We start from the raw sequence: 227,221 nt of genomic DNA on the forward strand, positions 1-227,221 counted from the left end.
TCTCCTGAAATTTGGCTTGTCCTTCCGGTCGCGAAACCATTTCGCTCCCTTGAGGGCAATAACGCCAACCACCAACTTCCGGTTTGCAGGTGAACGGTAACTCCCCGTAACGCCGTGTAACGCGGCCGGGAGCAGGAATAGGGAAAGAGACGGGACGGGCTCAGCTTTCGCCGCTGCCCAGCATGTTGCGCAGGTTGGCGAAGCGGGCCTTGCTGGTGGCCTTGTCCGGCTCGGCGGCCGCCTTGCCGCCGCTGATGCGCAGGTCGTTGCCCATTTCGGCGATGAAGCGGGAGGGTTCGCAGGGATACATTTCCTTGCCCTGCTTGCGCTTCTCGCACCAGGAGAGGTGCAGGTGCTGCCGCGCCCGGGTGATGCCGACGTACATCAGGCGCCGTTCCTCCTCCACCGTGCCCGACTCGACCGAGCTGCTGTGGGGCAGGATGCCCTCCTCCACCCCCACCAGGAAGACGTTCTTGTATTCCAGGCCCTTGGCGGCGTGCAGGGTGGACAGCTGCACCGCGTCGAACTCGCTGTCCTCGTTCTGCTTGTCCAGCATGTTGATGAGGGCGATGGTCTGGGTCAGGTCGATGAGGGTCTTTTCGTCCTTCTCCCCCTTGCCCGCCAGCCACTGGGAAAACTCCCGCACGTTGCCCCATTTGCTGTCGGCGGCCCGGGTCTCCTCGTGATCGTAGAGCCAGGCCTCGTAGCCGATGGCGGTGAGCATGTCGTTCAGCACTTCGCCGGCGGGCTCCCGCAGGGCCCGCTGCTCGACCCGGTTGATGAACTCGCAGAACTGCAGCAGGGGCTCCAGCTGGCGGTGGCTGACGCGCTGGGCGAAGCCTTCCTCGAAGGCGGCGGCGAAGAGGGAGATGTGGCGCTCGCCGGCATAGGTGCCGAGGGCTTCCAGGGTGGTGCCGCCGACGCCCCGCTTGGGCGTGGTGACAGCGCGGATGAAGGCGGGATCGTCGTCCTGGTTGGCCAGCAGGCGCAGGTAGGCGATGACGTCCTTGATCTCGGACTTCTCGAAAAAGCTGGTGCCGCCGGACATGACGTAAGGCACCCGGTTGTTGCGCAGGTGGGTTTCGAACAGCCGGGCCTGGTGGTTGGAGCGGTAGAGGATGGCGTAGTCGGAGAACTTGCTGCGCTTCTCGAACTTGTCGGCCAGCAGCTTCATCACCACCGACTCGGCCTCGTGCTCGTTGTCGCGGCAGACGGTGCCGCGAATGGCCTCGCCGTGGCCCAGGTCGGACCACAGCTTTTTCTCGAACAGCTTTTCGTTGTTGCCGATGACGTTGTTGGCGGCCTGCAGGATGCGGGCGGTGGAGCGGTAGTTCTGCTCCAGCATGATCAGCTTCAGGTTGGGATAGTCCCGCGGCAGGCCCCGCAGGTTTTCCACGTCGGCACCGCGCCAGCCGTAGATGGCCTGATCGTCGTCACCCACGGCGGTGAACATGGCCCGGGGCCCGGTCAGCAGCTTGAGCAGCTGGTACTGGCAGGCGTTGGTGTCCTGGTATTCGTCCACCAGCAGGTAGCGCAGGCGGTTCTGCCACTTGTCGCGGATCTTCGGGTGTTCCTGGAAGAGCTGCATGGGCAGCAGGATCAGGTCGTCGAAATCCACCGCCTGGTAGGCCTTGAGGGTGGCGGCGTAATCCCGGTAGGCCTTGGCGGCGAGGACCTCGATCTCGCTCTTGGCCTCGGCGGCGGCCTGGTCCGGAGACTTCATGGCGTTCTTCCAGCCGGAGACGAGCCACTGGATGCTGCGGATGGTGGCCTTGTCCACGCTGGCCGAGAGGTCGGCGAAGATGCTGTAGCAGTCGGTGGAATCGAAGATGGAGAACTTGGGCTTGTAGCCCAGGGCCTTGGCCTCCTCCCGCAGGATGCGCACGCCGAGGGAGTGGAAGGTGCAGATGGTGAGGCCGGCGGTGGAGCCGCCCTGGAGCAGCTGGCCAACCCGTTCCTGCATTTCCCGGGCCGCCTTGTTGGTGAAGGTGATGGCGGCGATGTTGGCCGGGTTCATGCCGCATTCCTGGATCAGGTAGGCGATCTTCTGGGTGATCACCCGGGTCTTGCCCGAGCCGGCGCCGGCCAGGACGAGCAGGGGGCCGTCCAGGTAGTAGATGGCTTCGCGCTGGGGCGGATTCAGGCTGTGCAGGGGAACGGGGCTGGACACGGGATCAGGGGGCTTTCGGCAGGGCAGAAACGCCGCGCCCCGGCAAAGCGGGGCGCGGGTGATTCGGTGGGGCAGATTTTAGTCCATTTCGGAGCGGCCTGTGCCGCGCTGGGAGGCATTGCCAGGAGGCAGAAGGGACGCCACTCTCCGGCATGCACAGCCGAAAAGCCGCGTCCCTCCTGGCTCCCAGGCCGGGTTACTTGAGCAGGCTGCCGAAGACCTTGCCGATGACCTTGCTGCCGGTGCCGATGGGGTCCTTGCGGATGGCCTTCTCCTGCTCGGCGATGATCAGGTAGAGGCCGTCCAGGGCCTTGCGCGTGACGTAGTCGTCCAGGTTGGCGTCCTTGGCGTCGATGAGGTGGAACTTGGCAGCCTTGCCGGCGAACTGGTTGTACTTGTCCGCCAGCTGCACCTTGGCCGTGGCCTTTTTGACGATGGGCAGGAATTTCTGGGCCAGGGGCTCGGAGGTGCTGCGCTTGAAATACTGGGTGGCCGCATCGTCGCCGCCGCTAAGGATGCCCTGGGCGTCCTTCACGCTCATTTCCTTGACCGCCTTCACCAGCAGGGGCTTGGCTTCCACCACCGCCGCCTCCGCCGCCCGGTTCATGGTTTCCACCAGCTGGTCGGCCTGCTTGCCGGCGCCGAATTTCTTCATCATCTCGGCGGCATCCTCCAGGGCGCCGGGCAGGGGAATGCGCACCTTGTCGTTGCCGAGGAAGCCGTCGCTCTTGCCCAGCTGGCTCACCGCCACCTCGGCGCCCCGGGTCAGGGCTTCCTTGAGGCCGGAGACGGCCTCGCTGTTGCTCACCTGGGCGGCGGCCGGCATGCTGATGACAAGGGCCGTCAAAATGCCCACAATGCAGCGTCCGCCGAAGCGATTGATGACCGTGTTCAATTCCATAGCCTGCTCCTGATGATGATGTCCCGGGGCCACAAGCTTATCCTGCTGCTCGCCGTGCTCGCAATGAGCGGCGCCATGCTGACCTTTCTCGGCAAGCGGCAGGCCGCCCCGGCCATTGAACTGAAGGTGCTGGGCGCCCCCGGCGTCAGCCTGGCCCAGCTGCGCGGCAAGGTGGTGATCCTGCAGTTCTGGGCCACCACCTGCGGCGACTGCGACCACACCCTAGCCGAACTGGCCCAGCTGCATCGCCGCTACCAGGCCCAGGGCCTGGAGACCCTGGCGGTGGCCATGATCTACGACCAGCCGCGCCAGGTGGCCAGCTACGCCTACGCCAACAGCCTGCCCTTCCGCGTCGCCCAGGACGATGGCAGCGCCGCCCGGGGTTTCGCCCTGGGCAGTGCCAATCCGCCCCTGACCTTCCTCCTCGACCGCAGCGGCCGCATCGCCCAGCGCCTGCCCGGCAAGCCCGATCCCGGCCGCCTGAGGGCCATGGTGGAAAAGCTGCTGGCGGAACGGCCTTGAGGAAACCCCCCTGGCCACAGAGGGCATCCCCCAACGGGACTTCCTTCAGGGCGCAGAAATCACAGCGGGGAAAAACCCTGGGCGGCACGGCCTGATGCACCCCAGGCGTGATGGTGGCATTGTCTTTCCTCTGTGATCTCTGTGCCCTCTGTGGCTAAAAGCAAGCCCTCACCGCCGCAGCTTGCGGTAGAGGGTCCGTTCGCTGACTCCCAGGGCCGGGGCCAGGGTGCGCACGTCGGCGCCCGGGCGGGCCATCAGCCAGGCCAGATAGCGCTGCTCCAGTTGCGCCAGGGGCAGCGGGCCCGGCACCCGGAAACTGTCGTCCGCCCCGCCGCCCACGCCCTCCGCCAGGGCCTTGCTCTCGCCGCCGTCATCCGCCACCTCGGCCAGCTTGGCGGCGCTGATTTCCTCGCCGTCGCTCATCAGGGTGGCCCGTTCGATGAGGTTGCGCAGCTCCCGGATGTTGCCTTCCCAGTTGCGGCCCGCCAGCCAGGCCAGGGCCTCGGCGGAGAAGTGGCGGCCGGGCCGGTGGTCCACCCGCTCCAGCAGGGAGGCGGCCAGCAGGGGAATGTCCTCCCACCGTTCGGCCAGGGACGGGGTGTGGATGGGAAAGGTGTTGAGCCGGTAGTAGAGGTCGCGGCGGAAACGCTCCTGGCGCACCATTTCCTTCAGGTCCCGGTGGGTGGCGGCCACCAGGCGGAAGTCGGCGCGCAGGGTGTCCACGCCGCCGACCCGACGGTAGGTGCCGGTCTCCAGCAGGCGCAGCAGCTTGACCTGGAGGGCCGGCGGCAGTTCGCCGATCTCGTCCAGGAACAGGGTGCCGCCGCTGGCCGACTCCACCAGACCCAGCTTGCGGAAGGCGGCGCCGGTGAAGGCGCCCTTCTCGTGGCCGAACAGTTCGCTCTCGAACAGGTTTTCGGTGAGGCCGGTGCAGTCCACCGCCACGAAGGGACTGTCCCGCCGCCCGCTGGCCTCGTGCACCGCCTGGGCCACCAGTTCCTTGCCGGTGCCGGTTTCCCCCAGCAACAGCACCGTGGCCTGGGCCGGCGCCACCCGCAGCACCTTTTCCAGCATCTGCTGGAAGGCCGGCGAGCGCCCCACCAGGCCCTGGGCGGCCGGCCGGCTGCTGGCCTGCTGCACCATGCGCAGGGTTTCGACGAAGTAGACGATGCGCCCTTCCTGGTCCCGCACCGGCGTGGTTTCCACGTCCACGTGCTCCTCGCCCCGGGGCGTGTGGTGCAGGTGCAGGACGCGGCGGGAGGCGCCCTCCTCCTGGGACAGCTTGAGGGGGCAGGATTCTCCGGCCTGGTCGCAGGGCACGGTGAAGTGGTGGGAAACCTCGTAGCAGCGCCGCCCCAGGATGGAGGCGACGCCGCCGCTGCCGCTGCCGGCGTATTCCCGGCGGTAGGCCTTGTTGGCGGCGACGATGCGGTAATCCGCGTCCATCACGATGCGGGGCTCGGGCAGGCCGTCGAGGAAGGAGATGAGCTCGTTGAGCTGGCTGGCCGAATAATCCATGGGCGAATCTTCTGCCGATTCTGTCAGTTGTGCAATTATTTGCCGCCATATTTGACAAGCAATGGCCCGCAAGCGCCCGCCCCGAGCCCCGGACAAAACACAAGCCATTGATTAAATGGAAACTCCAGGCAGGCGCCGGGGCTGGCACGGCTCTTGTTATGGAATGGACAGGAAACCGGTTTCAAGCCCCGTCCGCAGCCTCTCCGACACGGCATCCTCCCCTCCCGGGCGTGGGACAAGACTCCGGTTTCCACCACTTTCCAACCAGGAGTCGTTTGTGTTCATTTTCCGGCAGCTGCGGGACAGCAGCAGCGCCACCTACACCTACCTGATCGGCTCCCGGGCCAGTCGGGCAGCCCTGCTGGTGGACCCGGTGGCCGAGCAGTCGCCCCTCTACCTGGGCCTGCTGGGCGAACTGGAACTGAACCTGGCCTGCGTGGTGGACACCCACCTGCACAGCGACCACCTTTCCGCCGCCCCCACCCTGATCCGGCATACCGGCTGCCTCTACGCCGCCGGCCTGTGCAGCGGCATCGGCGGCACCGACCGGCAGCTGGCCGACGGCGACAGCCTGGACCTGGCCGACCTGCACCTGGAAGTGCTGGCCACCCCGGGCCACACCCCCGGCTGCATCACCCTGCTCTGGGAAGACCGCCTGCTGACCGGCGACGCCCTGCTCATCGGCAGCTGCGGCGCCACCGGCGAACCGGGCGGCAATGCCGGCACCCATTACGACAGCGTCACGCGAAAACTGCTGCCCCTGCCCGACGAACTGTTAGTCTTCCCCGGCCACGACCGGGACGGCCGCCGCGTCAGCTGCATCGGCGACGAGCGCCAGGGCAATCCCCTGTTCTGCGGCATCAGCCGCGACGAATTCATGGCCCAGGACCGTTCCCAGCCCATGGGCGAACGGGCCGAGGCCATGCTTGCAGCCAATCGCCAGGGCGGCGGTTCGGTCCTGCGTGAACGGTCGCCCGTATCTCCAAATAACTAAAGCCCGAGAGGAAATGATCCATGAGCGCTAACGCCCCAGAGCAGCCGCAGCCCGACAACGGCGATACCGGCAGCCTCTACGAAAAGCACAAGACGATCCACGCCCGCACCGCCCACGGTCGCTTCGCCAACTGGCGGATCTTCCTGGTGCTGTTCACCCAGCTGCTGTTCTACGGCACCCCCTGGCTGATGTGGAACGACCGCCAGGCCGTGCTGTTCCACCTGGTGGAGCGCAAGTTCTACATCTTCGGCCTGGTGCTGTGGCCCCAGGACGTCTTCTACCTGGCCATCCTGCTCATCATCTCGGCCTACGGCCTGTTCCTGGTGACCGCCGTCGCCGGGCGCCTGTTCTGCGGCTACGCCTGTCCCCAGACGGTCTACACGGAAGTGTTCATGTGGATCGAGAACTGGATCGAGGGCGACCGCCCGGCCCGCATGAAGCTGGAGAAGGCGCCCATGGACGCCCGCAAGCTCCGCATCAAGGCCACCAAGCACGCCCTCTGGCTGATCCTCTCCGTCTTCACCGGCTTCACCCTGGTGGGCTACTTCACTCCCATGAGCGAGCTGCTGACGGAGCTGAAGACCTTCAGCTTCGGCCCCTGGGAGACCTTCTGGACCTTCTTCTACGGCGGCTTCACCTACATGATGGCCGGCTTCATGCGCGAGCAGGTGTGCAAGTACATGTGCCCCTACGCCCGCTTCCAGAGCGTCATGTTCGACCCGGACACCCTGATCATCACCTACGATCCCGAGCGCGGCGAACCCCGGGGCACCCGCAAGAAGGGCGCCGATCCCAAGGCCCTGGGCCTGGGCGAGTGCGTCGATTGCGGCATCTGCGTCCAGGTCTGCCCCACCGGCATCGACATCCGCAACGGCCTGCAATATGAGTGTATCGGCTGCGCCGCCTGTATCGACGCCTGCGACGAGGTGATGGACAAGGTCAATTACCCCCGGGGCCTGATCCGCTACTCCACCGAAAACGCCATGGCCCGCCATCTCACCAAGAAAGAGATCCTGGGCCACGTGGTGCGGCCGCGCATCCTCCTCTACTCCGTGATCCTGGCCGCCATCACCCTGACCACCGCCTGGTTCATCGCCCACCGCATCCCGCTCAAGGTGGACGTCATCCGCGACCGCGGCGCCCTGGCCCGGGAAACGGACATGGGCCTGATCGAAAACACCTTCACCCTGCGTTTCATGAACACCGACGAGCAGGCCCACCGCTACCGCATCAAGGCCACCGGCCTGGATGGCCTGGAAGTGGGCGGCGCCGCCGAAGTGGACGTGCCGGCAGCCACCACCACCTCCCTCATGACCTCCCTGCAGGTCCAGCCCGACGCGGGCAAGAAGGGCTCGAACCCCATCATGTTCGAGATCGAGGCCATGGATGGCTCCAACATCCGCATCCGGGAAAAAGCCGTCTTCATGCTTCCCTGAGAGCCTCTGACGAGGCTTCCATTCGGCCGGGTCGGCATCAGCCTTCCCGGCCTTTTTTTTGCCCGCAATTTGTCGAGAAATGCCAACTATTTCAGGGTTTCCCCTCTGCCTTTTGGCGTAACTTGGCCCCCATGCTGCAATGCAGCGGTGTGAGCCAAATAACAAGACAGGGGGTTGCATCATGATTTACCGGCTGCTGATGATGGGTCTGGTCCTTTCCTGGGGTGCCGTGCAGGCGGCCGACAACAGCGCTTCCGCCGCCCGCGCCTTCTGCGACAGCGGCAAGCTGGCCAAGGGTGCCGAAATCGCCGTGTTCCGCGGCTGCCTGGGCTGCCATACGGTGGACAGCAAGCGCATCGGCCCTTCCTACCAGGAGATCGCCAAGAAGTACCCCCACACGCCGGACGTGGTGGCCCAGCTGGCGAAGAAGATCCGCGACGGGGGCAAGGGCAACTGGGGCGAACTCTCCATGCCGGCCAACCCGGTGAGCGAGGCCGAAGCCCAGACCCTGGCTGAATGGGTCCTCTCCCTGGACGAGCCGCCGGCGCGCTACAGCAGCAATCCCTGAGCCCTAACTCCGGGGCCCGAGCATGGCCTCGGGCCGCACCCAGGCATCGAACTCCTCGGCCGTGACGTAGCCCAGGGCCAGGGCCGCCTGGCGCAGGGTGCTGCCGTCGCGGTGGGCCTGCTTGGCCACTGCCGCCGCCCGTTCGTAGCCGATGTGGGGCGCCAGGGCCGTGACCAGCATGAGGGAGCGTTCCAGCAGCTCATCCATGCGCTCCCGGTTGGGCACGATACCCACCACGCAATGGCGGCTGAAGCTTTCCATGGCATCCCCCAACAGGCGCGCGCTCTGCAGGAAGTTGTGGGCCAGCAGGGGCTTGAACACGTTCAGCTCGAAATTGCCGGAGGCGCCGCCGATATTGATGGCCACGTCGTTGCCGAAGACCTGGGCGCAGACCATGGTGAGGGCTTCGCACTGGGTGGGGTTCACCTTGCCCGGCATGATGGAGCTGCCCGGCTCGTTTTCCGGCAGGGCAATCTCCCCCAGGCCAGAGCGGGGACCGGAAGCCAGCCAGCGCAGGTCGTTGGCGATTTTCATGAGGGCCCCGGCCAGGGTCTTGAGGGCGCCGTGGGCAAAGAGCAGGGCCTCGTGGCCGGCCAGGGCGGCAAAGGGATTGGCTGCCGGCACGAAGGGCTGGGAGCAGCCATGGGCGAGCTTCTCCGCCACCCGTGCCCCGAACTCCGCATGGGTATTGAGTCCCGTGCCCACCGCCGTGCCGCCCGCCGCCAGTTGCCGCAATCCGGGCAGGGAGGCCTGGATGCCGCGCTCCGCCTGCTCCAGCTGGGCGACGTAACCGGAGAACTCCTGCCCCAGGGTGATGGGGGTGGCGTCCTGCAGGTGGGTGCGGCCGATCTTGATCAGGTCAGCGAATGCCTCCGCCTTGGCCGCCAGGGCCTGGCGCAACTCCGCCAGGGCCGGCAGCAGGCGGCCGTCCACGGCCAGGGTGGCCGCCACGTGGATGGCGGTGGGAAAGATGTCGTTGGAGGACTGGCCCAGGTTCACCTGGTCATTGGGATGCACCAGGCGCCCTTCGCCCCGGGGGCCGCCGAGCAGCTCCGAAGCCCGGTTGGCCAGCACCTCGTTCATGTTCATGTTGCTCTGGGTGCCGGAGCCGGTCTGCCACACGGAAAGGGGAAATTCCGCCGGGTGCCGACCCGCCAGCACCTCATCCGCCGCCGCCGCGATGGCCCCGGCCACGGGCGGGGGCAACAGACCCAGTTCACCATTCACTTGCGCCGCCGCCTGCTTGACCAGGGCCAGGGCACGGATCAGTTCAGGCGGCATGGTCTCGCTGGAAATGGCGAAGTGTTCCAGGGAACGCTGGGTCTGGGCGCCCCACAGGCGTTCCGCCGGCACGGCGATGGGACCGAAGGTATCGTGTTCGAGACGCTGGGACATGGGCCTTGCTCCGCTTGCACTGCCGGATTGGACCGGTGCCGGGCCGGAGGGTTGCGGCGCGGAGCTTCAGCCGGCGGCCCGCAGCCAGTCGGCCACGGTGCCGGCGGTGGGAATGCGGCCGGAGGACACCAGCTTGCCGTTGATCACCAGGCCCGGCGTCTGCAGCACGTCGTGGGCGATGATCTCGCCCATGTCGGTGATCTTCAGCACCTCCGCCTCGACGCCGGCCAGGGTCACCGCCTGCCGCGCCACCTCCTCCAGTTTCTTGCAGTTGGCACAGCCGGGGCCAAGCACTTTGATGGTCAGCATGGTCACACTCCTTTTGCGGAAAAACGGTTGGCCGCCGCCAGCAGCAGGCCCAGGCCGGCCATGGCGCCACCGATGCCCAGGACCAGCAGCAGGGGCGGGGCGCCATCCACCCAGGCGCCGTAGGTGAGGCCGGCGGCAGCGCTGAACAGGGCCACCAGGCCCACATAGGTCCAGGTCTTGGTGCGGCCGATGATGGCGGTGATGATGAGGATGCTCTGCAGGGACAGTTCCGGGTCCGACATCAGGTAGGCCAGCAGGGGGCCCCGGTGCATGCCCAGGTCGAGGAACATCTTGGCGATGGGCACCTCCACCAGGGTGGGGAAGTACATGAAGACGCCGAAGCCGACGCCAGCCAGATTGCCCAGCAGGGTGTTGCTGCCGGCCACCATCTCGATCCATTCCGGCCGCAACACCACCCGGATCATGCCGACGACGAAGACGCCGATCACCAGCAGGGGGAATATCTGTTTGACGAAGCGCCAGGACTCCCACAGCCAGGCCCGGCGATCCTCCGCCGTCAGGTGGCGGCTGCCCAGCCAGGTCAGTACGGCCAGAGCCAGGGCGACGCCGAGGAACTTGCCGCCCAGCCCCAGGCGCAGGCCGCCGGGCACCGCCTGCACCGAGAGGGCGGCCACCAGCAGGGTCAGGGCCACCAGGGAGAGGCACAGGCGGGTCCAGCCGTTGGCCCCGGCCTCGATGTTCTCCAGGCCTAGGCGGGCGCTGAGGCCGATGCCGCCGAGCAGGCCGATGAGCAGCACGCCCTGGAGGGAGACGCCCTCCTCGCCGCGGCTGGCGTCATAGGGCACCAGGCGGTCGAGCAGGGCCTGCCAGTCGGCGCTGCCGGCCCAGGCCAGATCGAACTGCCACAGGCTGCCGGTGAGCAGGCCGACCTTCAGGGTACCGGCCAGGAGCAGGCCGATCCACACCAGGAGGAAGGCCAGGGCGCCCCGGGACAGGCCGGCGGCGGCCTGGGCGCTGAACAGGGCGTCCGTGGCCCGGTCCCGGGCACTGTCGTCGGCGCGGAAGAGCAGGGCCATGATCAGGCCGATGCCGATGGCGAACGTCAGGGACAGCAGCAGCCGGGCCACGGCCAGGTCCACGCCGATGATGCCGCCGGTGTAGACCAGGGCCAGGATGTTGGCCGCCGGCGCGAAGAAGAGGAAGGTGGTGGCCGGGCCGAGGCCAGCCCCCTTGCGGTAGATGCCGGCAAAGAGGGGCACGATGGTGCAGGAGCAGACCGCCAGCACCGAACCGGCGGCGGCGGCGGCCGGGTAGGAGACCGTCTTGGGTGTCTGCCGCCCGAGAAAGCGGGTGATGGTTTCCTTGGGAATGAGGGCCGCCATGGCCCCGGCAATGCAGAAGGCCGGCAGCAGACAGAGCAGCACATGAGCCGCCAGGTAGGCCGCCAGGTTCCCCAGGCCGCCCCGGATCAGGGCTTGCAACAGCGACAGCAGGTCTTCCAAGACTATCCTCCGCCAAGACTCACCCCCCCAATGGTACGCCCCGCGGCGGGCCGAGGTAAGCGGCGACGGCAGCGACTCAGGGGCGGGCGGTCCGGGCTGCCACCTTCTGCCGCCAGCGGCGCAGGCCGGTGTAGAACAGCAGCAGGGGCAGCAGGCCGGCCAGGGCCGTCAGCAGGCGTCCGGGCAGGCCGAAGGCCTCGCCGTTGTGCAGGGGATGGAGCCAGTTGAAAAGGCTGTCGGCGACGCTGCCCTGCTCCGGCCGGCGCAGGGCCAGGACTTCACCGCTGGCGGCGTCGATCCACATCAGGGTGTGGGGAAAGCGCCGGCTCGGGTCCCCCGGCTGGTAGATGCGCAGGCGGTAGTTGCCGCCGCCCGCCGGCGGCGTCTCCAGCCAGCGCACCTCGCCCCCGGGCAGGTGTTGGCGGGCGATCTCCAGGGCCTGCTGGGGAGCGATGAGGATGGCGCCGGATTCGGCCGCAGGGGCCGGCAGCGCATCCACGGGCGAGAACAGGGCGAGGACGGGCTTGAACCAGGCCGGCTGCTCCAGCATGGCGCCGCTCAGGGTCAGCAGCAGCAACAGGGGCAGGCCGTAAATGCCGCCGAGGACGTGCCAGTCGTAGATGCGGCGCTGGCTGCTGCGCCCCGCCCCCGGCCGCAGGGCCGCCCCCAGGCGCCTGGGCGACGGCCACCAGAGATAGACGCCGAGCCCCAGCAGGAGCAGCAGCAGGAGGGAAGCGGCGCCGAGCAGGGTGCGCCCGCTGCGGTCCAGCAGCAGGGTGAAATGGAGGTCGTAGAGCCAGGTGGCGGCGAAGTCGCCCCAGAAGCGCTGGCTGGTGATCTGCAGGCGGTAGGGGTCCACCGTCACCAGCAGGGGGGCGAAGCCCAGGCCGGCCTTTTCCTCGGGCTGGTAGTAGCGGGCCGTCAGCGGCTGCCCGGGGTCCATGGGCAGTTCCAGGCGCCAGCCGCCGTTGCGCCCGGGATGGGCCGCTTCGAGCAGGGCGTAAATCCGGTCCAGGGATTGGGGCTGGCAGGGAGTGCCGGCGGGAGACTGGCACGGCGGCGGCGCCACCACCAGTTCCGGGTTGAGCAGCCGGTCCCCTTCCACATAGAAGACCAGCAGGGAGCCAGTGAGGCCGAGCAGGCAGAACAGCAGGCCCAGGCTCAGGCCCAGCCACTGGTGCAGAGCCAGCAGCCAGGCCCGGCAGCGCCGTCGCCAGGACCTCATGCCGCCTCCAGGGGGTCCGCCGGCCGGCCTCAGAACTTGACGTTGACGGTGGCGTAGGCGGCCCGGCCGTCGCCCCGGGAATGCAGGTCGCGCACCGTGTTGTCGTACCACCAGACGTACTCGTAGTAGCGGTCGGCCAGGTTCTTGATCTGGAATTCCAGGGTGGTATCGCGCCGCAGCTGGTAGGCGGCGGAAACGTTGAGCAGGTTGTAGCCGCCGAACTTGGCGGTGCTGTTGGTGCGCTCCAGGTAGTAGCTGCTCTGGCCGTTGGCCCACAGGGACAGCTTCAGGTCCGGCGTCGCCTGGTAATCCGCCCCCAGGGAGTAGATGCGGTGCGGCACGTGGTCCACTTCCTTGCCCTGGGAGGCCGGATTGGCGGCCTCGGCCTGGGTGATGATGGCCCGCTGGAAGGCGACGCCGCCCCACAGGCGCCACTGGCTGCCGAGTTTGGCGGACAGTTGCAGGTCCAGGCCGCGGCGGCGGGTGTCGCCGATGTATTCGGAGTCGTTGGAAGCGCCGTTGAGCACCCGGCGGGCCTCGTTGCTGGCCTTCTGCTGCCACAGGGCCACCCGCCCTTCGACCCCAGCGACGGGTGCCAGCTTCAGCCCCAGTTCCCAGCCGTCGTTGAGGGAGGGTTCCATGTTGTCGCTGCGGCCCACCTTGTAGGAGCCGGTGCCGACACCCACCTGGAAGGTGCGACCGGCGTTGCCGTAGAGGCTGTAGCGGGGGTCCGGGGTATAGACGACGCTGAACTTGGGCTGGTTGATGAGACCGTAGTCGTTGATGTCGTAGGTGCGGCCGTTCAGGTTATTGGTGTAGCTGCCGCGGATGGCGTCCACCCGGTAGCCGGGAATCAGCTTCCACTGGGGCGTCGGCTGAATCACCGCCTGCACATAGGCGCCATAGATGTCGAAATCGAAGGCCTGGTTCCAGCGGGTGGTGGTGCGTACCCGGTTGGCGGTCAGGTAGCGTTCGCTGTGGTTCTCCTGCCACTGGGCGTCGACGCCGCCTTCGATGGCCACCGCATGGGCCCAGCTGACCTCGGGACGATAGGTGAGGTTGGAGAGGAAGCCGTAGTGGTTTTCCTCGGTCAGGCGTTCCTGCTGGGAGGCCGCGGCGGAGAAGCGCACCCAGCGCTTGTCCGTGTATTCGTTGGCATAGACCCGGGTGGTCCAGTAGAGGCGGTCGTTGATGGCCGTCTCCAGGTGGCCGCTGACCTGGTTCATGCGGCGAATGCCACCGTCAGTGGCATTGCGGGCCAGGGACTGGTCCGGGTTGTTGCTGTTCTCTCCCGCCGTCAGATAGCCCGGCTCCTGGGCCTCGCTCTCGTAGTGGCGGGCAATCAGGCCGACCCGGGTGGAACCGCTGTCGGGGGTGTAGAACCACTTGCCGGCGAAGGTGGAGCGGTCGGCCTGGCTGTGGTCCCGCTGGCCGTTGCTGTGCTGGGTGGCGACGAAGTAGTTCTGGGACAGGCCGTCCTGCTCGATGGCCTTGGACAGCTGCAGCTCGTTGCTGCCGAAGCTGCCGGCCCCCAGGCGCAGGCGGGTGTCGTTGCCGCCGATGCGGGTGATCACGTTGGCGTTGCCGGCAATGCTGTGCAGGCCGTTGCGCGGGTCGTTGGTGCCGCGCACCACTTCGATGGCGTCGATGTCCTGGGCGAAGACCATGTCCAGGTAGGGCATGTTGCCGTCGTTGCTGTTGCTGGGGATGCCGTCGATGAGCAGCTTCACCGCGTTGATCTCGCCCTCGCCGTTGAAGCCGCGGATGGAGAACTTGCCGCCCCAGTTGCCCTGGCCGAAGCTGGTGACCTGGGCCCCAGGCACCAGATTGAACAGTTCCCAGGCGAACTTGGCGTTGCGCGATTCCAGGTTCTCGCCCGCCAGCACGTCCACCGAACTGAGGATGCGGCGGGTCGGCAGGGGACCTTCTTCCTGGCCCCGCACCGTCACCTCGCCCAGGACCAGGGAAGCATCGCCGGATTGGGCCAGGGCGGTCAGGGTGAAGGAACCGAGGCAGCAGAGGGAAACGGCGCGGGCGATCTGGGTCAGCATGGGGCCACCGGGGCAAAAAAGGAGGGGCGATTATAGGAGCCGCCCCTGCCCTGGCCCTGCGACAAAAAGTCGCATTTCCGTACGGTGTTGTACGGGGTTATGCCTCCTTCATTGAGGCTGCCGGCGGCCCCGCCTCCTGCAGACGGGGTTCGGCGTCGATCAGGGCCTGCAGGGTATGCAGGGCCTCTTCCAGGTTGAAGTCGTCGATCTGGGCGGCCAGGGTGCGCACCTCCGCCCCCAGGGCGGCCTCCAGCGTGGGGCGCAGACTCTGGAAGGTGCGGGAGGCGTCCAGGTCGTCCACCGCCAGCTGGCGCTGCAGGACCTCCACCTCCCGGCCCAGCTGTGCCCAGTCGATGCCCGGGGCCGCTGCCTCAACCGCTCCCTCCAGACCTGCGAGGGCCGCATTGAATTCGGCCAGGGCCCCTTCCAGCCGGGCCAGGCGCGCATCCACCTCGGCCTGGGGCAGGCTGCCGCGCAGGGCCTCTTCCAGGGCCAGGGTGTGGGCCTGGATGGCAGCGAGTCCGAGGGAGCCGGCCAGGCCCTTGAGGGTATGCACCACCCGGGCGGCCTCGGCCGTTTCGCCGAAACCGAGACAGGCTTCGATGCGGCGGCCGTCGCCGCCGTGGTCGACGGAAAACTTGCGCAGGAACTGGGCCAGCCGGGTCCGGTTGCCCCGCACCACCCGCAGGGCCTGGGCCAGCTCCAGGCCGGGAACGGCCTCCAGGGCGGCTGCCAGGGCATCGGCCGTCGCCGCCGGCGCCTCGGCGGCAGGCAGCGGCGGCCGCACCACCACGTCCCGGCCGGGTTCGGGCAGCCAGCGCAGCAGGGTGCCGTAGAGCTGGTCCGGGTCCACCGGCTTGGCCACATGGTCGTTCATGCCGGCGGCGATGCACAGGTCCCGGTCTTCGCTGAAGGCGTTGGCGGTCATGGCCAGGATCGGGGTGCCGGCATAGCCCGGCAGGGCCCGGATCTGGCGGGAGGCCTCCAGGCCGTCCATCACCGGCATCTGGATGTCCATCAGGATCAGGGCGTAGGCCTTGCCCCGGGCCAGTTCCAGGGCCTCCTTGCCGTTCTCCGCCAGGTCCACCGCCAGGCCCACGTGGCGCAGCAGTTCCAGGGCCACCTCCTGGTTGAGGGGATTGTCCTCCGCCAGGAGGATGCGCTGGTTGCGGTAGCGGGCCAGGCTGCGCTCCATCTCGTCCCCCGGGCTGCGGGACAGGGGCGGGGTGTCGCCGAAGGCCCCTTCCAGGGCCACCAGGACGCTGGCCGGCGTCACCGGCTTGGCGATGAAGGCGGCAAAGCCTGCTTCGCTCAGGGCCGTGGCGGGGATGTCTTTGGCGGCGCTGACCAGCAGCTGCTGGGGCTGCACGTTGAGGGGCAGGGTCCGGATGCACCGCCCCGTCTCCAGCCCGTCGGGCGGCGGCATCAGCCAGTCCAGCAGCACCAGCTGGTAGGGGTCTCCCAGCCGGTCCGCGGCCAGGACCGCATCCAGGGCCGCCTCGCCGGAGGCCGCCGTATCCACCCGGGTGCCCAGGGCCGCCAGGGTGTGGGCCAGGGATTCCCGCGCGTCCTCGCTGTCGTCCACCGCCAGGGCCCGCAGATTGCGGGGCAGGCAGGGCGGCAGCTCCAGGTGATCGTGGGCGGCGACGCTGCCGAAGGGGGCCTCGATCCAGAAGGTGCTGCCCTTGCCCGATTCGCTGTCCACCCCGACCCGGCCGCCCATCATCTCCGCCAGGCGCCGGGAAATGGCCAGGCCCAGGCCGGTGCCGCCGTACTGCCGGGTGGTGGAGACGTCGGCCTGGGTGAAGGCCTGGAACAGGCATTGCTGCTGCTCCCGGCTGAGGCCGATGCCCGTGTCCGCCACCTCCAGTCGCACCCACAGGCTGTCGGCCTCCTGGCGGGCGACGTAACCGCGCACGACGACACTGCCCCGCTCGGTGAACTTCACCGCATTGCCGACGAAGTTGAGCAGCACCTGGCCCAGGCGCAGGCCGTCGCCGTGCAGGGCGGGAGGCAGGCGGGCGATGTCTACCACCACCTCCAGGCCCTTGGCCTCGGCCTTCTCGGCCACCAGGGTGCACACGTTGTGGATGACCCGGTCCACCTCGAAATCCGTCGGCTCCAGGCTCATCTTGCCGGCCTCGATCTTGGAGAAGTCCAGGATGTCGTTGATGATGCCCAGCAGGTGGTGGGCGGCGTTGCTGACCTTGTCCAGCTGCTGGCGCTGGCGCTCGGTGGCGATGTCGCGGCGGATCAGGTGGGTGAGGCCGATGATGGCGTTCATCGGGGTGCGGATCTCGTGGCTCATGTTGGCCAGGAAGGAACTCTTGGAACGGTTGGCCGCCTCCGCCGCCTCCTTGGCCGCCGCCAGCTCGGCGGTGCGGGCCGCCACCAGTTCCTCCAGCTGGTTCTGGTAGCGCAGCAGGGCCCGCTCGTTTTCCTTGGCCTCGGTGATGTCGGTCCACACCGAGGAGAGATAGTCCCGGCCGTTCAGGCGCAGCACCTTCACCGTCACCCAGAAATCCCGCAGGCTGCCGTCCTTGTGGCGGCGCTGGTTCTCGAAGGCCGCCTCGCGCTGGGCCAGGATCTGGGCCCGGCGCGCATCCACCCCGGCCCGGTCGTGCACGCCCTGGATGTCGTAGACGCTGAGCTTGGCGAACTCCTCCCGGGTGTAGCCGAGACACTCGCAGGCGGCATCGTTGAACTCGGCGAAGGTCATGGTTTCGGCGTCGATCAGCACGATGCCGATGGCGGCCTGGTTGGTGATGGAGCGGAAGATCTTCTCCCGCTGCTTGAGGGTCTCCGAGGCGTCCTTGATGGCGGTGATGTCCTGCACCATACCGATGCCGCGCAGGGGCTTGCCCGCCTCGTCGAATTCCAGTTCGGCCCGCTGCCGCACCCACTTCACCGTACCGTCCACCACCATGCGGTGCTCGATGTCGAACTCGGCCCCCTCCAGGGCCGCCAGCCAGGCGGAGCGCACCCAGGCCCGGTCGTCCCCATGCACCTGGGCGAGGAATTCGTCGAAGCCGACGCCGTGGTCCCAGGGCACGCCCAGCAGGTGGTGGGCCTCTTCGGACCAGTGCAGCAGGTTGGCGGGAATGTCGATTTTCCAGCTGCCGATGCGGGCCACCGTCTGGGTCCGCTTCAGGGCCGCCTCGCTCTGCCGCAGGGTTTCCTGGGACTGGTGCAGGGGCGTGATGTCCCGGGCCACCCCGAGCACCCCCAGCACCACCCCGTCCCGGTCATAGATGGGCGTCTTGATGGTTTCCACCAGCTCCCGGTGTCCGTCGGCAGCGAACACCAGCCACTCCTCGTTGCGGCTGGCATGGCCGAGGGCCATGGCGCGGCGGTCGTTGTCGCGGAAGAAGTCCGCCAGTTCCCGGCCGACGAAGTCATAGTCGGTGCGGCCGACGATTTCCGCCTCCCGGTGCCCGAAGAGGCTCTCGAAACGGGAGTTGCAGGCCAGATAGATGCCGGCGGGGTCCTTCAGCCAGACCAGGTCAGGCATGCCCTGGATGAGGGACTTGAGGTGCTGGCGCTCGGCCTCCAGGGCGGCCTGCATGTGGCCCCGGGCCACCACCGCCTCGCGGAAGGCCAGCACGGCCTTGGCCATGTCGGTCAACAGGCCGCCGCCGGGCATCCGGCTCAGGTGCTCCACCTCCCGCAGGCTGAGCCCCCCGTCCTCGCTCAGGCTCAGCTGTTGCAGGGAATCGACGATGAGGGACAGCTGGCGGGTGACGAAATAGGTGACGAAGAACCACAGCAGCCCCATCACCGTGATGCCGAGCACGCCGATGAGCAGGGTGCGCTGGACGTAGTCGTCCATGTTGCGCTCGGCGGCATCGATGCGGGCGTGGGTGCGCTGGGTCAGCAGGGCCGATACGTTCTGCGCATGTTCGGCAAAGGCCAGGTAGCGGGCCGTGGCCTGGGCCACGTGGCTGTCCGCCACCCGCAGGTCCACGGCGATGATGTCCGTGGCCATGATGCTGTAGTGCTGGTAGTCCTTGAAATCCACCAGGATCTGCTTCAGCTCCCCATCCACCTCCGGCCCCAGGCCGGGGACGTTGGACAGCCGCTGCAGCAGGGATTCCATGTCCTTCAGGCGGTCCACCACCTGCACGTGCACCTGGTAGGCGGCAGCCTCCTCCACGGTGCCGGCCTTGGCCTGGCGCAGAGTGGCGTTGATCAGCTGCTGCACCGCCAGCATGTCGTGCCCCAGGCGGGAGGCATCCGCCACCATCTGCAGGTCGTTGACCTGCTGCAGGTTGGACAGCTGCTGCTCGTCCCGCAGGGAGGAAAGGGACCAGTAACTGTAGGCCGCCGCCATGACCACCACCAGGATCACCGGCAGGAAGAAGATGAGGAAGAAGGTGAAACGACGTTTCATGGCTTGTGCAGCAGTTCAGGCCAGCGCCGGGGGGGGATGCTGGCAACGTAGATGAAACCCTTGTCTCCCAGGGGCCGGATGATGACTGCCGTGCCTTCCGGCTTGACGAAATAGCCCATGAGGTCGGCCAGGTTCGGCGCATGGGCCAGTACCACCCGGTTGGTGCCGGCCGGCACCGGCAGGGAGAGCAGGCGGCGGGTGCTTTCCAGGATCGGCCGCTTTTCCTCCGTCGTCAGGTTGGCGGTGTACATGAGCAGGGGATCCACCGTGTAGTGCCTGCCGAAGGCCGCCTCGGCCGACTCCTTGGCCCGGCACAGGGGGCTGACGAAAATGTCGCCCAGCGGAATGCGGGCCTCCCGCATGGCCTGCCCCACCTCCGTCATCAGCTGGCGCCCGGCTTCGGTCAAAGGCCGCTGGGTGGCACAGTCGTTGAGGTCCACGGCCGGCACCCGGTCGGGCCGGGTGCTGTCGGTGATGCCATGGCGCAGGTAGATGACGTAGCCGCCCTCGCGCAGTTGCTGCAACTGCTCCCGGGTGGCCAGCTTCTCGACAAAGGCCGGCAGGGGCTCGGCCAGGGCACGGCCCCAGGGCACGAGCGCAGCCGCCAGGCAGAGCAGCAGGCGCAGCCGGGCAGCCAGGGCGGAATGGGATGAACGGCGCGTCATGAGGCGCCGTCCGCGTAGCGCTGGGCGATGTCGGCGAAGCGGTCCTGGATGGCCAGGAAGGCATCGACCACATCCGGATCGAAATGGGTGCCCCGCCCTTCCACCAGCAGGGCCACGGCCTGTTCCAGGGGAAAGGCCTTCTTGTAGTGGCGCTTGCAGGTGAGGGCGTCGAAGACATCGGCCAGGGCCATGAGGCGGGCCGGGATGGGGATGGCATCGCCCCGCAGACCCTGGGGGTAACCGGAGCCGTCCCACTTCTCGTGATGGCCCAGGGCGATGTGGCGGGCCACCACGAGAAAGTCCAGGGGCGTATTGCCCTGCAGCTCGTCCAGGCGCGCCCGGTCGCCTCCCACCACCCTTTCGATGGCCGCCTCGATGGCTTCGGCGCCGATCAGGCTGTGGGTCTTCATGATCTCGAATTCCTCCGGCGTCAGCCGGGCCGGCTTGAGCAGGATCTGGTCGGGAATGCCCACCTTGCCGATATCGTGCAAAGGCGCCGCCTTGGCGATGAGCTGGCGCTGGGCAGAGGAAAGGGCGTGGCGGAAGCGGGGATGATCCTGCAGCTGCTGCATCAGGGCCTCCACATAGGCCTGGGTGCGGTAGAGGTGGTTGCCGGTCTCGTTGTCCCGCTTTTCCGCCAGCAGGGCCAGGGCATTCAGGCTGACGTCCTTGATCAGGTCATTCTCCCGCATGCGGCGGCTGACCTCGCCCTCCAGGTAGCCGTTCTGATCCCGCAGCCAGTCCCGGGCGTCCTTCAGTTCCAGGTGGGTGCGCACCCGGGCCAGGAGGATGGCGGGGCGGATCGGCTTGGTGATGTAATCCACGGCCCCCAGGGAAAGGCCGTACTCCTCGTCCTGGTCGCCGTCCATGGCGGTGACGAACATCACCGGAATGTCCCGGGTATAAGGGTCCTGGCGCAGTTCGGCGAGCACGGCGTAGCCGTCCATCTCCGGCATCATCACATCCAGCAGGATCAGGTCCGGACGGGGATCGCTGCGCGCCACCTTGAGGGCCCGCATGCCGGAATTGGCCACGCGCACGCGGAAAAAGGGCTGCAGCAGGCCGCCGATGACCGTCAGGTTTTCCCCGGTATCGTCCACCACCAGGATGGTCTTGTCGCTGCGCCCGGCGGCGCCGTTTTCCCCCATGTCCCTATCCTTGTTCTGGTCTTTTTCGTGACGCCTGCAGCATCTGCCCAGTATGCCGCCAAAACGGCGGGAAAAAACCCGGGGCGATGCCTAGGCCGGCAAAAAAATGCCAGGGCCATGGGGAACATAGCAAACAAAAACGCCGGGCCACAAGGCACCGGCGTTTCCAGGCGGGGTTCGGGGGGCGGCGGCTGCCGTCAGACCACACCGGCAGTATGGGCCTGCTGGTCCGCCCAGTAGGAGCTGCGCACCATGGCGCCGCAGGCGGCCCCGGAAAAGCCCATTTCCTTGGCTTTTTCCTCGTACATCTTGAACACGTCGGGGTGGACGTAGCGCTGCACCGGCAGGTGGTGGTTGGAGGGGGCCAGATACTGGCCGATGGTCAGCAGTTCCACGTCGTGGGCCCGCAGGTCGCGCATGACTTCGAGGATTTCCTCGTCGGTCTCGCCCAGGCCCACCATCAGGCCGGACTTGGTCGGCACCTGGGGATAGCGGGCCTTGAACTGCTTGAGGAACTGCAGGGAGTGTTCGTAATCGGCGCCGGGACGGGCCTGCTTGTAGAGGCGGGGCACGGTTTCCAGGTTGTGGTTGAGCACGTCGGGCAGGCCTTGGCCGAGCACGTCCACCGCCACTTCCAGGCGGCCGCGGAAGTCGGGCACCAGGGTCTCGATGGTGGTCTTGGGGGAGGATTCGCGCACCGCCTTGATGACATCCACGAAGTGCTGGGCGCCGCCGTCCCGCAGGTCGTCCCGGTCCACACTGGTGATGACCACGTACTTGAGCTTGAGCTTGGAGACGGATTCGGCCAGGTGGGCCGGCTCCAGGGGATCGGGGGGCAGGGGCTTGCCGTGGCCCACGTCGCAGAAGGGGCAGCGGCGGGTGCAGATGTCGCCCAGGATCATGAAGGTGGCGGTGCCCCGGCCGAAGCATTCGCCGATGTTGGGGCAGGCGGCCTCTTCGCACACGGTGTGCAGCTTCTGTTCCCGCAGCAGCTGCTTGATCTCGCCGAAGCGGCCGGCGTCGTTGCCGGCCTTGACGCGGATCCAGCTGGGCTTTTTCAGCGTCTCTTCGACCGGCACGATCTTGATGGGAATCCGGGCGGTCTTCAGTTCACCTTTTTGCTTGACGCCGCGTTCGCTGCTCATTGAGTCTTCTCCAGTTGTGCCACGAGATGCCGGGTAAGGTCCGCCGTTGCTTGTGACAGGGTCCGGGCCACGCCCAGGTCCTTCAGTTGGGTTACCGGCATGCCGGCATACCCGCAGGGGTTGATGGCCTGGAAGGGCGACAGGTCCATGTCCACATTGAGGCTGACGCCGTGGTAGCTGCGGCCGTTGCGGATGCGCAGGCCCAGGGCCGCCACCTTGGCCGGGCCCACGTACACGCCGGGGGCGCCGTCGTGGCGCTCGGCATTGACGCCGTATTCGGCCAGCAGGTCGATCACCGCCTGCTCGATGCGGTTCACCAGCTCCCGCACCTTGAGGTTGCGCCGGGGCAGGTCCAGCAACAGGTACACCACCGCCTGGCCGGGGCCGTGGTAGGTGACCTGGCCGCCCCGGTCGATCTTCACCAGGGGAATGCCGATGTCCCGCAGCACGTGTTCCGGCTTGCCCGCCTGGCCCAGGGTGTAGACCGGCGGGTGCTCCACCTGCCACAGCTCGTCCGGGGTTTCCGGGGTGCGGGCGGCGGTGAAGGCCTGCATCGCCTCCCAGGTGGGCACGTAGTCTGCCCGACCCAGTTCGCGGATGACCAGCGGGGAAATCACTTAGGTCCGTCCGCCGCCGCTTACAGCACCACCTTCACCAGGGGGTGGCCGGACAGTTCCCGATACAGGTTGTCCAGCTGCTCCTTGGAGGTGGCGGTGACGGTGCAGGTCAGGGAGATGTAGGTGCCCTTGCTGGAGGGACGCATTTCCATGGAGGCGCCGTCGAATTCCGGATCGTGCTTCTGCACCACGGTGAGGATGGTCTGGGCGAAATCCACTTCCATCTTGCCCATGATCTTGAGGGGGAAGGCGCAGGGGAATTCGAGCAGGGTTTCCTGCCGGCTTTGGGGATTGTCGGGATTGGCTGGGGTCTGGCTCATGGTGTTCTCTTGCTCGATTCGGCTCAGGCGTCGGCGCGGCGCATCACCTGATTCTTGAAGTCCTGGTACAGCGCATTCATGCGGGCGGCCAGGGGGCCGGGCCTGCCGTCGGCCACGGGGGCGTCGTCGATGCGGGTGATGGGCAGCACTTCCTTGGTGGAGGATGTGACCCAGACCTCGTCGGCGCTGCGGAGTTCCGCTTCTGCCACCGGACGTACCTGGGTTGGAATGCCGTTGGCCGCCGCCAGTTCCAGCACCACGTCGTAGGTGACGCCGGGCAGGATCAGATTGCTCTTGGGCGGGGCCAGGATCACCCCGTCCTGCACCACCAGCACGTTGGAGGCGGAGCCTTCCATGACCAGGCCGTCCCGCAGCAGGATGGTCTCCGTGCAGCCGGCGGCGGCGGAAAGCTGGCGCAGCAGCACGTTGGCCACCAGGGAGACGGTCTTCAGGTCGCAGCGCAGCCAGCGGAAATCCTCGGCGGTGAGGGCGGTGCCCCCCGTGGCCAGCAGTTCGGCGGAGGGCGTCGGCAGGCGGTCGGCGTAGGCGAAGACGGTGGGGGGCACGGCCGGCCTGGGGAAGGCCTGGTCCCGCACCGGGGCGGCACCCCGGGTCACCTGCAGGTAGACGCCCTGGTCCTCGCTGCCGTGGTCATCGACCAGACGCTGCACCACCTCCGCCCACTGCTCCTTGGAGAGGGGATTGGCCAGCTGCAGGGCGGCCAGGGTGCGCTCCAGGCGCTCCAGGTGCTGCTGCAGGCGGAAGGGGCGGCGGGAATAGACCGGGATCACCTCGTAGGCGCCATCGCCGAAAAGGAAGCCCCGGTCCATGGGGGAAATGCGGGCCTCGTCCAGAGGCAGGTAGTTACCGTTGAGGTAGGCCAGCATGTTCCCTCCGTCAGCTAGGGGAGCGGTTTATTTGAACCACAGCTTGATGCTGTCGATGCCGCGCCCCAGGATGCCGGCCACGGGCACGGCGTCCAGGGCCACCACCGGGTATTCGCCGTAGGGCTTGCCGTCCAGGCTGACCTTCATGGTGCCGATGACCTGGCCCTGGCTCACCGGGGCCACCAGGGGCTGCTTCGATTCCAGCTGGGCCTGGATCCGGCTCGAGTAGCCCTTGGGCACGGCCAGGATGAAGTCGTTCTGGAAGCCGGCGCGGACGGTGTTGTCCTTGCCCTTGAACACCTTCAGCTCGGACACGGTCTGGTTCTTGGTGTACAGGGAGACGGCGTCGTAATACTGGAAGCCGTGGTTGAGCAGCTTGAGGGATTCCTGGGCGCGCATGCCGTCGCTCTCGGCGCCGAGCAGGACGGAGAGCAGGCGCCGGGGCCCGCGCTTGGAGGAGGAGATGAGGCAGTAGCCGGCGGATTCGGTGTGGCCGGTCTTCACCCCGTCCACCGTGGGATCGGCCCACAGCAGACGGTTGCGGTTGGGCTGGGTGATGTTGTTGTAGCGGAATTCCTTCATGGAGTAGTACTTGGCGTACTCCGTGGGGAAGTCGCGGATGATGGCGGTGGTCAGGGTGGCCAGGTCCCGGGCGGTGGCGTAGTGCTCCGGATCGGGCAGGCCGGTGGCGTTCATGTAGTGGGTGTTCTTCATCCCCAGGCGGGCCGCCTCCTGGTTCATCATCTGGGCGAAGCGCTCCTCGGAGCCGGCGATGGCCTCGGCCAGGGCGACGCAGGCGTCGTTGCCGGACTGCACGATCATGCCCTTGATCAGGTCTTCCACCGGCACCTGGGTGCCGACCTTGATGAACATCTTGGAGCCGCCGGTGCGCCAGGCCTTCTCGGTGACGGGCACGCCCTGGTCCAGCTTCAGCACGCCCTGCTTGAGGGCGGAGAAGGTCAGGTAGGCCGTCATCAGCTTGGTCAGGGAGGCGGGATCGACGCGCTGGTCGGCGTTTTCGGCCACCAGGGTCTGGCCGGAGCCGAATTCCACCAGCAGCCAGGCTTTGGCGGCGATGCCGGGAGCCGGGGGCATCTGCTGGGCGCCGGCGGGGCCGGCCAGCAGCAGGGAAGCGCAGCCGGCAAGGACGGATGCACGGAAAACGGAAGAGAAGCGGCGGGAAATTCGGTCAGACATGCCGGTCAGGCTCCAGCGGGAGAAAAGCGCTTGATTATAGCGCAGCCGGGCTGGCCCTTCCGGCCGGGACCGGCCGTAACCTGCCGATCTTAGGGACTTGCCGCAGTAAGTGAACTCACTGACACGATGCACCTGGGCGGTGCGTTATACTCGCCCGTGTCAGTTTTCGGTCAGGTTTCTGACCCTGGCGTGACACCCCGGCGGATTCGCCCCCCATCGCCGCATCCTGACGGCATTCCCTGAGAAGTCCTGGATCGGTTACGCTCCTCATGGAGCGCGCCCGGGGCATGGTTGTGCCCTGTGGCATGGCCTTTGCTGAGACAACCCCATGAAAACCAAGATCGCTCTCCTATCCCTGCTGGGACTGCTGCTGTGCGGCAGCGCCCTGGCCGACGTCTATTCCCTCGACCAGTTGCTGGAACTGGCCCGCTCCGGCAACCGGGGCCTGCAGGCCTCCCGCGACGCGGTGGAGGCGGCCCGCTCCGGCGTCACCACCGCCGGCGCCTTCCCCAACCCGGAGATCGAATACCAGAGCGGCGACGCCAAGGCCCGGGTAGCGGGCGCCAATCCCGGCAACGTCAAGACCATGACCTTCACCCAGCGCCTGGACCTGCCCTGGGTGCGTTCGGCCCGCATCGACGCCGCCAGCGCCAACCTGGAAGCCACTAGCGCCGCCGGCCGGGGCTACGAGCATGAGGTGCTGGCCAGCGTGAAGCTGGGCTACTACGAGGTGCTGCGGCGCCAGGCCGAGCTGAAGGCGGCCCAGGAAGACCAGGCCCTCATGGAAGCCATCCGCACCCGGGTCAGCGTGCGGGTCGGCGTCGGCGAGGCGCCCCGCTACGAACTGATCAAGGCCGATGCAGAACTGCTCAATGCCCAGAAAGTGACCCAGAGCACCCTGCTGCGCCTGACCCAGGCCAAGGCCGCCCTGCGCCGCAACGTGGGCACCGGCCTGCCGGCGGACTTCGAAGTGCCGGCCACCACCCAGCTGCCCCTCAATGTCGGCAGCCTGCCCGAACTGCGCCAGACCCTGCTGCAGCGCAGCCCGGACCTGGCCCAGGCCCGGGCCCAGTTGACCCAGGCCGAACACCAGCTGGACCTGCAGCGCCGCATGCGCACCCCGGAAGTGGCGCTCAAGGCCAGCAGCGACGAAGAGCCGGACCTGAAAACCTCCCGCGTCGGCATCGCCGTCACCATTCCCCTGTGGGACCGCCGCTCCGGCCCCGTGGGCGAGGCCAGCGCCAATCTTTCCCGGGCCCGCAACCTGCTCGAGCAGATGGAATTCGGTCTCGGCCAGGCCCTGGAAAACGCCTACCAGCAGCACCAGATCGCCGCCGCCCAGGTCAATGCCCTGGAGCAGGGCATCGTGCGCCAGGCCGAAGCCGCCCTCAAGGTGGCCGAATCGGCCTACCGCTTCGGCGAGCGCGGCATTCTCGACTACCTGGACGCCCAGCGGGTGTACCGGGCCGCCCGTAACGAACTGATCGCCGCCCGCTATGAACTGCGGGCCGCCGCCGTGGACATCGAACGTCTCACCGGCGCCCTGACCGCTCCCGCCCAAGAGGAAAAGCACTGATGTCCGCCCCCGCCCCCCAATCCCCGCATAGCGCGCGCCGCCTCGCCCCCGCCTTCACCGCCCTGCTCCTGGCCGCCGGCGTCAGCCTGCTGACGGCCTGCGGCAAGGAGCCGGCCCCGGTCGCCGCCGCCCCCACCGACCCCAATCTGGTGACCGCGCCGGAAGCCCTGCAGGCCCAGCTGAAGCTGGCGCCGGTGGGCAGCGTGCCGGTCAGCGAGACTCTGCGCGTGGCCGGCCGCCTGGACTTCGACGAGCAGCGCATCGCCCGCATCGGCGCCACCGTCACCGGCCGCGTCACCCAGATCAGCGGCCAGCTCGGCCATGAGGTGAAGGCCGGCGAACCCCTGGCCATCATCAACTCCACCGTCCTCGGCGAAGCCCAGCTGACCTTCCTCAAGGCCAACGCCCGGGCCAGCCTGGAACGGAACAACGTGGAGCGGGCCCAGCACCTCTTCGCCGCCGACGTCATCGGCAAGGCCGAACTGCAGCGCCGGGAAAGCGAAGCCGCCGTGACCCAGGCCGAACGCCAGGCGGCGGAAGACCAGCTGCGGGTGCTGGGCATGGCGCCCCGGGACATCGCCTCCCTCGCCAGCCGCGGCACCATCAACTCCCTCACCCCGGTGGTGGCCAGCATTCCCGGCACCCTGGTGGAACGCAAGGTGACCCAGGGCCAGGTGGTGGAACCGGCCGACGCCCTGTTCACCGTGGCCGACCTTTCCCGCCTGTGGGCCGTGGCCGACGTGCCGGAACAGCAGGCCGCCCTGGTGCGCACCGGCCAGTCGGTGGAACTGGACATTCCCTCCCTGGCCGGCGAAAAACTCACCGGCCGGCTGATCTACATCAGCGACACCCTCAACCCGGAAACCCGCACCGTTCTGGTGCGCACCGAAGTGGAAAACCCGGACCGCCGCCTCAAGCCGGCCATGCTGGCCACCATGCTCATCGCCGGCAAGGCCATGCCCAAGCTGGCCGTGCCCGCCGCCGCCGTGGTGCGGGAGGACAACAACGAGCACGTCTTCGTCCAGGTCGCTCCCGGCCAGTACCGCCTGACCCCGGTCATCCTCGGCGCCGAAGCCGGCGGCGTGCGGCCGGTGCAGTCCGGCCTCAAGGAAGGCGAAGTGGTGGTGGTGGAAGGCGCCTTCCACCTCAACAACGAACGCAAGCGCAAGGAGCTGGAGGGTAGCTGAGCCCCGGCTCCGGTTTTCACAGGCAGCATCGCCACAACGCAGTAAAGACGCCACTCTTCACATACATATGCTGGAGAGTGGCTTGCTGATTGCCTTTCCGGGCATCGAAGGAATGTCATGATCGAATCCCTGATTCGCGCCGCCCTCAAACAACGCCTGATCGTCGTCGTCATCGCCGTCGCCCTGCTGGTGTTCGGCCTCAACGCCGCGCGCAAGCTGTCGGTGGATGCCTTCCCCGACGTCACCAACATCCAGGTGCAGATCGCCACCGAGGCCCCCGGCCGCTCGCCGGAGGAGGTGGAGCGCTTCGCCACGGTGCCCCTGGAAATCGCCATGACCGGCCTGCCCGGCCTGACGGAGATGCGTTCCCTGAACAAGCCGGGCCTCTCCCTCATCACCCTGGTGTTCACCGACAGCACCAACGTCTACTTCGCCCGCCAGCTGGTCATGGAACGCCTGCTGGAAGTGGGTTCGCGCCTGCCCGAGGGCATCACCCCGGTGCTCGGCCCCGTCTCCACCGGCCTCGGCGAGATCTACCAGTACACCCTGGAGCGGCCCGACGACGGCGAGCGGGCCCTGACCCCGGAGGAGCTGACCCAGCGCCGCGTCGCCCAGGACTGGGTGGTGCGCCCCCTGCTGCGCTCCATTTCCGGCGTCGCCGAAATCAACTCCCAGGGCGGCTTCGTCAAGCAGTACCAGGTGCTGGTGAACCCGGACAAGCTGCGCCACTTCAAGCTCACCGTGGCCGACGTGTACCAGGCCGTGGGCCGCAACAACGCCAACTCCGGCGGCGGCGTGCTGCCCCACTACGCCGAGCAGTACCTGATCCGCGGCGTGGGCCTGGTGCGGGACCTGGACGACATCCGCTCCATCGTGCTGAAGGAGCGGGACGGGGTGCCGGTGTACATCCGCGACGTGGCCACGGTGGACCTGGGCCATGCGGTGCGCGAGGGCGCCCTGGTGAAGAACGGCGTCACCGAATCCGTGGGCGGCGTGGTGATGATGCTGGCCGGCGGCAACGCCAAGCAGATCGTCGGCCGCATCCAGGAGCGGGTGAAGGAGATCAACGACAAGGACATGCTGCCCGGCGGCCTCAAGATCGTGCCCTACTACGACCGCTCCGAGCTGGTGGATGCGGCCCTGTGGACCGTGACCAAGGTGCTGATCGAAGGCGTCTTCCTGGTGGTGGTGGTGCTACTGCTGTTCCTCGGCGACCTGCGCTCCTCCATTATCGTCGTCGCCACCCTGGTGCTGACGCCCCTGCTCACCTTCATGGCCATGAACCAGATTAACCTCTCGGCCAACCTGATGTCCCTGGGAGGCCTGGCCATCGCCATCGGCCTCATGGTGGACGGCTCGGTGGTGGTGGTGGAAAACGCCTTCGCCTACCTTGGGCGCAAGGCGGAGACGGGGGAATCGCGCATCCGCATCATCTTCAACGCGGTCAAGGAAGTGGCGACGCCGGTGATCTTCGGCGTCGGCATCATCATCCTGGTGTTCCTGCCCCTGATGACCCTGCAGGGCATGGAGGGCAAGATGTTCGCCCCCCTCGCCTACACCATCGCCATCGCCCTGGCCGTCTCCCTGGTGCTGTCCCTGACCCTGTCGCCGGTGCTCTGCTCCTACCTCTTGAAGGTGCCGCCGGGGCAGGGCGACCACGACACCCGGGCCATCGCCGCCATGAAGAAGCCCTACCTGAAGATGCTCAACTGGTCCCTGGCCAACGGCAGGAAGACGGTGACCCTGTGCGTCGGCGTCTTCGTCGCCACCCTGGCCATCCTGCCTTTCCTCGGCACCGCCTTCATCCCGGAGATGAAGGAAGGTTCCGTGGTGCCGGGCATCAACCGGGTGCCCAACATTTCCCTGGATGAATCCATCAAGATGGAAATGCAGGCCATGAAGCTGGTGATGGAAGTGCCGGGGGTCAAATCCGCCGTCTCCGGCGTCGGCCGCGGCGAATCCCCGGCCGACCCCCAGGGCCCCAACGAATCCACCCCCATCGTCAGCCTCAAGCCGCGCAGCGAGTGGCCCTCCGGCTGGAACCAGGACGACATCGCCGAGGCCATGCGCGACAAGCTGAAGGCCCTGCCCGGGGTGCAGATCGTCATGGCCCAGCCCATCTCCGACCGGGTGGACGAAATGGTCACCGGGGTCCGTTCCGATATCGCCGTGAAGGTTTTCGGCGACGATCTGGACACCCTGAAGAAAAAGGCCGAGGAAATCGCCAAGGTGGCCCAGTCCATCCAGGGCGCCCAGGACATGCGGGTGGAGCGCATCTCCGGCCAGCAGTACCTGATCATCGAGATCGACCGCCAGGCCATCGCCCGTCTCGGCCTCAACGCCGCCGACGTGCACGACGTGATCGAGACCGCCATCGGCGGCAAGGTGGCCACCGACGTCTATGAAGGCGAACGCCGCTTCTCCGCCACCGTGCGCCTGCCCAAGGAATTCCGCAACGACGTGGAAGCCATCCGCCACATCCTGGTCAGCGCCCCCGGCGGCGCCCAGGTGCCCCTGGAAGCCCTGGCGGAGATCCGCCTGGCCGACGGTCCGGCCCAGATCAGCCGGGAAACGGCGAAGCGCCGCATCGTGGTCGGCGTGAACGTGAAGGACCGGGACCTGGGCAGCTTCGTCGCCGAACTGCAGCAGAAAGTAGCGGAGAAGATCAAGCTGCCGGAAGGCTACTACCTGGAGTGGGGCGGCCAGTTCCAGAACATGGAGCGGGCCCTGGGGCACCTCACCATCATCATCCCCATCACCATCGGCGCCATCTTCTTCCTGCTGTTCCTGCTCTTCAATTCGCTGCGCATGGCCAGCCTCATCATCCTGGTGCTGCCCTTCGCCTCCATCGGCGGCATCATCGGCCTGGCGGTGACCGGCGAGTACCTCTCGGTGCCGGCCTCGGTGGGCTTCATCGCCCTGTGGGGCATCGCCGTGCTCAACGGGGTGGTGCTGGTATCCTATATCCGCAGCCTGCGCCAGGAAGGCGCCAGCCTGGACGAAGCGGTGACCAAGGGCGCCATCCTGCGCTTCCGCCCGGTGATGATGACGGCGACGGTGGCCATGCTCGGCCTCATTCCCTTCCTCTTCGCCACCGGCCCCGGTTCCGAAGTGCAGCGCCCCCTGGCCATCGTGGTCATCGGCGGCCTCATCACCTGCACCCTGCTGACCCTGGTGGTGTTGCCCACCCTCTACCGCTGGTTCGACGAAGAACCGGTGGAAGCCTAACTGTAAGGAGACGCACCGATGAAGGAAATCAAGGCCGTAGTGCGCCCCAACAAGCTGCCCGCCCTGCGCGAGGCCCTGCGGGACATCCCGGGCTTTCCCGGCATGACGGTGAGCAAGGCGGAGGGCTGCAGCGCGCCCTCCCGCCACGTGCCGCACAACATCAAGGAAGAGCTGACCGACTACACCCCCAAGGTGCGCATCGAGATCATCGCCGACGACGACCTGGCCACGGTGATCGTGGACCGCATCATCGCCGTCTCCCAGACCGGCCAGATCGGCGACGGCCTGGTGTGGGTGACGCCGGTGGACCGGGCCGCCTTCATCTTCAAGACCATGCCGGGCAAGGATTCCATCTGAACCCGGCGCCGGGTTGATTTGATCCAGCGCAAGGCAGATTTCACGATGCGGCAGGCATCATGGGGCGATGGAGGTAGTCGCCGATGCCGTTTCCCCCCCATCCCCCCTGGCCAGCTTTTCCCGAGACAGAGCAGTGCGCCGCCGGCCCCCGGCCAGGTGCACCGTCCCGGGCTGCCTGGCTGGAGCGCCTGAGCCGGGCCGAGTTTCTAGCCCAGGCCGGGCTGGAGGAAATTTACCCCTACCTCACCGAAACCGCAGCCCGGCTGCTCGGCGTGGACCGGGTCGGCATCTGGCTGTTCGACGACAGCCAGCGCACCATCCGCTGCGCCGATCTCTTTGAACGGGCTGGCGGCTGCCACAGCAGCGGCCAGCGCCTGCAGGAAGCCGACTGCCCGGCCTACTTCGCCGCCCTGGAAAGCGGCGAGCCCATCGTCGCCGACGACGCCCTGCACCACCCGGCCACCCGGGACCTCAACGACGCCTACCTGACGCCCCATGGCATCGGCGCCCTGCTCGACTACCCGGTGCGCCAGCAGGGGCGCCTGGCCGGCGTTCTCTGCCACGAGCAGGCGGGGCCGGCCCGGCCCTGGAACGAGGAACAGCGCCTGCTGGGCGTGGCCCTGGCCAACCTGGTAAGCCTGGCCCTGGAGCACGCGGCCCTGCGCCAGAGCCAGGCCCAGTTGCACTCCCTGGAGGAGCGCTACCTGCGCCTGCTGGAGTTCTGTCCTACCGGCATCATCCATTACGACACCGAGCTGCACATCACCTACAGCAACCAGCAGTTCGCCAACATCATCGGCGTACCCCTGGAGCGGCTGCAGGACCTGGACATGGCCAAGCTGCAGGACCAGCGCCCCCTGCCGGCCCTGGCGGCAGTGCTGGAGGGCCGCACCGGGCGCTTCGAGGGCGAATACCGCGCCAGCCTCAGCGGGCGCCAGCTGTGGGTTTCCCTGGTGGCGGCGCCCGTGCTGGACCAGGGCGGCCAGCTGCTGGGGGGCATCGCCATCGTCGAGGACGCCACCGAGCGCAAGCGCGCCGAACTGCAACTGCGCCAGCTCTCCCGGGCGGTGGAGCAGAGCCCGGCCACCATCGTCATCACCGACACCAACGGCGTCATCGAGTACGTCAATCCCAAGTTCACCCGCACCACCGGCTACAGCGCCGAGGAGGCGGTGGGCCTCAAGCCCAGCGTGCTCAAGTCCGGCGAGACGCCCCTGGAGGTGTACCAGGAGCTGTGGTCCACCATCGCCAGCGGCGGCCAGTGGGAAGGGGTGTTCCACAACCGGCGGCGCAACGGCGAGCTGTACTGGGAACACGCCACCATCTCCCCCATCACCGACGACAACCAGCGCATCACCCATTTCGTCGCGGTGAAGGAGGACATCACGGAAAAGCGCCGGCAGGAGGACCGCATCCACCAGCTGGCCTATTTCGACGAACTCACCGGCCTGCCCAACCGCACCCTGCTGCACGACCGGGTCAGCCAGTGCCTGGCCGCCGCCGAGCGGGAACAGGAGACCCTGGCCCTGCTCTTCATCGACCTGGACAATTTCAAGACGGTGAACGATTCCCTCGGCCACTTCACCGGCGACCGCCTGCTGCAGTCCGTGGCCCAGCGCCTCAAGGGCTGCGTGCGGGATTCGGACACGGTGTCGCGCCTGGGCGGCGACGAATTCGTGGTGGTGCTGGCCGACGCCCAGCTGGACGGGGCCTCCCAGGTGGCGCGCAAGATCATCGACCGGGTGGCCCAGCCCTTCGTCATCGACGGCCACCAGCTCACCGTCACCCCCTCCATCGGCATCAGCCTCTTTCCCCACGACGCCCGGGACTTCCAGAGCCTGCTGAAGAACGCCGACACGGCCATGTACCAGGCCAAGGAATCGGGGCGCAACGCCTACCAGTTCTTCACCGCCGAAATGAACGTGCTGGCCTTCGAGCGCCTGGTGCTGGAGAACGCCCTGCGCCAGGCGGTGGAGCGGCAGGAATTCGTGCTGCACTACCAGCCCCAGGTGGACATGGGCAGCGGCCGGGTCATCGGCGCCGAGGCCCTGGTGCGCTGGCTGCACCCGGAGCTGGGCATGGTGCCGCCGGCCCGCTTCATTCCCGTGGCCGAGGATTCTGGCCTCATCGGCGCCATCGGCGACTGGGTGCTGTACGAGGCCTGCCGTCAGAACCGGGCCTGGCAGGAGGCCGGCCTGCCGGCCATCCCTGTGGCGGTGAACCTCTCGGCGGTGCAGCTGCGCCAGAGCGAGCTGCACGAGAGCGTGGCCGAGCTGCTGCGCCGCACCGGCCTGGAATCGCGCTATCTGGAGCTGGAACTGACGGAACGCACGGTGATGGAGGACGCGGAAGCCACGGTGCGCTGCCTGCGCCGCCTGGACGAAATGGGGGTGATGCTGTCCATCGACGACTTCGGCACGGGCTATTCCAGCCTCTCCTACCTGAAGCGTTTTCCCATCGACAAGCTGAAGATCGACCAGAGTTTCGTCCGCGACATCGTTGCCGATGCGGACGACCAGGCCATCGCCGTGGCCATCATCAGCATGGGCCACAGCCTGCGCCTGCGGGTCATCGCCGAGGGGGTGGAAACCGCGGAGCAGCTGGAGATCCTGCACCGCCACGGCTGCGACGAGGCCCAGGGCTTTCACTTCGGCCGCCCCATGCCGGCGGACGAGTTCGCCGCCTACCTGGCCAGGCGCAACGCCTGATCAGCGGGTGACGAAGGTGGGCTTGAAGCCCAGGGCCAGGCGGATGCGCTCGGCCACCTTGTCCGCCTCCATGCGGTCCCGGTAGGGGCCCACGTGGATGCGGTGCATGCCGCCCTTGCTCTGGATCTGGATGGCGTCGGTGAGCCAGTCCAGTTCCCGGGCCAGCTTGGCCTTCAGGCTTTCCGCATTATCCTGGCTGGAAAAGGCGCCAAGCTGCAGGAAGACATTGCCGACGCCGGCGGCGGCAGCCGGGGCGGGTGCCGCTGCCGGCGCGGCGGCCGGCTCGTCCTGGGCCTGGGCCGCCATGGCCATTTCGGCGATGGGGTCCCGCTCCTCCCGCGCCGGCGCCGGGCGGGCTTCCTGGCGTGCCGTCTGGCGCTTGATGGCGGCCACTTCCAGGGCCGGCGCAGCGGCATAGGTGGCGCCGGGTTCGAGGACGATGGATTCCACTTCCACCGCGGTGCTGCCGTTGGCCACGTAGCCGAGGCGGTAGGCGGCGGTGAAGGAGAGGTCGATCACCCGGTCGGCATGGAAGGGCCCACGGTCGGTGATGCGCACGATGACCGACTTGCCGGTGGCCACGTTGGTGACCCGGGCGTAGGAGGGAATGGCCAGGGTCGGGTGGGCCGCCGTCATGGCGAACATGTCGTAGGGCTCGCCGATGGAGGTCTTCTGGCCGTGGAATTTCTTGCCATACCAGCTGCCGATGCCGCGCACCTTGTAGGGCTGGAGCCGGGTCATGGGCACGTATTCCTTGCCCAGCACCACGTAGGGCCTGTTGGCGAAGCGGTGCAGGGGCTCCCAGCGGGGTTCGGCATCGGGAATGTCGTCGATGTTCTCGGGAATTTCCTCGGGCAGACCGTCGTCCTTGTAGAAACCGCCGCCCCGGCGGGCCAGGGGATTGGGCTTCATGCCGCTCTTGGCCGGCGGCCGGGCACCGGCCTCCGGCGCCCGCTCGAGGCGCGGCGCCGGGCCGCCACAGGCCGCCAGCAGGGTCAGCAGGAAGGCGCCGCACAGGCCCGGCAGGAGGGAACGCTTCATTTCTTCACCAGCATGCGATGGGTGTGAATGCTCATCAGGATACCGAGGCCGAGGAACAGGGTCACCAGGGCCGTGCCGCCGTAGCTGACGAAGGGCAGGGGCACCCCCACCACCGGCAGGATGCCGCTCACCATGCCCATGTTGACGAAGGCGTAGGTGAAGAAATTGAGGGAGATGGCGCCGGCCAGGAGACGCGACGACAGGGTCGGGGCGTTGGCGGCGATCATCATGCAGCGGCCGATGAGCAGCAGGTAGAGCAGCAGCAGTACCAGGTTGCCGATCAGGCCCCATTCCTCGGAGAAGACCGCGAAAATGAAGTCGGTGTGCTTTTCCGGGATGAACTCCAGGTGGGTCTGGGTACCGTTGAGCCAGCCCTTGCCGATAATGCCGCCGGAGCCGATGGCGATGGTGGACTGGATGATGTGGTAGCCCGTGCCCAAAGGATCGGAGGTGGGGTCGATGAGGGTCAGGATGCGCTTGCGCTGGTAGTCGTGCAGCATGGTCCAGGCGAAGGGCGCAGCGGCGGCGCCGGCGGCGATGAGGCCGACGATGACCTTCCACGACAGGCCGGCGAAGAAGATGACGTAGAAGCCGGCGGCCAGCACCAGGATGGCGGTGCCCAGGTCCGGCTGCTTGATGATGAAGGCCACCGGCACCAGCAGCAGCATGGAGGCCGTGGCGTAATGGCGCCAGCGCAGGGCAGCCTCGTGTTTGTGGAAGTACCAGGCCAGCATCAGGGGCATGGCGATCTTCATGATCTCGGAGGGCTGGATGCGGGTGACGCCGACATGCAGCCAGCGCCGGGCCCCGTTCACCTTGATGCCGAACAGCCACACCGCCAGCAGCAGGATCACCCCCAGCACGTAGAGGGGCACGGCGAAGCGCAGCAGCTTCTGGGGCGGCACCTGGGCCACCATCCACATCACGGAAAAGGCGATCAGCAGGTTCACCGCCTGGGGCCCCATGCGGCTCAGGCCGATGTAGGTGGCGGAATAGACGGTGGCGGTGCCGATGCCCAGGATCACCAAGGCAATGGTCAGCAGGGGGCCGTCCAGGTGCTCGATGGCCTTGTACCAGTAGCGCCTAATGGCCTCCATCGTCGCCCTCCTCGTCCTCGTTGGCCGGGCCCTTGGGCACCTTGCCGAGGATGTAGTAGTCCAGCACCATGCGCGCGATGGGGGCGGCGGCGGCGGCGCCGAAACCGCCGTTCTCCACGATCACCGCCAGGGCGATCTTGGGCTGCTCCGCTGGGGCGTAGGCGATGAACAGGGAGTGGTCCCGCAGGTGGTGCTTGGTGGCGCCCTCCACATACTTCTCGCCCTTCAGGCTGAACACCTGGGCGGTGCCGGTCTTGCCGGCGGATTCGTAGCCGGCGCCGGCAAAGGCCCGGGCCCCGGTGCCGGCCTTGTTCACCCCGACCATGGCGTTCTTGATCACCGCCAGGTGTTCCGGCTTGAGCTTGAGGTCGCGGATGGGCTGGGGCTCCACCATGGTCTTCTCGCCGCTGCGGCTGTTGGTGATGTACTTCACCAGATGGGGCCGGTACATGACCCCGTCGTTGGCGATGGTGGCCACCGCCTGGGCCAGCTGGATCGGCGTGTATGCGTTGTAGCCCTGGCCGATGCCGATGGAGATGGTTTCCCCGGCATACCATTTCTGGTGCTCCGGCTTCTTGAAGCGGCGCTTCTTCCAGGCCTGGGAGGGCAGCACGCCCTCGCTCTCGCCCTGGATGTCCACCCCGGTGCGCTGGCCCAGGCCCAGCTGGCCCATGAAGGCGGCGATGTTGTCGATGCCCATGTCGTTGGCCAGGATGTAGTAGTAGGTGTCGCAGGATTCGACGATGGACTTGTACATGTCCACCATGCCGTGGCCGCCCTTCTTGTCGTCCCGGAACTGGTGGCCGCCGAAGTTGAAATAGCCCGGATCGGCGATGGCCTGGGAGGGGGTGCGCTTGCCCTGGACCAGGGCCGCCAGGGCCATGAAGGGCTTGAAGGTGGAGCCGGGCGGATAGGCCGAGTAGATGGCCCGGTTGAGCAGGGGCTTGTCCGGGTCGGTGTTGAGGCCGTCCCAGTCGTCGCCGCGAATGCCGTCCACGAACAGGTTGGGGTCGTAGGTGGGCTTGGAGACCAGGGCCAGGATGCCGCCGGTGGACGGTTCGATGGCCACCAGGGCGCCGCGGCGGCTGCCGAAAGCCTGCTCGGTGATCTCCTGCAGCTTGGAGTCCAGGGTCAGGGACAGGTTGTTGCCCGACACCGGCGCCGTGCGCGACAGCACCCGCACCGCCCGGCCACCCGCATCCACTTCCACTTCCTCGTAGCCCGTCTCGCCGTGCAGCTGGAACTCGTAGTTCTGCTCCAGGCCGGCCTTGCCGATGTGCTCGGTGCCCTTGTAGTTGGGCGTCTGCTCGGCGTTGTCGATGGTCTCCAGATCCTTGTCGTTGATCCGGCCCATGTAGCCCAGGGCATGGGAAGCCACGTCCCCCAGGGGATACTGGCGGAACAGCCGGGCCTTCACCTCGACGCCGGGGAAACGGTAGCGGTTGGCGGCGAAGCGGGCCACCTCGTCGTCGGAAAGGCGGGTGCGGATGGGGATGGACTCGAAGTTTTTCGACTCCTCCATCAGTTTCTTGAAGCGTTTCCTGTCCTTGGGCGTGATGGGGATCAGGGTGCCGATCTGCTCGATCACCGTCTCCAGGTCTTCCTGCAGGCGGGAGGGGGTGATTTCCAGGGTGAAGGCGGAATAGTTGCGGGCCATCACCACCCCGTTGCGGTCCACGATCAGGCCCCGGTTGGGGATGATGGGTACCAGGGAAATGCGGTTCTCTTCGGCCCGGGTGGAGTAGTAGTCGTGCTTCACCACCTGCAGCCAGAAGAAACGGGCGAAGAGGATGACGAAGCACAGCAGCACCATGCCGGCGGCGAAGCCGAGGCGGAAGCGGAACTGCTCCTGTTCCCGGTCCGAACTGCTGAGGTCGGTATAGCGCATGGCCTGCTGCTTAGATGGGGCGGTTCTCGTCCCGCTCCACGGGCTGGTACTGGGGCAGGAGCAGGACGTAGGTGGCGGGAACCCAGAGCAGGGCCGCCACCAGGGGGCCGATCAGGTAGCCGAAGCCGGGGAAGGCAGCGCCGGTGGCCATGCGGGCGGCAAGCTGCAGGACCTGCACCATGAACAACAGGGGAAAGACCTGCAGCGCCTGCTGCAGCAGGGGAAACCACAGGATGCGGCGGGACAGGCTGGAGGCGATGTAGCTCATCAGCACGTAGGCCAGGGCGTGCTGGCCCATGAGGCTGCCGTCGGCCACGTCCATGGCCAGGCCCAGGATGAAGGACCAGCCCATGCTCACCTTGCGGAATTCGCGCACGCTCCAGAAGCACAGCACCAGGGCCACCCAGTCGGGCACCCCGGGCCAGTGGGCGGTGGGCATCAGATTGAGCAGCAGGGCCAGCACCAGGGTCAGGGTGATGAACCAGGGACGGACCGGCAGCAGGATGCGGGAGGAGGTAAAGGTCGGCTGCATGGCTTAGTTCCCGACGCTGCGCTTGATGCGGCGCACCTTGGAGGAGGCAGGCTTGTCACCTTCGGCCGGGGTGGCGGAGGCCTCGGCCGGCCGGGGCGGCAGGGCCTCCCGCGGGTTGAGGATCATCACTTCGCCGAAATGCTCGACCCCGGCCACCGGGACGCAGATGATGCGGGCGAAGGAGTAGGTGGTATCCCGCTCCATGTGCACCACCTTGGCCACCGGGAAGCCAGCGGGGAAGATGCCGTCCAGGCCCGAGGTCACCAGCACGTCGCCGTTCTGCACGTCGGCGTTGGCCGGCATGTAGCGCAGCTCCAGCTGGCCGTTGCCGAGGCCGAAGACGACGGAGCGCAGGCCGCTGCGCACCACCTGCACGGGCACGGCCTGGTCCTTGTCGGTGATCAGGGTGATTTCGGAAAGCAGGGGATAGACCCGGGTCACCTGGCCGATGACGCCCAGGTGGTCCACCACCGGCTGGCCGGCCAGCACGTTGTCCTGCATGCCCTTGTCCACGATGACGCGGCGGGAGAAGGGGTCCCGGGCGGCATAGAGGATCTGGGCCAGCTGGCCGCCGGTGGGCAGGCGCTCCTTGACCCCCAGCAGCTCGCGCAGGTGGCGGTTCTCCGCCTCCAGGTGCTGGTGCCGCTGCAGGATGGTGGCCGCCTCCAGCTGGGTGTGCTTGAGCTGGTCGTTTTCCTTCTGCAGGGAGATCAGGCTGGCGAAGTACTCGTCCACCTGGGAGAAGCCCTTGGAGGGCGCATGGGCCAGCATCTGCAGGGGAGTGGTGAACACCGCCACGCCCTGGCGCACCCATTCCAGGTAATGGAACTTGTGGTCCAGCACCATCAGGGAGATGGAGAGGCCCAGATAGAGGGAGAGCAGGGCCAGGGGAGCCGGGCCGCGCTTGAAGAATGGCGGTGGAGAGTGGTCGATGCCGGCCACGTCAGACTTTCCGGGGGGTTACATGACCGCGCCGCGAAGGCTGCGGAAAAAACCAAGCCCCGGCACTGGCCGGGGCGGTGGTGGGAAGGGAGGAGAGCGGGGTGTCGGGGATCGGCTGGCGTTCCCGTTCCATGCTCATCCTCACCCGGTACGGCCTTACTCGGAGGCGAAGATGCTGCCGAGCTTGTCCATCTTTTCCAGCGCCATGCCGGAGCCGCGCACCACGCAGGTCAGGGGGTCTTCGGCAACGATCACGGGCAGGCCGGTCTCTTCCATCAGCAGACGGTCCAGGTCCCGCAGCAGGGCGCCGCCGCCGGTCAGGACCATGCCCTTCTCGGCGATGTCCGCGCCCAGTTCGGGCGGGGTCTGTTCCAGGGCGCTCTTCACGGCGGAGACGATCTGGTTCAGGGGATCGGTCAGGGCTTCCAGGATTTCGTTGGAGGAAATGGTGAAGCTGCGGGGAATGCCCTCGGCCAGGTTGCGGCCCTTCACTTCCATTTCCTTCACTTCGGAGCCGGGGAAGGCGGAGCCGATTTCCTTCTTGATGTTCTCGGCGGTGGTCTCGCCGATCAGCATGCCGTAGTTGCGACGGATGTAGTTGATGATGGCTTCGTCGAACTTGTCGCCGCCCACCCGCACGGAACCGGCATAGACCATGCCGCCCAGGGAGATGACGCCCACTTCGGTGGTGCCGCCGCCGATGTCCACCACCATGGAGCCGGTGGCGTCGGCCACGGGCAGGCCGGCACCGATGGCCGCGGCCATGGGTTCCTCGATCAGGTACACCTGGGAGGCGCCGGCACCGATGGCGGATTCGCGGATGGCGCGACGTTCCACCTGGGTGGAGCCGCAGGGCACGCAGATGATGATGCGCGGCGAGGGGGAGAACATGCGGGAATCGTGGACCTTCTTGATGAACTGCTTGAGCATCTGCTCGGTCACGGTGAAGTCCGCGATCACGCCGTCCTTCATGGGGCGGATGGCGGTGATGGAGCCGGGGGTCTTGCCGAGCATCTGCTTGGCTTCCTTGCCGACTGCCTGAATGGTTTTCTTGGCGTTGGGTCCGCCTTCGAGGCGGATGGCGACCACAGAGGGTTCGTCGAGAACGATGCCCTGACCGCGCACGTAGATCAGCGTGTTGGCGGTGCCCAGGTCGATGGCCAGGTCGTTGGAGAAGTAGCTGCGGAGAAAGCCGAACATGGGGTATTGAATCCGTAAAACAGCGGGGAGAAGGGGATTTATGATACCTTATATCGCTTTGCAGCATAAGTTTTTGCCTAGAATTTAATCGCCCGGCGCTTCGCCGGCTTTCACCCCCAGCCAGCCCATGTCCCTTACTCCCGATCAGGTCCGGCGCATCGCCCATCTTGCCCGCATCGAAACCTCCGAAGCGGAAGTCCAGACCACCCTCGAGCACCTCAACGGCATTTTCTCCCTGATCGAGGAAATGCAGGCCGTGAACACCCAGGGGGTCGAGCCCATGGCCCACGCCCAGGACCTGGCCCAGCGCCTGCGGGACGACGTGGTCAGCGAAAGCGACCGCCGCGCCGCCTTCCAGGCCGTGGCGCCGGAAACCGAAGCCGGGCTCTACCTGGTGCCCAAGGTCATCGAATAGGCGGGAGCGCTGCCGCGCCCTTGCTTCGCGCCCTCCCCTGCCCCCGACTCGCTCCCTACCGACCATGCTCAATTCCAGCCTTAAAGAACTCGCCCAGGCCCTGGCCGGCAAGAAGATCTCCAGCGTCGAGCTGACCCAGCTGTATCTGGACCGCATCAACCGGCTCAACCCGGCTATCAACGCCTACGTCTCCACCCAGCCGGAGCGCTCCCTGGCCCAGGCCAAGGCGGCCGACGCCCGCCTCGCCGCCGGCGACGCCGGCCCCCTGACCGGCATCCCCCTGGCCCAGAAGGACATCTTCTGCGCCGAGGGTTGGCTCACCACCTGCGGCTCCAAGATGCTGGCCAACTTCGTCAGCCCCTACGACGCCACGGTGATCCAGAAGTTCGACGCCGCCGGCGCCGTGAATCTGGGCAAGACCAATATGGACGAGTTCGCCATGGGCTCCTCCAACGAAACCTCCTTCTTCGGCCCGGTGAAGAACCCCTGGGACCAGAGCCGGGTGCCCGGCGGCTCCTCCGGCGGTTCTGCCGCTGCCGTCGCTGCCCGCCTGGCACCGGCCGCCACCGGCACCGACACCGGCGGCTCAATCCGCCAGCCCGCCGCCCTGTGCAACCTCACCGGCCTGAAGCCCACCTACGGCGTGGTTTCCCGCTGGGGCATGATCGCCTTCGCCTCCTCCCTCGATCAGGCCGGCCCCATGGCCCGCTCCGCCGAGGATTGCGGCCTGCTGCTCAACGCCATGGCCGGCTTCGACCCCAAGGATTCCACCAGCCTGGAACGCCTGGTGGAGGACTACACCCGGGAACTGAACGCCCCGGCTGCCGCCAAGCCCCTGGCCGGTCTCAAGATCGGCCTGCCCAAGGAGTTCTTCGGCGAAGGCTGTGACGCCGCGGTGATGGCCGCCATCCAGGCCGCCATCGAACAGTACAAGGCCCTCGGCGCCGAGATGGTGGAAGTGAGCCTGCCCAACATGAAGCTGTCCGTGCCGGCCTACTACGTCATCGCCCCGGCCGAGGCCAGCTCCAACCTGTCCCGCTTCGACGGCGTGCGCTACGGCTACCGCGCTCCCGAGTACGACAGCCTGGACGACATGTACGCCAAGAGCCGGGCCCAGGGCTTCGGCGCCGAGGTGAAGCGCCGCATCCTGATCGGCACCTACGTGCTCTCCCACGGCTACTACGACGCCTACTACCTGCAGGCCCAGCGCATCCGCCGGCTGATCGCCGAGGATTTCGTCGCCGCCTTCAAGCAGTGCGACGTGATCCTGGGGCCCACCAGCCCCTCCACCGCCTTCAAGCTCGGCGACAAGGCCGGCGACCCGGTGCAGATGTACCTTTCCGACATCTACACCATCGCCGTGAACCTGGCCGGCCTGCCCGGCATGTCCCTGCCCTGCGGCTTTGCCGAGGGCCTGCCGGTGGGTCTGCAGCTGATCGGCAACTACTTCGACGAAGCCCGCCTGCTCAACGTCGCCCACCGCTACCAGCAGGTCACCGACTGGCACGGGCGCGCGCCCGCCGGCCTGGAGTAAGGCGGATGGGGCTGCCTGGTCGCCGCGGCGCATGGGTACTGGTTCTTGGCGGCATCATCGCCACGATCCTTGCTGGATGCGCCACGCCGCCCCCCCCTGCCGAACCCCTGCCGGACAACGTGGCCAGCGAACCGCCGCCGGCGGACAAGTACGATTTCAGCCGGCCCCTGAAGCACCTCAAGGGCCGCAACCTGAAGCCCATTCCCACCCGGCCCCTCAACGTCGCCGGCAACTGCGCCTTCCGCGATCCCACCGGCTACCGGGGCAACATCCAGCTGCAGGTGAAGGAAGCCCAGGTGCAGCGCTTCACCGCCAAGGTGGATGTGCCGAAGAAGGGGTCCTGCCAGTTCGCCCTGAAGGACTTCCGCCAGGTGGAAACCCTGCCCCAGGTGCGCCTGGCCGCCGCCGACGGCTGCTCGGTGCGCATGTGGGAGCAGGACAAGAAAGTGACGGTGGCCTTCAACGGCTGCCAGGCCCAATGCAGCGGTGAAGCCGTGGATTACCTGTGGCCCATCCAGCTGGAACGCCGCAGCTGTTTTTAACGCTTGAATTTTTGCTTTCGAGAACGACATGAGCGCACGCAACTGGGAAGTGGTCATCGGCATCGAGACCCACGCACAGCTCTCCACCCAATCCAAGATTTTCTCCGGTTCCTCCACCGCCTTCGGCGCCCAGCCCAACGTCCAGGCCAGCGCCGTGGACCTGGCCCTGCCCGGCGTGCTGCCGGTGCTGAACCGGGGCGCCGTGGAATGCGCCATCAAGTTCGGCCTCTCCATCGGCGCCGAGGTGGCGGCAAAGTCCGTCTTCGCCCGCAAGAACTACTTCTACCCGGACCTGCCCAAGGGCTACCAGATCAGCCAGTTCGAGCTGCCGGTGGTGGTGGGCGGCGGTGTGCGCATCCAGGTCGGCCAGGGTGACAAGGCTTACGAGAAGGTGGTGCGCCTGACCCGGGCCCACCTGGAAGAGGATGCCGGCAAGTCCCTGCACGAGGACTTCCACGGCAAGTCCGGCATCGACCTCAACCGGGCCGGCACCCCCCTGCTGGAGATCGTCACCGAGCCCGACATGTGCTCCTCCGCCGAGGCCGTGGCCTACGCCAAGGCCCTGCACGCCCTGGTGCGCTGGATCGGCATCTGCGACGGCAACATGCAGGAAGGCTCCTTCCGCTGCGACGCCAACGTCTCCGTGCGCCGCCCCGGCGAGCCCCTGGGCACCCGTCGCGAAATCAAGAACCTCAACTCCTTCCGCTTCCTGCAGCAGGCCATCGACTACGAAATCCAGTGGCAGATCGACACCCTGGAAGACGGCGGCAAGATCCAGCAGGCCACCGTGCTGTTCGACCCGGATTCAGGCGAGACCCGGGTCATGCGCACCAAGGAAGACGCCCACGACTACCGCTACTTCCCCGATCCCGACCTGCTGCCCCTGGTCATCTCCCGGGAGTGGGTGGAGCGCACCAAGGCCACCCTGCCGGAGCTACCCGAAGCCAAGCGCCAGCGCTTCATGGAGCAGCTGGGCCTCTCCGCCTACGATGCCACCGCCCTCACCGCTTCCCTCGAAGTGGCCGACTACTTCGACGCCGTGGTGACCGCCGCCGGTGCGGCCAACGCCAAGAGCGCCGCCAACTGGGTCATGGGCGAACTGTCCGCCCGCCTCAACAAGGAGGACAAGGACATCGCCGCTTCCCCGGTGAGCGCCGCCCAGCTGGCCGGCCTCATCGCCCGCATCGCCGACAACACCATCTCCAACAACATCGCCAAGAAGGTGTTCGAGGCCCTGTGGAACGGCGACGGCACCAGCGCCGACGAAGTGATCGAGAAGCAGGGCCTGAAGCAGATCACCGACACGGGCGCCATCGAGAAGCTGGTGGACGAGGTGCTGGCCGCCAACGCCGCCAACGTGGCCGAGTACAAGGCCGGCAAGGAAAAGGCCTTCAACGCCCTGGTGGGTCAGGTGATGAAGGCGGCCAAGGGCAAGGCCAATCCCCAGCAGGTGAACGACCTGCTCAAGGCCAAGCTGGGCGGCTGATTGCCAGGCCTTGGCCAGACTCCCGGAAAGGGCAGCAGCAGCTGCCCTTTTTCTTTGTCGACCCCGCTTTTTCCCGGATTTGATTCACCTCTTTCCGGAACGGGGGGCGCTTCATTACCATGGCCGCCATGAGCCGCTACCAGACCCTCGCCCTGCAAACGGAAAAGCTGATCAGCGACGGCCTGCTGCGGGCCGGCGACCGGCTGCCCTCGGTGCGCCAGGCCTGCCGCATCCACGATGTCAGTCCGGTGACGGTGTTGCAGGCCTACTACCTGCTCGAAGGCCGGGGGCTGATCGAGGCCAGGCCCAAGTCCGGCTACTTCGTCCGGGCCCGGCTGGGCCAGGCCCTGCCCGAACCGGAAATGACCCGGCCCCAGGGCCAATCCACCGCCCTCGACGTCAGCGACTTCATTTTCGAGATTCTGGAAAGCGTCAAGAATCCGGCGGTGGTGCCCTTCGGTTCCAGCTTCGCCAGCCCGGAGCTGTACCCCCTGGACAAGCTGGGCCGCTGCCTCGCCGCCGCCGCCCGCCACCTGGACCCGCGGGCCACGGTCACCGACCTGCCGCCGGGCAACGAAGAACTGCGCCGCCAGATCGCCCTGCGCTACCTCTCCCGGGGCGCCAACGTCTCGCCCCAGGAAATCGTCGTCACCTCCGGCGCCATGGAAGGCCTCAACCTCTGCCTGCAGGCCGTGACCCGGCCCGGGGATCTGGTGGCCATCGAATCCCCCACCTTCTACGCCAATCTCCAGGCCATCGAGCGCCTCGGCCTGAAGGTCATCGAAATCCCCACCCACCCCCGGGAAGGCATCAGCCTGGCAGCCCTGGAGGATGCCCTGCGGCAGCATCCGATCAAGGCCTGCCTGTGCATGCTGAACTTCTCCAACCCCATCACCGGCAGCCTCAGCGATGCCCGCAAGGCCGAGCTGGTGGCCCTGCTGGCCCGCTACCAGGTGCCCCTGATCGAGGACGACGTCTACGCCGAACTGTACTTCGGCGACCAGGCGCCGGCCCACGCCAAGGCCGAGGACCGGCACGGCCTGGTGCTGCACGTCTCCTCCTTCTCCAAGTCCCTGGCGCCGGGTTACCGCATCGGCTGGGTGGCCGGCGGACGCTTCACCCAGAAGATCCAGCGCCTCAAGCTGACCACCAGCCTGGCCACCACGGTGCCGGTGCAGATAGCCCTGGCCGAATACCTCAAGCACGGCGGCTACGACAACCACCTGCGCCGCCTGCGCCGCACCTTCTCCCTGCAGGAGATCGCCATGGTCGGCGCCGTGGAACGGCACTTCCCCGCCGGCACCCGGCTGGCCCGACCCAGCGGCGGCTACTTCCTCTGGGTGGAGCTGCCCCCGGGCGTAGACACCCTGGCGCTGCACCGGCTGGCCCTGGACCAAGGCATCAGCATCGCCCCCGGCCCCATCTTCTCCGCCAAGCGGGAATACGGCCACTGCCTGCGCCTCAACTACGGCCACCCGTGGACGCCGGCGACGGAAAAGGCCATCGCCGTCCTCGGCCAGATCATCGACAGCCTGCTGCCTCGCTAAGGGCACAGAAACGGGGCGCGGCCCCGCCGCACTTTTCCCCCTCCTGATTTTCCCCTCCCGCCGAATCCTCATAAAGGACGCTTGCCGGGTCCGTGACGAAACGTTCGTCGCGACGGCACGGGCAGCCGCCGCTGCCCTCACCTAAAAAAAATGGGGAACGACCCGAAGGCCGTTCCCCGTAGTGCTGCTGCCGTGTAACTCTTTGGCGGGCGCCGCCTACTTGCCTTTGCGGGCGCCGTTCTGTTCCAGATAGGTCTTGGCGCGCAGGCCGAGGTCAGCTGCCTTCACCTGGTACTGCCAGACTTGCTCGGCCCACAGGGTGGCCTGGTTCCAGTCCTTCTTCTTGGCAGCGTCTTCATGCTTGGCCTTGGCGTCCTTGATCTTGTTCAGTTGATCGACGGCGTCGTCCATCATGTTCACCACATCCGGGAAGTCCTTGTAATTCACGGAGGTGATGTAGCCGACCACCTGATCGATGACGGCCTGGGTATCGGCCACCTTCTTCAGCTGCTTCTTGTAGTCGTCTTCGCTGTAGATCGCCTTCTCGGCACCGGCGGTCTTGGTCGCCTTCCAGCCCTTCGGCTTGACCAGGAGGTAGCCCTGCATTTCCAGGTGCAGCGCGGAGCAGAACTCGGTGCAGTAGTAGGGATAGACGCCTTCCTTGTCGGCCTTCAGTTTCACCGTGACGGTCTTGCCCGGCTCGACGGAAGCATGGACGTTGTAGGTGGAGACGGTGAAGCCGTGGGTCTCGTCCTGGGCCCGTTCCAGGTTGGTCAGGTGGATGGTGATTTCGTCGCCCACCTCGGCCTCGATGGTTTCCGGGGTGATGTGGGAGCGGATCAGGGTGCCGAAGACCTCGATCTTGTTGCCCTTTCTCACCGTCTTCTCTTCACCGGCCCGCACGGCACCGGCACTGGGCGCATCGGTGCGGCTGTTGGTGCCCACCTTGTAGCGCACGCCGGGCTTCAGCTTGGCGGCATCGATGGCAACGACGTAGTGGGGCTCGCCCAGGGGGATGGGCATGTCGTACAGGAGCTGCATCTTGTCGTTGCTGATGTCGATCAGCTGGTGATTCTGCGGATGCAGGGGGCCCACCGGGGTGAAGCGGTCGATGGAGAGCTTGTTCATGGCCACCAGATAGCGGCCCTTGGGGTCCATGGAATCGCCTTCCATGGTCATCAGGTGGCCCACGTTGTAATGCACCGCGATCTTGTCCAGCACCCGGCCCTCGCAGTAGTCCCACTTGGCGATCTGGCTGTCCACATAGAGGGAGGTATAGGCGACGCACGACTTGGAGTCGTACTGGGTATGCAACGGGCCCAGGCCCACCTGCACGGTCTTGTGCAAGGTCTCTTTCATGCCCAGCACCGGGATGCCGTAGGCATCCTTGGCCTCGAAGTTGCCGGCCTTGATGGCGGCCTGGATCTTCTCCCAGGAATAGACGATGACGTGGGTGTCCAGCTTGCCGGAGACGGTGATGAATTTGCCATCCGGCGAAACCATGACGCCGTGGGGCGACTTGGGTTCGGGAATGAGGAAGAGGATGCCTTCCTTCACCGCCGTCTCGATGGAGAGCACGTTGTGGCCGTTGATCTTCTTGGCCATGCCCTTGGCCACCAGTTCGGCGGCCTTCTTCCAGTTCACCACGTGCATGTAGTCGGTGTCCTTGGCGGAACAGCCGGCTTCATAGGGCGGGCGGCCCTTCTCGATGCCGCCGACGTAGCGCTCGGAACAGAAGGAGTTGGTGAAGGACCAGCCGTCGGACGGCCCCTTGCCGGCGTCGGAGAGATCCTGGCTGTAGGGCGGCAGTTCGACGGAGAAGGAATCCTTGGTCTGGATGCGGCCTTCCTTGCGGTCGAACTTCCAGTAGGTGACGCCGCCCCGGTACTTCTCGTTGAACTCTTCCAGGGGCACGAACTTCTTGTTGTCCAGGGGGGCCGCGTACTGGGCCGCCTCGATGATGTACTCGGTATTGGGGGTGACGAAGGCGCCGCCGTGCTCGGAACGGAAAATGGGGTTGGCGACGATCTGCTTGGTCTCGAAGTCCCGCAGGTCGATCACCGCCAGGCGCGGATTGGCCTTGTCGTTGATGAAGAGGAACTGGCCGTCGTACTTGCCCTGGGTCTCGGACATGGCCGGGTGGTGGGTGTCGCCCCAGGTGATGTCGCGACCGTCGATCCTGCCCTGGGCCAGCACCGCCTTGGATTCCTCGTCGTAGCCGTAGCCCTGCCAGGGCTCGGGGGTGAACACGCCGATGTACTTGAGGATGCGCATGGAGGGAATGCCATACACGATCACCTGGCCGGACTGGCCGCCGGAGGAGAAGGCGACGAACTCGTCGCGCTTGCCCGTCGGCACATAGGTCTTGGCCGCCGCCAGCAGGTCCTGCTGGGACAGGTTGCGGCGCTTCATCACGTCCTGTAAGGACTCGGCCCCGGCGGCAGAGCCGGCCCACAGGGCGCCGATGCCTAGGGCTGCGGCGAGAAAGGCCGCAATGGGTTTTTGAGGTTTCATTGAACGCTCCCCTTTTGAAATATGGACCCGCCTCCCTGACGGAGGCGGACGCCACGGCAGCAAACGGGCTGCCATGACTGCCGCGTCAGTAAACCACCGGGACTCTTCGGGGAACGGGGGCAGAACACCGGATTTCCGATAGCTACAGATCGGCACCGATATCAAAACCGTAGCCGGCCGCGGGGCACCTCAGGCCGAGCGGCGCAGGGCATGGCGCAGCTCGCCGCCTTCCGGCACGACGCTGCAGGGACAGGGCGAGAAGTTTTCCATGCGGTCGATGCGGGGCAGGTGATTGACCCGCTGCACCACGCCCTGCTGGGCCAGCTTGCGCACGGCCCGGGAAAGATAGGCCGGGCTGCAGCCGATGCGTCGCGCCAGGATGGCCATGGGTAGGGGGCCCGCCGGCTCCGGCGGTGCCGGCGACAAATGGGCGCAGGTCTCGCCGCAACGCAGGTAGCAGACCAGCCGCTCGGCCACGGAGAAGGCCACGGTCTTTTCCCGCTCCTGTTCCAGGCGGGCGATGTCGGCGGCGATGCGGGCCGCCAGCCGGTGCCGGAACTCGGGCACGGTGGCCAGCCACAGGTCCAGCAGTTCCACATCCACGTGGACCACGGAGGAATAGGTGATGGCCCGCACCTGGTAGCCCGGCACCGTGGCCCCGGCATGGAGGCATTCCAGGCCGAACAGGTCGGATTCGGCGAGGATGCGCATGCAGCGTTCGTTGCCGTCCGCCGTGGTGATCAGCAGCTCCATGCGGCCATGCTGGATGTAGAACAGGCCCGGCCGGTCGTAGCCGTCCAGTACCAGGCGGCCGGGACCGTAGCGCCGCAGGCAGACATGACGGTCGGCCAGTCCCTGCTCCGTGTTGGCAATCAGACCTGGCAGCAGGTTGCGCATCGGCTCGCCTCCAATTCGCGACTAGGAGCCGCGGGCCAGTTTGCGCTGCAGGGTGCGACGGTGCATCTTCAGGGACTTGGCCGCCGCGCTCTTGTTGCCCTTGTATTCCGCCAGGACCCGCTCCAGGAATTCCCGCTCCAGCTCCCTCAGGCTCTTGCCCGGTGCCCCCGGAGCGGCGGCCGGCAATGGGGCCCAGCTGAGGGACAAGGCATCCGGCACTTCCCCCGGGACAACGGACTCCAGGGGAATCAGGCCCGGCAGGCGGGCTGCCATTTCCACCATGTCCGCCATATCCCACTCCACACCGCTGGGCTGAACCAACAGGGCAACGACTTTCATCACCGGCTCCAAGAACTGTATGGGAGCCGAGTAGACCATTCCCCTGCCGGCAATAACAGCGTCAGAACTTCGCTAATTCGCTAGGAACAGTTGCCCCGGACGACAAAAAGCCCCGGTGCCTGGGACAGGCGGACCGGGGCTGGCGGGAGTACGCGATTACAGGGAGAAGAAGCGGGCCACCGGCCGGCCGAAAAAGGCGGTGAGCAACAGCAGCAGGGGTGTCAGCAGGATGAAGGCCCGCAACAGCCAGGCGATGAAGGGGTGGGCCCGGTGGGATTCGATGAAGTGGCGGGCCACCAGGGTGCCCTTGCCCCACAGGATGGCGGCCACCAGCAGGGGCAGCCAGGCCGCCCCGTGGAACCATTCCCCCAGAAACAGGCTGAGGAAGGTCAGGACCACCAGGGCCAGCCAGGGCAGAACCGGCGCGCCGGGCGGCAGCAGGGAAGACGGGGAGGACGAATGCATGGCGTCGGTCTCCTTCAGGCCAGGACGTAGAACAGGGGATAGAGGATCAGCCAGATGATGTCCGTGGCGTGCCAGTAGCTGGCCAGGGCCTCCAGGCCGCTGTGGTCCTCCCGGGAATAGCCGCCCAGGACCAGCCGCACCAGCACCCAGAGCATGCCCAGGATGCCCCAGGAGGCGTGCACCAGATGGTTGAAGGTCAGGTAGTAATAGACCGTGTAGAAAATGCCGGCGCTGCCGTCGATGCCCTGGGCCAGATTGCCGGTGATCTCGTAGACCTTCACCACCGGGTAGCCGAGGGCCACCACCAGGGCCGCCACCAGCCACAGCACCGCCTGCCGCCGGGGCCGGCCGGCGCGCAGGGCCGCCACGGCGCAGGCGACGAAGAAGCTGCTGGTGACCATGAGCACGGTGATGGTGGTACCCGCCGTCTTGTTGAGCAGTTCCGAACCGTTGGCAAAGGCCTCGGGGTAATGGGCCCGGGCAATGAAATAGACGGCGAACATCAGGGCGAATTCGACGAATTCGCAGGTGATGCCGACCCAGATGCCCTTGTTGCCGGGAATCCAGCCCCTGCCCTGGGCAAGGCTATGCCCCGGCCCGGACTGCCCCAGGCCGCCGATGTCGATTTCCGGCTTGATGACCGCCTCCATCCTGCTTCTCCTCATGACCCCAAGGTCCGGACTGTCCGGACATGGGCCCCATTGTTCCCCCTCCCGCCGCCCGGCAGCGGGTACAGCCGGTGAGCTTTTCCATGGGAACAGCCGGGACTCCCAGTCTGGCACTTCGGATCGGGGCAATAATTTGATGGGAATCAAGGCCATGTACAGGTCTGGGAGTGCCCTGGATGAAGGTCGGCCGGCAATCTGTTCCTATCGAAAACACGACTTACTGAATCTGTGTCCAAATCCTGGCCGGTGTTCTACTCGCAGCAACGGAAATCCCCCTATTCCCATTGCCAGCGAAAGACCGAGCATGAGCCACAAGACCGTCAACAAGGTACAGAGCGCCCGCATCGCCCTGTACCGCAACAAGCGCCAGATCCACCCCCGGGCCGTCAGCGGCCGCTTCAACAGTCTGCGCTGGCTCATGGTGTGGGCCACCCAGATCGTCTTCTACGGCGCCTGCTGGCTGGAGTGGGATGGCCGCCAGGCCCTGCTGTTCGACATCGTGCACGAGAAGCTGTACCTCTTCGGCCTGGTGCTGTGGCCCCAGGACGCCCTGCTGCTGGCCCTGGTGCTGATCCTCTCGGCCACCGGCCTGTTCCTCGTCACCGCCGTGGCCGGCCGCCTCTTCTGCGGCTTCGCCTGTCCCCAGACGGTGTACACCAGCATCTTCATGTGGGTGGAGGCCAAGGTGGAAGGGGACCACCTGGCCCGCCTGAAGCTGGCCGAGCGGTCCCTGGACGCTGACAAGCTGCTGCGCAAGGGCGCCAAGCACGGCCTGTGGCTGGCCATCGCCCTGTGGACCGGCATCACCTTCGTCGGCTACTTCACCCCCATCCGGCAGCTGCTGCCCCACCTGGCCGCCTTCACCCTGGGCCCCTGGGAAGCCTTCTGGCTGATCTTCTACACCCTGTTCACCTATGTGCAGGCCGGCTTCACCCGGGAGATGGTGTGCCAGCACATGTGCCCCTATTCCCGCTTCCAGGGTGTCATGTTCGATCCGGAAACCCGCAACGTGGCCTATGACGCGGCCCGCGGCGAACCCCGCGGCGCCAGGCGGCAGAGCGGCCAGGGCGACTGCATCGACTGCGGCATCTGCGTCCAGGTCTGTCCCACCGGCATCGACATCCGGGACGGTCTGCAATACCAGTGCATCAACTGCGGCCTGTGCATCGACGCCTGCGATACGGTCATGGACAAGGTGGGCAGCCCCCGGGGCCTGATCCGCTTCGCCTCGGAAACCGAACTGGCCAGCGGCCGGCAGAGTTCCCGCCACTGGAAGCGGCCCCGCCTGGCGGTCTACGCGACAGTGCTGGGCTGCTTCACCCTGCTCGGCGCCTGGACCCTGTCCGAGCGCTCCCTGCTGCTGGTGGACGTGCTGCGGGACCGGGGCTCCCTGGTGCGGGAAACGGCGGAGGGCGACTTCGAGAACGCCTACACCCTGAAGCTGATGAACCTGGCGGAGCAGGAGCGGGAATTCGAAGTGCGGGCGGAAGGATTGCCGGGCATCCGGATCCAGGGAGCACAGCGCTTCGCCGCCCCCGCCGGCGCCACGGCCCCGGTCCATGTCACCGTGGCCGTCCCGGGGCCGGCGGAGCGGCAAGGCATCCAGCCCATCCGCTTCCACATTGTCGCCGTGGACGATCCGCGTACCCGGCGGGAGGAACGCAGCACCTTCGTCCTGCCCTGAGGGTTCAGGAGAACAGCCACAGGGCCAGGAAGCCGCTGCCGATGGTGAGCAGGGTATTGCGCTGCCAGGCCGCCACCGCGATGGCCACCAGGCCGGCCCAGAAGCGGGGCCCCAGGCGCAATTCCCCGGCCGCCAGGAACAGTTCCGGTGCCACCAGGGCGCTAAGGGCGGCGATGGGCACGAACGGCAGGGCGGCAACGAACCAGGCGGGCGCCCGGTAACGCCCCTCGGCGGCAATGAAGGAGAGGCGGATGAGGAAGGTCAGCAGCCCCGCCGCCCCGAACAACAGCCACAGTTCGCCGTTCATGGCCGAGGCTCCCCTATGCCCCGCCGGGGCAGGAGCAGGACGCCGGCCACCAGACCGGCCAGGGCGGCGCAGAACAGGCCCAGCTTGTAGGGCAGCGCCGCGGCAACCACGGCCACGGCCGCCGCCACCAGGGCCGCCGCCAGCCGGCTGCGGCTGTCGATGAGGGGCACCACGATGGCAATGAAGGTCAGGGGCAGGGCGAAGTCCAGGGGCAGATCCGCCGGCAGCCCCCGCCCCAGCAGCACCCCGGCCAGGGTGGCCAGCTGCCAGCTGCTCCACAGGGCCAGGCCGCTGCCCAGCAGCAGCCAGTGGCGCACCGCCTTGTGGGCCGGATCGAGCAGGTAGGGAATGGCGGCGGCGTAGGCCTCGTCGGTCAACAGATAGGCCAGGGCCAGCTTCCAGCGCCAGGGCAGATGTCCCAGCAGGGGCGCCACCGAGGCGCTGTACAGGGCATGGCGCAGGTTGAGCACCGCGGCGGCGCCGACCATGAGCAGAAGGGGAGCCCCCACGCCGATCAGCTGGGCCAGGAGGAACTGGGCCGAACCGGCGAAGACCACGGAAGACATGAGCACCGCCGCCAGGGGCGGGATGCCCGACTGCAGCGCCACCACGCCATAGATGACGCCAAAGGGCGCCACCCCCACCAGCAGGGGCAGCAGGGCCCGTAATCCCAGGAGGAAAGCCCCCCGGGGCGTCAGCCCGGCCCCAGTCGGGCCGGAAGTCTCAGCGGGGGCGTTCAACAGCCGGTGGCGGTGCGGGGTGTACCAGGGCGGGATGCAGGCCGGCAGGATTGGCAGCCCGGGCCCGGGTCAGTTCGATGTAGCGGCGCTTGTCCTGGTCGTACTTGCTGCGGATCTGCTGCAGCTCCTGATTCTTGCGCTCCAGCAGCTCCTTTTGCAGACGCAGGTCGTATTCCGCATCCCGGATGTTCTTGCCCAGTTCGGAGGGCGCCGGTCGGTGCTTGTAGAACTCCATTTCGTCCTGCAGCCGCTTCAGGTGTTTCTGGGCATCGGCCACCTTGTTTTCGGACTGCTTGATCTGGCCCTGCATTTCCTGCTCATTGCGGCTCCGGATCAGGTCGATGTCCTTCTCGCTGCTATAGGTGTTGAGCAGGGCCGTATCCTTGCGCGCCTGTTCCTTCTGGGCGGCCTCTTCCTCCTTGCGCCGCTGCTCGTCCCTGACCTTCTGCGCCTGCTGTTCCGGCGTCAGGGGAGGCCCCACTTCCCGGGCCACGCCCAGGGAATTGAGTTCCTTGTAGGCGCGCTTCTGGCACTGGGGCGGCAGGGTGTCGCCGCAGGTCTTCTGGCCGTCCACCTCGCAGCAATAAAGCTTGACCAGGCGATTCGGGTCTTCGCCGGACCTGGGGGGGGCCGCCCAAGCCGGCAGCGCCACGCCCCCGGCCAGGACCAGGGAAATCAGCTTAGACGCGGGATACCCCATATTGGCTCCTGTAGGCGGCGACCGCCGCCTGATGCGCGGCCAGCTCACCATGGCTGGCCAGGAAGGTCATCAGATCTTCCAGCGTGGCCACGGCCACCACCGGAATGCCGTAGTCCCGCTCCACTTCCTGCACCGCGGAAAGATCGCCGGTGCCCCGCTCCATGCGGTCCAGGGCGATGACGACGCCGGCCGGGGTGGCCCCGGCGGCACGGATCAGTTCCACCGATTCGCGCACGGAAGTGCCGGCGGAAATCACGTCGTCCACGATCAGCACCCGACCCTGCAGGGGGGCGCCGACGATGGTGCCGCCTTCGCCGTGGTCCTTGGCTTCCTTGCGGTTGAAGGAATAGGGCAGATTGCGGCCCTGGCCGGCGAGGGCCACGGCCACCGCGGCCACCAGGGGAATGCCCTTGTAGGCCGGGCCGAAGAGCAGGTCGAACTCAAGGCCGGAGGCGGCGATGGCTTTCGCGTAGAATTGGGACAGCCGCAGGAGAGAGTCCCCGTCGTTGAACAGGCCGGAGTTGAAGAAATAGGGCGAAAGCCGCCCGGCCTTGGTCTTGAACTCGCCGAAACGCAGCACCTGGCGGGCCACGGCGAACTCGATGAACTCCTGACGAAAATCCATAACGATCCTGTTTCCTAATTATTCCGATCGCCGCCTGGCGCGGCGCAACAAGGCAATGTTACGCATCATCTCCCTCAATCTCAACGGCATCCGCTCCGCCTTCAACAAGGGCCTGGCCGAATGGCTGGCCGCCCAGGACGCCGACATCGTCTGCCTGCAGGAACTGAAGGCCCAGGCCCCGGACCTGACCCCGGAAATGTCCAATCCGCCCGGCTTCACCGGCTATTTCCACTATGCCGAGAAGAAGGGTTACAGCGGTGTCGGCCTGTGGTGCCGCCAGCAGCCGGACCGGGTCAGCGAAGGCATCGGCCATGCCGGCTTCGACGCCGAAGGCCGCTACATCCGCGCCGATTTCGGCAATCTCTCGGTCATTTCCGTGTATGTGCCCTCCGGCTCCAGCTCGCCGGAACGGCAGGAAGCGAAGTTCCAGTTCATGGACGAATTCGCGCCCGTGCTCGCCGCGCTCCAGGCCGAAGGCCGGGAAGTGGTGCTGTGCGGCGACTGGAACATCGCCCATCAGGAAATCGACCTGAAGAACTGGAAGGGCAACCTGAAGAATTCCGGCTTCCTGCCCGAAGAGCGGGCCTGGATCGGCGATCTGTTCGAGCACAAGGGCTGGGTCGACGTGTACCGCCGCCTGCATCCGGAAGCCACCGGCGAGGCCTACACCTGGTGGTCCAACCGGGGCCAGGCCCGGGCCAAGAACGTGGGCTGGCGCATCGATTACCATATTGCCACCCCCGGCATCGCCGCCACCGCCCGGGAGGCCTTTGTCTACAAGGAGCAGCGCTTCTCCGACCACGCTCCCCTGATCGTGGACTACGACTTCGCCCCCGCCTAGGCCCCTGTCATTTGCCGCCTGCATGGGCTCGTTGATTTTGGGGCGGACTCCCGTTACTCTGGTCAACTCGCACTGACGGCCCTGCTGTGAGCCCCGCTGCAAGATTTCCGCAACATACTCCGAGAAGAGGAATCGCCATGAATGCCAATACCGATCTGTCCGCCGTCTCCAAGGAAAAGCTGGTCACCGACCTGAAGGTGGTGGTTGCCGACGCCGAAGAACTGCTGCGCGCTACCGCCAGCTCCGCCGGCGAAAAGGTTTCCGAACTGCGCGAGAAAATCCAGGACCGCCTGCGGGACGCCAAGATCCGCCTGGCCGACGCCGAAGCCGCCCTGGTGGACAAGACCAAGGCCGCCGCCCGCGCCACCGACGACTTCGTCCATGAAAACCCCTGGAAGGCCGTCGGCATCGCCGCCGGCGTGGGCCTGCTGCTCGGCGTCATCATCGGCCGCCGCTAAGCTGCAGCCGTAACGCCTCCCGGAAGGACGGCGCGTGCTCCGGCACGCGTGGCGCGCCTTCCGGGCTTGTTTTTCCGTTCCATCCCGTTCCACATCCACTCCGGTAAACCCATGGCCGATCAAAGCGCGGGCTTCTTTGCTTCCCTGAAACGTCTGCTCGCCACCCTGGTGGCGACGGGCAAGACGCGCCTGGAACTGCTCGGTGCCGAACTGGAAGAGGAAAAGATCCGTCTCACCCAGCTGCTGGTGTTCAGCGTCGCCGCCCTGGTCTTCCTGTGCATCGGCATGGTGCTGCTGGTGGCCCTGGTGGCTGCCGCCTTCTGGGAAAGCCGCATCGTCATCTTTGCCGTTTTCTCCCTGATTTTCATCGGTGGCGGCCTGGCCCTCACCGCCACGGCCCTGCGCCTCTCCCGCCGCCGCTCCGGCCTCTTCGCCAGCAGCATCAGCGAGCTGCAGGCCGATCTGGAAGCCCTGCGCGCCGCCCAGGCCGAGGCCGACGGGGAGCAGCCCCGGCCATGAACGAGCGCCTGCTCGAGCTGGCCCACAAGCGGGGCCGCCTCTCCGCCAAGATCCAGGCCCAGCGCGAAGCCCTGGCCCGGGACAGCTGGCCCCTGGCCACCACCCTGGGAGCCGCCGACACGGGGGCCCAGGGACTGCGCTGGCTCAGGGAACATCCGGGAACCGTGGGCGCCGGCCTGGCCTTCAGCTTCATTCTGCGGCCGAAGCGGGTCTTCCGCTGGCTGCGGCGCGGCTATTTCGGCTGGAAGACCTACGTTGCCCTGCGGCAGCGCCTGAACGACCTCAGCCAACGCAGCCGGGGCTGAGCCATGGCCCCGCCCGAGAACACGGCGGCCACCGCCGCCGCCGACCCTGCCCCTGTCCCTGAAGAAACGCTGCTGCGGCAGATTCTCGCCGCCCAGAAGCGGCAGTCGCGCCAGGTCATCACGGAAGTGCTGCAGATGCGGGGACTGATGCCCCTGCTGATGAAGACCCGCAATGGCGGCCACTGGACCACCGAGGAAAAGGCCGAACTGCTGCGCCACCTGCGGCGCCTCTCCCGCCTCTCGCCCTACCTGCTGTTCCTGCTGCTGCCGGGCTCGGCCCTGATCCTGCCCTTCTACGCCTGGTGGCTGGACCGCCGCCGGCTGCGCCGCAACGCCCTCAGATAATCCCCACGCCGGAAATTTCCCGGGCCAGGGTTGCCGCCGCGTTGTCGGTCATGGCGCCGACGTAATCCAGCACTTCCATGTAGGCGGCGTAAAGCCCCGCCTCGCGCCGCACCGGCACCTCCAGCAGGGAGAGGGCCGTCTTCTGCCGGTTGTCCACCTCGCCGCTGCCCGTCACCTGGGCATGCACCGCCGGCACCAGCACATCCAGGATGGAAGCCAGGCAGGGATAGGCCGCCAGCTCGGTCATGACCTTGCTCTTATGGCGGTAGACCCGGCGCCGGGCCAGGTCCTTGGCCTCGGAGAGGACCCGGTCCACATCCTCCGGACAGGCCGCCAGCAGGTCCTTGGCGCCGGTGCTTTCGCTGAAGGTGCCGTCGGTGAGGGAGCGCAGGTTCTTGATGAAGGCTTCGCTGATGGCATTGACGCAACGCCCCACGGCGACGCCGCGCAGCATGGCGCAGCGCTGGCGGGCGCCGGGGCTCTCCCACACCCGGCCGCTCTCGGCGGCGGCCAGGGGGTTGATCAGGCGCTCGAACTCCTCCACCTCCAGGATGCCCATTTCCACCGCATCCTCCAGGTCCAGGATGGCGTAGCAGACGTCGTCTGCCGCCTCCATCAGGTAGGACAGGGGATGGCGCCCCCAGCGGTCTCCGCTCCGGGGCAGTCCCAGGGCCTCGGCCACGGCCTCGAAATAGGCCAGTTCGGACTGGTAGAAATTGAACTTGCCCGGCTTGGGGCTGGCGGCCACGGTCCACGGATACTTGATCATGGCCCCCAGGGCGGCGGCGGTGAGGCGCATGCCGCCTTCGTTGGCGTACATCTCCAGGCGGGAGACCATGCGAAAGCCGTGGGCGTTGCCCTCGAAGGTCTGCACATCGAGGCGCTCGGCCTCGGACAGGCCGGTCAGGAAGGAAGCGTTGCGGGCATCGCGGAACCAGGCCCGCAGGGCATCCTCGCCGGTGTGGCCGAAGGGGGGATTGCCGATGTCGTGGGCCAGGCAGGCCACCTGCACCACCATGCCCAGGTCGAAGGGGGTGATGCCCTCCGGCAGATAGCCCTGCTCGGCCATCATGGCCCCCACCCGGTTGCCCAGGCTGCGGCCGACGCAGGCCACTTCGACGCTGTGGGTGAGGCGGTTGTGGGTGTGGTCGTGGGTGGCCAGGGGATGGACCTGGGTCTTGCGCCCCAGGCGCCGGAAGGCGGTGGAGAAGACCACCCGGTCGTGGTCGATGTGATATTCGGTGCGCAGCCCCGCCGCCCCTTCCGCCGCCGTGGATGCCCGGGCCTCGATGATCTCGCCGGCCTTGACCTTGAAGCGGCGGGTGGAAAGACGTTGCTGCCAGAGGCTGGCCAGTTGACGGTCATTCATGGAATGGGTGAGCCGGGGATGGGGAGCAGGGATTCCGATTATACGGTGGCGCCTTGGCGTTTCGGGGCCCGGCAGGCACAATGGCTGCCCATAAGACCGGCCTCGCCCCCGTTTCCGGCTGAATTCTCATCTAAGCTTAAAGAACAAAAAAGCTACGTCACCTCCGGAGGTGCGTCATGATGAAACCCGCTACCCTCACCGCCGCCCAGCCCCTGGAATTGCGCAGCGGTGCCGATGCCGCCGCCTTCCTCGGCCGCCTGCCCATGGCCGATCCGGTGCGCACCCATGAAGCCCTGACCCGCTTCTTCACCACCCTGGCCCGGCATCCCCTGCCGCCCCTGGAGCAGGCTCCCGTCCTGGCCCAGGCGGAAAAGGCCCTGGCCTTCGTCCAGGACGAAGCCACCCGCCGCTACCTGTCCCGCCCCCTGCCCTACGCGGGCCAGGAACTGGCCCTGTTCCAGCGCACCGTGCAGCTGTGGCAGGACGCCGCCGACGCCTGGCTGGCCGCCGAGCCCCCGGCCGGCAGCGACGCCGACACGGCGGCGGTCCTGGAACGGGCCCTGTTCTGCCGCGGCATGGCCCTGGCCGAACACCTGGAGGCCCGCTTCCAGATTCCCGACGGCCTGTGGCAGTCCTTCCACGCCATCTACGCCGAGAGCGAACGGCGCCAGGTGGCCGACCTGGTGTTCCAGGACCCCAAGGGGCGCAGTCTCAGTTGCGCCCGCAGCTATGCGGCGGTGCTGTTGTTCGACCTTTCCAAGCCCTATTCCCTGCGTTCCCGCGACATTCCGGTGGTGTGGCGCTGGTCCCGGGCCCTGGCCCAGCTGGTGCAGATCGCCAGCATCGACGCCGGCGAGCCGGCCCCCTTCGTCATCGACCTGGAAAGCGACCGGCCGGTGGCCAAGCCCCTGCCCTCCGCCATCCTCGGCCCCCAGGTGCGCCGACTCGTCACCGCCGACCTGGCCAGCCACATGCGCAAGCTGCGGCGGCGCCTGGCCGAGGCGGTGTCGCCGGCGGACCTGCAGCTGGGCGACGAGGTCAGCCCCGGCGACGCCCAGCGCCTGCTGGCCCACCTCAAGTACCCCTGGTCCCAGGAAGCCATCGCCCGGGCCTTCGACCTGCGCCAGCCCATCGGCACGGCGGAGGTGGTGCTCGGCTACGAGGCCATCCACTACCGCCTCACCGGCCGCGAGATGCACCGGCCCAAGGCGGCGGCCGCCGCCTACCAGTATTCCCGCCAGGACGCGGAGCGGCTGGCCGTGTTCGGCACCGCCCGGGACGACGCCAGCAGCGTCAGGGAAGAAGCCAGCCAGCGCTACAGCGGCGAAACCTGGACCCTGCTGGAGCAGAGCGCCCACGCCTTCCGCCTGTACCGCCCCGAAGGCGGCGCCCGGGTCGCAGTGGGCCAGCTGGCGGCCATTGCCGGGGAGGACGGGCAGCTGGTGCTGACCCGCCTCAGCAGCCTGATGCAGACCGGCAGCGGCGGCGTCGTGGCCAAGGCCAAGCGCCTGCCGGGCCTGGCCCTGGGGGTGGCGGTGACGGCCCTGGGGGCCAACCTGCCGCTCCAGGCCAGCGTCGGCGGCTTCATCATCCAGCCCGTCGGTGCCGATCCGGGCGCCCTGCCCGACCTGGTGCTGCCCCGGGGCTGGTACCTGAAGAACCGCCCGGTGGAGCTGGAACAGGGCCAGTCCCGCCGCTACCGTCTGGACAAGGTGGTCTTCAGCGGCCACGACTTCGACCTGGTGAGCTGCGGCAGCAACGAGGCGGCGTGACTTAGTTCCTTGGGCGGCGCCCCGCCGGGGCCCAAGAATCAAGCCATTCCCGGGCCGTTGCCGGACCCGGGACCATCGCCAGGAAGAGCGCCGCCATGCCAGCCCCCACCAGTGCACCACGCACCGCCCCCGCATGTCCCCGCCGGTCCACGCTGCGACCTCCGGGTTCCGTCCCCTCCTGCCACAACGCCGCCGGCAGCGCCCGCTCCCCGGGTCTCACGAGCCCCCCGGCCGGCACCGTCGGCCGGTCCGGGCGGGAGGGCTAGGCCATGGGCAACCCGAACGCTGCCGGCGTCGCCCTGGCCTTCCCCGATCTGCCAAGCGGGGCGGCCTTCCTGGCGCGGCTGCCCCTGGCAGACCCGCCCCTCCTGCATGACGGCCTGGTCCGCTTCCAGCACAGCCTGCTGACTGCCCCGCCGGCGCCCCTGGCCGCCCTGCAGCTCCTGGAGCAGGCCCGCACGCCCCTCGCCTTCGCCCAGGAGGAGCTGGCCAGACGCTACCTCAACCGCCCCCTGCCCCTGGCGGACCAGGAAGAAACGACCTTCGTCGCGGTCACGGCCGCCTGGCGACGCATGGCCCAGGCCTACGCCCGGGTCGCCCAGGGGCTGGAGCCAGGCCAGGACACGCCGGAGCGGCTGGCCCTGATCCTGCACCGCTGCCTGCACTACACCGCCCTGGTCATGGTCGAGCACTACCGGGCCCGGCGCGAACTGGACGCAGGCCTGTGGCTCGAGCTCCATGGCTATTTCGGCAGCGCCGAGGAATGGGGCGTGGCCACCCTGCCAGTAGCCGATCCCGAGATGCCGGAACACGGCCAGGGCCATTGCGCCGCCATCTACAACGCCGCCCTGCTGCTGGAACTGGCCGGCCCCTACAGCCTTTCCCAGCGCCAGCTGGAACTGGCCTGGCGCTGGGCCCGGCTATGGGCGCCCCTGGTGGGGATCGACGCCCTGGCAGCGGGCGATGGCGCGCCCCGCTTCGTCGTTGATCTGCTTCGGGACGGCGGCCTCCAGCCCCATGACGCGACGGCGGACGCACCGACCCTGCGCCGCCTCGACACTTCGCGCCTGACCCTGCGCCTGCGCCAGGCCCACCAGGGCCTCAAGGCCCGGCTCTCACCGGTGGACGCCGGCCTGGGCGAAGGCTGCAGCGCCAGCCAGTGCGTCCACCTGCTCGCCCTGCTTTTTCGCCCATGGTCCCAGACCCCCGCCCTGCGCCGCTTCCGGCGCCACCCGGGCAAGGGCCGGCTGCGTCTTTGCGTCGGCTGGGAAGCCCTGCACTACTTTGTCGCCGGCCGGGAGTTCGTGCAGCCCGACAATGTGCGGGTCTATTCCCGCCAGGAGTTCGACAGCCTCTTCATCTTCCGCCACCAGGTGGACCCGAGCCAGCCCCTGGCGGTCGCCTCGGCCCGCCTGGCTTTCGCTGCCGATACCTGGAGCGTGGCCAACGAGTCGGCCGCCGGCTACCGCCTGCGCCGGGACGGCGCCGGCCAGCGGCTACAGCAGGGGCAGTTGGTGGGGGTGGCCGGTGAGGCGGCGGAGCAGTTCATGCTCGGCCAGGCCAATTGGGTCATGCAGGAGCGGGACGGCGCCGAGGCCGGCGGACTGGTGGCCGGCATCAGCCTGGTGGCGGGCCGGCCCCAGGCAGTGGCGGTGCGCCACCATGGCGCCGACCATTCGCCCTCGGAGCCCTATGTGCGGGCCTTTCTGCTGCCGCCGGTCCCAAGCCTGGAACAAGGGGCTTCCCTGATCCTGCCCCTGGGCTGGTACGGAGCCCGGCGCCAGGTGGAAATCCACAGTGACGGCACCTGGCTGGTGCAGCTGGAAGAGCTGCTGCAAGGCGGCGCCGATTTCGAGCGGGTCAGCTTCAGCGTCTGCGGCTAGGGCGATTGCCGGCGCCTCAGTCGGGAATGCGCAGGGCCGGGAAGCAGGCGGAGAAGCGGCTGCCCTTGCCGGCCTCGCTCTCCACTTCGAGACGGCCCTGGTGCCGTGTCAGCACGTGCTTGACGATGGCCAGACCGAGGCCGGTGCCGCCGGTCTCCCGGGAGCGGCTGCGGTCCACCCGGTAGAAGCGCTCGGTGAGCCGGGGAATGTGCTGGGGCGCGATGCCGATGCCGCTGTCGGCCACGGTGAAGGCGGCGCCGTCGGCGGTGCGCTGCCAGATCAGTTCCACCCGGCCGCCATCCGGCGTGTAGCGCACGGCGTTGGACGCCAGGTTGCCGAAGGCGCTGCGCAGTTCGTTGGCACAGCCCAGCAGCACCGGAGGGCCGTCGCACACCAGGCTGATCTGGTGCCGCCCGGCGGAGAGAGCCTGGGCTTCCTGCTGAATAGAGGCCAGCAGGGCCGGCACTTCCACCCGTTCGTCCAGGGGGGTCAGGCTGCCGGTCTCCAGGGCGGAGAGGGTCAGCAGGTCGTCGATCAGGTGCTGCATGCGTCCCGACTGCTCCTGCACCAGGCGCAGGTAGTGCAGGGCGTCTTCCCGGGGATAGGCGTCGAAATCATCCACCAGCATCTCGACGAAGCCGCTGACCACGGTCAGGGGCGTCTTCAGTTCGTGGGAGACGTTGGCGACGAAATCCCGGCGCATGTTTTCCAGGCGCTCCAGCTGGCTGATGTCCCGGCTGATGAGCAGGTTCTGGTCGTCGCCATAGGGGATCACCTGGATCTGCAAGGTCTGGCCCTTGTGCAGGTCGTTCTGCAGCAGCAGGGGCTCGTCGAACTGGCCGGCGCTGAGGTAGCTCACCATCTCCGGCTGGCGGATCAGGTTGGTGACCGGCTGGCCCCGGTCGGTGGCCGGGTTGAGATTGAAGTGGGCGGCGGCCTGGGCATTGAGGCCGTCGATCTGGCGGTGCCGGTTGAAGACCACCACCCCGTCGGGCAGGGCCTCGCCGGCCAGGCGGAAGCGCTCCAGGGCCCGGGCCAGGGAGTGCTGCTGCTCCAGGCGGATGCGCACCCGGCGGTGCAGGCCGGCGAAGGCCACTTCCCAGATGCCCCAGCCGGCGGGCACCCGGGCGTCCAGGGGCCCGCGCAGCCAGCGCATGAGCTTGGAAAGGAACCACAGGTGGTACAGCAGGTAGAGCAGCAGGCCGCCGCAGAAGGTTTCCCAGGCCTGCTGGCGGCCGACGAAGATCCAGACGGGACCGGTGACGGCACAAAGCAGGAAGAGGAAGAAGAAGGCGCGCAGCCAGACGGCTTTGACCATGAGGACAGACCGATCAGGAAGAAGTGGTCAGGGCGGCAGTTTAACCGGCCTGGGTGGAGAAACGGTATCCGCTGCCGCGCACGGTCTGGATCAGGCGTTCGTGGCCGGTGGGCTCCAGGGCGGAGCGCAGGCGGCGGATGTGCACATCCACGGTGCGCTCCTCGACGAACACATGATCGCCCCACACCTGGTCCAGCAGCTGGGCCCGGCTGTGGACCCGCTCCGGGTGGGTCATGAAGAAGTGCAGCAGGCGGAACTCCGTCGGCCCCAGGTCCACCGGGCTGCCGTTGCCCAGCACCCGGTGGGTGATGGGATCCAGGCGCAGGCCTTCGATATCCACCGGGTCCTCGGTCATCTGGGGCGCCCGCCGGCGCAGCACTGCCTTGATGCGGGCCTGCAGCTCCCGGGGGGAGAAGGGTTTGGTGACGTAGTCGTCGGCCCCGGCTTCGAGGCCGGCGATCTTGTCGTGCTCCTCGCCCCGGGCGGTGAGCATGATGATGGGCACGTCCTTGGTCCGCTCGTCGGCCCGCAGCTTGCGGGCGAACTGCACACCGGACATGCCGGGCAGCATCCAATCCAGCAGGACCACGTCGGGCAGCACCTCGCGCACCTTGCGCTCCGCCTCTTCGGCATCGTAGGCCCGCAGCACCTGGTGCCCGGCATGCTGCAGATTGGCGGCGATCAGTTCCTGGATCGAGGGTTCGTCTTCGACGACAAGGATGTTGGCTGGCATTGGGTTGGTTGTCCGTTAAGCTTTGCAGAAAAGTCTATTGCAGCCAGGTGACAAATTGATGACAGCCGGAACGGATCGTCCGGCACGGGCCCGACGTCCCGGCCAGGCCCCATCTGCGCTATGATAGCGCGTCTTTTTTGCAGGATTTGCGGCCATGGCCGGGCTCAATCGGGAAACTCCCATTCCCACCGAAATCAAGCTGCACCAGAAATCCCAACTGCTGGAAATCAGCTTCGCCGACGGACAGCGCTTTGAACTCGCCTACGAGTTCCTGCGAGTGCTCTCCCCCTCCGCCGAGGTGCGGGGCCACGGCCCCGGCCAGGAACGGCTGCAGGCCGGCAAGCAGGCGGTGGAGATCGAGCGCGTGGAGCCGGTCGGCAACTACGCCATCAAGCTGGTCTTTTCCGACGGCCACGACAGCGGCCTCTACTCCTGGGACTACCTCTACGAACTGGGCCTCAACCGGGACGCCCTGTGGCAGGAGTACCTGGCAAAGCTCGCCGCCGCCGGCCTCTCCCGGGACCCGGCCGACCTGCCCCCGCCGCCGCCCCGCCCCCAGGGCGGTTGCGGCAAGCACTGACCTTTCCCCATTTCAACGCTTAGCTAAACGGATTCCCATCATGGGCGACAAAACTCATTTCGGCTATCAACAGGTCGACGAGGCCGAAAAGGCCCAGAAGGTGGCCGACGTCTTCTCTTCCGTGGCCCAGCGCTACGACCTGATGAACGACCTCATGTCCGGCGGCCTGCACCGCCTGTGGAAGGCCTTCACCATCGCCCAGAGCGGCGTGCGCGAAGGCAGCCGGGTGCTGGACGTGGCCGGAGGCACCGGCGACCTGTCCCTGGCCTTTGCCAAGAAGGCCGGCAAGAGCGGCCAGGTGTGGCTCACCGACATCAACAACGCCATGCTGACCCGGGGCCGGGACCGCCTCTGCGACAAGGGCTTCGTCGTCCCCGTGGCCCAGTGCGATGCGGAGAAGCTGCCCTTCCCCGACGACTATTTCGACGTGGTCACGGTGGCCTTCGGCCTGCGCAACATGACCCACAAGGACAAGGCCCTGGCCGAGATGCGCCGGGTCCTGAAGCCGGGCGGCCGCCTGCTGGTGCTGGAGTTCTCCCAGGTGTGGAAGCCCCTGGCGCCCTTCTACGACTTCTACTCCTTCCAGGTCATCCCCCGCCTGGGCCAGCTGATCGTCAAGGACCCGGACAGCTATCGCTACCTGTCCGAATCCATCCGCGTGCATCCGGATCAGGAAACCCTCAAGGGCATCATGGAACAGGTGGGCCTGGAAAAGGTCGAATACTTCAACCTGACCATGGGCGTGGTCGCCCTGCACCGCGGTTACAAGTACTAAGCGTACCCATACCAACAACGAGGAGAGACATCAGTGAAGAAGCCCTTGATCGCCCTGTGCACCCTGGTTCTGGGCCTGGCCCTGGTCGCCCCCGATGCCGATGCCGCCCGCCTCGGCGGCGGCCGCAGCAGCGGCATGCAGCGCAGCGTCACGCCCCAGCACAACACCGCCCCCAGCGGCACCACGGCCCCCAAGCAGAACGCCGCTCCGGCCCAGCAGGCCCAGCCTGCCACCGCCGGTGCGCCGGCACCCCAGGCTGCGCCCAAGCGCAGCTGGCTCGGTCCCATCGCTGGCCTGGCCGCCGGTATCGGCCTGGCCGCCCTGGCTTCCCACTTCGGCTTCGGCGAAGGCATGGCTAACTTCCTCATGATCGCCCTGCTGGCCATGGCTGCCGTGTTCGTTTTCCGCCTCATTTTCCGCCGCCCGGCTGCAGCGGCGCCGCGCTCCGAACCCCTGCAGTATGCCGGGGTCGGCGGCCCCTCCATGGCTCCCATGCCGGAAGTGACGCCCGTGGGTGGCGGCAACGCAGCCGTCCCGGCCGCTGAGGCTGCGCCGGCCGCCGCAGCCAACATTCCTGCCGATTTCGACAGCGAAGGTTTCCTGCGGGTGGCCAAGCTCAACTTCGTCCGCCTCCAGGCCGCCAACGACCAGGGCAACCTGGACGACATGCGGGAGTTCCTGGCCCCCGAGATGTTCGCCGAAGTGCAGCTGCAACTGAGCGAGCGGGGCGGCAAGGCCCAGCAGACCGATGTGGTACAGCTCAACGCCAGCCTGCTGGAGGTGGTCAGCGAGACCGGCCGCCACATCGCCAGTGTCCGTTTCAACGGCCTGCTGCGGGAAGAGAAGGACGCAGCACCGGCGCCCTTCGACGAAGTCTGGCACCTGGTCAAGCCCACCGACGGCAGCCGGGGCTGGATGGTCGCCGGCATTCAGCAACTGTCCTGAACCCCATGTTGGACCGTCCCTTCCTCGCCGGGCTCAATCACCTGCTGGGCCGGGAGCCGTGGGCGCGCCAGCGCCTGCGGCCCTTCGCCGGCCGCGGTGCCAGGATTTCCCTGCCGCCCTGGTTCAGCCTGGACCTGACCGTGGCCGAGGACGGTACCCTGCACGGCGGCCCCCTGGCCGCTCCCGACGTCCTCATCAGCCTGCCGGAACATGCCCCTTTGCGCTTCTTCGGCCATCCCCAGGAAGCCTTGGCAGCCGCCCGTCTGGAAGGCACGGCCGATTTCGCCGAAGCCCTGGGCTTTGTCTTCCGCAACCTGCGCTGGGATGCGGAAGAAGACCTGGCGCGCCTGCTGGGCGACATTCCGGCCCGGCGCCTGGCGGGACTGGGTGCCAGCCTCTTCAATTGGCAAAAGGAGGCCTGGAGCCGCCTCAACGCCAACTTTGGCGAATATTTCAGACACGAGCAGGGCGCCGGCGGCCCCATCCAGCGCCGCGAATGGCAGGGCCATCAGCAGGCCGTTTCCGCCGCTGCGACGGAGGCCGATGCCCTGGCCGCCCGCCTGGAGCGTCTGCAGGGCTGACTCAATCCAGCCAGAACTTCCCAAACACACAAAAGAAAAGGCAGCCCGGAGGCTGCCTTTTTTGTGCTGCGACGATCAGCTGCTTAGTGCTTGCGCTTCTTCAGCTGCTCGATGGTTGCCAGCTGGGCCACGGCTTCAGCCAGTTCGGCTTCGGCCTTGGCGTAGTCCATTTCGGCAGAGCGGTTCTGCAGGGCTTCTTCCGCTGCCTTCTTGGCTTCCAGCGCCTTCGCCTCGTCCAGGTCGCCACCGCGGATAGCGGTATCGGCCAGCACGGTCACGATGGTGGGCTGAACTTCCAGCATGCCGCCGGAGACGTAGATCATCTCGAACTCGGCATCCGGCACCTTGATACGCACGGTACCGGGCTTGATACGGGTCAGCAGCGGGGTGTGCCGCGGGTAGATGCCGAGTTCGCCGGCTTCGCCCGGGAGCACCACGTATTCAGCTTCGCCGGAGAAGATGGACTCTTCGGCGCTGACCACGTCTACATGTACTCTCAATGCCATGATAGGGGTTCCCCTCAGGATGGCCGCACCCCGGACGGGATGCGGCTTACCGGTTGATTACTGGAGGGTCTTCGCCTTTTCGAAGGCCTCTTCGATGGAGCCGACCATGTAGAAGGCCTGTTCCGGCAGGTTGTCGCACTCGCCGGCCACGATCATCTTGAAGCCCTTGATCGTTTCCTTCAGCGGCACGTACTTGCCGGGAGAGCCGGTGAACACTTCGGCCACGTGGAAGGGCTGGGACAGGAAGCGCTGGATCTTACGAGCGCGGGCCACGGCCAGCTTGTCTTCGGGAGCCAGTTCGTCCATACCCAGAATGGCGATGATGTCGCGCAGTTCCTTGTAGCGCTGCAGGGTCATCTGCACGCCGCGGGCCACGTTGTAGTGCTCTTCGCCCACGATCTGGGGATCCAGCTGGCGGGAGGTGGAGTCCAGGGGATCCACGGCGGGGTAGATACCCAGCGCAGCGATGTCCCGGGACAGCACGACGGTGGAGTCCAGGTGGAGGAAGGTGGTGGCGGGGGACGGGTCGGTCAAGTCATCGGCAGGCACATACACGGCCTGGATGGAGGTGATGGAACCCACCTTGGTGGAGGTGATCCGTTCCTGCAGGCGGCCCATTTCGTCGGCCAGGGTGGGCTGGTAGCCCACGGCGGACGGCATACGGCCCAGCAGAGCGGACACTTCGGTACCGGCCAGGGTGTAGCGGTAGATGTTGTCCACGAAGAACAGGATGTCACGGCCTTCGTCACGGAAACGCTCGGCCATGGTCAGGCCGGTCAGCGCCACGCGCAGACGGTTGCCGGGGGGCTCGTTCATCTGACCGAACACCATGGCCACCTTGTCCAGCACGTTGGAGTCCTTCATCTCGTGGTAGAAGTCGTTACCTTCACGGGTACGCTCACCCACGCCAGCAAACACGGACAGACCGGAGTGCTGTTTGGCGATGTTGTTGATCAGCTCCATCATGTTCACGGTCTTGCCCACGCCGGCGCCACCGAACAGACCCACCTTGCCGCCCTTGGCGAACGGGCAGATCAGGTCGATCACCTTGATGCCGGTTTCGAGCAGTTCCACGGAGGGGGACAGCTCGTCGAAAGCGGGAGCCTTCTGGTGAATGGCGCGCGTTTCGTCGGAAGCGATGGGGCCGGCTTCGTCGATGGGGCGACCCAGCACGTCCATGATGCGACCCAGGGTACCGTGGCCCACGGGCACGGAAATGGGCTTGCCGGTGTTGTTCACTTTCATACCGCGGCGCAGGCCGTCGGAAGAACCCAGGGCGATGGTACGGACAATGCCGTCACCCAGCTGTTGCTGAACTTCGAAGGTCAGACCCTTTTCGATGTTGGCGTGCTCTTCGGCCACATCGAGCATCAGGGCGTCATAGACCTTGGGCATGGCTTCGCGGGGGAACTGGATGTCCACCACAGCGCCGATGCACTGAACGATCATACCTTGACTCATTTTGAATCCCTCAAACTATAGAAACCAGTTAGACCGCCGCTGCGCCGCTGACGATTTCGGACAATTCCTTGGTAATCGCTGCCTGACGGGTCTTGTTGTAGACCAGTTTCAGTTCGCCGATCACATTCTTGGCGTTGTCGGAAGCCGACTTCATGGCCACCATCCGGGCGCTCTGCTCGGAAGCCATGCTTTCAGCCACTGACTGATAGATCAGCGCTTCGACATAGCGGACCAGCAGGTCGTCGATCACGGACTTGGCGTCGGGCTCGTAGACGTAGTCCCAACGGGCGGACTCGGAGCCCACGACCTCACCGGACAGGGGCAGCAGCTGCTCGATAACCGGCTCCTGCTTCATGGTGTTCACGAAGCGGGTGTAGGCGATGAACAACTGGTCGATCTCACCGTTGATGTAGGCATCGAGCTGAACCTTGACGGGCCCGATCAGGCGTTCCAGGTGGGGCGTATCGCCCAGGCCGGTGACCTGGGAAACGACGCTGGCGCCGGAACGCTGCAGGAAGCCCAGACCCTTGTTGCCGATGGCGGTCGCCTGGATGGCGATGCCCTGGCTTTCCAGGTCCTTCATCTGGTTCAGGACGTTGCGCAGCACGTTGGAGTTCAACGCGCCGCACAGGCCCTTGTCGGAGGTCACGACGATGATGCCGGCCTTCTTGATCGGATCACGCTTCACCAGGAACGGATGCTTGTACTCGGTCAGCGCATGAGAGAGGTGGGCGGCCACGCGGCGGATCTTCTCGCCATAAGGACGCGCCTGACGCATACGTTCCTGCGCCTTGCGCATCTTCGACGCGGCCACCATCTCCATGGCCTTGGTGATCTTGCGCGTGTTTTCCACGCTCTTGATCTTGTTGCGGATTTCCTTGCCGCTAGCCATTACGCTCTCCTGGACGGATTAAACCCAAGCGGCCTTGAATTCCTTGATCGCTTCGACGAGTTGCTTTTCGCCGTCAGCATCCAGGTCCTTGGACGTTTCCATCTTGGTCACCAGATCGGCGTACTTTTGACGAACGTAGCCGTGCAGGCCCTTCTCGAATTCGAGAACGCGCTTCACGTCGATGTCATCAGCGTAGCCCTTGGTGATGGCGTACAGAGTCACGGCCTGGTCGGCAATGCTCAGCGGGGTGTATTGGCCCTGCTTCAGCACTTCCACGGTACGGCGGCCACGCTCCAGCTGCTTGCGGGTAGCTTCGTCCAGATCGGAAGCAAACTGGGCGAAAGCGGCCAGTTCGCGATACTGGGCCAGGTCGGTACGGATACCGCCGGACAGCTTCTTGATCAGCTTGGTCTGGGCAGCACCACCGACGCGGGACACGGAGATACCGGCGTTGATAGCGGGACGGACACCGGCGTTGAACAGGTCGGTTTCCAGGAAGATCTGACCGTCGGTAATGGAGATCACGTTGGTCGGCACGAAGGCGGACACGTCACCAGCCTGGGTTTCGATCACGGGGAGAGCGGTCAGAGAACCGGTCTTGCCCTTGACTTCGCCGTTGGTCAGCTTTTCCACCCATTCTTCGGAAACACGGGCTGCGCGTTCCAGCAGACGGGAGTGCAGGTAGAACACGTCACCGGGGTAAGCTTCACGGCCGGGAGGACGACGCAGCAGCAGGGAGATCTGGCGATAGGCCCAGGCTTGCTTGGTCAGATCGTCATAAATGATCAGGGCGTCTTCACCGCGGTCGCGGAAGTATTCGCCCATGGTGCAGCCGGCGTAGGGAGCGATGAACTGCAGCGCAGCGGAGTCAGAAGCGGAAGCGGCCACCACGATGGTGTATTCCATGGCACCGTGTTCTTCCAGCTTGCGTACCACGTTGGCGATGGTGGAAGCCTTCTGGCCCACCGCCACGTAGATACACTTCATGTTCTGACCCTTCTGGGCGATGATCGCATCAACGGCCACAGCGGTCTTACCGGTCTGACGGTCACCGATGATCAGTTCGCGCTGGCCGCGGCCGACGGGAACCATGGAATCGATAGCCTTGATACCGGACTGCACGGGCTGGGACACGGACTTCCGCCAGATCACGCCGGGGGCGACCTTCTCGATCTTGTCGGTCAGCTTGTTGCCCAGGGGGCCCTTGCCGTCGATAGGCTGGCCCAGGGCGTTAACCACGCGGCCGATCAGTTCGGGACCAACGGGCACTTCCAGAATGCGACCGGTGCACTTGACGGTGTCACCTTCGGAAATGTGCTCGTATTCACCCAGCACCACGGCGCCCACGGAGTCACGCTCCAGGTTCAGGGCCATACCGAAGGTGTTGCCGGGGAATTCCAGCATTTCGCCTTGCATTACATCCTGCAGGCCGTGAACGCGGCAGATGCCGTCGGTCACCGAGACAACGGTACCCTGCGTGCGGGTCTCGGCGCCCACCTGCAGGTTTTGAATCTTGCTCTTGATCAGTTCGCTGATCTCGGACGGATTCAACTGCATGAATTTCTCCTAGTTCTTGAGCGCCGTAGCCATCGCTTCGAGCTTGCCGCGTACGGAAGCGTCGAGGACCTGGTCACCCACCGCCACTTTGATACCACCGATCAGCGCTGCATCCACCACCACGCGGGGCTGGAGCTTGGAGCTGAAATGGGTTTCAAGTTGGCCCAACAGATTTTTCACTTGCGCGTCATCGAGGGGGAAGGCGCTGTAAACAACGGCTTCCTTGATGCCCTCTTCGGCACTCTTGAGCTGCTCGTAGATTTCCTGGACTTGCGGCAGCAGGGAGAGGCGCTCGTTTGCCGCGAGAACCCGGATAAAACCGGTCACGTCGGCATTCTTGGCAGCCTCGCCGCTGAGCGAGACGAAAAGCTGGGTCAGCTGATCGGCCGAAAGCTTCGGGTTGCCAATGCACTGGACCATTTCGGGGTCCTGTGCAATGACAGCCAGCAGCTTCAGGGTGTCCGACCACTGAGCCAGGGCCTTTCCGTCGCGCGCCAGGCGGAAAACTGCTTCCGCGTAGGGACGAGCGATGGTGACGGATTCAGCCATAAGCGTTACAGATCCTGTTTGATCGTGCTCAGGATGTCAGCGTGGGCCTTGGCGTCGATTTCGCGGCGCAGGATCTTCTCTGCACCGACAACGGCCAGCTCAGCCACGCGCTCACGCAAACCTTCCTTGGCACGCACCACTTCCTGTTCGATCTCGGCCTTGGCAGCGGCGACGATACGGTCAGCTTCAACCTTCGCCTGGGACTTGGCTTCGTCGATGATCTGGGCGGCGCGCTTGTCAGCGCCGGCGATCAGTTCGGAGGCCTTTTCCTTGCCTTCGCGCAGGGCTTCCGCCGAGCGCTTGGTCGCGAGCTCGAGGTCGTGCTTGCCACGATCGGCGGCAGCAAGACCGTCAGAGATTTTTTTCGCTCGCTCGTCGAGCGCCTTCACGATGGGCGGCCACACGAATTTCATCGTGAACCACGCCAAAATGAAGAACACAACGAGCTGGGCGACCAGAGTTGCGTTCAGATTCACGGCTCTAACCCTTTAAAAAAAGTTGTTCGAGGCGCGAATTACTTGAGAACGAACGGGTTGGCGAAGGCGAACATCATGGCGATACCAACGCCAATCAGGAAGGCGGCGTCGATCAGACCGGCCAGCAGGAACATCTTGGTTTGCAGTTCGTTCATCAGTTCGGGCTGGCGAGCGGAGGCTTCCAGGTACTTGGAGCCCATGATGCCGATACCGATACAGGCGCCAATAGCACCCAGACCGATGATCAGACCGGCGGCCAGTGCGACGAAACCGAGGATGTGTTCCATGTTTGCTCCTTGCAAAAGTAGAGGTAGTAAGTTGAAAAGGTAAAACGGGAAACCGTTACGAGATTAGTGGCTCTCGTGGGCCTGACCGATGTACACCAGGGTCAGCATCATGAAGATGAAGGCCTGCAGGGCAACGATCAGGATATGGAAGATGGCCCACACGGAACCGGCGATGACGCCGCCGATCCAGAGGAACGCACCGGTGGCGGTACCGGCCCAGGCAGCACCCATCAGGGCGATCAGCATGAACACCAGTTCGCCGGCGTACATGTTGCCGAACAACCGCATGCCGTGGGACACGGTCTTGGCCAGGAACTCGATCATCTGCATGGCGAAGTTGATCGGGTAGAGCAGGGGATGGCTGCCGAAGGGAGCGGTGAAGAGCTCGTGCACCCAGCCACCCAGACCCTTGATCTTGATGTTGTACCAGATGCAGACCAGCAGCACGCCGATGGACATGCCCAGGGTGCCATTCAGGTCGGCGGTGGGAACCACGCGCAGGAAGGCGTGATGGTCGCCGGAAGCGGCTTGCCAGAGACTGGGCAGCAGATCGACGGGCAGGAAGTCCATGGAGTTCATCAGGAAGATCCAGATGAACACGGTCAGAGCCAGGGGAGCCACGAATTTGCGGGACTCTTCGCTATGCACGATGCCCTTGGCCTGGTTGTTCACCATTTCCAGGACGATTTCCACAGCGGCCTGCATGCGACCGGGAACGCCGGAGGTAACGCTCTTGGCGACACGCCACATGACGAACAGACCGAGGATCCCCATAAGAATGGAGAAAACCACGGTGTCGACGTTGATGACGGAGAAGTCAATAACGGCGGACTGGGCGTGACCGGTGGAATTGAAGTGGGTCAGGTGGTGGACGATGTACTCGCCAGCGGTGGGGGCGTTGGCGGCGTGTTCCGCGACTGCCTCGTGAGCGTTTTCCATTTCAGGATTTCTTCCAAAAAGCCAAAAAACTCGCCTGCAGCGTCACTACCAGGCCGAGCAGCATGGAGGGCCAATGCATCTCGGGATAAACCTTGGCAGCAACAGCCAGAATTCCGATGGTGGCGGCAACCTTGACGAATTCGCCGAGGAAGAAGCCCGCTACGCCGGGACCACCCGGGCGCCGCGCCGCTACAGCCAGGCGCAGGGCGAACAGGGCGTTGGGGAGCAGGCAAGCGCCACCACCCACCGCCGCAGAGGCCGCACCGTGCCCTCCGACGAACAAGCCAAGCAGACCAGCCGTGATTACTACCGCCCAGATTTGGAAAATGATTGCCCGGAACATGATTGATTTTCCGCGGTTTTTCCAAACTGGAGGGAGCGGTTCAAAACCCGAACCAACGTCGCCAGCCGCCGCACACAAAGATAAATAATATAAGAGTTATCCCTTATTTAGTCAATGGAAACGCCGGAACAAAATAAGGGGTTTGCCAGTCGCAGGGCGCCATTCGCGCCTTTGGGATGACATGGCCATGGCAGGACAAATGGTTTCAGGCCTTGTCAGCCCTGCCTCCTACGGGTTTACCGCAGTCCTCGTCCGCCACAGTCGCCGTTTGCAGCCGGACTCAGCGGAAACGGGCCAGCAGTTCGTCGAGCTGGTCCAGGCTGGAGAATTCGATGGCCATCTTGCCGGCGCCCTTCCTGTTGGCCGCCACCGTCACCTTGGCTCCCAGCAGGTCCGACAGTTCTTCCTCCAGCCGCAGCAGATCCCGGTCCTTGGCCTTCTCGACCTTTTTCGGCGGATTCAGCAGGGCCTGCACCAGGCGCTCCGTTTCCCGCACGGAAAGGCCCTTGTGGGCCACCCGGTTGCCCACCTGTATCTGCTCCGCCCCTTCCAGGGAGAGCAGGGCCCGGGCGTGGCCCATGTCCAGCTTGCCTTCCAGCAGCAGTTCCTGGACCGGCGCCGCCAGCTGCAGCAGACGCAGCAGGTTGGAAGCGGCGGGACGGGAGCGGCCAACCGCATCGGCGGCCTGCTGGTGGGTCATCTCGAACTCGTCCACCAGGCGCTGCAGGCCCATGGCTTCTTCCAGGGGATTGAGGTTTTCCCGCTGGATGTTCTCGATGAGGGACATGGCGGCCGCGGCTTCATCGGGGATTTCCCGCACCAGGGTCGGCACTTCGGTCATGCCCGCCATGCGGCAGGCACGCCAGCGGCGTTCGCCGGCGATGATTTCGTAGCCGCCGTTGATCGGCCGCACCAGGATGGGCTGCATGATGCCCTGGGCCTGGATGGAGGCCGCCAGCTCCTTGAGGGAACCTTCGTCCATGCGGGTCCGCGGCTGGTACTTGCCCGGCTTCAGGGCATCGATGGGCAGCGTCCGCTGCTGGTCCTTCTTGGCGTCGGCGGCGTCGCCGGCCAGCAGGGCGTCCAGGCCCCGGCCCAGTCCCTTCATCTTCATGCCGCCACCTCTTGCTGCCGCGGAGCGCCACCGATGCGCTCCAGCATCTCCTCGGCCAGGGCCAGGTAGGACAGGGCGCCCTTGGAGGTCTTGTCGAAGGCGATCACCGGCTTGCCGTAGGACGGGGCCTCGGCCAGACGCACGTTGCGCGGGATGACGGTGCGGTACACCTTGCCGGAGAAGTGGCTCTCCAGTTCGGCGGAAACCTGTTGATTGAGGGTGGACTGGGAGTTGTACATGGTGCGCAGCAGGCCTTCGATTTCCAGGGCGGGATTGAGATTGGCCCGCACCTTGCGCAGGGTGGTGACCAGATCGGTGAGGCCTTCCAGGGCGTAGTACTCGCACTGCATGGGGATCATCACCGCCTGGGCCGCCGCCAGGGCATTCACCGTCAGCAGGTTGAGGGCGGGCGGGCAGTCGATCAGGACGAAGTCGTAGGCCTGGCCGTCCAGGGCCTCCTTGAGGCGGCGCTCCCGCTGGCCCACGTCGATCAGTTCCACTTCGGCCCCGGCCAGTTCCCGGTTGGCGGGAATGACGTCGAAGCCGAATTCGGTCTTGATGGTGGCCTGCTCCAGGGTCGCCGCCCCCAGCAGGATCTGATAGACGGAAGGCAGGGCTTCCTTCTTGAAGATGCCGCAGCCGGTGGTGGCATTGCCCTGGGGGTCCAGGTCGATGAGCAGGACGCGCTGTCCCAGGGTCGCCAGGCAGGCGGCCAGGTTGACGCTGGTGGTGGTCTTGCCGACCCCCCCCTTCTGGTTGGTAATGGCCAGGATCTTCACGCCTTCATTCCTCTCTCAGAACCACCAGATGGCGCGCCCCCTCGACTCCGGGCACGGCCAGCGGGTGTACCGCCTCGACGACAATCCCCGCCGGCAGGCGGGAGAGCTCTTCCTGGGGATAGATCCCCTTCATCGCCAGCCAGCGCCCACCGGGCGCCAGCAGGTGACGGGTGAGACTGACGAAATCGGCCACCTCGGCAAAAGCCCGGGAGGTGATGGCCGCAAACTTCTGTTCCGGTTGCCAGGCCTCCACCCGCAGGCACTGGGCGGAGAGCCCCGGCAGGGGCAGTTCCATGGCGGCCTGCTTCAAGAAGGCCACCTTCTTGGAATTGCTGTCCAGCAGGGTCACCGCCAGGCTTGGCCGGGCAATGGCCAGGGGAATGCCGGGCTGGCCGCCGCCGCTGCCCACGTCCAGCACATTGGCGGGCGCCAGGGCGTCCACAAAGGGCAGGATGGCCAGGGAATCCAGCAGGTGGTGGCTCACCGCCTTGTCCTGGTCGCGCAGGGCGGTCAGGGCATAGACCTTGTTCCACTTGGCGAGCAGGGCCAGGTAGGCGAGCAGTTTACCCTGTGCGGCACCGTCCAGGGGTATTCCGAGGGCATCCAGGCCCTGGGCCAGTTGCTGGGCCTGACTGGAGCCGCTCATCGGGCGCTCCGCTTCAAGTGGATCAGCAGCAGGGAAATGGCCGCCGGGGTGATGCCCTGCAGCCGGGAGGCCTGGCCGATGGTCTCGGGCCGCTGCCGCGACAGGCGCTGGCGCACCTCGTTGGAGAGGCCGTGCACCTGGGCGTAGTCCAGGTCGGCGGGGATCGCCAGGTTCTCGTAATCGGCGGCCTTGGCCACCTCTTCCCGCTGGCGGTCGATGTAGCCCTGGTACTTGGCCTGGATTTCCAGCTGCTCCACCGCCTGGGCATCGGCCAGCACCTCGCCGGCCCCGGGCAGGGTAAGCAGGTTGGCGTAGCTCACGTCGGGACGGCGCAGCAGCTCGAAGAGGTTGTATTCGTGGTCGATGGCCTTGCCCAGGACCCGCATCGCATCGGCTTCCGGCAGGGTCTGGGGGCGCACCCAGGTGCTCTTCAGGCGCTCGGCTTCGGCGGCGATGGCATCCCGCTTGCGGCAGAAGGCATCCCAGCGGGCGTCGTCCACCAGGCCCAGTTCCCGGCCCTTCTCGGTGAGGCGCAGGTCGGCATTGTCTTCCCGCAGCTGCAGGCGGTATTCGGCCCGGCTGGTGAACATGCGGTAGGGCTCGGAGACGCCCCGGGTGATGAGATCGTCCACCAGCACGCCCAGATAAGCCTCGTCCCGGCGCGGGCACCAGGCTTCCTTCTCCTGTACCTGCAGGGCGGCGTTGACGCCCGCCAGCAGGCCCTGGGCCGCCGCTTCCTCGTAGCCGGTGGTGCCGTTGATCTGGCCGGCGAAGAAGAGACCGTTGATGGCCTTGCTCTCCAGGGAGGACTTCAGCCCCCGGGGATCGTAGTAGTCGTACTCGATGGCGTAGCCGGGGCGCAGGATGTGGCAGTTCTCCATGCCGCGGATGGAACGCACGATCTGCAGCTGCACGTCGAAGGGCAGGCTGGTGGAAATGCCGTTGGGGTAGATCTCGTGGGTATCCAGGCCCTCCGGCTCAAGGAAGACGTGGTGGCTGTCCTTGTCGGCGAAGCGGTGGATCTTGTCCTCGATGGAAGGACAGTAGCGGGGACCGACGCCCTCGATCACCCCGGTGTACATGGGGGAGCGGTCCAGGTTGGCGCGGATGATGTCGTGGGTGCGGCTGTTGGTGTCGGTGATCCAGCAGGGCAGCTGCTTCGGGTGCTGGGCCGCGTTGCCGAGGAAGGAGAACACCGGCAGGGGATCATCCGAGTACTGGGGCTCCATCACCGAGAAGTCGATGCTCTTGCCGTCCAGGCGCGGCGGCGTGCCGGTCTTCAGGCGCCCCTGGGGCAGGGCCAGTTCCTTCAGGCGGGCCGCCAGGGAGACGCTGGGAGGGTCGCCCATGCGGCCCCCGGTGTAGTTCTGCAGGCCGACGTGGATCAGGCCGTTCAAGAAGGTGCCGGCGGTCAGCACCACCGCCCGGGCTTCGAAGCGCACCCCCAGCTGGGTCACGGCCCCCACCACCCGGTCGCCTTCGACGATCAGGTCGTCGCAGGCCTGGGCGAAGAGGGTCAGGTTGGGCTGGTTCTCCAGGCGGGTGCGGATGGCCTGCTTGTACAGCACCCGGTCGGCCTGGGCGCGGGTGGCGCGCACCGCCGGGCCCTTGGAGGCGTTGAGGATGCGGAACTGGATGCCGCCCTCGTCGGTGGCCGCCGCCATGGCGCCGCCCAGGGCATCCACCTCCTTCACCAGGTGGCCCTTGCCGATGCCGCCGATGGAGGGATTGCAGCTCATGGCCCCCAGGGTTTCCAGGTTGTGGGTCAGGAGCAGGGTGCGCGCTCCGGCCCGGGCCGCCGCCAGGGCAGCCTCGGTGCCGGCGTGACCGCCGCCGACGACAATGACATCGAACCGGGTGGGAAACAGCATGGGGACTCGTTTACGCAAAAGGCCCGCAGGCAAATCCCACGGGCACTCGGGTAGGGCAAAGGGGCTCGAATGATACGCCAGTTCCATGAAACTTAACAGTTTTCGCCCGAACCGGCGGAGCCCGCCGGCACGTTTCCGGCATTGCTTCGGCAGCCTGCCGGCACGGCTCCCGGAGCGCCACCGGCAGACTGGCCCGGGGCCTTGTCAGGAATTCCCTTGCCGCGGAGTCGGGAATTGACGTAACTTCCGCCAAAATCAATGCCAAGCGCAACCATGGACGCCAACGAACTCGCCGCCCAACAACTCTACAAACTCCAGGGCGAACTGAAGAACAAGAAGGTGCTGGTGGTGGACCGCCACCCGGACGCCCGCAACGCCATGCGCATGATGCTGTCCACCATCGGCATCACCAGCGTCCAGGGGGTCGGCTCGGCCACCGAGGTGCTGCGCCTGGTGAAGAGCAGCAGCTACGACATCATCCTCTCCGACTACCAGCTGGAGGACGGCCGCGACGGCCAGCAGCTGCTGGAGGAGCTGCGCTACAAGCGCCTCATTTCCCTGTCCACCCTGTTCATGGTGGTGACCGGGGAGCGGGCCTACAAGAACGTGGTGTCGGTGGCCGAGCTGGCGCCGGACGACTACCTGATCAAGCCCTTCACCGGCGAGCAGCTTCAGCAGCGCCTGGCCCGGGCCCTGTACAAGAAGTTCGTCTTCCACCAGGCCTACCGCAACGTCGAGCGCAGCCGCTACGAGGACGCCGTCACCGCCTGCGACGACATCATCCAGCAATACCCCCAGTACCAGCACGACGCCCGCCACCTGCAGGCCGACCTGCTCAACAGCCTGGGCCGTTTTGTCGAGGCGGAGGCCGCCTACCGCCAGATGCTGGAACAGAAGGACCTGGCCTGGGCCCGCATGGGCGTGGCCGTGGCGGTGCACGGCCAGGGGCGGGTGGACGAGGCCGTGACCCAGCTCGAGGCCCTGGTGCAGGATTTCCCCGAATACCTGGCCGCCTTCGACTTCCTGGCCAGGCTGCGGGAGGAAAAGGGCGACTCCACCGGTGCCCAGCAGGCCCTGCAGGCCGCCGCCGCCATTTCCCCCAACAACACCATGCGCCAGCGGGCGGTGGGCGACATGGCGGTGCGCAACAACGACCTGGAAGCGGCCGAGCGGGCCTACAACACGGTGCTCAGCCGGGCCCGGGGCTCTTCCCTGCGCAGCATCGACGACTACGCCAACCTGTCCCGGGTCATGCTGGAGAAGGGCAATGTGGCCGGCGCCAAGCTGGTGGCCCAGGACCTGCGCCGGGACTGGCGCGGCGACAAGCAGGGGGAGCTGGCCTCCCTGGTCATCGACAGCCTGGTGCAGACCAAGGAAGGGGCGCCGGACAAGGCGGCCCGCAGCATTGCCGCCGCCATGGAGCTGCACAAGGTCCTGGTGGCCGAGGGCAAGATGGAGGAGAAGCGCCCCCTGTCGCAGAAGGTGGCGGTGGACCTGGCCCACGCCTGCATGGCCAACGGCAAGGAGGCGGACGCCCAGAGCCTGCTGCGCCAGGTGGCGGCGGAGAACAACGAGGACCGGGGCGTGCTGGCCCACATCCAGGGCGTCTTCGAGAAGACCGGCAACGCCGAGGCGGGCAAGGCCCTGCTCGAGGACGTCTCCCGGGAGATCATCCAGATCAACAACCAGGGCGTGCTGGCCGCCCGCAGCGGCGATTTCGACGGCTCGGTGCAGCTGCTGATCGAGGCGGCGGAACGGGTGCCCAACCTGCAGTTCCTGGTCAATGCGGCCAAGTCCATCTACACCCTGATGGACCAGAAGGGCTGGCAGCCGGAACTGGCGGAGCGGGCCCACCGCTATCTGGAAAAGGCCCGCAGCCGCTCCCCGGACGACCCCCGCGTCATATCCGGGCGCGACATGTACCAGCGGGTGGCCCGCAAATACGGGGTTCAGGTCGATACGGACAGCTGATCCGGCGTCGCCGGCCCGGCCCGGCGCCGTACGGGACGACTTGGGGAAAACCCGCTCAGGCCCCTGATCCCAGGGGCTTTTTGGTATCATTTGCGGCTTTTCTCAACCCCGGAAGGACCCACGATGTCCCGCAAAACCCTGATCGCCGCCCTGCTTCCCCTGGCCACCGGTTTGGCCGCCGTTCCTGCCTGGGCCGACATCAATGTGGGCGTCTCCCTGGCCGCCACCGGCCCCGCCGCCTCCCTCGGCATTCCGGAAAAGAACTCCATCGCCCTGCTGCCCACCACCGTGGCCGGCCAGAAGGTGAACTACATCGTCCTCGACGACGCCACCGACTCCACCACCGCGGTGAAGAACATCAAGAAGCTGATCAGCGAAAACAAGGTGGACCTGGTCATCGGCTCCTCCACCACGCCCAGCTCCCTGGCCATGATGGACGTGGCCGTGGAAAACGAGACCCCCATGATCTCCATGGCCGGCTCCGCCATCGTCGTCGAGCCCATGGACGCCAAGCGCCACTGGGTCTTCAAGTCCGCCCAGAACGACGCCCACATGGCCACCGCCATCGTCGAGCACATGACCAACAACAATGTGCACAGCGTCGCCTTCATCGGCTTCGCCGACGCCTACGGCCAGGGCTGGTTCAAGGAATTCGCCAAGATCGCCGAGGCCCGCAAGATCAAGATCGTGGCCAACGAAAGCTACCAGCGCAACGACACCTCGGTCACCGGCCAGACCCTGAAGATTCTCGCCGCCAAGCCCGATGCCGTGCTGGTGGGCGCCGCCGGCACCCCGGCCGTGCTGCCGCAGAAGACCCTGAAGGAGAAGGGCTACAAGGGCGCCATCTACCAGACCCACGGCGTCGCCAATGCGGACTTCCTGCGGGTCGGCGGCAAGGACGTGGAAGGCGCCCTGCTGCCCGTGGGCCCCATGATGGTGGCCGAGCAGCTGCCCAACGACAACCCGGTGAAGAAGTCCGCCCTGGAATACGTGAAGAAGTACGAGGGCGTGCACGGCAAGGGCAGCATCAGCTCCTTCGGCGGCCATGCCTGGGATGCGGGCGTGCTGCTGAGCAACGCCATTCCCGCCGCCCTGAAGAAGGCCCAGCCCGGCACCAAGGAGTTCCGCAAGGCCCTGCGCGACGCCATCGAAGGCAGCAAGAACCTGCCCGCCGCCCACGGCATCTTCAACATGACGCCCCAGGATCACCAGGGCTTCGACCAGCGCGCCCGGGTCATGGTGAAGGTCGAGAACGGCACCTGGAAGCTGATCAAGTAAACCGCTGAACGCCTAACCGTATTACCCAGCCAAACGCCGGCCCCGGGCTTCCCCCGGGGCCGCGGCGTTGAAAGCACTCATGGATCTGCAAATTCTTCTGCTCCTGGGCCAGGACGGCCTCACCAACGGCGCCATCTACGCCCTGCTGGCCCTGGCCCTGGTACTGGTGTTCGCCGTCACCCGGGTGATCTTTCTGCCCCAGGGCGAATTCGTCGCCTACGGCGCCCTCACCCTGGCCGCCATCCAGGCCGGCAAGCTGCCGGGCACGGTATGGCTGGCCGTCATCCTCGGCATCGCCGTGGTCCTGATCGACGGCGGCCTGGCCCTCAAGAGCGGCAACCTGAAGCGCCTGCCCCGCATCGTCCTCGGCAACCTGGGCCTGCCCCTGGTGCTGCTGGGCCTGATCTCCGGCCTGGAGGCGGAGGCCCTGGCGGCCCTCGCCCTGCCCCTGCAGATCCTGCTCACCCTGGGCATCGTCGTGCCCCTGGGCCCCCTGCTCTACCGCCTGGTGTTCCAGCCCATCGCCGAGGCCTCCTCCCTGGTACTGCTGATCGTCGCCGTGGCCCTGCACATGACCCTGATCGGCCTGGGCCTGGTCTTCTTCGGTGCCGAAGGCTTCCGCACCCAGCCCTTCTCCGACGGCGCCCTGGAAATCGGCCCCCTGCTGCTGCAGCACCAGACCCTGTGGATCCTGTTCGCCTCCGCCGCCCTCATCGCCGTGCTCTACGTGCTGTTCGAGCGCACGGTGTACGGCAAGGCCCTGCGCGCCACCGCCCTCAACCGCACCGGCGCCCGCCTCATGGGCATCTCCACCACCATGGCCGGCAAGCTGTCCCTGGGCCTGGCCGCCTTCATCGGCGCCCTCTCCGGCGTGCTGGTCTCGCCCATGACCACCCTCTACTACGACTCGGGCTTCCTCATTGGCCTGAAGGGCTTTGTCGGCGCCATCATCGGCGGCCTCGCCTCCTACCCCGTGGCCGCCCTCGGCGCCGTGCTGGTGGGCCTGCTGGAGTCCTACTCCTCCTTCTACGCCAGCGCCTTCAAGGAAGTGATCGTGTTCACCCTCATCATCCCGGTGCTGGTGTGGCGCTCCCTCACCTCCCACCATGTCGAGGAGGAGGAGGAATGATGTCCGCCAAGCTCTCCCCGGCCCGGGCCATCCTGGCCGCCTTCCTGCTCTTCCTCGCCACCGGCCCCCTGTGGCTGCCGGAGTTCCACGTCACCCTGCTCAACTACATCGGCCTCTACGGCCTGGTGGCCCTGGGCCTGGTGCTGCTCACCGGCGTCGGCGGCCTCACCTCCTTCGGCCAGGCCGCCTTCGTCGGCCTCGGCGCCTACACCACGGCCTACCTGACCACGGCCTACGGCGTCTCTCCCTGGCTGACCCTGCTGGCCGGCCTGGGCCTGACCCTGGCCTTCGCCCTCTGCCTGGGTTTCATCACCCTGCGCCTGTCGGGCCACTTCCTGCCCCTGGGCACCATCGCCTGGGGCATCAGCCTCTACTTCCTCTTCGGCAACCTGGAATGGCTGGGGGGCCACACCGGCATGACTGGCATCCCGGCGGTGTCCCTGTTCGGCCTGGAACTGAAGGACAGCCGCAGCTTCTTCTACCTGATCTGGGTGGTGCTGCTGGGGGCCATGCTGGCCACCCGCAACCTGCTGGATTCCCGGGAAGGCCGGGCCATCCGTGCCCTCAAGGGCGGCACCGTCATGGCCGAGGCCATGGGCGTGAACACGGCCCGCTCCAAGATCGTCATCTTCACCGTGGCGGCGCTCTATGCCTGCGTCTCCGGCTGGCTCTACGCCCACCTGCAGCGCTTCGTGAATCCCACCCCGTTCTCCATCAACCAGGGGGTGGAATTCCTCTTCATGGCGGTGATCGGCGGTGTCGCCCACGTCTGGGGCGCCGTGGTCGGCGCCGGCCTCATCACCGTGCTCAAGCAGTGGCTGCAGGACCTGCTGCCGGAACTGCTGGGCCAGAGCGGCAACTTCGAGGTGATCGTCTTCGGCTTGATGATGATCTTCGTCCTGCACCGGGCCCGCAACGGCCTGTGGCCGGCCATCGCCCGCCTGGTGCCGGCGCCGAAGCAGGAGCGCCACGCCGTGGCCGCGGCCGAGCCCCTGCCGCGGCGCCAGATGCCCGCCGCCGGCACCGTGCTGCTGCAGGCCGAAGGCGTCACCAAGCGCTTCGGCGGCCTGGTGGCGAACAAGGACATGGCCCTGACGGTGCAGGCCGGCGAGGTGATGGCCCTGATCGGACCCAACGGCGCCGGCAAGAGCACCATGTTCAACTGTATTTCCGGCGTCAATCCGCCCAGCGAAGGCCGCATCAGCTTCCTCGGCCAGCCGGTGGCCGGCCTGGAGGCCCGGGACATCGCCCGCCTCGGCCTCTCCCGCACCTTCCAGCACGTGCGCCTGCTCTCGGGCATGACGGTGCTGGAGAATGTGGCCATCGGCGCCCACCTGCGGGGCCGCCACAACTACCTGGCCGCCGGCCTGCGCCTGGAGCGGGCCGAAGAGGCCCGCCTGCTGGCCGAGGCGGCCCGCCAGATCGAGCGCGTGGGCCTGGCCGAACACATGTTCGACGCCGCCGGCAGCCTGGCCCTGGGCAAGCAGCGCATCATCGAAATCGCCCGGGCCCTGGCCGCCGACCCCTGCCTGCTGCTGCTGGACGAGCCCGCCGCCGGCCTGCGCTACCTGGAAAAGCAGGCCCTGGCCGAGCTGCTGCGCAAGCTGCGCGGCGAAGGCATGGGCATCCTGCTGGTGGAGCACGACATGGACTTCGTCATGGGCCTGGCCGACCGGGTGGTGGTCATGGAATTCGGCGAAAAGCTGGCCGAGGGCCTGCCGGAGGAAATCCAGAAAAACCCGGCGGTGCTGGAAGCCTACCTTGGGGGAGTGGAATGATGAACGCCGCGCACGAACCCAAGCCCGTGCTGGAAGTGAGCGACCTGTGCGTCGCCTACGGCAAGGTGGAAGCCCTGCACAAGGTCAGCCTGCGCATCCGCGAGGGCGAGATCGTCACCGTCATCGGCCCCAACGGCGCCGGCAAGACCACCCTGCTCTCCGCCCTGATGGGCCTCTTGCCCTACCGGGGCGAGGTGGCCTACGTCAGCCACAATCTCGATGCCCATGTGGAAGTGGAAGAGCGGGTCGGCCAGGGCCTGACCCTGGTGCCGGAAAAGCGGGAACTGTTCGCCGAGATGAGCGTGGAGGACAACCTGCTGCTGGGCGCCTTCCACCGCTACCGCAGCGGCCTGCGGGACCACGCCCAGACCATGGAGGAGGTATTCGCCCTCTTCCCCCGCCTCAAGGAGCGGCGCACCCAGGCCGCCGGCACCCTGTCCGGCGGCGAGCGCCAGATGCTGGCCATGGGCCGGGCCCTGATGGCCAAGCCGAAACTGCTGATGCTGGACGAGCCTTCCCTGGGCCTCGCCCCCCTCATCATCAAGGAAATCTTCCGCATCGTCGCCGAGCTGAAGCAGACCGGCGTCTCCATCCTGCTGGTGGAACAGAACGCCCGGGCCGCCCTGCAGGTGGCCGACTACGGTTACGTGCTGGAAACCGGCGAGGTCTCCCTGGAAGGCCCCAGCCACGAACTGGCCGACGATCCCCGGGTGATCGAAACCTACCTGGGCCTGGGCGGGAACAAGACCGCCTGAGGCATCGGTCTGGAAGGCAATAGGGACGGCCGTTTCCGCCATCCCTACCCCGCCAGCCGCATCCCGCCTGCCTCCTGGCGAGGGTACATGAAAAAGGCCCGGTGCCGCCCCTCGGCGGCCCGGGCCTTTTCTCTTGCCGGGGGCGGACCTAGGGCTGCAGCTTCCAGGCGCCGTTGTCGATCCTGACCATGACCCGGGCCCGCTGGTCGAAGCCCAGATGGTCCGTCGGCCCCATGTTGTACACCCCATGGCAGCCCACCACGTCCCGGGTGTTTTCCAGGGCCTCGCGCAGGGCCTTGCGGAATTCCGGACTGCCCGGCTGGGCCTTCTTCAGGGCCAGGGGCACGGCGTGCTGCAGCAGCAGGCCCGCATCCCAGACGTGGGCGCCGAAAGTGGAGACGCTGCCCTTGCCGTGCACCGCCTCGTAGCGCCCCACATAGTCCAGGGCCACCTTGCGGATCGGGTTGTCCGCCGGCAACTGGGCCGCCACCAGCACCGGCCCCGCCGGCAGCAAAGTCCCTTCCACCTCCTTGCCGCCGACCCGCAGGAAGTCGCTGTTGGCGACGCCGTGGGTCTGGTAGATCAGGCCCTTGTAACCCCGCTCCCGCAGGGTCTTCTGGGGCAGGGCCGCGGGCGTGCCGGCGCCGCCGATGAGCACCGCGTCCGGCCTGGCCGCCAGCACCTTCAGCACCTGGCCGGTGACCGAGGTGTCGCTGCGGCTGAAACGCTCGTTGGCCACCAGCCGCAGCTTGCGCGCCTCGGCGATCTTGGCGAACTCGTTGAACCAGCCCTCGCCGTAGGCGTCGGCAAAGCCGATGTAGGCGACGCTGCGCACCTGCTGGCTGGTCATGCTTTCCACCAGGGCGGTGGCCATGTGGGCATCGTTCTGGGCCAGCTTGAAGACCCAGCGCCGCTTCTCGTCCATGGGCTCGACGATGCGGCTGGAGGCGGCCAGGGCCAGCATGGGCGTCTCGCCCTCCGCCACCGCGTCGATCATGGCCAGGGAATTGGGGCTGGTGGTGGAACCGACGATGACGTCCACCCGGTGCTCGGCGATCAGCTTGCGCGCATTCTTCACCGCCGCCGTGGTGTCCGAGGCATCGTCGAGGACGATGTAATTGACCTTGTGCCCGCCGATGCTGGCCGGCAGCAGGGCCACGCTGTTCTTCTCGGGAATGCCCAGGGACGCCGCCGGGCCGGTGGCCGAGACGCTGATGCCGACGTTGAGGTCGGCCCGGGCGGGTGCTGCGAACAACAGGGACAGGCCGAGCAGCGATGCGCCCAACCTGGCCCCGGGAATACTCCAGCTTCCTTGCATGGTGCGTTCTCCCTGTGATGTTGTCCTGCGACTACTTGACCAGCTTCCAGGCTCCGTCCTGAATGGTGACCATGACCCGGGCCCGCTGGTCCAGCCCCAGGTGGTCCTGGGCGCTCATGTTGTACACCCCGTGGGCGCCGGCCACGTTGCGGCTCGCCTCCAGGGCGTCGCGCAGGGCCTTGCGGAATTCCCGGCTGCCCGGCTGGGCCTTCTTCAGGGCCGCCGGCACGGCCTGGGCCAGCAGCAGGCCCGCATCCCAGGCATAGCCGCCGAAGGCGGTGACGCTGCCCTTGCCGTGCACCACCTCGTACTTGCCCACGTACTCCACCGCCGACTTCTTCACCGGGTTGTCGTTGGGCAGCTGGGCCGCCACCAGCACCGGGCCGCTGGGCAGCAGGGTGCCCTCCACCTCCTTGCCGCCGACCCGCAGGAAGTCATTGTTGGCGACGCCGTGGGTCTGGTAGATCGGCCCCTTGTAGCCCCGCTCCCGCAGGGCCTTCTGGGGCAGGGCCGCCGGGGTGCCGGCGGCGCCGATGAGGATGGCGTCGGGCTTGGCGGCGAGCAGCTTCAGCACCTGGCCGGTGACCGAGGTGTCGGCCCGGTTGAAGCGCTCATTGCCCACCAGGGCCAGCTTGCGCACCTCCGCCACCTTGGCGAACTCGCCGTACCAGCCTTCGCCGTAGGCGTCGGCAAAGCCGATGTAGGCCACCGTCTTCACGTTGTTGCTGGTCATGTGCTCGACGATGGCGGTGGACATCTGGGCGTCGTTCTGGGGCGTCTTGAACACCCACTTGCGCTTCTCGTCCATGGGCTCGACGATGCGGGCCGAGGCGGCCATGGCGATCATGGGCGTCTCCGCTTCGGCCACGGTGTCGATCATGGCCAGGGAGTTGGGCGTGGTGGTGGAGCCGATGATGAGATCCACCTTGTGCTCACCGATCAGCTTCTTGGCGTTTTTCACCGCCGCCGTGGTGTCCGAGGCGTCGTCGAGGACGATGTAATTGACCTTCTGCCCGCCGATGCTGGCCGGCAGCAGGGCCACGGTATTTTTCTCGGGAATGCCCAGGGATGCCGCCGGACCGGTGGCGGAGAGGGTAATGCCGACATTGAGGTCGGCCAGGGCGGGACGGGATAGGGAAATACAGGCGAGCGGCAGCAATGCCGCCACCAGGGCGTTCAGTTTCATGACTCCTCCACTGCGTTTTTTATATTAGTGCCGCCGGGACGGCGGGGGCTCACACCCAGCGGAGGATCATACCCGGCCCCCTCCCCCCAGGGGAAGAGCGGGCGCCGGAGGAGGATGGTGCCGGCCCGGGGCGCCGGTGGGGGCCCGGAAAGGGCGTCCCGCGGCGGCCCCGCCCGGGATCAGCGGCCGAAGATGCCCTTCAGCAGCCCCCCGACACCGGCCGGAGCCGCCGACTCCACCGCCGCGTCACCGGCGGCCTGCTCCAGGCCCAGGGCCAGGCTGTCGTAGCCGGTCACCCGCACCACCGCGCTCCACACCAGGGGCTTCTTCTCCGCCGGCTTCTGCGGCGGATAGGCAAAGCCCTGGCTCGGCCCGTGGGCCACGGCGGAGACCATGGCCATCTCGGCCTTGGCGAAGATGCCTTCGGGCACCGTGCATTCGCGCTGGCTGCCCGGCAGCATGGGGCTCTTGTTGCGGGCCGCCAGCCACAGCACCACCTCCTTGTCGCCGTTGGCGGCCACGGCGTTGAGATCGTAGCCCCGCACCCGGGTGGAAGCGTCCCAGCTCAGGGAAACGGCGCTACGCAGGTTGGTATTGCCGGCCTTGAGGTTGATGGGCTCAAGGAAATCCATGGCCGCCCCCAGGGTGAAGCGGATGTCCGGCGTCAGGAAGCTGGCCTTGACCACGTGCTCGCCCACTGCCGAGGCGCCGTCGGGCAGGCCCTTGAAGTCCCGGTCACCGGCGGGCCAGTGCAGGGAGCGGGGCGGCAGGCCGTCCACCCCGGCGCCCGGGCCGCCCTTGCCCATGCTGCGGCCCTGGCGGGCCATGGCCATGACCTCGGGCGAGACCTTGCCCGCCATGGTGCGGAAATCCAGGATCTCGGGCTGGCCCTTGGCCACGGCCGGACCACAGCCCCAGTAGATGAGCACCCGGCCATCGGCCTCGCCATCGCTGCCGCCGCCCTGGCCGCCGCTGCGCCGCTCGCCCTTGAGGGGCAGCAGGGGGCCGATGCCCATGGTTTCGGGCACCTGGTGGCTGGCGCTGTAGTCGGGCGGCAGGTCGGCCGGGTTGGTCAGGCGCAGGTCCATGCTGCGACTGGTGCCGGGCTTGCTGCCGAACATCATGCCCATGACCCCGCCCATGCCGCCGGCCCCGAGGCCGGACAGGGTGCGCAGGTTCATTTCGTAGCTGACCGGGGCCGCGACCGCCGACAGGTGCGCCGCCCCCAGGGAAAGGACCAGGACGGCGGGGGAGAGGGAAGAAAGACGCGTGGCCACGGCAGCACCTCCGGCTGGGAATGGGAAAAACCCATTCTAGACCAGGAAAAATGCCACCGGGGTTAGCCCGGCGGGGCCTACTTGCCGATGCAGAAGCGGCCGAAGATTTCGCCGAGCAGGTCGTCGGCGGTGAACTCGCCGGTGATGTGGCAGAGGGCGTTCTGGGCCAGGCGCAGTTCCTCGGCGAAAAGCTCCAGGGCCGGCAGGCGCTGGCGCGACAGCTGCAGGTGCTCCTGGGCGGCAGCCAGGGCCCGCAGGTGGCGCTCCCGGGCGATGAAGACGTCTTCCGCCTCGTGCCAGCCGGCGATGCGCAGCAGCTCCCGACGCAGCAGGTCGAGGCCGGCGCCGCTCTTGGCGGAAAGGGAAATGGCCACGCAGCCCTCCCCTCCTTCCGGCTCCTCATGGCGCTCCGGCGCCCGGTCGGTGAGGTCGATCTTGTTGTAGACGGTGATGCGCGGCAGGTCCGGCGGCAGACGCCTGAGGATGGCCTCCTCCCCATGGGCGATGCCTTCCCGGGCATCGGCCAGCAGCACCAGCACATCGGCCTTCTCGATCTCGCGCCAGGTGCGCTCGATGCCCAGGCGCTCCACCTCGTCCTCCGTCTCCCGCAGGCCGGCGGTGTCGATGACGTGGAGCGGGATGCCCTCGATCTGCAGGTTGCCCCGCACCACGTCCCGGGTGGTGCCGGCGATGGGGGTGACGATGGCCAGCTCGTCGCCGGCCAGGCCGTTGAGCAGGCTGGACTTGCCCACGTTGGGCTGGCCGGCCAGCACCACGTGCAGGCCGTTCTGCAGCAGGCGGCCCTGGCGGGCCCGGTCGAACACCGCCTCCAGCCTGGCCGCCAGGCTGTCCAGGCGGCCGAAGGCGTTGGCCGCCTTGAGGAAGTCGATCTCCTCCTCGGGAAAGTCCAGGGTGGCCTCGGTCAGGGCCCGCAGTTCGATCAGCTCGTCGGTGAGGACGCGGATCTCCCGGGAGAACTCTCCCTGCAGGGAGCGCACGGCGCTGCGGGCGGCGGCCTGGGTGGTGGCGTCGATGAGGTCGGCCACGGCTTCGGCCTGGGCCAGGTCCAGCTTGCCGTTGAGGAAGGCGCGGCGGGTGAACTCGCCAGGCTCGGCGAGACGGGCGCCCAGGTCCAGGCAGCGGGCCAGCAGCATCTGCAGCACCACCGGGCCGCCGTGGCCCTGCAGTTCCAGGACGTCCTCGCCGGTGAAGGAGGACGGGTTGGGGAAGAAGAGCAGCAGGCCGCTGTCGATGACGCTGCCGTCGGCGGCGCGGAAATCGGCCAGGGTGGCGTGGCGCGGCCGGGGCAGCCTGCCCGTGAGCTGTTCGGCCAGGGGCAGCAGGCCGCTGCCGGAGATGCGCACGACCCCGACGCCGCCCCGGCCGGGAGCGGTGGCAATGGCGGCGATGGTGTCGGTGCGGGGCATCATGGCGGGGAGGATTCCGGAGCGTTAACGAAAAAAAGGCCGCCCTCAGGCGGCCTTTTCGCGGACATCAGGCCTTGGCGTCGTTGGCCGCCTTGCCGCCAGCCTCGATCATGCGGGTGATCTGCCACTGCTGGGCGATGGACAGCACGTTGTTCACCACCCAGTACAGCACCAGGCCGGCCGGGAAGAAGAAGAACATGAAGCCGAAGACGAAGGGCATCATCATCATGACCTTGGCCTGGATGGGGTCCGGCGGGGTCGGGTTGAGACGGGTCTGGATCACCATGGTGGCGATCATGATCACCGGCAGGATGTAGAACGGGTCCTGGGCGGAGAGGTCGTGAATCCAGCCGACCCACGGCGCGTTGCGCATTTCCACGGCGCCCAGCAGCACCCAGTAGAGGGCGATGAACACGGGAATCTGGATCAGGATGGGCAGACAGCCGCCGAGGGGATTGATCTTTTCCTTGCGGTACAGATCCATCATCTCCTGGTTCATGCGCTGGCGGTCGTCGGCGAAGTGCTCCTTGATGTGCTGCAGGCGCGGCGTCACCTGGCGCATCTTGGCCATGGACTTGTAGGAGGCGGCGGAGAGGGGGAAGAAGATCAGCTTCAGGGCGATGGTCAGGACCACGATGGCCCAGCCCCAGTTGCCCACCAGCTTGTGAATCCACTCCAGGGCCCAGAAGATGGGCGCGGCGATGACGGTCAGCCAGCCGTAGTCCACCACCAGGTCCAGGCCTTCGGCGACCTGCTTGAGCTGGGACTGGATCTGGGGACCGGCGAAGAGGGGCACGCTGACGCTGCCCTGGGCACCGGCTTCCACCTGGGCCACGGGCACGATGACGCCGGCGGAATAGACGCCGGGCTTGCCGTCGGCCGGAGCTTCCACCTTGCGCACGAAGAATTCGCGGGGCGACTTGCCCTGGGGCACGAAGGCGGAAACGAAGTAGTGCTGCACCATGGCCACCCAGCCGTTGTCGGCGTTCTGGGGCACCTTGGCCTTGCCCTTCTCGATGTCGGAGAAGGCCAGCTTGTGGAACTTGTCCTGCTCGGTATACAGGGCCGGGCCGGTATAAACGCTGACCATGGAGGACTCGCCGGCCGGCGCCTTGTCGTCCCGGGCCAGCTGGAAGTAGGCATGGGGGGCGATGGCCTTGGCGCTGCCATTGTGGATTTCATAACCCACGTCCACCAGGAAGGAGCCCTTGCGGAAGGTATAGACCTTGGTCACCTTAACGCCGTCGGTCACGGCTTCCAGGCGCACCTGCAGTTCCTTGCTGTCGCCCATCTCGCGGGGGCCGGGCAGCACCTTGAACATGGTCTTGTGGGTCGGCAGGCCGTCACCGATCAGGCCGCTCTGGGCGCTGTAGCGGTGGTCCTCGCCGAACAGCTGGAAGGGCTTGCTCTCGTCGGTGGCCGACTTGTAGCCGGGCAGTTCGAGACGCACCAGATCGCCGCCCTGGGTGGAGATGTCGGCCACCATCAGGTCGGTGGTGATGGTGACGGTCTCGGCCTTGACCGGCGCCGGCGCGGCGACGGCTGCGGCAACGGCGGCAGCGCCGGACTGCAGCGTGGCGGAGGGAGCGGGTGCGGCCCCGGCCTGGGTGGCAGCGGCGGTGGCCGGCACATCCTTGGGCTGGTTATGTTTCACCCAGGCGTCCCACAACATGATGATGGAGACGGCGAAGATCAGGAACAGGAACAGGCGACGGTTATCCATGCACAGCCTATCGATTGCAGGTTTTGGAATTCATGGCGCGGCGTGGCGCAGCCACTTAGGGCACCGGATCGTAACCGCCGGGATGGAAGGGATGGCAGCGCAGCAGCCGCCGCGAGCCCAACCACAGCCCCTTGATCACGCCGTGCTTCTTCAGAGCCTCGGCAGTATAGTCGGAACAGCTCGGTTCGAAACGACAATTACGACCCAGCATGGGGCTGATGGCGTATTTGTAGACGCGCAACAGCAGCAGGAACGGCATGATGCTGAGGGCTCTGAGTCGTTTCATTACCGAGGCTCCGGTGCTGCCGGGTTTGCGGCGGGCGGCGGGTTTCCGGCATCCCGGGGCTCCGCCAGGCGACGGCTGAGGCGCCGCAACAGGCCGGCGATCTCGGCCGCCATTTCCGCCTTGCTCGGCCGCGGCTTGGCCTTATCCAGGGAAACCCCCAGACGCAGGATCAAATCCACCGCCGGGAAATCCTGCCGCTGCAGGCGGAAGGCTTCCCGGGCCAGGCGCTTCACCCGGTTGCGGCCGACGGAGGCACGGCACAGCTTCTTGCCGACCACCAGGCCCAGGCGGGCGCCCTGTCGGGCCTCCTCCGGACTGCAAAGACGCCAGTGCAGGAGGAAGTAAGGGCCTTTTATGGCCCTCCGAAAACCAAAAACGGATGAAAACTCATCCGTTTTGGTCAAGCGGTAGCGCTTGGGGAAGGGAAAGCGCTGGGGGGCCTGGAGTCGAGACTCGTCAGACACCGGCGTCACCTCCCCGGAGCTACCGGGCAGGTCAGGTCCGATCAAACGGCCAGACGCTTGCGGCCCTTGGCGCGGCGGGCGCGGATGACGGCGCGGCCACCCTTGGTCTTCATGCGGACCAGGAAGCCGTGGGTACGCTTGCGACGGACGACGGAGGGTTGGTAAGTGCGCTTCATGTCTTAAGTCCTTGATGCTTGGGGAAAGATAAACGCGCAATTAGAATGGGTTAACCCCCGGGCTGTCAAGAACAAAACGATTGGCCGCCCCGGGAAAATTCGCCCCGGCCTGTGGATAACTTTTCCCAGACAGGCTAAAATGCGCCTTCGCTCTGGCCGGCAGCGCCATTGTAAAAATGCAACAAGCCCGCTGCCGCCTTTTCCGGAGCACGCGATTCCCGGCGGCGCGGCCCTGGCCTGTGCCCCGTTCCCAGCCTATTGAAGCGTAGGCTTTTTTATTTTCCGGGTCGGGCCCTGCGGGGCCCCATCCTGCCGGCCCGGGGGCTGCGGCCTCCGAACCGGACTTGTCCCCGGCTGACGGGGCGCCCCCGGCGTCCGGTTTCCGAGTGGTTGAGGTAATGAGCGGTTTCTGGTCAATCTGTCTGAGCCAGTTCGAACAAGAACTGCCGCCCCAGCAATTCAACACCTGGATCAAGCCCCTGCGGCTGGAAGGCGAGGACAACCTCGCCGAAGGCCTGCGCCTGCTCGCGCCCAACGGCTTCATCCTGAAGTGGGTGAAGGAGCGCTACCTGTCCCGCATCGAGGAGCTGGCCCACAGCCACTTCTCCGCCCCTGTCGCCATCAGCCTGGGCATCGGCGGCGGCCGCACCGCCGTGGCTGTGGCCCGGCCCACGGCGCCGGCAGCCGCACCCGCCGAGATTCCCGCCGCCGCCCCCCGAACCATGGCCCCGGCACCTGCCGCCGCCCCGGCACCGGCTCCCGCCGCCCGCCGCAATAACGGCCCCCAGAGCAGCTACGAGAAGACCCGCCTGATTCCCGGCTTCACTTTCGACAACCTGGTGGTGGGCAAGGCCAACGACCTGGCCCGGGCTGCCGCCATGCAGGTAGCCCAGAATCCGGGCGTCTCCTACAACCCCCTGTTCATCTACGGCGGCGTCGGCCTGGGCAAGACCCACGTCATCCACGCCATCGGCAACGCCATCCTGCAGGCCGATCCGGACAAGGTGGTGCGCTACGTGCACGCCGAGGACTATTACTCGGATGTGGTGCGGGCCTACCAGCAGAAATCCTTCGACGTCTTCAAGCGCTATTACAAGTCCCTGGACGTGCTGCTGGTGGACGACGTGCAGTTCTTCAACGGCAAGAACCGCACCCAGGAAGAGTTCTTCTTCGTCTTCAACGCCCTCACCGAAGCCAAGAAGCAGATCATCATCACCTGCGACACCTACCCGAAAGACATCAACGGCCTCGACGACCGCCTGGTGACACGCTTCGACTGGGGCCTGACGGTGCAGATCGAGCCGCCCGAGACGGAAATGCGGGTGGCCATCCTGAAGAAGAAGGCCGAAGCCGAGGGCGTGGCCCTGGACGACGAGGTAGCCTTCTTCATCGCCAAGCACCTGCGTTCCAATGTGCGGGAGCTGGAAGGCGCCCTGAAGAAGGTGCTGGCCTATTCCCTCTTCCACGGCCGCGAGATCGCCCTGGACCTGGCCAAGGACGCCCTCAAGGACGTCATCGGTGCCTTCAACCGGCAGATCACGGTGGAGAACATCCAGAAGACCGTGGCCGAGTACTACAAGATCAAGGTGGCCGACCTCTATTCCAAGAAACGCACCCGGGCCATCGCCCGGCCGCGCCAGGTGGCCATGTGGCTGGCCAAGGACCTGACGCCCCACAGCTACCCCATGATCGGGGATGCCTTCGGCGGCCGGGACCACACCACGGTATTGCATGCGGTCCGCACCATCGACACCCTGCGGGCCAAGGACAACGAACTGAACCACGACCTGCACGTGCTGCTGCAGGTCCTGAAAGGCTGAAAAGCCTGCACTTATGTCGTGCCCCGGGTTTTTTCCCGGGATGAAATGTGGATAATCGAGGTTTCGCCGTGGGCAGCCCCGATTTTCCCAGGCTTCACCCGGTGACCCGCCCTTTTGCGCGGGCAGCCGGAGGCAACAGGTTTTCGCAACACAGGCTTCTGCAATAATCGGATCAACGCGAGTTATCCACAGAGTTGGCGCCGCTACTATCTTTTAAGGATTGATCTCTATGCTTCTAATCAAGACCCAACGCGACACGCTGCTTTCGCCGCTGCAATCGGTCTCCGGCATTGTGGAGAAGCGGCACACCCTGCCCATCCTGTCGAACGTGCTGCTGGAAAAGAAGGGCGACGCCCTGACCTTCCTGGCCACCGACATCGAAATCCAGATCACCACCAGCGCCGCCGCCGAAGGCGGTGAAGGCGACGGCGCCGTCACCGTCGGCGCCCGCAAGCTGCAGGACATCCTGCGCTCCCTGCCCGAAGGCACGGAAGTCAGCCTGGTGCTGGAAGAAAAGCGCCTGCTGGTGCGCGGCGGCAAGAGCCGCTTCACCCTGCAGACCCTGCCCGCCGACGACTTCCCCCGCATGGCCATCGGCAACGACGACGCCAAGCGCTTCTCCGTCACCCAGAAGCAGTTCCGCCAGCTCCTGGCCCAGACCCAGTACGCCATGGCCGCCCAGGACGTGCGCTACTACCTGAACGGCCTGCTGCTGCTGACCGAAGGCAAGGAACTGCGCGCCGTGGCCACCGACGGCCACCGCCTGGCCTTCGCCAGCATGGAGATCGAAGCCGAGCTGCCCCGCCAGGAACTGATCCTGCCGCGCAAGACCGTGCTCGAGCTGAACCGCCTGCTGGCCGATTCCGACGACGCCCTGGAAATCACCCTCTCCGCCAACCAGGTGCGTTTCGCCTTCGGCAACGTGGTGCTGGTGTCCAAGCTGATCGACGGCAAGTTCCCCGACTACGAGCGGGTCATCCCCGCCACCCTGAAGAACAGCCTGGAGCTGGGCCGCACCGCCCTGCTGCAGTCCATGGTCCGCGCCGCCATCCTGACCAACGAAAAGTTCCGCGGCGTGCGCCTGGTACTCCAGGGCAACAGCCTCAAGGTCATGGCCGCCAACGCCGAGCAGGAAGAAGCCCAGGAAGAGCTGGAAGTGGAATACGCCGGCGACTCCCTGGATGTGGGCTTCAACGTCGGCTACGTGCTCGACGTGCTGAACAACGTCAGCAGCGACACCGTCACCCTCAATTTCAACGACGCCAATTCCAGCGCCCTCATCACCGTGCCGGGCAACGACCGCTTCAAGTACGTCGTCATGCCCATGCGCATCTGATCGCCGCCGAACGCCGTGATCTAAGGTCCGCCGCCCGGCGGACCTTTTGCAGTTTTAAGTGGAACAGGAACAATGAGCGAAGAAAACCCGCAAATGAACACCCCGCAGGAAGGGGCCCCCGCCTACGGCGAATCCAGCATCCAGATCCTTGAAGGCCTGGAGGCCGTGCGCAAGCGCCCGGGGATGTACATTGGCGACACTTCCGACGGCACCGGCCTGCACCATCTGGTCTTCGAAGTGGTGGACAACTCCATCGACGAAGCCCTGGCCGGCCATTGCGACGACATCACCGTCACCATCCACGCCGACAACTCCATCTCCGTCACCGACAACGGCCGCGGCATTCCCACCGGCGTGAAGATGGACGACAAGCACGAGCCCAAGCGCTCCGCCGCCGAAATCGCCCTCACCGAACTGCACGCCGGCGGCAAGTTCAACCAGAACTCCTACAAGGTTTCCGGCGGTCTGCACGGCGTTGGCGTCTCCTGCGTGAACGCCCTCTCCAAGTGGCTGCGCCTGACCATCCGCCGCGACGGCAAGCGCCACTTCATCGAGTTTAACCGGGGCGTCCCGGTGGAACGCGTCATCGAAGTGCGCGACGGCTTCGAAGTCTCCCCCCTCAAGGTGCTGGGCGATACCGACAAGCGCGGCACCGAAGTGCACTTCCTGGCCGACGACGAAATCTTCGGCACCGTGGAGTTCCACTACGAAATCCTGGCCAAGCGCCTGCGCGAACTGTCCTTCCTCAACAACGGCGTCAGCATCCGCCTGGTGGACCAGCGCAACGGCAAGGAAGAGCTGTTCGCCTTTGCCGGCGGCGTGCAAAGCTTCGTCGAATACATCAACCGCACCAAGTCCGTCCTGCATCCCAGCATCTTCTACTCCGCCGGCGAAGCCAAGGTCGGCGACACCGGCGTCACCATCGGCGTCGAAGTGGCCATGCAGTGGAACGACTCCTACCAGGAGCAGGTGCTGTGCTTCACCAACAACATTCCCCAGTCTGACGGCGGCACCCACCTCACCGGCCTGCGGGCGGCCATGACCCGCATCATCAACAAGTACATCGAAGAGAACGAGATCGCCAAGAAGGCCAAGGTGGAAATCACCGGCGACGACATGCGCGAAGGCCTGGCCTGCGTTCTCTCGGTGAAGATGCCCGATCCCAAGTTCGCCTCCCAGACCAAGATGAAGCTGGTCTCTTCCGAAGCCCGTCCGGCGGTGGAAGAAGTGGTGGCGGCCAAGCTCACCGAATTCCTGCTGGAACGCCCGGTGGATGCCAAGACCATCTGCGGCAAGATCGTCGAAGCCGCCCGCGCCCGGGACGCGGCCCGCAAGGCCCGCGAAATGACCCGCCGCAAGGGCATCCTGGACGGCGTCGGCCTGCCCGGCAAACTGGCCGACTGCCAGGAGAAGGACCCCACCCAGTGCGAACTGTACCTGGTGGAGGGTGACTCCGCCGGCGGCTCCGCCAAGCAGGGCCGGGACCGCAAGTTCCAGGCGATCCTGCCCCTCAAGGGCAAGATCCTCAACGTGGAAAAGGCCCGCTTCGACAAGCTCATCTCCAGCCAGGAAATCGCCACCCTCATCACCGCCCTCGGCACCGGCATCGGCAAGGACGAATACAAGCCCGAGAAGCTGCGCTACCACCGCATCATCATCATGACCGATGCCGACGTGGACGGCGCCCACATCCGCACCCTGCTGCTCACCTTCTTCTACCGGCAGATGCCCGAGCTGGTGGAGCGCGGCCACATCTACATCGCCCAGCCGCCCCTCTACAAGGTCAAGCACGGCAAGACCGAGCGTTACCTGAAGGACGACCACGAGTACCAGCAGTTCCTGCTGCAGATGGCCATGGAAGGCACCGAGCTGCTGCCCCGGGCCGGCGCCGAGCCCATCAGCGGCGCAGCCCTCGAATCCCTGGCCCGGGAATACCTTCTGGCCGAGGCCGTCATCAACCGCCTCTCCAACCACATCAACCCGGAAGTGCTGCACGCCCTGGTGCACCACAACCTGGAGCTGAAGCTGGACGACGAAGCCGCCGCCAAGGCCAGCGCCGCCCTGCTGGCCAAGGTGTCCAGCGACGGCATCGACGTCTTCGCCCACTACAACGAAGCCCAGGAAAGCTGGCAGGTGCGCATGGAAAAGATGCACCACGGCAACCGCAAGGTCAGCAGCATCGACGAAGACTTCCTGCGCTCCGGCGACTACCTGCAGCTGCGCAAGACCGCCGAACTGCTCAACGGCCTCTTCGGCCCCGGCGGCCTGATCCAGCGCGGCGAAAAGAAGATGGCCGTCGCCGACTTCGCCAGCACCATGACCTGGCTGCTCAACGAAGTGGAAAAGGGCATCAGCAAGCAGCGCTACAAAGGTCTGGGCGAAATGAACCCCGAGCAGCTGTGGGAAACCACCATGGACCCCAACGTCCGCCGCCTGCTGCGGGTCGGCATCGACGACGCCATCGGCGCCGACGAAGTCTTCACCACCCTCATGGGCGAACTGGTGGAACCCCGCCGCAACTTCATCGAAAGCAACGCCCTGCGGGCGCAGAACATCGACGTGTGATGGTGCAGGATTCGGCTGAAGTCTAAATTTTCTTGGACTTCATAAAATGAAAATGCCACTCCCAGTGAGTGGCATTTTTTTGTCTGCTCATCGGCCGAAGCAGTTTTTCCACAAAGCCAATCGCAATGGCTGCTTTACACAAAGTTCATGACACACCCACAACAGATTTCTCGGTCTACGCTCACCGTCCTAACTTTTGAATTTCAGGCACATCAAATCTCACTCAAACGTGATGGCGACCATACCAATTCAACTAGCGCCGCAACGAGCTTTCGTCGTTGTAGCTGCTCACTCTTGGTGAAATTGCCAAAAGATTCGAAGGGTAGCTGATTAGCATCCGCAAACTGAAGGAACTGAGGTTGATGCTGGTATGCACCTACGTCCAGGCTTGCCGCATAAAAGTTCTGTTTGGCGTAGTGACACCGCTTCTGTTCGTAAGGCTTATCCTGCAGACTGCGATTCACATCGGCAGGCAGGAGCAACAACGACGCCACATGATCTCTCCACTCTCGGAATTCAGTTTCGCTCGCGAATAGCGATTTCACATCGTCGTAGTTGTCGGCCCAAATATGCTCGATATCAAATGGATTCTTGACGTCACGAACCACTAATTTATCGAATGATTGAGTACGTCCGGAACCCGCTTCTGTCGCCGCAGTGATGCGCGCCAGCAAGTGATAGATGTAGCGGCGGCTGAACTGATTTAATCCCAGGCCGTCGATCCCGCTTCGGTTCTTGCTCGGGCTACCCGAAAAGGTCACATCATCATCAGCCAGTTTTTTTGCGAGGATAGTCTGTAACTCGAGGAAAGGCTTACGACGAATATCGCGGCAAAGTAGCCACATAGCGTAGGAGACACTGGAGTATCCAACACGGATGTAATTAACTACTCGGCGCATCAACCAGATATCCAGATAAGTGGCTGTCACTGCAAGTTTTCGCCTTACTGTATCGTCATCATCCGATTCACACAGCGACGCCAAGAGCACGGTGCTCTGCCATGTAAAATCGTTGTGCGCGTTGTAGTAGATCGCCTCCAGCCCCGGAGTGAAGTGCTTACTGGCATCCAAAATTCGGCGGTAAGCCTTTGCAAAAAACGGGAAGCTTTCAACAATCATCGTCAGATTGGCGGCTGCATTACCTAACCCCAACTGCTCGCTGTGATCCCGTACCCAGCGGTGAAAAACCGTACCAATCAGCTCCCAATCTTTATCGGTAGAGCCTGCTTTCCGTTCGCGAATACTTTCGGCGTATTGCGCACGCAGCCATGCCTTGATGCAATTTGCGTCGCGCTCTGGCTCGTGCTCACCTCCCCAGGAGATCAACTCCAGCACGTTTTGCTTCCAGATTTGATTAGCCTTTGATCGAGGCTGCGCCTCCTCGATGGGCGCTAACAGATAGGCTTTAAGCATATCTACAGGGCTCAATGGCTTACCCCGGTCATTCATCGTCTCGAAAATCGCGTAGGCATAGCTATCGTTATCAGTAGCGATTTCGATCAAACCAACCCGCGTTAGTAGCCAATAGACAAAATGCGGCAGCGCTTCCTTTAACTCATCGAAAAGATCGTTGTCCTCGATGTCTTGATAGCGCGCATACATTGTTTGAATGGATTCATCCTTGCCATCAGGATTAAACGAATGCCCCTCAAACAACGCCTTGATGACCGGCAGACGTTCAGGAATGTCAAGGTTAAATCTCGGCTGCCCGAGGTTGTCGCTAAAGATCAAGGGCGCGACGGTTTGAACCACCGGCAAACCATTTTCTTGTGCTGCACGATAAAGACAGATCAGCAATAAGGTCAGCGAAGTCACTCGCTGCTGGCCATCAATTAGGTAGTTCTTGCCGTTGCGCTTGCTGACAATGATCGAACCAAGAAAATACTCGCCATAAGCACTGACCGCGGGCGTCTCATCCCCGTGCTTATAGTGGCTAAAAAACTTTGCCTGCAAATCCGATAGCAGTTCGTCGATATTCTCCTTTTCCCATTTGTACTCGCGCTGGTACTCATCAATGGAAAACGACTGACTTTGCAGCAATTGCTGCACGGTTCGGTAATGCGGCGTTATAGCACTCATACGAGACTATTCCTCCCAGTTATTGGCTTTTGACGGCCATCATTTCGCATTCGTCATACTGCGAAAAATGTAGACTTTAACCGAAGAGGGCCGGCTATCGTCGCCTACTCGCCGAGCAGTTCATCCGCCTGATGGCAGAGACTGGCCTTATCTGTAAGGGCAGCATTGGCTGAGAAGCAATCTTTCAAGCTGCACCAACGTGCCAGTATTTGAATCGAAGCAACTCACACAAAAGCACCCAATACCAGCTGCCTGTGAATGACCGCCCTGCCCGTCAATCCCCGTACGCCAATCCCGGCTTTCCCCAGGCTGTTACTTTCCCTAGACTCTGTCCATCTTTAGGCCTCTCCTCTTCTTCCAGGTCGAGGGCTTGAAAGTCACAAAAGGGAACCGATATTCCCACCCCGAAAGGCTGCCGCCCTGGTGGTCTTTTCCGGCGTTTTAGCGCGTCAGCGCTGCTTCGGCTCAACCCGCCCCGCTTTTTCAATACTTCTGCCGACAATGCCGCTGCGGCGCTGCACGGCCGGCCATCATGCCCATGCAATCAGTCATCAAGGGCGGAAGCACGGCGAGCCCGGCTTCCGACAAGCGTTATTTCATTACCGGCCTGCGGGCCGTGGCGGCGGTAATCATCGCCTGGCACCACTTCGCCCTGTATCCACCGCTGAAGGAATGGGCCGCCCCCCTGCTGGGCCACTTGCTGGACTGGCTGGCGGACCACGCCCGGGCCACCCAGGTGTTCTTCGTCGTGGGGGGCTATGTGATGGCCCTTAGCATGAGCGGGCGCGACTGGCGCCTGCCGGCCTTGGGGCGCTACGTGGTGCAGCGTTATTGCCGCCTGGGGCTGCCTTACCTGGCGGCCATGATCCTGGTGTGCCTGGCCTACGCCTATGGGCGGGAATGGCTGCCGGAGGAGATCACCGGGTCCCCCGTGAGCCTGCCCCAGGTGCTGGCCCACCTCTTCTTCCTCCAGGGCTTGCTGGGCTATGAGCAGCTGTCGGCGGGCTTCTGGTTCGTCTGCATCAACTTCCAGCTGGCCCTGGTGTACGCCGGCAGCCTGTGGCTGCGCGACAGTCTGGGCCGGGGCCGTATCAACATGCCCCTGCTGCTGGGCTGGCCGGCGGCGGCCTTTGCCCTCTTCCACTTCAATCTGGATGGGGCCCTGGACGGCTGGTGGCTGTATTTCTTCCCCTACTTCTTCATGGGCATCGTCATTCACCATGCCGTACGCCAGGCCCGTTCGCCCCTGCAGTTCTGGCTCTACGCCCTGCTGCTGCTGGCAGCCATGGGTTTTGAATGGCGCTGGCGTCTGCTCAGCGCCCTGCTGGTGGGCCTGCTGCTATGGCACGCGGAATGGCGCGGCTGGGGCGCCCGCTGGCCGCAACACAAGGCGGTACTGGAGCTGGGACGGATTTCCTACAGCCTGTTCCTGGTGCATTTCCCGGTGCTGGTGTTTGTCGGCGCCCTGTGGACCCGGCTGGAACTCTATTCGCCGGAGCAGGCGGCCCTGGGCCTGTTGCTGTCCTTTGTCTGCAGTGTGCTGCTGGCTCAGCTGTTCCACCGCTGGGTCGAACAGCCGGCGGCGGCCCTGGGGCGCCGCCTGACCCAGGGCTCCACTTCTCCGGCCGGCTATGTGCCTGCGTGGAAGGGGGCCTGATCGGAGGTGCTTCAGACTTGGGCGGGTTGCTTGCCGATCCGCCAGCAACGCCGTAATGAAAAACGCCCTGCATAGCCGGGCGTTTTATTTTTTTCAGGCAGCCTTACTTGAGTACCGCCAGGGCTGCGTCGTAATTCGGCTCGTTCTTGATCTCGCCGACCAGTTCGCTGTGCAGGACCTTGTTGTCGGCATCCAGCACCACCACGGCACGAGCGCAGAGACCCTTGAGGGGGCCGTTTTCCACCGCCACGCCGTAGTTCTGCAGGAATTCGGGATTGCGGAAGGTGGACACGGTGCGCACCGCTTCCAGACCTTCGGCGCCGCAAAAGCGGGCCTGGGCAAAAGGCAGGTCGGCGGAAATGCACAGGACCACGGTGTTGGCCAGGGAACCGGCCGCCTGGTTGAAGCGGCGCACGGAGGTGGCGCAGGTGGGCGTATCGATGCTGGGGAAAATGTTCAGCACTTTGCGCACCGGGCCCAGGCCGGCCAGGGTCACTTCGCCCAGGTCTTTGCCGGTCAGGGTGAAGGCGGGGCCGGTACTGCCGGCGGCAGGCAGTTGGCCGGCCACTCGAATGGGGTTGCCGCCCAGGGTAACGGTCTGGCTCATGGAATTTCCTCGCTGATGGATGGGGTTGAGGTTGTCAGAGTAGCAACGATGGCGGCGGTTCCCCAACACCTGTTAACAGCCTGTGCATAACTTGGGTATGGATCGGGTACCAGTTGTGCACAACTCCCTGTTTCGCTGGTTTGGCAAAAACCCTGCACAATTGCCTCACAGCGCTACACAGACGTTTTGCACAGGGATTTTTCTGGCTTAAGCAATTGTTGTATCGGGAGAAAAATTAGTTATCCACAGATTTGGGGCCAGGTTAACTGGTTTACGTCTTTGTATACATAAAAAACAGTGAACAACCCTTAGCTGGAGCTGAATAAAAAAAGCCCCCGGTGAAGGGGGCGGTAAAAGAGAAGAAAAGAGGCTTCAGTTCTGGGGAGGAGCGGATGCCGGTGCAGCCGGTGCGGGAGCGGGCCGGTCGCCGTGGCGTTTGCCCCGGCTCTCGACAAAGCGCTTCTTCATGTCGTCGCAGCGCTTGGGATCTTCCTTGCAGCGCTGTTCGAACTGTTCCCGGGCTTTGGCACGCATTTCTTCCCGCGCCTTGTCACAGGCGGCCGGGTCTTGTTTACACTTCTGCCGCATTTCCTCCCGTTTTGCCTTGAACTCTTCGCAGCGTTGGGGGTTATCCTTGCAGGAGGCGTCGTGGCGCTCCTTGAGCCGTTCGCAAGCCTTGGGGTTGGCGGCGCAGCGTTCCTGCATGGCGGGGCCCTTGGGGGCCGGCTGGGGGGCTTCCTGGGCCTGTACCGCAAAAGCGAAGCCGGCAAGGGCGAGGAAGGCGAGAACATGGCGTCCTGACATGATGTTTCTCCTGGGTTCGGGGTTCATTGAATCGACGGGCCCAGTATAGGAAGGCCAGGGCGTCCCAGGTGTTTCACCCCGGCAAGGGGTTGTAAAAGTGTGTAAGCGGTCGCCGCGGCGGCCGGATTAGGAGAGAGCGTCACCATGCAACTGGAAAAACTGCTGCACAGCCAGGGATTCGGCACCCGCAAGGAATGCCGGGCCCTGGTGCGTAACGGCTGGCTGGAAATCGGCGGGGTGGTGGTGGAAGACCCCTTCCTGGAAGTGGATCCCGAGGGTTTTGAATTCACCGTGGACGACCAGCCCTGGCGTTACCGGGAAAAGGCTTACCTGATGATCCACAAGCCGGGGGACTACGAGTGCTCCCACAAGCCCAAGCACCACCGCAGCATCTTCACCCTGCTGCCGGAGGAGCTGGTGAACCGGGACGTGCAATGCGTCGGCCGCCTTGATGAGGACACCACGGGCCTGCTGCTGATGACCGACGACGGCCAGTTCATCCACCAGATGAGTTCGCCCAAGCGCAAGGTGCCCAAGGTTTATGAGATTACGGCCAAGCATTCCATCGACCAGGCCCAGATCGATCAGCTGCTGGCCGGGGTTCTCCTTCATGGCGAGTACGAGCCGGTGGTTGCGGATAGCTGCGAGCTCGTCAGCGACACCGTACTGCGGTTGACCATCACCCAGGGTAAGTACCACCAGGTAAAGCGCATGCTGGGCGCTGTAGGCAACCGGGTGGAGGGTTTGAAGCGGGTGAGGATCGGCGCTTTGGACCTGCCCGCGGATCTGGCACCGGGCGAGTGGCGCTGGCTGGAAGCCGAGGATCTGGAAAAGCTGAAGCCGGCCTGAGTACAAAAGCCTCGCCAACGCGGGGCTTTTTCTTTGGTGCCGGGGAATCAAGGAATGACGGCAATTTTCAGGGTGCCATGCCTGTGAGCAAGAAAAATAGCGCTTCTCCAGCCATCATCTTTCCTTTGACCCGCCCTTTCTGCCTTCCGGCCTGGGTCGTTTTTTCCCCGCCCGCTTTGGCTTTTTTCAGCCGTTCCGGTTTTCACGGCTTTTCCCTAGGGGTTGTTCACTGTTTTTTATGTATACAAAGACGTAAACCAGTTAACTCAGCCTCAAGTCTGTGGATAACTTTGAAAAGCCAATCCCATTCATTGGCTTAGGTCCGAAAAATCCCTGTGAGAAACCTCTGTGCAGTGGTGTGGGAAGATTGTGCAGGGATTTTTCCCCTACCCTTGCCTGCCCAGGTTGTGCACAATTGGTTCCACCACTTTTACCTGAGTTATACACAGCATGACCCTGACGGAAATGCGCTACATCGTGTCCTTGGCCCGGGAGCGCCACTTCGGCCGCGCCGCCGAGAAATGCCACGTGAGCCAGCCCACCCTGTCGGTGGCCCTGAAAAAGGTGGAAGAGCGCCTGGGGGTGCTGCTGTTCGAACGCAGCGCCGCCGAAGTGCGGTTGACGCCCATCGGCGAAGAGGTGGCGCGGCAGTCCGAGAAGGTCTTGAACGAGGCCCAGCGGGTCGAGGAAATCGCCCAGCGGGGCAAGGATCCCTTCAGCGGGCCCCTGCGCCTGGGAGTGATCTACACCATCGGCCCCTATCTGCTGCCCCGGCTGGTGCCGGCCCTGCACCAGGCCGTGCCCCACATGCACCTTTACCTGCAGGAGAATTTCACCCACGTGCTGGCCGAATCCCTGAAGCGGGGCGAGCTGGACGTGATCGTGGTGGCCCAGCCGTTCGACGAGCCGGGCATCGTCACCCAGCCGGTGTACGACGAACCCTTCCGCATGCTGGTGCCGGCGGCCCATCCCTGGGCCGAGCGGAAGTCGGTGGATGCGGGGGAACTGAAGGGGGAGGAACTGCTGGTGCTGGGCCAGGGCAACTGTTTCCGCGACCAGGTGGTGGCCGCCTGTCCGCGCCTGACCGAGCCGGGTGGGTTGGAACGTTCCTATGAGGGCGGCTCCCTGGAGACCATCCGCCTGATGGTGGCCAGCGGCACCGGCGTCGCCGTGCTGCCCGCTTCCGCCGTCGAGGTGGCGCCGCCGGATCCGTCCCTGGCCCGGGTCATTCCCTTCAAGGCGCCGGAGCCTTCCCGCCGCATCGTGCTGGCCTGGCGCGTCACCTTCCCCCGGCCCCAGGCCATCGATGCGGTGCGGGCCGCTATTTTGCAATGTCCGCCACCCGGGGTTAAGGTACTGTAGTCCGCCTGTATTGCCCGTCCCTATTCAATCCATAGGGATAAGTCATTGGCCCGGGCGGCCGCCATCGGCCACAATGGGCGCATGGTTATTGAGAAGCTTGAAAGGAGAATCCACATGGCAACCAAGATCGATATCGGCATCACCGAGAAAGACCGCAAGAAAATCGCCGACGGCCTTTCGCACCTGCTGGCAGACAGCTACATCCTCTATCTGAAGACCCACAATTTCCACTGGAACGTCACCGGCCCCATGTTCCAGACCCTGCACACCATGTTCATGACCCAGTACACCGAACTGTGGAACTCCCTGGACCTGATCGCTGAGCGCATCCGCGCCCTCGGCTACCCGGCTCCCGGCTCCTACAAGCGCTTCGTGGAACTGGCTTCCATCACCGAGGAAGACGGCGTACCCAAGGCCAAGGATATGATCCGCCAGCTGGTGGCCGGCCAGGAAGCCGTGGCCCGCACTGCCCGCCAGGTCTTCGCGGTGGTGGACAAGGCCAACGACCAGCCGACGGCCGACCTGCTGACCCAGCGCATGGAAGTGCATGAAAAGAACGCCTGGATGCTGCGCGTCCTGCTCGAAGAATAAGTAAATTCTCCGCTTCGCCGCCAGCCGGCGGCCCGGATGCAAAAAGGGCTCGGTTCACACCGAGCCCTTTTCTTTTGCCTTGCTTAACCTCAGGTTTCCTTCGCCTTGCGCTTTGCCGGGGCTTTGGCGGGCTTTTCCGCCGCTGCCTTGGGCTCGGCCTTGGCGGCGGTTTTTTTCGCCGCAGGGGCCTTGGGCTCCCGTTTCTCGAACTCGAAGCTGACCTTGCCGTCCTTGCCCTTCACCAGGAAGGCGGAGAACTTGCGCCGGGTGCGGGCAGAAATGAAGTCCTTGAGCAGATCGGTGCGGCCGGTGGACAGCAGCTTCTGCATCTGTTCCCGTTCCACCGCCTGTTGCAGGATGATCTTGCCGGAACGGAAGTCGCAGCTCTTGGTCGGACCCACGGACTTTTCGCAGACGTAGGCCAGCCCGTGCTCATAGACAGGGCTGCCGCACTTGGGACAGGGTCCCAGGCTTTCCTGGCCGGAGAAGTCCACCGGTTCGCCGCCGTCCTCGCCGGAGCGGTCCTGGCCGAAGTCGAATTCCGGTTCGTTCTTGTCGTTGAGCTTGATCAGGGCATTGAAAGGCCGCCCCATCTTGTTGCGGAAGCCCATCAGGGGGCCGACCTGGCGTTCGGTGAGCAGGGTCTCGATTTCCTCCGGCTCGAACTGGCGGCCGGCGACGATCTTCCACAGGCCGTAGTCGCAATCGCCGCACTGGAATTTCTTGTAGGTCTCGCGCATGAGACCGCCGCACTTGGGACAGGGCGACTTGAGCAGGCCGAAGTCGCCGGGCACCGTGTCGCTGTCGTAGCTCTTGGCCCGGTCCACGATGTGCCGGGTCATTTCCTCGATTTCCTGCATGAAGGCGCTGCGGGAAAGGTCGCCGCGCTCGATCTGGGCCAGCTTCCATTCCCATTCGCCGGTCAGTTCCGGCGAGGTCAGTTCGGAAATGCCCAGGCCGTTGAGCAGGGTCATGAGGGAGAAGGCCTTGGCGGTGGGGATCAGTTCCCGGCCTTCGCGGTGCAGATACTGTTCGGTGATCAGGCCTTCGATGATCTGGGCCCGGGTGGCCGGAGTGCCGAGGCCGCGGCCGGCCATGGCGGCACGCAGTTCCTCGTCGTCCACCATCTTGCCGGCGCCTTCCATGGCGGAGAGCAGGGTGGCTTCCGAGTAGCGGGCCGGCGGCCGGGTGTCGTTCTGATTGACCGCCACTTCCTCGGTCTGCACCTTCTCGCCCTGGGAGACGGCCACCAGGTTGCCCTCGTCGCCCTCCTGGCCTTCGCGGCCGTAGATGGCCAGCCAGCCCGGATTCACCAGGACCTTGCCTTCGGTTTTGAAGGGTTCGCCGGCGACCCGGGTGATGCGGGTGGTGATCAGGTATTCGGCAGCCGGGAAGAAGACGGACAGGAAGCGCTTGACCACCAGGTCATAGAGCTTCTGTTCCGGCTCGGAGAGATTCTTCGGCGCCTGGGTGGTGGGGATGATGGCGAAGTGGTCGGAAATCTTGGCATTGTTGAAAATGCGCTTGTTCGGCACCACCCACTTGGACTTGAGAATCTTGTTGGCGAAGATGCCGTAGCGGTCCACCACGGAGGTGTCGGAACCCTTGGTCAGGTTTTCGCCGTTGAACATCTGCAGGGTGGCCTGCACCGTGCCCAGGTAATCCTCGGGCAGGGCCCGGGAGTCGGTCCGGGGATAGGTCAGGACCTTGTGCTTTTCATACAGGGCCTGGGCCAGGCCCAGGGTGTTCTTGGCGGAGAAGCCGAAGCGGCTGTTGGCTTCCCGCTGCAGGCTGGTGAGGTCGAAGAGCAGGGGCGAGAGCTGGGTGGAGGGCTTGGCCTCCTCGCTCACTTCGCCGGGCTGGCCTTCGCACTTGGCCTGCAGGGCCTTGGCCCGGGCTTCGTCCCACAGGCGGTCGGCCCGGGCGTGTTCGTCCTCGTCCTTGCCCTTGAAGGCTTCGTCGAACCACTTGCCCTTGTATTCGCCGGCAGCGGCGGCGAAGGTGGCTTCCACTTCCCAGTAGGGACGGGCCTTGAATTCGCGGATCTTGCGTTCCCGCTCCACCACCAGGGAGAGGGTCGGGGTCTGCACCCGGCCCACGGTGGTGAGGTGGAAGCCGCCGGTCTTGGAGTTGAAGGCGGTCATGGCCCGGGTGCCGTTGATGCCGACCAGCCAGTCGGATTCGGAACGGCACACGGCGGCATCGCCCAGCCCCTGCATTTCCTCGCCGCGGCGCAGATGGGCGAAGCCGTCGCGGATGGCCTGGGGCGTCATGGACTGCAGCCACAGCCGCTGCACGGCCTTGCCGGACTTGGCGTGGCGGGCGATGTAATTGAAGATCAGCTCGCCCTCGCGGCCCGCGTCACAGGCGTTCACCAGGCCGTCCACATCCTTGCGCTTGATCAGCTTGGTCAGCAGCTTCAGGCGGGACTCGGTTTTCTCCACCGGCTTCAGTTCGAAGTGGGGCGGGATCACGGGCAGGTGGGCAAAGGACCACTTGCCGCGCTTGACCTCGTATTCCTCGGGGATCACCAGTTCCAGCAGATGGCCGATAGCAGAGGAGAGAACGAAGTTGTCGCTCTCGAAATAGTCGTCATGCTTGGTGAAACCGCCAAGGGCTTTGGCGATGTCGGCAGCGACGGAAGGTTTTTCGGCAATGATGAGCTGTTTGCCCATGGCAGGGGCCTCTGGCAGTCCCGGTCGGGAGGTGCGGGGGATGATAAGAGGGACTTACGGGCCTTGGCAAGCAAGCAGCCACTAATTTGACGCGCGAAGCCTGCATATTGCGTGCTTCGCCCATCATGCTGCCTGCGCCATCTGGTGCGACCCCTCAGTCGCCCCGGCTGGCAGGCCCGACGGATGGACTTAATGCAGGTGTTCGGGTTCCGCGTCGGAGAGCAGTTCTTCGACGATGAGGGTATCCAGGTTCTGCTCCTGGCTCCACAGGACCATCAGCACGATGACCTTGAAGCGGCCCAGGGACAACCGGTCGTCCGGCAGGGCCATGGCCCGCTCGATGACCAGTTCCCGCAGGTCGGCGGAGAGGACCTTGGCCTGTTCCAGGAAATGCAGGAAGCCCAGGGCGTCGGCACCCAGGTGGGCGCTTTCGTCCGGCGTGTAGGCCCGCAGGGAACGGGAATCGGCCTGCAGCTGGCGGGTCGGCAGGGTGGCCTTGAGGCCCTGGAGCCATTCCAGGGCTTCGCTGATTTCTTCTTCGGAGAAGCCGGCCGCAGTGAGTTTGCGGCTGAGGGCCGTGTCGGCCTGGGAATCGGGTGAATCGGGTTGATTGCCGGACTTGCTGAAGTCGGCGAAATCGACGTAGTTTTCGAAGAGATAGACGAGGATGTCGAACATTGGCAACGTATCAGGTGGGGGAAAGCCGCTGGTAGCGGCCTCCGGGAAGACTGGCAACGCGGTCCGCCAGTTCCAGCGTCACGAGGATGGCGCATAGGGCTTCCGTCGTCAAGCCTGTGCGCTGCAGCAATTGGTCCAGATTGGCCGGGTCGTGGCCGAGGGCATCGAGTACGGCAGCCTGGCCAGGATCAAGGATTGGCGTGGTTTTTGGCGTATTGCCGGTGGAAAGTGGCGTCCTTGCTGGCTTGCAGCCCGGGGGGTCGAAGGGACCGATTTCTTCCACGATGTCCCGGGCTTCCTGCACCAGCTTGGCCCCCTGCTGGATCAGCCGGTGACAGCCCTTGGCCACCGGCGAATGGATGGAGCCGGGAAGGGCAAACACTTCCCGGCCCAGTTCGGCCGCCAGGCGGGCGGTGATGAGGGAGCCGCTTTCCAGGGCGGCTTCCACTACCAGGCAGCCCTTGGCCATGCCGGCGATGATGCGGTTGCGGCGGGGAAAATTGTGGGCCACCGCCGGCGTACCCAGGGGAAATTCGGAAACGATGGCGCCTTCGGTCGCCAGTTGCAGCGCCAGTTCCTTGTGCCGCGAGGGATAGATGCGATCGGCCCCGGTGCCGATGATGGCGATACTGCCACCCTCCCCTTTCAGCCCGCCGCGATGGGCGGCGCCGTCAATGCCCAGGGCCAGGCCGCTGACGATGGTCAGCCCCTGGGCCGCCAGATCGGCAGCGAGGGCCTCGGCATCCTTGAGGCCCTGGGGCGTGGCATTACGGCTGCCGACAATGGCCAGGGCGGGCCGGTTGAGCAATTCCACCCGGCCCTTCACATAGAGCAGGCTGGGAGGATCGGCGGATTCGAGCAGCAGCTGGGGATAGTCCGGATCGGCCAGGGTCAGGATGCGGTTGCCCGGCTTGCCGGCCCAGTCCAGGGCCCGATCCACCGCTTCCTGATTGTCCGTATCGAGCAGCAGATCGGCCTTCTTGCCGACGACCTGCTTGAGGGCACTGCGGGGGGCGGAGAAAACCTGTTCCGGCAGGCCGAAGGCGGCCAGTAGATGGCGCTGGGTCTCCGGCCCGACGCCCGGAACCAGCGTCAGCCGGAGCCAGGCGGTGAGGGCCGGATCAGCCACGGCGGGGGCTCAGGGATTGCGTACCAGATCGGCCAGAGACAGGGGCAAGGCAGCATCCATGACCAGGGCGTAGGAAACCCGCTCGAACGTCCGGAAGACAAAGACCAGGCCATAGCGCTGGGGCGGCACTTTGACCAGCTCCCGCTCGCCCTGTTCGTTGCGCTGTTCATAGACCTTTTCACTGCGCAGCAAGGCCAGGACGTGGCCGACCTCGAGCCCGTCGCGACTGCCCCTGGACAGGGATACCACCGAGTAGCGCCCACCGGTGCCGACACCGCCGTACACCGCGATGATGCGGGCCTCAACCTTGGCTTCCGGACGACGGGGCGCATAGGTGATCAGTTCGGGGCGGGATGCGGGCATCAGCCGGTCGAACTTGCCGACCTCCTGCTTTACCTCCACCATTTCCATGACGGAGGGCTCTCCCGGTTGGATCAGCCTGGCCGTGCCCAGGTAGAACGCCTCATGGCCCAGCACTTCCTTGGTGTCGGGATCGAGCATGGCCTTGCCGGGACGATAGACCTGCCACAATTCGGAAGGCTCCCGTATCCCAACCACGTAGGCCTGGTCGCCGCCGCCAAGATAGACCCGTCCTTCCTGGGTGGCGATGATGCGGGCTTCCTTGTCCATGGCGCTGGGGTCCACCACCAGGGGCTGGGACAGGAAGGGCTCGATGATGCTTTGCGGAATGGTGGGAATTTCGTTCTTGACCGCTTCGCTGTACTCGCGCGGCTGCAGCTTGAGCGACTTGGCCAGTTTGAGCTGTGGCTTGCCGTCCTCGCCGGTGACCATGACGATGACGTCGCCCGGGTAGATGCGGTGGGGATTCTTGATCTGGTCCTTGTTCAGGCGCCAGATTTCGGGCCAGCGCCATGGTTCCTGGATGAACTTGCCGGCGATGCCCCACAGGGTGTCGCCCGGCACCACGATATGGCGGTCCGGCGCGTTGTCGGCGAGGCGGGGAGATTCCTGGGCACTGGCGCTGGAGGCGGCGACAGCCAACAGAAGGGTGGCTATAATGCGGGCGGGGTTCAGGCCAGGGCGGCCGAACAGGTGTCGAATCATCGTGGCGTCCTCGCGCTGCCGGAACAAGGGCGGCCCTTTTGTTGTCCACACCCATGTCCCGAATCTAGGGATTTGGTTTAAATTCTGCATGTAATAGATTATTCGGGCAAGCTTTTTATGGCTTTACTCCCTATTTTGCGCTTCCCGGATCCCCGCTTGAAAAAAGTGGCGGTTCCGGTCGAAAAAATTGACGACGGCATTCGTGCCCTGGCCCGGGACATGGCGGAAACCATGTACGAGGCGCCGGGTATCGGTCTGGCCGCCACCCAGGTCGATGTACACAAGCAGGTGATTGTCATCGACGTGTCAGAAACCAAGGACGAACTCTTGGTGCTGATCAATCCGGAAATCACCCACCGCGACGGGCTGCAGGTGGGCGAAGAAGGCTGTCTCTCGGTGCCGGGCATTTACGACAAGGTCGAGCGGGCCGAGCATATCGCCGTGCGTTACCTGGACCTGGACGGCAAGACCTGTTCCCTGGAAACGGACGGCCTGCTTGCCGTCTGCATCCAGCATGAGATGGATCACCTGCAGGGCAAGGTTTTCGTCGATCACCTGTCCCAGCTCAAACAGGGCCGTATCAAGGCCAAGCTGGCCAAGCAGGCCCGCATCACCGCCTGATTTTCCGGGGGAGCAGCTCTGCTCCCCTGCCCTCCTTCCTTCTGGTTCTCCCCCCATGAAAATCGTCTTTGCCGGCACTCCCGAATTTGCCGCCCGGGCCCTGGCCGCCCTTTACGAGGCAGGCCACGACATTCCCCTGGTCCTGACCCAGCCCGACCGGCCGGCGGGCCGGGGCATGACCCTGCAGGCCTCGCCGGTGAAGCAACTGGCCCTGTCCCGGGGTAGCGAAGTGTTCCAGCCCCTGACCCTGAAGGATGAGGCGGCCCAGGAGAAGCTGCGCCAGCTGGCACCGGACGTGATGGTGGTGGCCGCCTATGGCCTGATCCTGCCCCAGGCCGTGCTGGATATTCCGCGCCATGGCTGCCTCAACATCCATGCCTCCCTCCTGCCCCGCTGGCGCGGCGCGGCTCCCATCCACCGGGCCATTCTGGCCGGCGATGCGGAAAGCGGTGTCTGCATCATGCAGATGGAAGCCGGCCTGGATACCGGCCCCGTGCTCCTTTCCGCCAGTACGCCCATCACGGCCCAGGATACGTCCCAGACCCTGCACGACAAGCTGGCGGTGCAGGGGGCCCAGCTTATTGTCAGCGCCTTGCAGCACCTGCCGCTGCCGGCGGTCGCCCAGCCCGAAGCCGGTGTCACCTACGCCGCCAAGCTGGACAAGTCCGAGGCGCCCCTGGACTGGCGCCGTCCGGCAGCCGAGCTGGATCGGCAGATCCGGGCCTTCACTCCATTCCCCGGAACCACCGCGGTGCTGGACGGTGCGCCCCTGAAAGTCTGGGCCGCCCTGCCCCGCAGCGAAAGCGGTGTCCCCGGTACCGTGCTGGCGGCGGACAAGCACGGCATCCTGGTGGCTTGCGGTAGTGGCTCCCTGCTGCTGACCGAATTGCAGAAGGCCGGCGGCAAACGCCTGCCGGTAGCCCAGTTCCTCGCCGGCCACGGCGTGTCCGCAGGGGCGCGGTTCGAACTCCCGGCGGCTTGAATTTGGCGACAGGCGCCCCGAGTTAACCACCCATACAAGATTGTCCGGAGGTTTGAGATGAGTGCGAACTGGTTCAAGACCACCCTGCTGATGGCGGCCATCGTCGCCCTTTTCGGTGTCATCGGCGGCGCCGTGGGCGGTGCCCAGGGCATGGTGATCGCCCTGCTTCTGGGCGGCGCCATGAATGTGTTCGCCTACTGGAATTCGGACAAGATGGTGCTGCGCATGTACAACGCGCAGCAGGTGGACGAGGCTTCCTCCCCCTATCTCTACAATATGGTGAAGGAGCTGGCCGGCCGTGCCGGGTTGCCCATGCCCCGGGTGTACATCATCGACGAGGCTCAGCCCAACGCCTTCGCTACCGGCCGCAATCCCGAGAACGCCGCGGTGGCGGCGACCACCGGCATCCTGCAGATGCTCTCCCAGCGGGAGTTGCGGGGCGTCATGGCCCACGAACTGGCCCACGTGCAGCATCGGGACATCCTCATTTCCACCATTTCCGCCACCATGGCCGGCGCCATTTCGGCCCTTGCCAATATCGCCATGTTCTTCGGTGGCCGGGACGAAGAAGGTCGACCGGCAAATCCCCTGGCCAGCATCCTGGTGGCCCTGTTGGCGCCCCTGGCGGCCAGCCTGATCCAGATGGCCATTTCCCGGGCCCGGGAATTCGAGGCCGACCGGGGCGGCGCCCAGATCAGCGGCGACCCCCTGGCCCTGGCCGATGCCCTGGCCAAGATCGATGCCTACGCCCGGGGCATTCCCATGCCGGCGGCGGAGGCCCATCCGGAAACGGCCCAGATGATGATCATGAATCCCCTGTCGGGGGGTGGTCTGGCCGGACTGTTTTCCACCCATCCGGCGACCGAAGAACGCATTGCGCGGCTGCGTCAGCTGGCCCGCTGACAATTTCCCAAAAGAAACAGGGCGGTCCTCACCGCCCTGTTTCACGTGAAACACCCGGCGGCGTTCGCCGGCTTTGTTCCACGTGAAACGTCACTTACCCCATATCCTGTTGAGCAGTCCGGCCAGCCGGCGCCCTGCTTCAACCAGCCGTCTATCTGCGACTGCCTTGGCTTGCCTGCTGTAACGTTCATCCAGTACCGGCACCAGATTGCTGTCGATGCCGGGATAAACCCGGGTGCGTGCCAGTTGCAATGACTCCTGCCGCCAGGCGGCAACCGTCTTCTGTGGTGTGTGCTGAATGTCGGAGTCCATTAACTGGGCGGCATCCAGCAGCTGGTTTCCCCGCAGCCGGGAGGGTCCCGGCAGATCATCCCAATAGGTGTGCAGGCTGGTTTCGGGTCTGCGGTTGTTGGCCGGGTCGATCACCGACTGGTCGTTGCCCCCGGCATCCGGATTGCCTTCCTCGTCGTAGCGGCTGACCACGTGCAGGGGTTGGTGGATGTCGCCCACCAGATGGATCAGCCAGACCAGGGCGTAGGCCCGCTCCGGGTCGCCCAGGCGCCGGTCGGCCAGTTGGGCCGACAACTGCTTGATGCGGGTGGTGAGCTGTCCCCGCTGCGGTGCCCGCTCCTCCGGCCCGCCCCGCCCAGGCGTCAGGGGCAGGTTCTCGTAGTGCCAGTCCCGATGCCGGGCCATCATGTCCGGCGTGTCGGAAAGCGTCTCTGCGTCGTTGTCGTGGTAGCGGCTGTCGTGACGGATGTCGTCGGCCCAGGTGGAGGCTTCGATGAACAGAACCCGGCTTTGCTCCAGGCTGCCGTAGTGCTTCTGTTGCCGTTGCCAGCGGGCGAGGTCCGGGTGTGCCTGCAGCAGGCGGCTCACCTGTTGGCGCGCCGGGGCGGACAGCCTGTTCCAGGCAATGCTGGCGCTGATGCGGTGCCCCGCCCCGTTCCAGGCCAGGGCGGGAGGCGCGCCGAGGCCGATGCCCAGGATCAGGAGCAGCGCCTTGGCTCGCATCAGCGGTCCAGGTCGATGTCCTGGTGGGACAGGGGATCTTCCAGGGGCTCCAGATGAGTGGTGACGTGGGCGCCGGGAATGGCCCGGCGAATGTCCTCCTCCACCTGCTCGGCCAGTTCGTGGGCCCGTTGCACCGTCCATTCTCCCGGCACCAGCACGTGCAGGGAAATGAAGGCCCGGGTGCCGGCCTGGCGGGTGCGGATGGCGTGGAAGCCGATGCCCTGCTGCCGGTGGGGCAACAAGGTGCTTTCCAGGTTGCCGAGGAATTCTTCCGGCAGGGCGGTGTCCATGAGGCCGGCAGCCGCATCCCGGATCAGGTGCCAGGCAGTGTAGAGAATGTGGGTGGCAACGATCAGGGCCAGGATCGGGTCCAGCCACAGCCAGCCGGTCAGGGCCACGGCGGCCACGCCGGCAATGACGCCGACGGAGGTCCACACGTCGGTCATCAGGTGGGCGCTGTCCGCCTTGAGGGCGACCGAGCCGTACTGCTTGCCGGCGGCCAGGAGGACCCGGGCGACGCCCAGATTGACCAGGGAAGCCACTACCGAAATGGCCAGGCCCACGCCTACCTGCTCCAGCGCCTGGGGGTTCAGCAGGCGGTTGACGGCGGTGTGGGCGATGGCCAGGGCCGCCACCAGGATGAGCAGGCCCTCGAAGCCGCTGGCGAAATACTCGGCCTTGCTGTGGCCGTAGGCGTGCTTTTCGTCGGGCGGCTGGGCCGCCAGGGTCAGCATCCACAGGGCCATGAGGGCGCCGGCCAGATTGACGAAGGATTCCAGCGCATCGGAAAGCAGGCCGACGGAGCCGGTCCACCACCAGGCCGTCCCCTTGAGCAGGATGGTGGCGATGGCGGCGGCAATGGACAGCCAGGCGTAGCGGGTCAGGGAGGTGTTGGTGTGCATGGCCGGATTATCGCCCAAAAGTGCCCCGGGCCCGAGGGACCCGCGACGGCGGGAAAAGTGGCGAAAACCGCTCCGGTGCTGCCGGAGCGACAGAAAGGCCATGCTAAACTGCTTCGACTACGCCGATGTACTTCCGGCAGCCTTTTTTACCGATATTTTTGAGCCCGCAATCCTTGTCTTCCCGCAACTCCCCGCCCGCCTCCCGCCGCCCTTCTCCTGTCCGCTCCGCTCCGGAGCCGGCCCCCGATTCCCTGGCCCGCGCCCTGCTGCTGGCCAGTGCAGCCGTTGCCGCCGTCCAGGCCGGACGCAGCCTGACCGAAGTGCTGGCGCAGCAGGCCAAGGGCGAACTGGGGCCGACCCGGGCCCAGGCCCAGGATCTGGCCTACGGCGCCCTGCGCCGTTATGGCTGGGGCGAGGCGGTGCTGGCGGCCCTGCTGCAGAAGCCCCTGCCCGAACCCCAGCTGCAGAGCCTGCTGCTGTGCGCCCTGTACCGCCTGGAGAGCCGGCCGGAGCAGAGCCACACGGTGGTGGACCAGGCCGTGGCCGCTGCCGCCACCCTGGCCAAGGGCAATTTCCGCGGGGTGATCAACGGCGTGCTGCGCAGCTATCTGCGGCAGCGGCCCGAGCTGCTGGCCCGGGCCGCCGGCAAGCCGTCGGGGGCCTGGTGGCATCCCGACTGGTGGCTGTCCCGCCTGCGCCGGGCCTATCCCCGGGATTGGGAAGCCATCGCCACGGCCGGCAACGGCCAGCCGCCCATGACCCTGCGGGTCAATCTGGCCCGGGGCTCCCGGGAGGAATACCAGGCTCGCCTGGAAGCCGCCGGGATTGCCGCCGTGCCCCTGGGCAGCGCCGCCCTGCTGCTGCAGAAGCCGGTGACGGTGGATGCCCTGCCCGGCTTTTTCGACGGTTTTGTCTCGGTTCAGGACTGGGGCGCCCAGCGTGCCGCCGAGCTGCTGGACGCCCGGGCCGGCCAGCGGGTGCTGGATGCCTGCGCCGCCCCCGGCGGCAAGACGGCCCATATTCTTGAGCGGGCCGGGGCGGACCTGCTGGCCCTGGACGTGGACGGGCTGCGCTGCCGCCGGGTGGAGGAAAACCTGAGCCGCCTGGGCCTTCGGGCCGCCGTGCGTGCTGCCGATGCCCGCTGCCCCGACGACTGGTGGGACGGCCGCCCCTTCGACCGCATCCTGGCCGATGTGCCCTGCTCCGCCAGCGGCGTGGTGCGCCGCCATCCAGACAGCAAATGGCTGCGGCGGGAGACCGACATCGCCCAGTTCGCCCGGGTGCAGCGGCAGATCCTGGAGGTGCTGTGGCCGACCCTGGCGGTGGGCGGGCGCCTGCTCTATGCCACCTGCTCCGTTTTCCCCGAGGAGAACAGCCAGCAGGTGAGCGCCTTCCTGGCGCGCCACGGGGATGCCCGCCGCATCGGCATCGACGGTGCCGACGAGTTGCAGTTGTTGCCAGGAAGTGAACATGACGGCTTCTACTATGCGCTGCTGGAAAAGACCGCTTAAGCTCCTCGCCATCTGCTGGCTCTGTCTCTGGGCTGCCCTGGGGGCGGCGAGCGAGGTGGAGGTACGCAATCCCCAGCTCACCCCGGGGGACGACGGCTATACCCTCTCCGCCGACTTCGCCTTCGAATTCAATTCCCGCCTGGAGGAGGCGGTGACCCGGGGGGTGGTGCTCAACTTCCTGGTGGAATTCGAGCTGACCCGCGTCCGCTGGTACTGGCTGGACGACAAGGTGGCCAGCCGCAGCCAGACCCTGCGTCTTTCCTACAACGCCCTCACCCGCCAGTACCGCCTTTCCTCCGGTGCCCTGCACCAGAACTTCTCCTCCCTGGAGGAGGCCCTGCGCATCCTCTCCCGCCTGCGCCACTGGACGGTGCTGGACAAGTCCGTGGCCCTCCGGCCCGGGGAAACCTACCAGGCTTCCCTGCGCCTGCGCCTCGATCCCTCCCAGCTGCCCAAGCCCTTCCAGCTGACGGCCCTGGCCAACCGGGAATGGAACCTGGCTTCCGACTGGCTCAACTGGCCCTTCTCCGTGCCCCGGGAAGAGCCGCCGCGGGAGGGCGCCAAGTGAGAGTCCTCCTGGTCATCGTCGCCGCCCTGGGCGGCATCCTGCTCTTCCTGCTGGCCTCGGCCTCGGCCAATACGGCCCTCTTCGCCCGCAACTATCCCTGGCTGCTGGCCCTCAACGGTCTGGTGGCCCTGGCCCTGGCCGGCCTGGTGGCCTGGCAGCTGCGGGCCCTGTGGAAGGAGCACCGGGCCAAGGTTTTCGGCTCCCGCCTGAAGCTGCGCCTGCTGGTCTTCTTTGCCCTCATGGGGGTGGTGCCCGGTGTCACCATCTATGCCGTGTCGGTGCAGTTCGTCACCAAGAGCATCGAGAGCTGGTTCGACGTGCGGGTGGAGACCGCCCTGGAGTCGGGCCTCAACCTGGGGCGCAGCGCCCTCGATGCCATGCTTTCCGACCTCACCGAAAAGGGCCGGCAGATGGCCCAGGAACTGGCCGACCGGCCCGACGGCACCCGCCGCCTGCTGCTCAACCGCCTGCGCGACCAGGCCGGGGTGGAAAGCGCGGCCCTCTTCGCCGCCAACGGTCAGGTCATCGCCAGCGCCAATGGCGACTATTCTTCCCTGCTGCCCTCCCTGCCCTCTTCCGCCCAGCTGAAGCAGGCCCGTCTTTCCCGGGGCATCGGTTCCATCGAGGGTGAAGGCAAGGACATGACCCTCAGGGTGCTGGTGGGCATTCCCGGCTACGGCCTGACCGAGGAGCCGCGCATCCTGCAGCTGACCCAGGGGGTGCCGCCGGCCATCGCCGAGAATGCCGATGCGGTGCAGGACGTGTACCGGGACTACCAGGAGCTGTCCCTGGCCCGCAGCGGCCTCACCCACATCTACGCCCTGACCCTGACCCTGGCCCTGCTGCTGTCCCTGTTTACCGCCATCGCCGTGGCCTACGTGCTGGCCCGGCGCCTTTCGGCGCCCCTTTCGATCCTGGCCGAGGGTACCCAGGCCGTGGCCGCCGGCGACTTCACGCCGCGCCAGGCCATCTACAGCCGGGACGAGCTGGGAGTGCTGACCCAGTCCTTCAACCAGATGACCCGCCAGCTGGACGATGCCCGCAAGGAGACGGAGCGGCACCGCAGCGAACTGGAATCGGCCCGGGCCTATCTGGAGGAAATCCTGGCCAACCTCTCCGCCGGCGTTCTCGCCTTCGATGCCCGCTTCGTCCTGCGGGCCATCAATGCGGGGGCCAGCACCATCCTTGGTGACGACTTCGTCGGCCTTTCCGGCGAGCCGGTGGAAGCCTGGCCCCGGCAGAACCTGCTGGGCCGGGCCATCCGCGACGGCTTTGCCGCCCATCCAGAGGAGGACTGGCAGACCCAGGTCGAGCTGGACCGCCCCGGCCTGGCGCCCCAGGTCCTGCTGCTGCGGGGCTCCAAGCTGCCGGCCGGCAGCGGCGGCGGCTACGTGGTGGTGTTCGACGAGGTGACCCAGCTCATCGCCGCCCAGCGCAGCGCTGCCTGGGGCGAAGTGGCCCGGCGTCTGGCCCACGAGATCAAGAATCCCCTCACTCCCATCCAGCTTTCCGCCGAGCGCCTGCAGATGAAGCTGGAAGACAAGCTGGATGCGGCCGCGGCCGAGACCCTGAACAAGGGCACCCAGACCATCATCAACCAGGTCCAGGCCATGAAGCGCATGGTGGACGACTTCCGCGACTACGCCCGCATGCCCTCGCCGGTGCTGGCGATGCTCGACCTCAACGCCCTGGTGGGCGAGGTGCTGGGGCTCTACGAGACCTCCCACGCCAGCATCGACGTGCATCTGGCCGGCGACTTGCCGCCGGTGCTGGGGGACGCCACCCAGCTGCGGCAGATCATCCACAACCTGCTGCGCAACGCCGAGGACGCCCTGGCGGAGCAGCCGGCGCCGGCCATCCGCCTCGCCACCGAGCCGGCCGGGCGCTTTGCCCGCCTGGTAGTGGAGGACAACGGCCCCGGCTTCCCGGCGGAAATCCTGGCCCGGGCCTTCGAACCCTACGTCACCACCAAGCCCAAGGGCACCGGCCTGGGCCTGGCCATCGTGCGCAAGATCGTGGACGAGCACGGCGGCCGCATCGACATCACCAACAAGCATGAAAACGGCACCGGAGGCGGCGCCCAGATCAGCATCCGCCTGCCCCTGGCCAACCCATAAGAAAACCGAGGATCTCAAGCAACATGGCTCAAATACTGGTTGTGGACGACGAAATCGGCATCCGGGAACTGCTGTCGGAAATCCTGGAGGACGAGGGACATCACATCTGGCTGGCGGAGAACGCCACGGCCGCCCGCCGCCTGCGGGCCGAGAAGCGCCCGGACCTGGTGCTGCTGGATATCTGGATGCCCGACACCGACGGTATTTCCCTGCTCAAGGAATGGGGCGCCTCGGGCCTGCTGACCATGCCGGTGGTGATGATGTCCGGCCACGGCACCATCGACACCGCGGTGGAGGCCACCCGCCACGGCGCCGTGGAATTCCTGGAAAAGCCCATCGCCCTGCAGAAGCTCCTGGCCACGGTGAAGAAGGCCTTGAAGCACGACGCCCAGACCGTCAAGCCGCCCCTGACCCTGGATGCCCTGGCCAAGCTGCCCCTGCTCAAGGACCTGAAGAAGCGCCTGGAGCAGGCGGCCAAGAGCGCCCCGGTGCTGCTGCTCAAGGGCGGCGCCGGCGCCATCGCCGACATCTGCGCCCGCACCCTGCAGGCGCCCCATGCGCCCTGGCTCGACCTGGCCGCCGAATCCGGGCCCCTGACCCAGGAACGTCTGCAACAAGCCTCCGGCGGCATCCTCTTCGTGCCGGACCTGGCGGTCCTGGGCAAGCTGCAGCAGATGAACCTGGCCTTCGCCCTGGAGCGCCTGGAGAAGTACAAGCTGCAACTGGTGGTGGCCTGCCACAAGCCGCTCCAGTCCTTGCTCGAAGCCGGCTGGGACGCCGCTCTGGTAGCTCGTCTCGGCGAGGTCTGGGTGGCCCTGCCCCAGCTTTCCGCCCATGCCGACGAGGTGCCGGAAATCGCCGGCCTGCTGCTTTCCCACCTGATGGAGCGGGGCGAAGCCCCGGCTCGCCATTTCTCCAGCGCCGCCCTCAACGCCTTGCGCATGCACCGTTGGAGCGCCGACGGCTGGGGCGAGCTGCAGGGCGCGGTGAAGAACCTGGCCCTCACCGCCCTGGAGGAGGAAATCAGCGCCGAGGACGTGGCCGGCCTGCTCCACACCACCGACGGCGAGGCCGCCAGCACGCCCCTGGAGCCCCTTTTCTCCCAGCCCCTGCGGGAAGCCCGGGACGCCTTCGAGAAGCTCTATTTCGAACACGTCCTGCGCCAGGAAGGGGGCAACATGACCCGGGTCTCGGAACGTTCCGGGGTGGAGCGCACCCACCTCTACCGCAAGCTCAAGCAACTGGGCGTCAGCACCGGCAAGCGCGGCGGCGAGGGCTGATCCGCCTGGGCGTGATGCAGTCCACGCCCCGCCCTTCCCCACCGGCGCTACACTCGACGCAATAGAACAGGTTCCCGCCGGCCGCCCCATGGCCGGCCCAGGACATTGGGGGAAGCATGAAGATCGTCATTCTCGGTGCCGGCCAGGTCGGCGCCAGCGTGGCCGAGGCCCTGGTGCACGAGGCCAACGACATCACCATCGTGGACAACGACCGGGAGCGCCTGGCCGCCCTGCAGGACCGGCTCGACCTGCGCACCGTGTGCGGCAATGCGGCCCTGCCATCCATCCTCGGCGACGCCGGCCTGGACGATGCGGACCTGCTCATCGCCGTGACCCAGAGCGACCAGACCAACCTGGTGGCCTGCAAGATCGCCAAGAGCCGCTTCAACGTGCCGACCCGCATTGCCCGCCTGCGGGCCGCCGATTTCCTCGAGGACGAGCAGCTTCTCTCCGACGAGAACTTCGCCGTGGATTTCGCCATCTGCCCCGAGGAGAACATCACCGACTACATCGTGCGTCTGGTGGATTTCCCCGAGGCCCTGCAGGTGCTGGAGTTCGCCGAGGGCCGCCTGGTCATGGTGGCGGTGCGGGCCTACGAGGGCGGCGCCCTGGTGGGCAAGCCGGTGCGCAAGCTGCGGGAGCACCTGCCGTCCCAGGTGGATGCCCGCATCGCCGCCCTCTTCCGCCAGGACCAGCCCATCATTCCCGAGGGCGAGACGGTGATCCATGCCGGCGACGAAGTCTTCATCATCGCCGCCAGCGAGCACATCCGCCCGGTGCTGCGGGAGCTGCGGCGCATGATGCGGCCGGTGAAGCGGGTGATGATCGCCGGCGGCGGCAACATCGGCTACCGGGTGGCCACCGCCCTGCAGCAGCGCCTGGAGGTGAAGCTGGTGGAGCACAACCGCAGCCGGGCCGAATGGATCGCGCCGCGGCTGGGCGACACCCTGGTGCTGTGCGGCGACGCCACGGACGAGGACCTGCTGGAGCAGGAGAACATCGCCGAGATGGACCTCTTCCTCGCCCTCACCAACGACGACGAAGACAACATCATGGCCGCCTCCCTGGCCAAGCGCCTGGGCTGCCAGCGGGTGCTGGCCCTGATCAACCGGCGCGCCTACGCCGACATGGTGCAGGGCGGCCCCATCGACATCGGCATTTCCCCGGCCCAGGTCTCCATCGGCACCCTGCTGGCCCACGTGCGCCGGGCCGACGTCTCCCAGGTCCATTCCCTGCGCCGGGGCGCCGCCGAGGCCCTGGAACTGGTGGCCCACGGCGACCGCAATTCCTCCCGGGTGGTGGGCCGCAGCCTGGGCGAGATTCCCCTGCCCAAGGGCGTCACCATCGCCGCCATCGTGCGCGACCTGGAGACGCCGGAAATCATCGGCTACCAGGGACCGGTTGGCATCCAGGCCTACGGCCACGTGGTCATCGCCCACCGCGACACGGTGATCCAGTCCGGCGACCACGTCATCGTCTTCTGCGTGAACAAGAAGCTGGTGCACAAGGTGGAAAAACTGTTCCAGGTCGGCTTCGGTTTTCTCTGACGGGGGCACCATGCGCCGCTTCTATCCCGTCTTCCATATCCTGGGCCTGATCGTCCTCATTTTCGGCCTGACCATGCTGGCGCCCCTGGCGGTATCCGCCTACGCCCAGGATGGCGCCACGGCGGCCTACGACGAGGCCATCGTGGTGACCATGGGCGTGGGCCTGCTGCTGTGGGTTTGTACCCGCCGTTACCGCCAGGACCTGCGGGTGCGGGACGGCTTTCTCCTGGTGGCCCTGACCTGGACCATCCTGCCCCTCTTCGCCAGCCTGCCTCTGCTGCTTTTCCTGCCCGACATCTCATTTACCGACGCCTATTTTGAGGCCGCCTCCGGCCTTTCGGCCACTGGGGCGACGGTGATGTCGGGGCTGGACTCCCTGCCCCTTTCCATCAACTTCTGGCGCACCTTCCTGCACTGGCTGGGGGGCATGGGGGTGATCGTGCTGGCGGTGGCCATTTTGCCCCTGCTGGGCATCGGTGGCCGGGCCCTGTTCAAGGCCGAACTGCCGGGGCCGATGAAGGATTCCAGCCTGACGCCGCGCATCGCCGAAACCGCCAAGGGGCTGTGGGGCGTCTATCTGCTGTTCACCGTGCTCTGCGCCCTGGCCCTGTGGTGGGCCGGCATGGAAGGGTGGGACGCCCTTATGCACGCTTTCAGCATCCTTGGCCTGGGCGGCTTTTCCACCCGGGACGCCAGCCTGGGTTACTACAACAGTCTGACCATCGAACTGGTGGCCATGGGCTTTGCCCTGCTCTCCGGCATCAACTACGCTACCCATTTCCTCGCCCTGCGGGGTTGGAGCCTGAAGCCCTACCAGCGGGATTTCGAACTGCCGTTCTATCTCGGCGTACTGGCCGTCAGCGCCGTCGGTCTGGCCCTCTACCTGATGCCCTACGGCCTCTACGACAGCTTCGGTACGGCCCTGCGCTACACCGCCTTCCACGTCATTTCCCTGGCCACCTCCCTGGGTTTTGCCACCACGGACTACACCATGTGGCCCATGTTCGCCCAGTTGTGGGTGCTGTTCCTTTGCAGCTTCGTCGCCTGCGGCGGCTCCACCGGCGGCGGCATCAAGATGATGCGGGCCGTCATCCTTTACAAGCAGGTGTTCCGGGAACTGGTGCGGGCCATGCATCCGACGGCGGTGCATCCGGTGCGTATCCAGGGCGTCATCGTGCCCGATCCGGTGTTGCACGCGGTGCTGGCCTTCAGCTTCATCTACATGGTGACCATCGTCAGCCTGACCCTGCTGCTCTCGGCCAGCGACCTGCCCATCGTCACCGCTTTCTCCGCTGTGGTGGCCTGTCTCAACAATGCGGGCCCGGGGTTGGATGCGGTGGGCCCGGCGGCCAATTACTCGGTGCTGAGCGACTTCCAGACCTGGGTCTGTTCCTTCGCCATGCTCCTCGGCCGCCTGGAAATCTTCACCCTGCTGGTGGTGCTGACGCCGGCCTTCTGGCGCAAGTGAGGCCGGCCGATCTGGGGGCGGCTTGATCTATCCCAATGACAGGGGTGGGGGTTCCGAAGGATAATCCGGGTCTTTCTAGCTAACCCGGCGGAGCCCCCTGTGACCCGACCCCGCAACGACACCTTCCTGCGCGCCCTGCTGCAGGAACCCACCGATTACACCCCCCTGTGGCTGATGCGCCAGGCCGGCCGCTATCTGCCCGAATACCGGGAGACCCGGGCCCGCGCCGGCAGCTTCCTCGACCTGTGCAAGAACCCGGCCCTGGCCTGCGAAGTGACCCTGCAGCCCTTGGCCCGCTACGACCTGGATGCGGCCATTCTCTTCTCCGACATCCTCACCGTGCCCGACGCCATGGGCCTGGGCCTGTACTTCGCCGAAGGCGAAGGCCCCAAGTTCGAGCGTCCCCTGCGCGAAGAATGGGCCATCCGCGACCTGCAGGCACCGGACCCCTACGAGCACCTGCGCTACGTCACCGACGCGGTGAGCGAGATCCGCCGCGCCCTGGACAACTCCGTGCCCCTCATCGGCTTCTCCGGCAGCCCCTACACCCTCTCCTGCTACATGGTGGAAGGCGGCTCCAGCGACGATTACCGGCATGTGAAGACCATGCTCTACAACCGTCCCGACCTGATGCACCGCATCCTCTCGGTGACCGCCGATGCCGTGACCTCCTACCTCAACGCCCAGATCGAGGCTGGCGCCCAGGCCGTGATGATTTTCGACTCCTGGGGCGGCGGCCTGTCCGCTGCGGCCTACGAGGAATTCTCCCTGCAGTACATGCGCCGCATCGTTGCCGGCCTGACCAAGGAGAAGGACGGGGAAAAGATTCCCTGCATCGTCTTCACCAAGGGCGGCGGCCTGTGGATCGAGAAAATCGCTGCCATCGGCTGCGACGCCGTGGGCCTGGACTGGACCATCGACATCGGCGAAGCCCGCCGCCGCACCAACGGCAAGGTGGCGCTGCAGGGCAACCTGGACCCCAATGTGCTGTTCGCCTCCCCCGAAGTGGTGCAGGCCGAAGCCAAGAAGGTGCTGGATTCCTACCACGCCGCCGGCGGCAGCAAGACCGGCCACGTCTTCAACCTGGGCCACGGCATTTCCCAGTTCACCCCGCCGGACCACGTCACGGCGCTGGTGGAAGCGGTGCACGGCCACAGCCGCAAGCTGCGGCAGCAGGGCTGATCCAGCCCTGCCCGGCGCTCCGCCCGGGGCGCCGGTCTGCAATCCCCCTCCCCGCCGCATGGCGGGGGGCGGCCTTCCCCACGGGGCCCCTGCCGTCAGCGGCTTCCCGCCTGCCTTTCCTCCTAGCCCTCGCCATCCTCCAGTTCCCCCGCCCCATTCCGGGGATAACGCGGGGACGGGACCGTTCCCCAAAGTTTTTTCGCTCCTTCCCCTTGACTTATGCACAGAAAGAGGGCGCGGTGACGATTTGTTACAAAAGGCCGGCTATTACTTTGGGCATATTTGTAAGTCGTTGATTTATAAGGGTGATAGGAGTGCCTTATTTTGCAGCAAAGTGACAAAAACCCTTGCGGGGGGCCTGCTTAGCAAAATTATTCCGGCACAATCCACAAAGTTATCCACAGGAATTGTGAGTAAGTGAAAAAGTCCTTTCGGGCAAAGGGCTTGGCCCCTATTCAGGAGAAAGACGGCGAACTTGTGCCCCTAACTTGGGCTGAGAGTTGGGCTGTGCATTGGGCCGAGATCCTGCCCGTGGAAGCGGGGCCCGGCCCGGAAGGTCCCCGCCGGTCCGCCGGCCTTTCCCAAAGGCCCCCGATCCCTTAAGCTTCCGGCCTTGCCGGTGATGTGTCGCCGGCCCCTTTGCCCATCCCCATGCCCGTCATCCGCGTCGCCCTCGACGTTCCTCTGCACCGCCAGTTCGACTACCTGGCCCCCGACGCCCAGCCCGACGACGTGGGCCGGAGGGTGCGGGCGCCCTTCGGCCGGGGCACGCGCATCGGCGTCATCACCGCCGTGCTCGGCGCCGACGAGGAAGGGGACCTGCCCCTGGACAAGCTGAAGGCGGCGGAAATCCTGCGGGATGACGTGCCGCCCCTGCCGCCGGACTGGTTCCGTCTCACCGAGTTCTGCAGCAGCTATTACCAGGCCCCCATCGGCGAGGTCATGCTGGCAGCCTTGCCGGTGGGCCTGCGGCGTACCGATCCGCCCAAGGCCCGGGCGGTGAAGGCCAAGGTCAAGGCGGAGGCGCCCCAGGCGGCGCCGGAGCTGACCCCGGGCCAGGCCGAGGCCGTCGCCGCCGTACTGGCGGCGGGGGTGGGCACTGTACCCCGCTTTGCCCCCTTCCTGCTCTACGGCATCACCGGCTCGGGCAAGACCGAGGTGTACCTGCGCCTGGTGGAGGCGGCTCTGGCCGGCGGCCATCAGGCCCTGCTGCTGGTGCCGGAAATCAATCTGACGCCCCAGCTGGAAGAGCGGGTGCGGCGCCGCTTCCCCGGCGTCGGCCTGGTCAGCCTGCACAGCGAACTCACCGAGGCCGCCCGCACCCGGCACTGGAAGGCGGCCTTCAAGGGCGAGGCCCGCATTGTCCTCGGCACCCGCCTTTCCATTTTCACGCCCCTGCCCGACCTGGGCCTGATCGTGGTGGACGAGGAGCACGATCCCTCCTTCAAGCAGCAGGACGGCATGCGCTACTCGGCCCGGGACGTGGCCGTGTTCCGCGCCTGGCAGCGGGGCGTGCCCATCGTCCTGGGCTCGGCGACGCCGTCCCTGGAAACCTGGGCCAACGCCACCGGCGAGGGTATTCCCCGGCGCTACACCCTGCTCACCCTGGCGGACCGGGCCAACGCCGCCGCCTCCCTGCCGCCGGTGCGGCTGCTGGACACCCGCCGGGAGAAGCTCCAGGACGGCCTCTCCGCGGCCCTCCTGGCGGCCCTGCAGGTGCGCCTGGAACGGGGCGAGCAGAGCCTGGTGTTCCTCAACCGGCGCGGCTACGCCCCGGTGCTGGCCTGCCCTTCCTGCGGCTGGATTTCCCGCTGCCGCCGCTGCGCTGCCAACCTGGTGCTGCACCTGGCCGACCGGCGCCTGCGCTGCCACCACTGCGGCTTCGAGAACGGCATTCCCCGGGCCTGCCCCAGCTGCGGCAACCAGGACATCCATCCCTTCGGCCGCGGCACCCAGCGCCTGGAGACGACCCTGCAGGAACGCTTTCCCGAGGCCCGCATCCTGCGGGTGGACCGGGATTCGGCGAAGAGTCGCAAGCAGTGGGAAGCCCTGGCGGAAAAAATCCACGCCGGCGAGGCCGACATCCTGGTGGGCACCCAGATGCTGGCCAAGGGCCACGACTTTCCCCGCCTCACCCTGGTGGGCGTCACCGGCGCCGATGCGGCCCTCTTCGCCGCCGACTGGCGTGCCCCGGAGCGCCTCTTCGCCCAGCTGATGCAGGTGGGCGGCCGCGCCGGTCGCGCCGAACTGCCCGGCGAGGTGCTGATCCAGACCGAACACCCGGAACATCCCCTCTACGGCGCCCTGCAGCAGCACGACTTCGCCGCCTTTGCCGCCAGCCAGCTGGAAGAACGGCGCAGTGCCGGCTTTCCGCCCTACTCCTACCAGGTCATGCTGCGGGCCGAGGCGCCGGAGATGGGGCCGGCCCTGGAGTACCTGGCCCAGGCCCGGGCCCTGGGGGCCGACCTCAACGGCAACGGCCCGGTGCTGCTGTACGACCCGGTGCCCATGCGCATGGCCCGCCGGGCCAACCTGGAGCGGGCCCAGCTGCTCGCCGAATCCACCTCACGCCCCGCCCTGCAGGCCTTCCTGGCCGAATGGCGGCCCCTGCTCGAAGGCATCAAGGCGCCCTCCCGCCTGCGCTGGCATCTGGAAGTGGACCCCCTGGAATTCTGAAGCCGGGGCGGCGGCCGTTGCCGGCCACACCCAGCCACATCCTGCCGCCGGGGCCGTCCATCATTGCCGCCGGCAAGCCCGGTGAAATACCTCCATTCCGCGTCAACCCGCTGAAACTCAAGGTTTTTTACATTTGGCAAGACTCTTGCAAAGGCTCTGGCCCGAGCCCATTCCGGGCCGGGCTTTTGTGGAGAGAAATCATGAGAATCCAGGATTGCCAGATGGATATCAGCTGTCAGCGCACGGCCAGCGAAACCCGGGAGAGCAGCTTTGTCTTCCGGGTCGAGCGTGACGAGGAGTTCAAGAACATGATGAAAAGCTATGCCAAGGACGGCAAGATCGTCGCTCAGGAGGTGGAGCCGAGGGCCTCGGCCGTCGCCCTGGTGCCGGAAAGCTGGAGCAGCGGCGCCATCGCCAGCGGCGACGAAAGCCGCCGGCGCAGGGTGGACCAGCTGCTGCAGGAGATGATCACCCGGCTGTTCGCCATGCTCACCGCCGGCGACAAGGACTGCTGCTGCGACAAGGACGAGGACGGCACCGGCCTGCCTGACCTGGGCCAGGGCAAAGGGGCGTCAGCCAGAACGCCGGCGGCGGGGGATTTTGAAGCCCAGCCCCATATGCCCCGGGTGCGGGTGGTGGCCTGGGAGTCGGAGACCAACCTCAAGGTGCGGGAAAGCGAATCCACCACAGTCTGCGCCAGCGGCAGCGTGCGCACCGCCGACGGCCGCTGCATCGACTTCGATCTGGAGGTGGCCATGCAACGCCAGTACGAGGCCGACTACCAACGGAAGGAAAGCGGTACCTGGGAACTGAAAGATCCCCTGGTGCTCAACTTCCCGGGCAAGGCGGCCGAGTTGGCCGACACCCGCTTCGACTTCGACCTGGATGCGGACGGCGACAAGGAGTCGGTGGCCGGCCTCGGCCGGGGCTCCGCCTTCCTGGCCCTGGACCGCAACGGCGACGGCGCCATCAACGACGGCCGGGAGCTGTTCGGCGCCCTTTCCGGCAACGGCTTCGCCGATCTCAAGGCCTACGACACGGACGGCAACAACTGGATCGACGAGGCCGACGCCATCTATTCCCAACTGCGGCTGTGGCAGCCCGGCGCCGACGCGGCGGCAGCCGGAAAGGCGGGTCAGGAAGGCCAGGGCGCCGGCCTGCAGACCTTGCAGGAGGCGGGTGTGGGCGCCCTCTGGCTGGGCTCGGTGCAGAGCGAGTTCAGCCTCAAGGACGGGGACAACCAGCAGCAGGGCCAGGTGCGCCAGACCGGCGTCTGGCTGGCCGAGAACGGCGAGGCCGGTTCCCTGCAGCAGGTGGATCTGGCCACTACCTGAAGGGCTGGCCTCAGGCCTCTCCCGGGGCCAGTTCCGGCGTCCAGCACAGATGCCGGTTCTTGCCCCGGGCCTTGGCCTGGTACATGGCCGCATCGGCCCGGGCCATGAGCAGTTCCACGTTGTCGCCGTCCGCCGGGTAGAAGGCGATGCCGATGCTGGCGCCGACGCGGAAGCTGCGGCCGTCCAGCAGCACCGGCTCGTTGATGGCGGCGATGATGCGTCGCGCCGCCTCTTCCGTTTCTGCAATGCCCTGGCCGTTGTTGAGGTTCTCCAGGAGCACGGTGAATTCGTCGCCGCCCTGGCGGGAGACGCTGTCCACCTTGCGCAGCACGCTGGTGATGCGCCGCGCCACCTCCACCAGCAGGCGGTCGCCGGTGTTGTGGCCGGCGCTGTCGTTCACCGCCTTGAAACCGTCCAGGTCCATGAACATCAGGGCCAGGCCGGTGCCGTTGCGTTCGGCCCGGGCCAGGGCCTGGCAGACCCGGTCCTGGAACAGGTTGCGGTTGGGCAGCTGGGTCAGGCCGTCGAAATGGGCCAGGTGCTCCATCTGCTCGGCCAGATGCTTCTGTTCGGTGATGTCGGAAAAGACGTGCACGTAGTGGGTGAGGCGGCCTTCGCCGTCGCGCAGGGTCGAGATATCCAGCAGGCAGGCGAAGAGATGGCCGTCCTTGTGCCGCTGCCACACCTCCCCCTGCCAGAAACCACGGCTCTGCAGGGCCTGGTGCATGTGGTGGTAGAACTCGGCGTCGTGCACACCGGAGGCCAGCAGGCCGGGGGAATGGTCTTCCACCTCTTCCGGCGCGTAGCCGGTCATCAGGCAGAAGGCCGGATTGACGCGGAAGATGCGCTCGCTGGCATCGGTGACCATGACCGCCTCGTGGGTCTGGGCCACGATGGCGTCGGAGAGCCACAGCTGGCGCTGCTCTTCCCGCAGCTGGGTGAGGTCGTGGCCGATCAGGGCGACGTGGCTGATGTGGTCGCTGCCATCGTGTACCGGCACCGCGGTCCAGCGCACGGTGCGCTCGCCGCTGGGGTAGGTGGTGGTCTGTTCGGCCTCCTGCACCTGGCCGCTGCGCACCGTCTGCTCCAGCATCAGCTGGCGGCGTAGGGCATCTTCCGGCGTCAGCACCTGGTCTAGGGGATGGTGCTGCATTTCCTCGGCGCGGCGGCCGGCCAGGGTCAGGGCGGCGGGATTGAAATAGCGATAGTGGAAGTGGCCGCCGGAGTCCCGCTGCAGCATCACCATGGGATCGGGGGCGGCGGAGAACACCGCGTGGGCTGCCTCCACTTCTTGGCGCGCCTGGCGCAGGCGCAGCAGGAGCCACCATAGGAACATGCCGGTCAGAAGCAGGATGGCGGAACATATGGAGGCCACCTGGTAGTAGGAGTAGGCGCGCTCCCCATAGGCAGCAAGGACGCGCGCCTCGTCAAATCCAGCGAAGACGACCAGGGGCTGCCCGGGCATCTGGCCGTAGCTGTAGAGGCGCCGGATTCCGTCCATGGAACTGGGCGCCAGGAAATGTCCTTCCGGATTGGCGCCCAGGGCCTTGAGCAGGGGTGAGTCTTCGCCCAGGGAGCGACCGACGATCACCTCCTGGTCGGTGACCCGGACGCGAACCACCTTGTCGTGGCCCACGAGGCCCAGAACGGCCCCTGGCTGCAAGCCCACCTCCTGATAGAAGCGTCCCAGATAATGGGCATCCACGGAAGCAACGACGACACCGGCAAAACTGCCGTCCCGATGATTGAGACGGCGGGAGAGCTGGATCGACCACTTGCCCGAGGCCCGGCCCAGCACCGGCTTGCTGATAAAGACTTGGCCACTGTCCCGTTCCACATGGACCTGGAAGTGCTCCCGGTCGGCCAGGTTGATTGGCTTGAAGGGCTGGTTGCTCCACTGCAGATTGCCGTTGGCGCCGATCACCCCTAGCTGCACGATGATGGCGCTGCGTTCCAGGGCTTGACGGAACTCGCTGAATTCCCGGGTACTGGGCCGTTCCTCAAACTCGGCCTTGAGCAGGCGGAGAATTTGGTCCGCCGTGGTCAGGGTGTTGAGGCTGTGTTCCTGGAAGGTGCGGCGCAAATAGTCGAGTCGCTGGAATGCACGCTCGATTTCCCGATCCTTTTCATGATGCAGGATGGTGGTGACCGCTCCCCAGAGCAGGGCCGTCAGGATAATCATGAACAGCAGCGGCAACACCTCGATACCCCGCCGAATGGGGCGTAGGGATACGTAGGGGCGGATGGGCTCTTTGTTTCTCATTTATGGAAGACTAGGTCGACGACCGACTAAGCCTCCAGCATATATTACTTTCCGACTAATTCTCCGCCGTGCCCTGCATCCAATTTGATTTTTCGCAGAAAGAATCAAGAAGGTGCCGGGTGCCAGGTGGTGGCAGCCGCGGCAGCCGCCTGGGGATTGGCCCGCAGCCAGTCGGCCCGCTGCCGCAGGCGCCGGCTCCAGTCCGGGGTCAGGCCCGGGGTGGCGGCCAGGCGCTCCAGCAGTTCCAGGGGCGGCCGGTGGATCTGCCAGCCCTGCCACAGTTCGGCCAGGGACACCGGGTCCGGGTTGCGCGCTTCCAGTTGCAGGGCATCGCCCACCCGGGCCGAGCCCGGGGTGAGGACGCGGAAATACCAGCCGGTGAGGCCGTGCTCGGCGATGTGGGCGGCGATGCCGTCGGCGCCGTGGCGGGAGTCGATTTTCCAGCAGGGGGAGCGGGGCTGGGAAACCTGCAGGCGGGCGCTGCCGAAGACGTAGATGTCGCCGACGCAGACCTGAGTCTCGTCGGTGCCGGCCACCGCCAGGTTTTCCCCCAGGCTGCCGGGTACCAGGGTGCTTGCCGCCTCGGGAAAGGCTGCCGCCAGCTTGCCGTAGTGGTCGCTGGGGTAAAGATGGACGGCCTTCTCCGGCCCGCCATGGACGCGCCGGTCGCCCTGGGCGTCGCCTTCCAGGCCAAGGGGGCCGATGGCCAGCGGGCCGTCCACGGCATTCTTGTAGATAGCCGTGGGGCGGCCTTCCGGCAGGGCGGAAACGGGACCGACGGCGAGGCGGGAGACGATCAGGGCCATGCTTTCACTTTCAGGCAATCACCACAGCCAGGCGGCGCCCCGCACTCCGGAGGAGTCGCCGTGCACGGGCGGCAGCAGGCGGGTGGCGATGTGGTCGGAAAAGACGTGGGGTGCCCACAGGCGGGGCACGTTGGCATAGAGCCGTTGCAGGTTGGACAGGCCTCCGCCGAGGACGATCACGTCCGGGTCCACGATATTCATCACCGTGGCCAGGGCCCGCGCCAGACGGGCTTCGTAGCGCTGCAGGGTGGCCTCGCTGCGGGCGTCGCCGGCGGCCGCGGCGGCGGCGATGGCGGCCGCCTCCATGGCTTCGCCGCCGTGGCGTTGATGGTCCGCCGCCAGGGCCGGGCCCGAGAGATAGGTTTCGACGCAGCCGTGGCGGCCGCAGTAGCAGGGCGGCAGGGGCCGGTCGTCGGCTCCGGCGCCGGGCAGGGGGATGTGGCCCCACTCGCCGGCGATGCCGTTGGCGCCCCGCAGCACCTGGCCGTCGATGACCAGGCCGCCGCCGACCCCGGTGCCGAGGATGACGCCGAAGACGCAGCGGGCGCCCCGCCCGGCTCCGTCCATGGCTTCGGACAGGGCGAAGCAGTTGGCGTCGTTGGCCAGGCGCACCGGCCGCTGCAGCAGGGCCTCCAGGTCCCGCCCCAGGGGCTGGCCGATGAGGCAGGTGGAATTGGCGTTGCGGATGTGGCCGGTGAGGATCGATTCGCTGCCGGGCATGCCGACGCCGACGCTGCCCGTCATCTGCAGCGCCGCTTCAGCCTCCCGCACCAGGCCTGCCACCGCCTGCAGGGTGGCGCCGTAGTCGCCCCGGGGCGTCGGCACCCGGCGGCGCAGCAGCTCCCGGCCGTCGTCGCCCAGGGCGATGATCTCGATCTTGGTGCCGCCCAGGTCGATGCCGAGACGCACGGTCACGCCCTCGGCAGCCGCAGAGGCGGGGTGGTTGCTATGGTGCGGATGGTGGCGGGGATGGGCATTGCAGCGTCGGCAAATGGCAGGCGGGCCATTCTGGCACAGGGGCGGGAGCGGGAAAAGCCGGCCGGGACGCGGGGCAGCCCGCATTGGCGTTTGCCAAGTCGGACGGCATAATCCCCGGGCTCGTAGCCTTGTCTTTTACTCCATCCCTTTTTTGGAATCCCCATGCACTCATCAATCCGCAACCTGCTGCTCCTTGTCCTTCTGCTCGGGGGCTCTGCAGCCCTGGCCGAGCCGGCCAGCGAAGCCTCGGTCCGGCGCCTGCTGGAGGTGACCCAGGCCCGTGCCCTGTTGCAGCAAGTGCAGCAGCAGGCCCAGGGCATGATGCAGGGCCTGGCGCAGCAGAGTCTGCGGGGCAAGTCGCCGACCCCGGCCCAGGAGGCGGCCATCACCCGGATGACGGCACGCATGGTGGCCCTGATCCAGGAGCAGTTGTCCTGGGAGCGCCAGGAGCCGATGTACATGCGCCTTTATACCCAGACCTTCACCGAGGACGAAGTGGCCGGCATGCTCGCCTTCTACGAAACGCCGGCGGGCCGCGCCACCATCGAGAAGATGCCCCTGGTGCTGCGTCAGATATCCCAGGAGTCCCAGCGCTCCATGGCGGAAATGGGCGCCCAGCTGAAGGCAATCCAGCGGGATTTCGTGGCCGAGATGCAGGCCGCCAGCAGCAAGCCCTGACGGGCCCCACCCCGAAAAAAAACCGGCCCCTCGGGGCCGGTTTTCGTTTGGGCGGAAAGAACCGCCCGGCTTACTTCTTCCAGGCGTCGGCCTGCACCAGGGAGTCGTCGCGCCAGGCTTCCCGGGCGGCCTTGTTGGCCATCCAGTTGGGCATGAAGGTGAAGGCTTCGTCCAGCAGGTGCGGGGTGTGGCGGCCGGGGGAGTAGCGCAGGGAGCGCTCGTAGTACTCCTGCAGGGCCGGCTTGAAATTGGGGTGGGCACACTTCTCGATGACCACCTTGGCCCGGGCCTTGGGGGAAAGGCCGCGCAGGTCGGCCAGGCCCTGTTCGGTGACGATCACCTGCACGTCGTGCTCGGTGTGGTCCACGTGGGAGACCATGGGCACGATGCAGGAGATGGTGCCGCCCTTGGCGCTGGAGGGGGTCATGAACATGGAGATGAAGGCGTTGCGGGCGAAGTCGCCGGAGCCGCCGATGCCGTTCATGATGGAAGTGCCCATGATGTGGGTGGAGTTCACGTTGCCGTAGATGTCGGCTTCGATGAGCCCGTTCATGGCGATGACGCCGAGGCGGCGGATCACTTCCGGATGGTTGGAGATCTCCTGGGGCCGCAGGATGATCTTGTTCTTGAAGTCCTTCAGGTTGGCGGTGAGATCGGCCAGGGCCTCGGGGGAGAGGGAGAAGGAGGTGGCGGAGGCACAGGTCATCTTGCCGCACTTCAGCAGTTCCAGCATGCCGTCCTGCAGCACTTCGGTGTAGGCGGTGAGGTTCTCGAAGGGGCCGTCCTTGAGGCCGGCCATCACGGCATTGGCCACGTTGCCGACGCCGGACTGCAGGGGCAGCAGATTGGTCGGCAGGCGGCCCATCTTCACCTCATGCTGGAGGAAGTCCAGGATGTGGCCGGCGATCAGCTTGGAGTTGGCGTCCGGCGGGGTGAAGGCGGAGTTGCGGTCCGGCTTGTTGGTTTCAACGATGGCGATGATCTTGCTGGGATCGACGTTGAAGTAAGGCTGGCCGATGCGGTCTTCGGTGCGGATGATGGGGATGGGCTTGCGATGGGGCGGCAGGGCGGTGCCGTAATAGATGTCGTGCATCCCTTCCAGGTCCAGGCTCTGCCAGGAGTTCACTTCCAGGATGATCTTGTCGGCCTGGTCCAGCCAGGTCTTGTTGTTGCCGACGGAGGAAGAGGGGATCAGCTTGCCGTCTTCGGTGATGCCGGCCACTTCCACCACGGCCACGTCCAGCTTGCCGAGGAAGCCGCCCCAGACGAACTGGGAAACGTGGGACAGATGGATGTCGATGTATTCCATCTCGCCGGCGTTGATGCGCTTGCGGCAGGTGGGGTCGGACTGGTAGGGCAGACGCATTTCCACGCCGTCCACCATGGCCAGGGCGCCGTCCAGTTCGGGGGCGGTGGAAGCGCCGGTCCAGACGCCGATCTTGAACTTCTTGCCGTTCAGATTGGAGTCCATGATGTGCTTGGCGAGGGCGGCGGGCACGACCTTGGGGTAGCCTGCGCCGGTGAAGCCGCTCATGCCGACGTTCATGCCGGACTGAATGAGGGCGGCGGCCTGTTCGGCCGACATGATCTTGCTGCGCATGGCAGCGTTGAGAATCCGGGTTCCGGACATGGGTGAAACTCCTGCTGTTGATTGTGGGGGTCAGCAACGGCCCGGACTTTCTTGGGTGGCCCGGGTCCAGCGGCTGGCTGGTCTCAAAGGTGATGCACGCCGGCGGGACGCGGATGGGCGTCCGTTAACGTGAAAAAACCGCCCGTGTTGCGGGCGGCCTCTCCGCAAGTCAGATCAGGCCGGCGAGCCGATCTGGGCGATCGCAGCCTCGTAGGCCGCGTGGGTGTCCTGGTGAGAATTCACCGAAATGTTCATGTCGTTGGCCAGGCCGTCGGCCAGGCCGTAGACCCAGCCGTGCACCGTCAGGTCCTGACCCCGGTCCCAGGCATCGCGGACCACGGTGGCATGGCAGACGTTGAGCACCTGCTCGATGACGTTGAGCTCGCACAGGCGGTCCAGGCGCACGGCCGGGTCGGCGATGGCATTGAGCATGGCCAGGTGCTTCTGGCGCACGTCCTGGATGTGGCGCAGCCAGTTGTCCACCAGGCCGACGCGCAGGTTGTCGAGCACCGCCTTGACCCCGCCGCAGCCGTAGTGGCCCACCACCAGGATGTGCTTCACGTGCAGCACATCGACGGCGTACTGCAGTACCGAGAGGCAGTTCAGGTCGCTATGCACCACCACGTTGCCGATGTTGCGATGGACGAACACTTCCCCCGGTTGCAGGCCGGTGATCTGGTTGGCCGGGACCCGGGAATCGGAACAGCCGATCCACAGGTATTCGGGATTCTGTAATGTGGCGAGGCGGTCGAAGAATTCCGGATCTTCGGAACGAATGCGTTCCGACCATATCCGGTTCTGTTCGAAAAGGTGGTCAAGACTGGATGCCATGCATGGCCTTCCATTACATAATTATGAATAACGGCATTTTACCCCATGGCGCCGGGTAGGTCGAAGGTCGGGGGCGAAGGGCCGGGAGAGGGGTAGAATCGAGGTCTGCACCAGGGCGCCAAGCCCAGGCCCGGCGGGCCCTGCCGCCACAGGAGAGCACACCATGATCGTCAAGTTCCAGTCCGTCGCCACCGCCGACATCATCACTTTCGCCGACGTGGCCCGGGTCCTGCTGAAAATCCTCGGCAAGGAGCCCACCGCCCGGGGCGTCATCGTGCCCGAAGACATGACCGAGGCCCTGGCCCGCCTGGCGGCCCTCTGTCACAAGGAAGGGGAAAGCGCCGAGGCGGCGCCGGACAGCGGCGTCGGCGTCGAGGCCCACGAACTGGTGGCCCTCTCCCAGCGGGTGCAGCCCTTCATCCGCATGTTCGACCGGGCCCATCTGGCGGGCAAGCCGGTGACCTGGACGGCGGCCAAGGATTTCTACGAAGACTGAAGGCGCCTTCAGCAGCTGCGCATGACGAAGACGATGGCTGCGGCGAAGGCCAGGGCCAGGATGCCGGCCACGGCGATGCGCCGCTGATTGTCCGGGGAGCGCTGCTGGCGTTGTGCTTCCACCAGGTTCACCACCTCGCCGATGAGCACCATGCCGCTCAGGGCCAGGCCGGCGGAGAGGTAGAAAAGGGTGACGATGGCGCCGTTTTCCGAGAGGCGGCACAGGTAGCTGGGGTAGAACTGGGGCTTGGCCAGGGACAGGTAGCCGATGAACATGACCAGGCCGGCGGGCACCAGCACGGCCAGCAGCAGTTTCCAGGCGTGCTTGCTGAAGAGCCAGCGCACGCCCAGGATCAGGTCGCCCCACAGTGCCTTGAGTACGGACAAATTCCGCCCTCCCCGTTTGCCATTGGCTCCATCATAAGAGGGGGCGGCCGCTGCCGCCATGGGTATTTACCCCGCCTCAGCCGGCGGGCTGGTCCACCATCACGTAGCGTTTTTTCACCGCCTCGATCACCTTGAACACGCCGCTGAAGCCGGCGGGAATGATGGCTGCCTCGCCGGGCCCGTATTCCCGCACCTCGCCGCTGTCGGCAATGAGCTGCAGCCGCCCTTCCAGCACCTGGAAGAACTCGTGGCGATGGGCGTGGAAGGCGATCTTCCAGGCCCCTGGCTCGCAGGCCCACACACCCATGGAAATGCCCTGCTGCTCATACAGCTCCCAGGTGGTGCGCCGGGGCGGCGCGCCGATACAGCGTTCCGGGGCGGGCTGATCCAGGGTTGGCACCGGCAGCGGGTCGGCGAAGTGGATGGCGCGAGGGGCAGTCATGACGGGCTTCTCCACGATGCTCAGGCGCCGATCCAGCCCTGGCGCAGGGCCTGGGCGGCCCGGTCGGCCTTGGCGTTGATGCTCAGCTTCGCCGTATCGGCGGCCGGGGCGGCCAGGGTCAGGCTGGCCTCGATCAATTCGTCGCGGCGGAAGGCGTGCAGCTTCACCTGATCCCCCGCCCGGTGGCGCTTGAGGCGCTTGTCCAGGGCGGCGGGGGTGAGCCTGATACCGTCCCAGGCGATCAGCACGTCGCCGGCCGAGAGGCCCGCCGCTTCCGCCGGGCCGCCGTTGTACACGCTGGTCAGCTTCACTTCGCTACCCTCGCCGCCGGTCTTGGCCCCGAGGACAGGCAGGCTGGAAGCCGCTTCCCAGGCCAGGGTGACGCCGAAGGGCTTCAACAGCCGCTCCAGGGGCAGATCGCCAGTGCCCGTCACCGCCTGCTTCAGCCAGCGGGCGGCGGCCGCACCGCCCACCTCGGCCACGGCGGCGAAGACGCTGTTAGGCCCCTCCTCCGCCACGCCGACGCCAGTGCGGCCGTGGCGCTGCCACAGCAGCTGCATCACCTGATCCAGGTTTGCCTTGCCGCCGCTCTCGGCCCGCAGCTTCAAGTCCAGGGCCAGGGCGATGAGGGAGCCCTTGGCGTAGTAGCTGACCACGGCGTTGGGGGCGTTTTCGTCCTGCCGGTAATACTTGGTCCAGGCTGTGAAGGAGGATTCGGCCACGCTCTGCAGGTGGCGCCCCGGGCCCTTCTTCACGGCGCTGGCAGTCTTGGCCAGCAGGTTGAGATAGGTGATGCTGTCGATGGCGCCGCTCTTCACCAGGCAGAGGTCGTCGTAGTAGGAAGTGAAACCCTCGAAGGCCCACAGCAGGCGGGTGTAGGCCTCCTGGGTTAGGTCGTAGGGGACGAAGGCGGCGGGCTTGATGCGCTTCACGTTCCAGGTGTGGAAATACTCGTGGCTGCACAGGCCGAGGAAGGTGACGTAGGCCTCGGGCAGGGGGCCGCTGGCGGGTGTATTGCTGTTGGGCAGGTCGTCCCGGGAACAGAGCAGGGCCGTGGAGGCGCGATGCTCCAGGCCGCCATAGCCGTCGCCCACGGCCATCACCAGGAAGACGTAGCGCTCCATGGGGGCCTTGCCGCCAAAGAGATCGATCTGCCATTCGCAGATGGGCTTGAGGTCGGCGGCCAGGCGCTTCAGGTCCACGTCCGTGCGGCCGGTGACGGCGATGGCATGGGGGACGCCCCGGGCCTTGAATTCGATGAGGGCGAAAGTGCCCATTTCCACCGGATGGTCGATCAGTTCGTCGTAATCGGCGGCCCGGTAGCGGCCGAAGCCGTAGAGGGCGGCGGCGCCCTTCTCTCCTTTTGCCACGGGCAGGCTGGTGGCCACCCGCCAGGCGGCGTAGGCCTTGCCCTGGGGCTTCACCAGTTCCACCCGGCAAGGCCGGTCTTCCTGGCCCAGGGCGCAGAGAAAGACGCTGGTGCCGTTAAAGAAGCCGTGGCTCCCATCCAGATGGGCGCCACGCACCGAGAGGTCCCAGGCGTAGACCTCCATGGTCACGCTCAAGGCGGTGCCGGCGGGCACCTTCTCCGCCTGCCAGGTGGCCTTGTCGATCTGGGTCAGGCCCACCGCCTTGCCGCCGGCACAGGCCTCGATGCGCACGATATTCTTGGCGAATTCCCGGATCATGTAGCTGCCGGGAATCCAGGTGGGCAGGGCAAAGCGTTGCCCCGCCGGGTCCGGGTCGGTTACGGTGCACGTCACCTGGAACAGATGGGCCTCGGGCCGGATGGGCACCAGACGGTAATCGACAGACGGCAGTGCGACGGAAGGAGTTTTCTTGGCCATGGGAATCACGCGGAGTCAGAGTGAAGGGCGGCGGCGCCGGCCCTGGAGCATGGCCGCCATTCTAGCCTGCCTGCTGCTGACCGCCCTCGCCCCCCTCCCGGCCCGGGCCGCCGGCACCGTGGCGGTGGACGTGGGCCACAGCCTGTGGGACTCCGGCGCCATCAGCGCCCGAGGCGCCACCGAATTCGACTTCAACCTCAACCTGGCCCGGGTGCTGCGGCCGGTGCTGGAAGCCCGGGGTCTCACGGTGCAGCCGGTGAACTTCGACGGCGAAATCGAAAGCCTGCAGGCCCGGGTGGATGCCGCCGCCGGCAGCGACTTCCTGCTTTCCCTCCATCACGACTCGGTGGCCTCCTTCAAGCTCACCGCCTGGAACTGGATGGGCGAAGACCTGGACTTCGCCGACGAGGACCGGGGCTTCGCCCTCTTCATCTCCCACCGCAATCCGCGGGTGGAAGAAAGCCTCGCCTGCGCTTCCGCCATGGGGCGGGCGCTGCGGGCCCGGGGCTTCGTCCCCGCCACCCACCACGGCACCACCGCCGCCGGCACGCCCCGGCCCTGGGCGGATGAGGAGAACGGGGTGCGCTTCTACGACACGCTGTTTGTCATTTCACACGGAACGATGCCGTCGGTGCTGTTCGAGGCGGGGGTGTTGAAGCATCGGGATGAGGAACTGGCCCTGCGGGACCGGAGCCGCCAGCAGGCCATGGCGCAAGGCCTGGCGGAGGGGCTGGCGGTGTGCCTGGGGGAACCCCTGAAAGCAGAGGGCCAGTTGCCTAGCCCCCGGAACTAAGCGGCGGGAAGGCCCGCCCGCTTTAGCAGGTGCTGCCGTTGTTGCGGCAGTCGGCGGCAGCCTGCTGCTGCAACTGCTGTTGCTGCTTTTCCTGGGCCCGGTCCACGGAGACGGACTTGCCCATTTCCACCGGCAGGGTGGTGGGATAGTCGTAGCCGGTGCCCTTGTTGTGGTCGATGATGGCGCCGATGCCGCCGCCGAAGACGATGTTGCCCCACATGGAGCCGGCGGCGCGGGAAACGGCGGTAAGCAGGCCGTCCACCAGGCCTTCCTTCTTGCACACCACGTTCAGGTTTTCGCCGCTCTTGCGCACGTCCACCTGGCCCGGGGCCTTGGCGGTCCAGGTGCCCTTGTCGTTGCTGAGGGAGCAGTCAGCGTCGGGGACCGGCTTGCCTTCATAGGAAGCGGTCACGGAAACGCGCTGGTTTTCGGATTGGGTAATGGTGGAACAGCCGGTGGTCAGGCTGACTGCAGCGACAGCGACCAGCAATGCAACTTGCTTGTTTTTCATTTTCTCGCCCTGTGATGATGTGATGACGCGCCGGGATGGCGCATCAAGGCCGGTTGAGCCGGGCGGGATAGTAGGGATTGTTGGATGTCATGTACATATGACGAAGGTGATGGGTGTCGTGGGGAATCGTTCAGAGCGGAGCTTCTCTGACTCCTCGGGCGAGGGATGGTTTTTGACCGCCGGGTTCCGCGCCGCCGCGCGTGTTCCTTTTCTTGCTTCCCCAAGAAAAGGAACCAAAAGAAGGGGAACCCTCACCCCCGGCCCTGCGGGCTTCCCTGCGCTGCTCAGTCGAGCGGGGCGGCTGCGGAACTCGCCCCCTGCGGGGGCTCAGACAGTCCTCGCCGAACCCCCCCCGCCCGCCTTGCGCTGCTCGGCGGGGGTGGAAGGGGGGCTTAAAGAACTAGCAGAGAGGACAACTGTGTTCTATAGCGAAAGTAATAAAGTCAGACCGATCAGACTTAATCCAAATGCATACTCGTAATCTGAGTGGGTGCTAGAATGCCGAACAACATGGATACCATACAGCTATCCCCCAGCGTTCTAGATTGGGCAGCCTCCCAAGCGGGAGACTCCTTGTATGAGTTCGCAAAAAAAATCTCTAAGCGCAATGCTGAGAATATAGCCAAAGGTGAATTAACAAACGCTCAGGCTATCAAATTTGCCAAAGTTTCCGGGGTTTCTCTTGGTGACTTATTCTTGCAAAATCCCCCACCCGCACGAACTCTTCCGGTTGCAGACTTTAGAACACTTCAGTACGCGAGCCCGCTTAGTAAAGATTTTTTTGACACATTTGACGATATTGAATTTAAGCAAGCTTGGTATCGAGAATTACAAATTGCGCAAGACTGTGAGCCACTTGAGTTCGTTGGAAAGTATAGAAATCAGCGTGTGCCCGTGAAAAGTGTTGCCCAAAATATTCGGGCAACATTGAATTTTACAGACGTAGATTTAAATTTATTGCGCAACCCGGATGATTTATTTTCTTTGCTAGCTCAGAAATGTGAAGCTATCGGGATTCTTGTATTTAAGAACGGAGTTGTAGGAAATAATGGGCATCGCCCTCTTTCTGTAAGTGAATTTAGAGGCTTTGCGTTAGCTGACGAAATAGCCCCTGTTGTATTTGTAAATGGAGCTGATGCTCCTGCTGCGTGGGTTTTCACTCTTGCCCATGAACTTGCACACATATGGCTAGGGGATTCTGGAGTTTCTGACGCAGATCCAAATGCAGATAGCTCTGTTGAGAAATTCTGTAACGCAGTCGCAGCTGAGGTTCTGGTACCCGCAGAAAATTTTTACTCTGTCTGGGAATCTTGTGGGACTAGTTCTATAGATGCTTGCCTAGAACATACTCGAAAAACCTTTAAAGTCAGCAAGTTTGTTGTTGCTCGGAGAGCTCTCGATTTAGGGTTGATTGATAAAGAAATATATCGAGCTGTTTACGAGTTGGCTCGTCAGAAGAAGAAAACTCCGGGAAGTGGCGGCGGAGATTTTTACAGAACATTAGCAGTTAGGAATAGCAAGAGGTTTTCTACAGAAGTCGCAAGCTTGGCTATTGCTGGAGGGATTACACTAGGCCAAGCGGGTAGATTACTTAATACAAACCCTAATAACGTTGTGAAATTCTATGCCAAGCAGAACCCGCTATCTGTTTGATTCTGATGTCTTGATTTCTTCTGCAAGACTTCACTATGCGCCCGAGTATTGTCAGGTGTTTTGGGATTGGCTTTCTGCTGGGAATTCGGCCGGGATGTTTTTTAGTATTGACAAAGTTAAGGGCGAGCTCTTAGATGGGGATGGTGATCTTCTAAATAGTTGGGCAGAAAGTAATCCTGATTTTTTCCAAAGTAGTACAGCTTCGCTTCCAGCCTGGGGACGACTTTCTACGATCGCGAACGATCCTCAGAAGCAGTTCAGGCATTCTGCAAAAAGCAAATTTCTTGATTTGGAAAAGGCTGATGCATGGTTGATCGCTCATGCAGCGACTAATGGAAATTTCGTCATTGTTACAAATGAAAAATCCGAGCCGCTTAGTAAGCGAGAAATTAAGCTGCCAGATGCTGCAGCTTGGTTGCAAGTGAATACAGTAAAGTTGTTCGATGTATTACGGGCACATGCTGGCCATAATTTCTCACCAAAGCTAATGAGTGCTCTTTCAAACGCCCTATCCCAGCAAAGCCCTGGCCAATCACCTGCGGTATAGCTGATGGGCATGTGCCCTGTGCGGCGCCGAGCAACGGAGCTTCTGGCGGGGCAAGGGCGAGCACTGTTTGAGGGCCTTTAGGCCCGAGTTGCGCAGCCCCCGCCGGAAGCGAGTAGCGCAGGGGACCCCGCGTAGCGGGGCGCCAAACCGGGCACCCCTTCTTTTGGTTACTTTTCTTGGCAAGAAAAGAAAAGTAACCCGCGCGTCAGGCGCGGAACCCAGCCGTAAAACACCCCATCACGTCTGAGACGAAGCGACGCCTTCCGAGGCGAAGACCCCAAAACCAACCTCAGAGAAATATCGGCTCCGGCGTCAGCCCGACGCCAAACTTCTCCCGCACACTGGCCTGCACGGCCCCCATCACCGCCCCCACATCCGCCCCCGTGGCGCCGCCACGATTCACCAGCACCAGCGCCTGCTTCTCATACATCCCCGCCGGCCCCAGATTCCTCCCCTTCCACCCCGCCTGCTCGATCAGCCAGCCGGCGGCCAGCTTCACCCGCCCGTCGTGCTGGGGGTACTGGGGCAGGGTCGGGTTCTCGGCCGCCAGCCGGGCGGCGGTGGCGGCGTCCACCACCGGGTTGTGGAAGAAGCTGCCGGCGTTGGGCACCTGGGCCGGGTCCGGCAGCTTGCGCTGGCGGATGGCGATGATGGCGTCCGACACCTGCAGGGCCGTGGGGGCGGCGATGCCGGCGGCAGCCAGTTCCTTTTCCACGTCCGCATAGCGGGTCACCGCCTGCCAGTGCTTCTCCAGGCGGAAGGTGACATGGGTGATGGCGTAGCGGCCGTCGAGATGCCAGCCTTCCTGCTTGAAGAGGCTGTCCCGGTAGCCGAAGCGAAGCTGGTGGCGGTCGAAGCCCACCGTTACGCCGGTGGTCAGGTCCACCGCTTCCAGGTGGTGGAAGCGTTCTCCCACTTCCAGGCCGTAGGCGCCGATGTTCTGGATCGGCGCGGCGCCGACGGTGCCGGGGATGAGGGAGAGATTCTCCAGGCCTGGGTAGCCGGCTGTTAGGGTCCAGCGCACGAAGTCGTGCCAGTTTTCGCCGGCACCGGCGCGGATGTACCAGGCCTCGTCGTCTTCCGCCGCCAGCTCCCGGCCGGGGATGGCCAGGCGCAGCACCAGCCCGGGGAAGTCGCCGTTGAGCACCAGATTGCTGCCACCGCCGAGAATGAAGCGGGGCTTGCCTTGCAGGGCAGGCACGGCGGAGAGGGCCGCCAGTTGTGCCGTTGCGGTGATGGTGCCGAGGAAGGCGGCGCGTCCCGGCAGGGCCAGGGTGTTGAGGGCATGCAGGTCGGCGTCGGCTTGCAGGAAGGTGGGCAGCATGGCGTGGCGTCAGGTCGGGCGGAGGGTTGGGTGCCGGGAGAAGGGCGCAAGGCGCCATTCTACGCCTTCGTTTTCAGGCATCATTGGCTCTGACGATCTCCTCAATGACACTGCCCATGGACCCAGAACGACAGCGCCTGATTCGCTCCCTGTTTGATGAATACATCGAGATGTACGCTACCCGGGATGACCGGCTGACCTCCCGCTTCAGCGAAAACTTCAGCGGCTATACCGGTGGCGGTGATTTCCTGGTGAAGGACAAGGCCGAATGGGTCCGGATCACCCGCCAGGACTTTGCCCAGGTTGCCGAACCCCTGCGCATCGAAATGCTGGATCTGTCGCTGCAGGACATCAGTGCCGACGTGGTCCTGGTCACGGCCTTCTTCCATATCCACCTGCCGCTGCCCGACCACATCCTGTCCCGGGAGACGGCCCGGTTGGTGCTGCTGTTCAAGCAGGAAAACGGCGCCTGGATGATCGCCCACAGCGGCATTTCCATTCCCTATCACCTGGTCCGGGACGGGGAGGTCTATCCCCTCCAGGGCCTGCACGAGCGCAACCGGGAGCTCGAAGCCCTGGTGGAGGAGCGCACCCGGGCTCTGGAAGAGGCCAATGCCAAGCTGGAGGCCCTGAGCTATACGGACGGGCTGACGGGCATCGCCAACCGCCGGGCTTTCGACCGGACCCTGGTGCAGGAGTGGAGCCGGGCCCAGCGCAGCGCCGCTCCCCTGGCGCTGATCATGCTGGATGTGGACCTCTTCAAGCATTTCAACGACCACTACGGCCACCTGGAGGGGGACGCCTGCCTGCAGGCCCTGGCCGGGGTGCTCACCCGGGCGGGGCGGCGGGCCAGCGATCTGGTGGCGCGTTATGGCGGGGAGGAGTTTGTCGTGCTGCTGCCGAATACCTCCGCCCCCGAGGCCCAGGAGATCGCCCGCAACATCCAGCAGGCGATCTGGGCCCTGGCCCTGCCCCATGAGGCAACCGCTCCCCGCATCGTCACCGTCAGCCTCGGCATTGCCAGCGTGGTGCCGAGCCGGGAGGCGAATGCCGAAACCCTGGTGCACCAGGCCGACGAGGCCCTCTACGGGGCAAAAAGAGCCGGGCGCAACCGCCTGCAACTGGCGGCCGTCTGAGTGGGGCGCTAGCTGGTGTTCCCCGGTAGAGCAACGGCAGGGTCGGCATCGGCTGACCTCCCGCGCCGCACCGCTTCTGCCGGCCCAGGCCAACTCCGCTCCACAGTTTGGCTATGGGCGGGCCAGCGGATAGTCCTCCTCCGTGTCGTGGCCGCCGTTCCCCGGGGCAGCAATGCGGCGCCGCATCTGAAGCCCGGCGACGTCCGGAAAGGCCCCGGATTCCGCGCCCTGCCCGGCTTTGCTAGCATGGGGGCACCATGCCCCCGCCCCTTGTCGAACGCCGTTACCTGAACCGACTCAGTGCCGCCCCCGAACCCACCGGGGCGGTGGTGGTGATCGACGTGCTGCGCTCCTTCTCCACCGCCGCCTGGGCCATCCATCGGGGCGCCCGGGAGCTGTACCCGGTGGCCGCTCCCGGCGACGGCCTGCTGCTGTTGCAGCATCTGCCCCAGGCCCTGCTGGTGGGGGCGGTGGGCGGCGGCGCTCCCATCCCCGGCTACCACTACGGCAATTCCCCCAGCGCGGTGCAGGGGGCGGAGCTGCAGGGGCGCACCCTGATCCACTGCACGGCCGCCGGGGTGCGGGGCCTCAGCCGCTACCGGACGGCCCCCCTGCTCTTCGGCGCGGCCCTGCTCAATGCCCGGGCCACGGCGGCGGTGATCCTGGCTGCCGGCGTGCCCCGGGTGACCCTGGTCATCACCGGCGAATGGACGGACCGGGACGGCGACGAGGACGTGGCCTGCGCCGATTACCTGGAAGCCCTGCTGCAGGGCGGCGATCCTTCCCCGGAGCCCTTCTCCGAGCGGGTGCGGCAGTCGGACTTCGGCCGCCGCTTCGCCGCCGGCGACCAGCCCCACCTGCCCCCCGCCGACCTGGACCTGTGCGCCGAGGCCGACCGCTTCGACTTCGCCCTGCAGGCCCTACCCTCGCCCCTGGGGCTGCGGCTGGTGGCGGTCTACGCTGGCGGCGGGACGATGGGAAAGAGCCGGTCGTAGGCCAGGTTGAAGACGAAGGCGTAGGCGGTATACACCAGGGCCAGGCCCAGGTCCGCCACCAGGGCGGCCCACCAGGAGAGGCCGGTCCACAGCACGATCACCGGCAGGGTCAGGAGCAGCAGGCCGCCCTCGAAGCACAGGGCGTGCAGGATGCGGCCGCGCCAGCCGCGCTGGTCGGCCCGGGTGCCGAAGTGGTGGGCCTGCAGCCAGTCCACCGCGGTGTTGTAGCCGCCGTTCCACAGGGCGGCCATGAGGGACAGCACGGCCAGCAGGCCCAGGGCGCTTTCCATGGACTGGCCCGAGACCCAGGCAAAGCCCGGGGTGATCAGCAGCAGGCCGAGCAGTTCGAAGAGGGCCACCTGGCGGACCCGGTCCTTGAAGCTGCGCAGGGGCACGCCGTGGCTCATGGCGTCTGCCTCACAGGCCCCGGGCCCAGGCGGGCCGCAGGGGGGCGTGGGCCGGGTCGGCCAGGGCGGCGCGCACCTGGGCCAGCAGCTTGTCCTGGTCCGTGGGCAGGTTGCCCTTCAGCACCAGCCAGTTGGAGGCGTGGTCGCTGCGGAAGACGGTGCGCTTCAGTTGCAGCAGGGAGAGGAAGCGCTCCATCTCGCGAAACAGGCCCAACTGGTCGAGAGGTTCCCACTCCGGGTAGTCGGCGCGGAAGCGCTCTTCCCCCATGGGAAAGCTGACCACCAGGGTGGAAAGGAATTCGGGCTGGGTGGCGTTGGCCAGGCGGGCGGAGTTTTCCGCGTGCTGCTGCCAGTGGGCGTGGCCCCCCAGGCCGTTGAGGATCATCACCGAACGGGTAATGCCGGCTTCCCCCAGCTTCGCCAGGGCCTCCCGGGTGCTGGCGAAGGTCTCGCCCTTTTTCACCTTCTCCAGCACCAGATCGTCACCGGATTCGGCGCCGACATAGGCCATGGAGAGGCCGGCCTCCTTGAGGGCCTTGATCTCGTCCACGGATTTCTTGCGCAGGTTGCGCGGCAGGCAGTAGCTGGACACTCGCCGTACCGCCGGCAGATGGCTGCGGATGGCTTCCAGATAGGCCAGGAGGCGCCGGGTGGGCAGCACCAGGGCGTCGCCGTCGGCTAGGAAGACCCGCCGCACCTGGCTGCCGTACTGGGCGCCGACGCGGCGGATGCTCTCCAGCACCTCTTCCTCCTCCCGGGCGCGGAAGCGCTTCTGGGGAGCGGTGTACATCTCGCAGAAGGTGCACTGGTTCCAGGAGCAGCCGTCGGTGACGGGCAGGATCAGGGATTCGGCCTCGCTGGGCGGGCGGAACACGGGTTCGACGTAGCGGATCGGGAGCATGGGCCAAATTGTAAGGCCCTTCGCCGGCCCCGCGGCATCCGGGGCGGCCCGGGCTGGGCTAAACTTCGCCCCTGCTTGCCCATTTTCCCCATGCCCGGCGCCTTCCCCCTTTTGCCCATGACCTCCTTGCCCGCCAACCGCGCCCTGACGCCCCATCCCGAGCATCCGGCTCCAGCCGTGGCCGGTATTGCGGTGGCCGTGGCCGCCCATGGCAGCGGCGGCCTGCAACTGGACTACCACCTCGCCGGCGATCTGGCCGCCCTGCGCCTGCCCTCCCCCGCCGCACCGGTGGCGCCCGACCGGCTGTGGGCCCACACCTGTTTCGAGGTCTTCCTCCGCCGGGGCGGCGAGGCGTATCGGGAGTACAACTTCTCCCCCTCTGGCCAGTGGGCCGGTTACGCCTTCGCTGCCTACCGCCAGCGCCTGGAAAATGTCACCCTGCCGGCGCCCCATCTGGAGTGGCAGGTGGCTGAGGGCAGCCTGAGCCTCCGCGTTGCCTTGCCCGCCGAAGCCCTGCCTGCCGGCGATGGCGAGCTGCATCTGGCCCTGACCACCGTGGTGGAGCAGGCCGACGGCGCCCCCGGCCAGCTTTCCTATTGGGCCCTGGCCCACCCCGCCGGCAAAGCCGACTTTCACCACCGGGACGGATTCGCGCTTGCCGTTCCCCTCGCCCTGCCCGACCTGTAGGACATCCCATGATCCAGTTTGGCCTCGACCGCCTGCTCGCCGACCCCGCCCTGCGCCGCCCCCTGGCGGGCAAGCGGGTCGCCCTCCTCGCCCATCCCGCCTCCGTCACCCGGGACCTGACCCATTCCCTGGACGCCCTGGCCGCCCTGCCCGACCTCGAGCTTTCCGCCGCCTTCGGCCCCCAGCACGGCCTGCGCGGCGACAAGCAGGACAACATGGTGGAATCCCCGGACTACGTGGACCCCCTGCACGGCATTCCCGTCTTCAGCCTCTACGGTGAAGTGCGCCGGCCCACGGACGCCATGATGGACAGCTTCGACGTGCTGCTGGTGGACCTGCAGGACCTGGGCTGCCGCATCTACACCTTCATCACCACCCTGCGCTACGTGCTCGAAGCGGCGGCCAAGCACGGCAAGTCGGTGTGGGTACTGGACCGTCCCAACCCCGCCGGCCGTCCGGTGGAAGGCCTCTTGCTGCGCCAGGGCTGGGAGAGCTTCGTCGGTGCCGGGCCCCTGCCCATGCGCCACGGCCTGACGATGGGTGAGCTGGCCCGCTGGTTCGTCGCCAGCCTCAAGCTGGACGTGGATTGCCAGGTCATCACCATGGCCGGTTGGCAGCCCGAAGCCGGCCCCGGCTACGGCTGGCCCCTGGGCAAGCGCAGCTGGGTGAACCCCAGCCCCAACGCCCCCAATCTCTCCATGGCCCGGGCCTACGCCGGCACGGTGATGCTCGAAGGCACCACCCTTTCCGAAGGCCGGGGCACTACCCGCCCCCTGGAACTCTTCGGTGCCCCGGACATCGACGCCCGGGCGATCATCGCCGAGATGCGCGCCCTGGCCCCCCAATGGCTCAAGGGCTGCGTGCTGCGGGAATGCTGGTTCGAGCCCACCTTCCACAAGCACGCCGGCAAGCTCTGCCACGGCGTGCAGATTCACGTGGAAGACCCGGCCCACTACGACCACGCCGCCTTCCAGCCCTGGCGCCTGCAGACCCTGGCCTTCAAGGCCCTGCGCCGCCTGCAGCCCGACTACCCGATCTGGCGCGACTTCCCCTACGAATACGAACGGGACCGCCTGGCCATCGACCTCATCAACGGCAGCCCCCTGCTGCGGGAATGGGTGGATGATGCCGCCGCCACCCCGGCCGATTTCGACGCCCTGGTGCGGCCGGACGAGGCGGCGTGGGAGATGGAGCGGGTGCCCTTCCTGCTCTACTGAGCGGCCTCAGTGGCCCCGGCGGAACACCAGAATCCGGGCAAAGCTGCGCAGGGCCACGATTTCTTCCAGCACCACCCCGGCTTTCACGGCCAGGGCTTGCCATTCTGCCTGGGTGCGCTCCCGCCCCCGGGTGCCCATGAACATTTGCATGTCGAAGGAGGCGGCGGCCAGGTCGGCCCCCTGTTCCGGCAACACCTGTTCCAGAACGACCACGGGGGCGCCGGCGGCGGCCACGCGCCCGAGCACGGCAGCGGCCTCGGCATCGTCCAGACAATGCAGCACGGCGGCGAGGAGGAAGACATCGCCGGGGCTGGCCGGCGGCGGCTGGTAACTTTGCAGGTCGGCGACCAGGAAGGTCAGGCGCTCCGCTTCTGCATCGCCTTCCCGATGCTGCCGGGCCTCGGCCACCACGCTGGGCCGCTCCACCACCGTGGCCCGCAGCCGGGGGTGGTGGCGCAGGATGGTGCGGGCCTTGCTGCCGCGGGCCCCCCCCAGGTCGATCAGGTGATGGAAGCGGCTCCAGTCAAAGTCAGTGGCGAAGCTGTCGCCGCTCAGGGCTTCCACGCTATCCATGGCGTCGGCGAACAAGCGCTCCAGTTCGGGATGGTCCGTCAGATAGGGAAAGAGCTCCTGACCGTGGCTGAGGGTGAAGGGCGCCCTACCCTCGCGTAGACCTTCTTCCAGGGATTCATACCAGGGGCGGCACATGGCCGGATCGTTGTGCAGGAGGATCATGGCCCTGAGGTTCCGCGGGTGATCCCGGCGCAACCAGCCGGACAGTTCGTTGTTGGCGAAGCGGCGGGGCGCCGTTTCGCGGAACACTCCCAGGGCTGCCAGCAGCCGCAGCAAGCGGGCGATGGCATTCCCATCGGCAGCGATGCGCGAGGCGATCTCCTCCGCCGTCAGGGTTTCCTCCCCGAGCCGGGTGGCAATATCCAGGCGGGCGGCGGCGTAGAGGGCGCGGGACTGCCAGAAGGCCGAGCCGATATGCAGCAGGCGGAACGGGGCCGGGGTGAGGCATGTCGGCCATTGCTGCACCCGGCTGGCGAAGCGCATGAGGCGGCCGAAACGGCGTACGGCTCCGGCGTGGCGCTGGTAGGTCATGGCGGGCTCCTCAGTCGGCGGCGGGCTTGAGTCCGGCGGTAAAAAGATGGCCGTTGAAATCGGCCAGGCGGGCGAGAAATTCGCCATCCATGGGCCGTTCCATCTGCTCCTCGAAAATGTCCTTGAGCAGCATGGGCGTCATGGCCAGGCTGACGAAGGCCAGGCGCAGGATGTCCGGGTCCGTGCCGGCATCCACCTGGCCACTGGCCTTGAGCCCCTCCACCCGCCGGGAGCCCCGGTTGCGGCCCCGTTCCAGCAGCTGCTGGATGAAGCGACGGCCGGGGCCCTGGTTGAGCGCCAGGACCTTGAGGATCAGCTTGGGAAACTGGGGCTGGCCGGCCATGGTGTCGTAGTACAGCCGGAGCAGACTGCCGAAGCCGTCCACTGCGTCGAACAGGGGGCCATCCAGCACCTCCAGCAAGGGGGCCAGGCTTTCCCGGATCATCTCTTCGTAAAGCCCTTCCTTGCTGCCGAAGTAGTAGCGGATCATGGAAACGTTGGCGCCTGCCTGTTCGGCGATCTGACGGGTAGTGACGCGGTGGTAGTCATCGGCGAGGAAGCGCTCCAGGGCGGCGCTGATAAGGCGTTGGCGTACTGGGAGGCGGTCTTGGTCCATGCTGGCGCTCGGTCGAAGTGATGAGCCAAGACTAGCACCGAGGCTGCCCGATTCCGGAGCGCTTTCGTCAATCAAATTGGATCACTTGATTGAGCTGGGCATAAAAGAAAAGGCCGGCCCGGATTGCCCGGGCCGGCCTTTTCGTTGGTGCGATGGGCGGTGCTTAAACGGCCAGGCCGGTTGCCTCGTCCACGCCCAGCATCAGGTTCATGCACTGGATGGCAGCACCGGAGGCGCCCTTGCCCAGGTTGTCGAAGCGGGAGGCCACCAGGATCTGCTCGCCGTGGCCGAAGACGAAAATCTCGGCTCGGTTGGTGTCGTTGCAGGCGGTGGCCGGCAGGAAGCCGTTGTCCAGCACCGGGGCGGCATCCAGGGGCATCACCTTCACGAACACTTCGCCGGCGTAGTACTCGCTGTAGAAGGCCTGCAGGTCGGCCGGGGTGACCTTCTTGCCGAGTATCCGGGGCAGCAGGGGCACCGCCACCACCATGCCCTGGGCGAAGTTGCCGACGATGGGGGTGAACAGGGGCTGGTGCGCCAGGCCGGTCTGCATCTGCATTTCCGGCAGGTGCTTGTGGGCGAGGCCCAAAGCGTAGAAGCGTGGGCTCTTCATGGCGTCCGGCAGGCTGGCGGGCTCTTCGTAGCTGGCGATCATTTCCTTGCCGCCGCCGCTGTAGCCGGTGATGGAGTAGGTGCTGACCGGGTAGTCCTTGGGCACGATGCCGCCGGCCACCAGGGGGGCCATCAGCATGATGAAGCCGCTGGCGTGGCAGCCGGGCACGGCCACCTTCTGGGCCTTGGCGACGCGCTCGCGCTGGCCGCCGTTGAGTTCGGGCAGGCCGTACACCCAGTCCGGGTTGGTGCGGTGTGCGGTGGAGGCGTCGAGGAAGCGGGTCCTGGTGTTGCCCGGGGCCAGCAGGGCCACGGATTCCCGGGAGGCGGCATCGGGCAGGCAGAGGAAGACCACGTCGGCGCTGTTGATGTACTCGGCCTTGACCGCCGGGTCCTTGCGCTTGTCCTCGGGGATGGTGAGGATTTCGATTTCCGGGCGGATGGAGAGCCGCTCGTCGATCTTGAGACCGGTGGTGCCGTGGCGGCCGTCGATGAATACCTTGAAAGTCATGGCGAATTCCGTGTGCGTGCGCAGTGTGCTGAGGATCAAACCGCTATTGTAGGCGGGCTGGAAGGCTTTTTGATGACCAATTCCCTTCCGCCCGTCCCTCGGGGCCTCAGCGCATTTGGAACAGTTCCTGGTGGAAGCGTTCCGCCGCCATGCCCTGGGCCTGGAAATCCTGCCGCAGGGCCTGGCCGAAGGCGGGCGGGCCGCAGAACCACAGGCTGGCCTGGCGCCAGTCGGGCACGGCCTGGCGGATGCGTTCCCCATCCAGCAGGCCGTCCCGGGGGCTCACCAGCAGGTGCAGATGCACCCCCGCGGCGGCGGCATCGGCCCGCAGCTTGGCGATGGCGGCCTCCGAGTATTCCGCCGTGGGGTGGAACAGGTGGATGCTCTGCTGCCCGGGCCGGGCGGCCAGCTGCTTCATGCGGGCGATGAAGGGGGTGATGCCGATGCCGGCGCCGATCCAGATCTGCAGGGGCTGCCGGTCGTTGAAGTCGAAGCAGCCGTAGGGGCCTTCGACGACCACGCCGGCGCCCACCTTGAGCTTTTCCCGGAGGCGGCTGGTGTGGTCGCCCAGGGCCTTGGTGATGAAGACGATGCGCCGGTTTTCCGGCTCCCAGGCCGAGGCGATGGTGTAGGGATGGGCGCCCTCCCCCTGGTCCGAGGTGGCGAAGGCGAACTGGCCGGCGGTGTGGCCGGCCCAGCCGGGCTCCAGCTGGATCGCCGTCTCCAGCACCTGCAGTTCCGGGTAGTAGGTGAGGCTTTCGATGCGTCCCGCAACCTTGCGCCCGGCGCCGACCCGGCGGGACAGCACCAGCCAGGCCGCCACCGTGCCGCCGAGCAGCAGCAGGGCCAGGGCCCAGCCCACCGGCTGGCTCCAGTATTCGGCCTTGAACAGGATCAGGGCGTGGTACACCAGCAGCAGGTAGAGGGCTGCCAGCCATTTGTGGGTCTGCACGAAGCGGTGGTAGGGGAAGCGCTTGACCAGGGCCAGCACCAGCAGCACCACGGTGGCGTAGAAGGCCCATTCGCCGATGTTCTCCGCCAGGCCCCGCTGGCTGCGCAGCCATTCGGCCAGGGTGTCCGCGCCCATGCCAGGGCCGCCGGGACCACCCGGGCCGGCGCCCTTGCGCGCCGGCTTGACCAGCCAGCCCCAGCCCACCATCCACTTGGTGCCCTGGGCCCACCACCAGTGGATGACGCCCAGCACCAGGGTGCTGATGCCCAGCCATTTGTGCAGGCGGTACATCTTGTCCAGGCCGTTGAGGCGGGGCTCCAGCCATTTGGGCCGGGCCGCCAGGATCATGGCCAGGCTCATGGCGCCCATGAGCAGGAGGCCGGTGTACTGGACGAAGACGCCGCGGAAGGAAAAGTAGGTGAAGGGGGCAGGCAGCAGGCTGTCGGCCAGCAGCCAGAGGGCGGATAGGCCCAGGAACAGGCCCCACAGGGTGAGCTTGATGTTTTTCATGACGATCTCGAGCGGCTTTGTTTCTTTATATGAAACCACCATGAGCCGGGGGCGTCCATGCCGTATCCGGTAAATTCAGGTAACAACTTATTGCCGGGCGAAAAAAAGCCGGCCCGCCCCCGAAGGGACGGGTCGGCCGCGGGCCGCCGCGAAGCGCGGCTTAGCCCATGTGCAGGCCGCCGTTCACCGAAAAGTCGGCGCCGGTGGCGTAGCCGCCCTCGTCGGAAGCCAGCCAGGCCACCATGGAGGCGATCTCGGACGGCTCGCCCAGGCGCTTCACCGGCACCGTGGCGACGATCTTCTCCAGCACCTCGGGGCGGATGGCGCGGACCATGTCGGTGCCGATGTAGCCGGGGCTGACGGTGTTAACCGTGACGCCCTTGCCCGCCACCTCCTGGGCCAGGGCCATGGTGAAACCGTGGATGCCGGCCTTGGCGGTGGAGTAGTTCACCTGGCCGAACTGGCCCTTCTGGCCGTTCACCGAGGAGATGTTGATGATGCGGCCGAAATTGGCCTCGATCATGTCCTCGATGACCTGCTTGGTGACGTTGAACAGGCTGTCCAGGTTGGTGGACAGCACCGCATCCCAGTCCGCCTTGCTCATTTTGCGGAACTGGCCGTCCTTGGTGATGCCGGCGTTGTTCACCAGCACCGCCACCGGGCCGTGCTCGGCCTTGACCTTGGCGAAGGCCTCCACCGTGGAATCCCAGTTGCCCACGTTGCCGGCGCTGGCGTAGAAGGTGTAGCCCAGGGCTTTCTGTTCCTCCAGCCACTGCTTGTAGTCCCGGGTGGGACCGCAGCCGGCGACGACCTTGAAGCCGTCCTTGTGCAGGCGCTGGCAGATGGCGGTGCCGATGCCGCCCATTCCCCCGGTGACGTATGCCAGTTTTTGATTCATTGGAACCTCCTCGTTATTTTTGGTTGGAGTCCGGGAGGCTTGTTAAAGGAATGTGCGCTGCCCCCGGCAATCTGGCCCGGCGGCACCCCATGGGGAGACGCCATGGCGATTTCATTATGGCACCAAGAAAATGCCCGTGGTCTGGCGGTGCAGCAAAAGCAGAACGGCCCGCCGGGAAGGGCGGGCCGTTCTGAGAAGAGGTGGCCTGGAAGGCAGGAAAGACGGGCTTCCCGGCCATGCCATGCCGGAGAGTGGCGTCCCTCCTGCCCCTGGGGGCAGGTGCTGTTACAGGTTGGGCGCCAGCCAGCGCTTGGCCTGCTCCAGGGTGAAGCCGGCCCGGCCGGCCCAGTCTTCCAGCTGGTCCTGGCCGATCTTCTGGATGGCGAAGTACTGGGCCTGGGGGTGGGCCAGGAAGAAGCCGGAAACGGCGGCGGCCGGCGTCATGGCGTAGCTCTCGGTGAGGCCCATGCCGATGTTGGCTTCCGGCTGCAGCAGCTGGAACAGACCGCCCTTGGCGGTGTGGTCGGGACAGGCCGGGTAGCCGGGGGCCGGGCGGATGCCGCGGTACTCTTCCTTGATCAGCTGCTCGTTGTTGAGCTGCTCGTCGGCGGCGTAGCCCCAATCCTCCTGGCGCACCTTCTGGTGCAGCCACTCGGCGCAGGCTTCGGCCAGGCGGTCGGCCAGGGACTTGAGCATGATGGACTTGTAGTCGTCGTGGGCCGCCTCGAACTCGGCCAGCTTCTGCTCGATGCCCAGACCGGCGGTGACGGCGAAGGCGCCGGCATAGTCGGCGACGCCGCTTTCCTTGGGCGCCACGTAGTCGGAGAGGCACAGGTTGGCCTTGTCCTCTGGCCGCTTGTGCTGCTGGCGGATGCCGTGCCAGGTCAGCACCGGCGCACTGCGCTGCTCGTCGGCGTAGAAGACGATGTCATCGCCGACGGCGTTGGCCGGCCACAGGCCGAAGACGGCGCCGGCCCGGAGCCATTTCTCGTCGATGATCTGCTTTAGCATGGCCTTGGCGTCGGCATAAACGCCGCGGGCGGTCTCGCCCACCACCGCATCGTCGAGGATGGCGGGGAAGCGGCCGGCCAGGTCCCAGGTCTGGAAGAAGGGGCCCCAGTCGATGTACTCGGCCAGGGTGGCCAGGTCGATGTCCTGCAGCACCTGCAGGCCCAGCTTCTGCGGCACCGTCGGCACCAGGGTGGCATCCCAGGCCAGGCGGTTGGCCCGGGCTTCGGCCAGGGTGACCATGGCGCTGCCCTTCTTGCCGGCGTGCTGCTGGCGGATGTTGGCGTAGTCGGCGGCCACCTCGGCGGCGTAGCTCTCCCGTTGGCCTTCCGAGAGCAGGCTGGTGACCACACCCACGGCCCGGGAGGCATCCGGCACATAGACCACCGGCGCCTGGTAGTTGGGGGCGATCTTGATGGCGGTGTGGGCCCGGCTGGTGGTGGCGCCGCCGATGAGCAGGGGCACGTTGAAGCCCTGGCGCTGCATTTCGGAAGCGACGTGGCTCATTTCTTCAAGAGACGGGGTGATGAGACCGGAGAGGCCGATGGCCTGGGCGCCGTGCTCCTTGGCGGCGTGCAGGATCTTCTCGGTGGGCACCATGACCCCCAGGTCCACCACGTCGTAGCCGTTGCAGCCCAGCACCACGCCGACGATGTTCTTGCCGATGTCGTGCACGTCGCCCTTGACCGTGGCGATGACGATCTTGCCCTTGGAGGAGGCGCCGGTGCGGGCCTTCTCTTCCTCGATGTAGGGAATGAGGTGGGCCACGGCCTGCTTCATCACCCGGGCGGACTTCACCACCTGGGGCAGGAACATCTTGCCGGCGCCGAAGAGGTCGCCCACGGTGTTCATGCCGTTCATCAGGGGGCCTTCGATGACGGCCAGGGGCGGCTTGCCGGCGGCAGCCAGGGCGGCCCGCACTTCCTCGGTGTCGGCCACCACGAATTCGGTGATGCCCTTGACCAGGGCGTGCTCCAGGCGCTTTTCCACCGGCAGGGTGCGCCAGGTGAGGTCCGGTCCCGTGTCCTTGGCCTTGCCTTCCTTCACCGTCTGGGCGAATTCCACCAATGCTTCGCCGGCGCCGGGGTGGCGGTTCAGCACCACGTCTTCCACCTTCTGCCGCAGTTCCGGTTCCAGGTCGTCGTACACGCCGAGCATGCCGGCGTTGACGATGCCCATGGTCATGCCGGCCTGGATGGCGTGGTAGAGGAAGACGGTGTGGATGGCTTCCCGCACCGGGTCGTTGCCGCGGAAGGAGAAGGAGACGTTGGAGACGCCGCCGGAAATCTGGGCGTGGGGCAGGTTTTCACGAATCCAGCGGGTGGCGTTGATGAAGTCCACCGCGTAGTTGTCGTGCTCCTCGATACCCGTGGCGATGGCGAAGATGTTGGGGTCGAAGATGATGTCCTGGGCCGGGAAACCGATACCGACCAGCAGGTCGTAGGCCCGCTTGCAGATCTCGGTCTTGCGCGCGTAGGTGTCGGCCTGGCCCTTCTCGTCGAAGGCCATGACGATGACGGCGGCGCCGTAGCGGCGGGCCAGCTTGGCCTGCTCCAGGAACTTGGCCTCCCCTTCCTTCATGGAAATGGAGTTCACGATGCCCTTGCCCTGGATGCACTTGAGGCCGGTCTCGATCACCTCCCACTTGGAGGAGTCGAGCATGATGGGCACCCGGGAAATATCCGGTTCCGAGGCGATCAGCTTGAGGAACTTCTCCATGGCGGCCACGGAATCCAGCATGGCCTCGTCCATGTTGATGTCGATGACCTGGGCGCCGTTCTCCACCTGCTGCCGGGCCACGGCCAGGGCGTCGTCGTAGCGCCCTTCCAGGATCATGCGGGCGAAGGCCTTGGAGCCGGTGACGTTGGTGCGCTCGCCCACGTTCACATAGAGGCTGTCGGGGCCGACGTTGAAGGGTTCCAGGCCGGAGAGGCGCAGCTGGGGCTCGATCGCCGGAATGGCCCGGGGGGCGATGCCGGCCACCATCTTGGCGATGGCGGCGATGTGGTCCGGCGAGGTGCCGCAGCAGCCGCCGACGATGTTCACGAAGCCGTGCCTGGCCCAGTCGGCGATTTCCTCGGCCAGCTGCTCCGGGGTCTCGTCGTAGCCGCCGAAGGCGTTGGGCAGGCCGGCGTTGGGGTGGGCGGAGACGAAGCAGTCGCACACCCGTGACAGCTCCTCCACGTACTGGCGCAGTTCCTTGGCGCCGAGGGCACAGTTGAGGCCGAAGGAGAGGGGCTTGATGTGGTTCAGCGAGTTCCAGAAGGCTTCGGCGGTCTGGCCCGAGAGGGTGCGGCCGGAGGCGTCGGTGATGGTGCCGGAGATCATCACCGGCCAGCGGCGGCCCACCTTGTCGAAGAAGGTCTCGATGGCGAACAGGGCGGCCTTGGCATTCAGCGTGTCGAACACCGTCTCCACCAGCAGGATGTCGGCACCGCCGTCGGTGAGGCCGCGGATGGCTTCCAGGTAGTTTTCCACCAGCTCGTCGAAGGTGACGTTGCGGTAGCCGGGATCGTTCACGTCCGGGGAGATGGAGGCGGTGCGGCTGGTGGGGCCGAGTACCCCGGCGACGAAGCGGGGCTTGGCCGGGTTCTTTGCCGTGAATTCGTCGCACACTTCCCGGGCCAGCTTGGCGCCGGCCACGTTCAGTTCGTAGACGATGGCTTCCAGCTTGTAGTCGGCCTGGGACACCTTGGTGGCGTTGAAGGTGTTGGTTTCCAGAATGTCGGCGCCGGCCGCCAGGTATTCGGCGTGGATGCCGCGGATGACCTCGGGGCGGGTCAGCAGCAGCAGGTCGTTGTTGCCCTTCAGGTCGTGGGCGTGGTCGGCGAAGCGGGTCCCGCGGTAGTCCTTCTCGGTCAGCCCGTGGCGCTGGATCATGGTGCCCATGGCGCCGTCCAGGATCAGGAGGCGCTGCTGGAGAAGGGCGGAGAGTTCGGAGCTGCGGTCGGGCTGCATGGATTACCTCGGCGTTTCAGTATTCACCGGCCGGGCGCCGCCACTTTGCATGCTGGAAAAGCAAACGGCGCCACAAACCATTTCGGGGGTTTGCGAGCGCCGTTGATCGTTGCCGAGCCTGGCCCGGCGTCCGGAAAAAACCGGTCGGGTCGCAGCGCTCCTCGGCAGGGTCGCAAGTTTACTTTTTGCGGCCCCCGCTGCCAAGCAAAACTTGATAAAAAACAGGGGGCTCCGTGCCGATCGGCGACTTCAGGCCTTCGCTTCCACCCGCCGGGAGGTGCCGCTGACCCGGCCGTCCGCACCGAAGTGCACGTGGAAGTGGGTTTCGTCGCTGGTGGGGATGCCGGCGATGCGCCAGTCCCACACGGTTTCCGGCTTCAGGGGAAAGTGGTTGATGCTGCCCGGCCGGCCCAGGATGCGCCGCACCTGCTCCTGGCTCATGCCCTTTTCGATGCGGGCGAAGTTGGCCTCGGTCAGCACCTGTTCCACCGAGCGCAAGATGCGGTCGGGGCCCAGGGTGATCATGTAGGTGTCCACCCCGGCCGGGCCCCGGGGATATTCCCAGGTCAGGCTGCCGTCCTCGTTGTGCCATTCCATGGCGGGGGTGCCGAAGCGGTCCCGCACTTCCAGGTCGGTGGAAATGCCGGGTTTCAGGTCCTGCAGGGCCAGGTAGTCGCAGCCCGCCAGGGAGAGGCCCAAAAGCAGGGCCAGGACGGCCAGGGGACGGCGCTTCACGGGGCGGCCTCGGTGAATTGCAGGCGCACCCGCTCCGCCTCCAGCTGGGCGTCGCCTTCGGTGTCGGCGAAGGTGGCGGCGATGCTGCGGAAATCCTCGGCCACCTGGAGGAAGGCGTCCACCATGTCCGGATCGAAGTGCTTGCCGCGCCCTTCGCTGATGATCTGCACCGCCTGCTCATGGGGGAAGGGAGGCTTGTACACCCGGCGGCTGATGAGGGCGTCGTAGACGTCGGCCACCGCCATGAGCCTGGCCGCCACCGGAATCTCGTCGCCCCGCAGGCCCAGGGGGTAGCCGCTGCCGTCCCATTTCTCCTGGTGCGCATAGGCGATGTCCCGGGCGAAGCGGAGGAAGGTGTTGGGCGAGTTGAGCCGCACTTCGGCGTGGAGGATGGCGTCCCGGCCCAGGGTGGTGTGGGTCTTCATGATCTCGAACTCTTCCGGGGTCAGCTTGCCCGGCTTGAGCAGGATGCGGTCGGGAATGCCCACCTTGCCGATGTCGTGCAGGGGCGCGGACTTGTACAGCAGCTCGATGTTGGCGTCGCTGAGGAAGGCGGCGAAGCGGGGGTGGCCCTGCAGCTGCCGGGCCAGGATGCGCACGTAGTTCTGGGTGCGGCGGATGTGGTTGCCGGTTTCGTTGTCCCGGGTTTCCGCCAGGGAGGCCATGGCCATGATGGTCACGTCCTGGATCATGGAGACCTCCTGGGTGCGGCGCTGCACCTCGCTCTCCAGGTAGGCGTTCTGGTCCTTGAGGAAATCCTTGGCGGCCTTCAGGGTGAGGTGGGTGTGCACCCGGGCGAGGAGGATGGGCGGGCTCACCGGCTTGGTGATGTAGTCCACCGCGCCCAGTTCGAAGCCCTGGCGCTCGTCCTCGATCTGGCTGCGGGCGGTGAGGAAGATGAAGGGTATGTCCCGGGTGGCCGGGTCGGCCCGCAGGCGCCGGGCCACTTCCAGGCCGTCCATGTCCGGCATCATGATGTCGAGCAGGATCAGGTCCGGCGGCGGCGTGCCGGCGGCCACCCGCAGGGCCCGCTCGCCGTTGTTGGCCACCTTGATGGCGTAGCGGTCCTGCAGCAGCTCGGCCATCAGGGTCAGGTTGTCCGGGGTGTCGTCCACCACCAGGATCACGGGCCGGGTCGTGAAGTCCAGATTGAGGCTCATGGCATCCCTCCCTAGAGATGGGCCCGGGCGATGTTGAGGGCCCGGTCGTAATCATAATCGGCAATGGCCTTTTCCAGACCTGTCAGGTCCGCCGGCGGCAGCAGCCCGGCCAGGAGGGCGCGGCTTTCCCGGAACAGCTGGCCGGCGTGGATTTCGCTGGCTTCCAGCTGTTCCGCCAGCTCGGCCAGCAGCTGGCGGGCCCGGTGGCGCTGATCCGCATCCAGGGGGGCAGCCTGGGTCGGCGCCGGGCCACCCTCTTCCACCAGGGCGGCGGCGATGGCTCCGGTGACGGCCGCCAGCTCTTCCGCCAGGCGTTGCCGCAGGGACTCCAGTTTCTGCCCCTGGCCGTCGTTGCGGCGCAGGGCCTGGTCCAGGGCCGTGGCCTTCTGCTGCAGCACTTCGGCGCCGATGTTGCCGGCGACGCCCTTGAGGGTGTGGGCCAGGTGTTCGGCCGCCGTGATGTCGCCCTCGGCCAGGGCCTGGCGGATGTGCTCCCCCGTGCCGGTCTGGGTGTCCACGAAGTGCAGCAGCAGGCGCCGGTAGAGGGCCTGGTTGCCGGCCATGCGGGCCAGGCCCTGGGTCGTGTTCACGCCGGGGATGGGGGGCAGCGCATCCGTCCCATCCTTGGCGGGGGCTGGCGCCGGCGCCGAGGCGCCCGGCCGTTCCTCGTGCCAGCGGGCCAGGGTGGCGGCCAGGGCGGTGGGGTCGATGGGCTTGGCCAGATGGTCGTTCATGCCGATGGCCAGGCAGCGTTCCCGCTCCTCCGGCATGGCGTGGGCGGTCATGGCCAGGATCGGCAGGTGGGCGAAGCGCTGCTGGCAGCGCAGCCGCTCGGTGGCGTCGTAGCCGTCCAGGTGGGGCATCTGCAGGTCCATCAGGACCAGGTCGAAGCTGTCGTCCGGGGAGCGTTCCAGCAGTTCCACCGCCTGCAGGCCGTCGCCGGCCACCGTCACCTGGGCGCCCATGGATTGCAGCAGTTCCACGGCGATCTGCTGGTTGATCTCGTTGTCTTCGGCCAGCAGGATGCGCATGCCGTCGATGCGGGTCTGGGGGGCGGCGATGTGCAGGGGCGTGGCCGGGGCGTTGTCCGTGTCCACCAGGCTGACCAGGACGTCGAACAGGGTGGAGGCGCTCACCGGCTTCACCAGGATGCCGCAGATGCCCAGGTTTTCCGTCTGGCGCCGCAGTTCCTCCTGGTCGTAGGCCGTCACCATCACCACCCGGGGCCATTGGGCCTGGGGCAGGGCCTGCTGCAGCTTGTGCAGGGTGCTGACGCCGTCCAGGTCGGGCATCTGCCAGTCGAGGAACAGCACCCGGTAGGGGTCGGCGCCGTCCTGCATCTCGGTCAGCTGGGCCAGGGCCTCGGCGCCGGAGGCCACCAGGTCGGGGCGCAGGTCCAGGTGGCGCAGGGCTTCGCCGAGGATTTCCCGGGCGGCGCCGTTGTCGTCCGCCACCAGCACCCGCAGGCCGGCCAGGGAGGCGGGCAGGGTGCGGGGCCGGGCCAGTTCCTCGGCGCGGCCGAACCAGGCGGTGAAGCAGAAGGTGCTGCCCTCCCCCAGGGTCGAGTCGGCCCAGATGGTGCCGCCCATCATTTCCACCAGGCGGCGGGAGATGGAAAGGCCGAGGCCGGTGCCGCCGTATTTGCGGGTGGTGGAGCCGTCGGCCTGGGTGAAGGCCTGGAACAGGTGCAGCAGCTGCTCCCGGCTCATGCCGATGCCCGTGTCCTCGATCCAGAACTGCAGCTTGACCCGGTCTCCGGCCTGGTCCACCGGCCGGGCGGTGAGGGTGATCTGGCCCCGCTCGGTGAATTTGATGGCGTTGGAGACCAGGTTGGTGAGGATCTGGTTCAGGCGCAGGGGGGCCCCCACCAGGCCGGCCGGGGTGCCCGCATTGACGTTGAACAGCAGCTCCAGGCCCTTTTCGTTGGCCTTCAGCCCGAGCAGGCCGGAGACGTTGTCGAGCACGTCCTCCAGGCTGAAGGGCACGTTTTCCAGGGACAGCTTGCCGGCCTCGATCTTGGAGAAGTCCAGGATGTCGTTGATGATGCCCAGCAGGGAGATGGCGGCGTTGTGGATCTTGCCCACGTAGTCCCGCTGTTTCGGCGTCAGCTCGGTCTTCATGGCCAGGTGGGCCATGCCGATGATGGCGTTCATGGGGGTGCGGATTTCGTGGCTCATGTTGGCCAGGAACAGGGACTTGGCCTCCGTCGCCTCCTCGGCCGTGGCCCGGGCCCGGCGCAGCTCCTCCTCCATCAGCTTGCGCTCGGAGATGTCCACCACCACGCCCACCATGCCGCCGGGCGTGCCGTTCTCCCGGCTGAAGCCGTTGGCCCAGTAGAGGGTGTCGTGGCGCAGGCCGTCGGCGAAGGGCAGCTGCAGTTCCCGGTGCATCATGATGCCGTCCCGGATGATGGCCTCGGAGACGGCCTGCAGCTCCTGCTTTTCCTCCTCGGCAAGGAAGGGCAGTTCCCGCACCGTCTTGCCGACGATCTGGCCGCGGCCGACGCCGAAGGTGTCCTCGTAGGCCCGGTTGCAGCCGAGGAAGCGGCCTTCCGCATCCTTGAAGAAGACCGGGTTGGGCATGCTGTCCATGATGGCCTGCAGCAGCACCAGCTGCCGCGACGATTCCTCCCGGGCGTCGGCCAGTTCCCGGGTGCGCTGCTCGACCCGTTCCTCCAGGCGCAGGGTGGCGTCCTGCAGGGTTTCCCGCATGTGCTCCTGGGCCGCGGCGAGACGGTCGATCTCGCGCCAGCCGGTGCGCCGGTACTGGCGCGGCGAGAAATCCAGGGTGCCGATGCGTTCGCTGTCCCCGGCCAGGATGTCCAGGGGCACGGCGACGCGGCGCGCCAGGCGGGCCGCCATCACCACCCCCAGGCCCAGGGCCAGCACCGCCAATACCGCCAGCAGCAGCACGTCCCGCAGGGCGCCGGGAATGAAGTCCCACAGGGGCGCCTGGGCCACCAGCCAGAGTTGCTGGTCCTGCAGCCGGTGAGGCTGGACGCTGGTGATCCATTGTTCCCTGCCCAGGGTGGCGAAGAAGGCGCCGCGGCCGTTCTGCTCCCAGTGCTCCACCGCCAGGCGCAGGGATTCCACCGGGGACTTGGCCGCCGGCTGCAGCAGGGCCTGGCGCACCTGGTCGTCGCTGCTGTAGCCCGGGTGGCGCGGCAGGGCCAGCAGCAGGCCGTCGTTGGTGAGGACGGCGGCGTGGCCGTGGTCGCCGACGCTGAGGCTGCCGGTGAAGCGGGAAAGGTCGGCCAGCAGCACGTCGAAGGCGATCACATAGGTCTCGCCGCCGCGGCGCCAGCGGGTGGACAGGGTGATGCCGGGCTGCTGGGCGGTGAAGAAGGTGTAGGGCTGGGTCCAGTGCAGGTCGTCGTCCCGCTCCAGGGCCAGGGCACCGCGGTGCCAGGGGCGCTGGCGGGGATCGTAGTCCTTGACGACCCGTTCGTCGGAAAGCAGGGTGCGCTCGTCCTGCCACGCCATCCAGCGCACTTCCTTGCCGTGCCGCTGCACGTCGGTGATGCGGTTGTTCCAGGCGCCGTCGGGACGTTGCAGCAGGAGGATTTCCCGGCCCTGGTTGTCGGCGAAGATGACCGAGGAAATGACCGGGGAATTGCGCAGCATGGGCATGAAGCGCTGGTTGAAGGCGCGCACGTCGTCCAGGTCCAGCTCGCCGTTTTCGCCCCAGGTGCGGGCGATGCGGGCCACGTACTCGACCTGCCCCACCTTCTGGGAGATGCGGCTCTGCATGGCTTCGACGGCACCCCGCATCTCCCGGGCGGCCAGGTCGTGCACCGTGGGCCGGATGATGAGGCCGTAGAGGCCGAAGGAAAAAAGGGCGATGGAAACGAAGACCAGGGCAGCCACCCGGATCAGCAGGCTGCGGCGGATGGTGGATTCGTTCTGTCTGGACGGGGCTGCACCCATGATTGGAACCGGCCGTGAGGGAGTTCCAGTATAGCGGCGGCCCCCGGGAAAATGTCAGGTGGCTGGCGTCCGGCGGGGCAGGCCCAGGTGCAGCAGGGTGCAGGCCAGGCCCAGGGCCAGCAGCAGGGTCGAGCCCAGGGCCAGGTGGCGGGTGGTGTCCCACAGCAGGGGCGCCAGCAGGGCCGCCGCCACGGTGTTCATGCCGGCCTGCAGGAAGGTCTGGCAGGAGGCGGCCAGGCCCCGTTGCCGGGGGAACAGGTCCAGGGCCATCAGGGTCAGGCAGGGCATGGCCATGGCCATGCCGACGTTGTACACCAGCAGATGGACCACGCTCCAGGGAATGCCCGGCGGCAGGCCGAAGCTGACCGCCAGGTTGATGGCGGCGCCCAGGCCCATCAGGGCGTAGCCGGCCAGGGCCGTGACCCGGGGCGTGATGCGGCCGGCCAGGTGGCCGGAGATCCAGGAACCGCCCATGAGGCCGGCCATGGCCGGGCCGAAGAGCCAGTAGAACTCGGTTTCCGAACGGCCCAGATGCTGCATGAGGAACACCGGGGCCGACATGACGTAGATGAAGAAGCCGAGGAAGTTGAAGGAGATGGCCAGGGAGGCGCTGAGGAAGCCCGGGGAGGTGAGCACGGCCCGGTAGGCGCCCATCAGGTAGCCCGGATGCAGGGGCTGGCGGGTCTCCGGGGCCAGGGTCTCGGGCAGCCAGCGCCAGGAGGCGGCCAGCAGCAGGGCCGTGGCCAGGACCAGGAACAGGAAGATGGAGCGCCAGCCGAAGGCCACGTGCAGCCAGCCGCCGATGATGGGGGCGATGGCCGGCGCCAGGGCGAACATGATGGCCACGTGGGCCATCAGGCGCTGGGCCTCGGCCCCCTGGAAGACGTCCCGCACCACGGCGCGGCCCACCACGATGCCGGCGCCGGCGGTCATGCCCTGCAGGGCACGGAAGAACCACAGCTGCTCGATGCTGGTGGCCAGGGTGCAGCCGACGGAGGCCAGGCCGAACAGCACCAGAGCCCACAGGATCACCCGGCGGCGCCCGAGGGCGTCGGAGAGGGCGCCGTGCCACAGGGTCATGATGGCAAAGGGCAGGAGGTAGGCGGTGAGGGTCTGCTGCACCTGCAGCGGGGTGGCCCCCAGGCTCTGGCCCATTTCCGGGAAGGCCGGCAGATAGGTGTCGATGGAAAAGGGGCCGAGGGCCGACAGGGTGGCCAGGAGGACGGCGAGGAGGCGGTAGGAAATCAAGGGCGGCTCAATGGAATCAAGGGGGCGGGTCCGGCCGGCGCCGGGGCATGCCCTTCAGGCAAGGCAATCAGCCGGGAGTTTCGTTGCGGCGGTAATGCAGGGCTTCGGCCACCTGGGCGGCGCCGATCTGCGGCGCTGCGGCCAGGTCGGCGATGCTGCGGGCCACCCGCAGGACCCGGTGGTAGGCCCGGGGCGACAGGTCGAGGCGGCGTACCGCCTGTTGCAGCAGGGCTGCCCCGTCGGCGTCCGGCCGGCAATGGTACTCCAGTTCGCTGCCCTCGAGCCGGGCGTTGCAGACGCCCTGGCGCTGCAACTGCCGCTCCCGGGCCAGGACCACCCGCTGCCGCACCTGGGCCGAACTTTCCCCGTCCGGGGCGGCCTGCAGTTCCTCGGCGCCCAGGTCGGGCACTTCCAGCAGCAGGTCGATGCGGTCCAGCAGGGGGCCGGAGAGGCGCCCCCGGTAGCGGGCCACCTGGTCCGGGGTGCAGCGGCAGAGCCGCCGGGGATGGCCCCGATAGCCGCAGGGACAGGGATTCATGGCTGCCACCAGCTGGAAGCGGGCAGGAAAATCGGCCCGGGAGGCGGCCCGGGAAACATGGATGTGGCCGCTTTCCAGGGGTTCGCGCAGGGCCTCCAAGACCCGGCGGTCGAACTCGGGCAGTTCGTCGAGGAACAGCACGCCGTGGTGGGCCAGGGAAATCTCCCCGGGCCGGGGCTGGGCCCCGCCGCCGACCAGGGCGATGGCCGAGGAGGTGTGGTGGGGGCTGCGCATGACGCGGCGGGAGAAGGCCTCGGGGCGGAACTGGCGCCCCAGAGAGAGGATGGCGGCCGATTCCAGGGCTTCCGCCTCGCTCATGGGCGGCAGCAGGCCGGGCAGGCGCGCCGCCAGCATGGACTTGCCGGTGCCGGGCGGGCCGCTGAAAAGGAGCGAATGGCCGCCGGCGGCGGCGATCTCCAGGGCCCGCTTGGCCTGGGCCTGGCCCTTGACGTCGCGCAGGTCCGGGTAGGCGTCCGGCGCCGGGGGCGGCGGTTCCGGCTGTTCCGCCAGCAGTTCCTGGCCGTGCAGGTGGGCGCACACCGCCAGCAGGCTGGCAGCGGGGAGGATGGAGGTTTCGGGATGGGCGCGGCGGACCCAGGCAGCCTCGGCGCCGTCGGCCAGGGGCAGGACGAAGGCCCGTGCCGCCCGGGCGGCGGCCAGGGCCATGGGCAGGACGCCGCGCACGGGGCGCAGTTCGCCGGACAGGGACAGTTCGCCGACGAATTCATACTGGTCCAGCCGGGCGGCGGGAATCTGGCCGGAGGCGGCCAGCAGGCCGAGGGCGATGGCCAGGTCGTAGCGGCCCGATTCCTTGGGCAGGTCGGCCGGGGCCAGGTTGACCGTGACCCGCTTGGCCGGGAACTCGAAACCGCTGGTGATGAGGGCGGCCCGCACCCGGTCCCGGGCCTCCTTCACCTCCGCTTCCGGCAGGCCCACCAGGGTGAAGCCCGGCAGGCCGTTGGCCAGGTGCACCTCCACGGCCACCGGCGGCGCTTCCATGCCTGCCAGGGCGCGGCTATGGACGAGGGCGAGGGGCATGGTGGGGGCCGGAGTCAGGAGCGGGGTGGGTGGTGTCCGGGCAGTGTAGGTGGGATGATGACGTTTGACTAGAGGCGGCGGCGCTCAGCGGCCCTGTTGTTCCAGGGCGGCGATGCGGGCTTCCAGGTCCTTCAGCTTGTCCCGGGTGCGGGCCAGTACCTGGGCCTGGACGTCGAACTCTTCCCGGGTGACCAGGTCCAGTTTGCTGAAGAAGGCGCCGAGCATGGCCTTCACGTTCTTTTCGATGTCGGCGGCCGGGGAGGCGGCCAGGAGGCCGGCCAGGCGGCCGGCCAGGCGGCCGGAAAATTCTTCAAACACTTTGGGGTCGAGCATGGCGAGCACTCCGCAACAGGTTCAGTCGGGCCGGCACGGCGGCGGCAAAGGGGGCGCGGATGTTCCGATCCGCTTGCGGGGGCGAGTTTAGCATGGGCCGATAGCGACATTTGATGGCGTGCGGCGGCTTTCCCATGGGGTGGCACTGCTTTGGTGCAACTCCCCGTCATGGTGCGCCAGCCCGGTGCGCCTCCTGCGGAAGAGGGCTAGGGGTGCTGCCTATTTTGTTGATTTATCTTAAAAATAAAGTTGGCACGGCATGTGCTAACGGTCTGTGCAAGCTTTTATTTTCATCGAACGAAACAGGAGTCCAAATTATGCGCAAGACGCTCATCGCCACCGCCGTTCTGGCTGCCCTGGCCGCCTCTTCCACCGTCATGGCCGAAGAAGCCGCTCCCGCCGAACACACCTTCACCGCCAACGTGACCCTGGCTTCCGAGTACATCTACCGCGGTATCGGCCAGACCAACCGCAAGCCCGCCCTGCAAGGCGGCTTTGACTACTCCCACGCCAGCGGCCTGTATGCCGGCGTCTGGGGTTCCAACGTGTCCTGGCTGAGCGACGGCCGCAGCGATGTCAGCTCCTCCCTGGAGATCGACCTCTACGGCGGCTACAAGAACACCTTCGCCGGCGGCGACTGGAACTACGACGTGGGCGTGCTGCGCTACAACTACCCCGGCACCTACCCGGACGGCTACACCAAGGCCGACACCACCGAACTGTACGGCGCCATCGGCTGGAAGTGGCTGACCCTGAAGTACTCCCACGTGGTCTCCAGCCACATCTTCGGCTTCACCAGCTCCAACGGCGCCGACAACACCCGCGGTTCCGGCTACCTGGAACTGAACGCTGCCTACGACCTGGGCGACGGCTGGGGCGTGCTGGGCCACGTCGGTCACCAGAAGATCAAGAACAACGACGACGCCTCCTACACCGACTACAAGGTCGGCGTGACCAAGGATGTGGGCTTCGGCACCGTCGGCCTGTCCTACTGGACCACCAACGCCAAGGCCTGCGGCGACAGCACCCCGGTGTACTGCAACGCCTTCAACAAGGATCTGGGCGAAGGCCGTGCCCTGCTGTCCTTCACCAAGACTTTCTAACTTCCATCTTCCCTAGGCATCCCGGGGACCCGATCCCCGGGGCCATTTCAGGAGAAAGCTATGAAACTGGTAACCGCCATCATCAAGCCGTTCAAGCTTGACGAAGTGCGTGAAGCCCTTTCCGCCATCGGCGTACAGGGCATCACCGTCACCGAGGTCAAGGGGTTCGGTCGGCAAAAGGGGCACACCGAGCTGTATCGCGGTGCCGAGTACGTTGTGGATTTCCTGCCCAAGGTGAAGATCGAGGCTGCCGTGAAGAACGAGCTGCTCGATCAGGTCATCGAAGCCATCGAGAAGTCTGCCAGCACCGGCAAGATCGGTGACGGCAAGATCTTCGTCTTCGACGTCGAACAAGTCATCCGCATCCGCACCGGTGAGACCGGTGAAGATGCTCTGTAAGAGGGAGAACACAATGAAACGCTTTCTTGCTGTTCTGGCCCTGTTCGGCGTCGTCGGCCTGTCTGCCGCGCCGGCCTTTGCCGATGACAAGCCCGCTGCCCCCGTGGCTGCCGCTGCCGAAGCTGCTCCGGCTCCCGCTGCTGCTCCGGTCGCAGCACCCGCTCCGGCCGCTGAAGCTGCTGCTGCCGAAATCCCCGCCCCCAAGGTGGACAAGGGTGACACCACCTGGCTGATGGTCTGCGCCGCCCTGGTGATCCTCATGAGCATCCCCGGCCTGGCCCTGTTCTACGGCGGTCTGGTCCGCTCCAAGAACATGCTGTCCGTGCTCATGCAGGTGTTCATGGTGTTCTCCCTGATCACCGTGCTGTGGTGCATCTACGGCTACAGCGTGGCCTTCACCGAAGGCAGCGCCTTCTTCGGTAGCCTGGACAAGCTGTTCCTGTCGGGCGTGACGCCGGAGTCCCTGGCTGCCACCTTCTCCAAGGGCGTGGCTGTTCCCGAATTCGCCTACATCGTCTTCCAGGGCGCCTTCGCCGCCATCACCTGCGGCCTGATCATCGGTGCCTTCGCCGAGCGCATCAAGTTCTCCGCCCTGCTGGTGTTCGTGGTCCTGTGGTTCTCCTTCTCCTACCTGCCCATGGCTCACATGGTCTGGTACTGGGCCGGTCCCGACGGTTACGTCGATGCCGCTGCCGCCGAGAAGCTGGGCGCCACTGCCGGCTTCCTCTTCCAGAAGGGTGCGCTGGACTTCGCCGGCGGTACCGTGGTGCACATCAACGCCGCCGTTGCTGGCCTGGTGGGTGCCTTCCTGATCGGCAAGCGTATCGGCTACGGTCGTGAATCCATGGCCCCCCACAGCCTGACCATGACCATGATCGGCGCCTCCCTGCTGTGGTTCGGCTGGTTCGGCTTCAACGCCGGCTCCGCCCTGGAAGCCAACGGCACCTCCGCCCTGGCCTTCATCAACACCTGGCTCGCCACCGCTGCCGCCACCGTTTCCTGGGTCTTCGCCGAATGGCTGATCAAGGGCAAGCCCTCCATGCTGGGCGCTGCCTCCGGTGCCGTCGCCGGCCTGGTGGCCATCACTCCCGCCGCCGGCTTCGTCGGTGTGGTCGGTGCCCTGGTGCTGGGCCTGCTGGCCGGTGTGGTCTGCCTGTGGGGCGTTAATGGCCTGAAGCGCCTGCTGGGCGCCGATGACTCCCTGGACGTGTTCGGTGTCCATGGCGTCGGCGGCATCCTGGGTGCGGTCCTGACCGGTGTCTTTGCTGCTCCCTCCCTGGGCGGCACCGGCATCTGGGACTACGTCACCAACGCCGTTGCCCCCGAGTACTCCATCGCTGACCAGGTCATCATCCAGCTGACCGGCGTGGGTACCACCATCATCTGGTCCGCCGTGGTCTCCCTGGTGGCCTACAAGCTGGTGGACATGTTCATCGGCCTGCGCGTCCCCGAAGAGGAAGAGCGCGAAGGTCTGGACGTCACCTCCCACGGCGAAAGCGCCTACCACCTGTAAGACGCGGAATCTTCCGCCTCCATGCAACGGGCACCTGCGGGTGCCCGTTGTTTTTGGTGCCGGGATGTTTGCATGCATGCCTGGAAAAGACCATGGATGCTGTGTTTGCGTCATGCCACGGCTGTCGTCCAAGAAGCATGCGCCTTTCCAGCCATCCGCCTGCAGCGGCCCCGGCGGCAAAGAAAAAGGGCGCCGCGGCGCCCTTTTCATGTCCGGGAAGTGCCCCGGTTCAGCGGAACACCACCGTCTTGTTGCCGTGCACCAGCACCCGGTCTTCCAGGTGGTAGCGCAGGCCCCGGGCCAGCACGGTTTTTTCGATGTCCTTGCCGTAGCGCACCATGTCCTCCACCGAGTCGGAGTGATCGATGCGGATCACGTCCTGGTCGATGATGGGGCCCTGGTCCAGGTCGGCGGTGACGTAGTGGCAGGTGGCGCCGATCAGCTTGACGCCCCGTTCATAGGCCTGGTGGTAGGGCTTGGCGCCGACGAAGCTGGGCAGGAAGCTGTGGTGGATGTTGAGGATCTGCCCCGGATAGGCGGCGCACAGCTCGGGCGAGAGAATCTGCATGTAGCGGGCCAGCACCATGGTGTCGCCCTTCACTTCCTCGTACAGGCGCTGGATTTCGGCGTAGGCGGCGGCCTTGTTGTCCGCCGTCACCGGGATGTGGTGGAAGGGGATGCCGTGCCACTCGACGAAACCGCGGAAGGTGTCGTGGTTGGAGATGATGCAGGGAATCTCGATGTCCAGTTCCTTGGACTGCCAGCGGGAGAGCAGGTCGTAGAGGCAGTGCTCCTGCTTGGAAACCAGCACCACCACGCGCTTCTTCACGGCGCTGTCGCTGATCTTCCACTCCATGCCCAGTTCCTCGGCGACGGGGCGGAAGCGCTCCCGCAGCTCGGCCAGGTGGAAGGGCAGGGAGTCGGCCCGCACCTCGATGCGCATGAAGTAGCGGCCCGCCGTGTCGTCGGCGTGGAGGGCGGTTTCGAGAATCCAGCCCTGGTGGGCGGCGAAGAAACCGGAAACCTTGGCGACGATGCCCACCCGGTCGGGGCAGGAGGCGGTCAGGGTGTAGTAGCGCTGGCGATGCATGATGGCCTTAGATGCGTTCGCTGGCCTTGAGGATCTCGCCCTTGAGGGCTTCGTAATCCTTCACCACCGGGAACTGGGGGAACTCGCGGATGACGTTTTCCGGCGGGCAGAAGAGGATGCCGGCATGGGCTTCGCCGAGCATGGTGGTGTCGTTGTAGGAGTCGCCGGAGGCGATCACCTTGAAGTTCAGTTCCTTGAAGCGCTTCACCGCTTCCTGCTTCTGGTTGGGCATGCGCAGGTGGTAGTTCACCAGGAAGCCCTGGGCGTCCGCTTCCAGCTTGTGGCAGAACAGGGTGGGGAAGCCCAGCTGCTGCATCAGGGGCATGGCGAATTCGTAGAAGGTGTCGGAGAGGATCACCACCTGGAAGCGGGGGCGCAGCCACTCGACGAATTCCTTGGCGCCGGGCAGGGGGCCCATTTCGGCGATGACCTTCTGGATGTCCGGCAGGCCCAGGCCGTGCTGCTTGAGGATGCCCAGGCGGTACTGCATCAGCACGTCGTAGTTCGGCTCTTCCCGGGTGGTGCGGCGCAGCTCGGGGATACCCGTGCGTTCGGCGAATTCGATCCAGATTTCGGGAACGAGCACACCTTCGAGGTCAAGACAAACGATCTGCACGGAAAACTCCTTGGCTGAGGACGCAAAAGCCAGGATTTTAGCAGAAGGGGCACCGTTCCGACGCCCCGCCGACCGGCCGTGGATGGCGGGCCGGAGCGCTCAGGCAGCGGCCGGCGGGGCCGCCGGGTCCGGCAGTTCGGGGCGGGGCCGGGAGAGGTGGTAGCCCTGGGCCAGGTCCACCCCCAGTTCGCCCAGCAGCAGGTAGGTGGCCCGGTCCTCGACGAACTCGGCCACCGTCTTCTTGCCCAGGCCCCGGGCCACTTCGATGATGGCCCGCACGAACACCTGGTCCTCCCGGCTTTGCACCAGGTTGCGGATGAACATGCCGTCGATCTTGATGACGTCGGCGTCCAGGTGCTTGAGGTAGGCGAAGGAGGAAAAGCCGACGCCGAAGTCATCCAGGCAGACCGAGCCGCCCATGCTGCGGATGTGGCTGATGAAGCGCTGGGTGTCGGCCATGTTGGAGAGGGCGGCGGTTTCCGTCAGCTCCACCAGCAGGCGCTGGGGCGCCACCCGGTGGGTTTCCAGCAGGCCGGTGATGTAGTCGGGCAGACCCGGGTCGTCGAAGGAGCGGCCCGAGATGTTGATGGCCAGGCCCGGCAGGTCGGTGCGCCGGGCCAGGGTGCGGATGCCGGCGGCCAGCACCCAGCGGTCGATGTCCAGGATGCGGCCGTTGCGTTCCGCCGCCGGGATGAATTCGCCCGGCATCAGGTACTGGCCCGGGTGTTCCGGGTCCTTCATGCGCAGCAGCACTTCCAGGTGGGAGAGCACCGGGGTGCCGGTGGTGTAGATGCCCTGGAAGTGCAACTCGAACAGGTCCTGCTCCAGGGCCGCCTGGATGCGCTCGGCCCAGGACAGCTGGGCCAGCATGTAGGCGGACTGGCCCAGTTCCTCGCGGAAGACGCGCCAGCCGTTCTTGCCGGCGTGCTTGGCGGCGTACATGGCGATGTCGGCCCGGGCCACCCACTCTTCGGGCCGCCGGGCGTGCTCCGGCAGCAGGGCGATGCCCAGGCTGGAGGTGAGGCGCACCTTGGTGCCCTCGAACTCGAAGCCCAGGGCGGCGACGGCGCTGATGATGCGCTGGGCCAGGGTCTGGGCCGCCGCCAGGTCGGCGCCCGGGGCCACCACGGCGAATTCGTCGCCGCCGAGGCGGGCGAACATCTCGTTGCCCCGCAGCAGCTGCCCCACCTCGCCGGCGATGCGCAGCAGCACCGCGTCCCCGGCCCGGTGGCCGAAGCTGTCGTTCACCGTCTTGAATTCGTCCAGGTCGAAATACAGCAGGGCCGCCCGCACCGAGGTATCCCGCTCGAGCTGCACCGCCAGCCGCTGCAGCTCGCCCTCGAAGCGGCTGCGGTTGTAGAGGCCGGTGAGGGGGTCCCGCTCGGCCATGAACAGCAGCCGGTCGGCGGTCTGCCGCTCATGGGTGATGTCCTCGAAAATCCACAGCCGGCTCTCCCCTTCCTCGGTCTGTCCGGAGGCGGCCGGCACCGCCACGCTGGTCTGGGTCAGCAGGCGTTCGTCGGACTGGCGCAGCTCCCATTGCAGGCCGTCGTCGAGGAACAGGTGTTCCCGCTGGTAGGGGTCCGGCAGGCGCTGGGGGTCGCTGGCGATGCGCTGCACCAGGTCGCCCAGGGTCATGCCCGCCGGGGTGTCGTCCTCCTCCAGGCGCCACAGCTGGCGGAAGGCCGGGTTGGCATAGACCACCCGCCCCTCGGGGGAGACGAACAGCAGGCCCAGGCGCATGGAGGACAGCAGGGCGTGCAGGCGGGCCTGTTCGGCGGAAAGGGTGGCGGCCAGCTGGCGCTGTTCCCGTTCCGAGGCCAGCAGCTCCCCCACCCGGGCGGCCAGGGCGCCGCCCATCTGGTTGAAGGCCCGGGTCAGGGCGCCGACGTCGTCGTCGGCACTGTCGGGCAGGGTCTGGAAGGTGGCGCCCCGGGCCAGGCGGCGGCTGGCCTGGGTCAGGCGGTTCAGGTGGCGGGTCAGCCAGAGGCCGATGGAGGCCAGCACCAGGGCCGATAGCAGGAGCCCGCTGATGGCGATGAGCATGGTCTGGCGCTGCAGTTCGTCCCGGGCCTGGCGCAGGAAGCCGAGGTCGAGGCCGTATTGCAGCTCGCCGAACTGGCGGCCGCCGATGCTCATGGGAATGCGCAGGTCGAAATTCTGCAGCCCGTTCCCGTCCAGCAGGCGGGCCGGATTGTCGGTGGCCGGCAGGGGCCGGCGGCGGTCCCAGTTGGCGGTGGCGATGATCTGGCCGTCGTTGTCGAACATCACCAGGTAGTCGATGCTGTTGATGGCCTGGGTCGCCTGCAGGATGTCGCTGACGGCGGCGTAGTCCCGCTGGGCCATGGCCGGTGCCAGGGCGGCGTCGAGCAGCAGGGTGGTTTCCTTGCGCCGCAGGTCGAACTGCTCCAGCAGGTGGGCCTCGGTCAGGCGCAGGCCGTTCCACAGCACGGCGCCGATGATGACCGCCTCCACCAGGATGGTGGACACGATCAGCTTGCCCCGCAGCGTATGCAGCCAGCCCATGCCCATCCTATTTCTTCAGCAGCCGGCGGGTTTCCGGCAGCACCTTGTCCATCAGCCGGGCATCGGCCGGGGTTGGCTCCCGGTAGCCGCCGTGGGTGCTGATGTCGAAAAAGACCTTGCCCTCCGGCGTCTGCTCGAGGGCGTTGAGGACTTCCTTGACGCGCTGGCGCTCGGCCGGCGGCAGCCGGTTGTGGGCCATCAGGGCCAGGCCCGGGGCGGACGGGCATTCGCCGGCGATGCGGGTGGCTTCCCGCAGGTCGGCCGGGGCCTGGGCCACGGTGGAATGGGAGACGATGGCAGCCCGGGCCTTGCCGCTGACCACGCTTTGCAGGGCGCTGCTCTGGGTGACGTTTTCCACCACGCGGAAATCCCGTTCCGCCACCAGGCCCTTTTCCGCCAGCCAGTTGAGGCCGAGCATGGGCACCATGGCGCTGCGCTCGTGGATGGCCACGGTCTGGCCCCGCAGCTGCTCCAGGGAGGCCAGGGGCTGCTCCCGGGGCACCATCAGGTAGCAGCGGATGTCGTTGCGGTGGCGCAGCAGGGGAATGTAGCCGTAATCCACTTCCGCCAGCCGGGCGTAGTGGGGGGCGATCAGCAGCAGGTCGTACTCGCCGGCGAAGGCGCGGCTGGTGAAGGTGTCGAAATCGGGGGCGGTCTGCAGGCTCACCGGCCGCCCCAGGCGTTGCTCCAGGTAGGCGGCGAGGGGCGAATAGGTGGTGATGAGGATGCGGGTGCTGAGATAGGGCAGGACCCCGAACAGCAGGGGGCGGGGTTCCTGGGCCTGCAGTAGGGTGGCGGGTAGGAGCAGCAGGAGTAGCGACCAGCGTCGCAGCAGATGTCCCATGCCCCTCCTTCCCCTTGATCGGTTGTTATGTCCCGGGCGGCGCCCACGGCCGATGTTAGGGCATCACTCGGGAACGGGCAATTGTTCCAGCTCGTCCTGGGCTTCCAGCCAGCGCTCCTCGGCGGCGCCGATGTCCCGGGTCAGCTCGGCCTGGCGCTTGACCAGGGGTTCCAGCAGGGCCGGGTCCGGGTTGGCGTAGAGGCTGGGGTCGGAGAGGCGCTGCTCCAGCAGCTTCAGTTCGCCCTGCCAGGCGGCCAGGCGCTTTTCCAGGGTGTCCACTTCCTTCACCAGGGGCCGGCGCCTGGCCAGCAGGGCCTGGCGGGCGGCCTTGTCGTCCTCCCGCTGCTGGCGCCGTTCCTCCTTGCTGGCCTCCTTGACCGTGTCCGCCTTCTCTTCCTTCTGCTGCTGGGCCAGCCAGGCGGCGTATTCGTCCAGGTCGCCGTCGAAGGGGGCGGCCTTGCCGTCGGCCACCAGCCACAGGCTGTCGGCGGTGGTGCGCAGCAGGTGGCGGTCGTGGGAGACCAGCACCACCCCGCCCTCGTATTCCTGCAGGGCCAGAGTGAGGGCCTCGCGCATTTCCAGGTCCAGGTGGTTGGTGGGCTCGTCCAGCAGCAGCAGGTTGGGCCGGTGCCAGATCAGCAGGGCCAGGGCCAGGCGGGATTTTTCGCCGCCGGAGAAGGGGCCGCAGGGCCGGGTGGCCATGTCGCCGCGGAAGTCGAAGCCGCCCAGGTAGTCGCGCAGCTCCTGCTCCCGGGTGGTGGGGGCCAGGCGCACCATGTGCTGCAGGGGCGATTCCTCGGGGCGCAGTTCGTCCACCTGGTGCTGGGCGAAGTAGCCGATGGCCAGGCCCTTGCCTTCCTTGTACTCGCCGGCCAGGGGCGCCAGGCGGCCGGCCAGCAGCTTGACCAGGGTGGACTTGCCGGCGCCGTTGCGGCCCAGCAGGGCGATGCGCTCGCCGGGGCGCAGGGTCAGTTCCACCTGGTCGAGGATGACCTTGTCGCCATAGCCGGCCCGGGCGTGGGTCAGGGTCAGCAGGGGATCGGGGCTGGCGACGGGATCACGGAAGCGGAAGGTGAAGGGCGTATCGACGTGGGCCGCCGCCACCTCCTCCATGCGGGCCAGGGCCTTGACCCGGCTCTGGGCCTGCTTGGCCTTGGTGGCCTTGGCCTTGAAGCGCTCGATGAAGCGGTGCAGGTGGGCCCGCTCCCGTTGCTGCTTCTCGAACATGCCCTGCTGCAGGGCCAGCTGCTCGGCCCGCTGGCGTTCGAAAGCGGAATAGTGGCCGCTATAGAGCTTCATCCTGCCCTGCTCGATGTGCAGGATGTGGCTGACCACAGCGTCGAGGAAGTCCCGGTCGTGGGAGATCATCAGCAGGGTGCCGCGGTAGCTCTTCAGCCAGCCTTCCAGCCACAGCACCGCATCCAGGTCCAGGTGGTTGGTGGGTTCGTCCAGCAGCAGCAGGTCGGAGCGGCACATCAGGGCGCGGGCCAGGTTGAGGCGCACGCGCCAGCCGCCGGAAAACTCCTTCACCGGCCGGGTGAAGTCGGCATCGGTGAAGCCCAGGCCGTGCAGCAGTTCGGCGGCCCGGGCCTTGGCCCCGTAGCCGCCGATCTCGCCGTAGCGGGCGTGCAGGGCGGCGATGCGCTCGCCGTCGTGGGCCGCTTCCGCCGCCTTGAGGTCGGCTTCCACCTGGCGCAGCTCCCGGTCCCCGTCCAGGGTGAATTCCAGGGCCGGGTCCGGCAGGGAGGGCGTCTCCTGGGCCACGTGGGCGATGACCCAGCTGGCCGGGAGGTCCAGGTCGCCGCTTTCCGCGTGCAGGGCGCCGCTGAAAAGGGCGAAGAAGGAGGACTTGCCGCAGCCGTTGCCGCCGGTGAGGCCCACCTTGTATCCGGGATGGAGCTGCAGGCTGGCGTCGCTGACCAGGGGCTGGCCGGCGCGGGCGAAGGTGAGGTTGCGGAGACTGATCATGGGGCAAACTGGCGTGAAAGCGGCCTGGCAGCAGGGATTGCCCCAGGACGGAGGAAAGGCCGCATTGTACGCTGCCCGCCGTTGCCGCTTGAAGGCATAATTGGCCTGTGGTGTCCGATCAATCCCTGCCCGACCTGCCTCGATGATCAAGAAAATCGCCATCGCCGAACTGAAGCCAGGCATGTTCATCCACGACCTCAATATGGGCTGGCTGGACCACAACTTCCTGCGCAACAGTTTTGCCGTGCACGACGAGGCCGACCTGCGCAAGGTGCGGGAGACCGGGGTGCACGAGGTCTATATCGACACTGCCAAGGGCCTGGACGTGGCCCATGCCCCCACCAGCGAGGAAACCACCCGGGAACTGCACCAGCGCCTGGAGGCCATCGCCGAGGAGGAGCCGGCGCCGCTGCGCAGCGTGGCCCTGGCCGAGGAGATGCACCGGGCCCGCAAGCTGCACAACGAGGCCCACCGCATCGTCCGCGACATGATGGGCGACATCCGCCTGGGCAAGCAGATCGAGATGGAAAAGGTGGAGCCCATGGTGGAGAACATGGTGGATTCCATCTTCCGCCACCAGGACGCCCTGATTCCCCTTTCCCGCCTGAAGACCCACGACGACTACACCTTCCTCCATTCGGTGTCGGTGTGCGCCCTGCTGGTGGCCTTCGCCCGCACCCTCAACCTGCCCAGGGACACCATCAAGGAAATCGCCATCGGCGGCCTGCTGCACGACGTGGGCAAGGCCCAGGTGCCCGAGTCCATCCTCAACAAGCCGGCCAAGCTGACCGACGCCGAGTTCGACAAGATGAAGAACCACGTGGTGCAGAGCAAGATCATCCTGCTGCACACCCCGGGCATCAGCCAGATCGCCCTGGACGTGGCCGCCGAACACCACGAGCGCTTCGACGGCACCGGCTACCCGAACAAGTACAAGGGCGACCAGATCAGCCTCTACGGCCAGATGGGGGCGGTGGTGGACGTGTACGACGCCATCACCTCCAACCGGGTGTACCACAAGGGCATGCCCGCCACCGAGGCCCTGCGCCGCCTGCTGGAATGGAGCCAGTTCCACTTCAACCCGGAGCTGGTGCAGGCCTTCATCCGCAGCATCGGCATCTACCCCACCGGTTCCCTGGTGCGCCTGGAGAGCGGCCGCCTGGGGGTGGTGCTGGAGCAGAACGCGGAAAAGCTGCTGCTGCCCCGGGTCAAGGTTTTCTACCATGCCGAGAAGCGCTACTACCTGCCGCCCGAGGAGGTGGACCTGAGCCTCAGCCAGGACCGCATCCTCGGCCACGAAAACCCGGAGCAGTGGGGCATCGACATGCGTGCCTGGATGCCGGCCTGAAGCCGGTTATACTGCCCTCCCCCGCGTTTCCCCAGCCTTTGCCATGCGCCGTTCCGCCTTTTTCCTCCTCGCCGCCGCCGTTGCCGCCCCCCTCTGGGCCCAGACCCTGGCGCCCATCGACGATGCCGAAAAGACCCGCCTGGAAGCCCAGGTCAAGACCATGAAGGCCGAGGCCGAGGACATTCGGGCCGGGGCCGAGCAGCAGTTCATCGCCGACGAGAAGGTGTGCTGGCAGAAGGTGCTGGTCACCGCCTGCATCGACGAGGCCAAGGCCCGCCGGGTGACGGTGATCCAGAAGGCCCGCGCCATCGAAGTCCAGGCCAACACCCTGCAGCGCGAGGTGAACAACCGGGTGCTGGCCACCCGGGAAGCCCGTCGTGCCGCCGAAGCCCCGACCCGGGCGGCGGAGCAGCAGGCCGAGGCCGAGCGCTACCGGGCCGAGCAGGCCAAGGCCGCCGCCGACCGGCAGAAGCGGCAGCAGGCCAAGGTCCAGGAAGAGGCCGCCGGCCGCGCCCAGACTGCCGCCGAGGCCAAGGCCCGGGCCGAGCGCCTCAACGCCAAGCAGCAGGACCGTCCCCCCCGCAGCACGGCGACCCCGGAAGAGGAAGTGGCCCAGCGCGTCGCCGAGCGGGACAAGCGGGTGGCGGAGAAGAAGGCGGAGCGGGAAGCCAAGGAAAAGCAGCGGGCCGCCGAGCGCGCCGCCTGGGAGGCCCGGCAGAAGCAGTTGCAGGGCAAGTAGGGATACGGCTGCTGACGCAGCCAGTTACCCAGCAAAAGGCGCGGCCGGGACCGCGCCTTTTTTGTCGCCTCCGGTTTGTCGCCGGCAGTGCCGGAAGCGGTAGACGTATCCCCTGGAAAGCAGAAGGGACGGGCATCCCCGGCATGGCCTGCCGGAGATTCCCGTCCCTTTTGGGGTTTGGGGCTGCTGTCGTTGACGCCTGGGCTGCCGCTTACTCGATGCCCTGGCTGGAGAGGTATTCCTCGTAGGTGCCCTTGTAGTCCACGATGCCGTCCGCCTTGATTTCGATGATGCGGGTGGCCAGGGAGGAGACGAATTCCCGGTCGTGGGAGACGAACACCAGGGTGCCCTTGAACAGGTCCAGGGCGGTGTTGAGGGATTCGATGGATTCCATGTCCAGGTGGTTGGTGGGCTCGTCCAGCAGCAGCACGTTGGAGTGCAGCAGCATCAGCTTGCCGAACAGCATGCGGCCCTGTTCGCCGCCGGAGATCACCTTCACCGACTTCTTCACCTCGTCGCCGGAGAACAGCAGCCGGCCCAGGGTGCCGCGGATCAGGGTTTCCACGTCGCCGCCCTCGTAGCCGCCCTGGCGCACGAACTCGGTGATCCAGTCGGTGAGGTTCTTGTCTTCGGCGAAGTCGCTGGCGTGGTCCTGGGCGTAGTAGCCCGGCTTGGCCTTCTCCGCCCACTTGATGGTGCCGTAGGAGGGCTGCAGCTGGCCCAGCAGCAGCTTGAGGAAGGTGGTCTTGCCGACACCATTCTCACCGATGACAGCGATCTTGTCGCCGGCTTCGATGTTGCAGGTGAAGTTCTTGATCAGGGGCTTGGCGGGGTCGTAACCGAAATTCAGGTTCTCGATCTCCACCGCCAGACGGTGCAGCTTGTCCTTCTCGTCGAAGTCGAAGCGGATCCACGGGTACTGGCGGGAAGAGGGCTTCACGTCTTCCGGTTTGATCTTGTCGATCAGCTTCAGGCGGGAGGTGGCCTGCTTGGCCTTGGACTTGTTGGCGGAGAAGCGGCGCACGAAGTCCTGCAGCTCGGCGACCCGCTCCTTGGCCTTGGCGTTGGCGTTCTGCTGGCGCTCCCGGGCCTGGCTAGAGGCCTCCATGAAGTCGTCGTAGTTGCCCGGGTAGATGGTGATCTTGCCGTAGTCCAGATCCGCCATGTGGGTACACACCTGGTTCAGGAAGTGGCGGTCGTGGGAAATGATGATCATGGTGGAGTTGCGCTCGTTGAGCACGTCTTCCAGCCAGCGGATGGTGTTGATGTCCAGGTTGTTGGTGGGTTCGTCCAGCAGCAGGATGTCCGGGTTGGCGAACAGGGCCTGGGCCAGCAGCACCCGCAGCTTCCAGCCCGGGGCGACTTCGCGCATGGGGCCGTTGTGCTTGTCCACCGGGATGCCGACGCCCAGGAGCAGTTCGCCGGCCCGGGATTCGGCGGTGTAGCCGTCGTACTCGGCGAACTTGCCTTCCAGCTCGGCCGCCTTCATGTAGTCCTCTTCCGTCGCCTCCGGATTGGCGTAGATGGCGTCCTTCTCGCTCATGCAGGCCCACATTTCCTCGTGGCCCATCAGCACCACGTCCAGCACCCGCATGTCCTCGTAGGCGAACTGGTCCTGCTTCAGGTAGGCCATGCGCTCATGCTTGTCCTTGGAGACATTGCCGCCGGAAGCTTCCAGGGCGCCGCAGAGGATCTTCATGAAGGTGGACTTGCCCGCCCCGTTGGCGCCGATGAGGCCGTAGCGGAAGCCTTCGCCGAACTTGACGTTGACGTTCTCGAACAGGGGTTTGGCCCCGAACTGCATGGTGATATTGGCGGCGACGAGCATGGACGATCCTGGAAAAACGAACTGCGACGAAAAGCGGGAACGGCGATAGCGGCGTAAAGCGCGACGAAAGCGGACGACGGAAAGACAGAGGGCGGCTTGTCGCCGCCCTCGTCAGGTAAGTCGCGGGGACTTACTTGGCGCCGAGGATCGGCTTGTTACGGGCGTGGCCTTCAGCGGCGTAGACGGCCTTGCGCACAGCCTTGGGGCTGTTGCGGAACAGGCGCTTGGCGGCCTTGGACAGGCAGCGGCGTTCCAGGGTGGAACGGCGGGTACGGTTGGCGGTAGCGGCCATGGTTTTCTCCGGTCAAGCAGGCTTGACTCAAATGGTTGGAAAAACAAGGTTAAACCGGCTCAGGCCAGCCTCGAAAAAACGGGTCTGAAATCCAGTCCGACCTAATGATCAAGATCAGGGGCGTGAATTTTAAAGGTTTTTTCCCGTTTTGGGCAGCTTTTACCCGGCGAAGGCAGCGAATGGGGCCCCTGCCATAGGGTAAACTGGCGCCCATGGCCGAATGCGCAGAACCCGTTGCCCCTCCCGTTGCCCTTGCCCACGACATCATCCGTCTGGGCCAGGTCTTCACCCCGCCCGACATCGTCACCCGCATGCTGGCCCTGCGCCGCAATGCGGGACGGGTGCTGGAGCCGGCCTGCGGCGACGGCGCCTTCCTGGCCCGCCTGCCGGGGGCCGTCGGCATCGAGGTGGATGGGCGCCATGCGCCGGCCGGGGCCACGGTCATGGATTTCTTCGCCTACCCGGTGAGCGAGCAGTTCCACACCATCATCGGCAATCCGCCCTACGTCCGCTTCCAGGACATTCCGGCCCCGACCCGGGCCCGCCTCAGCCTGGACCATTTCGACGGCCGCTCCAACCTCTACCTGTTCTTCATCGAAAAGTGCCTGCGCCACTTGGCGCCCGGCGGCGAGCTGATCTTCATCACGCCCCGGGATTTCCTCAAGGCCACCTCCGCCGTCGGCATGAACCGGCTGCTCCACGCCGCCGGCAGCATCACCGACTTCATCGACCTGGGCGACGCCCGGGTCTTCCCCGGGGCCACGCCCAACTGCGTCATCTGGCGCTTCGAGAAAGGCGACTTTTCCCGCCGCACCCGCTACGAGGCGGGGGGGCAGGTGGAAGAGCGCCATTTCCAGTGCAGCGGCGGCCACCTGGCCTTCACCCGGGAGCCTTGCCCGGTGCGCCTGCGGGACGTGTTCTACGTCAAGGTGGGCGCCGTTTCCGGGGCCGACGACCTGTACGCCTCGGCCGAGCACGGCAACCAGGATTTCGTCTGCGCCCGCACCGCCCGCACCGGCCAGACCCGCCGCATGATCTACGACGTGCGCCATCCCCTGCTCGAACCCCACCGGGAACGCCTGATCCAGCGCCGCATCCGCCGCTTCGACGAGAGCAACTGGTGGAAATGGGGGCGCAGCTGCCACCTCAGCGACGGCCCGCGCATCTATGTGAACGGCAAGACCCGGGTGGACCGGCCCTTCTTCCTCCACCCCTGCCGCTATTACGACGGCGCCGTGCTGGCCCTCTTCCCCCACGACCCGACGGTGGATGTGCAGGTGCTGTGCGACATGCTCAACGCCGTGGACTGGGAAGCCCAGGGTTTCGTCTGCGACGGTCGCTTCCTCTTCGCCCAGCGGGCCCTGGAACAGGCCCTGCTGCCCCAGGCCTTCGCCCCCTTCGCGCGGCGGCCCGGGGCCGCCTGAGATGGCGCTGCCGGGGCGGGCCCTGGCGCCCTACGTGCGGGTCATGCTGGGCCAGGCCGGGGAGCCGGCCGGCCAGTGCAGCGTCGAACGCACGCAATGGCTGGACCAGGGTGTCGAGGTGCGCCGGGAGGTGGCGACCTGGCAGTTCGCCGACGGCGCCGTGATCCGCCGCACGGTGGAGGAAGACGATTTCCCCGCCGCCCTGGCCTGCGCCGAATGCTGGATCACCTACGAAGTGCTGGCCAGCACCCCTGAAACCCCCATCCATCCCGCCCGCCAGGTCTTCGAGAACGCCTGCCGGGAATCCTTCTGGCTGGCCTACCACTCCGCCTGAGCCGTTAGGCCGCGGCCAGGGTGTCAGGCCTTGCCGCGCAGGTAGGCCTCGCATTCCGCCGCCGGCATGGGGCGGGCATAGAGGTAGCCCTGGACTTCGTCGCAGCCGGTGGCGCGCAGGGCGGCGGCCTGGGATTCGGTTTCGACCCCTTCGGCGATGGTCTTCAGCTTCAGGCTGGAGGCCATCTGCACCACGGCGCGGACGATGGCGGCGCTGTCGCCGTCGCTGGTGATGTCGCGCACGAAGCTCTGGTCGATCTTCAGCTTGTCCACCGTGAAGCGCTTCAGGTAGGCCAGGCTGGAATAGCCGGTGCCGAAATCGTCGATGGAAAGCAGCACGCCCATGGCGTTCATGGCCTTGAGGGTGGCCAGGGTGGCCTCCGCATCCTGGATCAGGATGGATTCGGTCAGCTCCAGCTCCAGGCTGGCGGCGGGCAGGCTGGCGGCGCTGAGGGCGTCGCCGACGGTGATCAGCAGGTTGTCCCGGTGGAACTGCAGGGCCGACAGGTTCACCGCCATGGTCATGGGCGGCAGGCCGGCATCGAGCCAGGTCCGGGCCTGGCGACAGGCTTCCTGGATCACCCAGGCGCCCATGGGCACGATCAGGCCCGTCTCTTCCGCCAGGGGGATGAACTTGCCCGGGGGCACCAGACCTTCCGGCGTGCGCCAGCGCAGCAGGGCCTCCACCCCCACCACCCGGCCGCTGGCCAGGTCCAGCTGGGGCTGGTAGTAGAGCACCAGCTCCTGCCGCTCCAGGGCCTGGTGCAGGCGCTGTTGCAGGGTCAGGCGTTCCAGGGTGCTGACGTTCATGGCCTCGGTGAAGAAGCGGTAGGCGTTGCGGCCGCTCTGCTTGGCGTGCACCAGGGCCGTGTCGGCCTTTTTCAGCAGGGTGTCGAAATCGCTGCCGTCGTCCGGGGCCAGGCTGATGCCGATGCTGCCGGTGATGCTCAGGGGGTGGCCGTCCACCTCGAAGGGGGTGGCCAGGGCGGCCAGCACCGTCTCGGCGGCCCGGGAGACCCGGGCCAGGTCCTGGGCCTGGGGCAGGACGATGAGGAACTCGTCACCGCCCTGGCGGCACAGGGTGCTGCTTTCCCGCAGGATGTTCTTCAGGCGCTTGACCACGGTGCGCAGCAGCTGGTCGCCGGCGTGGTGGCCGAGGGAGTCGTTGATGGTCTTGAAGTGGTCCAGATCCAGCAGCAGCAGGGCCACCGGGTTGATGCCGCCGGCGCCCCGCTCCATGGCCGATTCCACCGCCTGTTCCAGGCGCAGGCGCAGCAGGTTGCGGTTGGGCAGGCCGGTCAGGTGGTCGTGCTGGGCGAGGAACTGCAGGCGTTCCTCCAGGGCCTTGCGGTCCGAGATGTCGGAGAAGACGGCGACATGGTTCACCACCCGGCCCTGGTCGTCCTTGACCACGTTGATGCGGGTCCACTTCGGGTAGATCTCGCCGCTCTTGCGCCGGTCGTAGATTTCGCCCTGCCAGTAGCCCTGGCTGTTGAGGGCCTCCCACATCTGGCGGTAGAAGGTCTTGTCGTGGTGGCCCGAGGAGAGCAGGCGGGGATTGCGCCCCAGCACCTCTTCGGCGCTGTAGCCGGTGGTTTCGCAGAAGGCCCGGTTCACCGAGCGGATGTTGTTGTCGGCGTCGGTGACGAGGAAGGCTTCGTTGGAGGTGTCGAACACCTTGGCCGCCAGGCGCAGCTCCTCTTCCTGGCGCTTGCGCTCGGTGATGTCCACCATCACCCCCACCAGGCCGGCAACCCGCCCTTCGGCGTCCATGAAGGTGGCCTTGTTGTAGATCACGTCGTGCTTGCTGCCGTCGGCGTAACAGGCCTGGCTTTCGTAGACCTGCTTGCCCGGGTTTTCGAACAGCTGGCGGTCGGCGGCGGCGTAGATGTCGGCCAGCTCCTTCGGCGCCAGGTCGTAGACGCTCTTGCCCAGTAGCTCGTGGCGTTCCTTGCCGAGGTAGGTGAGGAAGGCTTCGTTGCAACCCACGTAGCGGCCCTGGGCATCCTTGTAGAAAAGGGGGCTGGGAATGGCCTCGATCAGGGTGTGCATGAACTGCACGTGTTCCTGCAGCTGGGCGTCTGCCTGTTGCAGGGCGTCCTGCTTGCGCGCCAGGCTGGCGGCGGTTTCGTCGAACTGGCGCGCCAGGGTGGCGATTTCGTCGTCACCGGCCATGCCGATGCGTTCGTTCAGATGGCCCTCGCCCAGGCGCCGGGCGGCGGCGGAGATGCGCTGCAGGCGGCGGGTCACCCACAGGTCCAGCAGCAGGGACAGCAGCAGGGCGCCGAGCACGGCCAGGGCGCCGGTCTTCAGGGATTCCTCCACCGCTTCGCTGCGGGCGGCGGCCAGGGGCGCCGTCATGTCGAATTCGACGTACAGGGTGCCGCGCTTGAGGCCGCGCAGGGAGCCGTGGGTGAGGTCGAGCACCAGGGGGAAGTAGCCGCTGAGCACGGTCCCCGCCTCGTTCAGCTCGATGCGGTGCTGGTCCCGGCCCATGGCCTCGTCCGCCTCCCGGGGCCGGTAGCCGCTGACCCGGGCCGCGTCCTGGCCCTGCCACAGGTAGCGGTTGGCGAAGATGACCTGGTGCTGTTCGTCGGCCAGGATCAGGGTGTTGATGCGGGGGTGCAGGGCGGTGGCCGAGAGGCGGGCCTTGGCCTGGGACAGGTTGTCCAGCACCAGGCGCTCGGAGAGGATGTCCTGCAGCTGGCGCATGAGGACGCCCACGGTTTCCCGGCTTTCCTGCTCGATGCGCTGGCTGGCGTGCTGGTACCAGTGCTGGGCGACGTAGAGGGAGGCCAGGATGGCGGACAACAGCAGCACCACCGGCAGCAGCCGCTTCAGGCGGAAAGGGGCCGGCAGCTGGTGGATGGGGGGTACGGACTTCATGGCGCCAGCACCTCCGCCAGATCCGCCGGCAGCAGGCGCAGGGGGGCGACCCCGTGGCTGAGCAGCTGGCGTTCCTGCATCAGGGTGGCCAGCCGTTGCAGGGGGGCGGCGATGGCCGGGGTGGCGCCGGTGAGCAGGTTGAGGTTTTCCTGGCGGTCGGGCAGGACCAGGCCGTCCAGGGCCTTGAGCAGTTCGGGGCCGCTGCTCTGGGTGCGGCGCCCCAGGGCGGCGGCGACCTCGGCCGGCGCCGCCTTGAACTCGTCGAGGACGCGGAACCAGGCCTGGCTGAGGGTCTTCAGGGTCGCCCGGTGCTGCCGGTAGGCCTCTTCCCGCACCACCAGCAGGTCGAAGATCTCGCCCGGGGTCTGACGGCTGGAGAAGAGCTGGTGCGCGCCCATGGCCTGCAGGCGGGAGAGCACCGGTTCGAAGGTCACCACCGCATCCACGGCGCCGGCGATGTAGGCATTGATGTGGGTGTCCACCGTCAGGGGCACCACCGAGACGTCGGCCGGGGCCAGGCCGCCCTGGGCCAGGGCCCGGGTCAGCATGTAGGCGCCCAGGGCCTGGTTTTCCACGCCGATGCGACGTCCCTTGAGGTCCGCCAGGCGGCGGATGTCGGGGCGGGCCACCAGGGCGTCGCCGCCGTGGGAGATGTCCAGCACCAGGGCGACGCGCACCTCCACCTTGTCCGCCAGCAGGCTGAGGGCCTCGTCGCCGGTGAGGGCGGCGCCGTCCAGGGCACCGTTGCGCAGGGCCCGCAGGACTTCGGAGGAGGAGGTCAGCTCGTACAGGCGGAGCGGTGCATCGCCCCAGTAGCCCCGTTCCCGGGCCAGGTGCAGGGGCTCGTAGCCGGGCCATTCGTTGCTGCCCAGGCGCAGGGGCGCCAGCTGTTGCCGGCGTCCGCAACCGGCGAGCAGCGCCGCACCGGCGGCCAGCAACAGGCGGCGGCGGGTGAGGTGGGGCAAGAGGCTGGCATGGGCGCTGGCGGAGGACATGGGTGGGGCCGGAAAATTACCATTTCATTATCTCATGAAATACCAGGCGTTCCCGGGACGGTGAGGCGGCCGGGGGACTAAGGGAAAGCCGTCGGGGCGGCGGGACGCCCCGTTTTGGTAACATAGGCCGTCTCAACCACAACGGCGTTCCGCCGACCCGGAGACAGCTCCCCATGGTTCCCCATCTCACCACCGCCCTCACCGGCCCCCTGCTGGACCTGGAAAAACGCTTCCTCGACGACAGTACCCGCATCGAACAATGGCTGCGCAGCCAGTGGCAGGAGCACACCCCGCCCTTCTACGGCTCGGTGGACCTGCGCAACAACGGCTTCAAGCTGGCCCCGGTGGATACCAATCTCTTCCCCGGCGGCTTCAACAACCTGAATCCGGCCTTCCTGCCCCTGTGCGTGCATGCCACCATGTCGGCCATCGAGAAAATCTGTCCCGATGCCCGCAACCTGCTGCTCATCCCCGAGAACCACACGCGCAACCAGTTCTACCTGATGAACGTGGCCCAGCTGGCCACCATCCTGCGCCAGACCGGCCTCAACGTGCGCATCGGCACCCTGCTGCCGGAGATCACCGAGCCCACCACCCTGGAACTGCCCAACGGCCACAGCCTGGTGCTGGAGCCCCTGGTGCGGACCCAGTACCGGCTCGGCCTGAAGGACTTCGATCCCTGCGCCATCCTGCTCAACAACGACCTTTCCGCCGGCGCCCCGGCCATCCTGCAGAACCTCAACGAGCAGTTCCTGCTGCCGCCCCTGCACGCCGGCTGGGCGGTGCGCCGCAAGTCCCACCACTTCGCCGCCTACGACCAGGTGGCCACCGACTTCGCCGCCCATTTGGGTCTGGACCCCTGGCGCATCAATCCCTATTTCGCCGTGTGCAACCAGATCAACTTCCATGAGCGCCAGGGCGAGGACTGTCTGGCCGCCCAGGTGGACATGCTGCTGGCCCGCATCCGCGAGAAGTACAAGGAGTACGGCGTCACCGAGACGCCCTACGTGGTGGTCAAGGCCGATGCCGGCACCTACGGCATGGGCGTCATGACGGTGAAGGACGCCTCCGAGGTCACCGGCCTCAACCGCAAGCAGCGCAACAAGATGAGCGTGGTCAAGGAAGGCCTGGAAGTGTCCGAGGTGATCATCCAGGAAGGGGTGCATACCTTCGAGAGCATCAACGACGGCGTCGCCGAGCCGGTGGTGTACATGATCGACCGCTATGTGGTCGGCGGCTTCTACCGGGTGCACAGCGGTCGCGCCAAGGACGAGAACCTCAACGCCCCGGGCATGCACTTCGAGCCCCTGGCCTTCGAGACCTGTTGCAACCAGCCCGAGCACGCCCTGGCCCCGGATGCCCCGCCCAACCGTTTCTACGCCTACGGAGTGGTGGCCCGCCTGGCCCTGCTGGCAGCGTCCGTGGAACTGGAAAACACCGCGCCGGCGGCCTGATGTCCTTGTCCGGGGCGACGGCCCGGCGCGCGACGCCGGGAACCATCCCGGCGTTTTCGCCTCTGTGACAGGGCTCGCCTCCGTTGCCCACCTCTTTCAGGACTTTCCATGCGCATTGCCTTCATCGTCGATCCCCTGGACCAGCTCAAGGCCTACAAGGATTCATCCGTGGCCATGATGCGGGCCGCCGAGCGCCACGGCCACGAGGCCTGGGCCCTGCAGGTGGACAGCCTGGCCTGGAGCCAGGAGGGCGGCGTGCGGGGCCAGGCCCTGCGCGTGCACACCCGGCCCGACGACCACGACTGGTACCGGGAGACGGGTCGGGAGAGTCTGGCCCTGAAGGATTTCGATGCGGTGGTGATGCGCAAGGACCCGCCCTTCGATGTCGAATACGTTACCGCCACCTGGCTGTTGGAGCGGGCCGAGGCGGAAGGGGCGCGCATTTTCAACAAGCCCCGGGCCCTGCGGGACCATTCGGAGAAATTCGCCACCGCCGAATTCCCCCAGTTCACCGTGCCGGCCCTGGTGACCCGGGACAGCCATGCCCTGCAGGCCTTCATCGACACCCAGCGGGACGTGGTGATGAAGCCCCTGGACGGCATGGGCGGCAGCTCCATCTTCCGCGTCCATCGCAACGAGCCCAACCGCAACGTCATCATCGAGGTGCTGACCCAGCTGGGTCAGCGCACGGTCATGGCCCAGCGCTTCATTCCCGAGATCAGCCATGGCGACAAGCGCATCCTGCTGATCAACGGCAAGCCCGTGCCCTACGCCCTGGCCCGCATTCCCAAGGCCGGCGAGACCCGCGGCAACCTGGCCGTGGGCGGCACCGGCGTGGCCCAGGAGCTGTCGCCCCGGGACCGGCAGATCGCCGAGAGCCTGGGCCCCGTCCTGGCGGCCCGGGGCCTGTTCCTGGTGGGTCTGGACGTGATCGGCGACTGGCTCACGGAAATCAACGTCACCAGCCCCACCTGCATGGTGGAGATCCAACAGCAGACCGGCTTCGATGTGGCCGGCGCCTTCATCACCGCCCTGGAGCACGCATGCGGTTCGTAGCACCCCTGTTCGTCGCCGTCCTGCTTTCCCTTCTTTCCGCCTGCAGCAAGGCCCCCCTGACCCAGCAGGAATCCTACGTCTTCGGCACCCGGGTCGAGGTGCTGGTGGCCGGCACCCCGGAGCCCCAGGCGCGGACGGCGGTGGGTGAAGTGCTGCAGGAATTCGACCGCCTGCACCGGGCCTACCACGCCTGGCAGCCGTCCGAGCTGACCGCCCTCAACGATGCCATCGCCGCCGGCAAGAGCCTCAAGGTCTCGGCCGAACTGCGCCAGCTGCTGCAGGATTCCCAGGCCATCGCCGCCCGGGGCCAGTGGCTGTTCGACCCGGCCATCGGCCGCCTGGTGGAGCTGTGGGGTTTCCACGCCGACGAGTTCAAGCCGGCCCTGCCCGATCCCAACCGGGCCTCCTTCCTCGCCGCCGCCCGCCCTTCCCTGCGGGACCTGAGCTTCAAGGGCGAGCGGGTGGCCTGCAGCAATCCCTCGGTGGCCATCGACCTGGGCGGCTATCTCAAGGGCGTGGCCCTGGACCGGGCCGCCGCCATCCTCAAGGCCCGGGGCATCCACAACGCCCTCATCAACATCGGCGGCAACGTGCTGGCCCTGGGCGAGAAGAACGGCGATCCCTGGCGGGTGGGCATCCAGCATCCGCGCCAGCCGGGCCCCATGGCCAGCCTGGAACTGAAGGACGGCGAGGCGGTCGGTACCTCCGGCGACTACCAGCGCTATTTCGAGGTGGGCGGCCAGCGCTACAGCCACCTCATCGATCCGCGCCGGGGCTGGCCGGCCCAGGGCACCCAGGCGGTGACCGTGCTCATCCCTCCCGGGCCCCAGGCCGGCACCCTTTCCGACGCCCTGTCCAAGCCCCTCTTCATCGCCGGCGCCGCCGACTGGCAGCGCCTGGCCCAGGCCACCGGCGTCAGCCAGGCCCTGCGGGTGGACGGCAGCGGCGCCATCCAGGTGACCAAAGGTCTGGCCGAGCGGCTGAAATGGGCAGACGGAGTGAAGCCGGCAACGGTAATATCTCCCTAATTTTGCAGGGGAGAGGCCGCTCCGGCCCCGGCGGTCGCCGGGCGGGAAGCTGATCGTTGGCGGTTGCCGGCCGCTGGACCGCACCGGATAATCGTTCCAGCCGGGCATGCCGCCATTGCCGCGCCAGCTCTGCCTCTCCTTGTTGGCCTGCCCGTCTTCGGCGCCAGGCTTTGATTTCCAGGCAGGACCTTAAGCTAGAATGACAGTTGGCATCTTGATCATCGCCCACGGCGACATCGGCCCCGCCCTCATCGGCGCCGCTTCCCATGTCCTCGGTCGCAATCTGGCGGAGGAAAGGGTAGCCAGCCTGCGCGCCGGCCATGACGAGGCGCGGGAGGATTTCCTGGCCCTGGCCCAGGCCCGGGTGGCCGATCTCGACAGCGGCGACGGGGTACTGCTGCTGACCGACCTGTTCGGCGCCACTCCGGCCAACCTGTCCCGGGAGCTGCTGCAGCCGGGCCGGGTCGCCGGCGCCGCCGGGGTCAGCCTGCCCATGCTGCTGCGGGCCGTCAATTACCGTCAGCTGCCCCTGGAGGCACTGCGGGACAAGGCCCTCACCGCCGCCACCGAATGTTCCGCTCCCCTGCCCTGAGCCCGGGTGAGCCCTGAAAGGAGTAATGCATGAGCCAGACCTGCCGTGCCGATGCGGAAATCACCAACAAGCTGGGCCTGCACGCCCGGGCCTCGGCCAAGCTGACCCAGCTCGCCGGCCGCTTCAAGAGCGAGGTGTGGATGGAGCGCAACGGCCGCCGCATCAACGCCAAGAGCATCATGGGGGTGATGATGCTGGCCGCCGGCAAGGGCTCCACGGTCAGCGTCGAGACCAGCGGTCCGGATGCGGAGCAGGCCCTGCAGGAACTCCTGGCCCTGATTGCCGACAAATTCGGCGAAGGGGAGTGATTTTCGCCATGACGCCGGCACGGCGTCGCGGCCCCAAGCCAGTCCGCCCGCGGGCGGCATAAACAGAACAACACCTCGGGAGACCGACATGAGCTTCACCATCCACGGCCTTGGCGTTTCCGGCGGCATTGCCATCGGGGTGGCCCAGCTCATGTCCCACGCCACCCTGGAGGTGGCCCACCTGACCATCGGCCCGCGCATGGCCGACAAGGAAGTGCTGCGCTTCGAGGCCGCCATCCTGGCGGTGCAGGCCGAACTGGAACAGCTCAAGCTGGAAGCCAGCAAGGGCAACGCCCCGGCCGAGCTGCGGGCTTTCGTGGACCTGCACGGCATGATCCTGGCCGACCCGGAGCTGTCGGAAGTGCCCAAGCAGATCATCCGGGAGCGCCGCTGCAACGCCGAGTGGGCCGTGGTGCAACAGATGGAGCGCCTAGTGGCCCAGTTCGACGCCATCGACGACGCCTACCTGCGGGAGCGCAAGGCCGACGTGGTGCAGGTGGTGGAGCGGGTGGTCAAGGTGCTGATGGGCCATCCCGGCCGCTCCGCCCTGCGGGCGCGCAAGGGCGGCAAGGAGACGACGGACCAGATCATCGTCGCCCACGACCTTTCCCCCGCCGACACCATCGGTTTCAAGGAGCAGCGTTTCGCCTCTTTCATCACCGACGTGGGCGGCGCCACCTCCCACACCGCCATCCTGGCCCGCTCCATGGCCATCCCCTCCATCGTCGGCCTGCACCGGGCCCGGGACCTGATCCGGGACGGGGAACTGCTGATCATCGACGGCACCCGGGGCGTGGTCATCGTCAATCCGGACGAGCGGGTGCTGGAAGAGTACCGGCTGCGCAAGAGCGAACTGGAGCTGGAACGCTCCAAGCTGAAGCGCCTCAAGACCATGAAGGCCACCACCCTGGACGGGGTGGATGTGCTGATGTACGCCAACATCGAACTGCCGGAGGACGTGGAGGCGGCCCGCACCGCCGGCGCCGACGGCATCGGCCTGTTCCGCACCGAATTCCTCTTCCTCAACCGGGGCGACATGCCCACCGAGGACGAGCAGTTCGAGGCCTACCGCAAGGTGGTCAAGGGCATGGAAGGCAAGCCGGTGACCATCCGCACCTTCGACCTGGGGGCCGACAAGGCCCTGGATGCCATGGACCGGGTCAAGACCAACCCGGCCCTGGGCCTGCGCGCCATCCGCCTGCAGCTGGCCGAGCCGAAGATGTTCCGCACCCAGCTGCGGGCCATCCTGCGGGCCTCCAAGTACGGCAAGGTGAAGATCCTCATCCCCATGCTGGCCCACGCCCACGAGATCGACGCCACCCTGGCGGCGGTGCAGGCGGCCAAGCAGAGCCTGCGGGAACAGAAGATCGGCTTCGACGAGGGCATCGAGGTGGGCGGCATGATCGAGATTCCCGCCGCCGCCCTGGCCATCGGCATGTTCCTGCGGCGCCTGGATTTCCTGTCCATCGGCACCAACGACCTGATCCAGTACGCCCTGGCCATCGACCGTTCCGACGAGACCGTCTCCCAGCTCTACGATCCCCTGCATCCGGCGGTGCTGATGCTGGTGGCCCACACCATCTACAGCGGCGAGAAGGCCGGCCTGCCGGTGTCCGTCTGCGGCGAGCTGGCCGGCGATCCGGCCATGACCCGGCTGTTGCTGGGCATGGGCCTGCGCGTCTTCTCCATGCATCCCTCCCAGATCCTGGAGGTGAAGCAGCACGTGCTGAAGAGCGAAGTGGCCGAGATCGCGCCCCAGGTGCGCAAGATCCTGCGCTACAGCGAGCCGGAGAAGATCCGCGAGCAGATCGACAAGCTCAATGCCTGACCCCGGGGCGGACCGCGTTTGCGCTCCTCCGCCCCCTTGGTTATCATGTTCCACAGCGCCGATTTGAAATCCGTCAGCTTGCGGGCGCTTAATAAATACGGCTAAAGCGAGGACCGATGCCCAGTCCTAGCCGAGCCAATCTCGATTCTCCGACTGGGCGTCTTGTTTTTTGGTGATTGAAATCCTGCGATGTCAGACAAGCATTCCGTCGGTGTGGTGAGTCCCCAGCGGGCCCATTTCGCCGAACCCATCCAGCTGGCCAGCGGCGCCACCTTGGCCGCCTACGACCTGGTCTATGAGACCTACGGCCGCCTCAACGCCGACCGTTCCAATGCTGTGCTGGTGTGCCATGCCCTCTCCGGCAGCCACCACGTGGCCGGCCACTACGCCGACAACCCGAAGAACGTGGGCTGGTGGGACAACCTGGTGGGCCCGGGCAAGCCCCTGGATACCGACAAATTCTTCGTCGTCGGGGTGAACAACCTGGGCGGCTGTTACGGCTCCACCGGCCCCGGCTCCATCAACCCGGCCACCGGCAAGCCCTATGGCGCCGACTTCCCGGTGGTGACGGTGGAGGACTGGGTCGAATCTCAGGCCCGCCTTGCCGACCGCCTCGGCATCAACCAGTGGGCCGCCATCATCGGCGGCAGCCTGGGCGGCATGCAGGCCCTGCAGTGGAGCCTGGAATACCCGGAGCGGGTGCGCCACGCCCTGGTCATCGCCTCCGCCCCCAAGCTCACCGCCCAGAACATCGCCTTCAACGAGGTGGCCCGCCAGGCCATCCTCACCGACCCGGACTTCCACGGCGGCAACTACTACGAGCACGGCGTGGTGCCGGCCCGGGGCCTGCGCCTGGCGCGCATGGTGGGCCACATCACCTATCTTTCCGACGACCAGATGGGGGAGAAATTCGGCCGCCAGCTGCGGGAAGGGGTGCTCAAGTACAACTACGACGTGGATTTCGAGATCGAGTCCTACCTGCGCTACCAGGGCGACAAGTTCGCCGGCTTCTTCGACGCCAACACCTATCTCATCACCACCAAGGCCCTGGACTACTTCGATCCGGCCCGGGATTTCGGTGGCGACCTGAAGGCGGCCCTGGCCCGGGCCTCGGCCAAGTTCCTGCTGGTCTCCTTCACCACCGACTGGCGTTTCGCGCCGGAGCGCAGCCGGGAGATGGTGTATGCCCTGCTGCACAACAACCGGGAAGTCTCCTACGCCGAGATCGACTGCAACGCCGGCCACGACTCCTTCCTCCTGGACGACGCCCAGTACCACGCGGTGATGGGCGCCTACCTGCACAACATCGCCGTCTGAGAGAGCCGCCATGACCAACAATTCTCTCGACCGTTTCGACTTCGACGTCATCGCCAAGTGGATCGCCCCCGGCGAACGGGTGCTGGACCTGGGCTGCGGCGACGGCAGCCTGCTCAAGTTTTTGGCCCAGGCCCGCAACACCCACGGCTACGGGGTGGATATCGATCCGGCCAACGTCCTGGCCTGCGTGCGCAACGGCGTCAATGTGATCCAGAGCAACCTGGAGCAGGGCCTGGCCGGCTTCGAGGACGGCTTCTTCGACCACGCCATCATGTCCCTCTCCCTGCAGACCGTGCACCGCACCGTGCCCCTACTGGAAGAACTGCTGCGGGTGGGCCGGGAGGCGGTGGTCTCCTTCCCCAACTTTGGCTACTGGCTGCACCGCCAGGCCATCCTCAATGGCCGCATGCCGGTCTCCAAGGACCTGCCCTACCAGTGGTACGACTCCCCCAACGTGCGCTTCTTCACCATCGCCGACTTCCAGGCCCTGTGTGAGGAAAAGTGCATCGCCATGCGGGAGCTGAAGGCTTTCGACGAAGGCAAGGAAGTGACGGAAGATCCCAACTTCCTGGCCAGCCTGGCCATCTGCCGCCTGGGCCGGGACTGAGCGTGGCCGAGGCCGCGGTCCTTCCCGCCGGCACCCGTCTGGGCCGGGCCTGGCGCCTGGCCGCCATCCTGGTGCTGGGCTTCGCCTCCGGCCTGCCCCTGGCCCTCACCGGCCAGGCCATGCAGGCCTGGCTGACGGTGGACGGCATCGACCTGGCCACCATCGGCTTCTTCGGCCTGGTGGGCATTCCTTACACCTTCAAGTTCCTCTGGGCGCCCCTCATGGACCGCTTCGAGCCGCCCTTCCTGGGCCGGCGCCGGGGCTGGCTGGTGCTCACCCAACTGGCCCTGGGCGGGCTGTTGTGGCTGATGTCCGGCCTGTCGCCGGCGACGGCGCCCCAGCTGTTCGCCCTGGCGGCCCTGGCGGTGGCGTTCCTGGCCGCTTCCCAGGACGTGGTGGTGGACGCCTACCGTACCGACCTGCTGCCCGAGGCCGAGCGGGGTCTCGGCGCCTCGGTGCATGTTTTCGCCTACCGTCTGGCCATGATCCTTTCCGGCGGCATCAGCCTCATCTGGGCCGGCCAGTGGCAGTCCTGGCCCCGGGTGTACGCGGTGATGGCGGCCATCATGGTGGGTTGCGCCGCCTTCTCCCTGCTGGCCGTGCCCCGGGTCAGCAGCGCCAACAAGCCCCTGGCCTCGGACCCGAAAAAGGAACTGCTGGGCTTTGCCGCCATGCTGGCCGGCGTGGTCGCCGGCTATGTCGTGGCCCGCCAGGCCCTGGTGGTGCTGGGCCTCAATCCGGACGATGCCAACAAGTGGGTGCAGCTGTTGTTCGTCCTGGCCGAGATTGCCGCCGCCCTGCCCCTGGCCTGGTGGTGTTCCCGCAAGGCCGGCTTCGAGACCCTCAACCAGTCCCTCGCCAGCTACTTCGCCCAGAGCGGTGCCGGAGCCTTCCTCCTGCTGATCGTGCTGTACAAGCTGGGGGACGCCTTCGCCGGCAGCCTGACCACGCCCTTCCTGATCAAGGGCATGGGCTTCCTGCAGGAGGAGGTGGGCATCGCCAACAAGGTCATCGGCATCTGGCTGACCATCCTGGGAGCCTTCATCGGCGGCCTCATCATGACCCGCCTGGCCCTTTACCGCTCCCTGCTGTTTTTCGGCGTGCTGCAGCTGGTTTCCAATTTCGGCTTCTACCTGCTGGCCCTGCTCGGCAAGGGCGCCTGGGGGGCGGTGATGGTGCCGGCCTTCGACTGGGGCATCGTTTCCCTGCACACCCCGGCCAGCCTGGACTGGCTGCTGCTGACGGTGATCGCCGGGGAGAACATCAGCGGCGGCATGGGCACCGTGGCCTTCGTCGCCCTGCTCATGGGGCTCTGCAATCACCGCTTCTCCGCCACCCACTATGCCCTGCTTTCGGCCTTCGCGGCGGTGGGGCGCATCTACGTCAGTCCCCTCTCCGGGGTGCTGTCCGAATCCATCGGCTGGCCCGCCTTCTTCCTTTTCTCCATCGTCGTCGCCGTACCCGGCGTCTTCATGGTGTGGTGGATGCGGCGGCCCCTGCAGGCCCTGGGTGCCCCGGCCAGCGCCGGCGCCGCCGACGACTGAGGGTCGCCGCCGGATTCAGTCGCCGAGCAGATGCAGCACCACCTCCCGGGAATGGCCCCGGTGGCGGTGTTCGTAGAGATAGAGCCCCTGCCAGGTACCCAGCAGCAGGCGGCCGTCGCTGACGGGGATGCCGAGGGAGGTCTGGGTCAGGGTGGCGCGGATGTGGGCCGGCATGTCGTCCGGCCCTTCCAGGTCATGCTCGAAGGCCGGGTCCCCATCTTGTACCAGCTTGGCGAAGAAGCGCTCCAGATCCCGCTGTACGGAGGGATCGGCGTTTTCCTGGATGATCAGGGAAGCGGAGGTGTGGCGGCAGAAGACGGTGAGCAGGCCCTGGTGGAGGCCGCTGGCGGCGACGAAGTCGTGGGCCTGTCGGGTGAATTCGTGAAGCCCCCGGCCCCGGGTTGCGATGTGGATGCTTGCCAGGGCTTGGGGCACGGCGCGGGCCTGTCTCAGAGACAGAGATAGACGGCGAAAGCCAGTCCCATCAGGGTCAGAGGCAGGGCCGGCGCCAGGACGAGAGCGGTGTTGATTTCCTTGGCGCTCATGATGATGAAACCTCCTGTATGCAACGACTCCATGCTAGCAGGGGGCTTCATCAACATCAGTGAGCGTTTGTGACAGTGGGGCTTACAGCAGCACCCGCTCGATGCCGCCGCTGTTGGCCTTCTGCACGTACTGGGCCATCCAGTTCTCGCCCAGCAGGGTCTTGGCCATTTCCACCACGATGTAGTCGGCCTGGATGTCGGCATCCGGCTCGTAGCGGGACAGGCCCTGGAGGCAGGAAGGGCAGGAGGTGAGGATCTTCACCTGGTCCTGGACGCCAAAGTCCTGGCGCAGCTTGGTGGCGCCCTTCTCGATCTCCTCCTGCTTGCGGAAGCGCACCTGGGTGGAGATGTCGGGACGGGACAGGGCGAAGGAGCCGGACTCGCCGCAGCAGCGGTCGTTGAGGTCCACGCGCTGGCCCATCAGGTCGTTCACCACCTTGATGCCCGAGTAGGTCTTCATCGGCGTGTGGCAGGGCTCGTGGTACATGTACTGGGTGCCCTTGACGCCTTCCAGTTTGACGCCCTTTTCCAGCAGGTACTCGTGGATGTCCAGCAGGCGGCAGCCGGGGAAGATTTTCTCGAATTCGTACTTCTGCAGCTGGTCCATGCAGGTGCCGCAGGAGACGATCACCGTCTTGATGTCCAGGTAATTGAGGGTGGTGGCCACCCGGTGGAACAGCACCCGGTTGTCGGTGATGATCTTCTGGCCCTTGTCCTCCTCGCCGGCGGCATTCTGCGGGTAGCCGCAGCACAGGTAACCCGGGGGCAGCACGGTGACGGCGCCGGTCTCGTAGAGCATGGCCTGGGTGGCCAGGCCCACCTGGGAGAAGAGGCGCTCGGAGCCGCAGCCGGGGAAGTAGAAGACCGCGTCCGAATCCTCGGTGGCCTTCTGGGGGTCCCGGATCACCGGCACCACGTGGTCGTCCTCGATGTCCAGCAGGGCCCGGGAAGTGCGCTTGGGCAGGTTGCCCGGCATGGGCTTGTTGATGAAGTGGATCACCTGGGCCTTCACCGAGGGCCGGCCCAGGGTGGCGGGCGGGTGCTGCACGATGCCCTGGGTCAGGCCGAAGGTCTTGGCCAGCTTGACGCCCAGGCGCTGCAGCTTGTAGCCCCAGCCGATCATCATGGTGCGGGCCAGCTTGATGGTGGCCGGGTCCTTCATGGTGAGGAACCACATGGTGGCGGCCTTGCCCGGGTCCAGCTTCTTCTTGCCCTGCTTGCGCAGGAAGTTGCGCATGGCCACCGAGACGTCGCCGAAGTCGATATCCACCGGGCAGGGTTTGACGCAGCGGTGGCAGACTGTGCAGTGGTCGGCCACGTCGTTGAACTCGTCGAAGTGCTGCAGGGAAATGCCGCGGCGGGTCTGCTCCTCGTAGAGGAAGGCCTCGATCAGCAGGGAGGTGCCGAGAATCTTGTTGCGCGGGGAATAGAGCAGGTTGGCCCGGGGCACGTGGGTGGAGCACACCGGCTTGCACTTGCCGCAGCGCAGGCAGTCCTTGATGGAGTCGGCGATCTTGCCGATCTCGGACTGCTCCATGATCAGGGACTCGGCCCCGAGCAGGGAGAAGGAAGGCGTATAGGCGTTGTGCAGGTCGCCGCCGGGCATCAGCTTGCCCTTGTTGAAGCGGCCTTCCGGGTCCACCTTCTCTTTGTAGGCGCGGAAGGGGCCGATTTCCTCATCCGTCAGGAATTCCAGCTTGGTGATGCCGATGCCGTGCTCGCCGGAGATGACGCCGTCCAGGGAGCGGGCCAGGTGCATGATGCGCTCCACCGCCTTGTTGGCGGTCTGCAGCATTTCGTAGTGGTCCGAGTTCACCGGGATGTTGGTGTGCACGTTGCCGTCGCCGGCGTGCATGTGCAGGGCGACGAAGACCCGGCCGCGCAGCACTTCCTTCTGCACGGCGGCCATCTTCTCGGAGAGGGGCCGGTAGGTGGCGCCGTTGAAGATGTTGTCCAGGGGCTCCTTCAGCTCCTTCTTCCAGGAGGCGCGCACGGAGTAGTCCTGCAGGCGGTGGAAGAGGGTCGGGTTGGCGGCCCGGTTGGTCAGCTCGCCAGCCACCACGCCGAATTCGGCGAAGCGCTGCTCGGCCTCGGCCAGGGGCAGGTCCAGGTTGTCCAGCAGCCACTGCCAGCGGGCGCGCACGTCGCTGATGTGCTCCAGGGCCCGCTCGCGGCGGTCCTCGATGAGCACGTCCTTGTCCAGCTTGGTGTCGGCGCTGTTGACCGGCAGATCGCCCTTGAAGAATTCGGTCAGGGCATCGCACAGGTCCAGCTTGTTCTGCAGGGACAGTTCGATATTGATGCGCTCGATGCCGTCGCAGTAGTCGCCCATGCGCGGCAGGGGGATCACCACGTCCTCGTTCACCTTGAAGGCGTTGGTGTGCTTGGAGATGGCGGCGGTGCGGGAGCGGTCCAGCCAGAATTTCTTGCGGGTTTCCGGGGTGATGGCGATGAAGCCTTCGGCGCCGCGCACATTGGTCATCTTGACCACGTCGGAGGCGGCCTGCATCACCGCATTCTCGTCATGGCCGACGATGTCGCCGATCAGCACCATCTTCGGCCGGCCGTGGCGCTTGGCCTTGGTGGCGTAGCCGACGGCCTTCACATAGCGTTCGTCCAGATGCTCCAGGCCGGCCAGCTGCACGCCGGCCTTGTGGCCTTCGCCACCCGGCTTGAAGTAGTCGGTGATCTCGACAATGGAGGGCACGGCCTCCCGCACCTGGCCGAAGAATTCCAGACAGACGGTGCGGGTGACCGGGGGCATCTTGTGCAGCACCCAGCGGGCGGCGACGATGATGCCGTCGGTGCCTTCCTTCTGCACCCCGGGCACGCCGCCGAGGAACTTGTCGGTGACGTCCTTGCCCAGGCCGGTCTTGCGGCAGGCTGCGCCGGGCAGGGCCAGCACTTCTTCGGAGAGCAGCTTGTAGCTCCTGGCGTCGAAGCGCTTGAGGCGGAATTCCACCTTCTCCTGTTCGTGGATCTTGCCGAAGTTGTGGTTGAGGCGTTCCACCTCCAGCCAGTTGCCGTCCGGCGTCACCATCTTCCACCAGGCCAGGTTGTCCAGAGCGGTGCCCCACAGCACGGCCTTCTTGCCGCCGGCGTTCATGGCGATGTTGCCGCCGATGCAGGAGGCGCTGGCGGAGGTGGGGTCCACGGCGAAGACGCGGCCAGCGGCCGAGGCGGCTTCGGAAACCCGGTCGGTGACGACGCCGACGCTGGTACGGATGGTGGCGTAGGGCTTGTCGTGGCCGGGCAGCACGATCTCTTCCACCGGGCCGATGTCGATCAGCTTCTCGGTGTTGATGACCACGGACAGGGGCGACAGGGGCACGGCGCCGCCGGTGTAGCCGGTGCCGCCCCCCCGGGGAATGATGGTCAGGCCCAGCTCGATGCAGCCGCGCACCAGGGGACCGATTTCCTCTTCCGTATCCGGGTAGAGGACGACGAAGGGGTATTCGACGCGCCAGTCGGTGGCGTCCGTCACATGGGAGACCCGGGCCAGGCCGTCGAAGGCCACGTTGTCCTTGCGGGTGTGGCGGGTCAGGGTCTTCAGCACCTTCCGGCGCAGCATGAGGGTGTCGATGAAACGCTGTTCGAAGCGGTCCACGGCCTTGTGGGCGGCTTCCACCAGCTGGGCCACCTTGCGGCTGCGTTCCGGGTCCTCGCCGGCGGAATCGCTGCGGCGTTTTTCCACTTCCGCCAGGCGGTGGCGCAGGGCCTGCACCAGGGCCTCGCGGCGGCTGGGGGTGGCCAGCAGGTCGTCTTCCAGGTAGGGGTTGCGCTGCACCACCCAGATGTCTCCCAGCACCTCGTACAGCATGCGGGCGGAGCGGCCGGTGACGCGCTCGGCGCGGAGTTCGTCCAGCACCCGCCACATGTCCTCGCCCAGCAGGCGGATGACGATCTCCCGGTCGGAGAAGGAGGTGTAGTTGTAGGGGATTTCGCGCAGACGTGCAGTCATCGGACGGGGGCGGCCAGGGCCGTGTCTTTCAAAAGGTGAATTTTAACGTATTGCGGTGCATCAGGCAGAACCGGGTCCTGCCCGGACCGCCCTTCATGACGCCAGCAGTGCCAGTCCCTGGGCCACGACCCAGTAGCGGGCCAGCTTGCCGGCGGCCATGAACAGGGTGCAGGGCAGCCAGGGTAGCCGCAGCCAACCGGCCGCCACACAGAGGGCGTCACCGACAAGGGGCGCCCAGGCCAGCAACAGGCTGGGGCTGCCAAAGCGGCGTACCTGGGCCAAGTGCGGCAAGCGCTGCAGGCTTCGCTCCGGCAGCAGGCGTCCGGCCCCATAAGACGTCAATCCGCCCAAAGTGTTCCCCAGGGTGGCCCAGAAAAGTGCGGCGGGCACTTCTGCCGGGTGGGTCAGGAGAAAGGCGGCAAGGGCGGCCTCCGAGCCGCCGGGCAGCAGGGTGGCGGCAAGAAAGCTGGCGATGAAAAGGCCGCCCAGGCCGGCGGCAGGATCGGCAAACCAGTCAGGCATGAAGAGACAAAGTTGGTTTAAAAACTAGGTAGGCGTTGGGCTTGAATGGACCACCATTATCCTGGATTTCAGGTAGTCCCTTCATGGACTTGCCCCCACCCGGGGGGTACACTGCCGTGCTTTACGCCCTCGGCATCCGACCTTCCCCATGCAGCACGACTATCTGACCAAAATCCTCAACGCCCGGGTCTATGAGGCCGCCGTTGAGACTCCCCTGGAACTGGCGCCCAATCTCTCCCACCGGCTCGGCAACCGCTTCTATTTCAAGCGCGAGGACATGCAGCCGGTGTTCTCCTTCAAGCTGCGCGGCGCCTACAACAAGATTGCCCACCTCACCCCGGCCCAGTTGCAGCGCGGCGTCATCTGCGCCTCCGCCGGCAACCACGCCCAGGGCGTGGCCCTTTCCGCCGCCAAGATCGGCTGCCGGGCGGTCATCGTCATGCCCACCACCACGCCCCAGATCAAGGTCCAGGCCGTGGCTTCCCGGGGCGGCGAGGTGGTGCTGGCCGGCGAGTCCTACGACGAGGCCTATGCCCATGCGGTGGAGCTGGAGAAGGCCGAGAAGCTGACTTTCGTGCACCCTTTCGACGACCCCTATGTCATCGCCGGCCAGGGCACCATCGGCATGGAAATCCTGCGCCAGCACGGCAAGCCGATCCACGCCGTGTTCGTGGCCATCGGCGGCGGCGGCCTGGCGGCCGGCGTGGCCGCCTACATCAAGGCGGTGCGGCCGGAGATCAAGGTCATCGGCGTGGAAACCTTCGACGCTGACGCCATGAAGCAGTCCATCGCCGCCGGCAAGCGGGTGCGCCTGGACAACGTGGGCCTCTTCGCCGACGGCACGGCGGTGAAGTTCGTCGGCGAGGAGACCTTCCGGGTCTGCCGCGAATACCTGGACGACATCATCCTGGTGGATACGGACGCCATCTGCGCCGCCATCAAGGACGTCTTCGAGGACACCCGCTCCATCCTGGAGCCTTCCGGGGCCCTGGCCATCGCCGGCGCCAAGGAATACGCCAAGCAGCACAAACTGAAGGATAAGTCCCTGGTGGCCGTGGCCTCCGGCGCCAATACCAATTTTGACCGCCTGCGCTTCGTCGCCGAGCGGGCCGAGGTGGGCGAGCAGCGGGAGGCGGTGCTGGCCGTGACCCTGCCGGAGAAGCCCGGTGCCTACAAGCGCTTCGTCTCCCTCATCGGCAGCCGCAACATCACCGAATTCAACTACCGCTTCCACGAGGCGCGGGAAGCCCACGTCTTCGTCGGCGTGCAGGTGGCCAACCGGGCCGAATCCACCAAGCTGGTGGAGAGCCTGAAAAAGCACGGCTACGCCACCCTGGACCTGACCGACGACGAAATGGGCAAGCTGCACGTGCGCCACATGGTCGGCGGCCATGCGCCCCAGGTGCAGAACGAGCTGCTGTACCGCTTCGAATTCCCGGAACGGCCCGGCGCCCTGATGAACTTCCTCAACCGCATGAGCTCCGGCTGGAACATCAGCCTCTTCCACTACCGCAACCACGGCGCCGACTACGGCCGGGTGCTGGTGGGCATGCAGGTGCCGCCGGCGGAGATGGGCGAGTTCCAGACCTTCCTCCAGGAGCTGGGCTACCACCACTGGGACGAGACGGCCAACCCGGCCTACAAGCTCTTCCTCGGCTGAGGTCGCCGGGGTGGCGGCGCCGGAGGGGCGCCCCGTCCCCGCCTGTGCCATACTGAAAACCCGTCGACGCCCTCCGGATTTCCCTCCGCCCGTCCCCCGCCATGTTCTCCCGCCCCGGTACCGTCCTCGCCCGCTACCTGGCCCTGGCCTACGTCCTGCTGGTGATCTACGCCAGCCTGCACCCCTTCGCCGGCTGGCGCGACCTGGGCCTGTCCCCCTTCGCCTTCCTCGAGGCCGGCTGGCCCCGCTACTGGACGGCCTTCGACCTGGTGGTGAACGTGGGGGTGTACCTGCCCCTCGGCTTCCTCCTCGCCCTGGCCCTGCCCATGCCGGTCCTGCCGCGCCTGCTGCCCAGCCTGCTGGCGGTGCTGCTGGGCAGCGGCCTTTCCTTCGGCCTGGAGTCGGTGCAGACCTGGCTGCCCAGCCGGGTGCCCTCCAACCTGGACCTGGCCTGCAATGCCCTGGGGGCCCTGCTCGGCGCCCTGGCCGCCTTCTTCCACGGCGAGCGCCTGTTCCTGCGCCTGACCCACTGGCACGGCCGCCTGGTGGCGGACCTGCCCCATGCCGAACTGGGGGCGGTGCTGCTGGGCCTGTGGCTGGTGACCCAGCTGTCGCCGGAAACCCTGCTCTTCGGCAGCGGCGACCTGCGCAGCCTGCTGGGCCTGCCCCTGGCCGTGCCTTTCGATCCGCCCGTGTTCCAACTGGTGGAGGCCCTCATCGTCGGCGCCTCGGTGGTGGCCCTGGGCCTCTTCGCCCGCACCCTGCTGGCGCCCCGCTGGCCGGCCTGGGTCGGCCCGCCCCTGCTGATCCTGGCGGCCCTGGGGGTGAAGTCCCTGGCCCTGGCGGTGCTGGTCAGCCCCGGCGACGCCTTCATCTGGTGGAGCGAGGGGGCGCGCCTGGGCCTGCTGTGGGGCGGTATCGTGCTGGCGGTGCTGGCCTGGCTGCCGCCCAACTGGCGCATCGTTCTCGCCGGCCTGGCCCTGATGGCGGCCACGGTGCTGGTGAACCTGGCGCCGGAGAATCCCTATTCCGCCGCCGCCCTGGCCGCCTGGCGCCAGGGGCACTTTTTCAATTTCAACGGTCTTACCCGTCTGACGGCCGCCCTGTGGCCCTTCGTCGCCCTGCCCTACCTGATGCTGCTGGGGCGGCGGCTATAATCCGATCCCGACGTTTTTCCCTACCGGACTGCCCCATGAGCTACTACCAACACCACGCCTTCATCTGCTGCAACCAGCGCCCCGACGGCGAAACCTGCTGCAACGCCCTGGGGGCCAGCGAGCTGATGGCCTACGCCAAGGACAAGGTGGCCGCTGCCAAGCGCAACGGTCCCGGCCAAGTGCGCATCAACAAGGCCGGCTGCCTGGGCCGCTGCGACAACGGCCCGGTGATGGTGATCTACCCGGAAGAGACCTGGTACACCTTCCTCGACAGGTCCGACATCGACGAGATCGTGGAGGAACACCTGCTCCACGGCCGCATCGTCGAGCGCCTGAAGATCTGACCATGCGCGTCGAACCCGAACTGCTGCTGCTGGACGGTCCTGCCGGCAAGATCGAGGTGATCCTGGAGAATCCGGGGGCGCCCAAGGGCATCGCCCTCATCGGCCATCCCCATCCCCTCTTCGGCGGCGCCAACACCAACAAGGTGGCCCAGACCCTGGCCCGCACCCTGGTGCAGCTGGGCTATGTCGCCCTGCGCCCCAACTTCCGCGGTGTCGGCCAGAGCGAAGGCAGCCACGACGAGGGCCAGGGCGAGAGCGATGACATGCTGGCGGTGCTGGACTATGCGAAGGAGCGCTTCGGCCACCTGCCCGTGGTGCTGGCCGGCTTCTCCTTTGGTGCCTACGTCCAGGCCAAGGTGGCCGCCCGCCTGGCCGAAGCCGGTCACCCGGCCCAGCGCCTGGTGCTGGTGGGCACCGCCTCCGGCCATGTGGAAGGGGCGCGCCAGTACAACACCAGCGCCGTGGCGCCGGACACCATCGTCATCCACGGCTCCAAGGACGAAACGGTGCCTTTGGAAAACGTGCTGGCCTGGGCCGAGCCCATGGACCTGCCGGTGGTGGTGGTGGCGGGGGCGGACCATTTCTTCCACCGCCGCCTGCACGTCTTGAAAGACATCATCACCCGCGCCTGGAAACACTGACCAACCGATGCCGTGGCAGCCAGCAAGGACGGGCATCTCCGCCTTGCCTGGCCGGAGAACGGCATCCCTCCTGCCTTCCCGGGCAGGGCTCAAACAGAAATGGATAGGGCTCCTGTGCAACCTCTGATCGTCGAATCCCTGGTCAAGCGCTACGGCGATTTCACCGCCGTGGACGGCGTCTCCTTTGCCGTCGAGCCGGGCACCTGCTTCGGCCTGCTCGGGCCCAACGGCGCCGGCAAGACCACCACCCTGCGCTGCTGCCTCGGCCTCACGGCCCCGGAGTCCGGCGCGGTGCGGCTGAACGGACTGCCCGTGCCGCAGGCGGCCAGGGAAGCCCGTCTGCGGACCGGTGTGGTGCCCCAGTTCGACAACCTGGACCCGGATTTCACGGTGGCCGAGAACCTGCTGGTGTACGGCCGCTACTTCGGCCTCAGCGACGCCACGGTGCTGGCCCGCATTCCCGAGCTGCTGGAATTCGCCGGCCTCGGCGGCAAGGAAAAGTCGCCCCTGAAAAGCCTCTCCGGCGGCATGAAGCGGCGCCTGACCCTGGCCCGGGCGTTGGTCAACGACCCGGACATCGTCTTCCTCGACGAGCCCACCACCGGCCTCGATCCCCAGGCCCGGCACCTCATCTGGGAGCGCCTCAAGGCCCTCACCGCCCGGGGCAAGACCCTTATCCTCACCACCCACTTCATGGACGAGGCGGAGCGCCTCTGCCACCAGCTGGCGGTGCTCGACCACGGCCGCCTGATTACCCAGGGCAGCCCCCGGGAGCTGATCGCCAGCCACATCGAGCCCCAGGTGGTGGAGGTTTACGGCGAAAACGCCCCGGCCTGGGCCGAAGGCCACGGCCATCTGGCGGACCGCTGCGAAATCTCCGGCGAGACGGCCTTCTTCTATTGCCGCGAGCCGGCATCCCTGCTGGAGGCCCTGACCGCCGCCCCGGGCCTGCACTACGTGCACCGGGCGGCCAACCTGGAAGACGTCTTCATCAAGCTCACCGGCCGCGAACTGCGGGACTGAGGGTTGCCCCCTGCCCCGGGAATTCCCGGGGGCTATGCAAAGCCGGGCTTCACGCTACAATCTCCCCACCCATGACCCGGGCATCGACCCGGGCGCCGGCAGCGGCCCAGGGCCAGCCCGCTGCCTGTCGTTCCCCATAAGGCCCGACCACCACCGCACGACCTCCCGTATTCCGACTGGCAGGGGCCCTCACGCCCACCGCCGGCGCCATCCTAGGAGGAGTGCCATGCACGACGACAACCAGGGCCTGGTGGAGGCCTTCATCCCCTTCATGCGCAGCGTCGCCCAGTGCGAAAAGCAGCTGGAGAACCTCAATTTCACCTGGGGCATGATCGAGGCCACGGCCAAGATGAACTGCCCGGCCGAGGCCAAGACCATCCTGCCGACCATGGGTGCCACCCGGGAGGGCTTCGGCCGCCTGGAGCGGCAGCTGATCGAGAACCTGGTGCAGGAGAACATCCGCAAGGTGGTGCTGGAAATCGGCTCCAAGGCCCAGGTGGCGGTGGACATCCTGATCCGCAACCTCTACGAGCGCACCGCCGACGTGGGTTTCCTGGCCACGGACGAGGACATCCGCGACTTCATCCGCCAGCGCAAGGAGGCGCCGGACCAGGAGACCCTGGAAGGGGAGAAGGCCCGCATCCTGCGCCGCCTGCAGGAGTACCGGGACAAATACACGGTGTACGACGAAATCCTGGTGCTGGACCTCAACGGCCGGGTCATCGCCCACCTGGATAGCGCCAGCCCCGTGCTCTTCTCCCAGGACCCCCTGCTGCAACAGACCCTGCACACCGACGGCTATGTGGAGACCTTCCGCGCCAGCGACCTGCGCCCCGGTCTGGAGCGGGCCCTCATCTACTCCCAGCGCATCGACGACGGCGACAGCGGCGAGCCCCTGGGGGTGCTGTGCCTGTGCTTCCGCTTTGCCGACGAGACGGAGAGCATCTTCCGCAACCTGCGTCGCCGGGAGGACCGTTCGGTGATGCTGCTGCTGGACGCCCAGGGCACGGTGATCGCCTCCAGCGATGCCGACCACGTGCCCCTGGGCCGCCGCCTGGAGCAGGTGCGGGATGCGGATTACCGCATCGTCGATTGGGGCGGCCGCGAGTACCTGGCCAGGACCTGCCCCACCCGGGGCTACCAGGGCTACGTCGGGCCCGGCTGGGTGGGCCATGTCATGGTGCCGGTCAGCTCCGCCTTCCGCGCCGGCCTGGGCCAGGCCGCCGAGAGCCTGCCGGCGGAGGTGCTGGAGGGCGTGCTGGCCCACGCCGACACCTTCTGCCCGGCCCTGGCCGACATCGCCCGGGGAGCCGAGGGCATCAACCTCTCCCTGCGCCGGGTGGTGTGGAACGGCCAGATCATGGCTGCCGACAAGCGGGGCGACCTGCTCAAGCTCAAATCCGTGCTGCAGCAGATTTCCGAGACCGGCGACCGCACCAGCGACCTCTTCGCCCGCTCCATCGCCGACCTCTACCAGACCGCCATCTCCTCCAGCCTGCAGGACGTGCAGTTCATCTCCCGCCTGATGATCGACATCATGGACCGCAACCTCTACGAGCGGGCCAACGACTGCCGCTGGTGGGCCCTCACCTCGGCCCTGCGCCGCAGCATGGCCGCCGGCCGTCCCGGCGAGGCGGAGGCCCAGGCCATGGCCGGCATCCTGGAATACATCAACAGCCTGTACACCGTCTATTCCCGGCTTTTCGTGTACGACCTTTCCGGCACCATCGTCGCCGCTTCCAACCTGCACGGCGACAGCCTCAACCTGGTGGGCAAGAAGGTGGATGCGGGCTGGGTCCAGTCCGTCTTCTACCTGCCCAGCACCCAGCATTACTGCGTCTCCCCCTTCGAGAAGAGCTGGCTCTACGGCAGCCGCCCCACCTACGTCTACAACGCCGCCATCCGCCATCCCGACGATCCGGCCAAGGTGGTGGGGGGCATCGGCATCGTCTTCGACGCAGCGCCCCAGTTCGCCGCCATGCTGGCCGATTCCCTGCCGCCCCAGGCCGGGGCCTTCGCCGTCTTCACCGAGCGCAGCGGCCGCATCATCGCCTCCTCCGACGAACGCTTCCCGGCGGAAAGCCTGCTGGAGGTGGACAAGAGCCTCTTCGCCGCCGCCAACGGCGAGGGCCGCTCCCGGGTGGTGCAACTGGCCGGGCGCACCTGGATCGTCGGCAGCACCGCCTCCTTCGGCTACCGGGAATTTAAGAATAGCGGCGACTACAGCAACGACGTGGTGGCTCTGGTGTTCGTTCCCGTGGGCGACGGCAGTGCCGCCGCGGCCCCCCGGGAGCGGCGCCCGGCGGTGCTGGAAGGCAGCTACGGCGACCTGCACGCCCGGGGCGGGCAGAGCGTGGAGCTGGCCACCTTCATCGTCGGCGACAAGGTGTACGGCCTGCCGGCGGCCGAAGTGCTGGAGGCGGTGGACCCGGCCCGGCTTTCCCCCATGAGCGGCTCCCGCCGCTATCTTTGCGGCGTCATTAGCTTCCAGAGCGGTGGCGGCGACAGCGGCACCCTGGTGCCGGTGGTGGATATGCGCTTCCTTCTCAACTACCCGGCCAAGGAGGTGGACAACCACAGCCAGATCGTCGTGGTGCGGGTGCGGGACGGCCTCATGGGGCTGCTGGTGGACGATCTCTATGCCGTGCCCGAATTCGACGCCGAGCGCCTGGAGCCGATCCCGGAGATGATCCGCCAGGACGCCGGCTACGTGCAGGCCATCATCAAGCCGCGCCAGCCGGACAGGGAAAAAATCCTCCAGGTGCTGGACCCGGAGCGCATCTGCGGCGCAGCCCAGAGAAAGCCGGAGTCCGCCGCGGGCGGCGAGGCACCGCGCCCGGCGGCGCCCCTGCGGGCCATCGGCGGGCCCGGAGGCGGGCGCTGAGGGGGGAAGGGCAAGGGGGCAGGGCAAGGAGGCAAGCGCAGGGCTGCCGGGCAAAAATCCGACCCCGGACAGAGGCGCTTTACCTGGATCAAATCCGGCTGCCGTCGGCCTTGACCCTCCCCGGGCCGGCGGCCAGAATCCGCCCCCATTCGGCTTCCGCTTTCGGAACACGGTGCAACTCCGTGGCGGGCCCGCCGCTGTAATCGGGGACGGTCGTTCCACGGCGTGGTGCAGTTTTTCCACGCCACCCACTGCTGCAGAAAATGCGGCGGGAAGGGGGAACCCAGTAGCAGGACCGGTCGATCCGTAAGCCAGAAGACGGGCGGAAGTCGTGGAGTTCCAGGCAAAGGGCTCCGGCGGCATGTTTCTTTCGAGACAGGCCGCCGGAGCCCTTTTGCTTTTTTTCATACCTTCGCGGGAGGACCCCATGAAAGCCACCACTCAAGTTACCAGCCAAGCCACCACTGCCCAGCAGGCTGCCACCCAGCCCACCCAGGCCGCCGCCCCGGCCCCGGTCATCGCCAGCCGCAAGTCCTGCAACCCGGACGGCATCGGCCTCTCCCACTACGTCCTGATGGACCGGAAGGCGGCCAAGTGAACGGTCCGGCTCCCCACCTGCGCCGGCTGCAGCCCTACGACATCGGCCATGAGCGCTACGTGGCCCTGCTGCACCCGGAGACTGCCTTCTGGTCCCTGGTGGACAAGGACCGGGTGGAGACGGAATTGTGCGGCAGCGAGCTGGCCGAGCGCTTCCGGGCCCAGGCGGCAAGGTTCGCCCAGGAAATCCACGCCCTGCGCTTCGAGCTGAAGCCCTCCGGCGTCTATGTGAACCCGACGGAACGCTGCAACCTGGACTGCACCTACTGCTACATCCCCGACACCCTGCGCCGCCACGGCAGCGATATGCCGGCGGAACGGCTGCTGGGGGCCCTGCAGCGGCTGAAGGAATACTTCGCCACGGTGATGGACGGCGGCGAGGGGGCGCGCAAGCCCCGCCTCATCTTCCACGGCGCCGAACCCCTGATGAACCGGGAGGCCCTGTTCGCCGCCATCGACCTGTTCCAGGACGACTTCGCCTTCGGCGTGCAGACCAACGGCACCCTGCTCACCGATGCCGCCGCCGACTTCCTCATGCAGCGCAACGTCAGCATCGGCCTTTCCCTGGACGGTCCCACCGCCCCCATCACCAACGCCACCCGCCACACCTGGGCCGGCCAGGGGGTGCACCAGCACGTGCTGCGGGCCATGGAGCGGCTCCAGGGCTACGGCTCCTGGAGCGTCATCACCACCTGCACCACGGAAAACCTGGCCCACCTGACGGACATGGTGGAGCTGTTCCACCGCCACCAGGTGCCCACCTGCATGCTCAACGCGGTGCGCTGCACCCTTTCCGGCGCCCGGGGGGTCAAGCCGGCGGACGGGGATTTCGCCCGGGCCTTCATTGCCGCCCTGGAGCGGACCCACGAGCTGTACCGGGAGACCGGGCGCAAGCTGGTGGTGGCCAATTTCGCCAACATCCTGCTGGCCATCCTGGCGCCCACGGCGCGGCGCCTGATGTGCGACATCTCCCCCTGCGGCGGCGGCCGGGCCTTCTTCGCCCTGGCGGCAGACGGTGGCCTCTTTCCCTGCAGCGAGTTCATCGGCCTGCCGGCCTTCGAGGGCGGCAACCTGTTCACCGACGGCGTTGCCGCCGCCCTGGAATCGCCAGCCTTCAAGGAAGTCACCGGGCGGGACGTGGACAAGTTCGAGCCCTGCGCCTCCTGCCCCATCCGCCACTTCTGCGGCAGTCCCTGCCCGGCGGAGGCCAACGAGATGAACGGCGGCATGGAGAAGACCGGCGCCTTCTGCCAGTTCTACGAGGAGCAGGTGCGCTACGCCCTGCGCCTGATCGCCGACGGCAAGTCCGACGACTTCCTCTGGGACGGCTGGGACCAAGGCACGGAGACGGTTTTCAGCGCCTGCTGAGGCCCGTTCGAGGCCCGTTTGCCCCCGGTCGGCGGCCCCGCCCCGACCGGGGTGCTTACCTTCCGGGCGCCAAGGTCGGATAATGGCGCCATGAATGCCGCCACTTCCTCCCCTTCCCTCTACGCGCCGCCCCGCCTTTCCGCCCGCTGGTTTCCCGTGTGGCAACGCAATTTCCTGGTCTGGCGCAAGCTGGCCTTGCCTTCCATCCTGGGCAACCTGGCCGACCCCCTGATCTACATGCTGGGCCTGGGCTACGGCCTGGGCAGCATGCTGCCGGAGGTGGCCGGCACCTCCTACGTGGCCTTCCTGGCCGCCGGCACGGTGTGCGCCAGCACCATGAACGCCGCCACCTTCGAAGCCCTCTATTCGGCCTTCTCCCGCATGCACGTGCAGAAGACCTGGGAGGCCATGCTCAACGCCCCCCTGGAGCTGGAGGACGTGATGCTGGGCGAGCTGATCTGGGCCGCCACCAAGAGCCTCCTTTCCGGCTGCGCCATCCTCACGGTGATCTTCGTTCTTGGCCTCTCCCATTCGCCCCTGGCCCTGGGAGTGCTGCCGGTGATCCTGCTCACCGGCCTGGCCTTCGCCGCCCTGGGCCTGATCGTCAATGCCCTGGCGCCCTCCTACGATTTCTTCATGTACTACTTCACCCTCTTCATCACCCCCACCATGCTGCTTTCCGGCGTCTTCTTCCCCCGGGAACAGCTGCCGGCCCTGGTCCAGGGGCTGACCGAGGTACTGCCCCTGACCCACGCCGTGCAACTGGTGCGGCCCCTGCTGCAGGGCCAGGTGCCGGCCAATGCCCTGCTGCACGTGGCGGTGCTGCTGGCCATCACTGCCGTCGCCTTCCTCGTCGCCCTGGTGCTGACCCGGCGCCGCCTGTTGCGCTGAGATGGCGGCAGGCGCAGGCAGATCAAAACGCGAAACGCCGCTCTCGGCTAAGATGGCCCCATGACCACCTCCAAAAAAGCCAACTCGGTACTGCTGGTGCAGACCAATTGCCCGGACGGCGAAACCGCCGCCCGCCTCGCCGCCGCCCTGGTGGATGCCCGTCTGGCGGCCTGCGCCAACGTGCTGGCGCCCTGCGCCTCCATCTACCGCTGGCAGGGCAAGGTGGAGATGGCCACCGAGACGCCCCTGCAGCTGAAGACCGCCGCCGACCGCTTCCCCGAACTGCGGGCCCGCCTGCTGGAACTGCATCCCTACGACGTGCCGGAGATCGTTGCCTGGCCCGTGGCCGAAGGGCTGCCCGATTACCTCAACTGGGTCGTGACCGAGACCCGCCCCGAGTGACGCCGTGATTGCTTCCCTGATTTCCCCGTTGTGGCGCCGGCTGCTGCCGTGCCTGATCCTGCTGGGCCTGGCCCTGCCCGTGGCCGCCCAGGAATTCCTCGATCCCCTGGTGGCCTTCAAGCCCGAAGCCCGGGCCCTGGACGACAAGACAGTGGAGGTGCGCTACAGCATCGCCAAGGGCTATTACCTGTACCGGGACAAGTTCAGGTTCGCCGCCGAGGGCGCCACCCTGGGCACCCCCGTGTTCCCCGCCGGCAAGCAGAAGCATGATGACAACTTCGGCGACGTGGAGGTCTATTACAAGAGCGTGGCCATCCGCCTGCCGCTGAGCGCCAACCCGTCCGGCCCCATCACCCTCAAGGTGACGGCCCAGGGCTGCGCCGATGCCGGGGTCTGCTACCCGCCCCAGGAACAAAAGCTCAGCGTCACCCTGCCGGCCCCGGGCAGCGCCCCGGCCGCAGTGCCCGACGCCGCCGGCGACGAGAGCGGCCATATCGCCGGCCTGCTGCAGAACGCCGGCTTCTGGCTGGCCGTCTCCACCTTCTTCGGCTTCGGCCTGCTGCTGGCCCTGACGCCCTGCGTCTTCCCCATGATCCCCATCCTCTCCGGCATCATCGTCGGCCAGGGGCATCACGTTTCCCGCAGCAAGAGCTTCCTCCTCTCCCTGGCCTACGTGCTGGGCATGGCGGTGACCTACGCCGCCCTGGGGGTGGCCGCCGGCCTCACCGGCACCCTGCTCTCCGCCGCCCTGCAGAATCCCTGGGTGCTGGGCGCCTTCGCCGCCGTCTTCGTGGTGCTGTCCTTCTCCATGTTCGGCTTCTACGAGCTGCAGCTGCCCAGCTTCCTGCAGAGCAAGCTGTCGGAAGAGGCCAGCCACCTGCACGGCGGCCACCTGGCGGCGGTGTTCGCCATGGGGGCCCTGTCGGCGGTGATCGTCGGCCCCTGCGTCGCCGCCCCCCTGGCCGGGGCCCTGCTCTACATCGGCCAGAGCGGCGATGCGGTGCTGGGCGGCGCCGCCCTTTTCGCCATGGCCCTGGGCATGGGCGTGCCCCTGCTGCTGGTGGGCCTCTCCGCCACCACCCTGCTGCCCCGGTCCGGACCCTGGATGGAAGCGGTGAAGAAGGCCTTCGGCGTCATCCTCCTCGGCACTGCCCTGTGGCTGGTGTCGCCGGTGCTGCCGGCGGCCCTGGTGATGGCCGGCTGGGCCCTGCTGCTGATCGTGCCGGCCGTCTTCATGCATGCTCTGGACCCCCTGCCGGCCACGGCCAAGGGCTGGCAGCGCTTCTGGAAGGGCATCGGCATCGTCATGCTGCTGGCCGGCGCCGCCCTGGTGGTGGGCCTGGCGGCCGGCTCCCGGGACCCCCTGCAGCCCCTCAAGGGCGTGGTGGCGGCCAATGCGGCGGCGGGCGGCGGGGCCGAGGCTCCCGCCCTGCCCTTCGTCCGGGTAAAATCCGTGGCCGACCTGGAAGCCCGGGTCAAGGCGGCGGGCAAGCCGGTGATGCTGGATTTCTATGCGGACTGGTGCGTCTCCTGCAAGGAAATGGAGCGCTTCACCTTCGCCGACCCCAAGGTCCGGGCCAAGCTGGCCGGCTTCACCCTGCTGCAGGCCGACGTCACCGCCAACAGCGAGGACGACAAGGCCCTGCTGCAGCGCTTCAAGCTGTTCGGCCCGCCCGGCATCATCTTCTTCGATGCCGCCGGCCAGGAAATCGCCGGCCTGCGGGTGGTGGGTTTCCAGGAGGCCACCCCGTTCCTCCAGGTCCTGCAGCGGGTGGCCCCGGGCGCCTGATTGGTGAACCGGGTTGATCTTTTCGCCCGATATTTTTCGCTTTTGGCCCGGCCCCGTCTGGCCTAATATGGCATGACCCCATGGGGAGTTGCCTACCGCCGCGGTGGGCCTGCCCAGAGAACAGCTCAATAAAATTCAACTTATAACAACATGACTTCCACCCCTTCCCTGCCGGCCGTGGCCCTGGTGGCCAGCTGCGAACTGCCCACGCCCTGGGCTGTCTTCCGCCTGCACGGTTTCCAGGAAACCGCTTCCGGCAAGGAGCATCTGGCCCTGACCCTGGGCCAGGTGGGCGATGGCGTGCCGGCCCTGACCCGGCTCCATTCCGAATGCCTCACCGGCGACGGCCTCTTTTCCCTGCGTTGCGACTGCGGTCCCCAGCTGGAGGCGGCCCTGGCGGCCATCGCCAAGGAAGGCCGGGGCGTGCTGCTGTACCTGCGCCAGGAAGGCCGGGGCATCGGCCTGCTGGACAAGCTGCGGGCCTACGCCCTGCAGGACCAGGGCCTGGACACGGTGGACGCCAACCGGGCCCTGGGCCTGCCCGACGACGCCCGGGACTACGGCGTCGCCGCCGCCATGCTCAACACCCTGGGGGTGCCGGCGGTGCGCCTGATGACCAACAATCCGGCCAAGGTGTCGGCCCTCACCGCCCGGGGTGTCAATGTGACCGAGCGGGTGCCCCATGTGGCCGGCCGCGGCCCGCGCAACCAGGACTATCTGGAAACCAAGGCGGCCCGCATGGGCCACTTGCTGCCCTGGCTGGAACAGGACTAGGTTCCACTTGCCGGCGGCCGTGGCCGCCGTCCCGCCCCGGGGCGGTCCCCATCCGGAGTCCCCCGGTGTGGCGTGATAAAATCCCCTTCCCCAACCCCAAAATTCCGAGATAAATCCATGTTTTCCGGTATCGTCGCGGCCGTCGGTCGCATCACCCATCTGACCGCCCGTGAGGCCGGCTTCCGGCTGACCGTGGAGCCCGGCGGCCTGGACATGACGGACGTGGCCCTGGGCGATTCCATCGCCCACAACGGCGTCTGCCTCACCGTGGTGGAAAAGACCCCCAGCCACTACTGCGTGGACGTCTCCCCCGAGACCCTCTCCTGTACCGTGGGCCTGGCCGAGCCCGGCCCGGTGAACCTGGAGAAGGCCCTCTGCCTGGCGGACCGCCTCGGCGGCCACCTGGTCTCCGGCCATGTGGACGGGGTCGGCACCGTGACCCGCTTCGACCTCATCGGCGAAGGCAAGGAAGCCAACCGCCTGCTGCAGATCGAGGCGCCGGCCGAACTGGCCAAGTACATCGCGCGCAAGGGCTCCATGACCGTGGACGGCGTCAGCCTCACCACCAACACGGTCAGCGGCAGCACCTTCAGCATCAACCTCATCGCCCACACCCTGGAAGTCACCACCCTGAACCGCCTGCACGTGGGCGCCAAGGTGAACCTGGAAGTGGACCTCATCGCCCGCTACGTCGAGCGCATGCTCAATCCGGAAGCCTGAACGCCATGAATGCCGCTACTGCCAGTGCCATCTCCCCGATCCAGGACATCATCGCCGACATCCGCGCCGGCAAGATGGTCATCCTGGTGGACGAGGAGGACCGGGAAAACGAAGGCGACGTCATCATCGCCTCCGACTTCATCACCCCCGAAGCCATCAACTTCATGGTCACCCACTGCCGTGGCCTGGTCTGCCTCACCATCACCGAGGAGCGCTCCCGCCAGCTGGGCCTGACCCAGATGGCCCGGGACAACAAGACCCCCTATGGCACCGCCTTCACCGTTTCCATCGAAGCCGCCGAAGGCGTCACCACCGGCATTTCGGCCCACGACCGGGCCCGCACCGTGCAGGCCGCCGTGGCCAAGAACGCCGGTCCCGACGACATCGTCCAGCCCGGCCACATCTTCCCCATCACCGCCAAGCCCGGCGGCGTGCTGGTGCGCGCCGGCCACACCGAGGCCGGCTGCGACCTGGGCGCCCTGGCCGGCCTGGAGCCGTCCTCCGTCATCTGCGAGATCCTCAAGGAAGACGGCACCATGGCCCGCCTGCCGGACCTGATCGAATTCGCCAAGCTGCACGGCCTCAAGATCGGCACCATCGCCGACCTGATCCACTACCGCAGCGAACACGAAACCCTGGTGGAGCCCCTGCGCGTCAAGACCGTGCAGACCCCCCACGGCGAGTTCCAGCTGCACGCTTTCCACGACCGGGTGGCCGACGAGGTGCACCTGGCCCTGGTCAAGGGCGAGATCAAGGCCGATCAGGAAACCCTGGTGCGGGTCCATGAGCCCGTCTCCGTGCTCGACTTCCTCGACCCTGCCGGCGGCGTGCATACCGTCTCCATCGACCAGGCCCAGCAGGCCCTGGCCAAGCACGGCAGCGGCGTCATCGTGCTGCTGCACCGGCCCCAGAGCGGCAGCGACCTGCGCGCCGCCCTGTGCCCGGAAAAGGCCGCCGCCCCGGCGCCGAAGAAGTGGGATCCGCGCATCTACGGCATCGGCGCCCAGATCCTGCGCCAGCTGGGCGTGCGCAAGATGAAGCTGCTCTCCAGCCCGCGCCGCATGCCTTCCATGACCGGCTTCGGCCTCGAAGTCACCGGTTTCGTCACCGACATTGAAAAGCCCTGAGACCATGGCCCGCTACGACAACATCCCCGAACACGACATCAACCTCAACGGCGCCGGCCTCAAGGTCGGCATCGTCATGGCCCGCTTCACCCTGGACGTCTGCGAAGGCCTGCTCTCCGCCTGCACCGCCGAGCTGCAGCGCCTGGGCGTGGCCGCCGGCGACATCACCATCGCCACCGTGCCCGGCGCCCTGGAGATTCCCCTGGTGCTGCAGACCATGGCCCAGACCGGCAAGTACGACGCCCTGGTAGCCCTGGGGGCGGTGATCCGCGGCGAGACCTACCACTTCGAGGTGGTCTCCAACGATTCCTGCCGCGGCGTCCTGGAAGTGCAGCTGAAGACCGGGGTGCCCATCGCCAACGGCATCCTCACCACCGAAAACGACGATCAGGCCCTGGTCCGCATGCAGGTCAAGGGCGCCGACTGCGCCCAGGCCGCCGTGGAAATGGCCAATCTGCTCAAAGCCGTCGGCAAGTAATTTATCCGCCGGGAGCGCCCCACCGGGGCCACCCGGCCAACCTGAAGTGAAGGCAACACCATGACCGAAGCCAAGAAACCCGCCGGCAAGCCCGCCGCCGCCAAATCCCCCCGCCGCCGTTCCCGGGAATTCGCCCTGCAGGGCCTGTACCAGTGGCGCATCGGCGGTCAGGACGAGGCCGCGATCGAGGCCCACATGGCCGACGTCTCCGGCTTCGACAAGGCCGACCGGGAATTCTTCGTCGGCCTGGTGCGCGGCGCCCTGGCCCAGCGGGAAGCCCTGGTGGCCGAACTGACGCCCTTCCTCGACCGGGGTTTCGACGAGATGTCCCCCATCGAGGCCTGCATCCTGCTGCTGGGCGCCCTGGAGCTGACCCATCATCCGGAAACGCCCTACAAGGTCATCATCAACGAGTGCATCGAGCTGGCCAAGGGTTACGGCGGCACCGACGGCCACAAGTACGTGAACGGCGTCCTCGACAAGCTGGCCGGCAAGCTGCGGGCGGCCGAGGTCGAAGCCAAGCGCAGGCAGCAGCGCGGCTGATCCGGCATTCCCGGCGGGGCACAGCGGCCACGGAGACTTCTCTGTGATCCCTGTGCCCTTTCTCTTGCCTCCGTTTTTCCCCGACTGTCCGCCCCCGAGCAAAACCGCCCATGCCTTCCGAGTTTGAACTGATCGCCCGCCACTTCGCCGGCCCGACCCCGGGGGCCGTGCTCGGTCCCGGCGACGACTGCGCCCTGCTGCAGCCCTCCCCCGGCATGGAGCTGGCGGTGACCACCGACATGCTGGTGGCCGGCGTGCACTTCCTGCCCGAAACCGATCCCGAAGGCCTGGGCTGGAAGACCCTGGCCGTCAATCTTTCCGACCTCGCCGCCATGGGTGCCAAGCCCCGCTGGGTGCTGCTGGCCGGCAGCCTGCCCGAGGCCGACGAGGCCTGGCTGGCCGCCTTCGCCAAGGGCTTCTTCACCCTGGCCAGGGCCAGCCAGGTGGACGTGGTGGGCGGCGATACCACCCGGGGCCCGCTCAACCTGTGCGTCACCGCCCTGGGCGAAGTGGCGCCGGGCCAGGCCCTGCGCCGGGACGGCGCCAAGGCCGGCGACGACCTGTGGGTTTCCGGCCAGCCCGGCCTGGCGGCCCTGGGCCTGGCCCAGCTGCAGGGCAAGATTGAACTGCCCGAGGCCCTGGTGCAGCGCTGCCTCACCGCCCTGCAGCGGCCCCGGCCGCGCATTGCCCTGGGCCTGGCCCTGGTGCAGCGGCAGCTGGCCACGGCGGCCATCGACATTTCCGACGGTCTGCTGGCCGACGTGGGCCACATCGCCGAGCGCTCCGGGGTGGAGCTGCGCCTCAATGTGGGCCAGCTGCCCCTACTGCCCAAGGGCGTGGACCCGCTGCTGGCCCAGCGCTGCCAGCTGGCCGGCGGCGACGACTACGAACTGGCCTTCACCGCGCCGGCGGAAAAACGCATGGCCCTGGCGGCCCTGGCCGCCGACCTGGAACTGCCCCTGTGGCGCATCGGCTACGCGGCCGAAGGTGCCGGGGTGAGCCTGTATGATGGCGACGGGGCGCCGTTGCCCCCCGAATTCATGGATCAATTCAAGGGATATGACCACTTCCGTGCGACCTGACCTGCGCTTCCTCTTCTCCCATCCGGCCCATTTCGTCGCCTGCGGCCTGGGCAGCGGCCTCTCCCGCTTCGCCCCGGGCACGGCCGGCACCCTTTTCTCCTGGGCCGTCTATTCCCTGATCCGGCCCAATTTCGACGAAATCGGCTTTCTCGTCTTCCTCCTGGTGTGCTTCGTCGGCGGCGTGCTGGCCTGCCACCGCACCGGCCGGGACCTGGGGGTGGTGGACCACGGTTCCATCGTCTGGGACGAGATCGTGCCCTTCTGGCTGGTGCTGTTCTTCTGCCCGGTGGGCCAGTTCTGGTGGCAGACGGCCCTGTGGCAGACCGCGGCCTTCCTGCTGTTCCGCATCTACGACATCTTCAAGCCCTATCCGGCCAACTATTTCGACGAGCAGGTGAAGAACGGCTTCGGCGTCATGATGGACGACGTCTTTGCCGGCCTCTACACCATCCTCTCCCTGGCCGTGCTGCACTTCGTCCTGGGGCGCCTGCTGTGAGCGGTGGACCCGCCCAGGCCGAACTGGAGGCCCTGGCCGCCGCCATCGGCGAAGCCCTGCTGCAGCGGGGCGAGCGCCTGGCCACCGCCGAGTCCTGCACCGGCGGCTGGATTGGCCAGTGCTGCACCGCCATCGCCGGCAGCTCCAACTGGTTCGACCGGGGCTTCATCACCTACAGCAACGAGGCAAAGCAGGACATGCTCGGTGTGCCGCGCCAGACCTTGCGCAGCGAAGGGGCTGTGTCGGAAGCCACGGCAGGCGCCATGGTCCAGGGTGCAATTGCCAGGAGCCGCGCCCAGTGGGCGCTGGCGGTCAGCGGTATCGCCGGTCCTACCGGCGGCACCCCGGCCAAGCCGGTGGGCACGGTGTGCTTCGCCTGGGCCGGCCCCGAGGACTGGGTGGCGCTGGAAACCCGCCATTTCGCCGGCGACCGGGAGGCGGTGCGGGCCCAGACCGTGGCCCATGCCCTGGACGTGCTGCGGCAGCGGCTGCAGGCGCCGGTGCTGGCCTAAGCCCCGGGCCTGGATTACCATCGGCCCATTCCCCCTTTTTCCGCGGAGCGCGCCATGAAAGGCAACACTGAAGTCATCAAGCTGCTGAACGAACTCCTGGCCGGCGAACTGATGGCCCGGGACCAGTACTTCATCCACGCCCGCATGTACGAGAACTGGGGCCTGAAGAAGCTCAACGAGCGCATCTGGCACGAGATGCAGGACGAAACCGAGCATGCCGACTGGCTCATCAAGCGCATCCTGTTCCTCGAAGGCACTCCGGGCATGACCCCGGCCAAGTCCATGAAGATCGGCAAGACCGTGCCGGAGATGCTGAAGAGCGACCTGGCTGTGGAAATCTCCGTGGTCAAGGAGCTGCGTGCCGCCATGGCCCGCTGCGAGGCCCACAAGGACTACGTGACCCGGGACATGCTGCTGAAGATGCTGGACGACACGGAAGAGGACCACACCCACTGGCTGGAACAGCAACTGAAACTGATCGAACTGGTGGGCCTGGAAAACTACCTGCAGTCCCAGATGGGCGACGCCGCCTGAGCCGCTGCCGCCCTGCCAGTCAAAAGGCCGCCCGTGGGCGGCCTTTTGCGTTGACCTGCGCCCTTCAGCTGCGCCGCCGGGGCGGCCACAGGTCCGGCGATTCCTGCAGTTCGGAGAGGTCCTGGCTGATGCTGACGAAGTGGGTGATGCGCCCGTTGGCGTCGCGGATGGGGGCGATGGCCTGCAGGCAGACGTAGATGCTGCCGTCCCGCCGCCTGTTGAGCAGGCGTCCGCGCCAGGTCTTGCCGGCGTTGATGGTGCGCCACAGGTCGGCATAGGTGCCGACCTCGTTGAGCCCGGACTTGAGCAGCCGCGGCGTCTGTTCCAGGATGTCCTCCAGGCCGTAGCCGGTGACTTCCGAGAAGGCCTGGTTGCAGTATTCGAAGCGGCCCTGGGCGTCGGTGATGAAGACCACCGAGGGGTTCTGTTCCACCGCCATGGAGAGCTTCTCCAGTTCCGCCTCCACCTGCTTGCGCTCGTGGATGTCGCGGAAGGTGCCGGCCAGGTGCCGGGCCTGGCCGTCGGCGCTGTCCACCACCTGGCCTTCGCCGCGGAACCAGCGCCAGTGGCCGTGCCGGGTGTGGGTGCGGTATTCGCAGCGGAAGCGGAGACTGCGCCCGTCGCGGCAATCCAGCAGGGCCTGCATGGCCCGGGCCCGGTCCTCCGGGTGCAGGCTGGCTTCCCATTCGGCCAGGCCGACGCTGCGCTCGGCCAGACGGTAGCCGTTGCCGTCGGCCACGGCCAGGACGAACTGCAGATTGCCTGTCTCCACCGCCCAGTCCCACACCCCCACCTCCGAGGCGCCAAGGGCCCGGCGCAGGCGCTCCTCGCTGGCGGCGAGGCGGTCCATGGCCCGGTGCAGGGAGGTGACGTCCTGGGTGATGCCGTGGATGCGTACCACCCGCTCCGCCACCACCACCGGATGGCTGCGGACCCGCAGCCAGCGCACCTCGCCGTCGCGGATGATGCGGAATTCCTGGTCGGCGGCTTCCCCCGCGAACTGCCGTTCGAAAGCGGCCAGGGTGGCTTCCCGGTCCGCCGGATGCAGGTCGTCGGCCCAGCGCATGGCGTTTGCATACAGCTCGGCGGCGGAATGACCGCTGAGGCGCTGGGTGGCGCCGCTGACGAAGGAGAAACGCCGTTCCTCCGCCTCCAGGGTCCAGATGACGTCGTCGAGGGAGTCCAGCACCTGTTCCAGGCGCTCCTCCGCCCGGTTGCGGTCCTCCTCGGCGCTGCGGCGCTGCCGGTTGGCGGCGGCCAGGGCCAGGGTCACGGCGGTGAGGGAGGCGATCAGCACCTGCAGCTTCACCTGCACCAGCTGGGGCTCGATATTGGCGAAGGGGCCGGTGCCCAGGGCAGCGAAGACGGCGGCCGTCAGGGCCGTGGTGGCCAGGGCCAGGGTCACCAGACGCAATTCGCAGCTGAAGGCGATCCAGATCAGGGTCAGCAGGAGCAGCAGGCCGGCGTAGGCAAAGGATTCGGGGGCCCGCTCGGAGAAAAACCACAGGCTGCTGAGGGCGGCGGCGACCACCGCCGCCACCGCCAGATGGCGCCAGCGGCCCTGGTCCAGGCCTTCCCGGGGCTGCAGCCAGGCCAGCAGCAGGGGGGCCAGCAGCTGGGTGCCGGCCAGGTCGCCCACCCACCAGCCGCGCCAGGCGGGCAGCAGCTGGGCTGCCTCCAGGCTGCCGCCCAGGCTCAGAGCACCGACGCCCAGGCTGGCGCTGATGGCGCCGCCCAGCACGGGGGCACTGAAACACAGGTGCAGCACGTCCTGGGGGCGGCCCAGGCGCGGATCGAACTGCAGCGGGCCCCGCAGCAGACGGTAGCCGGCCCAGGCGCCGAGGGCGTTGCCGGCGCCCATGAGCAAGCCGGTGAGGGGAGCAAAGCCGCTGATGAGGGCGCTGCCCAGGGTGGCCAGCAGCACTGCCGGCCACAGCCGGCCGCCACCCAGGACGAGGGCGGCCAGGGCAATGCCGGCGGGGGGCCAGAAGGGAACGAAGAGGCCGTGGCCGGCAGTGCCGATGGCCATGGTCAGCTGGGCCACCGCCAGATAGGCGGCAAACACCAGCAGCAGCCCCGGGAGCAGGGGCAGGCGGGCAGCGGGGAGGGGAGCGGCGGCCGGGGGCGCCAATAATCGCTTTAGCATAATTTGCGCCATTTTCCCTGCTTTGCCGCGGTGTTCCAAGGCCTTTGATGCTGGGGATAACACGTAGTCCGGGTAACTTGGCGTAGGCCGGAGGGTTTGTGCCATAATCAGCCGCTTGATTTTGGGGAATTCAGTCATGGACGACAACAAGGCCAAAGCACTAACCGCCGCACTGGCGCAGATTGAAAAGCAGTTCGGCAAGGGCGCCATCATGAAGATGGGCGAGACCGAAGTGGACAAGGGCGTGGACGTGGTGTCCACCGGCTCCCTGGGCCTGGACGTGGCCCTCGGCGTGGGCGGCCTGCCCCGGGGCCGGGTGGTGGAAATCTACGGTCCGGAATCCTCCGGCAAGACCACCCTGACCCTGCAGGTCGTGGCCGAGATGCAGAAGCTGGGCGGCACCGCCGCCTTCATCGACGCGGAACACGCCCTCGATCCCCAGTACGCCCAGAAGCTGGGCGTGAACATCGGCGAGCTGCTCATCTCCCAGCCGGACAACGGCGAACAGGCCCTGGAAATCGCCGACATGCTGGTGCGTTCCGGCGGTGTGGACGTGATCGTGGTGGACTCCGTGGCCGCCCTCACCCCCAAGGCCGAAATCGAAGGCGAGATGGGCGATTCCATGATGGGCCTGCACGCCCGCCTGATGAGCCAGGCCCTGCGCAAGCTCACCGCCAACATCAAGAAGACCAACACCCTGGTCATCTTCATCAACCAGATCCGCATGAAGATCGGGGTGATGTTCGGTTCCCCGGAAACCACCACCGGCGGCAACGCGCTCAAGTTCTACGCCTCCGTGCGCCTGGATATCCGCCGTATCGGCGGCATCAAGAAGGGTGACGAGGTGATCGGCAACGAAACCCGCGTCAAGGTGGTGAAGAACAAGGTCTCCCCGCCCTTCCGCGAAGCCCTGTTCGATATCCTCTACGGCGAAGGCATCTCCCGCGAGGGCGAGATCATCGAACTGGGGGTGGCCAACAAGCTGATCGAGAAGTCCGGCGCCTGGTACTCCTACAAGGGCGAGAAAATCGGCCAGGGCAAGGACAACTCCCGGGAATTCCTCAAGGCCAACCCGGCCATTGCCCAGGAAATCGAAGGCAAGATCCGGGAAGCCCTGGGCGTGGCCAACCCCGCCCCGGCGGCCGCAGCCGGAGAATGACCCCGAGCCTGCGCCAGCGGGCCCTGGGGCTGCTGGCGCGGCGGGAGTACAGCCGGGCCGAACTGGCCCGCAAGCTGGCGCCCCACGCAGAATCCGAGGCTGAGCTGGAGGCCCTGCTGGACGACCTGGCGGCCCGCCGCCAGCTTTCCGATGCCCGCTATGCCAGTGAAAGGGTCGCCATCCGCGCCCGCCGCTACGGCGATGCCCGGCTGGCCCAGGAACTACGGCAGAAGGGCGTGGCCGAGGAAACCGTCGCCGCGGCCCTGGCCCAGGGCGGCAGCGAGCTGGAACGGGCGCGCCAAGTGTGGCAGAAGAAATTTGCCGCCCTGCCCGCCGATCTGGCCGAGCGGGCCAAACAGACCCGCTTCCTCCTCAGCCGCGGCTTTGCCGCCGCCACCGTCCGCCAGGTGCTGCAGGGCGGCTGGGACGACGAGTCCGGCAGCGACTGGTAGAACCCCCGGGCGACACCTCTGGCACAAT

The 227,221-nt window shown here is 66.7% G+C and carries 198 protein-coding genes and 2 riboswitches; of the genes, 97 read left to right on the forward strand and 101 right to left on the reverse strand.

All coding sequences use genetic code 11. The annotated features are described in order from the left end of the window. Positions 1-160: 160 nt before the first annotated feature. Positions 161-2,170, reverse strand: coding sequence for a UvrD-helicase domain-containing protein (locus OEL49_RS09830; protein ID WP_130459563.1), 2,010 nt, complete (start codon positions 2,168-2,170; stop codon positions 161-163). 196 nt (positions 2,171-2,366) lie between these two features. Continuing rightward, entirely contained in the window at positions 2,367-3,071 is a 705-nt protein-coding gene (locus tag OEL49_RS09835; RefSeq protein WP_205230589.1) for a DUF4197 domain-containing protein, read from the reverse strand. Positions 3,072-3,083: 12 nt separating this feature from the next. Here OEL49_RS09835 and OEL49_RS09840 point away from each other — a divergent pair, with 12 nt between their 5' ends. Further along, positions 3,084-3,593 carry a TlpA family protein disulfide reductase gene (locus tag OEL49_RS09840; protein ID WP_287874579.1) on the forward strand — a complete coding sequence of 170 codons (510 nt, stop codon included), beginning with the start codon at positions 3,084-3,086 and terminating at the stop codon, positions 3,591-3,593. A gap of 168 nt (positions 3,594-3,761) precedes the next feature. On the opposite strand, the gene OEL49_RS09845 is transcribed toward OEL49_RS09840, so the two are convergent. Continuing rightward, a complete protein-coding gene (locus OEL49_RS09845) occupies positions 3,762-5,111 on the reverse strand; it encodes a sigma-54 interaction domain-containing protein (protein ID WP_287874580.1) in 1,350 nt (449 codons plus the stop codon). A 277-nt stretch (positions 5,112-5,388) separates the two neighbouring features. Between OEL49_RS09845 and OEL49_RS09850 the strand changes: the two genes are divergently transcribed. From OEL49_RS09850 to OEL49_RS09860, 3 genes are all read left to right on the forward strand, one after another. Next, positions 5,389-6,105, forward strand: coding sequence for an MBL fold metallo-hydrolase (locus OEL49_RS09850; protein WP_014236036.1), 717 nt, complete (start codon positions 5,389-5,391; stop codon positions 6,103-6,105). Between the two features lie 20 nt (positions 6,106-6,125). Beyond that, positions 6,126-7,541: a cytochrome c oxidase accessory protein CcoG gene (gene ccoG / locus OEL49_RS09855; protein WP_014236035.1), complete on the forward strand. Its 1,416-nt coding sequence runs from the start codon at positions 6,126-6,128 to the stop codon at positions 7,539-7,541. A gap of 181 nt (positions 7,542-7,722) precedes the next feature. Beyond that, positions 7,723-8,109, forward strand: a complete 387-nt coding sequence (locus tag OEL49_RS09860; protein ID WP_014236034.1) for a c-type cytochrome — start codon at positions 7,723-7,725, stop codon at positions 8,107-8,109. Between the two features lie 3 nt (positions 8,110-8,112). Here OEL49_RS09860 and fumC read toward each other — a convergent pair whose 3' ends face one another. From fumC to OEL49_RS09925, 13 genes are all read right to left on the reverse strand, one after another. Further along, entirely contained in the window at positions 8,113-9,504 is a 1,392-nt protein-coding gene (fumC, locus tag OEL49_RS09865) for a class II fumarate hydratase (RefSeq protein ID WP_014236033.1), read from the reverse strand. A 66-nt stretch (positions 9,505-9,570) separates the two neighbouring features. Then, positions 9,571-9,813, reverse strand: a complete 243-nt coding sequence (locus tag OEL49_RS09870; RefSeq protein WP_014236032.1) for a thioredoxin family protein — start codon at positions 9,811-9,813, stop codon at positions 9,571-9,573. A gap of 2 nt (positions 9,814-9,815) precedes the next feature. Next, positions 9,816-11,276 (reverse strand): permease, encoded by a 1,461-nt coding sequence (locus tag OEL49_RS09875; protein WP_014236031.1) that lies wholly within the window; start codon positions 11,274-11,276, stop codon positions 9,816-9,818. Between the two features lie 76 nt (positions 11,277-11,352). Then, positions 11,353-12,501, reverse strand: coding sequence for a PepSY-associated TM helix domain-containing protein (locus tag OEL49_RS09880; RefSeq protein WP_014236030.1), 1,149 nt, complete (start codon positions 12,499-12,501; stop codon positions 11,353-11,355). A gap of 29 nt (positions 12,502-12,530) precedes the next feature. Continuing rightward, positions 12,531-14,552 (reverse strand): TonB-dependent receptor, encoded by a 2,022-nt coding sequence (locus OEL49_RS09885; protein WP_287874583.1) that lies wholly within the window; start codon positions 14,550-14,552, stop codon positions 12,531-12,533. A gap of 97 nt (positions 14,553-14,649) precedes the next feature. Next, the gene (locus OEL49_RS09890; RefSeq protein ID WP_014236028.1) at positions 14,650-18,942 is read right to left on the reverse strand and encodes a PAS domain S-box protein; all 4,293 of its coding nucleotides are present in this window, start codon (positions 18,940-18,942) and stop codon (positions 14,650-14,652) included. After that, complete coding sequence (locus tag OEL49_RS09895; RefSeq protein WP_287874585.1) at positions 18,939-19,607, reverse strand: histidine phosphatase family protein; 669 nt, start codon at positions 19,605-19,607, stop codon at positions 18,939-18,941. The genes OEL49_RS09890 and OEL49_RS09895 overlap by 4 nt, the downstream gene beginning before the upstream one ends. Beyond that, positions 19,604-20,755: an HD-GYP domain-containing protein gene (locus OEL49_RS09900; RefSeq protein ID WP_287874586.1), complete on the reverse strand. Its 1,152-nt coding sequence runs from the start codon at positions 20,753-20,755 to the stop codon at positions 19,604-19,606. Before OEL49_RS09900 ends, OEL49_RS09895 begins: the two co-directional genes overlap by 4 nt. A gap of 197 nt (positions 20,756-20,952) precedes the next feature. After that, positions 20,953-21,900, reverse strand: a complete 948-nt coding sequence (gene lipA, locus OEL49_RS09905; protein ID WP_014236010.1) for a lipoyl synthase — start codon at positions 21,898-21,900, stop codon at positions 20,953-20,955. Then, complete coding sequence (lipB, locus tag OEL49_RS09910) at positions 21,897-22,454, reverse strand: lipoyl(octanoyl) transferase LipB (protein WP_050804343.1); 558 nt, start codon at positions 22,452-22,454, stop codon at positions 21,897-21,899. Before lipB ends, lipA begins: the two co-directional genes overlap by 4 nt. Positions 22,455-22,537: 83 nt before the next feature. Further along, complete coding sequence (locus OEL49_RS09915; RefSeq protein ID WP_014236008.1) at positions 22,538-22,837, reverse strand: HP0495 family protein; 300 nt, start codon at positions 22,835-22,837, stop codon at positions 22,538-22,540. 23 nt (positions 22,838-22,860) lie between these two features. Then, complete coding sequence (locus tag OEL49_RS09920) at positions 22,861-23,724, reverse strand: D-amino acid aminotransferase (RefSeq protein ID WP_287874589.1); 864 nt, start codon at positions 23,722-23,724, stop codon at positions 22,861-22,863. Between the two features lie 27 nt (positions 23,725-23,751). Continuing rightward, positions 23,752-24,819, reverse strand: coding sequence for a D-alanyl-D-alanine carboxypeptidase family protein (locus OEL49_RS09925; RefSeq protein ID WP_050804342.1), 1,068 nt, complete (start codon positions 24,817-24,819; stop codon positions 23,752-23,754). Positions 24,820-25,249: 430 nt separating this feature from the next. Here OEL49_RS09925 and OEL49_RS09930 point away from each other — a divergent pair, with 430 nt between their 5' ends. The 5 genes from OEL49_RS09930 to OEL49_RS09950 all read left to right on the forward strand — a co-directional run bounded on the left by OEL49_RS09930 (position 25,250) and on the right by OEL49_RS09950 (position 33,977). Beyond that, positions 25,250-26,497 (forward strand): TolC family protein, encoded by a 1,248-nt coding sequence (locus OEL49_RS09930; RefSeq protein ID WP_130459582.1) that lies wholly within the window; start codon positions 25,250-25,252, stop codon positions 26,495-26,497. Next, positions 26,497-27,684, forward strand: coding sequence for an efflux RND transporter periplasmic adaptor subunit (locus OEL49_RS09935; RefSeq protein WP_014236004.1), 1,188 nt, complete (start codon positions 26,497-26,499; stop codon positions 27,682-27,684). Before OEL49_RS09930 ends, OEL49_RS09935 begins: the two co-directional genes overlap by 1 nt. Before the next feature lie 117 nt (positions 27,685-27,801). Next, on the forward strand, positions 27,802-30,912 hold the full coding sequence (locus tag OEL49_RS09940) for an efflux RND transporter permease subunit (RefSeq protein ID WP_014236003.1): 3,111 nt from the start codon (positions 27,802-27,804) through the stop codon (positions 30,910-30,912). A gap of 18 nt (positions 30,913-30,930) precedes the next feature. After that, a complete protein-coding gene (locus OEL49_RS09945; RefSeq protein ID WP_014236002.1) occupies positions 30,931-31,269 on the forward strand; it encodes a P-II family nitrogen regulator in 339 nt (112 codons plus the stop codon). A gap of 83 nt (positions 31,270-31,352) precedes the next feature. Continuing rightward, positions 31,353-33,977, forward strand: coding sequence for a bifunctional diguanylate cyclase/phosphodiesterase (locus OEL49_RS09950; protein ID WP_287874590.1), 2,625 nt, complete (start codon positions 31,353-31,355; stop codon positions 33,975-33,977). Here OEL49_RS09950 and OEL49_RS09955 read toward each other — a convergent pair whose 3' ends face one another. From OEL49_RS09955 to OEL49_RS09980, 6 genes are all read right to left on the reverse strand, one after another. Beyond that, positions 33,978-35,018, reverse strand: a complete 1,041-nt coding sequence (locus OEL49_RS09955) for a septal ring lytic transglycosylase RlpA family protein (RefSeq protein WP_287874591.1) — start codon at positions 35,016-35,018, stop codon at positions 33,978-33,980. Continuing rightward, entirely contained in the window at positions 35,015-36,115 is a 1,101-nt protein-coding gene (gene rodA / locus OEL49_RS09960; protein ID WP_014235999.1) for a rod shape-determining protein RodA, read from the reverse strand. Before rodA ends, OEL49_RS09955 begins: the two co-directional genes overlap by 4 nt. Further along, positions 36,102-38,003, reverse strand: coding sequence for a penicillin-binding protein 2 (gene mrdA / locus OEL49_RS09965; protein ID WP_014235998.1), 1,902 nt, complete (start codon positions 38,001-38,003; stop codon positions 36,102-36,104). The genes rodA and mrdA overlap by 14 nt, the downstream gene beginning before the upstream one ends. A 10-nt stretch (positions 38,004-38,013) precedes the next feature. Continuing rightward, complete coding sequence (gene mreD, locus OEL49_RS09970; protein WP_014235997.1) at positions 38,014-38,535, reverse strand: rod shape-determining protein MreD; 522 nt, start codon at positions 38,533-38,535, stop codon at positions 38,014-38,016. 3 nt (positions 38,536-38,538) lie between these two features. Beyond that, positions 38,539-39,477: a rod shape-determining protein MreC gene (mreC, locus tag OEL49_RS09975; RefSeq protein ID WP_014235996.1), complete on the reverse strand. Its 939-nt coding sequence runs from the start codon at positions 39,475-39,477 to the stop codon at positions 38,539-38,541. A 156-nt stretch (positions 39,478-39,633) separates the two neighbouring features. Next, on the reverse strand, positions 39,634-40,677 hold the full coding sequence (locus OEL49_RS09980) for a rod shape-determining protein (protein WP_014235995.1): 1,044 nt from the start codon (positions 40,675-40,677) through the stop codon (positions 39,634-39,636). Between the two features lie 127 nt (positions 40,678-40,804). Here OEL49_RS09980 and gatC point away from each other — a divergent pair, with 127 nt between their 5' ends. The 5 genes from gatC (at position 40,805) to OEL49_RS10005 (ending at position 46,201) form a co-directional block, all read left to right on the forward strand. Beyond that, positions 40,805-41,092: an Asp-tRNA(Asn)/Glu-tRNA(Gln) amidotransferase subunit GatC gene (gene gatC / locus OEL49_RS09985; RefSeq protein WP_014235994.1), complete on the forward strand. Its 288-nt coding sequence runs from the start codon at positions 40,805-40,807 to the stop codon at positions 41,090-41,092. A gap of 64 nt (positions 41,093-41,156) precedes the next feature. Continuing rightward, on the forward strand, positions 41,157-42,626 hold the full coding sequence (gene gatA, locus OEL49_RS09990; protein WP_287874592.1) for an Asp-tRNA(Asn)/Glu-tRNA(Gln) amidotransferase subunit GatA: 1,470 nt from the start codon (positions 41,157-41,159) through the stop codon (positions 42,624-42,626). Between the two features lie 5 nt (positions 42,627-42,631). Continuing rightward, positions 42,632-43,168, forward strand: coding sequence for a hypothetical protein (locus tag OEL49_RS09995; RefSeq protein WP_287874593.1), 537 nt, complete (start codon positions 42,632-42,634; stop codon positions 43,166-43,168). Positions 43,169-43,196: 28 nt separating this feature from the next. Next, on the forward strand, positions 43,197-44,654 hold the full coding sequence (gene gatB / locus OEL49_RS10000) for an Asp-tRNA(Asn)/Glu-tRNA(Gln) amidotransferase subunit GatB (RefSeq protein ID WP_205231451.1): 1,458 nt from the start codon (positions 43,197-43,199) through the stop codon (positions 44,652-44,654). A gap of 128 nt (positions 44,655-44,782) precedes the next feature. Next, positions 44,783-46,201 carry a PLP-dependent aminotransferase family protein gene (locus OEL49_RS10005; RefSeq protein WP_043798743.1) on the forward strand — a complete coding sequence of 473 codons (1,419 nt, stop codon included), beginning with the start codon at positions 44,783-44,785 and terminating at the stop codon, positions 46,199-46,201. A gap of 216 nt (positions 46,202-46,417) precedes the next feature. On the opposite strand, the gene nosZ is transcribed toward OEL49_RS10005, so the two are convergent. The 5 genes from nosZ to OEL49_RS10030 all read right to left on the reverse strand — a co-directional run bounded on the left by nosZ (position 46,418) and on the right by OEL49_RS10030 (position 51,066). Next, a complete protein-coding gene (nosZ, locus tag OEL49_RS10010) occupies positions 46,418-48,715 on the reverse strand; it encodes a Sec-dependent nitrous-oxide reductase (RefSeq protein WP_287874594.1) in 2,298 nt (765 codons plus the stop codon). Positions 48,716-48,904: 189 nt separating this feature from the next. Further along, complete coding sequence (locus OEL49_RS10015) at positions 48,905-49,612, reverse strand: Crp/Fnr family transcriptional regulator (protein ID WP_287874595.1); 708 nt, start codon at positions 49,610-49,612, stop codon at positions 48,905-48,907. Positions 49,613-49,633: 21 nt separating this feature from the next. Beyond that, complete coding sequence (locus OEL49_RS10020; protein WP_287874596.1) at positions 49,634-49,951, reverse strand: helix-turn-helix domain-containing protein; 318 nt, start codon at positions 49,949-49,951, stop codon at positions 49,634-49,636. Positions 49,952-50,107: 156 nt separating this feature from the next. Continuing rightward, the gene (locus tag OEL49_RS10025) at positions 50,108-50,416 is read right to left on the reverse strand and encodes a hypothetical protein (protein WP_287874597.1); all 309 of its coding nucleotides are present in this window, start codon (positions 50,414-50,416) and stop codon (positions 50,108-50,110) included. A 14-nt stretch (positions 50,417-50,430) separates the two neighbouring features. Further along, positions 50,431-51,066: a cytochrome c oxidase subunit 3 family protein gene (locus OEL49_RS10030; protein ID WP_014235985.1), complete on the reverse strand. Its 636-nt coding sequence runs from the start codon at positions 51,064-51,066 to the stop codon at positions 50,431-50,433. Positions 51,067-51,388: 322 nt separating this feature from the next. Between OEL49_RS10030 and ccoG (OEL49_RS10035) the strand changes: the two genes are divergently transcribed. Next, on the forward strand, positions 51,389-52,768 hold the full coding sequence (ccoG, locus tag OEL49_RS10035; protein ID WP_287874598.1) for a cytochrome c oxidase accessory protein CcoG: 1,380 nt from the start codon (positions 51,389-51,391) through the stop codon (positions 52,766-52,768). Positions 52,769-52,772: 4 nt separating this feature from the next. Here the strand turns inward: ccoG (OEL49_RS10035) and OEL49_RS10040 are convergent, their stop codons facing one another. The 4 genes from OEL49_RS10040 to pyrE are packed head-to-tail and all read right to left on the reverse strand — an operon-like array spanning position 52,773 to position 55,140. Beyond that, positions 52,773-53,075 carry an AzlD domain-containing protein gene (locus tag OEL49_RS10040; RefSeq protein WP_014235983.1) on the reverse strand — a complete coding sequence of 101 codons (303 nt, stop codon included), beginning with the start codon at positions 53,073-53,075 and terminating at the stop codon, positions 52,773-52,775. Continuing rightward, positions 53,072-53,815 carry an AzlC family ABC transporter permease gene (locus OEL49_RS10045; protein WP_287874599.1) on the reverse strand — a complete coding sequence of 248 codons (744 nt, stop codon included), beginning with the start codon at positions 53,813-53,815 and terminating at the stop codon, positions 53,072-53,074. Before OEL49_RS10045 ends, OEL49_RS10040 begins: the two co-directional genes overlap by 4 nt. Continuing rightward, complete coding sequence (locus OEL49_RS10050; protein ID WP_287874600.1) at positions 53,799-54,515, reverse strand: hypothetical protein; 717 nt, start codon at positions 54,513-54,515, stop codon at positions 53,799-53,801. Before OEL49_RS10050 ends, OEL49_RS10045 begins: the two co-directional genes overlap by 17 nt. Then, entirely contained in the window at positions 54,496-55,140 is a 645-nt protein-coding gene (pyrE, locus tag OEL49_RS10055) for an orotate phosphoribosyltransferase (RefSeq protein WP_287874601.1), read from the reverse strand. Before pyrE ends, OEL49_RS10050 begins: the two co-directional genes overlap by 20 nt. Positions 55,141-55,195: 55 nt before the next feature. Between pyrE and OEL49_RS10060 the strand changes: the two genes are divergently transcribed. The 5 genes from OEL49_RS10060 to OEL49_RS10080 all read left to right on the forward strand — a co-directional run bounded on the left by OEL49_RS10060 (position 55,196) and on the right by OEL49_RS10080 (position 57,608). Next, complete coding sequence (locus OEL49_RS10060; protein ID WP_152090202.1) at positions 55,196-55,981, forward strand: exodeoxyribonuclease III; 786 nt, start codon at positions 55,196-55,198, stop codon at positions 55,979-55,981. 137 nt (positions 55,982-56,118) lie between these two features. After that, positions 56,119-56,439, forward strand: coding sequence for a DUF883 family protein (locus tag OEL49_RS10065; RefSeq protein WP_014235978.1), 321 nt, complete (start codon positions 56,119-56,121; stop codon positions 56,437-56,439). 111 nt (positions 56,440-56,550) lie between these two features. Further along, positions 56,551-56,958: a phage holin family protein gene (locus OEL49_RS10070; RefSeq protein WP_014235977.1), complete on the forward strand. Its 408-nt coding sequence runs from the start codon at positions 56,551-56,553 to the stop codon at positions 56,956-56,958. Continuing rightward, on the forward strand, positions 56,955-57,263 hold the full coding sequence (locus OEL49_RS10075; protein ID WP_014235976.1) for a YqjK-like family protein: 309 nt from the start codon (positions 56,955-56,957) through the stop codon (positions 57,261-57,263). The genes OEL49_RS10070 and OEL49_RS10075 overlap by 4 nt, the downstream gene beginning before the upstream one ends. Before the next feature lie 3 nt (positions 57,264-57,266). Continuing rightward, the gene (locus OEL49_RS10080) at positions 57,267-57,608 is read left to right on the forward strand and encodes a hypothetical protein (protein WP_014235975.1); all 342 of its coding nucleotides are present in this window, start codon (positions 57,267-57,269) and stop codon (positions 57,606-57,608) included. On the opposite strand, the gene OEL49_RS10085 is transcribed toward OEL49_RS10080, so the two are convergent. Beyond that, positions 57,601-58,977 (reverse strand): deoxyguanosinetriphosphate triphosphohydrolase, encoded by a 1,377-nt coding sequence (locus tag OEL49_RS10085; RefSeq protein WP_014235974.1) that lies wholly within the window; start codon positions 58,975-58,977, stop codon positions 57,601-57,603. The genes OEL49_RS10080 and OEL49_RS10085 overlap by 8 nt on opposite strands. A gap of 176 nt (positions 58,978-59,153) precedes the next feature. Between OEL49_RS10085 and OEL49_RS10090 the strand changes: the two genes are divergently transcribed. Continuing rightward, positions 59,154-60,749: a hypothetical protein gene (locus OEL49_RS10090; RefSeq protein WP_014235973.1), complete on the forward strand. Its 1,596-nt coding sequence runs from the start codon at positions 59,154-59,156 to the stop codon at positions 60,747-60,749. A gap of 269 nt (positions 60,750-61,018) precedes the next feature. Then, positions 61,019-62,632: a hypothetical protein gene (locus OEL49_RS10095; RefSeq protein WP_014235972.1), complete on the forward strand. Its 1,614-nt coding sequence runs from the start codon at positions 61,019-61,021 to the stop codon at positions 62,630-62,632. Positions 62,633-62,648: 16 nt separating this feature from the next. Here the strand turns inward: OEL49_RS10095 and phoR are convergent, their stop codons facing one another. Continuing rightward, on the reverse strand, positions 62,649-63,950 hold the full coding sequence (phoR, locus tag OEL49_RS10100; RefSeq protein ID WP_014235971.1) for a phosphate regulon sensor histidine kinase PhoR: 1,302 nt from the start codon (positions 63,948-63,950) through the stop codon (positions 62,649-62,651). A gap of 40 nt (positions 63,951-63,990) precedes the next feature. Continuing rightward, entirely contained in the window at positions 63,991-64,683 is a 693-nt protein-coding gene (phoB, locus tag OEL49_RS10105; RefSeq protein WP_014235970.1) for a phosphate regulon transcriptional regulator PhoB, read from the reverse strand. 154 nt (positions 64,684-64,837) lie between these two features. On the opposite strand from phoB, the gene OEL49_RS10110 reads away from it, so the two are divergent. From OEL49_RS10110 to OEL49_RS10125, 4 genes are read left to right on the forward strand one after another with little or no spacing between them, the layout of a single operon-like run. Continuing rightward, on the forward strand, positions 64,838-65,263 hold the full coding sequence (locus tag OEL49_RS10110; protein ID WP_014235969.1) for a gamma-butyrobetaine hydroxylase-like domain-containing protein: 426 nt from the start codon (positions 64,838-64,840) through the stop codon (positions 65,261-65,263). Positions 65,264-65,303: 40 nt separating this feature from the next. Beyond that, positions 65,304-66,038, forward strand: coding sequence for a bifunctional demethylmenaquinone methyltransferase/2-methoxy-6-polyprenyl-1,4-benzoquinol methylase UbiE (gene ubiE, locus OEL49_RS10115; protein WP_014235968.1), 735 nt, complete (start codon positions 65,304-65,306; stop codon positions 66,036-66,038). Positions 66,039-66,071: 33 nt separating this feature from the next. Continuing rightward, on the forward strand, positions 66,072-66,983 hold the full coding sequence (locus OEL49_RS10120) for a Tim44 domain-containing protein (RefSeq protein WP_152090197.1): 912 nt from the start codon (positions 66,072-66,074) through the stop codon (positions 66,981-66,983). Positions 66,984-66,988: 5 nt separating this feature from the next. After that, a complete protein-coding gene (locus OEL49_RS10125; protein ID WP_152090196.1) occupies positions 66,989-67,564 on the forward strand; it encodes a ubiquinone biosynthesis accessory factor UbiJ in 576 nt (191 codons plus the stop codon). Positions 67,565-67,647: 83 nt separating this feature from the next. Here the strand turns inward: OEL49_RS10125 and OEL49_RS10130 are convergent, their stop codons facing one another. From OEL49_RS10130 to mnmG, 13 genes are all read right to left on the reverse strand, one after another. Next, positions 67,648-68,070 (reverse strand): F0F1 ATP synthase subunit epsilon, encoded by a 423-nt coding sequence (locus OEL49_RS10130; protein WP_014235965.1) that lies wholly within the window; start codon positions 68,068-68,070, stop codon positions 67,648-67,650. Between the two features lie 57 nt (positions 68,071-68,127). Beyond that, the gene (gene atpD, locus OEL49_RS10135; protein WP_014235964.1) at positions 68,128-69,531 is read right to left on the reverse strand and encodes a F0F1 ATP synthase subunit beta; all 1,404 of its coding nucleotides are present in this window, start codon (positions 69,529-69,531) and stop codon (positions 68,128-68,130) included. A 28-nt stretch (positions 69,532-69,559) separates the two neighbouring features. Next, entirely contained in the window at positions 69,560-70,423 is an 864-nt protein-coding gene (atpG, locus tag OEL49_RS10140) for a F0F1 ATP synthase subunit gamma (RefSeq protein WP_014235963.1), read from the reverse strand. Between the two features lie 18 nt (positions 70,424-70,441). After that, positions 70,442-71,980 carry a F0F1 ATP synthase subunit alpha gene (atpA, locus tag OEL49_RS10145; protein WP_014235962.1) on the reverse strand — a complete coding sequence of 513 codons (1,539 nt, stop codon included), beginning with the start codon at positions 71,978-71,980 and terminating at the stop codon, positions 70,442-70,444. Positions 71,981-71,989: 9 nt separating this feature from the next. After that, positions 71,990-72,529 (reverse strand): F0F1 ATP synthase subunit delta, encoded by a 540-nt coding sequence (locus tag OEL49_RS10150; protein WP_014235961.1) that lies wholly within the window; start codon positions 72,527-72,529, stop codon positions 71,990-71,992. Between the two features lie 5 nt (positions 72,530-72,534). Then, on the reverse strand, positions 72,535-73,005 hold the full coding sequence (locus OEL49_RS10155) for a F0F1 ATP synthase subunit B (protein ID WP_014235960.1): 471 nt from the start codon (positions 73,003-73,005) through the stop codon (positions 72,535-72,537). A 38-nt stretch (positions 73,006-73,043) separates the two neighbouring features. Next, a complete protein-coding gene (atpE, locus tag OEL49_RS10160) occupies positions 73,044-73,292 on the reverse strand; it encodes a F0F1 ATP synthase subunit C (protein WP_014235959.1) in 249 nt (82 codons plus the stop codon). 63 nt (positions 73,293-73,355) lie between these two features. Then, positions 73,356-74,231 (reverse strand): F0F1 ATP synthase subunit A, encoded by an 876-nt coding sequence (gene atpB, locus OEL49_RS10165; protein ID WP_130459601.1) that lies wholly within the window; start codon positions 74,229-74,231, stop codon positions 73,356-73,358. A 1-nt stretch (position 74,232) separates the two neighbouring features. Further along, positions 74,233-74,574, reverse strand: a complete 342-nt coding sequence (locus tag OEL49_RS10170; RefSeq protein ID WP_130459602.1) for an ATP synthase subunit I — start codon at positions 74,572-74,574, stop codon at positions 74,233-74,235. A gap of 280 nt (positions 74,575-74,854) precedes the next feature. Further along, a complete protein-coding gene (locus OEL49_RS10175) occupies positions 74,855-75,688 on the reverse strand; it encodes a ParB/RepB/Spo0J family partition protein (RefSeq protein WP_014235956.1) in 834 nt (277 codons plus the stop codon). Next, a complete protein-coding gene (locus OEL49_RS10180) occupies positions 75,685-76,467 on the reverse strand; it encodes a ParA family protein (RefSeq protein WP_014235955.1) in 783 nt (260 codons plus the stop codon). Before OEL49_RS10180 ends, OEL49_RS10175 begins: the two co-directional genes overlap by 4 nt. A 4-nt stretch (positions 76,468-76,471) precedes the next feature. Next, a complete protein-coding gene (gene rsmG, locus OEL49_RS10185; RefSeq protein WP_152090194.1) occupies positions 76,472-77,113 on the reverse strand; it encodes a 16S rRNA (guanine(527)-N(7))-methyltransferase RsmG in 642 nt (213 codons plus the stop codon). Further along, positions 77,110-78,984 carry a tRNA uridine-5-carboxymethylaminomethyl(34) synthesis enzyme MnmG gene (mnmG, locus tag OEL49_RS10190; RefSeq protein ID WP_287874602.1) on the reverse strand — a complete coding sequence of 625 codons (1,875 nt, stop codon included), beginning with the start codon at positions 78,982-78,984 and terminating at the stop codon, positions 77,110-77,112. The genes rsmG and mnmG overlap by 4 nt, the downstream gene beginning before the upstream one ends. A gap of 273 nt (positions 78,985-79,257) precedes the next feature. Between mnmG and OEL49_RS10195 the strand changes: the two genes are divergently transcribed. The 5 genes from OEL49_RS10195 to OEL49_RS10215 all read left to right on the forward strand — a co-directional run bounded on the left by OEL49_RS10195 (position 79,258) and on the right by OEL49_RS10215 (position 85,895). Beyond that, positions 79,258-80,955 (forward strand): tetratricopeptide repeat-containing response regulator, encoded by a 1,698-nt coding sequence (locus OEL49_RS10195; RefSeq protein WP_287874603.1) that lies wholly within the window; start codon positions 79,258-79,260, stop codon positions 80,953-80,955. A 123-nt stretch (positions 80,956-81,078) separates the two neighbouring features. After that, the gene (locus OEL49_RS10200; RefSeq protein ID WP_130459606.1) at positions 81,079-82,233 is read left to right on the forward strand and encodes an ABC transporter substrate-binding protein; all 1,155 of its coding nucleotides are present in this window, start codon (positions 81,079-81,081) and stop codon (positions 82,231-82,233) included. Between the two features lie 79 nt (positions 82,234-82,312). Next, a complete protein-coding gene (locus OEL49_RS10205; protein ID WP_014235950.1) occupies positions 82,313-83,362 on the forward strand; it encodes a branched-chain amino acid ABC transporter permease in 1,050 nt (349 codons plus the stop codon). Beyond that, complete coding sequence (locus OEL49_RS10210; RefSeq protein ID WP_043797709.1) at positions 83,362-85,140, forward strand: ABC transporter permease subunit; 1,779 nt, start codon at positions 83,362-83,364, stop codon at positions 85,138-85,140. The genes OEL49_RS10205 and OEL49_RS10210 overlap by 1 nt, the downstream gene beginning before the upstream one ends. Continuing rightward, positions 85,140-85,895 carry an ABC transporter ATP-binding protein gene (locus OEL49_RS10215; protein WP_014235948.1) on the forward strand — a complete coding sequence of 252 codons (756 nt, stop codon included), beginning with the start codon at positions 85,140-85,142 and terminating at the stop codon, positions 85,893-85,895. Before OEL49_RS10210 ends, OEL49_RS10215 begins: the two co-directional genes overlap by 1 nt. 148 nt (positions 85,896-86,043) lie before the next feature. Here OEL49_RS10215 and OEL49_RS10220 read toward each other — a convergent pair whose 3' ends face one another. From OEL49_RS10220 to rpmH, 8 genes are all read right to left on the reverse strand, one after another. Continuing rightward, the gene (locus OEL49_RS10220; RefSeq protein ID WP_014235947.1) at positions 86,044-87,213 is read right to left on the reverse strand and encodes an ABC transporter substrate-binding protein; all 1,170 of its coding nucleotides are present in this window, start codon (positions 87,211-87,213) and stop codon (positions 86,044-86,046) included. 31 nt (positions 87,214-87,244) lie between these two features. Further along, positions 87,245-88,399, reverse strand: a complete 1,155-nt coding sequence (locus OEL49_RS10225; protein ID WP_287874604.1) for an ABC transporter substrate-binding protein — start codon at positions 88,397-88,399, stop codon at positions 87,245-87,247. Positions 88,400-88,578: 179 nt separating this feature from the next. Then, positions 88,579-89,676, reverse strand: a complete 1,098-nt coding sequence (locus OEL49_RS10230) for a hypothetical protein (protein WP_014235945.1) — start codon at positions 89,674-89,676, stop codon at positions 88,579-88,581. 77 nt (positions 89,677-89,753) lie between these two features. After that, a complete protein-coding gene (gene mnmE, locus OEL49_RS10235) occupies positions 89,754-91,106 on the reverse strand; it encodes a tRNA uridine-5-carboxymethylaminomethyl(34) synthesis GTPase MnmE (protein ID WP_287874605.1) in 1,353 nt (450 codons plus the stop codon). 64 nt (positions 91,107-91,170) lie between these two features. After that, positions 91,171-92,826, reverse strand: coding sequence for a membrane protein insertase YidC (gene yidC / locus OEL49_RS10240; protein ID WP_014235943.1), 1,656 nt, complete (start codon positions 92,824-92,826; stop codon positions 91,171-91,173). Between the two features lie 55 nt (positions 92,827-92,881). Beyond that, on the reverse strand, positions 92,882-93,112 hold the full coding sequence (yidD, locus tag OEL49_RS10245) for a membrane protein insertion efficiency factor YidD (protein ID WP_014235942.1): 231 nt from the start codon (positions 93,110-93,112) through the stop codon (positions 92,882-92,884). Then, a complete protein-coding gene (gene rnpA, locus OEL49_RS10250; protein WP_287874606.1) occupies positions 93,112-93,621 on the reverse strand; it encodes a ribonuclease P protein component in 510 nt (169 codons plus the stop codon). The genes yidD and rnpA overlap by 1 nt, the downstream gene beginning before the upstream one ends. Continuing rightward, a complete protein-coding gene (rpmH, locus tag OEL49_RS10255) occupies positions 93,618-93,752 on the reverse strand; it encodes a 50S ribosomal protein L34 (protein ID WP_014235940.1) in 135 nt (44 codons plus the stop codon). The genes rnpA and rpmH overlap by 4 nt, the downstream gene beginning before the upstream one ends. Positions 93,753-94,150: 398 nt before the next feature. Between rpmH and dnaA the strand changes: the two genes are divergently transcribed. The 3 genes from dnaA (at position 94,151) to gyrB (ending at position 99,473) form a co-directional block, all read left to right on the forward strand. Then, positions 94,151-95,572, forward strand: coding sequence for a chromosomal replication initiator protein DnaA (dnaA, locus tag OEL49_RS10260; RefSeq protein WP_014235939.1), 1,422 nt, complete (start codon positions 94,151-94,153; stop codon positions 95,570-95,572). 229 nt (positions 95,573-95,801) lie between these two features. Next, on the forward strand, positions 95,802-96,908 hold the full coding sequence (gene dnaN, locus OEL49_RS10265; protein ID WP_014235938.1) for a DNA polymerase III subunit beta: 1,107 nt from the start codon (positions 95,802-95,804) through the stop codon (positions 96,906-96,908). Between the two features lie 72 nt (positions 96,909-96,980). Continuing rightward, positions 96,981-99,473 carry a DNA topoisomerase (ATP-hydrolyzing) subunit B gene (gene gyrB, locus OEL49_RS10270; protein WP_014235937.1) on the forward strand — a complete coding sequence of 831 codons (2,493 nt, stop codon included), beginning with the start codon at positions 96,981-96,983 and terminating at the stop codon, positions 99,471-99,473. A 212-nt stretch (positions 99,474-99,685) separates the two neighbouring features. On the opposite strand, the gene OEL49_RS10275 is transcribed toward gyrB, so the two are convergent. Next, positions 99,686-101,551, reverse strand: coding sequence for a DUF262 domain-containing protein (locus OEL49_RS10275; RefSeq protein WP_014235936.1), 1,866 nt, complete (start codon positions 101,549-101,551; stop codon positions 99,686-99,688). Positions 101,552-102,083: 532 nt separating this feature from the next. Between OEL49_RS10275 and OEL49_RS10280 the strand changes: the two genes are divergently transcribed. Beyond that, positions 102,084-103,208, forward strand: coding sequence for an acyltransferase family protein (locus OEL49_RS10280; protein ID WP_287874607.1), 1,125 nt, complete (start codon positions 102,084-102,086; stop codon positions 103,206-103,208). A gap of 103 nt (positions 103,209-103,311) precedes the next feature. On the opposite strand, the gene tpx is transcribed toward OEL49_RS10280, so the two are convergent. After that, complete coding sequence (gene tpx, locus OEL49_RS10285; protein WP_014235934.1) at positions 103,312-103,815, reverse strand: thiol peroxidase; 504 nt, start codon at positions 103,813-103,815, stop codon at positions 103,312-103,314. Between the two features lie 372 nt (positions 103,816-104,187). After that, positions 104,188-104,619, reverse strand: a complete 432-nt coding sequence (locus OEL49_RS10290; protein WP_014235933.1) for a hypothetical protein — start codon at positions 104,617-104,619, stop codon at positions 104,188-104,190. A 144-nt stretch (positions 104,620-104,763) separates the two neighbouring features. Between OEL49_RS10290 and OEL49_RS10295 the strand changes: the two genes are divergently transcribed. The 3 genes from OEL49_RS10295 to OEL49_RS10305 all read left to right on the forward strand — a co-directional run bounded on the left by OEL49_RS10295 (position 104,764) and on the right by OEL49_RS10305 (position 107,421). Continuing rightward, positions 104,764-105,468, forward strand: coding sequence for a pseudouridine synthase (locus OEL49_RS10295; RefSeq protein WP_014235932.1), 705 nt, complete (start codon positions 104,764-104,766; stop codon positions 105,466-105,468). A 450-nt stretch (positions 105,469-105,918) separates the two neighbouring features. Then, entirely contained in the window at positions 105,919-106,830 is a 912-nt protein-coding gene (locus tag OEL49_RS10300; protein ID WP_014235931.1) for a hydrogen peroxide-inducible genes activator, read from the forward strand. 114 nt (positions 106,831-106,944) lie between these two features. After that, positions 106,945-107,421 (forward strand): Dps family protein, encoded by a 477-nt coding sequence (locus tag OEL49_RS10305; protein WP_014235930.1) that lies wholly within the window; start codon positions 106,945-106,947, stop codon positions 107,419-107,421. An 89-nt stretch (positions 107,422-107,510) separates the two neighbouring features. Here OEL49_RS10305 and OEL49_RS10310 read toward each other — a convergent pair whose 3' ends face one another. The 4 genes from OEL49_RS10310 to OEL49_RS10325 form a co-directional block, all read right to left on the reverse strand. After that, positions 107,511-110,096: a DNA topoisomerase III gene (locus tag OEL49_RS10310; RefSeq protein WP_287874608.1), complete on the reverse strand. Its 2,586-nt coding sequence runs from the start codon at positions 110,094-110,096 to the stop codon at positions 107,511-107,513. Between the two features lie 189 nt (positions 110,097-110,285). Next, positions 110,286-110,774, reverse strand: coding sequence for a DUF494 family protein (locus tag OEL49_RS10315; protein WP_130459632.1), 489 nt, complete (start codon positions 110,772-110,774; stop codon positions 110,286-110,288). A 10-nt stretch (positions 110,775-110,784) separates the two neighbouring features. Further along, entirely contained in the window at positions 110,785-111,903 is a 1,119-nt protein-coding gene (gene dprA, locus OEL49_RS10320; protein ID WP_287874609.1) for a DNA-processing protein DprA, read from the reverse strand. Positions 111,904-111,912: 9 nt separating this feature from the next. Next, positions 111,913-112,905 carry a LysM peptidoglycan-binding domain-containing protein gene (locus tag OEL49_RS10325; protein WP_287874610.1) on the reverse strand — a complete coding sequence of 331 codons (993 nt, stop codon included), beginning with the start codon at positions 112,903-112,905 and terminating at the stop codon, positions 111,913-111,915. A gap of 180 nt (positions 112,906-113,085) precedes the next feature. On the opposite strand from OEL49_RS10325, the gene def reads away from it, so the two are divergent. Genes def through htpX form a run of 3 tightly spaced genes read left to right on the forward strand, consistent with a single transcriptional unit; the run spans position 113,086 to position 115,474 of the window. After that, positions 113,086-113,589: a peptide deformylase gene (gene def / locus OEL49_RS10330; RefSeq protein WP_130459634.1), complete on the forward strand. Its 504-nt coding sequence runs from the start codon at positions 113,086-113,088 to the stop codon at positions 113,587-113,589. 55 nt (positions 113,590-113,644) lie between these two features. Continuing rightward, positions 113,645-114,571, forward strand: coding sequence for a methionyl-tRNA formyltransferase (gene fmt / locus OEL49_RS10335; RefSeq protein ID WP_287874611.1), 927 nt, complete (start codon positions 113,645-113,647; stop codon positions 114,569-114,571). A 57-nt stretch (positions 114,572-114,628) separates the two neighbouring features. Next, entirely contained in the window at positions 114,629-115,474 is an 846-nt protein-coding gene (gene htpX, locus OEL49_RS10340; RefSeq protein WP_287874612.1) for a zinc metalloprotease HtpX, read from the forward strand. Between the two features lie 90 nt (positions 115,475-115,564). Here the strand turns inward: htpX and OEL49_RS10345 are convergent, their stop codons facing one another. Next, a complete protein-coding gene (locus tag OEL49_RS10345) occupies positions 115,565-116,488 on the reverse strand; it encodes a S1/P1 nuclease (protein ID WP_287874613.1) in 924 nt (307 codons plus the stop codon). Beyond that, entirely contained in the window at positions 116,488-117,390 is a 903-nt protein-coding gene (locus OEL49_RS10350; protein WP_287874614.1) for a cation diffusion facilitator family transporter, read from the reverse strand. The genes OEL49_RS10345 and OEL49_RS10350 overlap by 1 nt, the downstream gene beginning before the upstream one ends. Before the next feature lie 173 nt (positions 117,391-117,563). On the opposite strand from OEL49_RS10350, the gene rsmB reads away from it, so the two are divergent. The 9 genes from rsmB (at position 117,564) to OEL49_RS10395 (ending at position 131,073) form a co-directional block, all read left to right on the forward strand. Further along, positions 117,564-118,901 carry a 16S rRNA (cytosine(967)-C(5))-methyltransferase RsmB gene (rsmB, locus tag OEL49_RS10355; protein ID WP_287874615.1) on the forward strand — a complete coding sequence of 446 codons (1,338 nt, stop codon included), beginning with the start codon at positions 117,564-117,566 and terminating at the stop codon, positions 118,899-118,901. Next, positions 118,861-119,469 (forward strand): DUF4390 domain-containing protein, encoded by a 609-nt coding sequence (locus OEL49_RS10360; RefSeq protein WP_152090167.1) that lies wholly within the window; start codon positions 118,861-118,863, stop codon positions 119,467-119,469. The genes rsmB and OEL49_RS10360 overlap by 41 nt, the downstream gene beginning before the upstream one ends. Beyond that, entirely contained in the window at positions 119,466-121,586 is a 2,121-nt protein-coding gene (locus OEL49_RS10365) for a sensor histidine kinase (protein WP_287874616.1), read from the forward strand. The genes OEL49_RS10360 and OEL49_RS10365 overlap by 4 nt, the downstream gene beginning before the upstream one ends. A 23-nt stretch (positions 121,587-121,609) precedes the next feature. After that, positions 121,610-122,866 (forward strand): sigma-54-dependent transcriptional regulator, encoded by a 1,257-nt coding sequence (locus tag OEL49_RS10370; protein WP_130459642.1) that lies wholly within the window; start codon positions 121,610-121,612, stop codon positions 122,864-122,866. A 116-nt stretch (positions 122,867-122,982) separates the two neighbouring features. Next, positions 122,983-124,413, forward strand: coding sequence for a Trk system potassium transporter TrkA (gene trkA / locus OEL49_RS10375; RefSeq protein ID WP_014235916.1), 1,431 nt, complete (start codon positions 122,983-122,985; stop codon positions 124,411-124,413). 10 nt (positions 124,414-124,423) lie between these two features. Next, the gene (locus OEL49_RS10380) at positions 124,424-125,881 is read left to right on the forward strand and encodes a TrkH family potassium uptake protein (RefSeq protein WP_014235915.1); all 1,458 of its coding nucleotides are present in this window, start codon (positions 124,424-124,426) and stop codon (positions 125,879-125,881) included. A 99-nt stretch (positions 125,882-125,980) separates the two neighbouring features. Beyond that, a complete protein-coding gene (hemE, locus tag OEL49_RS10385; RefSeq protein ID WP_014235914.1) occupies positions 125,981-127,063 on the forward strand; it encodes a uroporphyrinogen decarboxylase in 1,083 nt (360 codons plus the stop codon). A 651-nt stretch (positions 127,064-127,714) separates the two neighbouring features. Continuing rightward, positions 127,715-129,739 (forward strand): primosomal protein N', encoded by a 2,025-nt coding sequence (locus OEL49_RS10390; protein WP_287874617.1) that lies wholly within the window; start codon positions 127,715-127,717, stop codon positions 129,737-129,739. A gap of 221 nt (positions 129,740-129,960) precedes the next feature. Next, positions 129,961-131,073: a hypothetical protein gene (locus OEL49_RS10395; RefSeq protein WP_287874618.1), complete on the forward strand. Its 1,113-nt coding sequence runs from the start codon at positions 129,961-129,963 to the stop codon at positions 131,071-131,073. Positions 131,074-131,083: 10 nt separating this feature from the next. Here the strand turns inward: OEL49_RS10395 and OEL49_RS10400 are convergent, their stop codons facing one another. The 3 genes from OEL49_RS10400 to OEL49_RS10410 all read right to left on the reverse strand — a co-directional run bounded on the left by OEL49_RS10400 (position 131,084) and on the right by OEL49_RS10410 (position 135,051). Beyond that, positions 131,084-133,255: a bifunctional diguanylate cyclase/phosphodiesterase gene (locus OEL49_RS10400; RefSeq protein WP_287874619.1), complete on the reverse strand. Its 2,172-nt coding sequence runs from the start codon at positions 133,253-133,255 to the stop codon at positions 131,084-131,086. 185 nt (positions 133,256-133,440) lie between these two features. Beyond that, positions 133,441-134,142 (reverse strand): MOSC domain-containing protein, encoded by a 702-nt coding sequence (locus OEL49_RS10405; RefSeq protein WP_287874620.1) that lies wholly within the window; start codon positions 134,140-134,142, stop codon positions 133,441-133,443. 18 nt (positions 134,143-134,160) lie between these two features. Further along, positions 134,161-135,051 (reverse strand): ROK family protein, encoded by an 891-nt coding sequence (locus OEL49_RS10410; RefSeq protein WP_287874699.1) that lies wholly within the window; start codon positions 135,049-135,051, stop codon positions 134,161-134,163. A 231-nt stretch (positions 135,052-135,282) separates the two neighbouring features. Here OEL49_RS10410 and OEL49_RS10415 point away from each other — a divergent pair, with 231 nt between their 5' ends. Then, complete coding sequence (locus OEL49_RS10415; protein WP_152090159.1) at positions 135,283-135,798, forward strand: DUF2059 domain-containing protein; 516 nt, start codon at positions 135,283-135,285, stop codon at positions 135,796-135,798. Positions 135,799-135,868: 70 nt separating this feature from the next. Here OEL49_RS10415 and OEL49_RS10420 read toward each other — a convergent pair whose 3' ends face one another. Together OEL49_RS10420 and can are read right to left on the reverse strand one after the other, a co-directional pair. Further along, positions 135,869-137,428, reverse strand: coding sequence for an acetyl-CoA hydrolase/transferase family protein (locus OEL49_RS10420; RefSeq protein ID WP_014235907.1), 1,560 nt, complete (start codon positions 137,426-137,428; stop codon positions 135,869-135,871). A 174-nt stretch (positions 137,429-137,602) separates the two neighbouring features. Then, positions 137,603-138,259 carry a carbonate dehydratase gene (can, locus tag OEL49_RS10425; RefSeq protein WP_014235906.1) on the reverse strand — a complete coding sequence of 219 codons (657 nt, stop codon included), beginning with the start codon at positions 138,257-138,259 and terminating at the stop codon, positions 137,603-137,605. Between the two features lie 163 nt (positions 138,260-138,422). Here can and OEL49_RS10430 point away from each other — a divergent pair, with 163 nt between their 5' ends. Further along, positions 138,423-138,755, forward strand: a complete 333-nt coding sequence (locus OEL49_RS10430; protein WP_014235905.1) for a DUF1840 domain-containing protein — start codon at positions 138,423-138,425, stop codon at positions 138,753-138,755. An 8-nt stretch (positions 138,756-138,763) separates the two neighbouring features. On the opposite strand, the gene OEL49_RS10435 is transcribed toward OEL49_RS10430, so the two are convergent. The 3 genes from OEL49_RS10435 to OEL49_RS10445 form a co-directional block, all read right to left on the reverse strand. Next, positions 138,764-139,141 (reverse strand): hypothetical protein, encoded by a 378-nt coding sequence (locus OEL49_RS10435; RefSeq protein ID WP_014235904.1) that lies wholly within the window; start codon positions 139,139-139,141, stop codon positions 138,764-138,766. 76 nt (positions 139,142-139,217) lie between these two features. After that, complete coding sequence (locus OEL49_RS10440; RefSeq protein WP_287874621.1) at positions 139,218-139,583, reverse strand: cupin domain-containing protein; 366 nt, start codon at positions 139,581-139,583, stop codon at positions 139,218-139,220. 20 nt (positions 139,584-139,603) lie between these two features. Beyond that, positions 139,604-141,430, reverse strand: a complete 1,827-nt coding sequence (locus OEL49_RS10445) for a M61 family metallopeptidase (protein ID WP_287874622.1) — start codon at positions 141,428-141,430, stop codon at positions 139,604-139,606. A gap of 49 nt (positions 141,431-141,479) precedes the next feature. Between OEL49_RS10445 and OEL49_RS10450 the strand changes: the two genes are divergently transcribed. Further along, on the forward strand, positions 141,480-142,223 hold the full coding sequence (locus OEL49_RS10450) for an N-acetylmuramoyl-L-alanine amidase family protein (RefSeq protein WP_287874623.1): 744 nt from the start codon (positions 141,480-141,482) through the stop codon (positions 142,221-142,223). Between the two features lie 22 nt (positions 142,224-142,245). Here OEL49_RS10450 and OEL49_RS10455 read toward each other — a convergent pair whose 3' ends face one another. Further along, complete coding sequence (locus OEL49_RS10455) at positions 142,246-142,734, reverse strand: hypothetical protein (RefSeq protein ID WP_014235900.1); 489 nt, start codon at positions 142,732-142,734, stop codon at positions 142,246-142,248. A gap of 573 nt (positions 142,735-143,307) precedes the next feature. Between OEL49_RS10455 and OEL49_RS10460 the strand changes: the two genes are divergently transcribed. Both OEL49_RS10460 and OEL49_RS10465 read left to right on the forward strand, forming a co-directional pair. Continuing rightward, entirely contained in the window at positions 143,308-144,387 is a 1,080-nt protein-coding gene (locus OEL49_RS10460) for an ImmA/IrrE family metallo-endopeptidase (RefSeq protein WP_287874624.1), read from the forward strand. After that, a complete protein-coding gene (locus OEL49_RS10465; protein ID WP_287874625.1) occupies positions 144,359-144,934 on the forward strand; it encodes a DUF4411 family protein in 576 nt (191 codons plus the stop codon). Before OEL49_RS10460 ends, OEL49_RS10465 begins: the two co-directional genes overlap by 29 nt. Positions 144,935-145,223: 289 nt before the next feature. On the opposite strand, the gene murB is transcribed toward OEL49_RS10465, so the two are convergent. Next, positions 145,224-146,258, reverse strand: coding sequence for a UDP-N-acetylmuramate dehydrogenase (gene murB / locus OEL49_RS10470; RefSeq protein ID WP_287874626.1), 1,035 nt, complete (start codon positions 146,256-146,258; stop codon positions 145,224-145,226). A 116-nt stretch (positions 146,259-146,374) separates the two neighbouring features. On the opposite strand from murB, the gene OEL49_RS10475 reads away from it, so the two are divergent. Both OEL49_RS10475 and OEL49_RS10480 read left to right on the forward strand, forming a co-directional pair. Further along, the gene (locus OEL49_RS10475; RefSeq protein WP_287874627.1) at positions 146,375-147,394 is read left to right on the forward strand and encodes a diguanylate cyclase domain-containing protein; all 1,020 of its coding nucleotides are present in this window, start codon (positions 146,375-146,377) and stop codon (positions 147,392-147,394) included. 257 nt (positions 147,395-147,651) lie between these two features. Continuing rightward, positions 147,652-148,389: a 2-phosphosulfolactate phosphatase gene (locus OEL49_RS10480; RefSeq protein WP_287874628.1), complete on the forward strand. Its 738-nt coding sequence runs from the start codon at positions 147,652-147,654 to the stop codon at positions 148,387-148,389. Here the strand turns inward: OEL49_RS10480 and OEL49_RS10485 are convergent. Together OEL49_RS10485 and OEL49_RS10490 are read right to left on the reverse strand one after the other, a co-directional pair. Further along, on the reverse strand, positions 148,350-148,796 hold the full coding sequence (locus tag OEL49_RS10485) for a PACE efflux transporter (RefSeq protein WP_130459654.1): 447 nt from the start codon (positions 148,794-148,796) through the stop codon (positions 148,350-148,352). The genes OEL49_RS10480 and OEL49_RS10485 overlap by 40 nt on opposite strands. A gap of 10 nt (positions 148,797-148,806) precedes the next feature. After that, a complete protein-coding gene (locus tag OEL49_RS10490) occupies positions 148,807-149,697 on the reverse strand; it encodes a radical SAM protein (protein WP_287874629.1) in 891 nt (296 codons plus the stop codon). Positions 149,698-149,814: 117 nt separating this feature from the next. Here OEL49_RS10490 and OEL49_RS10495 point away from each other — a divergent pair, with 117 nt between their 5' ends. Beyond that, positions 149,815-150,384 carry a DOMON-like domain-containing protein gene (locus tag OEL49_RS10495; RefSeq protein WP_287874630.1) on the forward strand — a complete coding sequence of 190 codons (570 nt, stop codon included), beginning with the start codon at positions 149,815-149,817 and terminating at the stop codon, positions 150,382-150,384. 8 nt (positions 150,385-150,392) lie between these two features. After that, a complete protein-coding gene (locus tag OEL49_RS10500) occupies positions 150,393-151,601 on the forward strand; it encodes an exo-beta-N-acetylmuramidase NamZ family protein (protein WP_287874631.1) in 1,209 nt (402 codons plus the stop codon). A 6-nt stretch (positions 151,602-151,607) separates the two neighbouring features. Here the strand turns inward: OEL49_RS10500 and OEL49_RS10505 are convergent, their stop codons facing one another. From OEL49_RS10505 to OEL49_RS10560, 12 genes are all read right to left on the reverse strand, one after another. Next, on the reverse strand, positions 151,608-152,705 hold the full coding sequence (locus tag OEL49_RS10505; protein ID WP_287874632.1) for a methyltransferase: 1,098 nt from the start codon (positions 152,703-152,705) through the stop codon (positions 151,608-151,610). A gap of 10 nt (positions 152,706-152,715) precedes the next feature. After that, the gene (locus OEL49_RS10510) at positions 152,716-153,321 is read right to left on the reverse strand and encodes a TetR/AcrR family transcriptional regulator (RefSeq protein ID WP_130459659.1); all 606 of its coding nucleotides are present in this window, start codon (positions 153,319-153,321) and stop codon (positions 152,716-152,718) included. Positions 153,322-153,484: 163 nt separating this feature from the next. Next, the gene (gene argC / locus OEL49_RS10515) at positions 153,485-154,444 is read right to left on the reverse strand and encodes an N-acetyl-gamma-glutamyl-phosphate reductase (RefSeq protein WP_287874633.1); all 960 of its coding nucleotides are present in this window, start codon (positions 154,442-154,444) and stop codon (positions 153,485-153,487) included. 106 nt (positions 154,445-154,550) lie between these two features. Further along, positions 154,551-155,906 carry a ferredoxin reductase family protein gene (locus OEL49_RS10520; RefSeq protein ID WP_287874634.1) on the reverse strand — a complete coding sequence of 452 codons (1,356 nt, stop codon included), beginning with the start codon at positions 155,904-155,906 and terminating at the stop codon, positions 154,551-154,553. 160 nt (positions 155,907-156,066) lie between these two features. Then, on the reverse strand, positions 156,067-156,804 hold the full coding sequence (gene phbB / locus OEL49_RS10525) for an acetoacetyl-CoA reductase (protein WP_287874635.1): 738 nt from the start codon (positions 156,802-156,804) through the stop codon (positions 156,067-156,069). A 285-nt stretch (positions 156,805-157,089) separates the two neighbouring features. Continuing rightward, positions 157,090-160,770 carry a methionine synthase gene (gene metH, locus OEL49_RS10530; protein ID WP_287874636.1) on the reverse strand — a complete coding sequence of 1,227 codons (3,681 nt, stop codon included), beginning with the start codon at positions 160,768-160,770 and terminating at the stop codon, positions 157,090-157,092. An 87-nt stretch (positions 160,771-160,857) separates the two neighbouring features. After that, a riboswitch (S-adenosyl-L-homocysteine riboswitch) is annotated at positions 160,858-160,939 on the reverse strand. A gap of 80 nt (positions 160,940-161,019) precedes the next feature. Then, the gene (gene bamE, locus OEL49_RS10535) at positions 161,020-161,505 is read right to left on the reverse strand and encodes an outer membrane protein assembly factor BamE domain-containing protein (RefSeq protein WP_287874637.1); all 486 of its coding nucleotides are present in this window, start codon (positions 161,503-161,505) and stop codon (positions 161,020-161,022) included. After that, positions 161,502-162,665, reverse strand: a complete 1,164-nt coding sequence (locus OEL49_RS10540) for a response regulator (protein ID WP_014235885.1) — start codon at positions 162,663-162,665, stop codon at positions 161,502-161,504. Before OEL49_RS10540 ends, bamE begins: the two co-directional genes overlap by 4 nt. Positions 162,666-162,676: 11 nt before the next feature. After that, positions 162,677-166,591, reverse strand: a complete 3,915-nt coding sequence (locus OEL49_RS10545) for a response regulator (RefSeq protein WP_287874638.1) — start codon at positions 166,589-166,591, stop codon at positions 162,677-162,679. A gap of 54 nt (positions 166,592-166,645) precedes the next feature. Beyond that, complete coding sequence (locus tag OEL49_RS10550) at positions 166,646-167,839, reverse strand: multidrug effflux MFS transporter (protein WP_287874639.1); 1,194 nt, start codon at positions 167,837-167,839, stop codon at positions 166,646-166,648. A gap of 67 nt (positions 167,840-167,906) precedes the next feature. Next, complete coding sequence (locus tag OEL49_RS10555; protein WP_287874640.1) at positions 167,907-169,415, reverse strand: YifB family Mg chelatase-like AAA ATPase; 1,509 nt, start codon at positions 169,413-169,415, stop codon at positions 167,907-167,909. 84 nt (positions 169,416-169,499) lie between these two features. Continuing rightward, complete coding sequence (locus tag OEL49_RS10560; RefSeq protein ID WP_287874641.1) at positions 169,500-169,748, reverse strand: accessory factor UbiK family protein; 249 nt, start codon at positions 169,746-169,748, stop codon at positions 169,500-169,502. A 317-nt stretch (positions 169,749-170,065) separates the two neighbouring features. Here OEL49_RS10560 and OEL49_RS10565 point away from each other — a divergent pair, with 317 nt between their 5' ends. Genes OEL49_RS10565 through OEL49_RS10575 form a run of 3 tightly spaced genes read left to right on the forward strand, consistent with a single transcriptional unit; the run spans position 170,066 to position 172,763 of the window. Next, complete coding sequence (locus OEL49_RS10565; protein ID WP_014235875.1) at positions 170,066-170,851, forward strand: TorF family putative porin; 786 nt, start codon at positions 170,066-170,068, stop codon at positions 170,849-170,851. 60 nt (positions 170,852-170,911) lie between these two features. Further along, positions 170,912-171,250 carry a P-II family nitrogen regulator gene (glnK, locus tag OEL49_RS10570; RefSeq protein ID WP_014235874.1) on the forward strand — a complete coding sequence of 113 codons (339 nt, stop codon included), beginning with the start codon at positions 170,912-170,914 and terminating at the stop codon, positions 171,248-171,250. Between the two features lie 13 nt (positions 171,251-171,263). Next, positions 171,264-172,763, forward strand: coding sequence for an ammonium transporter (locus OEL49_RS10575; RefSeq protein WP_287874642.1), 1,500 nt, complete (start codon positions 171,264-171,266; stop codon positions 172,761-172,763). 229 nt (positions 172,764-172,992) lie between these two features. Here the strand turns inward: OEL49_RS10575 and purU are convergent, their stop codons facing one another. From purU to OEL49_RS10600, 5 genes are all read right to left on the reverse strand, one after another. After that, positions 172,993-173,853, reverse strand: coding sequence for a formyltetrahydrofolate deformylase (purU, locus tag OEL49_RS10580; RefSeq protein ID WP_014235872.1), 861 nt, complete (start codon positions 173,851-173,853; stop codon positions 172,993-172,995). A gap of 7 nt (positions 173,854-173,860) precedes the next feature. Next, positions 173,861-174,469 (reverse strand): bifunctional phosphoserine phosphatase/homoserine phosphotransferase ThrH, encoded by a 609-nt coding sequence (thrH, locus tag OEL49_RS10585; protein WP_014235871.1) that lies wholly within the window; start codon positions 174,467-174,469, stop codon positions 173,861-173,863. 99 nt (positions 174,470-174,568) lie between these two features. Further along, positions 174,569-176,995 carry an EAL domain-containing protein gene (locus OEL49_RS10590; protein ID WP_287874643.1) on the reverse strand — a complete coding sequence of 809 codons (2,427 nt, stop codon included), beginning with the start codon at positions 176,993-176,995 and terminating at the stop codon, positions 174,569-174,571. Positions 176,996-177,002: 7 nt separating this feature from the next. Then, positions 177,003-177,839, reverse strand: a complete 837-nt coding sequence (locus tag OEL49_RS10595) for a phosphate/phosphite/phosphonate ABC transporter substrate-binding protein (protein WP_287874644.1) — start codon at positions 177,837-177,839, stop codon at positions 177,003-177,005. Between the two features lie 63 nt (positions 177,840-177,902). Next, complete coding sequence (locus tag OEL49_RS10600; RefSeq protein ID WP_287874645.1) at positions 177,903-179,807, reverse strand: ATP-binding cassette domain-containing protein; 1,905 nt, start codon at positions 179,805-179,807, stop codon at positions 177,903-177,905. A 142-nt stretch (positions 179,808-179,949) separates the two neighbouring features. Between OEL49_RS10600 and OEL49_RS10605 the strand changes: the two genes are divergently transcribed. Together OEL49_RS10605 and OEL49_RS10610 are read left to right on the forward strand one after the other, a co-directional pair. After that, on the forward strand, positions 179,950-181,155 hold the full coding sequence (locus tag OEL49_RS10605) for an HD-GYP domain-containing protein (protein ID WP_014235867.1): 1,206 nt from the start codon (positions 179,950-179,952) through the stop codon (positions 181,153-181,155). 43 nt (positions 181,156-181,198) lie between these two features. Beyond that, a complete protein-coding gene (locus OEL49_RS10610; RefSeq protein WP_130459672.1) occupies positions 181,199-181,894 on the forward strand; it encodes a hypothetical protein in 696 nt (231 codons plus the stop codon). Positions 181,895-182,105: 211 nt separating this feature from the next. On the opposite strand, the gene OEL49_RS10615 is transcribed toward OEL49_RS10610, so the two are convergent. Both OEL49_RS10615 and OEL49_RS10620 read right to left on the reverse strand, forming a co-directional pair. Then, positions 182,106-183,722: an ABC-F family ATPase gene (locus OEL49_RS10615; protein ID WP_287874646.1), complete on the reverse strand. Its 1,617-nt coding sequence runs from the start codon at positions 183,720-183,722 to the stop codon at positions 182,106-182,108. 130 nt (positions 183,723-183,852) lie between these two features. Next, positions 183,853-184,014: a hypothetical protein gene (locus tag OEL49_RS10620; RefSeq protein WP_014235862.1), complete on the reverse strand. Its 162-nt coding sequence runs from the start codon at positions 184,012-184,014 to the stop codon at positions 183,853-183,855. A 212-nt stretch (positions 184,015-184,226) separates the two neighbouring features. On the opposite strand from OEL49_RS10620, the gene OEL49_RS10625 reads away from it, so the two are divergent. Both OEL49_RS10625 and OEL49_RS10630 read left to right on the forward strand, forming a co-directional pair. Continuing rightward, on the forward strand, positions 184,227-185,438 hold the full coding sequence (locus tag OEL49_RS10625) for an Eco57I restriction-modification methylase domain-containing protein (RefSeq protein WP_014235861.1): 1,212 nt from the start codon (positions 184,227-184,229) through the stop codon (positions 185,436-185,438). 1 nt (position 185,439) lies between these two features. Next, entirely contained in the window at positions 185,440-185,772 is a 333-nt protein-coding gene (locus OEL49_RS10630) for a hypothetical protein (RefSeq protein ID WP_287874647.1), read from the forward strand. A 23-nt stretch (positions 185,773-185,795) separates the two neighbouring features. Here the strand turns inward: OEL49_RS10630 and OEL49_RS10635 are convergent, their stop codons facing one another. Both OEL49_RS10635 and OEL49_RS10640 read right to left on the reverse strand, forming a co-directional pair. Next, positions 185,796-188,657 carry an EAL domain-containing protein gene (locus OEL49_RS10635; protein ID WP_287874648.1) on the reverse strand — a complete coding sequence of 954 codons (2,862 nt, stop codon included), beginning with the start codon at positions 188,655-188,657 and terminating at the stop codon, positions 185,796-185,798. Beyond that, positions 188,654-189,652, reverse strand: a complete 999-nt coding sequence (locus OEL49_RS10640) for an ABC transporter substrate-binding protein (RefSeq protein WP_014235858.1) — start codon at positions 189,650-189,652, stop codon at positions 188,654-188,656. The genes OEL49_RS10635 and OEL49_RS10640 overlap by 4 nt, the downstream gene beginning before the upstream one ends. 173 nt (positions 189,653-189,825) lie before the next feature. Between OEL49_RS10640 and gshA the strand changes: the two genes are divergently transcribed. From gshA to OEL49_RS10685, 9 genes are all read left to right on the forward strand, one after another. Beyond that, positions 189,826-191,106, forward strand: coding sequence for a glutamate--cysteine ligase (gshA, locus tag OEL49_RS10645; RefSeq protein WP_014235857.1), 1,281 nt, complete (start codon positions 189,826-189,828; stop codon positions 191,104-191,106). A 108-nt stretch (positions 191,107-191,214) separates the two neighbouring features. Further along, complete coding sequence (gene gshB, locus OEL49_RS10650; RefSeq protein ID WP_014235856.1) at positions 191,215-192,162, forward strand: glutathione synthase; 948 nt, start codon at positions 191,215-191,217, stop codon at positions 192,160-192,162. Next, on the forward strand, positions 192,150-193,190 hold the full coding sequence (locus OEL49_RS10655) for an FAD:protein FMN transferase (RefSeq protein ID WP_287874649.1): 1,041 nt from the start codon (positions 192,150-192,152) through the stop codon (positions 193,188-193,190). Before gshB ends, OEL49_RS10655 begins: the two co-directional genes overlap by 13 nt. Positions 193,191-193,389: 199 nt before the next feature. After that, positions 193,390-193,782 carry a PTS sugar transporter subunit IIA gene (locus OEL49_RS10660; protein ID WP_130459679.1) on the forward strand — a complete coding sequence of 131 codons (393 nt, stop codon included), beginning with the start codon at positions 193,390-193,392 and terminating at the stop codon, positions 193,780-193,782. 29 nt (positions 193,783-193,811) lie between these two features. Beyond that, on the forward strand, positions 193,812-194,090 hold the full coding sequence (locus tag OEL49_RS10665; protein WP_014235853.1) for an HPr family phosphocarrier protein: 279 nt from the start codon (positions 193,812-193,814) through the stop codon (positions 194,088-194,090). Positions 194,091-194,178: 88 nt separating this feature from the next. Continuing rightward, entirely contained in the window at positions 194,179-195,918 is a 1,740-nt protein-coding gene (ptsP, locus tag OEL49_RS10670; RefSeq protein WP_014235852.1) for a phosphoenolpyruvate--protein phosphotransferase, read from the forward strand. A 189-nt stretch (positions 195,919-196,107) separates the two neighbouring features. Then, positions 196,108-197,235: a homoserine O-succinyltransferase MetX gene (gene metX / locus OEL49_RS10675; RefSeq protein ID WP_014235851.1), complete on the forward strand. Its 1,128-nt coding sequence runs from the start codon at positions 196,108-196,110 to the stop codon at positions 197,233-197,235. 10 nt (positions 197,236-197,245) lie between these two features. Then, the gene (gene metW, locus OEL49_RS10680; protein WP_287874650.1) at positions 197,246-197,842 is read left to right on the forward strand and encodes a methionine biosynthesis protein MetW; all 597 of its coding nucleotides are present in this window, start codon (positions 197,246-197,248) and stop codon (positions 197,840-197,842) included. A gap of 2 nt (positions 197,843-197,844) precedes the next feature. Further along, positions 197,845-199,386: an AmpG family muropeptide MFS transporter gene (locus tag OEL49_RS10685; RefSeq protein WP_287874651.1), complete on the forward strand. Its 1,542-nt coding sequence runs from the start codon at positions 197,845-197,847 to the stop codon at positions 199,384-199,386. Between the two features lie 15 nt (positions 199,387-199,401). Here the strand turns inward: OEL49_RS10685 and OEL49_RS10690 are convergent, their stop codons facing one another. The 3 genes from OEL49_RS10690 to OEL49_RS10700 form a co-directional block, all read right to left on the reverse strand. Beyond that, positions 199,402-199,821, reverse strand: coding sequence for a secondary thiamine-phosphate synthase enzyme YjbQ (locus tag OEL49_RS10690; RefSeq protein ID WP_287874652.1), 420 nt, complete (start codon positions 199,819-199,821; stop codon positions 199,402-199,404). Between the two features lie 192 nt (positions 199,822-200,013). Further along, on the reverse strand, positions 200,014-203,892 hold the full coding sequence (locus OEL49_RS10695; RefSeq protein WP_287874653.1) for a DUF3683 domain-containing protein: 3,879 nt from the start codon (positions 203,890-203,892) through the stop codon (positions 200,014-200,016). 93 nt (positions 203,893-203,985) lie between these two features. Next, complete coding sequence (locus tag OEL49_RS10700) at positions 203,986-204,414, reverse strand: YqaA family protein (protein WP_287874654.1); 429 nt, start codon at positions 204,412-204,414, stop codon at positions 203,986-203,988. A gap of 148 nt (positions 204,415-204,562) precedes the next feature. Between OEL49_RS10700 and ilvA the strand changes: the two genes are divergently transcribed. The 20 genes from ilvA to bfr all read left to right on the forward strand — a co-directional run bounded on the left by ilvA (position 204,563) and on the right by bfr (position 223,436). Continuing rightward, positions 204,563-206,074, forward strand: a complete 1,512-nt coding sequence (gene ilvA, locus OEL49_RS10705; RefSeq protein WP_130459687.1) for a threonine ammonia-lyase, biosynthetic — start codon at positions 204,563-204,565, stop codon at positions 206,072-206,074. A 101-nt stretch (positions 206,075-206,175) separates the two neighbouring features. Next, complete coding sequence (locus OEL49_RS10710; RefSeq protein ID WP_014235837.1) at positions 206,176-207,231, forward strand: VanZ family protein; 1,056 nt, start codon at positions 206,176-206,178, stop codon at positions 207,229-207,231. A gap of 35 nt (positions 207,232-207,266) precedes the next feature. Further along, positions 207,267-207,575, forward strand: coding sequence for a (2Fe-2S) ferredoxin domain-containing protein (locus OEL49_RS10715; RefSeq protein ID WP_014235836.1), 309 nt, complete (start codon positions 207,267-207,269; stop codon positions 207,573-207,575). Between the two features lie 2 nt (positions 207,576-207,577). After that, entirely contained in the window at positions 207,578-208,216 is a 639-nt protein-coding gene (locus tag OEL49_RS10720) for an alpha/beta hydrolase (RefSeq protein WP_287874655.1), read from the forward strand. Positions 208,217-208,315: 99 nt separating this feature from the next. Next, positions 208,316-209,239, forward strand: coding sequence for an ATP-binding cassette domain-containing protein (locus OEL49_RS10725; RefSeq protein WP_014235834.1), 924 nt, complete (start codon positions 208,316-208,318; stop codon positions 209,237-209,239). A 226-nt stretch (positions 209,240-209,465) separates the two neighbouring features. Further along, positions 209,466-212,123, forward strand: a complete 2,658-nt coding sequence (locus OEL49_RS10730; protein WP_287874656.1) for a chemotaxis protein CheW — start codon at positions 209,466-209,468, stop codon at positions 212,121-212,123. A 140-nt stretch (positions 212,124-212,263) separates the two neighbouring features. Next, positions 212,264-212,464, forward strand: a riboswitch (cobalamin riboswitch). 86 nt (positions 212,465-212,550) lie between these two features. Further along, positions 212,551-212,721 (forward strand): modified peptide precursor CbpA, encoded by a 171-nt coding sequence (gene cbpA / locus OEL49_RS10735; RefSeq protein WP_287874657.1) that lies wholly within the window; start codon positions 212,551-212,553, stop codon positions 212,719-212,721. Then, positions 212,718-214,088 carry a peptide-modifying radical SAM enzyme CbpB gene (gene cbpB, locus OEL49_RS10740; protein WP_287874658.1) on the forward strand — a complete coding sequence of 457 codons (1,371 nt, stop codon included), beginning with the start codon at positions 212,718-212,720 and terminating at the stop codon, positions 214,086-214,088. The genes cbpA and cbpB overlap by 4 nt, the downstream gene beginning before the upstream one ends. A gap of 90 nt (positions 214,089-214,178) precedes the next feature. Next, positions 214,179-214,979: an ABC transporter permease gene (locus OEL49_RS10745; RefSeq protein ID WP_287874659.1), complete on the forward strand. Its 801-nt coding sequence runs from the start codon at positions 214,179-214,181 to the stop codon at positions 214,977-214,979. 60 nt (positions 214,980-215,039) lie between these two features. Next, entirely contained in the window at positions 215,040-215,381 is a 342-nt protein-coding gene (gene cutA, locus OEL49_RS10750) for a divalent-cation tolerance protein CutA (RefSeq protein WP_287874660.1), read from the forward strand. A gap of 4 nt (positions 215,382-215,385) precedes the next feature. Then, positions 215,386-217,170 carry a protein-disulfide reductase DsbD gene (locus tag OEL49_RS10755; RefSeq protein WP_287874661.1) on the forward strand — a complete coding sequence of 595 codons (1,785 nt, stop codon included), beginning with the start codon at positions 215,386-215,388 and terminating at the stop codon, positions 217,168-217,170. A gap of 150 nt (positions 217,171-217,320) precedes the next feature. Next, the gene (gene ribA / locus OEL49_RS10760; protein ID WP_014235827.1) at positions 217,321-217,944 is read left to right on the forward strand and encodes a GTP cyclohydrolase II; all 624 of its coding nucleotides are present in this window, start codon (positions 217,321-217,323) and stop codon (positions 217,942-217,944) included. Between the two features lie 117 nt (positions 217,945-218,061). Further along, positions 218,062-218,664, forward strand: a complete 603-nt coding sequence (locus tag OEL49_RS10765) for a riboflavin synthase (protein WP_014235826.1) — start codon at positions 218,062-218,064, stop codon at positions 218,662-218,664. 5 nt (positions 218,665-218,669) lie between these two features. Beyond that, positions 218,670-219,791, forward strand: coding sequence for a bifunctional 3,4-dihydroxy-2-butanone-4-phosphate synthase/GTP cyclohydrolase II (gene ribBA, locus OEL49_RS10770; protein ID WP_014235825.1), 1,122 nt, complete (start codon positions 218,670-218,672; stop codon positions 219,789-219,791). A 4-nt stretch (positions 219,792-219,795) separates the two neighbouring features. Continuing rightward, positions 219,796-220,269: a 6,7-dimethyl-8-ribityllumazine synthase gene (ribH, locus tag OEL49_RS10775; protein ID WP_014235824.1), complete on the forward strand. Its 474-nt coding sequence runs from the start codon at positions 219,796-219,798 to the stop codon at positions 220,267-220,269. A 60-nt stretch (positions 220,270-220,329) separates the two neighbouring features. After that, the gene (gene nusB, locus OEL49_RS10780; protein WP_014235823.1) at positions 220,330-220,812 is read left to right on the forward strand and encodes a transcription antitermination factor NusB; all 483 of its coding nucleotides are present in this window, start codon (positions 220,330-220,332) and stop codon (positions 220,810-220,812) included. A 110-nt stretch (positions 220,813-220,922) separates the two neighbouring features. After that, positions 220,923-221,894, forward strand: a complete 972-nt coding sequence (gene thiL, locus OEL49_RS10785; protein WP_287874662.1) for a thiamine-phosphate kinase — start codon at positions 220,923-220,925, stop codon at positions 221,892-221,894. After that, on the forward strand, positions 221,884-222,390 hold the full coding sequence (locus OEL49_RS10790) for a phosphatidylglycerophosphatase A family protein (RefSeq protein ID WP_130459693.1): 507 nt from the start codon (positions 221,884-221,886) through the stop codon (positions 222,388-222,390). The genes thiL and OEL49_RS10790 overlap by 11 nt, the downstream gene beginning before the upstream one ends. Beyond that, on the forward strand, positions 222,387-222,902 hold the full coding sequence (locus OEL49_RS10795) for a CinA family protein (protein ID WP_287874663.1): 516 nt from the start codon (positions 222,387-222,389) through the stop codon (positions 222,900-222,902). The genes OEL49_RS10790 and OEL49_RS10795 overlap by 4 nt, the downstream gene beginning before the upstream one ends. A 54-nt stretch (positions 222,903-222,956) precedes the next feature. Further along, positions 222,957-223,436: a bacterioferritin gene (bfr, locus tag OEL49_RS10800; RefSeq protein WP_014235819.1), complete on the forward strand. Its 480-nt coding sequence runs from the start codon at positions 222,957-222,959 to the stop codon at positions 223,434-223,436. A 64-nt stretch (positions 223,437-223,500) separates the two neighbouring features. Here the strand turns inward: bfr and OEL49_RS10805 are convergent, their stop codons facing one another. Further along, positions 223,501-225,582 carry a PAS domain S-box protein gene (locus OEL49_RS10805; RefSeq protein ID WP_287874664.1) on the reverse strand — a complete coding sequence of 694 codons (2,082 nt, stop codon included), beginning with the start codon at positions 225,580-225,582 and terminating at the stop codon, positions 223,501-223,503. A gap of 136 nt (positions 225,583-225,718) precedes the next feature. Here OEL49_RS10805 and recA point away from each other — a divergent pair, with 136 nt between their 5' ends. Together recA and recX are read left to right on the forward strand one after the other, a co-directional pair. Continuing rightward, a complete protein-coding gene (gene recA / locus OEL49_RS10810; protein ID WP_014235817.1) occupies positions 225,719-226,741 on the forward strand; it encodes a recombinase RecA in 1,023 nt (340 codons plus the stop codon). After that, positions 226,738-227,193 carry a recombination regulator RecX gene (gene recX / locus OEL49_RS10815; RefSeq protein ID WP_014235816.1) on the forward strand — a complete coding sequence of 152 codons (456 nt, stop codon included), beginning with the start codon at positions 226,738-226,740 and terminating at the stop codon, positions 227,191-227,193. The genes recA and recX overlap by 4 nt, the downstream gene beginning before the upstream one ends. The last annotated feature ends 28 nt before the right edge of the window (positions 227,194-227,221 follow it).

The sequence above is a fragment of the Azospira sp. genome (genome assembly GCF_030247495.1).
Classification (GTDB): Bacteria; Pseudomonadota; Gammaproteobacteria; order Burkholderiales; family Rhodocyclaceae; genus Azospira; species Azospira oryzae.

Excerpts from the sequence above, each read along its gene's own strand:
- OEL49_RS09835 (WP_205230589.1), bottom strand. The coding sequence starts at position 3,071 with ATGGAATTGAACACGGTCATCAATCGCTTCGGCGGACGCTGCATTGTG.
- OEL49_RS09840 (WP_287874579.1), top strand. The coding sequence starts at position 3,084 with ATGATGATGTCCCGGGGCCACAAGCTTATCCTGCTGCTCGCCGTGCTC.
- OEL49_RS09845 (WP_287874580.1), bottom strand. The coding sequence starts at position 5,111 with ATGGATTATTCGGCCAGCCAGCTCAACGAGCTCATCTCCTTCCTCGAC.
- ccoG (WP_014236035.1), top strand. The coding sequence starts at position 6,126 with ATGAGCGCTAACGCCCCAGAGCAGCCGCAGCCCGACAACGGCGATACC.
- OEL49_RS09860 (WP_014236034.1), top strand. The coding sequence starts at position 7,723 with ATGATTTACCGGCTGCTGATGATGGGTCTGGTCCTTTCCTGGGGTGCC.
- fumC (WP_014236033.1), bottom strand. The coding sequence starts at position 9,504 with ATGTCCCAGCGTCTCGAACACGATACCTTCGGTCCCATCGCCGTGCCG.
- OEL49_RS09870 (WP_014236032.1), bottom strand. The coding sequence starts at position 9,813 with ATGCTGACCATCAAAGTGCTTGGCCCCGGCTGTGCCAACTGCAAGAAA.
- OEL49_RS09880 (WP_014236030.1), bottom strand. The coding sequence starts at position 12,501 with ATGAGGTCCTGGCGACGGCGCTGCCGGGCCTGGCTGCTGGCTCTGCAC.
- OEL49_RS09885 (WP_287874583.1), bottom strand. The coding sequence starts at position 14,552 with ATGCTGACCCAGATCGCCCGCGCCGTTTCCCTCTGCTGCCTCGGTTCC.
- OEL49_RS09890 (WP_014236028.1), bottom strand. The coding sequence starts at position 18,942 with ATGAAACGTCGTTTCACCTTCTTCCTCATCTTCTTCCTGCCGGTGATC.
- OEL49_RS09895 (WP_287874585.1), bottom strand. The coding sequence starts at position 19,607 with ATGACGCGCCGTTCATCCCATTCCGCCCTGGCTGCCCGGCTGCGCCTG.
- OEL49_RS09900 (WP_287874586.1), bottom strand. The coding sequence starts at position 20,755 with ATGGGGGAAAACGGCGCCGCCGGGCGCAGCGACAAGACCATCCTGGTG.
- lipA (WP_014236010.1), bottom strand. The coding sequence starts at position 21,900 with ATGAGCAGCGAACGCGGCGTCAAGCAAAAAGGTGAACTGAAGACCGCC.
- lipB (WP_050804343.1), bottom strand. The coding sequence starts at position 22,454 with ATGCAGGCCTTCACCGCCGCCCGCACCCCGGAAACCCCGGACGAGCTG.
- OEL49_RS09915 (WP_014236008.1), bottom strand. The coding sequence starts at position 22,837 with ATGAGCCAGACCCCAGCCAATCCCGACAATCCCCAAAGCCGGCAGGAA.
- OEL49_RS09920 (WP_287874589.1), bottom strand. The coding sequence starts at position 23,724 with ATGCTGGCCTACCTCAACGGTAACTACCTGCCTCTGGACGAGGCCCGC.
- OEL49_RS09925 (WP_050804342.1), bottom strand. The coding sequence starts at position 24,819 with ATGCCCCCGGCTCCCGGCATCGCCGCCAAAGCCTGGCTGCTGGTGGAA.
- OEL49_RS09930 (WP_130459582.1), top strand. The coding sequence starts at position 25,250 with ATGAAAACCAAGATCGCTCTCCTATCCCTGCTGGGACTGCTGCTGTGC.
- OEL49_RS09935 (WP_014236004.1), top strand. The coding sequence starts at position 26,497 with ATGTCCGCCCCCGCCCCCCAATCCCCGCATAGCGCGCGCCGCCTCGCC.
- OEL49_RS09940 (WP_014236003.1), top strand. The coding sequence starts at position 27,802 with ATGATCGAATCCCTGATTCGCGCCGCCCTCAAACAACGCCTGATCGTC.
- OEL49_RS09945 (WP_014236002.1), top strand. The coding sequence starts at position 30,931 with ATGAAGGAAATCAAGGCCGTAGTGCGCCCCAACAAGCTGCCCGCCCTG.
- OEL49_RS09950 (WP_287874590.1), top strand. The coding sequence starts at position 31,353 with ATGCCGTTTCCCCCCCATCCCCCCTGGCCAGCTTTTCCCGAGACAGAG.
- OEL49_RS09955 (WP_287874591.1), bottom strand. The coding sequence starts at position 35,018 with ATGAAGCGTTCCCTCCTGCCGGGCCTGTGCGGCGCCTTCCTGCTGACC.
- rodA (WP_014235999.1), bottom strand. The coding sequence starts at position 36,115 with ATGGAGGCCATTAGGCGCTACTGGTACAAGGCCATCGAGCACCTGGAC.
- mrdA (WP_014235998.1), bottom strand. The coding sequence starts at position 38,003 with ATGCGCTATACCGACCTCAGCAGTTCGGACCGGGAACAGGAGCAGTTC.
- mreD (WP_014235997.1), bottom strand. The coding sequence starts at position 38,535 with ATGCAGCCGACCTTTACCTCCTCCCGCATCCTGCTGCCGGTCCGTCCC.
- OEL49_RS09980 (WP_014235995.1), bottom strand. The coding sequence starts at position 40,677 with ATGTTCGGCTTTCTCCGCAGCTACTTCTCCAACGACCTGGCCATCGAC.
- gatC (WP_014235994.1), top strand. The coding sequence starts at position 40,805 with ATGTCCCTTACTCCCGATCAGGTCCGGCGCATCGCCCATCTTGCCCGC.
- gatA (WP_287874592.1), top strand. The coding sequence starts at position 41,157 with ATGCTCAATTCCAGCCTTAAAGAACTCGCCCAGGCCCTGGCCGGCAAG.
- OEL49_RS09995 (WP_287874593.1), top strand. The coding sequence starts at position 42,632 with ATGGGGCTGCCTGGTCGCCGCGGCGCATGGGTACTGGTTCTTGGCGGC.
- gatB (WP_205231451.1), top strand. The coding sequence starts at position 43,197 with ATGAGCGCACGCAACTGGGAAGTGGTCATCGGCATCGAGACCCACGCA.
- OEL49_RS10005 (WP_043798743.1), top strand. The coding sequence starts at position 44,783 with ATGAGCCGCTACCAGACCCTCGCCCTGCAAACGGAAAAGCTGATCAGC.
- nosZ (WP_287874594.1), bottom strand. The coding sequence starts at position 48,715 with ATGAAACCTCAAAAACCCATTGCGGCCTTTCTCGCCGCAGCCCTAGGC.
- OEL49_RS10015 (WP_287874595.1), bottom strand. The coding sequence starts at position 49,612 with ATGCGCAACCTGCTGCCAGGTCTGATTGCCAACACGGAGCAGGGACTG.
- OEL49_RS10020 (WP_287874596.1), bottom strand. The coding sequence starts at position 49,951 with ATGAAAGTCGTTGCCCTGTTGGTTCAGCCCAGCGGTGTGGAGTGGGAT.
- OEL49_RS10025 (WP_287874597.1), bottom strand. The coding sequence starts at position 50,416 with ATGCATTCGTCCTCCCCGTCTTCCCTGCTGCCGCCCGGCGCGCCGGTT.
- OEL49_RS10030 (WP_014235985.1), bottom strand. The coding sequence starts at position 51,066 with ATGGAGGCGGTCATCAAGCCGGAAATCGACATCGGCGGCCTGGGGCAG.
- ccoG (WP_287874598.1), top strand. The coding sequence starts at position 51,389 with ATGAGCCACAAGACCGTCAACAAGGTACAGAGCGCCCGCATCGCCCTG.
- OEL49_RS10040 (WP_014235983.1), bottom strand. The coding sequence starts at position 53,075 with ATGAACGGCGAACTGTGGCTGTTGTTCGGGGCGGCGGGGCTGCTGACC.
- OEL49_RS10050 (WP_287874600.1), bottom strand. The coding sequence starts at position 54,515 with ATGGGGTATCCCGCGTCTAAGCTGATTTCCCTGGTCCTGGCCGGGGGC.
- pyrE (WP_287874601.1), bottom strand. The coding sequence starts at position 55,140 with ATGGATTTTCGTCAGGAGTTCATCGAGTTCGCCGTGGCCCGCCAGGTG.
- OEL49_RS10060 (WP_152090202.1), top strand. The coding sequence starts at position 55,196 with ATGTTACGCATCATCTCCCTCAATCTCAACGGCATCCGCTCCGCCTTC.
- OEL49_RS10065 (WP_014235978.1), top strand. The coding sequence starts at position 56,119 with ATGAATGCCAATACCGATCTGTCCGCCGTCTCCAAGGAAAAGCTGGTC.
- OEL49_RS10070 (WP_014235977.1), top strand. The coding sequence starts at position 56,551 with ATGGCCGATCAAAGCGCGGGCTTCTTTGCTTCCCTGAAACGTCTGCTC.
- OEL49_RS10075 (WP_014235976.1), top strand. The coding sequence starts at position 56,955 with ATGAACGAGCGCCTGCTCGAGCTGGCCCACAAGCGGGGCCGCCTCTCC.
- OEL49_RS10080 (WP_014235975.1), top strand. The coding sequence starts at position 57,267 with ATGGCCCCGCCCGAGAACACGGCGGCCACCGCCGCCGCCGACCCTGCC.
- OEL49_RS10085 (WP_014235974.1), bottom strand. The coding sequence starts at position 58,977 with ATGAATGACCGTCAACTGGCCAGCCTCTGGCAGCAACGTCTTTCCACC.
- OEL49_RS10090 (WP_014235973.1), top strand. The coding sequence starts at position 59,154 with ATGATGAAACCCGCTACCCTCACCGCCGCCCAGCCCCTGGAATTGCGC.
- OEL49_RS10095 (WP_014235972.1), top strand. The coding sequence starts at position 61,019 with ATGGGCAACCCGAACGCTGCCGGCGTCGCCCTGGCCTTCCCCGATCTG.
- phoR (WP_014235971.1), bottom strand. The coding sequence starts at position 63,950 with ATGGTCAAAGCCGTCTGGCTGCGCGCCTTCTTCTTCCTCTTCCTGCTT.
- phoB (WP_014235970.1), bottom strand. The coding sequence starts at position 64,683 with ATGCCAGCCAACATCCTTGTCGTCGAAGACGAACCCTCGATCCAGGAA.
- OEL49_RS10110 (WP_014235969.1), top strand. The coding sequence starts at position 64,838 with ATGGCCGGGCTCAATCGGGAAACTCCCATTCCCACCGAAATCAAGCTG.
- ubiE (WP_014235968.1), top strand. The coding sequence starts at position 65,304 with ATGGGCGACAAAACTCATTTCGGCTATCAACAGGTCGACGAGGCCGAA.
- OEL49_RS10125 (WP_152090196.1), top strand. The coding sequence starts at position 66,989 with ATGTTGGACCGTCCCTTCCTCGCCGGGCTCAATCACCTGCTGGGCCGG.
- OEL49_RS10130 (WP_014235965.1), bottom strand. The coding sequence starts at position 68,070 with ATGGCATTGAGAGTACATGTAGACGTGGTCAGCGCCGAAGAGTCCATC.
- atpD (WP_014235964.1), bottom strand. The coding sequence starts at position 69,531 with ATGAGTCAAGGTATGATCGTTCAGTGCATCGGCGCTGTGGTGGACATC.
- atpG (WP_014235963.1), bottom strand. The coding sequence starts at position 70,423 with ATGGCTAGCGGCAAGGAAATCCGCAACAAGATCAAGAGCGTGGAAAAC.
- atpA (WP_014235962.1), bottom strand. The coding sequence starts at position 71,980 with ATGCAGTTGAATCCGTCCGAGATCAGCGAACTGATCAAGAGCAAGATT.
- OEL49_RS10150 (WP_014235961.1), bottom strand. The coding sequence starts at position 72,529 with ATGGCTGAATCCGTCACCATCGCTCGTCCCTACGCGGAAGCAGTTTTC.
- atpE (WP_014235959.1), bottom strand. The coding sequence starts at position 73,292 with ATGGAACACATCCTCGGTTTCGTCGCACTGGCCGCCGGTCTGATCATC.
- atpB (WP_130459601.1), bottom strand. The coding sequence starts at position 74,231 with ATGGAAAACGCTCACGAGGCAGTCGCGGAACACGCCGCCAACGCCCCC.
- OEL49_RS10170 (WP_130459602.1), bottom strand. The coding sequence starts at position 74,574 with ATGTTCCGGGCAATCATTTTCCAAATCTGGGCGGTAGTAATCACGGCT.
- OEL49_RS10175 (WP_014235956.1), bottom strand. The coding sequence starts at position 75,688 with ATGAAGATGAAGGGACTGGGCCGGGGCCTGGACGCCCTGCTGGCCGGC.
- rsmG (WP_152090194.1), bottom strand. The coding sequence starts at position 77,113 with ATGAGCGGCTCCAGTCAGGCCCAGCAACTGGCCCAGGGCCTGGATGCC.
- mnmG (WP_287874602.1), bottom strand. The coding sequence starts at position 78,984 with ATGCTGTTTCCCACCCGGTTCGATGTCATTGTCGTCGGCGGCGGTCAC.
- OEL49_RS10195 (WP_287874603.1), top strand. The coding sequence starts at position 79,258 with ATGGACGCCAACGAACTCGCCGCCCAACAACTCTACAAACTCCAGGGC.
- OEL49_RS10200 (WP_130459606.1), top strand. The coding sequence starts at position 81,079 with ATGTCCCGCAAAACCCTGATCGCCGCCCTGCTTCCCCTGGCCACCGGT.
- OEL49_RS10205 (WP_014235950.1), top strand. The coding sequence starts at position 82,313 with ATGGATCTGCAAATTCTTCTGCTCCTGGGCCAGGACGGCCTCACCAAC.
- OEL49_RS10210 (WP_043797709.1), top strand. The coding sequence starts at position 83,362 with ATGTCCGCCAAGCTCTCCCCGGCCCGGGCCATCCTGGCCGCCTTCCTG.
- OEL49_RS10215 (WP_014235948.1), top strand. The coding sequence starts at position 85,140 with ATGAACGCCGCGCACGAACCCAAGCCCGTGCTGGAAGTGAGCGACCTG.
- OEL49_RS10220 (WP_014235947.1), bottom strand. The coding sequence starts at position 87,213 with ATGCAAGGAAGCTGGAGTATTCCCGGGGCCAGGTTGGGCGCATCGCTG.
- OEL49_RS10225 (WP_287874604.1), bottom strand. The coding sequence starts at position 88,399 with ATGAAACTGAACGCCCTGGTGGCGGCATTGCTGCCGCTCGCCTGTATT.
- mnmE (WP_287874605.1), bottom strand. The coding sequence starts at position 91,106 with ATGATGCCCCGCACCGACACCATCGCCGCCATTGCCACCGCTCCCGGC.
- yidC (WP_014235943.1), bottom strand. The coding sequence starts at position 92,826 with ATGGATAACCGTCGCCTGTTCCTGTTCCTGATCTTCGCCGTCTCCATC.
- yidD (WP_014235942.1), bottom strand. The coding sequence starts at position 93,112 with ATGAAACGACTCAGAGCCCTCAGCATCATGCCGTTCCTGCTGCTGTTG.
- rpmH (WP_014235940.1), bottom strand. The coding sequence starts at position 93,752 with ATGAAGCGCACTTACCAACCCTCCGTCGTCCGTCGCAAGCGTACCCAC.
- dnaA (WP_014235939.1), top strand. The coding sequence starts at position 94,151 with ATGAGCGGTTTCTGGTCAATCTGTCTGAGCCAGTTCGAACAAGAACTG.
- dnaN (WP_014235938.1), top strand. The coding sequence starts at position 95,802 with ATGCTTCTAATCAAGACCCAACGCGACACGCTGCTTTCGCCGCTGCAA.
- gyrB (WP_014235937.1), top strand. The coding sequence starts at position 96,981 with ATGAGCGAAGAAAACCCGCAAATGAACACCCCGCAGGAAGGGGCCCCC.
- OEL49_RS10275 (WP_014235936.1), bottom strand. The coding sequence starts at position 101,551 with ATGAGTGCTATAACGCCGCATTACCGAACCGTGCAGCAATTGCTGCAA.
- OEL49_RS10280 (WP_287874607.1), top strand. The coding sequence starts at position 102,084 with ATGCCCATGCAATCAGTCATCAAGGGCGGAAGCACGGCGAGCCCGGCT.
- tpx (WP_014235934.1), bottom strand. The coding sequence starts at position 103,815 with ATGAGCCAGACCGTTACCCTGGGCGGCAACCCCATTCGAGTGGCCGGC.
- OEL49_RS10290 (WP_014235933.1), bottom strand. The coding sequence starts at position 104,619 with ATGTCAGGACGCCATGTTCTCGCCTTCCTCGCCCTTGCCGGCTTCGCT.
- OEL49_RS10295 (WP_014235932.1), top strand. The coding sequence starts at position 104,764 with ATGCAACTGGAAAAACTGCTGCACAGCCAGGGATTCGGCACCCGCAAG.
- OEL49_RS10300 (WP_014235931.1), top strand. The coding sequence starts at position 105,919 with ATGACCCTGACGGAAATGCGCTACATCGTGTCCTTGGCCCGGGAGCGC.
- OEL49_RS10305 (WP_014235930.1), top strand. The coding sequence starts at position 106,945 with ATGGCAACCAAGATCGATATCGGCATCACCGAGAAAGACCGCAAGAAA.
- OEL49_RS10310 (WP_287874608.1), bottom strand. The coding sequence starts at position 110,096 with ATGGGCAAACAGCTCATCATTGCCGAAAAACCTTCCGTCGCTGCCGAC.
- OEL49_RS10315 (WP_130459632.1), bottom strand. The coding sequence starts at position 110,774 with ATGTTCGACATCCTCGTCTATCTCTTCGAAAACTACGTCGATTTCGCC.
- def (WP_130459634.1), top strand. The coding sequence starts at position 113,086 with ATGGCTTTACTCCCTATTTTGCGCTTCCCGGATCCCCGCTTGAAAAAA.
- fmt (WP_287874611.1), top strand. The coding sequence starts at position 113,645 with ATGAAAATCGTCTTTGCCGGCACTCCCGAATTTGCCGCCCGGGCCCTG.
- htpX (WP_287874612.1), top strand. The coding sequence starts at position 114,629 with ATGAGTGCGAACTGGTTCAAGACCACCCTGCTGATGGCGGCCATCGTC.
- OEL49_RS10345 (WP_287874613.1), bottom strand. The coding sequence starts at position 116,488 with ATGCGAGCCAAGGCGCTGCTCCTGATCCTGGGCATCGGCCTCGGCGCG.
- OEL49_RS10350 (WP_287874614.1), bottom strand. The coding sequence starts at position 117,390 with ATGCACACCAACACCTCCCTGACCCGCTACGCCTGGCTGTCCATTGCC.
- OEL49_RS10360 (WP_152090167.1), top strand. The coding sequence starts at position 118,861 with ATGACGGCTTCTACTATGCGCTGCTGGAAAAGACCGCTTAAGCTCCTC.
- OEL49_RS10370 (WP_130459642.1), top strand. The coding sequence starts at position 121,610 with ATGGCTCAAATACTGGTTGTGGACGACGAAATCGGCATCCGGGAACTG.
- trkA (WP_014235916.1), top strand. The coding sequence starts at position 122,983 with ATGAAGATCGTCATTCTCGGTGCCGGCCAGGTCGGCGCCAGCGTGGCC.
- OEL49_RS10380 (WP_014235915.1), top strand. The coding sequence starts at position 124,424 with ATGCGCCGCTTCTATCCCGTCTTCCATATCCTGGGCCTGATCGTCCTC.
- OEL49_RS10390 (WP_287874617.1), top strand. The coding sequence starts at position 127,715 with ATGCCCGTCATCCGCGTCGCCCTCGACGTTCCTCTGCACCGCCAGTTC.
- OEL49_RS10395 (WP_287874618.1), top strand. The coding sequence starts at position 129,961 with ATGGATATCAGCTGTCAGCGCACGGCCAGCGAAACCCGGGAGAGCAGC.
- OEL49_RS10400 (WP_287874619.1), bottom strand. The coding sequence starts at position 133,255 with ATGATTATCCTGACGGCCCTGCTCTGGGGAGCGGTCACCACCATCCTG.
- OEL49_RS10405 (WP_287874620.1), bottom strand. The coding sequence starts at position 134,142 with ATGGCCCTGATCGTCTCCCGCCTCGCCGTCGGTCCCGTTTCCGCCCTG.
- OEL49_RS10415 (WP_152090159.1), top strand. The coding sequence starts at position 135,283 with ATGCACTCATCAATCCGCAACCTGCTGCTCCTTGTCCTTCTGCTCGGG.
- OEL49_RS10420 (WP_014235907.1), bottom strand. The coding sequence starts at position 137,428 with ATGTCCGGAACCCGGATTCTCAACGCTGCCATGCGCAGCAAGATCATG.
- can (WP_014235906.1), bottom strand. The coding sequence starts at position 138,259 with ATGGCATCCAGTCTTGACCACCTTTTCGAACAGAACCGGATATGGTCG.
- OEL49_RS10430 (WP_014235905.1), top strand. The coding sequence starts at position 138,423 with ATGATCGTCAAGTTCCAGTCCGTCGCCACCGCCGACATCATCACTTTC.
- OEL49_RS10440 (WP_287874621.1), bottom strand. The coding sequence starts at position 139,583 with ATGACTGCCCCTCGCGCCATCCACTTCGCCGACCCGCTGCCGGTGCCA.
- OEL49_RS10445 (WP_287874622.1), bottom strand. The coding sequence starts at position 141,430 with ATGGCCAAGAAAACTCCTTCCGTCGCACTGCCGTCTGTCGATTACCGT.
- OEL49_RS10450 (WP_287874623.1), top strand. The coding sequence starts at position 141,480 with ATGGCCGCCATTCTAGCCTGCCTGCTGCTGACCGCCCTCGCCCCCCTC.
- OEL49_RS10455 (WP_014235900.1), bottom strand. The coding sequence starts at position 142,734 with ATGAAAAACAAGCAAGTTGCATTGCTGGTCGCTGTCGCTGCAGTCAGC.
- OEL49_RS10465 (WP_287874625.1), top strand. The coding sequence starts at position 144,359 with ATGCCAAGCAGAACCCGCTATCTGTTTGATTCTGATGTCTTGATTTCT.
- murB (WP_287874626.1), bottom strand. The coding sequence starts at position 146,258 with ATGCTGCCCACCTTCCTGCAAGCCGACGCCGACCTGCATGCCCTCAAC.
- OEL49_RS10475 (WP_287874627.1), top strand. The coding sequence starts at position 146,375 with ATGGACCCAGAACGACAGCGCCTGATTCGCTCCCTGTTTGATGAATAC.
- OEL49_RS10480 (WP_287874628.1), top strand. The coding sequence starts at position 147,652 with ATGCCCCCGCCCCTTGTCGAACGCCGTTACCTGAACCGACTCAGTGCC.
- OEL49_RS10485 (WP_130459654.1), bottom strand. The coding sequence starts at position 148,796 with ATGAGCCACGGCGTGCCCCTGCGCAGCTTCAAGGACCGGGTCCGCCAG.
- OEL49_RS10490 (WP_287874629.1), bottom strand. The coding sequence starts at position 149,697 with ATGCTCCCGATCCGCTACGTCGAACCCGTGTTCCGCCCGCCCAGCGAG.
- OEL49_RS10495 (WP_287874630.1), top strand. The coding sequence starts at position 149,815 with ATGACCTCCTTGCCCGCCAACCGCGCCCTGACGCCCCATCCCGAGCAT.
- OEL49_RS10500 (WP_287874631.1), top strand. The coding sequence starts at position 150,393 with ATGATCCAGTTTGGCCTCGACCGCCTGCTCGCCGACCCCGCCCTGCGC.
- OEL49_RS10505 (WP_287874632.1), bottom strand. The coding sequence starts at position 152,705 with ATGACCTACCAGCGCCACGCCGGAGCCGTACGCCGTTTCGGCCGCCTC.
- OEL49_RS10510 (WP_130459659.1), bottom strand. The coding sequence starts at position 153,321 with ATGGACCAAGACCGCCTCCCAGTACGCCAACGCCTTATCAGCGCCGCC.
- argC (WP_287874633.1), bottom strand. The coding sequence starts at position 154,444 with ATGACTTTCAAGGTATTCATCGACGGCCGCCACGGCACCACCGGTCTC.
- OEL49_RS10520 (WP_287874634.1), bottom strand. The coding sequence starts at position 155,906 with ATGAAAAACATCAAGCTCACCCTGTGGGGCCTGTTCCTGGGCCTATCC.
- phbB (WP_287874635.1), bottom strand. The coding sequence starts at position 156,804 with ATGAATCAAAAACTGGCATACGTCACCGGGGGAATGGGCGGCATCGGC.
- metH (WP_287874636.1), bottom strand. The coding sequence starts at position 160,770 with ATGCAGCCCGACCGCAGCTCCGAACTCTCCGCCCTTCTCCAGCAGCGC.
- OEL49_RS10540 (WP_014235885.1), bottom strand. The coding sequence starts at position 162,665 with ATGAGCCTCAATCTGGACTTCACGACCCGGCCCGTGATCCTGGTGGTG.
- OEL49_RS10545 (WP_287874638.1), bottom strand. The coding sequence starts at position 166,591 with ATGGGTGCAGCCCCGTCCAGACAGAACGAATCCACCATCCGCCGCAGC.
- OEL49_RS10555 (WP_287874640.1), bottom strand. The coding sequence starts at position 169,415 with ATGCCCCTCGCCCTCGTCCATAGCCGCGCCCTGGCAGGCATGGAAGCG.
- OEL49_RS10560 (WP_287874641.1), bottom strand. The coding sequence starts at position 169,748 with ATGCTCGACCCCAAAGTGTTTGAAGAATTTTCCGGCCGCCTGGCCGGC.
- OEL49_RS10565 (WP_014235875.1), top strand. The coding sequence starts at position 170,066 with ATGCGCAAGACGCTCATCGCCACCGCCGTTCTGGCTGCCCTGGCCGCC.
- glnK (WP_014235874.1), top strand. The coding sequence starts at position 170,912 with ATGAAACTGGTAACCGCCATCATCAAGCCGTTCAAGCTTGACGAAGTG.
- OEL49_RS10575 (WP_287874642.1), top strand. The coding sequence starts at position 171,264 with ATGAAACGCTTTCTTGCTGTTCTGGCCCTGTTCGGCGTCGTCGGCCTG.
- purU (WP_014235872.1), bottom strand. The coding sequence starts at position 173,853 with ATGCATCGCCAGCGCTACTACACCCTGACCGCCTCCTGCCCCGACCGG.
- OEL49_RS10590 (WP_287874643.1), bottom strand. The coding sequence starts at position 176,995 with ATGGGCTGGCTGCATACGCTGCGGGGCAAGCTGATCGTGTCCACCATC.
- OEL49_RS10595 (WP_287874644.1), bottom strand. The coding sequence starts at position 177,839 with ATGGGACATCTGCTGCGACGCTGGTCGCTACTCCTGCTGCTCCTACCC.
- OEL49_RS10600 (WP_287874645.1), bottom strand. The coding sequence starts at position 179,807 with ATGATCAGTCTCCGCAACCTCACCTTCGCCCGCGCCGGCCAGCCCCTG.
- OEL49_RS10605 (WP_014235867.1), top strand. The coding sequence starts at position 179,950 with ATGATCAAGAAAATCGCCATCGCCGAACTGAAGCCAGGCATGTTCATC.
- OEL49_RS10610 (WP_130459672.1), top strand. The coding sequence starts at position 181,199 with ATGCGCCGTTCCGCCTTTTTCCTCCTCGCCGCCGCCGTTGCCGCCCCC.
- OEL49_RS10615 (WP_287874646.1), bottom strand. The coding sequence starts at position 183,722 with ATGCTCGTCGCCGCCAATATCACCATGCAGTTCGGGGCCAAACCCCTG.
- OEL49_RS10620 (WP_014235862.1), bottom strand. The coding sequence starts at position 184,014 with ATGGCCGCTACCGCCAACCGTACCCGCCGTTCCACCCTGGAACGCCGC.
- OEL49_RS10625 (WP_014235861.1), top strand. The coding sequence starts at position 184,227 with ATGGCCGAATGCGCAGAACCCGTTGCCCCTCCCGTTGCCCTTGCCCAC.
- OEL49_RS10630 (WP_287874647.1), top strand. The coding sequence starts at position 185,440 with ATGGCGCTGCCGGGGCGGGCCCTGGCGCCCTACGTGCGGGTCATGCTG.
- OEL49_RS10635 (WP_287874648.1), bottom strand. The coding sequence starts at position 188,657 with ATGAAGTCCGTACCCCCCATCCACCAGCTGCCGGCCCCTTTCCGCCTG.
- OEL49_RS10640 (WP_014235858.1), bottom strand. The coding sequence starts at position 189,652 with ATGTCCTCCGCCAGCGCCCATGCCAGCCTCTTGCCCCACCTCACCCGC.
- gshA (WP_014235857.1), top strand. The coding sequence starts at position 189,826 with ATGGTTCCCCATCTCACCACCGCCCTCACCGGCCCCCTGCTGGACCTG.
- gshB (WP_014235856.1), top strand. The coding sequence starts at position 191,215 with ATGCGCATTGCCTTCATCGTCGATCCCCTGGACCAGCTCAAGGCCTAC.
- OEL49_RS10655 (WP_287874649.1), top strand. The coding sequence starts at position 192,150 with ATGCGGTTCGTAGCACCCCTGTTCGTCGCCGTCCTGCTTTCCCTTCTT.
- OEL49_RS10660 (WP_130459679.1), top strand. The coding sequence starts at position 193,390 with ATGACAGTTGGCATCTTGATCATCGCCCACGGCGACATCGGCCCCGCC.
- OEL49_RS10665 (WP_014235853.1), top strand. The coding sequence starts at position 193,812 with ATGAGCCAGACCTGCCGTGCCGATGCGGAAATCACCAACAAGCTGGGC.
- ptsP (WP_014235852.1), top strand. The coding sequence starts at position 194,179 with ATGAGCTTCACCATCCACGGCCTTGGCGTTTCCGGCGGCATTGCCATC.
- metX (WP_014235851.1), top strand. The coding sequence starts at position 196,108 with ATGTCAGACAAGCATTCCGTCGGTGTGGTGAGTCCCCAGCGGGCCCAT.
- metW (WP_287874650.1), top strand. The coding sequence starts at position 197,246 with ATGACCAACAATTCTCTCGACCGTTTCGACTTCGACGTCATCGCCAAG.
- OEL49_RS10695 (WP_287874653.1), bottom strand. The coding sequence starts at position 203,892 with ATGACTGCACGTCTGCGCGAAATCCCCTACAACTACACCTCCTTCTCC.
- OEL49_RS10700 (WP_287874654.1), bottom strand. The coding sequence starts at position 204,414 with ATGCCTGACTGGTTTGCCGATCCTGCCGCCGGCCTGGGCGGCCTTTTC.
- ilvA (WP_130459687.1), top strand. The coding sequence starts at position 204,563 with ATGCAGCACGACTATCTGACCAAAATCCTCAACGCCCGGGTCTATGAG.
- OEL49_RS10710 (WP_014235837.1), top strand. The coding sequence starts at position 206,176 with ATGTTCTCCCGCCCCGGTACCGTCCTCGCCCGCTACCTGGCCCTGGCC.
- OEL49_RS10715 (WP_014235836.1), top strand. The coding sequence starts at position 207,267 with ATGAGCTACTACCAACACCACGCCTTCATCTGCTGCAACCAGCGCCCC.
- OEL49_RS10720 (WP_287874655.1), top strand. The coding sequence starts at position 207,578 with ATGCGCGTCGAACCCGAACTGCTGCTGCTGGACGGTCCTGCCGGCAAG.
- OEL49_RS10725 (WP_014235834.1), top strand. The coding sequence starts at position 208,316 with ATGGATAGGGCTCCTGTGCAACCTCTGATCGTCGAATCCCTGGTCAAG.
- OEL49_RS10730 (WP_287874656.1), top strand. The coding sequence starts at position 209,466 with ATGCACGACGACAACCAGGGCCTGGTGGAGGCCTTCATCCCCTTCATG.
- cbpA (WP_287874657.1), top strand. The coding sequence starts at position 212,551 with ATGAAAGCCACCACTCAAGTTACCAGCCAAGCCACCACTGCCCAGCAG.
- OEL49_RS10745 (WP_287874659.1), top strand. The coding sequence starts at position 214,179 with ATGAATGCCGCCACTTCCTCCCCTTCCCTCTACGCGCCGCCCCGCCTT.
- cutA (WP_287874660.1), top strand. The coding sequence starts at position 215,040 with ATGACCACCTCCAAAAAAGCCAACTCGGTACTGCTGGTGCAGACCAAT.
- ribA (WP_014235827.1), top strand. The coding sequence starts at position 217,321 with ATGACTTCCACCCCTTCCCTGCCGGCCGTGGCCCTGGTGGCCAGCTGC.
- OEL49_RS10765 (WP_014235826.1), top strand. The coding sequence starts at position 218,062 with ATGTTTTCCGGTATCGTCGCGGCCGTCGGTCGCATCACCCATCTGACC.
- ribBA (WP_014235825.1), top strand. The coding sequence starts at position 218,670 with ATGAATGCCGCTACTGCCAGTGCCATCTCCCCGATCCAGGACATCATC.
- ribH (WP_014235824.1), top strand. The coding sequence starts at position 219,796 with ATGGCCCGCTACGACAACATCCCCGAACACGACATCAACCTCAACGGC.
- nusB (WP_014235823.1), top strand. The coding sequence starts at position 220,330 with ATGACCGAAGCCAAGAAACCCGCCGGCAAGCCCGCCGCCGCCAAATCC.
- thiL (WP_287874662.1), top strand. The coding sequence starts at position 220,923 with ATGCCTTCCGAGTTTGAACTGATCGCCCGCCACTTCGCCGGCCCGACC.
- bfr (WP_014235819.1), top strand. The coding sequence starts at position 222,957 with ATGAAAGGCAACACTGAAGTCATCAAGCTGCTGAACGAACTCCTGGCC.
- OEL49_RS10805 (WP_287874664.1), bottom strand. The coding sequence starts at position 225,582 with ATGCTAAAGCGATTATTGGCGCCCCCGGCCGCCGCTCCCCTCCCCGCT.
- recA (WP_014235817.1), top strand. The coding sequence starts at position 225,719 with ATGGACGACAACAAGGCCAAAGCACTAACCGCCGCACTGGCGCAGATT.
- recX (WP_014235816.1), top strand. The coding sequence starts at position 226,738 with ATGACCCCGAGCCTGCGCCAGCGGGCCCTGGGGCTGCTGGCGCGGCGG.